Source organism: Amycolatopsis sp. VS8301801F10 (assembly GCF_046195355.1).
Lineage (GTDB): Bacteria > Actinomycetota > Actinomycetes > Mycobacteriales > Pseudonocardiaceae > Amycolatopsis.
The window spans coordinates 3,681,085-3,911,770 of sequence record NZ_CP176065.1 but is presented as its reverse complement, the minus strand read 5'-3'; the positions used below and the strand labels follow the sequence as shown (position 1 = coordinate 3,911,770).

Genomic DNA, 230,686 nt, shown 5'->3' with positions numbered 1-230,686 from the left:
GCCAGGCCCCCAGCCACGCCCGCTCGCCGTCGGGCAACAAACTGCTCCCAAGCGACTCCCGCCCACTCCGCTTCCCGCCATCCGGCGGTTCGGCTCGTGCCACAGCCATCGCGGCTGCTCGCACGCCTCCCTGCCCTCCGCCGCCAGCCCCGACCGCGAAGCCGTCCCACCCGCGTCCGCCCTGCAGCCGGAACCCGCCATCCCCAGATCTCCGCCTGACCGGTCAGGCCTGCTGGAGGCGAGTGCCGCACGATCGACACGCCGGTTCCGCGAAACCTCCGCCCGAACACGCCCCCGGCATCCGCTCTCGCCCGATCGCGTCAGCTCCACGCCCAGCCCTCGGCCTGCGTGGACAAGCCCACCAACCGACTGCGCACGCCCGACTCCCTCACCCCCACCGGCCCGCAGCCTGCGCGGGCAAGCCCACCGCCCCGAGCACGCCCGGTGCCCGACCTCACCGAACTCCCGCGCCCCGCCGCCCTCGGCCTCTGCAGACAAGCCCACCGACCACCCCAAAGCGCCCGGCACCCCAACCTCACCAAACTCCCGCATCCCGCCGCCCTCGGCCTACGCAGATAAGCCGCGCGCCCAGCACCCCAGCCCCACCCACGTCCTCACCCCGCCCAGCCCGCAGCCTGCGGGAACAAACCCACCACCGAAAGCCCCGACCCCCGATCACTTAGAGTCAGGAACCGCCCCAACCCCACCCGGCCCAGGCAGCACCCCCGCCGGAACCCGACCCGAGAGCGCAATGAACCACCCACCCCCACCCCCTTTCCGCAACAGATCTCGGTTCTCGGGGCAATTTTCGATCGATACCGTGGCTCGAAGTCGACAGTGCCGTCACAATCCATCGCTAGGAGCCGCCCGGTGAGCACTACCTCCTCCAGTCCTTCTCGCGGGAGGCTCGCCGCGGCGATGCTGCGTCGCAAACCGGTCGCCGATTTGGTCGCCGAGGCGGATCGCGGGCCGTTGAAGCGGTCGCTCGGGCTCAGTCAGCTGACCATGCTCAGCATCGGGGCCACTCTGGGCAGCGGGATCTTCGTGGTGCTCGGCGAGGCGGTTCCGGTGGCCGGGCCCGCGGTCGTGGTTTCGTTCGTGCTGGCCGGGATCACCGCGTTGTTCTCCGCGCTTTCCTACGCCGAGCTCGCGGGCATGATCCCGCTTTCCGGCTCCTCCTACTCCTACGCGTACGCGACCCTCGGCGAGCTGGTCGCCTGGGTGTGCGGGTGGTGTCTGGTGCTGGAGTACGGCGTCTCGGTCGCGTCGGTCGCGGTCGGGTGGGGGCAGTACGTCAACGAGCTGCTGCACCTGGCGTTCGGCGTCGCCTTGCCGGACGCGCTCAGCGGGCCTCCGGGGGACGGCGGGCTGGTCAACATCCCGGCGATCGTCGTCGTGCTGCTCGCGATGGTGCTGTTGCTGTCCGGCGCGAAGGAAAGCGCGCGGGCCAACGCGATCATGGTCGTGGTGAAGATCGGCACGCTGATCCTGTTCTGCGCCATCGCCTTCACCGCGGTCCGGGCGCAGAACTTCACGCCCTTCCTGCCGCTCGGGCTGGCCGGGATGAGCGCCGGCGGGGCGAAATTGTTCTTCTCCTACATCGGGTTCGACGCCGCGTCCACCGCCGGCGAGGAAGCCCGCGACCCGCAGCGTGACCTGCCGCGCGCGATTCTGCTGTCGCTCGGCATCGTGACCGTTCTCTACTGCCTCGTCGCGGTCGCCGCGATCGGTGCGCTGCCCTGGCAGGAGTTCGGCGACAAGCAGGCCGCGCTGTCGCACGTGCTCACCACGATTTCCGGCAACCCGCTCTGGGCGATCCTGCTCGCGATCGGCGCGCTCGTGGCGATCTCCAGCGTCGTGCTGACTGTCCTTTACGGACAGACCCGGATCCTGTTCGCCATGTCCCGCGACGGGCTGGTGCCGAAGTCGCTCTCCGCGGTGCATCCGAAAACCGGCGTGCCGCGCACCAATACGCTCGTGGTGTCCGGGTTCGTCGCGGTGCTCGCCGCCTTCGTCCCGCTCGGCAAGCTCGCCGACGCCACCAGCATCGGGACGCTGTTCGCGTTCGGGCTGGTCAACGTCGCCGTGCTGATCCTGCGCAAACGCCGTCCCGACGCCGAACGCACCTTCCGGGTGCCGTTCTCGCCGGTCACGCCGGTCCTCGGGGTGCTCTGCTGCGCCTACATGATGTTCAGCCTCGACGGCGCGACCTGGATCGTGTTCGGCGCGTGGATGCTGCTCGGCCTCGTCATCTACTTCGGCTACAGCGTCCGCCGCTCGCGGCTCGCGGAGCCGGTCCAATGATCATCGCCGTCCAGCAAGGGCCGTTCGAGCGGCTGCCGGAAGCGATGGCCGCGGCGGCGGAGCGCGGCGCCGAGCTGATCGTGACTGCCGAAATGGGCACGACGGGCTACCACATCGGCGCGAAGGCTGTCGCGGAGCTGGCTGAACCGGCGGACGGACCGCGCGCGGCCGAGCTGGGCGAGTTGGCGGCCAAGCACAAGATCGCGGTGGTCTACGGCTACCCCGAGCGTGCCGGCGACACGGTGTACAACTCGGCGCAACTGCTGTCCGCGCAAGGGGAACGGCTCGCGAACTACCGCAAGACCCATCTGTTCGGCGACCTCGACCGCGACCAGTTCTCGCCGGGTGACGAACCGGTGGTGCAGGCAGATTTCAACGGTCTCCGCGCCGGTCTGCTGATCTGTTACGACGTCGAGTTCCCCGAACTGGTCCGCGCGCACGCGCTCGCGGGCACGGAACTGCTGCTCGTGCCCACGGCGTTGATGCGGCCGTACGAGCGCGTCGCCGACCTGCTCATTCCGGCTCGCGCGCACGAAAGCCAGCTGTACGTCGTGTACGCGAACCGCTGCGACACCGAAGGCGAACTCAGCTACTGCGGCCGCTCGACAGTCGCGTCGCCGGAGGAAGTCGTCGCGAAGGCCGGGCCGGGCGAAGAGCTGCTGTTCGCCGAGATCGATCCCGCGGTGCTCGCCCAGGCGCGAGCCGAAACCCCGTACCTGGCCGACCGGCGGCCGTCGCTCTACCGCTCTCTCACCGAAGGACCCCGGGCATGACCTCCGCAGTTCCCGCCGCGATCCACACCGAGGAACCCGGCAGGCCGATCACGATGTTCGGCCCCGACTTCCCGTTCGCCTACGACGACTACCTCGCGCATCCGGCCGGGCTCGGCAGCGTGCCCGAGCAGGCGCACGGCGCCGAGGTCGCGGTGATCGGCGGCGGGCTCTCCGGCATCGTGGCCGCCTACGAGCTGATGAAGCTCGGGCTGCGGCCGGTGGTGTACGAGATCGACGGCCTCGGCGGACGGCTGCGCACGCACCGCTTCCCCGGCCTGCCCGACGACGTGGTCGCCGAGATGGGCGCGATGCGGTTTCCGCCGTCTTCGACGTCGCTGTTCCACTACATCGACAAGGCCGGGCTGGAAACCACGCCGTTCCCGAACCCGCTTTCGCCCGCCACGCCGAGCACAGTCGTCGACCTCAAGGGGCAAAGCCATTACGCGCGCACGCCCGAGGAACTGCCCGAAGTGTACGGCGAAGTGGCGCGAGCGTGGCAGCGCACGCTGGACGAGCACGCGTCGTTCGCCGAGATGCAGACCGCGATCCGCAATCGCGACGTCGCGACGATCAAAAAGATCTGGAACGAGCTGGTGCCCCGGCTCGACAACCAGACCTTCTACGGATTCCTGTGCGATTCCCCGGCGTTTTCCTCGTTCCGGCATCGGGAGATCTTCGGCCAGGTCGGATTCGGCACCGGCGGCTGGGACACCGACTTCCCGAACTCGATTCTCGAAATCCTCCGCGTCGTCTACACCGGCGCGGACGACGAGCACCGCAGCATCGTCGGCGGCAGCGGACAGCTCCCGAAGCGGCTGTGGGAGCACGTCCCGGACAAGCTCGCGCACTGGCCGTCCGGCACGAATCTGGCTTCCCTGCACGAAAACGGCCAGCCGCGGCCCGGGGTCACGCGGCTGCACCGCACCGCGCCGAACAACATCACCGTCACCGACGCCTCCGGCCGCATCCGCACGTTCGGCGCGGCGGTGTTCACCGCGCAGAGCTGGATGCTGCTGTCGAAGATCGAATGCGACGAGGCGCTGTTCCCGATCGACCACTGGACGGCGATCGAGCGCACGCACTACATGGCGTCCTCCAAGGTGTTCGTGCCGGTGGACCGCCCGTTCTGGCTCGACCGCGACCCGGTCACCGGCCGCGACACGATGAGCATGACGCTCACCGACCGGATGCCGCGCGGCACCTACCTTCTCGGCGACGACCCGGGCCGGCCCGCGGTGATCTGCCTGTCCTACACGTGGGCCGACGATTCGCTGAAGTGGCTGCCGCTCAGCGTGTCCGACCGCGTCGAGGTGATGCTGCAGTCGCTGCGCGAGATCTACCCCGGCGTCGACGTCCGGCGGCACATCGTGGGCGACCCGGTCACCGTTTCGTGGGAAGCCGAACCGCATTTCATGGGCGCGTTCAAGGCGAACCTTCCCGGGCATTACCGGTACCAGCACCGGCTTTTCACGCATTTCGTGCAGGATTCACTGCCCGAGCGCTATCGCGGTTTATTCCTCGCGGGAGACGACATCTCGTGGACGGCGGGCTGGGCCGAGGGCGCGGTGCAGACCGCGCTCAACGCGGTGTGGGGCGTGCAGCGGCACTTCGGCGGCGCGAGCGATCCGGCGAATCCCGGTCCGGGCGACCGTTTCGCGGATCTCGCACCGCTCGAGCTTCCGGACTGAGCGGTGCCGTCAACCCATACCGCGCGGTAGCAGCCGAACGTGTTTCCGCCGCGACATTCGGCCCGATTAATCCGCCGTACTGAACCGATCATGCCAAACTGATGCCATGAGCACCGATCCGGCGCCGAAGTGGCGGCGACTCGAACCGGACGAACGCAAAGAGCAGATCTACGCCTGTGCGGCGCGGCTGTTCGGCGAACGACCGTATTCAGAAGTGTCCACTTCGGACATCGCCGCCGAGGCGGGCGTGGCCCGCGGACTGATCAATCATTATTTCGGAACGAAAAGGGAGTTGTACCTCGAAATCGTTCGGCGGGCGCTTACTGTGCCGCGGATTGCGGTGCAGATTCTGCCGGACGGCCCGTTGGAAGTGCGCGCGGACGCCGCCATCGACTGGCTGCTCGACATGGTGCGCGAGCAGGAGAAGCTGTGGCTCGCCGCGATCGCGCCGGAGGGCATCGGCCGCGACCCGGAGGTGGACCGGATCGTCGCCGAGGCCGACCGCGCGTCGGCCGACCGCGTCCTGGAGGCGGTCGGGCTGTCCCGCGACAGCGAGCACGGCGAGGAGCTGAACGCCGCGGTGCGCGCGTTCGCCGGCATGGTGAAGGCGGCGGGCCGCGAATGGCTCGTGCACCGCTCGCTGGACCGGCGCCAGGTGCACACGCTGCTGACCATGTCGCTCGTGACCGTGGTCGGCAAGGTGTTCCCGGCGATCCAGCATCCGCCCCAGCACTGACGCACCCGGAAGGAGAGCCCCCGGCACCACGAGGGGGGAGGAAAGTGCCGGGGGCCCCTTCCGGAGGCGAGGCCCCCGGTAACTGTCCACGCTACGCCGGGAAGGCGTCGAAACGGTGTCGGTCGGCGAAGCGGCGGCCCGACTTTCCCCCACGACCACACCGACGGCCCAGTGCGGACGCCCGAACCGGGCAATTTCGCGAATTTCAGCCGCGCGTCCGGGCCAATCGGCAGGCGAGCCCGTCGAGGCAGGTGCGGATCGCGAACTCGAACAGCTGCGGATGGTAGCCGGAGGCCGCCTCGGGGTCGCTGAGCAGCTGCTGCATCGCGCGGCCGTTCGCGGCCATGCCGGGCAGGTCCTCGCGGTCGCGGTAGGAGGCGTACTCCTCGGTGTTGTCCAGGCGCAACGCGAGGCTGCAGTCCCGGTCGTCCTCCAGCGCGACGTACTGGCACGCGGTGGTGGTGAGCATGGCGTAGGCGAGCGGGCTCTCGTCGCCGAAGCCCGCTTCCAGCAGGATCCGCACGCCGCGGTCGACCGTGGGCGTGGCCGCGGCCACCGACGGGCCGAACGAGGCCATCCGGCGGGCCGTGCCCGGATGCTTGCGCAGCAGCTCGCGCAGGCCGGTGAGCAGTTCGACGAACCAGTCCTGCCAGTCCAGCCCGTCGTCGGGCAGCCGCAGCTGGCCGACGACCCGGTCGAGCACCGCGCACACCACCGCGTCGCGGTCCCCGACGTGGTGGTAGACGACGGCCGGGTACGCGCCGATCGCGGCGGCCAGCTGCCGCAGCGTCCAGTTCTCCAGACCGCGTTCGACGGTGAGCTTGACCGCCGCGTCGATCACCTTCTTCGCGGTGACGGCGGGCAGCCCGGAGGCGGAACGGGACCGGGCGCGCTGTCCGGCACGCGGAGTCGGCATGCCGTGCACCGTAACCGGCGACCGGCGGGCTCGGCCACACGCGGTTCCGCGCTGCGGCATCATCGGGGCATGCCCCGCGCACAGGCCAACGGCCTCGAACTCGAGTACGACACGTTCGGCGATCCGGCCGCCCCGCCGATCGTCCTGGTGATGGGCCTCGGCGCCCAGATGATCACCTGGGAGGAGGGTTTCTGCGAGCTGCTCGCGAGCCGCGGCTTCCACGTCGTGCGCTTCGACAACCGCGACGCGGGCTTGTCCACCTGGTTCGGCGAGCTCGGCACGCCGGACCTCGCCGGGATCGTCGCGGGCACGGCTCCGGCGCCGTACCTGCTGTCGGACCTCGCGGACGACACCGTGGGGCTGTTCGACGCGCTCGGTTTCGCGAAGGCGCACCTGGTCGGCGCGTCGATGGGCGGGATGATCGCGCAGCAGGTCGCGATCGACCACCCGGACCGGCTGCTGAGCCTGACGTCGATCATGTCGACGACCGGCGACCCGTCGGTCGGCCAGGTCTCGCCCGCCGCGCTGGAGACGCTCACCAGGCCGGCTCCGGAAACGCGCGAGGAGCAGATCGACCAGAGCGTCGCGAACTACCGCGTGACCGGGTCGCCGGGCTATCCGGCCGCCGAGGAGTACCTGCGGCGCAAGGCGGCCCGCAACTACGACCGGGGCCGGAATCCGGCCGGGATGCAGCGCCAGGCCGCCGCCGTCGTCGCGTCGGGCGACCGCACCGAACGACTGCGCGGCGTCCGGGTGCCGACCGTCGTGCTGCACGGCGACTCCGACGTGATGATCGACGTCAGCGGCGGGAAAGCCACCGCGGCCGCGATCCCGGACGCGGAGCTGGTCGTCCTTCCGGGCATGGGCCACGACCTGCCGGAACCGCTGTGGCCGGAGATCGTGGCCGCGATCGTCCGGGCGGCCGCGCGAGCTTGAGCGGGTCAACAAGCCGTCAATAACGCGCGCGGGAGCGTACGGAACCCGTCCGCGGGTCCCTCCTCGCGCGCCCGCGCGGGGTGCCATGGGGCATGCGTACTGAAGAACGGCTCGCCGGCGGGTTCGGGTTCCCGTTCGGGTGTGTGGCGGTGGTGGCGGCGGCGATCGCGGCGAAACTCGCCACCGCGCATCCCGGTTGCGCCGTGGCGGGCGTCGCGCTCGCGGTCTGCGCAGTGGCGGTGCTCACGACTCCCCTCGCCGCGGCCGGGGTGACGGCGGTGGGCTGGGCGGTGCTTTCCGGGTTCGTCTACGCCCGGTCCGGGACCCTGGTCTTCACCGCGGCGACCGGATGGGCCGCGGCGATCTTGGCTGGTGCGGCCGGGTTCGGGCTGCTCGCCGGGGCCGGAAAGCGCGCGGTTCGGCGGGTCCGGCCGGGGTTCGCGGAAGCGGTCGTGCCCGCGCCGAGACGGGCGGCCGAATCGGGCCACCGCCGGGTGGCGTCGCTCTGAAATGGCTCGCCAACGTGCGCGAAGGGCGCCAGTCTGACGGGGTATCACGTCGTCACCTTCGGAGGTCAGCCATGAGTGAAGCGCAACCGGCACCCAGCGACGGGGAGGGCGACGTCAAGCGGAAGTTCCGCGAGGCATTGGAGCGGAAGCAGGCCAAGGCCCGCGAGGGCGCCGCGCACGAGAACGCCGGGCAGCAGAGCCAGCACGCGCACGGGCCGGCGGCCAACAAGCGGACTTTCCGGCGCAAGAGCGGCTGATCGCCGCTCCTTGATGTGCGGGGGCCGGGAGGGGAACCCGGAGGGAATCTGATTCCCCCAGGGCTCCCCTCCCGGCCTTTCGGAGCTACACCGTGAGAATCGAGCGCAGGCGGCCTACGTCCGCCATCCGGCGTTCGGCCAGGCGGTCGGCAGCGGCGGCGGGAGGTACGCCGTCGGCCTTCGCCAGTTCGTACACCGCTTTCGTGGTGTCGAAGATGGCCGCGGTTTTGCGCTGGGCGCGGGCGAAGTCGAAGCCGTGGCGTTCGTCGTCCACCTGGATCACGCCGCCCGCGTTCACCAGGTAGTCCGGGGCGAACAGGATGCCTCGGTCGTTCAGCAGCTTGTCGACGCCGGGGTGCGCGAGCTGGTTGTTCGCCGCGCCGCAGACGATTCGCGCGCGCAGCGCGGCCACGGTCTCGTCAGTGAGCACGCCGCCCATCGCGCACGGGGCGAAGACGTCCAGTTCGGTCCCGATCATGGTGTCCACATCGGACACCACCTCGACCTCGGGATAAGCCGCCCGGGTGCGGTCCACCGCGCTGGGCGCGACATCGGTGATCACCACGCGAGCGCCCGCCTCCACCAGGTGGCCGACGAGAATGTGGCCGACCTTGCCGACTCCGGCCACGCCGACGCGGCGGCCGGTCAGCTCCGGCACGCCCCACACCTGGTCCGCCGAAGCGCGCATCCCCTGGTACACGCCGAAAGCGGTGAGCACCGAGGAGTCGCCCGCGCCGCCGTCCTCGGGGGACCGTCCGGTGACGTGCCGGGTCTCGCGGGCGACCACGTCCATGTCGCGGACGTACGTGCCCATGTCGCAGGCGGTGATGTAGCGGCCGCCGAGGGATTCCACGAACCGGCCGTACGCGCGCAGGAGCGCTTCGGACTTCAGCGTGTTCGGGTCGCCGATGATGACAGCTTTGCCGCCGCCGAGGTCGAGCCCGGCGAGCGCGTTCTTGTACGCCATTCCCTTGGAGAGCGCGAGAACGTCGTCGAGCGCGGCGTCCTCAGTGGCGTACGGGTAGAACCGGGTGCCGCCGAGGGCCGGGCCCAAAGCGGTGGAGTAGATGCCGATGATGGCTTTCAGCCCGCTGGCCTCGTCGTGGCAGAACACGACTTGTTCATGGCCGCTGTGCCGGCCGAACACGCCTTCGGTCACGGTGGTGACTCCTTTGTCTCCCACGCGGCTCGTGGCCGCGCAAATGTGCGAACGGTGCGCACCGGGGAACAGGGGTTGCCCGTTCCGCGGTGCACACCGTCAACCTACTTCGCCGTTCTCCGGGCCACCACCCGCATCCCGGGTGCTTCACCCCAGATCCGCGACTGCTTCCCGAAGGGTGGAAATCGCGGTCTCCAGTTGTTCATCCGACAGGTAGGGCGCGGGTCCGAACCGGAGGTACTGGCCCCGGCTGTCGGTCCGTACGCCGTGCGCGGCCAGGCGTTCGCACAGGTGCCCGGCGACTGGGCTGCGCAGCGAGAGGAACCCGCCGATGCTCTCGAGCGGGGTCTCGCGGTCGCGGGTCACCACGTCGTCCGGAAGGCCGAGGCTGTCGAAGCAGCTGGCCAGCAGGCCGACCTGGTGTTGCGACACCTCGCGCAGGAACTCGGCGGTGAGTCCGTGCTCGGCGAAGAACCGCTGCACGCGTACGCCGCGGTAGTGGCTCGACGGGTCGTAGGTGGCTCCGGCGAACCGGTCGCCGCCGGGTGCGTACGCGACCTCGTCGGGGCGGCGTTTGTCGGCGAGGGCCCCGAATTCCGCGTACCAGCCGGTGATCACTGGCCGCAGCTCCTGTGCGTGCGCGGGCAGCCGCAGGAAGCAGTTGCCCTCGCCGAGCTGCAGGTACTTGTAGCCGCCGCCGAGCACCCACGCGTTGGTGAGGCCGAGGTCGTGCAGCGGGAACGGGACCGCGCCGACCGCGTGGTAGGCGTCGACGACCAGCTCGACCGAGCGGCTCCGGCACGTTTCCGCCAGATGCGCGAGGCCCGGCACGATCCACGACGTCTCGAACAGCACTGCCGAGGTGAGCACCGCGGCGGTGCGGCCGTCGACCTGTTCGGCGAGCCGTTCGGCCAACGTCGCGACCGGAGCGGCGGGCACGCGGACGACCTCGACGCCTTCCTCGGCCAACCGGGCGAGCTGACGGCGCAGAGTGTGGAATTCCCCGTCCGTGGTCACCAATCGCAGTCGCTTGCGCAGGTCGATCGCGGACAGGAACCGCAGCACGAGTTCGTGCGTGTTCTGGCCGAGCGCGTAGTCGCCGTGCGGATCGGACAGCCACTGCCGGAACCCGTTCCGCAGCTCGTCGGCCTTCGCGAACGCCCGGCCCCACTTCTCGTCCACCTCCTCCGCGGCGTCGGCGAACGCTTCGCGCAGACCCTCTTCGGCGACGTCCGGCCAGGCCTGGTGCGAATGCGCGGACAACAGCAGCCGGTCGGCCACCCGGAACCGCGAGTAGTGCGGGGCGAGCGCGTTTTCCTTGGCGCGCAAGGATTCCACTGTGGTCACAGCCGGCTCCGGACGGCCCACACGTCCGGGAACATCGGGGTGAACAGCGTGGTGCGCAGGTAGGCCGCGCCGGACGAACCGCCGGTGCCGGTCTTGTCGCCGATCGTGCGCTCGACCATCTTCACGTGCCGGTAGCGCCATTCCTGCAGGCCCTCGTCGAGGTCGACCAGCGCCTCGGCGAGCACCGACGGGCCGCCGTCGTCGTGGTAGACCTTGAGCAGCACTTCCTGCAGTTCCGGCGACGGCTCCACCGGACGCGTCACGTCGCGGTCGGCGGCGACCGGGTAGCCCTTTCCGGACAGATAGGTCAGGAACGAGTCGAACACCGACGGACGGCGCATCGCGTCGGCGATCCGGGCGCGCTGCTCGCCGCCGTCCGGATAGTGCGCGAACACGCGTTCGTCGCGGCGGCCGAGCACCGCCTCCAGCTCGCGGAACTGGCCGGACTGGAAGCCGCTCGACGCGTCGAGGCGGGCGCGGAAGCTGGTGAACTGGCTGGGCGTCATCGTCTCCAGCACGTCGATCTGCGCGACCACCACCTTCAGCACGGTCAGGATGCGGCGCAGCGTGCGGATGGCGTGCGCGGTGTTGCCCGCTTCCAGGTTCTCCTGCAGGAACGCGGCCTCGTGCAGGATCTGCTTGAACCACAGCTCGTAGACCTGGTGGATCACGATGAACAGCAGTTCGTCGTGTTCGTCCGAGCGCGGGCGCTGCGCGGCGAGCACCTCGTCGAGCGCCAGATAGGACGTGTAGCTGAGCGCGGCCTGGGTGTCGTCTGGTCCGGTCATCGGGTTCCTCATCTCGTGGACAGGGTGCGGTCGAAGTGGCGCTGGGCGGGTGGCGCGAGCGCCGAATACAGGTCGTGGAACAGCTTGACCGCGGCGGCCCGCGTGCCCGGCGCGGGGATCAGCTCGGACGGCAGCTCCGGGTCCAGCGAAGGGAATTCGCGGTAGGTGTGCACCAGGCGGGTGCGCACGGCGAACGCTTCCGGGTCGCCGAGTTCGCGCGGGACGCCGCCGAATTCGGCGACGAACGCGGCGTAGCGGGCGGACAGCCCGTCGAGGTCCCAGGCGCGTCCGGCGAGCCGGCGCACGTCCAGCGCGGCGGACGGCGTGCCGAGCATCAGCCCGGCGTGTTCGGCGACTTCGAGTTCGTTCAGCAGCGCGAGCACCTCGGCCTCCCGGTCGTGCGGGGCGAGCCAGGTGCCGTCCTGGACCGGGCCGAAGCCGAGGAAGCGCAGCCGCCGCACCAGCCGTTCGCGGGACTGGCGCCGGGTTTCCGGGATGTTCTGCCACAGCACGGTCCAGGTCCCGGCCGGTTCGTCCCGGCGGCCGAGGCCGAAGATCCGCCGGTCGCCGTCGTCGAGCAGGGCGACCGTGCGCGGGGTCAGCGAGTAGTGCACCAGCCTGCCCTCGCGGTGCCGGGACAGCAGGCCGCGGCGCACCAGCCGGGTCAGCGCGATCCGGGCCGCACCGTCGGAGAACCCCAGCTCGTGCAGCAGCGCGACGAGGCCGCCGGACCACACGCGCCTGCTCTCGCGCGGGCGCACGTAGCTGCCCAGCAGCGTCATCACGAGCTCCTGGGGCGTGCGGGCGGGTTCGGTGTCGGGCACGAGGCAACTCTATACACCTCAGCCCGCTGCAGTGTAGCTTTCGGGAGTGAGCAGTTTTTCCGACCGGATCGTCGTGGTCACCGGCGGCACCCGCGGCATCGGCGCGGCCGTCGCCGAGCGGTTCCGCCGCGCCGGCGCGACCGTGCACTCCCCCGGCCGCGCCGAATGCGACGTGACCGACGAGGCCGCCGTCCGCGCCTATTTCGCCCAGCTCGGACCGGTCGACGTGCTGGTCAACAACGCGGGCGTGTCCTCAAGCGCGCCGCTGGCGAAGACAGGTCTCGACGACTGGCGCGGCCAGTTCGAGGTGAACGCGACCGGCGCGTTCCTGTGCACCCGCGAGGTGTTGCCGGGGATGCGCGAACGCGACTACGGACGGATCATCACGATCGCGTCGACCGCCGGCTTGGCTGGCGCGCGCTACACCTCCGGCTACACGGCGTCGAAGCACGCGGCGGTCGGCCTGATGCGCGCGGTGGCGGCTGAAGTGGCGGGCACGGGCGTCACGGCGAACGCGGTGTGCCCGTCGTTCGTGCGCACCGACATGACCGCGACTTCAGTCGCCCGGATCCGCGAGCGCACCGGCCGCGACGAGGCCGACGCGGAAGCCGCGCTCGCCGCCGCCTCCCCGCTCGGGCGGCTGCTCGAACCCGGCGAAATCGCGTACGCCGTGGAGTTTTTCGCCGCCCCGGAGGCGGCCGCGATCAACGGACAGACCCTCGTACTCGACGGTGGAGGAATCCAGAAATGAGCCCGTTCCGCGCCAGCGTCCCGCTCACGAAGTCGTGGGAGCATTTCGAGTTCACGGTGGACGACGGGGTCGCGACGGTGACCTTCGACCGTCCGGAAAAGCTCAACGCGCTCACCTTCGACGTCTACGCCGATCTGCGCGACCTCGTCGCCGAACTGCCGCACCGCGGCGACGTGCGGGTGCTCGTGCTCACCGGAAAGGGCCGCGGGTTCTGCTCGGGCGGCGACGTCGAGGAAATCATCGGCGAACTGCAGAAAATGGACACCGCGGAACTGCTCGAATTCACCCGGATGACCGGTGCGGTGGTGAAAGCCATGCGCGAAACGCCGATCCCGATCATCGCGGCGGTCAACGGCGTCGCGGCGGGCGCCGGTTCGGTCCTCGCGCTGGCGAGCGATTTCCGGCTGCTGGCCGAATCGGCGAAGTTCGCGTTCCTGTTCACGAAGGTCGGCCTGGCGGGCGCGGACATGGGCTCGGCGTACCTGCTGCCGCGCCTGGTCGGTCTCGGCCGCGCGACGGAATTGCTGATGCTGGGCGACAAACTCCCCGCCGCGCGCGCCGAAGCGATCGGCCTGGCGAACCGGGTGGTGCCGGACGCCGAACTGGCCGGCGAAGCCGCCGCACTGGCACGACGGCTCGCGGACGGCCCGGCGCTGGCGTACTCCACCACGAAGGTGCTGCTGACCCGCGAACTCGACAGCGACCTCGGCAGCTCGATCGAACTGGAAGCCATCACGCAGGCGTTGCTGATGACCGCGAAGGACCACAAGGAGTTCTACGCCGCCTGGTCCGCGGGGCGCAGTCCACAGTGGACTGGCCGCTGATCAGGCCCGGATCACCGAGGCCTGGAATTCCGTCACCCAGTCGTCGCGGTTTTCCGGGCACTCCAGGTTGACCTCGCGCGGATAGCCGGTCGGCTGGCAGCCGTTCACGTCGATCCAGCGGGGCGGAAACCTCGACGGCGGCGTGGACGACGACCTTGCCGTCGCCCTCCGGGACGTCCTCGTGATAGGCCGCCCCGGGTCCGGTGCAGGCGATGCCCGCCGCCTCCATTCGCCGGGAAAGCTCGTCGTAGAGCGGTCCGATGACGGGCATGCGGACCGAAACCCGGCCGTGCCGGGCGAAGTCTCCGATACTGAACATGACGCCTTCGAGTTGACCGCCTGACCCGGTGTGAGAGTCAAGCAGCCTTTCAGAGATCCGTGTAGGCGATCGCGTTCTCTTCCAACGACCCGAACCACAGCCGGCCGTGGTACTCGCGGATGCCCACCAGCACATGGAATCCCGGGATCTCGCCGCGCAGTTCCCGCACCACCGCGCCGTCCGGGGTGACCGCGAGCGCGCCGACCCGGCGTTTCGGGGCGGGCTGCAGGGAATCCGGCAACGCGCGCACCGCCGTCCGGACCGGCGCGGGCAGGCGGCGCACGACGTCGAGGGCGCGCAGCCGCGGGCTCGCCTCGGTGATCCAGATGAGCCCGTCCGAACCGGTCGCGATGTTGTCCGGGAAGCCCGGCAGGTCGTCGACCAGGACGTCGCGGTCGCCGGACCGCGGACCGGTCAGCCAGACCCGGCTGACCCGGCACGCGCCGGTTTCGGCGACCGCCACGAAGGACTCGTCCGGCGGCAGCGCGACGCCGTTCGCGAACTGGAGGCCGTCGGCGAGCAGGTCGATGCGGCCGTCCGGCGTACGGCGCAGCAGCCGTCCGCCCGCGGTCTGTTCGATCAGGTCGTCGCGCCAGTTGTCGATGCCGAAGCGGCGCGACGAATCCGTGAAGTAGACCGTGCCGTCGGCGGCGACCGCGGCGTTGTTGCAGAACACGAAGTCCAGGCCCGCGCCGGACGTCGCGAGGGTCGTCGTCTCGCCGCCGGCCAGCGGCATGGTCAGCAAACCGGCGCGGGCGTCGCAGATCAGCAGTTCGCCGTCGCCGTACAGTTCCAGCCCGAGCGGGCGGCCGCCGGTGTCGCCGAGCAGGTCGATCCGCCGTCCGTCCGGCGAAACGCGCAGGATCCGGCCGTCGTCGACCCCGGTGTAGACGCGGCCCTCGGCGTCCACGACCACGTCTTCCGGACCGTGCCCGTTCACCGGCACGATCGTGACCTCACCGAACCGCACGCCGGCCTCCTACCGGTAGCTGAGCAGCCGCGCGTTCTCGCCTTCGAGATGCGGATGCTCGTTGAAGGACAACAAAGTCACGCCGCCGCGACCGGACGTCAGCTTCGTGATCCCGGTGTTCACGGCGACGCGGTTCAGCTTCAGCAGCCCGGGTCCCGGTGTGCCCAGCAACGACCCGGCGACCGCGCCGAGCACGCCGCCGGAGGTGAACACGAGCCCGTTCTCGCCCTTGCCCAGCGAGCCGGCCAGGTCCGCCAGCGCCGCGGTGCAGCGGCCGAGGAACGCGGGCCAGCTTTCCGCGCACGGACCGGTGTCGCCGGAGTCGACCCACGCGGTCAGCGCGGCGTCCAGCAGCCGCTGGTACTCGCGCGGATCCTGTTGCGGCGCACCGCCCGCGTGGTGCCGCACGAGGTCGACGTGGTCGTACTCGTTCCAGCGTTCGTCCTCTATCACCGGCACGTCGCAGCCGAGGGCCTTCAGCGCGGTCGCCGCGGTGTCCCGCTGGCGGGCCAGCGTTCCCGAGCGCACCTGCGCGAACTCGACCCCGCGCCGGTTCAGCTCGGCACCGACCAATGCGGACTGTTCGAAACCCAGCGGCGACAACGCGTCGTAATCCGCCGCGCCGAACGAAGCCTGGCCGTGCCGGATCAGATAGATCGCACCCATTCGCGCCGTCCCGTCAGGAAAACATCCGCAGCAACCGGCCAGGCGCCAAGCGTACCGCGAGACTCAGCGGCACCCAGGGCCACGAAGGCACGTACGTGCGCTTCGGTTCCGCTTCGATCGCCTTGACCAGCGCGTGCGCACCGGCTTCGGCCGACACCATCAGCGGATTGCGTTTGGTCGAACGCGCGGTCATCTCGGAGCTGATGTAGCCGGGCCGCACGTCGGTGACCGTGATGCCGAGGCTGCTCAGCTCCAGCCGCGCGCCGTCGGCGAACGCGGAGATCCCGGCCTTCGACGCGGAGTACGCGGTGAGGTTCCCGGGGAAACCGCGCAGCGCCATGAACGACGAGATCACCGCGAGATGCCCGGCGCGCTGCTCGCGGAAGATGCCCGCCGCCGCCTCGATCTGGGCCACCGCAGCGACGAGGTTGGTTTCGAGGGTCTGCCGGTTGGCGTCGAACCGGCCCGCGCCGACCGGCTGTCCCTTGCCGAGCCCGGCGTTGACGATCACGCGGTCGAGCCTGCCGAGTCCGGTCCGGAATTCCTCGAACACCGCGAAGACACGGTCGTGATCGGTGACGTCGAGCGCGCGCGTGACGACGGTGATCCCCGGGTACGCGGCACGCAGCTCCGCGGCCAGGTCGTCGAGCCGTTCGGTGCGCCGGGCGCACAGCGCGAGATTGCGGCCGCGAGCGGCGAACTGCCGGGCCATTCCCTCGCCGAGACCGGAGCTGGCTCCGGTGATCAGGATGTTCTGCCGCAAGACCATGCCCGGAGCCTACCCGCTGGTAACCCTTCGGGCTCACCTCCGTTCCGCTCGCTCCCGGCTGTCGGGAATCAGCCGGACCAGGAATGTGGGCACGGCCATCTCACGACCCCGGCTGCGGAAGGATCTCCAGCACGTCGAAGGAATTTCGCCCTGCCGATCGCCTGCGATCGCGCCCCGCTGACGGGGATCGCGCTCCTGGTCTGCCCGCGAGGATGACCGGTGGCCCGGCCTCTGGGGGCATGCCGGGCCACCGGTTCCAGGCGCGGCCGCCGGCCGGGCGCGGGGCGCGGTCCGCGCTGCCGGGGCCGAGGCTCCGGACGCGCCGGGGGCGGCGCGATCCGTCCTGGCCATGGAATCGCGACCGTGCAGGTCACGGCAATGGTTCACAGTTGCCAGTACTAGCCCGTTCGTCCGAATGGCACGGCGGTACAACCTGGTCGGGCGGCTGCTACCGTGCCTGTGTCGGACTCGGCACGGTCGGTTACCAGCGGGGGCGGGCGGCGGGACATGACGCAGCGGCATGCGGAGCACGCCGGTCCGGACACCGGCGAAGGTGCCCGGACCGCCTTCGCGAGCGCGCTGCGCGCCGCGATCGGAGCCAGCGGGCTTTCCCTGGACCGGATCCAGGCAAGGCTGCGCGCGCGAGGCGCGTCGGTCAGCGTCACCGCGCTCAGCTACTGGCAGTCGGGCAAACGGCAGCCGGAACGGGCCGGGTCGCTGTCGGCGGTGCGGGTGCTGGAAGAAATCCTCGACGTCCCGGACGGCGCGCTGCTCGGCCTGCTGCCGCCTCCTCGCCCGCGCGGCGCGAGCCGGCGGGACCGGGCGGGCGAGGAACCGGTCACGTTCACCCGCGAGATCCTGCAGCCGCTGCTGGAGCGCGTCGGCGCGCCCGACGCGCTCGACCAGCAGCACCAGCTGAAGCTGGTCGGATTGCACGACCGCTGCGACATCGCGGCCGACGGCGGCCAGATCTCGGTCACCTCGCGCGCGGTGTTCCAGTCCGGTGCGGACGGTCAAGACCGCTGGCTCCTGGTGTACGCACAGGGCGACGCGACGGCGGTGCCCGAGCTGCAACCGGTGCGCAACTGCCGCGTCGGACGCGCCGAAGTGGACGACGACCACGGCATCCTGGTGGCTGAACTGCTCTTCGACCGCGCGCTGGAACGCGGCGAAACGCACCTCATCGAGTACACCCTGCGCAACTCCGGGCCGCCGTACCCGCAATGCCGGGCGACGCATTACCGCGAATTCCGCCGCCCGGTCCGCGAGTACCTGCTGGAGATCCGCTTCGACCCGACCGCGGTGCCCGCCCGCTGCTGGCAATACGCGAACGCCACCGACGAAGCCCCCTCCCGCCGCCGGCTGCGGCTCGACAGCGGCAACGGCGTGCACGCGATCGCGCTGGACTTCGGACCGGGCATCTTCGGCATCGGCTGGGACTGGTGATCCTGGCGGCTGAGCGGATGCGGCAAAATCCATGGTCGCGGCTGCGTTGACCGGCTCGCTTCCTTCAGTCGCGCGCAGCTCTGGGGAGGTGTGCGTGGACGGCACTGCCGGTCTGGTGCCGCAGGCCGGGGTCGCGGCATTCGCGCCGGACCGAACCGTCGGCACGCAACTGGACGAGCGGCAGCGGCTCCATTGCGGACGGAGCGTCGAGGACGCCGGCGCGCGGGCCGCATCGCCGCCGCCGGGTCGCCCGCTGAGGTCCGGGCTGTTCAAGATCCTTACGTCTCAGGCTTTTTCCCTAGCTCAGCTTGGTCCGCAACACCTTCCCGGTAGCGTTGCGCGGCAACTCGTCCAGGAATTCCACGTCCCGCGGCACCTTGTAGCGCGCCAGGTTCGCCTTCACGTACTCGCGCACGCCCTCCTCGTCGAGCGTCGAGCCCTCCGCCCGCACCACGAACGCCTTGAGCCGCTCGCCGAACTCCGGGTCTTCGACACCGATCACCGCCGCCTCCAGGACGTCTTCCCGCTCCACCAAGAGGTTCTCCACCTCGATCGGGAACACGTTCTCGCCGCCGGAGACGATCATCTCGTCGTCGCGGCCGTCGATGAAGAGCAGGCCGTCCTCGTCGAAGTGGCCGACGTCGCCGCTGGAGAGCAGGCCGTCGATGATCTCCTTGTTGCGGCCGTCGGTGTAGCCGCCGAAGCTGAGCCCGCTGCCGACGAACACCCGACCGGTCACGTGCGGCTTGGTGATCTTCGTGCCGTGTTCGTCGTACAGCGCGACGCGGCAGCCGACCGGCGCGCGGCCGACCGTGCCCGGCGCGCGCTTCCAGTCCTCCGGCGTCGCGACCGTCGCCACCGCGACTTCCGTCGAGCCGTACAGGTTGTGCACGACGTCGCCGAACTGCTCGTTCGCCCGGTTGCCCAGATCCGGCGACAGCGCGGACCCGGCGACGAAGATGATCCGCAGGCACGACGTGTCGTACCGGTCGCGGACCTCCTTCGGCAGGTCGACGATCCGCTGCAGCATCGTCGGCACCAGGACGAGCGCGGTGCACCGGTGCTTCGCGACGCCCTTCAGCGTGGCCTCGGGGTCGAACTTCCGGCGCATCACCACCGTGCAGCCGAGCGCGAAGCTGAGGATGAACTGCGACAGCCCGGTGCCGTGGAACAGCGGCGCGCCCATGAAGGTCGCTTCGCCGGCGCGCAGCGGGATGCGGTCCAGGAACTGCGCCGACGCCAGCGCGGACGTATGCGGTCGCGGCGCGCCCTTGGGAGTGCCGGTGGTGCCGCTGGTGAGCAGGACGAAACCGCCGGGTTTGGCCGGCGCGGGCAGCGGCCGGTCGTCGGTGCTGGCGACGATCTCGGCGAGCACCGGGATCTCGTGCCCGCCCGGTTCGTCCACCCAGGCCAGATACCGGTCGACGTCCTCGTCGATCGCGTCGAGCAGGCCGGTGAACTCCTGGTCGTAGACGAGCGCGGTGACGCCCTCGCGCTGGGCGACGTCGGCGAACTGCGGTTTGGCGAACCCGGTGTTCATCAGCAGCAGCCGCGCGCCGAGCTTGCCCGAGGCGGCCATCGTGAGCACCAGGCCGCGGTGGTCGCGGCACAGCGCGGCGATCACCGAATCGGGGCCGAGGCCGCGCTGCGACCAGGCGCGGGCGAGCGCGTTGGACTGGTCGTCGAGCTGCTTGAAGGTGAGCGGGCCGAGGTCGTCGACGATTCCCACGGCGGTCGCGTCGCGCCGGGCGGCGATGTGGTTCGCGCCGGCGAACGGGCCGTACTTGCGGATCGCGACGAGGGACCGCAGGCCCTCGTCCAGGCGAGGGAACGGCACCAGCCCGGCGCGGCGCATCACCTCGACGCTGCGCACGGTCTCGGTCAGCTTGCCGGCCACCTGGCCGGCCAGCTCGGCCACACTCATCCGGGCACCTCCATTGCTGCGGCGGGAGCGCCCACGCCGACGGCCTCCGTACCGCCGGTATGGGAGTTACTCGACAGTAAAGCAAGGCCCGGCCGCGCACCAGTGCCCGGCCGGGGCGGATCTCTCCGGCGCCGGTCGCGGACCGTCCGCTGGCATCGGCGTGCGGAAATTGTCGGTGCTGATCCGCACAATGTGACGGTGCAGGTGATCACCGGCCGGGAGGAGGACTCCGGCTACACGATCGAGGGCCCCGCGGGGACCCTCCGCGGGCTTTCGCGCGCCGACTGGGCCGCCGAGGTGCGCCGGCTGGAGGCGGCCGAGAGCCCGCGCTGGGTGCTGCCCTCGGTCGAGGAGGTCTACCCGGCGCTGATCGAGGCCGGGGTGCGGCTGGGCCGGTGCCACGACCTGTCGCTCGCCGAAGGGCTGCTGCTCGCCTACGAGGGCCGGGAGGGCGAATCGCGCAGTCTGCGGGCGGCGTGGGCCCGGGCGAACGGCGAGGAACCGCCCGACGACGGCCCGGCCTTCGGCGAGGACGCACAGCCCACGCTGTTCTCCCCGCGCGGCCCCGGCCTGCCGCCGGGAGTCACGGTCGCCGCCGCGGCCCGGCGAGTGCTGACCGAACAGGAGAAACGCGTCGCCGCCACCGAGGCCCCCGCCCGGATGCGGCTGCTGCTCGCGGCCGAATCGGCGAGCGCGCTGGCCGCCGCGGAGATCTCCGCCGCCGGGCTGCCCTGGCGCGCGGACCGGCACCTGCAGTTGCTGGAAGAACGCCTCGGACCGCGGGTACCCGCCGGGCAGCGCCCGAAAGCCCTCGTCGACCTGGCGGCGAAGATCTCGGCGGCGCTGGGCGGGCGTCCGGTCAACCCCGATTCGTCGGCCAGCATCGTCCGCGCGCTGGCCAGGGAGGGCATCGAAATCCCGGCGGCGCGGAAGTACCTGCTGCGGGACATCGACCATCCGGCGGTCGCGCCCCTGCTGGAGTACAAGGAACTGTCGCGGCTGCACTCGGCCAACGGCTGGGCGTGGCTGGACGAATGGGTCTCCGACGGCAGGTTCCGGCCGCACTACGTGGTGGGCGGCGTGGTGTCCGGCCGCTGGGCCACCCGGGGCGGCGGGGCGCTGCAGATCCCGCGCGCGTTGCGCTCGTGCGCGTCCGCGGACCCCGGCTGGAAACTCGTCGTGGCCGACGGCGCGCAACTGGAACCGCGAGTCCTCACCGCCCTGTCCGGCGACCGCCGCCTGGCCGAAGTCGCCGCGGCCACTGATTTGTACGCCCGCTTGGCGGAAGCCCTGTTCTCCGGCACCCGCTACGTCCCGCTCCGCCCCGGCGATACCCGAGACGACCGGTCCCGCGCGAAAATCGCCATGCTGTCCGCGATGTACGGCGGCACTTCCGGAGAAGCCGGACCACTGCTTGCGTTGCTGCGACAGCGTTTCCCGGACGCGGTGTCCTATGTGGAGCGAGCGGCCGCGGCGGGCGAACGAGGCGAACGGGTCCGCTCCCGGCTGGGCCGCACTTCTCCGGCCCCGTCCGCCGCCTGGCGCGCCTTGACCGGCGGACTCACCGAAGACGAGGCAACGGAAACCCGAGCGCGCCGAGCTTCGCGCAGCTGGGGACGGTTCACGCGGAACTTCGTGGTGCAAGCCAGCGCAGCCGACCTGACGGCGGTCTTGCTGGCCACTTTGCGCGGCCGGCTGCCCGAACCGGCGCACCTGGTGTTCTTCCTGCACGACGAGGTGATCGTGCACACGCCCGCCGAACTGGCGGACGAGGTCGCGGCGATCGTGGAGACGTCGATCCAGGAAGCCGCCCGGCTGGTGTTCGGGGAGGCGTGTCCGGTGCGGTTTCCGATGCACGCGAAACCGGTGGACACGTATGCGGAGGCTAAGTGAGGCGGGTGAGGCTCTGACTCTTTTCGTGCGGAGTGCGGAGGCTTCGCGCGGCGGACCTGCCAGGCGGTGTCGGGCAGATTTCGGCCCTTCGCGTGGTGCTTGTGGCGGTTTGGCGAGCGCGCCGTGCAGGGGATACGGAATGCGGTCCCTGGCGCGCGGCCGCCCCCAACCGAGCTGCGTCGGCCTCGGCGGCTCGGTCGAGCCAACGCGCCATCCGACATCCGCGCGCGAACTCCGCGCGATGACATTCAGGCGAACCGCCGCCCACAACTGAGTTGCGACGGCCTCGACGGCTCGGTCAGCAGCCGCTGCACGGCCTCTGGCAGCCGATGGTCGGCGACCTCGGGCGCGGTGCGCCGTCTCGAGCCAGCGCGCCGTCCGACGTCCACGCAGGCACGCAGGCGTCGCGCAATGACGTTCAGGCGAACCGCCGCCCACAACCAAGCTGCGTTGTCCTCGGCGGCTCGGTCGAGCCGGTGCGCCGTCCGACATCTGCGCAAGCACGCAGGCGTCGCGGAACGACGTTCAGGCCAATTGCCGCCCACAACTGAGCTGCGTCGGTCTCGACGGCTCGGTCAGCAACCGCTGCACGGCCTCTGGCAGCCGATGGTCGGCGACCTCGTGCACGATCCGCCGTCGACCCAGCGCACCATCCGATGCCAGCACGCGAAGTCCGCGCAATGACGTTCAGGCGACCACCGCATCGCCTGGCACGACAGCACGCGGCTCAGGCCCGCACCGTCACGCTCCAGACGAAGCCAGCGCCTCGTCCAGCGCCTTGGTAATCCTCTTCAACGACACCGGATGCGCCGTCCCCAGCGTCTGCGCGAAGAAGCTCACCCGCAGCTCCTCGATCATCCACCGCACCTCCGCCAGCGCGGGCGACGACGTCCCCGGCGGCAACGCGGCCACCGCGTCCTCGTACTCCTTCGTGATCCACGCGACGTCCGCCATGCGCTGCAGGTCTCGCGTCTGCTCCAGCGGCAGCTTCTCCAGCCGCCGCTCGATGCCGCGCAGGTACCGGACCACGTTCGGCAGCCGGGCGGCTCCCGTTTCCGTCACAAAGCCCGCGTGGACCAAGCCGTCCAGCTGGCGGCGGATGTCGGCCAGCGACTCGGCCGGGCCGCGGGTGTCGGCCAGGCGCGTTTCGACGTCGATGGCCGCGCGCAGGATTCGCTCGACCTCCGTCAGCACCTCCAGCACCTTCGGGTTCAAGCCTGCCCGCACCTTTTCCAGCAGTGCGGCGAAACCCGCCTCGCCCCACACGGGACCGCCCGCGGAGGCCATCAGTGCGTCGACCGCGCAGTCGACACAGTCCTCCAGCAGGCCCGCCACGCTGCCGTGCGGGTTGCGGTTCAGCACGAGTTTCGAGGAATTCGACAGCGACCGCGTAATGAACTTCATCGGCGAGTTCAGGTTCAGCCGCAGCATCCGCCGCGTGCCGGCCCACATCGCGTGTTGCTGTTCGGCGGGCGTGTCCAGCAGCCGCACGGCCACCGACGCACCTTCGTCCACCAGCGCCGGATACGCCTTCACGTCGTGGCCGCGCCGGGTCGAGGCGAACACCTTCGGCAGCTCGCCGAACGACGGCCGCACCAAGCCCGCCTTCTCGATGCTGTTGGCGGCCTTGGAAATCGTCTCCCGCACGCGCGGCGCGAGGCGGCGCTTCAGCTCGTCCAGGTCCTTGCCCTCGGCCACCTTCTTGCCGCGCTCGTCCACGACGCGGAAGGTGATCCGGAGGTGGTCCGGCACGGTCGAAAGGTCCCACGCCGAACGCGGGATGTCGATGCCGCGCATCGCGTGCAGCTCGTCGCCGAGGATGTCGAGCAGCGGACCGTCCGAAGGGGACATTCGCGTCAACGCGTCGGCCGCCGTGTCGGGAGCGGGGACGAAGTTGCGCCGCAACGCTTTCGGCAGCGATTTGATCAGTTGCGTCACCAGTTCGCCGCGCAGGCCGGGCACCTGCCAGTCGAAACCGTCCGGCGTCACCTGATTCAGCACCGGCAGCGGGATGTGCACGGTCACGCCGTCGGCGTCGGCGCCGGGCTCGAACTGGTAGGTGAGCTTGAAAACGTGCGTGCCCTGCGTCCACGAGTCCGGGTAGTCCGATTCGCGGACCGCGCCCGCGACCTCGTTGATGAGCATGGACTTCTCGAACGACAGCAGGTCCGGCTCGGTCCGCCGCGCCTTCTTCCACCAGCTGTCGAAGTGCCGCACGGACACGACGTCCTCGGGCACCCGCGCGTCGTAGAACTCGAACAGCGTCTGGTCGTCCACCAGGATGTCGCGCCGCCGGGCGCGGTTCTCCAGGTCCTCGACCTCGTCCAGCAGCGCGCGGTTCTCGGCGAAGAACCGGTGGTTGGTGTGCCAGTCGCCCTCGACCAGCGCGTGCCGGATGAACAGCTCGCGCGAGACCTCCGGGTCGATCCGGCCGTAGTTCACCCGCCGGTCGGCGACCAGCGGCACGCCGTACAGCGTCACCTTCTCGGTCGCCATCACCGCGCCCTGTTTGCGCTCCCAGTGCGGCTCCGAATACGAACGCTTCACGACGTGCTGCGCGAGCGGTTCGACCCAGTCCGGCTCGATCCGCGCGTTGACCCGGCCCCACAGCCGCGACGTCTCGACCAGCTCGGCCGACATCACCCAGCGCGGCTGCTTCTTGAACAGCGCCGAACCGGGGAACACCGAGAACCGGGCCCCGCGCGCGCCGAGGTAGTCGCCCTTCGCCGGGTCCTTGAGCCCGATGTGCGACAGCAGCCCGGAAATCAGCGCCGTGTGCACGTGCTGCGGATCGGCGGGCGTGGTGCTGAGCGTGATGCCGAGCGGTTTGGCGAGCTGGCGCAGCTGGCCGAAGATGTCCTGCCATTCGCGGATCCGCAGGTAGTTCAGGTACTCGGCGCGGCACATCCGGCGGAACTGGTTGCCGGTCAACGTCTTCTGCTGTTCGCTGACGTAGTCCCACAGCTTGAGGTAGGAGAGGAAGTCCGACGTCGGATCGGCGAACCGGGCGTGCTGCGCGTCGGCGGCCTGCTGCTTCTCCGCCGGCCGCTCGCGCGGGTCCTGAATGGACAGTGCGGCGGCGATGATCATCACCTCGCGCACGCAGCCGTTGCGCGCCGCCTCCAGCACCATCCGGCCCATCCGCGGGTCCACCGGCAGCAGGGCGAGCTTGCGGCCGACCTCGGTGAGCTTCGAGGAATCGCCTGCCTCGAACGCGCCGAGTTCCTGCAGCAGCTGCACGCCGTCGGCGACCTGGCGGCGGTCCGGCGGCTCCACGAACGGGAACGCGGCCATGTCGCCGAGGCCGAGCGACGTCATCTGCAGGATGACCGACGCCAGGTTCGTCCGCAGGATCTCCGGATCGGTGAACTCCGGCCGCGACGCGAAGTCCTCCTCGGAGTACAGCCGGATGCAGATGCCGTCCGAGGTGCGCCCGCAGCGGCCCTTGCGCTGGTTCGCCGACGCCTGCGAAATCGCCTCGATCGGCAGCCGCTGCACCTTCGTGCGGTGGCTGTAGCGCGAGATGCGCGCGGTGCCCGGGTCGATCACGTACTTGATCCCGGGCACGGTCAGCGACGTCTCCGCGACGTTCGTGGCCAGCACGATCCGCCGTCCGGTGTGCCGCTGGAACACGCGGTGCTGGTCGGCCGCGGACAGCCGCGCGTACAGCGGAAGCACCTCGGTGTTGCGCAGCTCCAGCCGGTTCAGCACGTCCGCGGTGTCGCGGATCTCGCGTTCGCCGGAGAGGAACACGAGGATGTCGCCGGGACCCTCGCCGGACAGCTCCTGGACCGCCTCGGCGATCGCCTGCGTCTGGTCGCGGTCCGGGTCGGCCTCGGGGTCGTCCGGGTCCGCGAGCGGGCGGTAGCGCACCTCGACCGGGTAGGTCCGGCCGGAGACCTCGACGATCGGCGCGTCGTCGAAATGGCGCGAGAACCGCTCCGGGTCGATGGTCGCCGAGGTGATGATCACCTTCAGGTCGGGGCGGCGCGGCAGCAGCTGCTTGAGGTAGCCGAGGATGAAGTCGATGTTGAGGCTGCGCTCGTGCGCCTCGTCGATGATCAGCGTGTCGTACTGGCGCAGCATCCGGTCGGTCTGGATCTCGGCCAGCAGGATGCCGTCGGTCATCAGCTTGACCAGGGTGTCCTGGCCGGACTGGTCGGTGAACCGGACCTTGTAGCCGACGGTGTCGCCCAGTTCGGTCTTCAGCTCGCTGGCGATCCGGTCGGCGACCGTGCGCGCGGCCAGCCGGCGCGGCTGGGTGTGCCCGATCTGCCCGCGCACGCCGCGGCCCAGCTCGAGGCAGATCTTCGGCAGCTGCGTGGTCTTGCCCGACCCGGTCTCCCCCGCGACGATCACCACCTGGTGGTCGCGGATAGCGTCGCCGATTTCGTCCTTGAGCCGGCTGACCGGCAGTTCGGCCGGGTACTCGATCTTCGGCACGCTCTCGCGGCGCTGCTGCACGCGCAGCAACGCCGTTTCGACGTCGGCGGCGATGCGCTCGGCCGCCTGCTGCTTGTCGCGAGCCCGGCGCGCGCCGTCGAGACGACGGCGGAGCCGGTGCTCGTCGCGCAGCATCAATTCGGGCAGCTGGGCGCGCAGCTCTGCGAGGGAAGATGGAGTGGACATACTTAGGCCAAGGATAGCCGTGCGTGACCGGCGTGGCTTCCGAATATGCCGCGAGCGACAGCCCGGCGGCCCCGGCTCACCGGGCCGGGGCCGGGCGCGGCCGGGCGAGCCTGGCCGGAAGCAGCCAGGTCAGCCGGTCCGAGCGGAGCACGGCGAGCGGTCCGATCACCGCCAGGAGCAGCACGTACCCGGCGACCAACGGGGCCACCCGCGAGTCCAGCCCGGCCGCGGTCGCCATCGTCGCCAGGACCAGCGAGAACTCGCCCCGGGTGAGCACGGTCAGGCCGATGTTCACGCCTTCGGCCCGGTCGAAGCCGTGCAGCCGGGCGGCGAACGCTCCGGCGGCGAGGTTGAGCACCAGCGTCAGCGCGACCGCGGCGAGCACCGGGAGGACGACCGTGCCGACCGCGCCCGGGTCGATCGACAGCCCGAAGATGAAGAAGAACAACGCGCCGAACGCGTCCCGCAGCGGCAGCACCAGTTTGTGCACCCGCGGCGCGACCTGGGAATTGCCCAGCATCATGCCGACCATGAACGCGCCGATCGCGTCGGACACGCCCACCTCCTCGGCCACCGCGGCGCCGAGCACGGCCACGCCGACGAAGCAGACGGTGAGCAGTTCGTCGTCCGCCGAACCGAACAGCCGGGACACGACCCGGCCACCCCAGCGCGCGAGCGCGGCGAGCACGAGCAGGAAGCCGAACGCCTTGCCGAAGTCGGCGAGCGCCGCGCCGAAGCCGTCCGCACCGCTGAGCACCGGCTGCAGCAGCGCCAGGTACAGCGCGAGGAAGAGGTCTTCCAGCACGACGATGCCCATGATCAGGCGGGATTCCCGGTTGCTCGTCCGCCGGGTTTCCAGGAGCAGTTTGGTGACGATGGCCGAGGACGAGATGCCGATCGCGCCGGCGATCACCAGCGCCTCGCGCGTGCCCCAACCGAGCGCGAAGCCGAACGCGAGCCCGCCGCCGATGTTGAGCACGAGGTACGCGAGCCCCGCGCCGGCGAGTCTGGCGCCGCCGCGGGCGAGGTCGTCGAGCGAGAACTCCAGTCCGAGATAGAAGAGCAGGAACACGAGACCGAGCCCGGCCAGCACGCCGAACTCGGCCGGATCGTCCACAAGGGACAGTCCGGGGGTGTGCGGGCCGAAGACGAAACCGGCCAGCATGAACAGGGGAATCGTGGGCAGCCCGATCCGGGCGCCGACGCGGGCGAGGGCGCCGGCGGCGAGAAACGCGCCGCCGACGGCCAGCAAAGCATGACCGTTGCTCATGAAATCCTCCGGAGAGCCGGGTACAGGCGGGAACCGAGTGCTCAGCGATCCGGAGGAGCCCGCGCCGCGGCGGGCACGGGCGCGCGGTCCAGTTCGACCGGAGGCGCGGCGGAAAACGGGACGGTGCACCAATCCGGCCGGGCGAGGCGGATCTCGCCCGGCGCGTCGGCGAGCGGCAATGGGTGCGCGGCGACGAGGTGCGGGCCCTGTTCCTGGACCAGGACGGGTTCGGCGCCGGGCGGACGCGGGCCCGCCGGTCCCGGCCCGGGGACCGCGACGCCGAGCAGCAGCAGCGCGGCGAGTGCCACGACGAGGATGGACCGGTGCCGCGGCGCGGGAGCGGCGGCAGCAGTCGTCATCTCGGGACGAGTTTACCATGTCTTTAACCTGCGCCGACGGCATCGGATTGAGTCCACAATAGACAGAACGGTGCCAGACCCCCTGCTTCCGCCCGCCTTCAGGCGATTCTCACTGTCCACAGTGGACTACCACGGTTCATCTCCGGGAAAAATCTTCGTATCCCTTGCCTCGCCGCTTCACGCTCGGTTATCGTGGCGCTACGCCGCAGCAGTACCCGGAACCGGTCCATTCGCCGGTCCGGCCGCCTTGCCCACGTACCGCGGAAAGGGATTCCCCTCATGCGCAAGACGATGCGGCCCACGCTGGTCGCCGGTCTCACGGCTGCCTCGGCCCTCGCTCTCGTCCTCGGCACTCCCGCTCTCTCGGCCGCCGCCGCGCCCGCCCCGCTCGCCGCCTCGGCGTCAATGCGGGGATCCGGCGGCGACCTCGCGTCTCCGGAGAAGAAGGAGATCGCGATGCAGCTGGTGTCGAGCGCGGAAAACTCGTCGCTCGACTGGAAGAAGCAGTACTCCTACATCGAGGACATCGGCGACGGCCGCGGCTACACCGCGGGCATCATCGGGTTCTGCTCCGGCACCGGCGACATGCTCGAACTGGTGCGGGCCTACACCCAAGCCGTTCCGGACAACCCGCTGGCGAAGTTCCTCCCCGCGCTGGAAAAGGTCAACGGCTCCGATTCGCACGAGGGTCTCGGCTCGGCCTTCGAAAGCGCCTGGAAGGAAGCCGCGGGCACCGAGGAGTTCCAAGCCGCGCAGAACAGCGAGCGCGACCGCGTGTACTTCGATCCGGCGGTGAACCAAGGCAAATCCGACGGTCTCGGCGCGCTCGGCCAGTTCATCTACTACGACGCCATCGTGATGCACGGCCCCGGCACCAGCACCGACAGCTTCGGCGGCATCCGCGACGCCGCGCTGTCGAAGGCGAAGCCGCCGGCGCAGGGCGGCGACGAAACCGCGTACCTCAAGGCGTTCCTCGACGCGCGCAAGGTGGTCATGAAGAAGGAAGAAGCGCATGCGGACACGTCCCGCGTCGACACCGAGCAGCTGGTGTTCCTCAACGACGGCAACCTCGATCTGCACCCGCCGCTGAAGTGGAAGGTCTACGGCGACCCGTACGAGATCAACTGAGCGCGCAGCAGGTTCTCGCGGTCACTGCGCACAGCGCGTCCGCGTGGGACCACGACGGCGACCGCTGGGTACGGGCACTCGGTCCGTACCCAGCGGAAGTCGGCGCGGAAGGAATCGGCGTCGCGCGCGAAGGACTTTCCCGTACCCCGGCTGGAACCTGGCCGCTCACCGAAGCGTTCGGCATCGCCCCGAACCCCGGCACCCGGCTCCCCTACCGGCAAGTGTCCACTTCGGACTGGTGGGTGTCCGATGTGCACTCCCCGCGGTACAACACGCATTACCGAGGCGCCTCCGGCCCGTTCGACGAAGCCGCCGGAGAGAACCTCGGCGCGGCAGGTCCGGCGTATACGCACGCGGTGGTGATCGACTACAACCGCTCGCCGGTCGTGCCCGGCGCCGGTTCGGCGTTCTTCCTGCACGTGGCCACCGGCGGGCCGACCGCGGGCTGCGTCGCGCTGGCGCTGGACGACCTCATCGCCGTCCTGCGCTGGCTCGATCCGGCGCGAAAGCCCGTCATCGCACTAACTGATTAGCCGTCCGCGTGTTGATCACCCGATCCGGCTCGATGCCCGCCTTTTCCGCGCGCTCGCAGCCGTAACCCTGCCAGTCGAGCTGGCCGGGCGCGTGCGCGTCGCTGTCGATCGCGAACTCGCAGCCCAGCTCGACCGCCTGACGCAGCAACCGCATCGGCGGGTCGAGCCGGTCCGGCCGCGAGTTGATCTCCACCGCCACGCCGTTCTCGCGGCACGCGGTGAACACCTTCTCCGAGTTGAACTGCGACTCCGGCCTGCTGCGTCCGCCGACCAGCCGTCCCGTGCAGTGCCCCAGCACGCGGACGTGCGGGTTCTCGATCGCGGCCAGCATCCGCGGCGTCATCTCCCGCGCGGGCATCCGCAGCTTCGAGTGCACGCTCGCCACCACGAAGTCGAGCCGGTCCAGCAGCTGCTCGGTCTGGTCGAGCGCGCCGTCGTCGAGGATGTCGACCTCGATGCCGTGCAGCAGCCGAAACGGTGCCAGCTGCTCGTTCACCCGCGCGACCTCGTCCATCTGCGCGCGAAGCCGTTCCGCGGACAGGCCGCGCGCGACGGTCAGCCGTGGCGAATGGTCGGTGAGCACGATCCACTCGTGGCCCAGGCCGCGGGCCGTCTCGGCCATCTCGAGGATCGGGCTGCCACCGTCGGACCAGTCGGAGTGCGTATGACAGTCGCCGCGAAGCGCGGTACGCAGCGCACCGCCGTCCGGCAGCGTGCTTTTAGGCAGCTTCGCCGCGTACGCGGGCGTACGGTCGTGCCACGCGTCCTCGATGACCCCGGCAGTGGCTTTGCCGATCCCCTTCAACGCCTGAAGCGACTTCGCACCGACGCGCGCCGCGAGTTCGTCCTCGGACAACCGCTCGACCACCGCGGCAGCCTGCCGGAAGGCGCGCACCCGGTAAGTCGGTTCACCGGCGCGTTCGAGCTGGAAGGCGATGTCGCGCAGGGCACGGGCCGGGTCCATGACTCCTGTTCTACCCGCTCAGCCGCGCCGAGGCAGCTCGTGCAGCTCGACCTGGTCCAGCCGGCCGTCGCGGATCTCGGCGGTCTGGTAGGTGCAGAACGGCTGCCGCCGCCGGTCGGTGGGCGAACCGGGGTTGAGCAGCCGCAGCCCGCCGGGCGTCACCGTGTCCCATGGAATGTGGCTGTGCCCGAAGATCAGCACGTCGACGTCCGGGTACAACGCGTCGCAGCGCGCCTCGCGCCCCTTCGCGTCACCGGTCTCGTGGACGACCGCCAACCGCACGCCCTCCAGCGTCTCCCTGGCGACCTCGGGCAGGCGTTTCCGCAGTTCAGGACCGTCGTTGTTGCCGTACACGCCGATCAGCCGGGCGCTGCGGGCCTCAAGAGCGTCGAGAGTGTCCACGTCGACCCAGTCGCCCGCGTGCACCACGACGTCGGCCTGCGCGACTTCGTCCCATACCTGCGCGGGCAGCTCCTTCGCCCGCTTCGGCAGGTGGGTGTCCGCGACGAGCAGCAACCGCACGTCGTCACTCCTCCCCGAGCGCTTCGAGCACGTGGTCGAGAAACGCCGCGATGTGCGCGCGCAGCAGCTCGGCCGCGCCGTCCTCGTCGCCCTTCTTCGCGGCGGCGAGCACTGCCTTGTGCTCGTTCCATTCCTTGCGCCAGCTGGGATTCGCGTCCCAGCCGACCACGGTGATCAGCGCCGCCCGGTCGCGCAGATCGTCCAGCATCGAGACCATCAGCGGGTTGCCGCAGCCGGCGTACAGCGCGCGGTGGAACCGCCGGTTCAGCAGGCTCAACGTGGTCTGGTCGGCGTCCGCGGCCGACGCTTCCTTGAGGATCTGCGAAGCCTCGTCGAACGACTCGCGGTCCGAAGCCCGCACCGCGCGGCGCAGCGCTTCGGGCTCCAGCACCATCCGCACGTCGTAGACCGAGCGCGCCAGCGCCGCGTCGACCACGCACACCGACGCGCCCTTGTACGGGCTGAACGTGACCAGCCCGGTGTTGGACAGCACCTTGAGCGCCTCGCGCACCGGCGTCTTCGAGACCCCGAGCCGCGCGGCCAGCTCCGCCTCCACGAGCGGCTGGCCGGGCACCAGCTCGCGGGCGAGAATGCCGCGCCGGATCTCCTCCAGCACCACCTCGGTGCGGGAGGCGGGGAGGCTGAACGTGGACGGCATGCCGACCCTCCTGGCTTTCGCGCTCGTCCCCGCATATTCAACCAGGCGGGCGTCTCCGAGCGTCGACACGTACGATCATATATCAGATGCCATCCGTCGACCGAGAGGACGCGCAGCGATGAAGCCACCCGAGGACCTGCGCAGCCACCGCTGGTTCGGCGGCGACGACCTGCGGAATTTCAGCCACCGCACCCGCGCCCGGCAGCTCGGCTACGAGCCGGGAGAGCACCTCGGCAAGCCGGTGATCGGCATCCTCAACACCTGGAGCGACATCAACCCCTGCCACCAGCACCTGCGCGAACGCGCGGAGCAGGTCAAGCGCGGCGTGTGGCAGGCGGGCGGCTTCCCGCTGGAGTTCCCGGTGGCGACGCTGTCGGAGACCTATCAGAAGCCGACGCCGATGCTGTACCGGAATCTGCTGGCGATGGAGACCGAGGAGCTGCTGCGGTCGTATCCGGTCGACGGCGCGGTGCTGATGGGCGGCTGCGACAAGACCACCCCGGCGCTGCTGATGGGCGCGGCGAGTGCCGGGCTGCCGTCGATTTTCGTGCCCGCCGGCCCGATGCTGCGCGGAAACTGGCGCGGCGAGGTGCTCGGCAGCGGCACCGACATGTGGAAATACTGGGACGAACGGCGCGCGGGCACGATCGGCGACCGGGAGATGGCCGAGCTGGAACGCGGTCTCGCCCGCTCCCCCGGCCACTGCATGACGATGGGCACCGCGTCGACCATGACCTCCGCCGCCGAGGTACTCGGGCTGACGTTGCCCGGCGCGGCCTCGATCCCGGCGGTCGATTCCGCGCACCACCGGATGGCCGCGGCGAGCGGCGCGCGAATCGTGGGCATGGTGTGGGAGGACCTGACGATCGCGAAGATCCTCGACGAACGCGCGTACGCCGACGCGATCACGACCGTGCTGGCGCTCGGCGGGTCGACCAACGCGGTGATCCACCTGATCGCGATGGCCGGGCGCAGCGGGATTTCGCTGTCCCTGCGGGATTTCGACGAGATCGCGCGCCGGGTGCCGGTGCTGGCCAACATCCGGCCGGGCGGCGACTGGCTCATGGAGGACTTCTACTACGCGGGCGGCCTGCCCGGCCTGCTGTCCCGCTTGACCGACCTGCTGCACCTGGACCGGATCACCGTCACCGGGCGTCCGCTCGCCGATTCCCTCGCCGACGCCCGCGTGCACAACGACGACGTGATCCGCCCGCGCGACAACCCGGTCGCCAGCGAAGGCGGAGTAGCCGTGCTGCGCGGCAACCTCGCGCCCGGCGGCGCGGTGATCAAGCACATCGCCGCCGACCCCGCCCTGCTCACGCACACCGGTCCGGCAGTGGTGTTCGACAACTACGCCGATCTGAAAAAGCGCATCGACGATCCGGAGCTGGGCATCACCGCCGATTCCGTGCTGGTGCTGCGCGGATCCGGTCCGCTCGGCGGCCCCGGGATGCCCGAGTACGGCATGCTGCCGATCCCGGCGCACCTGCTGGAACAAGGCGTGCGGGACATGGTGCGGATCTCCGACGCCCGGATGAGCGGGACCAGCTACGGCGCGTGCGTGCTGCACGTGGCGCCGGAATCGCACGTCGGCGGGCCGCTCGCGCTCGTCCGCGACGGCGACCTGATCACCCTGGACGTGCCCGCGCGGACGTTGCGGCTGGAGGTGGACGACGCCGAGCTGGAGCGGCGTCTCGCTTCGTGGGCCGCCCCTGCGCCCCGGTTCGAACGGGGCTACGGTGCCCTCTACGCGGAGCACATCACGCAGGCCGACGAGGGCTGCGACTTCGACTTCCTGGCCCGCGCCGGAGCCAATCCGGAGCCGGACGCCGGGTGAGGGTCGTGAGCGCCGAGCACGGCAAGAACCGGGATCGCCGCTCACGACACAGGGTGACCGGTTTGTTCCGCTGGGGGCAGTAGTCCGGCATGTCCGGCTCGGCCCGTACGCTGTGCCCCTGACCGCAGCGAATCGAAGGGGTCGTGAGGTGCAGTACGAACCGCGCTGGCCGGAAACCGACAGCGACCAGACCGAGATCCTGCCGGTCGTGGCGCCGGAGGAGCCTCCGTCCCCGCCGCGCCGGCGCGGCCTGCGCAAGGCGGGCTGGGTCAGCGGAGGCGTGCTCGGCGTGCTGGTCGTGGCCTACCTCATCGACCTGCTGACGAGCCAGGGCCGGGTGCCGCGCGGCGTCGTCGTGGCCGGCGTGGACGTCGGCGGGCTGGAGCGGCCGGTCGCCGAACGCGAGCTGCGCGGGAAGATCGAACCCCGGCTCACCCAGCCGCTCACCGTCACCGCGGGCGACGCGCACACCAAGCTGTCGCCGACCGAGGCCGGGCTGGGGCTCGACTGGAGCGGCACCCTCGACCAGGCGGGCGACCAGCCGGTGAACCCCTTCACCCGGCTCGCGTCGTTCTTCAGCACCCGGGAACTGGGCGTCGTGTCGCACGTCGAGGCCGCGAAGCTCGATCCGGCGCTCGAGGACCTGCGCGGCCGCGTCGACCGGGAGCCCGCCGAGGGCACGATCCGGTTCGACGGCACCACTCCGGTCGCGGTCCCGCCGCAGACCGGGCAGAAGCTGGACGTCCCGGCGGCGCGGGCGAAGGTGCTCAGCGGCTGGGCTTCGGGCAGCGAGCTGACGCTTCCGGTCGCGCCGACGCCGGTGCGCACCACCCCGGAAGGCGTTCAGCGCGCGCTCACCGAGTTCGCCAAGCCCGCGGTGTCCGCGCCGATCATCGTCAAGGGCGAGGGCGCGGACGCGACGCTGACGCCGGAGCAGATCGCCGGAGCGCTCACGTTCGTGCCTGGCGACGGCGGCGGCCTCGCCCCGCAGATCGACCCGAAGAAGGTCACCGACGCGCTCGCGCCGCAGCTGAAGTCCACCGAGCAGGAGGGCAAGGACGCGGCGATCGCGTTCTCCGGCGGGAAACCGGTCGTCGAGCCGTCCGCGGACGGCAACACGGTCGACTGGGAGCAGAGCCTCAAACCGCTGCCGAACACGCTGAAGCAGACCGACAGCCGCGAGCTGAAGGCGATCTACAAGAAGACGCCGGCGAAGGTCACCACCGAGCAGGCGAACAAGCTCGGCGTCAAGGAAGTCATCGGCGAGTTCACCACCGGCGGGTTCGCGCCCGACTCCGGCACGAACATCCGCGTGGTCGCCGAGAAGGTGAACGGCGCGATCGTGAAGCCGGGAGAAACGTTCAGCCTCAACGGATTCACCGGCCCGCGCGGGCGCGCGCAGGGCTACGTCGAGGCGGGCGTGATCGAGAACGGCGCGCCGGCCCGCGAGGTCGGCGGCGGCATTTCGCAGTTCGCCACCACGCTGTACAACGCCGCGTACTTCTCCGGGATGAAGGACGCCGGGCACAAGGAACACAGCTACTACATCAGCCGGTATCCGGCCGCGCGCGAGGCGACGGTGTTCCAGAATCCCAACGGCGCCAGCGTGATCGACCTGAAGTTCACCAACGATTCGGACACCGGCGTGGCGATCCAGACCATCTGGACGCCGTCGTCGATCACGGTGAAACTGTGGGGCACCAAGCGGTACACCGTCGAATCGGTCCCCGGCGAGCGGACGAATCCGACGCCGCCGCCGACGAAACCGGGTCCGGCGGAGAACTGCCACGCGTCCAACGGCGCGCCCGGGTTCACCGCGAGCGACACCCGGATCCTGCGCGACGCCTCGTCGGGCCGGGAAGTTTCGCGGCACACGCGGTCGGTCCGCTACAACCCGCAGCCGAAGATCACCTGCGGGGAGCAGTGAGTCGCTGCATCGTGGCGGCCACTGCTAGCTCGACGGCGAAGGAGAACTCCGCTTCGTGATCGCACCGCGCCAGATGCGGCGCGGATTCGACCACGGCGGGAAGCCCGGTCTGCTCCAATTCGGTGCGGCGACGGGCGATTCCGGCTTCGTCGGTGACGCCGAACGCCGGTCCCGCACCGGCCTCGCGCAGGAGCGAGCCGACGACGACCGACAGAAGCGAGCGCAGCAGGTGCACCGCCTCCTCGGGGGACGCGCCTGCCTTGCGCAGCACCGAAAGCACCGCCTCGACCGGGGCGAGCGCGGCGATCGACGGCAACTGTCTGGTCAGCACCAGCGCCGCGGCCTGCGGATGCGCGCGCGTGGCTTTCCGGAAGGACTGGGCGATCGCGCGCAGGTCTTCCTCGGGCTGCCCGGTCGGCTCCGGGAGGTCGATTCCGCCGAGCACGTGCCCGGCGACGGCGTCGAGCAAGGCTTCCTTGCCGTCGATGTGGTGATAGAGGCTCTTCGCGTCCACGCCAAGGCGTTGCGCGACGGTCCGCATGCTCACCGCTGCCGCTCCGCCGGCGTCGACTGCTTCCAGCGCGGCGGTCAGGATCGCCTCCCGCGACAGCCTGGCGTCTCCCTTGCGCGGGCGTCCCCGGCGGGTCGTGGTGTTCACGGCTCCATCATGGCGCACTTGCGTTAAATCCACAGCGTGGGTTAAATTGCGGCTTCCGGTTTGGAGGAACCCGTGGACCCGTTGGCCATCCCCGCGCCCGAAGTGCTGCGTGCCCGGCACAAGCTCGTCCTCGACCACTTCCGCGACGAGGTGCGCCAGGACTGGGACGACGTGCTCGCGACGTTCCCGCATCCGCACTACGAGATCGTCCCGACGATGACCGTGCACGACGGCGATGCCGCGGTGCGCGGGTACTACGACGAAACGCGCCGCGCGTTTCCCGATCAAGACCACGAAATCATCGCGCTGCGGCACAGCGCCGACGCGGTGATCGTCGAGTTCTGGCTTCTCGGCACCCACCGCGGGCCGCTCGGGAAGATCCCGCCCACCGGGCAGCGGTTCCGGGTCCGGATGACCGCGTACTTCCTCTTCGACGCGGACGAACAGCTGGTGTGCGAACGGATTTACTTCGACACGCTCACCATGCTCCGCCAATTGCTGCGCGCCTGCGACATCCGGAAACCCGCCTCGTGGCCCAAGCTCGTGCGCGCGGTGCGCGGGCTGCTGGCGATGTCCGGCGATCCGGATCCGCGGCTTTCCGAGACCACTCCGCCCGCTTTTTGTCGGTGACCCCGCGTACAGTCGGGCGCACACCACGGGAAGGGGGAACCGGTGTCCGACGACGCGGCCATGGGGCTTTACGGACTCACCAAACGGTTCGGGACAACGCTGGCAGCAGACGACGTGCGGCTGGAAGTGCCGCGCGGGTCGTTCTTCGGCCTCGTCGGCCCCAACGGAGCCGGGAAAACGACGTCGCTGTCGATGGCGGTCGGCCTGCTCCGGCCGGATTCCGGCGAGGCGCGCGTGTTCGGCGTGGACGTCTGGCGGGAACCGGAACGGGCGAAAAGCCTGATCGGCGTTCTTCCGGACGGATTGTCCATTCCGGAACGGCTCACCGGGCGGGAACTGCTGACGTACATGGGCCTGCTGCGCGGGCTCGCGCCGGACACGGTCGCCGAACGCGCCCAGGAACTGCTCGGCGTGCTGGAGCTGACGGACGCCGAGCGCACCCTCGTCATCGACTATTCCGCGGGCATGCGCAAGAAAATCGGCCTCGCGACGGCGCTGCTGCACGGCCCCCGGCTGCTGGTGCTGGACGAGCCGTTCGAGGCGGTGGACCCGGTTTCGGCGTCGACCATCCGCACGATCCTGCAGCGGTTCGTCGCCTCCGGCGGCGCGGTGGTGCTGTCGAGCCACGTGATGGCGTTGGTGGAACAGCTGTGCAGCCACGTCGCGGTGATCACGCGCGGCCGCGTCGTCGCCGCGGGCGCGGTGGCCGACGTGCGGGGCGAAGGCACGCTGGAGGACGCGTTCGTGCACATCGTCGGCGGGCGGACCGGTGGAGCGGAGGGGCTGGCGTGGTTGGCGTCCTCGTCCGACTGAAGCTGCGGGTCCTGCGCAATTCGCTGCGCGGGCGGCAGATCGCCGGAATGATCGTCGGCGGCCTCTTCGGCCTGCTGGCGGCTCTGGTCACCATCGGCATCGCGGTGTTCCCGGCTCCGGAAGCGCGGATCACCGTGGACCTGCTCACCTCGGTCTACGCGGTGTGGATGGCGGGATGGGTGCTCGCCCCGATCGCGACCGGCGGCGGGGACGACACGCTGCGGCCGGAACACTTCGCGCTGCTGCCGATCGGCCGCCGCAAGCTGGCGGTCGGGCTGCTCGCGGCGAGCTTCGTGGGCGTCACCGCGCTGGTGAGCCTGCTGGCGTTCCTCGGGTTGGTGTTCTACGGGCTGCGGTTCGGCCCCGGCGCCGCGCTCGTCGGCCTCGTGTTCACCGTGCTGCAGCTGGCGTTCGTGGTGCTGCTGTACCGCGTGGTGATGGCCGCGCTGGGTGCGCTGCTGACGTCGCGCAAGGGCAAGGAACTGGGCATCATCCTGGTGGCGCTCACCGGGTTGTCCGGCGTCGCGGTGAACTACGTGATCAACAGCGTCGCCCCGGCGATCGTCAACGGCCAGCTGCCCGGTTTCGTCAGCGTGGTGCACGCACTCCCGTCCGGCTGGGGCACGCTCGCGGTGCACGCCGCCGGGACCGGCGAATGGGGCACCGCCGGTGGTCTCTTCGCCGCATTGCTCGGTGTAGTGGCGGTTCTGGTCGTGCTCTGGGGCGCGTTGCTGGCCCGCCAGGTCACCACGCCGTCCTTCCGCGGCGCCTCCCGCACCCGCGCGAAAGCCACCCGCACGCGGCGCAGCCTGCTGCCTTCGACGCCGGTGGGCGCCGTGGCGCGCAAGGAGCTTTTCACCTGGTGGCGGGACGCCCGCCGACGCGTCGCCCTGCTGTCGACGCTCCTCATCGGGTTCGTCATCACCGTCGTGCCAGCCCTGTCCGGCGGCGGTGGCCGGTCGGTGATGCTGCCGTATTTCGGTGTCGCAGTGGTGCTTTTCGCCTCCATGCAGTCCGGCAACCTGTACGGAATGGACGGCAGCGCCCTGTGGCACACGCTGGTCGTCCCCGGTGCCGAACGCGCGGACATCCGCGGCCGCCAACTGGCGTGGGCGCTGATCGTCGCCCCGGTGGCCGTGGTGCTGGCCCTGGTCTTGCCCGGCGTCACCGGCGTCCCGGACGCGTACCCGTGGGTCCTCGGCCTGGTGCCGGCAACGCTGGGCGCCGGCGCCGGGGTCCTGATGCTGCAATCCGTCTTCCTGGCCTTCCCGCTTCCGGACCAACGCCGCAGCGGCAGCCCGTGGTCCTCCGGCGGGCGGCCCGGGTGCGCCCGAGCCGCCCTGATGCTGGCGACCACGCTGCTCATCGTGCTCGGTGCGTTGCCGGTGGTGGCGCTGTGCGTGGCCGGGAAGCTCGCGGACCTTCCGGTGCTGCAGTGGCTGGGCATCCCCGCCGGGATCGCGACCGGCATCGCGCTCGCGTGGTGGTGGGGTCGGCTCGCCCAACAACGGCTGGCGGCGCGGGGCCCGGAGCTGCTGGCGACCGTCTCCAAAGAACGGTGACAGGTTTTTCCCGCGTTTTTTGCCGACGTGTCGAAAGGCGGGGCGCGCGTTCGTAGCCAAGGCAAGAGACCCCTGGTCGAGGAGTTCGCGATGAAGCAGTACCTGCTGGCCGTCCACGCAGACGAAACGACGCTGGAGACCGGTGCCGAACTGGCCGCCCAGATGGCCCGCACCGGCAAGGTCACCGACGACATGAAGGCGGCCGGCGCCTGGGTGTTCGTCGGCGGTCTGCGCCCCTCGCACGCCAGCACGGTGGTCCGTCCCGCGAACGGCGGCGTCACGATGACCGACGGCCCGTTCGCCGAAACGAAGGAGCAGCTCGCCGGATTCTGGGTAGTCCAATGCGCGGACCTGGACGAGGCCCTGTCCTGGGCCGACAAGTGCGCGCAGGCTTGCGGCCGCCCCGTCGAAGTACGCCCGTTCGCCGACGGCCCGGAGGACGTCGCGTGACGCTGGACGCGGTCTATCGAGCCGAGTACGGCCGCTGCGTCGCGACCCTGACCCGCCTCCTCGGCGACATCGGATTGGCCGAGGAGGCGGTGCAGGACGCCTTCGCCACCGCCGTCACCGCCTGGGCCGAGTCCTGGCCGGCCAATCCGGGCGCCTGGACCGTGACCACCGCCCGAAACCGCGCGATCGACCGCCTGCGCCGGGAATCCACCCGGGAGGCCCGGCACGCGCAAGCCCTGCTCCTCCACCAGCCCGACGAACCAGCAGAGGCGGGCCCCGTGCGCGACGACCAGTTGCGGATGATCTTCACCTGCTGCCACCCGGCCCTGTCGCCGCTGGCACAGACCGCCCTCACCCTGCGCCTGCTGGGCGGCCTGGAGACCGCCGAGATCGCCCGCGCGTACCTGGTGCCGGAACCGACGATCGCCCAGCGCATCGTCCGGGCCAAGAAGAAAATCCGCGACGCGGGCATCCCGTACCGGGTCCCCGACGAGGCCGCCCTGCCCGACCGCCTCGCCTCCGTGCTCACGGTGCTCTACCTGGTGTTCAACGAGGGCTACACCTCGACTTCCGGCCCCCTGGTGCGAACGGACCTGTGCCTGGAAGCCGTGCGGCTGACGCGCGCCCTGGCCGACCTGATGCCGGACGAACCGGAAGTCCACGGCCTGCTGGCCCTGCTCTTGCTGATCGAAGCCCGCCGCCCGGCCCGCGTCAGTTCTTCGGGCGTCCTGGTAGTGCTGGCCGAGCAGGACCGCTCGCTGTGGAACCAGTCCCTGATCGCCGAAGGCCACGCCCTGGTAAGGCAATGCCTGCGCCGCGGCCAGCCCGGGCCATACCAGCTGCAAGCCGCGATCAACGCCGTCCACACCGACGGCGCCGCGACGGACTGGCCGCAAGTACTGGCCCTCTACGACCAGCTCCTGGCCCACACCCCGACCGCCGTCGTCGCCCTGAACCGCGCCGTCGCGGTAGCCGAAGTCCACGGCCCGGAACTGGCCCTGGCCCTGGTGGACGAACTGGACTTGCCCGGCTACCACCTGCTGCCCGCCACCCGAGCAGACCTCTTGTCCCGCCTGGGCCGCACGGCCGAAGCGGAGGCCGCTTATACCGAGGCGATCGCGTTGGCAACCAACGAGACTGAGCGAACGTTCCTGGAAACGCGCCGGTCCCGCCTCGCCAGGGATGCCTGAACGCCGTCAGCCGCACCAGCGCAGGGCGCGCGCGTCGATCGGCAGGTACGCGCCGCCCAGGTCAACCGGCTAGCGCACGCTACAGATTCTCCTCCTCCCTCCCCCCGGCAGCTTCCACCTTCCGCCACCCGGCGCCGAACGCCAGCAGTTCCATCGAGCACCCCACGAGCACCCGCCACAGCTAGGTCCGGCAGGGTTCTGCTTCCGCCCAAGCAGCCCCAGCCGACCCTGCCCGCGCACCAGCCAGCCGTGCCCTCCCTGCCAGCCCTCTAGCGCAGCTTCGTCTGTCCGCTAACTCCCGTAGCCTCTCCTCTCCAATCCGCCACCCGCGCCCCTCAAGGAAGCGCCGCCAGTGATTCCTCCAGTGCCGTGTCCGGCAGTTCGTTGTCCACCATGTCCCCCGCCAGATACGCGCCGTACGCGGGGAGGTCGAGGTGTGCGTGTCCGCAGAGTGCCGTCAGGATCACCTTCTCTTCGCCAGTCTCCTTGCAGCGCAACGCTTCCTGAATGCACGCGGCCAGCGCGTGCGTCGGTTCGGGCGCGGGAATGATGCCTTCCGTGCGGGCGAACTGCACCCCCGCTGCGAAACATTCCTGCTGGCCGATCGCGAGCGCCTCGATGAGGCCCAATTCGTAGATGTGCGAGATCAGCGGCGACATCCCGTGGTAGCGCAGGCCGCCGGCGTGGATCGGGTCCGGGATGAAGCCGTGGCCGAGCGTGTGCATTTTCAGCAGCGGCGTGAGACCGGCGGTGTCGCCGAAGTCGTAGGCGTAGCGGCCGCGGGTGAGGGTCGGGCAGGCCGCCGGTTCGACCGCGCGGATCACCGGGTTCATCCGGCCGGCCAGTTTTTCCCGCAGGAACGGGAAAGCGAGCCCGCCGAAGTTGGAGCCGCCGCCGGTGCAGCCGACGAGCACGTCCGGGGTGTCCCCGGCCAGTTCGAACTGCCGGAGCGCTTCCTCGCCGATGACCGTCTGGTGCAGCAGCACGTGGTTGAGCACGCTTCCCAGCGCGTACCGCGCACCCGGATCCGCCGCGGCCTGCTCGACTGCCTCGCTGATCGCGATTCCGAGGCTGCCCGTCGACCGCGGGTTTTCCGCCAGGATCGCCCGTCCAGCGGCGGTCCGGTCCGATGGACTCGGGTACACCTGCGCGCCGAACGTCTCCATCATCAGCTTGCGGTACGGCTTCTGGTCGTACGACGCCCGCACCTGCCAGACCCCGCAGGACAGTCCGAACGTCGCGCACGCGAACGCCAGCGCGCTCCCCCACTGCCCGGCGCCGGTCTCGGTGGTGAGCCGCGTGACGCCCTCGGCAGCGTTGTAGAACGCTTGCGGCACAGCGGTGTTCGGTTTGTGCGAGCCGACCGGGCTGACGCCCTCGTACTTGTAGTAGATCCGGGCCGGTGTCCCGAGCGCCTTCTCCAGCCGGCGGGCGCGGTAGAGCGGGGACGGACGCCAGAGCCGGTAGACGTCCCGGACTTCCTCGGGAATGTCGACGTAGCGCTCGGTGGTGACTTCCTGCTCGATGAGCGCCCGCGGGAACAGCGGGGCCAGGTCCTCGGGCCCGACGGGCTCGCGGGTTCCCGGGTGCAGCGGCGGAGGCGGCGGCTCGGGCAGGTCCGGCACCACGTTGTACCACTGCGCCGGGAGATCGGCCTCGTCCAGGATGTATTTCGTTCGTTCTGCCATGACGCCTCCTCGGTCGGCGGAACCCAACGTAAGCCGGGCGGCGGGAGAAGCCAAGCGCCGGAGCGCGCGAGGGGACCCCTCGCGCGGGTAAAGCGGCAGGTCCACCCGTGTGGGCGACGTGTCCACAATGGAGGGTGTGGCTGCTTTCCGGAAGCGGTTTTCCGCGGGCGCCGGTTTTTGTCGGTGGGTGCCGGTAGGTTCGTGGGCATGGCGACATTGGTGACGTTCCACGCCCACCCGGACGACGAGGCGATCATGACCGGCGGCGTGATGCGCAAGGCGGCCGACGAGGGCCACCGGGTGGTGCTCGTAGTGGCCACGCGCGGAGAAAAGGGCGAGATCCCCGAAGGCCTGCTCGACGACGGCGAGCAGCTCGCGGACCGCCGGGTGCGGGAAACGCACGAGGCGGCCGAGGTGCTGGGCGTCTCGCGCGTGGAGTTCTTGGGATACCAGGACTCCGGAATGATGGGCGACCCGTCGAACGACGCTCCGGGCACGTTCTGGACCGCCCCGGTGGAGGAAGCGGCGGAGCGGCTGGCGGCGATCCTGCGCGAGGAGTCGGCCGACGTGCTGACGGTGTACGACGACTTCGGCGTCTACGGCCACCCGGACCACATCCAGGTCCACCGCGTAGGCATGCGCGCGGCCGAACTCGCGGGCACGCCGCGGGTCTACCAGGGTTCGGCGAACCGGGACCAGATCCGCCGAGCCGCCGAAGCCGCACGCGCAGCGGGCGAAGAGGGCGGCCCGGACGAGGAGATGGCCATCGGCAAACCGGAAGCCGAACTGACCGCCGAGGTGGACGTCAAGGCCTACCTGAAGGCGAAGCGGGCGGCGATGCGCGCGCACCGGAGCCAGATCAGCGAGGAGTCGTTCTTCCTGGCCCTGCCGGACGACAAGTTCGGCGAGGCATTCGGGACGGAATGGTTCATCCGGGAAGGACAGGGACCGGGGGTGACGGAGAGGGATCTGATGAAGGGCCTCTGACCGGGCTGGGGCGAGTCGCCGGGAGCAGGGTGCCGGGGCGGGGTGTGGGTCCGGGATGGGCTGGCTTGTGCTTTGGGCGAATCGACGGACGCGCGTTGCCGCCGCGGACAGCGGGGCCGGGGCCGGCTCGGACGAACCGGCAGTCGTCCGGCGCTGCGGTGGACCATGGGTCCGCGACGCGTCCGGAGGAACCTGCCGTCGCGGGTCGTCGTCGCGGGTCGTCGTCGCGGGTCGTCGTCGCGGGTCGTCGTCGCGGGTCGTCGTCGCGGGTGGCTCGGGCGAGCTGCGCGGCCCAGGGCTACGGCGCAAGATTCCGGCGGGACCGGGCCGGGGCTCGTGGCGGCTCTGGCCGGGGGGCGGTCAGCTGTGGGCGCGGTTCCTGGTGCCGGGTCGGCGGATCGGGCCCGATCGGCGGGAGGACAGCTCGGCGTCGGCAGGCGTGTCTTCCAAGCAGGAGCATCGACGGGACGACAGGTCAGCATCGGCAGGTGCGCACGGTCCGGGCAGAGAGCATCCGGCGAGACGACAAAAGTCAGCATCGGCAGGTTCCTCTGGTCCGGGCAGGGAGAAGCGGCGGGGAGAACAGTCGTCGGCGAACCCTGGAACAGGCGGGATTGCTGACCGGACAGCTACTCCGCAAAACCAGCGTCAAGCCGACCCCCAACCCGAGCCGAAGCCAACCGGACCGCGTCGAGGATTTTTTCGTATCCTGTGCAGCGGCACAGGTTGCCTGCCAATGCCTCGCGGATTTCCGGATCTGACGGGGTCGGCACCCGGTGCACCAGCTCGTGCGCGGCGACCACCAAACCCGGCGTGCAGAAACCGCATTGGACTGCGCCGGCGTCTACGAAGGCCTGTTGTACTGCGTCCAGTTGGTCGCCGTCCGCCAAGCCTTCGACCGTGCGGACGTTTCTGCCCTCGGCTTGGCCGGCGGCGACCAGGCACGAACACACCGGGGTACCGTCCAAATACACCGTGCACGAACCGCATTCGCCTTGTTCGCAGGCGTTTTTCGAGCCTGGCAGGCCGAGCTGGTCGCGCAGCACGAAGAGCAGGCTCTGCCCTTCCCACACCTCGTCCACGGTGCGCGGCTCGTCGTTGACCGTGAGGTTCAGGCGCATTTCGGCTGCCCGCCTTTCCGATAGTCTTCCCAGGCCCAGCTCAACGTCCGGCGGGCCAGTACTGCGATCGCGTGCACGCGGTAGTCGGCGCTGCCCCGGACGTCGTCGATGGGCGACGCGGCGCTCGCGGCCAGTTCGCCGAACCGGTGCACGAGCGGGTCCGGCAGCGGGGAACGCGAGGCCCAGCGCTCGGCCAGGGCGTCGCGGAGGAAGTCTTCGGCGGCGGTGGCCCGGCGCGGGGTCGGGGCGGCCGATCCGATCGCCGCGCCTGCCCAGCCTGTTTCCGGGGCCAGGTCCAGTGCGAACGAGCACACGGCGATCACCATCGCATTGCGGGTGCCGACCTTCGCGAACTGTTGCGGGCCGGTCGCGATCGGGAGGTGGATCGCGGCGATCAGCTCGTCCGGGGCTAAAGCATTGCGTTTCACGCCTTGGTAGAACTCCGTCGCCGGGATCATTCGGGTGCCGCGCACCGACGCGACCTCGACTGTCGCGTCGCAGGCCAGCAGCATCGGGTGGGTGTCTCCGGCCGGGGACGCCGCGCCCAGGTTGCCGCCGACGGTGCCTCGGTTGCGGATTTGCGGGGAGCCGACAGTGCGGCTCGCCATCGCCAGGCCGGGGAGGCGAGTGCCCAATTCGGTGATGATTCGCGTGTAGGGCACGCCCGCGCCCAGGCGGATCCGGCCGTCCTTTTCGGTCCATTCGGCCAGGTCGCGGACGCGGGTGAGGTCGAGCAGCGCGGGCGGGCGGCGGTGGTCGAAGTTGAGTTCGACCAGGACATCAGTGCCGCCTGCCAACGGGACGGCGTCCGGGCGGTCGGATTTGACCGCCAGGGCTTCGGCCCAGGTCGTCGGGGTCAGGAAATCCACGAGGGCACCTCCGGGAGGCAGGGAAGTCACGAAGCGGCACGCAAGCCCAGCGCGATGTCGTCGGGGCGGATGGGAGCGTTCGGCAGGGCCAAACCGGTCGCGTCGCGGAGGGCGTTCAGGATCGCCGGCGTCGACGACAGGGTGGGCGGCTCCCCCACGCCGTTCAAGCCGTACGGCGAATCCGGGTGCGGGAATTCGAACAGGCTGATCGGCATCGGCGGGACGTCCAGCACGGTCGGGATCAGGTAGTCCGTGAACGACGGATTCCGCACCCGGCCCTCGCGGTCGACCAGGATTTCCTCCATCAGCGCCAGCCCCAGGCCCTGGACGCTGCCGCCTTCGATCTGGCCTTCCACGGCCAGCGGGTTCATCGCCTTGCCGACGTCCTGCGCGGTCGCCAGCTCGACCACCTTCACCAAACCCAGCTCGACGTCCACGTCCACCACCGCCCGGTGCGCGGCGAAGGCGAACGCGATGTGTGCGTTGCCCTGGCCGGTTTCCGGGTCGATGCCTTGGGTCGGGCGGTGGTGGTACTCGAAGGTGTGCTCAAGCGTGTCCGAACCCAGCGCGTCGGCGATGGAGCACACCGGGCGTCCGGCGCTGTCCAAGACTTGGTCGTCGGCCAAGGAAGAGCCGGAAACGCGGCGCAGGAGTTCGCGGGCGAGGTAACGGCAGGCGCCTTGCACCGCGCCGGTGGACATCCACGTCATCCGGGAAGCGGACGCGGAACCGGCGTCGCCGACTTGGGTGTCCGCGGGGAGGACGACTACCCGGGAGACGCCCAGTTCCGTGCTCGCCACCTGTGCCTGCACCGTGGTGACGCCCTGTCCGCATTCCGCGGCAGCGGTGTGCACCGAGACCACCGGGGCGCCGTTGACCACCGTCAGTGCGACTCGCGCGGTCGAGATGTCGTCGACGCCTCCCGAGTAGCCGATCGCTTTCACCCCGACCGCGTAGCCGACTCCGCGACGCACCCCCTCGCCGTGCGTCGTGTTGGCGGCTCCGCCGGGCAGGGAGAGCAAGTCCAGAGAACCGGATGGCGGCAGAGGACGATCGCGGAGGGCTTGCAGCAGTTCCGCGACCGGGGCGGGTCCGTCGACGGCTTGGCCGGTCGGCAGGACGGTGCCGGTGGTCATGGCGTTGCGGAGGCGCAGTTCCATCGGGTCCATGCCTAGTGCGCGCGCCAGCTTGTCCATATTGGACTCGCAGCCGTAGGCCGATTGCACCGCACCGAAACCACGCATCGCACCGCAGGGTGGGTTGTTCGTGAAAACCGCCAGGCCGTCGATTTCGGCGTTCGGGACGTCGTACGCACCAGTGACGAAGTAGCAGGCATTGGCGATCACTACTGGCGACGTCGAGGTGTAAGCACCGCCGTCCAGAACCAGGCGGGCTTTGACGTAGACCAGGCGGCCGTCCTTGGTGGCTCCGTGTTCGTAACGCATTTTCGCCGGGTGACGGTGCACGTGGCCGAAGAAGGATTCGTAGCGGTTGTAAGACATTTTGACCGGACGGCCGAGGCGCAGGGCCAGCATGCAGGCGTGCACGTGGACGGACAGGTCTTCTCGCCCGCCGAAGGCACCGCCGACTCCAGCCAGGGTCAGCCGCACTTTTTCCGGCGGCAAACCCAGACAAGGGGCCAGTTGCTCGAGGTCTTTGTGCAGCCATTGCGAGGAAACGTAAAGCTCGACGCCGCCGTCCTCGGAAGGAATAGCCAGACCGGATTCCGGACCGAGGAAAGCCTGGTCCTGCATGCCGACCTCATACTCGCCGGTGACCACGACCTCCGCTTCGGCCCGGGCGCGCGCCATGTCGCCGTGGCGGATCTTCACGTGCCGCACCAGGTTTCCGTCCGGATGGATGGAACGGACGCCCTCGTCCAGAACCGTCATCGGATCGGTGACCGGGGTCAGCGGTTTGTAATCGACGATGATCAGTTTCGCCGCCTGCCGCGCGGTTTCCGGGTCGTCCGCGGCGACCAGCGCCACCGGTTCGCCGTGGTAGCGGACCTCGTCGACGGCGAGGACCGGCTGGTCGGGAGACTTCATTCCGTACGTTTTCGCGCCCGGCACGTCCTCGTGGGTGAGCACGGCGTGCACGCCCGGCTGGGCGAGCGCTTTGCTCGGGTCAATGGACCGGATCCGCGCGGCCGCGTGGGGACTGCGCAGCGTGGTCGCCCAGACCATGCCTTCGATCCACAAATCCGAGGAATAGGCGAACCGGCCGGTCACCTTGGCCGCGCCGTCCGGCCGGAGGGCGCTTTCGCCCACCCCGGCGGCTTTTCCGGTTTCCGCGGCGCGTACCAGCGAGTCCACAGTGACCACCAGCTTTCCTGCTTTGCCGACTGCACGGGATTCAACACGTGTAGATCGGGACTGTCAACGGCTCTTCGGGTATCGTCTGGCGCATGCAGCGGGTCACCCGGGACGACGTCGCACGGCTGGCGGGCACCTCGCCGGCCGTGGTCAGCTACGTGCTCAACAACGGCCCGCGTCCGGTCGCGCCCGCCACCCGGGAGCGGGTCCAGCGGGCGATCGCCGAACTCGGGTACCGGCCGAACCTCGTCGCGCGGGCGTTGCGGTCCACCCGCAGCAACGTGCTCGGGCTGGTCGTTCCGGACAGCAGCGAGGGCTACTTCACCCAGCTCACGCACGCGGTCGAGCGGGCCGCGTTCGCCCGCGGATCCCTTGTCCTGCTCGGGAATTCGGCGTTCTCCCGGGAGCAGGAGCTGCGGTACGCCGAATCGCTGGCGAACATGCGGGTCGACGGGCTGCTGCTGGTCCGCGCCGAGATCGCCGGCGCGGCGGCCACTCACTCCACTTTGGACGTTCCGGTCGTCTACCTGCACCACCGCGCCCCGTCCGGCAGCGCCGCGCCGTCCGTGGTGCTGGACAACAAGGCGGGCGGGCGGATGACCACCGAGCACCTGCTCGGCCACGGTTACCGCGAGATCGGCTGCCTCACCGGGACCGCACGGTCCGGGCCAGTGGCCGATCGGGCCCGCGGCTGGACGGAGGCGATGCGGGCGGCGAAGCGGAGCGCGGCCAACGTCGTCCGCACCGGCCTCGATCGGCATGCCGCACGGGCGGACATCCGGCGGTGGCTGCAGTCGCCCGAGCGGCCGCGCGCGATCATGGCGACGGCGGACGGCCTCGCGCTCGACACGCTTACCGTCGCGGCGGAACTCGGCTTGACAGTGCCGAAAGACCTTGCGGTGCTCGGCTTCGGCGGTACCGACGCCGCCGCGCACAGCTGGCCCCCGCTGTCCACCGCCGGGCATTCCTTCGACGATTTCGCCGACGCGGCAGTGTCCACTCTGGACCATCTCAGGGAGAACACCCAGCCGGAAGACCGGATCCTCGACGTCCGCCTGACCGCGCGCGCCAGCTGCGGATGCGAGTGACCCCGCAGCCGACGCGGCGGGAAATCAGGAGCTGGCGGCCTCTGCCCACGCCGAGGGCGTGTAGCCGAGATAATGCGACGCGTGCGTATTCGCCGCGGAAGCCTGCGGAATGTCGCCGCGCAAATACGCCTCCGCCTCCGCCTTGTCCTTCGGCGGCGGCGTCGGCGCGAGGCCGAGCAGCTTGGCCATGTTGTTGCCGAGGTAGCCCTCGAGGTCGTCCTCGGACAGGTTCAGGCCCTGCGGCGGCTGGTGGCACAGCACTTCGAGTTCGCGCGCCCACATGCCGGGCTCGTTCGGCGGCGAATCGGTGCCGAAGACCAGGTCGCTCTTCTTCATCTCCTTGGCGAATTCGACGATCCGCGACTGCAGCAGCCAGCCCGATTCGCCGATCACGTTCGGCGAGTCCTGGATCATCCAGAACGCCTCGAAACAGTAGACGCCGCCGGTCTGGATGCCGAAATGGCCGAGAATGAACGTGACGTTCGGGAACTCGCGGATGATCGGGTAGAACTGGGTCGGGATCGAGTACGGCCCGTCCCCGGTGTGGATCAGCACGATCACGCCGAGCTCGTCGCACACCCGCATCACCGGCCGCAGCCAGTCCAGCGCCCGGTCCGGGCGGTAGGAATGCATGTTGGCGTGCAGCTTCAGCATTTTGTAGCCGTATTCCTTCACGTGGAAGGCCAGCTCCGCGGCGCCGTTTTCCGGCCCGAACCGCGGGTTGTACATGAAGTTGCCGACGAACCGGTCCGGGTACCGCTGCACCAGCGAGGTCACGTACGCCTGGTATTCGCGGATGCCCTCGCGGCCGGTTTTGTTGCCCTCGCGCCAGGTCGTGTTCCCCGGCGGCGGCATGATGCAGCTGACGTCCACGCGCCGCGGCTTGCCGTTGATCCAGAATGGACCGTCCATCATCTCCAGCGTGCGCTCGCCGGTGAACGGGGTTCCGGTGTGCCGCCAGGCTTCGTCGACGAGATTCGTCGGATGGACATGGGTATCGATAATCACCGGATGTCTCCTTACGCAAGACTTGAGTAAAGGACTCCCCGGCCGCGCTTCACCGCACCTACGGGACCCGGAAGCGCGATCCGCGCTCCGGCGCAACCGAGTCCAGCACCTTCGTCGCCCGCTGTCAACACATGATCGCCGGATGCGTTGCGCGGCAAGACTTTTCCGGAGAGCGCTCTTGACACCGGTCGCCGCAGGGCTTTGCATTGAACGACCCGGCGGCGCTGCCGGGCGCCGGTGACCTCCCGTTTCGGGCCAACCGTTCGGCCAGCTGCCTCCAGCCGCGCGCTGGAGACGACCGCCGGGCCGGGTCCGCCCCCGCCCGGGGAAGGGCGGCCCGATGTCGGCTGCGGAACCGGAACCCTGCGACCTCCTGCTGACCGGCGGCACCGTGGTGACCGTCGACGACCAGCGCACAGTCCACCCCAACGGCCACGTCGCGATCCTCGGCGACCGGATCGCCGGCGTCGGCGCAGGGCCGGGCGCCGAGCGCTGGCGTGCCGCCGAGACCGTCGACTGCCGCGGCAAAGCCGTGCTGCCCGGCCTGGTCGACGGGCACAACCACCTCTACCAGGCTCTTGCTCGCGGCCTCGGCGAAGGCATGTCGATCGTGCCGTGGCTGTGCGAATTCATGTGGCCGTATTCGATCGCGATCACCGGGCCGGAAGCGGTGGCCGGTGCGCGGCTCGGTGCGGTGGAGGCGCTGCGGGCCGGCATCACCACGGTGATCGACAACCATTACGCGCCAAGCGATCTCGACACGACGCTCGCCGTCGCCGACGTCATCGAGGAAGCCGGGCTTCGCGGCGCGGTCGCGCGCGGCATGCTGGGCGAACGCACCGAGATCGCCGACCGCCGCGGCCAGCCGGTCGAACTGTTCCGGTATTCGAGCGAGGACGAATTCGCGATCACCCGCGAGGCGATGCGACACCGGCCGCCCGGCTCGAAGGTCTCCGTGTGGCCCGCAGCGCTCAATCTCTGTTACGTGGAACAGAAACTGGTCCGCCGGACGGTCGAACTCGCCCGGGAATTCGGCACTCGCTGGCACACCCATTGCTGCGAGAGCAAGACCGACCCGGTCAGCTACCTCGAAACCCACGGGGTCCGGCCGGTCGAATGGCTCGCGAAAGAAGGCCTGCTCGACGAACGGGCCACGCTCGCGCACGCGATTTGGCTGGACGAAGCCGAAATCGAGCAGGTCGCGGCAGCGGGCGCCGGGGTCTCGCACAACCCGGCGTCCAACGGCTACCTCGCTTCCGGCACCGCGCGGATCGCGAGCATGCGCAGGCAAGGCGTCCCGGTCGCGCTGGGCACCGACGGTCCCAGCTGCGGCCACCGGCAAGATCTTTTCGAGGCAATGAAACTCAGCGTTTTCGGCCAGCGAACGGCCACTTTGGACCCGACGGCGTTGCGGGCCGAGGACGCGCTGGAAATGGCCACCCGCGAGGGGGCCCGTTACGCCGGAATCGACGCGGGCGTGCTCGGCGAGGGCAAACTCGCCGACGTCATCGTGACCGCGCTCGACCGTCCGCACGTGCGCCCGGTGCACCGGGCTGTCGCCGCCCTCGTCTACTCCGCCCGCGGGTCCGATGTGGAGCTGACGATCGTGGGCGGCGAGATCGTCTACCGCGCCGGACAGTGCGTCCGCGTCGACGAAGCGGCCGCCGCCGACGAGGCGGAACGGCACGCGGCCCGGCTGCTGGAGCGCAGCGGCATGGGCGGACTGCTCACTCCCTGGGCGCGGTGATCCGCGCTCCCCCTTCCCCGCTGTGGAGGAAACCATGCGATTCCGTCCGCGCACCACCCGAGCCGAAGCCACGACCCGCGACGCGGTCGACACCGTTCCCCGGTTCCGGCAGCTGCTCCCGCTCGGCATCCAGCACCTGCTGGTCGCCTACTCCGGAATGGTCACCGTGCCGCTGCTGATCGGGCTCGGCGTCGGCCTCTCCACCGCGCAAATCGCCACGCTCATCACGGCGAACGTGCTGGTCAGCGGCATCGCGACGCTGCTGCAGACGCTCGGGATCGGCAACGTCGGCGTCCGGCTGCCGATCGTGATGGGCTCGACCTTCACCGGCATCACCCCGGCGATCATCGTCGGCAAGGAGGCCGGCCTGCCCGCGGTCTTCGGCGCGACGATCGTCGCCGGCCTGCTGACCTGGCTGGTCGCACCGTGGTTCAGCAAGCTGATCCGGTTCTTCCCGCCGATCGTCACCGGCACGATCATCGCGATCATCGGGTTCTCGCTGCTGCCCTCGACCGCGACGCTGATCGCCGGGTCCAATCCGGGCGCCGCCGACCACGGTTCGGCCGGACGGCTGATTCTCGGGCTGGGCACCATCGTGCTCACGGTGTGCCTGGAACGGTTCGCGCCGCCCGCGGTGCGCCGTTTCGCCATCCTGATCGCTCTCGCGGTCGGCACGCTCGTGGCGATTCCGCTCGGCATGGCGGACTTCAGCCCGGTCGGGCAGGCGGACTGGGTCGGCGTGGTGCGGCCGTTCGAATTCGGCCTGCCGACGTTCGCCTTGTCCGCCTTGCTGCCGATGATCATCGTGCAGCTGGTGAACATGGTGGAATCGACCGGCGACACGCTCGCCATCGGGCAGATCGTCGGCCGCGACGTCGGGCCGCGCGAGATTTCCCGGGCTCTGCGCGCGGACGGGATCGGCACGGCGTTCGCCGGCGTGTTCGGCTCGTTCACCGTCGTCACCTTCGGCGAGAACGTCGGCCTGGTCAGCATCACCCGGGTGCTGAGCCGGTTCGTGGTCGCCACCGCGGGCGCGGTGCTGGTGCTGATGAGCCTGGTGCCGAAGCTCGGCGCGGCCGTCGCGTCGCTGCCCGGACCGGTGCTCGGCGGCGTCGGCGTGGTCATGTTCGGCACCGTCGGCGCGGTCGGCCTGCGCATCATGAGCCAGGCGGATCTGAGCAACGGCCGCAACATCCTGATCGTCGCCATCTCGTTCGGCTTCGGCCTGCTGCCGGTCGGCGCGCCGGAGTTCTACCGGCATCTGCCCGTCGTGGTGCAGACCGTGCTGACGAGCGGCATCGCGGCCGGCGGCATCGCGGCCTTCCTGCTGAACCTCGTGCTCAACCGCCGCGAACGGGCTCCGCGCACCGGAGGCGAAGCCGCGCCCGGGTATTGACCCTCGGCGGTTCCCGATGCACCATAGTCGAAACTCCTTGCAGGGAAGGAAAAATCTTCGGAACCACCCCAACCCCGTAGGTGCGGCGGCAGGATTCGCGCGCGGCCGGGGGTCCTCGCCGCCGGCAGCCCGTCCGGCTCCGGCGACGCCCCGCGATCCGCCCCGGCCCGGTCCTCCCGGCCCCGCCGGCCCAACGAGGTGAGGGAATCATGGCCAGTCGCCCGTCTCCCCTGTCCCCCGTGGACGAACGTCCCCGATTCGGCCCGCTGGTGCTGCTCGGCCTGCAGCACGTGCTCGTGATGTACGCCGGTGTCGTCGTGGTGCCGATCGTGGTCGGCGCCGGGCTGGGCCTGCCGCAGGCGCAGATCGCCGACCTGGTCAGCGTCGACCTGGTGCTCGCCGGGATCGGCACCATTCTGCAGGCTTTCGGCGTCTGGAAATTCGGCATCCGGATGCCGCTCGTGGTCGGCGCCGCGTCCAACGGCATCGTCCCGATGGTGCTGATCGGCAGCACGCAGGGACTGTCCACAGTGTATGGCTCGCTGCTCGTGGTCGGTGTGCTCTGGGTGCTGATCGCGCCGTTGTTCAGCAAACTGCTCAAGCTGTTCCCGGAAGTCGTCACCGGCACGGTCATCACGCTGATCGGGCTCACGCTGATTCCGGTCGGGCTGAAACTCATCGCCGGGTCCAACCCGGCCGCGCACAATTACGGTGCGCCGGCGAATCTCGCGCTCGCCGGGTTCACGCTCGCGCTGATCGCGGTGTTCTACCGGGTGTTCCGCGGCCTGCTCGGACAGCTCGCGATGCTGATCGCACTGACCGTCGGCGCGATCGTGGGATGGCTGACCGGACTGGGCAGCCTCGCCGGAGTCGCCGAAGGCCCGGTTTTCGGCCTGCTGAAACCCCTCCATTACGGAGCGTTGCATTTCGACATCCCGTCGATTCTGCTGTTCCTGGTGATCATTTTCGTACTGATGGTCGAGGCGTCCGGACAGGGGCTCGCCGTCGGGCAGGTCGTCGGCAAGAAGGTCGGGCCGCGCGACATCGCCAACCTGCTCCGGGTGGACGGACTGCTCACCGCGCTCAGCGGCGTCTTCAACGGGTTCGCCTACACCACGTTCGGCCAGAACATCGGGCTCGTCGCGCTGACCAAGGTGCGCAGCCGGTACCCGGTCGCGGCAGGCGGCATGATCCTCATCGTTTTCGGGGTGGTGCAACCGGTCGGCCGGGTGATCGCGGCGATCCCGCAACCGGTGATCGGCGCGGCCGCGGTGGCGACGTTCGCGGCGCTGACCGTGTCCGGCATCCAGCTGCTGTCCCGAGTGGACTTCAACCGGACCGGCAACCTCGTGATCGTCATGCTGTCGCTCGGCGTCGGGCTCGTTCCGGCGGGCGCGCCGGACTTCTACAAGCAGTTTCCGTTCGCGGCACAGGTTTTCCTCAAAAGCGGCGTCGCCACCGGAACTGTCTTGGCGATTCTGCTGAACCTGCTGTTCTTCGCCCGGCGGAAACGGCGGCCGGAAGAGCCGATCGCGCACCCCGAACCCGTCGCGAAGCTCTCCCAGTCCTGAAAGGACGTCATGGGCACCGAACCGCAGCGGCCCCGGCTGATCGTCGGCATCACCGGGGCCAGCGGCCCGCACCTGGCCATTCACCTGCTGACCGCGCTGCGCAAGCTCGGCACGGTGGAAACGCATCTGGTCCTGTCGCGCGCCGCGCACCGCACCATCGAACTGGAAACCGGGAGGCCGCCCGCCGAGGTGGCCGAACTGGCCGATGTCCGCCATGCGCGCGGGGACATCGCCGCGTCGATCGCGTCCGGTTCCTTTCGCACCCTGGGCATGGTCGTCGTGCCGTGCTCGATGAAAACCGTCGCCGGGATCGCGCACGGCTACAGCGACGACCTGCTCGTCCGTGCCGCCGACGTCACGCTGAAAGAACGCCGTCCGCTCGTGCTCGTCGCCAGGGAAACCCCGTTGAGCCTCGTGCACCTGCGCAATCTGGTGGCGGTGACCGAGGCGGGCGCGACCGTGCTGCCGCCGATGCCCGCCTTCTACCACAATCCCGAGTCCATTGAGGACATCCTCGCCCACCTGACCGGCAAAGTGCTCGACCAGTTCGGCATCGACCACGAACTGTTCGCCCGCTGGGAAGGGCCGCCCGCCTCGCAAGGAGTTTCGCGGTGAACCACCGGCAAGATCCCCACGCGTTCGTCGACCAGTACCGGCACGAGTTCCCCGGCGATGTGCTCGTCCTCGACGATCCCGTCCCGGCCGACGAGGGCGTCACCGGGGTGATTTACGAACTCGCCGCGGCCGGACGGCACGAGATGGTGCTGTTCCGGAAGGTGTCCGGACTCGACGTGCCGGTGGTCAGCAACATGTTCGCTTCGCGGGAGCGCATCGCCCGGATGCTCGATACCGGACCGTCCGGTTTGCACAGTGCTTATCAGCAGCGCGCCCTCCGCGCGGTACCGCCAAGGGTGGTCGACAACGGTCCGGTGCTGGACAACGTGACGACCGAAGTCGACTTGGCGGCCATTCCGATGCTGCGGCATTTCGCCAGCGACCGCTCTCCTTACGTCACCAGCGGAATCATCGTCGCCGAGGATCCGGACACCGGGGTCGGCAACCTCAGCTACCACCGGGCGATGCCGCATTCCCGCACCGAATTGGCGACCAGCCTGCATTCCCGCGGCGATCTGTGGCGGATGCTGCAGAAGTACGCCGAACGCGGCGAACCGATGCCGGTCGCGATGGTGCTCGGCGGGCATCCGCTGTTCATGCTGGCCGCGTCCGCCCGGGTCGGCTACGACGTGGACGAGCGCGCGGTGGCCGGCGGATTGCTGGGCGAGCCGCTGGAAGTGGTGCGCACTCCAAAGCACGGCATCGGCGTCCCGGCGTGGTCGGATTTCGTGCTGGAAGGCACGATCGACGCTTCCGAGCACGCGGACGAAGGCCCGTTCGGCGAATTCTCCGGCTATTCCTCGAATCGCTCGACCAACAACGTGCTCCGGGTGCGAACGATCCTGCGCCGCAACGACGCCATGCTCATCGACGTCGTCGGCGGCAACACCGACGAGCATCTCAATCTCGCCCGAGTGCCTCGAGAATCGGAAATGGCGGAAAAACTCAAGGCACGCTTCCCGGACGTCACCGCCGTGCACTACCCGACGTCCGGCACGCATTTCCACTGCTACGTCGCGCTTCGCCAGCGACGGCCCGCGCAGGCGCGGCAGGTCATGCTCGGCCTGCTCGGCTGGGACCCGTACGTGAAGACCGTGATCGCGGTGGACGAGGACGTCGACGTCACCAGCGACAGCGACGTCTTGTGGGCGCTCGCCACGCATTTCCAGCCGCACCAGGACCTGTTCACGGTGGACGGCCTGCCCGGCTCCCCGCTCGACCCGTCGTCGGGTTCGGACGGCACGACGTCGCGGATGGGCCTGGACGCCACCCGCGGCCCGCGGTTCGACGGCGATCGCATCGTCGTCTCGGACGAAGCACGCCAGCACGCCCGCCGGATCCTCGGCGGGAACGTTTAAGGAGGGAATCGTCATGGCCAAAATCCCGGTGACCGTTCTGACCGGCTTTCTCGGCTCCGGAAAGACCACGCTCGTCAACCACATCCTCACCGCGAACCACGGGCACCGGATCGCGGTGATCGAGAACGAATTCGGCGAGATCCCGATCGACAACGCGCTCGTGCTCGGCGGCGACGAGAAGATCATCGAAATGAGCAACGGCTGCTGCCTGTGCTGCACCGCGCGCACCGATCTGATCGAAATCCTGCAGTCGCTGCTGCGCCGTCGCGAGCGGTTCGACCGGATCCTCATCGAGACCAGCGGCATGGCCGACCCGAACCCGGTCGCGCAGACGTTTTTCGTGGACGACGAGGTGTCCTCGGCCTTCGCGCTGGACGCGATCGTGACGCTGGTCGACGCGCGGCACGTCGGCAGCCATCTCGAAGAGGGCGAGCACGACGGCGTCGGCGGCCAGGTGAGCAACCAGATCGCGTTCGCCGACCGGATCGTGCTGAACAAGATCGACCTGGTCGCCGAGCCGGAAATCGAGGAACTGCGCACGCAGCTGCGCTCGGTCAACGCGACCGCGGACATCCTCACGTCCAGCTACGGCAGCGTCGACCTGGACGACATCCTCGGCATCAACGCCTTCGACCTGAACCGCACGATTGCCGCCGACCCGGACTGGCTCGAGGACGACGCGCACCACCACGACCCGACGCTGGAATCGGTCTCGATCGAACTCGACTACCCCCTGGACCGCGCCGCGTTCGAGCAGTGGCTCACCGCCCTGCTGGCCGAACGCGGCGACGACCTGTACCGGTTCAAGGGCATCCTCGCCTTCGACCGCAAGACAGTGCTGCAGGGCGTGCACCGGATCTACGAACTGACCGACGCCGGCGAATGGGGCGCGCAACCGCCGGTCAGCAAGCTCGTCCTCATCGGCCGGAATCTCGACCGCGCGGAGCTGACCGACACAGTGTCCCGCTGCAGTCTGGCCGCCGCCGGGCGGTGACTCAGGCGAGCGCGGCGGTCACGTCCAACTCGACGAGCTGGCCCGAAAAGCCCAGGCAGGTCACGCCGACCAGCGTGCTCGCGGTGGTGAAGGCCGCGGCGAGCGAGGAGTTCGTGAACCGCTGCCACACCGCGGAAAGGGTCGGCTGGTCGGAGGTGGCCACGTAGATCACCGTGCGCACGACGTCCTCCGGGGCCGCGCCGGCGTGCGCGAGCGCGGCCTCGGTGTTGGCGACGACCTGGTCCACCTGCGCGAGCACGCCGCCGGGAACGACCTCGCTGCCGGCCGTCAGCGGGCACTGGCCGGCGAGGTGCACGGTGCGGCGCGCGTCGGTGGTGGTCACGTGGTGGTAGCCGGGAGTCGGATGCAGAGCGGGCGGGTTCTGCCGTTCAATGGTCACGAGGCGGATCGTCGCTCACCGGAGCGGCGTTCCGCCACGGGATTTCCGGACGGGAGGGCGTATGCGCAGGACAGTCGACTGGGCCGGCGGGGCGATCGTGATCGTGGACCAGGTCGCGCTTCCGGGCGAGTACCGCACGCTCACGCTGCGCACGGTGACCGAACTGGTCGACGCGATCCAACGGCTCGCCGTCCGCGGCGCGCCGGCGCTGGGCGCGGCAGGCGCGCTCGGGGTCGCGCTGGCGGCCTGCCAGGGCGGGGACGTGCGGGCGGAAGCGGACCGGATCGCGCGCGCCCGGCCGACGGCGGTCAACCTGGCCTGGGGCGTCCAGCGCGCTTTGGCCCGGCTCCCGCACGGAGCCGACGCGGTGCTGGCCGAGGCCAAGGCGATGCTCGACGAGGACGAGCAACGCAACCGCACCGCGTCGGCGCACGCGGCGGAAGTCGTGCTGGACGCGTGCCCGCGCCGGCCGTTGCGGCTGCTCAGCCACTGCAACACCGGGCACTTGGCGACCGTCGCGTGGGGCACCGCGCTCGGCGTCGTCTGGCACCTGCACGCCCGCGGCCTGGTGGAGTCGGTGCTGGTGGACGAGACGCGGCCGTTGCTGCAGGGTTCCCGGCTCACCGCTTGGGAGCTCGAGCAAGCCGGGGTGCCCTACCGCGTGCAACCGGACGGCGCGGCGGCCGCGGCGATGGCGCGCGGACTGGTGGACTGCGTGCTGGTCGGCGCGGACCGGATCGCGGCGAACGGCGATGTCGCCAACAAGATCGGGACCTACGGGCTGGCGATTTCCGCCGCGCACCACGGAGTGCCGTTCGTGGTGGTCGCGCCGACGTCCACTGTGGACAAATCCGTCGCCACCGGCGCGGACATCGCCATCGAGGAACGCGCCGGTGCCGAGTTGACGGAGTTCGGCGGAGCCCAGATCGCGCCGAAGGGAGCAGCGGTCTTCAACCCGGCTTTCGACGTCACGCCGCACGCGCTGATCACCGCGGTGGTCACCGAGGACGGCGTCTTCGGCCGAGCAGTCTAGGGCCGCGGGCCGACGACCTCGGCTCCGTCTCGCACGGTGATCGCCATCGCCGGGCACGAATCCGCCGCGTCCAGCACCGTTTCGTCCGGCTCGACCGTCTCCGTGACCGCCCGCGCGGTGGCCCCGTCCAGCTTGAACGTCTCCGGCAGCAGCGCCGCGCACATCCCGCTGCCCAGGCACGTCCCCTCGTCGACCTCGACCTTCCAGGCCATCGTCACCACCCCACCGGCATCGACCGCGGTCCGCGGACCAGCATCTGCGTCTTCCACTCGATGTCCCCGGCCAGCCGCAGCCCCGGCAACTCGCGCGTCAACGCCCGCAACGCCTCCTGCAGCTCCAGCCGCGCGAGCGGAGCGCCCAGGCAGTGGTGCACGCCGTGCCCGAACCCGAGGTGGTGATTGTCGCCGCGGTCCAGCACGAGCTGGTCCGCCGTACCGAACTGCAGCCGGTCCCGGTTGGCCGCGCCGATCGCCACCAGCACCGGTTCCCCTTGGCGCACCAGGACATCGCCGACCTGGACGTCCTCCTTCGCATAACGCGCGAACCCGGCCCCCGCGCCCAGCGGCACGAACCGAAGCAGTTCCTCCACCGCGGTCGGGATCAGCGACGGATCCGCGCACAGCCGTTCCCAATGCTCGTGCTGATCCAGCAACGCGTAGACGAAATTGGGAATCTGGCTGGCGGTAGTTTCGTGGCCAGCCACCAAAATCCCGACGCACAGATCGACCAGCTCCTCCTCGGTGAGCCGATCCCGGACGTCGCGCGCCTCGATCAGCGCGGTCATCAAATCGTCCTGCGGCTGCGCGCGATGCTCGGCGATCAACCCAGCCATGTACGCCCGCAGCTCCTCGCGGCTGCGCTCCAGCTCCTCCGGCGTGAGCCGCGTGGTCGACAACGCCGCGTCGCTCCACTCGCGGAACTGCGGCCGGTCGCCCACCGGCACCCCGAGCAGCTCGCAGATCACCGCCACTGGGATCGGCAGCGCGTACAGATCGACCAGGTCAGCCGGTTGCCCGTGTTCGCGCATCTGGTCGATCAGCTCGGCAGCCAGCCGCGCGACCCGCGGGCGCAGTTCCTCGACCCGGCGCGCGGTGAACGCCTTCGCGACGAGCGTGCGCAGCCGGGTGTGGTCGGGCGGGTCCATCGAGAGGATGCCGCCCGGACGCCGGTACTCCGACATCCGCGGTTCGTCGCTTTCCTGCGCCAGCGCGCGGGAAAACCGCAGATCCCCGAGCACGAGCCGGGCGTCGGCGTAGCGGGTGGCGAGCCAGGCGGCCTCGCCGTGCGGCATCTGGACGCGGATCATCCCGGCGTTCTCGCGAGCGGCGGCGTAGGCCTCGTTGAGCGCGAGGCCCGCCTCCTCGTTGAACGGGTAGGCGAGCGGTGCGGTGTGCGTGGTGGTCATGCCAACGACTCCCCGGATCCCTTTGTAAGCAGGTGCTTACATGCTTACTCCGGAGACTGGCCGTTCGTCAATCCGCCAGGAGCTTCCGCCATTTCCCGGCGACCGAAAGCACCCGGGGCCGATAGCGTGGACCGCATGCTGGACTACGGCCTGGATTTGTCCGGAATAGCCCGCGAAGTCGCCTTGCCGGACCTGCTCGCGGAGGGCGACGACCTCGACGCGGTGGTGTCCGCGGAATCCGATTGGTCGAGACCGACCCCGGCCGAGGGGTGGACGATCGGCCACCAGATCGCGCATCTGGCGGCAACCGACGCGAACGTCGTCCTCGCCGTCCGCGCGCCGGAGAAGTTCGCCGCCGCGCTGGAGGAAGACGCCGACGCGGTCGCGGCCGAGGGAGCCGCCCGCCCGCGTGCGGAGTTGCTGGCCGACTGGCGCGCCGGACGTGCCGAAGCGGCGGCGGTGCTCGGCGAAATCCCGTTGGACCAGGCGTTCCCGTGGTATGGCTCGCAGTCCTCGGCGACGCTCGCGGTGGCGCTTCGGCTGATGGAAACGTGGGCGCACGGCCAAGACATCTTCGACACCGTGGGCGTCGAGCACCGTCCGACGGACCGGCTCAAGCACATCGCCGCACTGGGCGTGGCCGCACGCGGGCTTTCGTTCTACGCCGCCCAGCTGCCGCTGCCGACCGAACCGATCCGGGTCGAACTGACCGGTCCCGACGGTGCGGTCTGGGGGTGGGGCCCGGACGACGCGGCGCAGCGAATCCGGGGCAGCGCCAGGGATTTCTGCCTCCGCATCACGCAGCGCCGCACCTTGGACGAAACCGGCCTGGCCGCGATCGGCGACGACGCGAAAACCTGGTTGCAGAACGCCCGGATCTTCCTCTAACGCCGCCGAGGCCGCAGCAACGCCACCCCCACCGACAACGCACCCGTCGACGCCACATGAATCGCCAGCGCCTTCCGGTTCGGCGCCCACACCCCCGTCGCCGGACCGCCGGACCACATCGCCGCCACGAAACCCCCTGCGGCGCAAGCCATTGCCCGCCACAACGCCGGCGAACGGTCCCGGCCCGCCGCCAACCCGGTGCCCACGGCGCCGAATGCGCCCGCGGTGATCAGGGCCTCGCGCGCCATGTGGTACTGCACGTGACCTTCGCCGTGCCGGACCTCGGGGGCGCGGTAGCTCGGATCGGTGATGTGCGTGACCGTCTGCCACACCGACGGCGCGGCGGCGGCCAGGCCCGCGACGACGGCCGCCGCGCCGAGGGTTTCCCGTTTCATTGCCCGTCCTTTCCCTTGAGGTGGCGCGAGACCCGGCGCAGCGCGTCGTTCACCACGTCGATGGTTTCCGGGTCGAGCGCCTTCGCGAGTTCGCGTTCGATCTCCGTTTTGATTTCGAACGACGCGAGCGCCTGCCGTTTGCCCTCCTCGGTGAGGGTCACCAGCACCGAACGCCGGTCGCCCGGGTCCTTGTCGCGGCGGACCCAGCCGCGCGCCTCCAGCCGGGTGATCCGGTGCGTGACCGAACCCGACGTCAGCTCGACCGCGGCCATCACCTGGCCGGGCGTCAGCCGGTGCCCGGGCGCGCGCTTGAGCGCGGCGAGCATTTCCAGTTCCCACAGCTCGATGCCGTGCGCGGACAACTCGCGGCGCATGGCCAGTTCCAGCTGGTGCGCGACCCGCCGCAGCCGGTAGGACAGCGACTTCGCGCCCAGCGCGCTCTCGTCGCCGCCCCCGCGCCGGACGGCGTCCACCAGGTCGTCGACCGCGTCCCGGGGCGGAGTGGTCACCGGCACAGCCCTTTCTCTCGACATCAAGACAGTGAGAGAATACCTTGACGTCAAGACAGTTCGCCAGCCGAACAGCGCAGCTAGGGGGAAACATGGACATCGAGGTCGCAGTGATCGGAGCCGGGCCGGTGGGCATGGCCGCGGCCGCGTTCCTGCACCAGGCCGGCGTCGCGGTCCGGGTCTTCGAAGCGAATCCGGACCGCGCGGGGCAATCGAGGGCGACGACGATCCACCCGCGCACCCTCGAGCTTTTCGACTCGATCCCGGACGAGCAGGGCTCGCTGGCCGCGCGCCTGGTCGCCGCCGGGAACCCGGTGCCCGCCGCGCATTTCGCGGCTCTGCCCAACCGGTTGGACTACCGCGGGCTCGACACCTCGTTCCCGTTCGTGCTTTTGCTGCCGCAGCCGGAAACCGAACGGCTGCTGGCCGAGCATCTCGCCGAGCGGGGCGTCGCGATCGAGCCCGGGTGGAAACTCGCCGACCTGACGCAGGACGGGCAAGGCGTCACCATCGTCTCGGACACCGGCGACACCCGCCGGGCCGGTTACGTGATCGGCGCGGACGGCGCGCACAGCGCGACCCGGCACGCGCTCGGCCTCGCCTTCCCCGGAAATCCCGCGTCCACCATGGGATTCCTCGCCGACGTCCGGCTGGAACGCCCTCCGGCGCAGCCGCACAACTGGGATTACGAACGCGGTTCGTACAGCGCGCTTCCGCTGCCCGGCGGCATTTACCGCGTCTTCGGCCACGAACCCGGCGACACCGGCCTCACCCCGGAAGAAGCCGCCCGCCGCCAGGCGCACGCCCCGGACGAAGCCGAGCTGCGCGCGAGGCTCACGCGGCTCGCCGGCGACGATCTCGGCATCACCGAGGTGATCTGGTCCTCGCGGACCGGCGACACCACGCGGCACGTTGAGCAGTACCGCGCCGGCCGGGTGTTCCTCGCCGGCGACGCCGCGCACGTCCATCTCCCGGCGGGCGGACAAGGGCTCAACGTCGGCGTGCAGGACGCGGCGAACCTCGCGTGGAAGCTCGCCGCGGAAGTGCGGGGCCGCGCGCCGCGGCGGATCATCGACGGCCCGCAGTCCTACGACGCCGAACGCCGCCCCATCGCGGTCCGGCTCGCGGCGAACACCCTCGCCCAGGCCGCGCTCATGGTGACCTTCACCCCGGGCGGAAAAGCGTTGCGGGACTTGATGTCCGACCTCATCGGCCGGGGCGGCGACACGGCGGACGAACTGCGCGGCTGGCTGTCCGGTTTGGACGTTTCCTACGCCGAGGACGGCGGTCTCGTGGGCCGTCGCGTGCCCAACCTCCCGCTCGCCGACGGCCGCACCCTCCATCGTGCGCTGCGGCAAGACCGGTTCACTCTCGTCACCTTCGGCACCGCCACTGTTCCGGGCCAAGAGAACGTCGTGCGCTCGACCCGAGACTGGCACGGCTTGGCCGCCGTCCGCGTCCGCCCAGACGGTTACGCCGACGAAGTGTGGACCGCGGGCGAGGAAGTCCAGGCGAGCTGAATGGGAGCCGACACCGCGCGCGGCCGTTTCGGGATTCTCGCGATCCTTTGCTCCAGCATCCTCGTCGTCGCGATGGACGTCGCCATCGTCAACGTCGCGCTCCCGGTCATCCGCACCGACCTCGACGCGTCGATCAACGGTCTGCAATGGACAGTCGACTCCTACCCGCTCGTGCTCGCCTGCTTCCTGATGCTCGCCGGGGCCACCGGGGACCGCTTGGGGCGCAAGCGGACCTTCCTGGCCGGGTTGGTCCTTTTCGGACTCGGCTCGCTGCTGTGCGGTCTCGCCCCGTCGATCGGCTGGCTGGTCGCCGCGCGGATCGTGCAGGCGCTCGGCGGCGCGATGCTGAACCCGGTGGCGATGTCGATCATCACGAACGTCTTCGCCGACCCGGGCGAGCGCGCGCGGGCGATCGGCGGGTGGGGCTCGATCGTCGGGATTTCGCTGGGCGCCGGCCCGGTGCTGGGCGGCGTGCTCGCCGAAAGCATCGGCTGGCGGGCGATTTTCTGGGTCAACGTCCCGGTGGTCGTCGCGGCGCTCGCCTTGACCGCGCGCTACGTGCCGGAATCGCGGGCGCCGCACCCGCGCCGGCCGGATCCAGCCGGACAGGCACTGGTCGTGGTGCTGCTCGGTTCGGTGGTGACCGCGGCGATCGAAGGCCAGCGACTCGGCTGGGGCTCGCCGGTGATCGTCAGCCTCGCGGGGCTCGGGGCCGTCGCGCTGCTCGCGCTGATCCGCTGGGAACTCCGCCGCCGGGAACCGCTGGTCGAACTGCGTTTCTTCCGCAGCATGCCGTTCTCCTCGGCCACGATCAGCGCGGTGTGCGGACTCGCCGCGTTCGGCACGTTCCTGTTCCTGACGCCGCTGTACCTGCAGGAGGTGCGCGGGCTGTCGGCACTGCAATCCGGCCTGATGCTGCTGCCGACCGCGGCAGCCGTGACCCTCGCCGCGCCGCTGGCTGGCCGCCTCGTCGCCACTCGCGGCGCGCGGATTCCACTGCTGGCCGCTGGGATCTCAATGACCGCAGTTGCCATCTTGCTGACCACCGCGTCGGCGACCACGCCGCTGTGGCTGCTCGCGACCGCGTACGGCGGGTTCGGGCTGGGCTTCGGCCTGCTGAACCCGCCGATCACCAACGCCGCGGTCAGCGGCATGCCCCGGTCCCAGGCCGGAGTCGCCGCCGCGGCCGCGTCCACGTCGCGGCAGGTCGGACAGACCCTCGGCGTCGCCGTCGCGGGCACGATTCTCGCCGCGGCAGCCACTCCGCTCACCGGCTACGCCACCGCCTGGTGGACCGTTGCCGGAGGCACCATGGTGATCATCGCGCTCGCCGTCCTCGCCACTACCGGCTGGGCCCGGGCGGGAGCAGAACGGGTCGCCCGCCGATTCGCCGACCAGCCGAGCACCGAACCGGCCTAACCACAGCGAGGCGGATCGGGCAAAGCTGTGGCCCTTCCGTCGCCTATCGCGGTCGATCGCCCCGCGGCCGGGCGGGCGGCTCCAGAGTGGAAGATGCCCGCACCGTCGGAGGAAAGGCGCCATCCGCATGCCCGTCCCGTCCGAGAACCCGGCCCTCCCGACCACCCGTCCCGCCGGCTGCCCGTTCGATCCGCCCGCCGAGTACGCCTCGTTGCGGGAGACCGCGCCGGTGTCGCGGGTCCGCTGCCCGGCCGGGTTCGACACCTGGCTGGTCACCCGCTACGACGACGTCCGCGCCGTGCTCGCCGACCCGGCGCTCAGCTCGCGCGGAGCGTCGTCGGTGCACGTCAAGGCCGATCTGGACCCCTACGGCGAGGTCGACCCGGGTTCGATCATCCAGCTCGACGGCGCGGAGCATGCCCGGCTGCGCAAGATGGTCGTCGCCGAGTTCACCGTCCGGCGGGTGGAGCGGCTGCGCGACTACGTCCGCGAGCAGGTCGAGAAGCACCTCGACGCCATGCTCGCCCAACCCGGCCGCGCCGACCTGGTCCAGGACTTCGCGCTCCCGATCCCCTCGCTGGCGATCTGCGAACTGCTGGGCGTCCCGTACGCCGACCGCGAGCTGTTCCAGCGCCAGAGCAGCGTCCTGGTCAGCACCGACCAGGACGAGGACACCACGGACCGGGCCTACCACGAACTCACCGGTTACCTGGGCACACTGTTCGCCGACAAGCAACAGGACCCGCAGGACGACCTGTTCAGCAAGCTCATCGTCCGGGCCGAGGCCTCCGGGAGAGCGCTCGACCTGGAAGAGCTGATCATGCTCGGCCTCAGCCTGCTGGTAGCCGGGCACGAAACCACCGCCAACATGATCGCGCTCAGCACGCTCCTGCTGCTGGAACACCCGGAGCAGCGCGCGCAAGCCCTCGCCGACCCGCCGCGCGCGGTCGAGGAACTGCTGCGGTATCTGTCGGTCGTGCAGTTCGGCGTGCTGCGCTACGCCACCGAAGAGGTGAAGATCGGCGGCCAGACGATCGCCCCGGGCGACTGGCTGATCGCCGCGCTGAACTCGGCCAACCGCGACGAGGACCGCTATCCGCACGCCGACCGGCTGGACTTCGCCCGCGAATCGCCGCGCACGCACGTCGCCTTCGGGTTCGGCGCGCACCAGTGCGTCGGCCAGCAGCTCGCGCGGGTCGAAATGCAGGAAGCGCTGACCGGGTTGTTCCGCCGCGTGCCGGACCTGCGGCTGGCGGTGCCGAAGGAAGCTTTGTCCTTCAAGCACAACACGCTCGTCTACGGCCCCGAGGAGCTGCCGGTCGCCTGGTCCGCGTAGTTCGCCCGGCCGGTCCGCGGCCGGTCGGGTTAACCTCGTCGCGCACACCAGCGCACCGCAGGGGGAACCGATGGACGCGGACCAGCCTTCGCGCAAACGCGACGCGACGGCGACCAAGGCCGCGCTGCTGGACGCCGCGGCCGAGCTGTTCGCCGACCGCGGCTTCGACCGCACCACGGTGCGCGACATCGCGAACCGCGCGGGCGTCAACCAGGCGCTGCTGTTCCGGTACTTCGGCAGCAAGGACGCGTTGTTCGAGCACGTGATGGCGCGCGGCGGCCTGACCCAGGTCGAGACGACCCCGCCCGAGCGGCTGTTCTCCGCGGCGCTGCGGAGCCTCCTCGAAGGCGACGATTCGGCGTCCCGCTCGATCGAGACCTACCTGCGGTCCTCCGGCACCGATCGCGCCGACGAGGCCCTGCGCGCACAGCTCGACGCCGAATACACCCGCGCGCTGTCCGGGCTCACCGACCAGCCGGACGCCGAACTGCGCGCCGACCTCGCGATGGCCTGGCTGCTCGGCATCGGCCTGGTCCGCTCCGTCACCCGCAAGGAACCGCTCGCCACCGCGCCCGCCGACGAGATCGAGCGGCTCATCGGCCCGGCCGTGCGCACGCTGCTGGAACGCAGCAAGTAATTCGCTGCGTCCGCGCGGGTGCCGGCACCGCACAGTCCGGCCCCAGGCGTCGTGCCCGACGGCTGGCCGGAACTGTCCACAGCGGACACCTCGCGCTGGCCCCGAAACTCGGCGAGGCGCTGTCCACTTTGCACTCCGCGCGCGACCCGGCTGCCGACTTCGTGCACGGGGTCGGCCTGTTCGTCTCCCAGCGCCGAAGGAACCTACTTTCGTATCCCTGGGCCGACGCATGGCGGCGCGGATGAGGGGTACCCCCGGACTACCCCGCGACATGCCCCCGTAAAAAGGAGTGAAATACGCGACAACCCGGCGATCGCGACGGACACTGGAACCGTTCCCGGGGTACCCAGGGGCCGGGACAGAAGGAGGACCGCCGTGACTGCCGAGTTGAACTATCGGGAGCGGGCAACCCTGCGTGCCGTGGCCGAGGGGCACGCGGAGATCAGCTGCAGCTGTGAACCGGACTTGTTCGTCGACGGGCTGAGCTGCTGCGACCAGGGGACCGTGCGCGACCTCGTGCGCAAGGGGCTGATCGAGCCCGCCGAGGACGGAGCGTGCGGCGAGCGGGTGCCGGCGGTGCTCACCGAGGCCGGAGTGCGCGCACTGGACGGAAAGCCCGTCGCGGCTTGACCTTCCGGGGCCGAGCCGGGCGCGCGGCTACCCGCGCACCCACTCCTCCCCCAGTTCGGTCGCGACCGCCTCGCCCCCGGTGAGGTCGGCCAGCCAGCTGCTGAATCGGTCTTCCTCTCCGGGCGAGAGTCCGACCTCGAAGTGCGCCGCGGCCTCAAAGCGCGTCTCGTGCAGCACGTACGGCGAGGCGCGGAGGTCGTTCTCGAAGCGGCCCGCGCGGGCGTAGTCCATGGTTACGTCGAACAGCCGCAACCGCCGGTACTCCACCAGGCCTACCGCGTCGAGCGCTTCCGACACCGCTTGCCCGTACGCCCGGATCAACCCGCCCGCGCCCAGCAGCACCCCGCCGAAATGCCGCGACACCACCGCGACCGTGTCCGTGACTTCGCGGCGGCGCAAGACCTCCAGCATCGGCACCCCGGCCGTCCCGGCGGGCTCGCCGTCGTCGCTCGACCGCTGGGTGCGGCCGTCCGGGCCGAGGACGAACGCGTGACAGTGGTGCCGCGCCGCGGGTTCCGCGCGCCGGCGGGCCGCGATGAGCTCCCGCGCGGCCGCTTCGCCGTCGACCGGCGCGAGCGCGCACCGGAATCGTGAACGCCGTATTTCAATCTCGTGCAGCCCGGCCTCTGCCACGGACAGATAACGATCAGTCATCGGCGCTCCCCCTCACGACCCCCAGTCAACCAGTCTCCAGCGCGGGGTTGACACCGGGAGGGCAGGTAGGTTTGCGCAGGTCAGCGCCCTCGCTGACCGCGTGGCGGGAGAGACGGCCCGGCATATGGGAGTACCCCGGAGGCCGTCAACGTATGCGTGGTCTTTCCCACGAGAGCGCGATGACGTATGTCGATCACAGCGAATTCACACTATCGTCATAAGACCCGGCGAACCCGGGAGTCACCACCACGCGCCCGGCCGGCCCCCACCACACAGGCTGACCGACCCCGGCGCGTGCGCCTGTACAGCGACGTGCAGAACATTTCCGCCGCCCATCGCCGTGCGGTGACAAACCATCCGGCACCCGGCCCGGTCGTCGACCGGCCGCGGTCAGCCACGCATCGCGACGCAGTGCCGCGCCTCGCGACAGCGGAGGCACCGGATGGTTTCCCTTCTCGACTGACCATCGCGGTTTCGGACCACTTCGTTAACCGGTTCAGTGCTGAACCCCCCTTCGGAGTGAAAGAAACCGCGCCAACGCCTTGGGAGGCGGCCAGCCGTGACCCACCGTTCGAGCACCCCGGCCACAGAAGGCCTCTACGACCCCGCTTACGAGCACGATGCCTGCGGGGTGGCGTTCGTCGCGGACCTGACCGGTCGCCGAGACCATCAGATCGTGGCGAAAGCCCTTGTCGCGCTGAAGAACCTGGAACATCGCGGGGCACGCGGGGCGGAACCGGACACCGGGGACGGCGCGGGCCTGCTGATCCAGGTGCCGGACGCGTTCTACCGCGAGGTCGCCGGGTTCGAACTGCCCCCGGAGGGCAGCTACGCCGTCGGCACCGCGTTCCTGCCGAAGGACGAAAAGCGCCGCGGCCGCGCCATGACCACCATCGAGCGGATCGCCGCCGAGGAGGACATGCGCGTGGTGGGCTGGCGCGAGCTGCCGGTCGACACCGCGCACTGCGGTCCGACCGCGGCGCAGACCATGCCGCACTTCACCCAGCTGTTCCTGGCCGGGCGCAAGAACAATCTCGACGGTCTCGCGCTCGAACGCGCCGCCTTCTGCGTGCGCAAGCGCGTCGAACACGAACTGGTCGAGGACGACGTGTACTTCCCGTCGCTCTCCTCGCGCACCATCGTCTACAAGGGAATGCTGACCGAGCCGCAGGTCGAGAAGTTCTTCCTCGACCTCGCCGACGAGCGCGTGACGAGCGCCATCGGCCTGGTGCACTCCCGCTTCTCCACCAACACTTTCCCGTCGTGGCCGCTCGCGCACCCGTACCGCTACGTGGCGCACAACGGCGAGATCAACACGCTCAAGGGCAACCGCAACTGGATGGACGCCCGCGAGGCGCTGCTGGAAACCGACCTGATCCCGGGCGACCTCAAGCGGATCTACCCGGTCATCACGCGCGGCGCGAGCGACTCGGCGTCGTTCGACGAGGTGCTGGAGCTGCTCCACCTCGGCGGCCGGTCGCTGCCGCACGCGGTGCTGATGATGATCCCGGAGGCGTGGGAGAACCATCAGGAAATGGACCCCGCGCGCCGCGCGTTCTACGAATTCCACTCCACGCTGATGGAGCCGTGGGACGGCCCGGCGCTGGTGGCGTTCACCGACGGCGCGCAGATCGGCGCGGTGCTCGACCGCAACGGCCTGCGCCCGGGCCGCTACTGGGTCACCGACGACGGGCTCGTGGTGCTCGCCAGCGAGGTCGGCGTGCTGGAGCTGGACCAGTCCAAGATCGTCCGCAAGGGACGGCTGGAGCCGGGCCGGATGTTCCTCGTGGACACCGTCGCCGGCCGGATCGTCGAGGACGAGGAGATCAAGGGCCAGCTCGCGTCCGAGCACCCGTACGACGAATGGGTCGACGCCGGGCTGCTCCGCCTGGAGGACCTGCCCGAGCGCGACCGCGAGGTCCCGCTGCACGCCGCGCTCGTGCGCAGGCAGCAGGCGTTCGGCTACACCGAGGAAGAGCTGGAGACCATCCTCGAGCCGATGGCCCGCACCGGCGCGGAGCCGATCGGGTCGATGGGCAACGATTCGCCGATCGCGTCCCTATCGTCTGGTTCGCGGCCGTTGTTCGACTACTTCATCCAGCTGTTCGCCCAGGTCACCAACCCGCCGCTGGACGCGATCCGCGAGGAGCTGGTGACCGCGCTCGGCACGCAGATCGGCGCGGAGCCGAACCTGCTGACCGCGGACGCGTCGTCCTGCCGCCGGATCGTGCTGCCGTTCCCGGTGCTGGACAACGACCAGCTCGCGAAACTGGTGCACGTCAACGACGACGGCGACCTGCCGGAGTTCCAGGCGGTCACCGTGATGGGCCGGTACAAGGTCAACGGCGGCGGCGACGCGCTGGTGCAGCGGCTCGACGAGATCCGCGCCGAGGTGTCCGAGGCGATCGAGGACGGCGCGCGGCTGATCGTGCTGTCCGACCGCGGGGTCGACGCCGACCACGCGCCGATCCCGTCGCTGCTGCTCACCGGCGCGGTGCACCACCACCTGGTGCGGGAGAAGACGCGCACGCAGGTCGGCCTCATCGTCGAGGCCGGCGACGCGCGCGAGGTGCACCACATCGCGCTGCTGATCGGCTACGGCGTGGCCGCGGTGAACCCGTACCTGGCGATGGCGACGGTCGAGGAGATGGCGCACCGGGGCCTCATCCCGGGCGTGACTCCCAAGCAGGCCACCGCGAACCTGATCAAGGCGCTCGGCAAGGGCGTCCGCAAGACCATGTCCAAGATGGGCGTGTCCACTGTGGCCTCCTACACCGGCGCGCAGATCTTCGAGGCGGTCGGCCTTGGCGCCGAGGTGATCGACACCTGTTTCACCGGAACCACTTCTCGCCTCGGCGGCGTCGGCTTCGACACGCTCGCCGAGGAGGTCGCGCAGCGGCACGTGCGGGCCTTCCCGGTCGACGGCGTCCGGGCGAGCCACCGCGAGCTGGAGACCGGCGCGGACTACCAGTGGCGGCGCGAAGGCGAGCCGCACCTGTTCAACCCGCAGACGGTGTTCAAGCTGCAGCACTCCACGCGCACCGGAAAGTACGAGATCTTCAAGGAGTACACGAAGGCGGTCAACGACCAGGCCGAGAAGCTGCTGACGCTGCGCGGGCTGTTCGACTTCAAGTACGGCGAGCGCCCGCCGGTGCCGATCGAGGAGGTCGAGCCGGTTTCGGAGATCGTGAAGCGGTTCGCCACCGGGGCCATCTCGTACGGCTCGATCTCGATGGAAATGCACCAGACGCTGGCGATCGCGATGAACCGCCTCGGCGGCAAGTCGAACACCGGCGAGGGCGGCGAGGACCCGGAGCGGCTGTACGACCCGGAGCGCCGCAGCGCGGTCAAGCAGGTCGCCAGCGGCCGGTTCGGCGTCACCAGCGAATACCTGGTGAACTCCGACGACATCCAGATCAAGATGGCGCAGGGCGCGAAGCCCGGCGAGGGCGGGCAGCTGCCCGGCGGCAAGGTGTACCCGTGGATCGCGAAGACGCGGCACTCCACGCCGGGCGTCGGGCTGATCTCCCCGCCGCCGCACCACGACATCTACTCCATCGAGGACCTGGCGCAGCTGATCCACGACCTCAAGAACGCCAACCCGGACGCGCGCATCCACGTGAAGCTCGTGTCCGAGGTGGGCGTCGGCACGGTCGCCGCGGGCGTGTCCAAGGCGCACGCGGACGTCGTGCTCATTTCCGGCCACGACGGCGGCACCGGAGCCTCGCCGCTGTCCTCGATCAAGCACGCGGGCGGACCGTGGGAGCTGGGCCTGGCCGAAACGCAGCAGACGCTGCTGGCCAACCGGCTGCGCGACCGGATCGTGGTGCAGACCGACGGCCAGCTCAAGACCGGCCGCGACGTGATGATCGCGATGCTGCTCGGCGCCGAGGAGTTCGGGTTCGCGACCGCGCCGCTGGTGGTGTCCGGCTGCATCATGATGCGCGTGTGCCACCTCGACACCTGTCCGGTCGGCGTCGCGACGCAGAACCCGAAGCTGCGCGCGAAGTTCAGCGGCAAGGCGGACTACGTGGTGAACTTCTTCGAGTTCATCGCCCAGGAGGTCCGGGAGTACCTGGCGGAGCTGGGTTTCCGGTCCGTCGAGGAGGCCGTCGGCCACGCCGAGCTGCTCGACAAGCGCAAGGCGGTGGACCACTGGAAGGCCGCCGGGCTCGACCTGTCGCCGATCTTCCACGTGCCCGAGCTGCCGCCGCGCGCGTCGCGGCACCAGACCGTCCAGCAGGACCACGGGCTGGACAAGGCGCTCGACAACACGCTGATCCAGCTCGCCGAGGGCGCGCTGGCCGCCGGCGACAAGGTGCGGCTGGAACTGCCGGTGCGCAACGTGAACCGCACCGTCGGCACCATGCTCGGCTCGGAGCTGACGAAGAAGTGGGGCGGCGAAGGGCTTCCCGACGACACCATCGACGTCACCTTCACCGGCACCGCGGGCCAGTCGTTCGGCGCGTTCGTGCCGAAGGGCATCACGCTGCGGCTCTACGGCGACGGCAACGACTACGTCGGCAAGGGCCTGTCCGGCGGGCGGATCATCGTGCGGCCGCCGAAGGAATCGCCGATCGTCGCCGAGGACCACATCATCGCGGGCAACGTGATCGCGTACGGGGCCACGAGCGGCGAGATCTTCATCCGCGGCCAGGTGGGCGAGCGGTTCTGCGTGCGCAACTCGGGCGCGCTGGCGGTCGTCGAGGGCGTGGGCGACCACGGCGGCGAGTACATGACCGGCGGCCGGATGGTCGTGCTGGGCCGGATCGGCCGCAACTTCGCGGCCGGCATGTCCGGCGGGGTGGCGTACGTGCTGGACCTGCCCGCGCACCGGGTCAACCCGGAGATGGTCGACATCGACCCGCTCGACACCGCGGACGTGGACTTCCTCCGCGAAACCATCGAAAAGCACTACAACGAAACGGAATCCGCCGTCGCGCGGGCCTTGCTGGCGGACTGGGACAGTGCGGTCGACCGGTTCGGCAAGGTCATGCCGAAGGACTACAAGCGCGTGCTCGCCGCTCAGGTGGCGGCCGAACGCGACGGCCGGGACGTGAACGAGGCGATCATGGAGGCCGCACATGGCTGACCCCAAGGGCTTTCTGACCACCACGCGCGAGGAACCGAAGCGGCGTCCGGTGGACCTGCGGCTGATGGACTGGCGAGAGGTCTACGAGGACTTCGCGACGACCAAGCTGGAGAAGCAGGCCGGGCGGTGCATGGACTGCGGCATCCCGTTCTGTCACCAGGGCTGTCCGCTCGGGAACCTGATCCCGGAGTGGAACACGCTGGTGTGGCGGGAGGACTGGCAGCTGGCCGCGGAACGGCTGCACGCCACGAACAACTTCCCGGAGTTCACCGGCACGCTGTGCCCGGCGCCGTGCGAAACCGCGTGCGTGCTCGGCATCAACGACGACCCGGTGTCGATCAAGCGGGTCGAGATCTCGATCATCGACCGCGCCTTCGAGGAGGGCTGGGTCACGCCGCAGGTCCCGGTCGCGAAGACAGGCAAGAAGGTCGCGGTCGTCGGGTCCGGCCCGTCCGGGCTGGCCGCGGCGCAGCAGCTGACCCGCGCGGGCCACACCGTCGTGGTCTACGAGCGGGCGGACAAGATCGGCGGCCTGCTGCGGTACGGCATCCCCGAGTTCAAGATGGAGAAATTCCGCCTCGACCGCCGCCTCGACCAGATGCGGGCCGAGGGCACGGAATTCCGGACGTCGGTGAACGTCGGCGTGGACGTCACCGTCGAGGAGCTCAAGAGCAACCACGACGCGGTGGTGCTCGCGGGCGGCGCGACGGCGTGGCGCGACCTGCCGATCGAGGGCCGTTCGGCCGAGGGCATCTACCAGGCGATGGAGTTCCTGCCGCCGGCCAACCGGGTCGCTTCCGGCGAGCTCGAGGAGTCGCCGTACTCGGCCAAGGGCCTCGACGTCGTGGTCATCGGCGGCGGCGACACCGGCGCGGACTGCGTCGGCACGTCGCACCGCCAGGGCGCGAAGTCGGTGACCCAGCTGGAGATCATGCCGAAGCCGCCGGAGTCGCGGTCGGAGGCGCATCCGTGGCCGATGTACCCGATGATCTACCGGGTCACTTCCGCGCACGAGGAGGGCGGCGAGCGGCTGTACTCGGTCAACACCCAGGAGTTCCTGGCCGACGAGAACGGCCGGGTGCGTGCGCTGAAACTGGTGGAGGTGCGCAACGAGGACGGCAAGTTCGTCCCCGTCGAGGGCACCGAAACCGAGCTGCCCGCACAGCTGGTGCTGCTGGCGATGGGCTTCCTCGGCCCGCAGCGCGAGGGCCTGCTGACCGACCTCGGCGTGGAACTGGACCAGCGCGGCAACGTCGTGCGGGACAAAAACTTCCGGACCACTGTGGACAATGTGTTCGTGGCGGGCGACATGGGCCGCGGCCAGTCGCTGATCGTGTGGGCGATCGCGGAAGGCCGCTCGTGCGCGGCAGGCGTGGACGCCTTCCTGACCGGCCGGAACGTGCTCCCGGCCCCGATCGCGCCGACGGACCGGCCGATCTCCTGAAGACTCGGAGCGGGCGCGTCAACGCCGCCGCGCCTGCTCCGTTCGGTTTCGGGGTTAACGCGTCACTGCCGCCGCGCTAGCCCCGGCTGTCGGGCGGGTGCGACAACGGGGTCGCACCCGTCCTTTTTAGTGAAGGTTCGTGAGGGGAACCCTCAGCGGGTGTTGCGGAACCTGGGTGGTTAGTCGTTGCTGTCTTCCGCTAGGCGGCGGGCTGCTTCGGTTTCGATGGGGCAACCGGATCATCCGCGAACTGCGATCATGGCTTCGGCGTGAGCGGTTTTCGTTCGCAGTCGCGGATCAAGCGTCTCCCGCCTCGTCAGCCAGCCGAAGGTTCGTTCCACCGGCGGGGCAGCACCTGGAACCCTGTCACATCCGCGTTCCTGGACACCGCCACGATCTCGATGTTCTCCTCCTCGCGGGCCTAGCCCACGAGCGTGGCGTCTTTCGAGTTGACGTAGCCGCCGTCGAGTGCGCAGGTCCGGCCGGACCACCGCTGGCATGAGGCGGAGTCGATTCCGCTGGCCGAACTCGCGACCGAGCCGTTGCTGGTGATGAACCGCAGCAACGCCGCGCCGCGGCGAGGTCTGCCTGGTGACCGACCTGGTCCGGTTCGGCCTGCGCGCCATCCCGATCGAAACCCCCGACGGACGGCTGACCGTGCCGCTGTACGCGGGCTGGCGGCGGGACCACTACGCCCGGCCGTCGATTCTGGCGTTGATCGAGGGATTGCGGGAGTTTCGCGGCGCGTTGGCCGAATGAGGGGTACTCAGGGAGAAGTTTTCGTTGCGGCGCAACGGGTTTACCCGGATATGCGCTGCCGGTGCGACAACGCAGGCATCACTGATGCTTTACCGCCAGATCGTCGCGCAGCCACCGGCCCGATCCCGATCCGGCAAACCCGGTGCCCCGGTGCCCCGATCCGTGCTAAAACAGTGCGGCGATGGGAAAACTGACCCGCCGGGCCCGGGCCACGGCCGACTATCTCTTCTTCGTCGGTGCCGGGGAATGGCCGGTCGCCGTGTCCGCGCTCGGGGTGGTGCTCGGCGCCGTCACGATCCTGCCGAGCGCGTTCGGCGTCGTCGTGTCGATCGTCGCGCTCCTGCTGGGCCTGGTCACCCTCGGGCGAGACATCCGGTTACTGAGGAAACGCTGGTCCGGTTACGAATTCACCGCGATCGCCGCGCCGTTCCCGATTGCCGAGACTCCCCCGCCGCACGCCTATCCCGACGCGCAGTACCTGGCGATTCCCGCTCGCGGCACGGCATTGGTCAGCGACGCCATCGACGCGACGCTCGCCGAAACCACCTTCAGCATCACCGTCGCCGAGGATCCCTACCGGCTGCCCGCGAAGCTCAAGGCCACCGCGCCGCACGTGCTGCCGTTGCGGGCTCGCGGGAGGTTGCTGTTCAACGGGCCGATCGTCGGCATGCGCGGCGAACCGCTCCCCGCCGCCGGAGCCCGCCCGGCGCCGATCGTGTTCCATCGCGCCCGGTTCTTCGACGCGGTCTGCAGCAACGAACTCGCGTCGTTGCGCATCACGAACGCCTCCGACGGCCGGGAGTACGACCTGCGCCGCGAGGAGCTGACCGACTCGTCCGGAGCGCTGCGCACCCTCGCCGCGAGCACGCTCGCCGATCTCGTCGGCGTGTCCACGATCGCGTTCACCTCGGACGGGCTGCTCGTCGTCGTCCGCCAGTCGGCCCGGAACTCGGCCAGCGGCCTGCTGCTCGCCCCGTCCGGAAGCGGCAGCCTGGAACCCCGGGATCTCCTTACGCCGCAAGGCGGAACCCGCCGGAACCTGCACACCGCGGTGTGCGCCGGAATGGAACGGGAACTGTGCGAGGAGGCAGCCGTCCGGCCCGGCGAGATCGCCGAGACGCGGTTGACCGGCTTCGCGCGCTGGCTCGAACGCGGCGCGAAACCGGAGTTCTTCGGCATCACGCGGCTGTCCGTCGACAGCACTGAACTCACCAGCCGCCGGGCGAAGGGCGCGGAACGGCTCTACAGCGCCGGAGTCACCGTCCTGGAACTCGATCTGGCCGCGCTAGGCCGAGAACTGGCCGACGGAGTGCCGCTGATCGAAGCGAACGCATTGCCGCCCCGGCTGCGCGACGACAGTTCCCTCCCGCTGCTGCTGTGCTTGCGCGCCGCCGCGCTGCGGGTCAGTACTCGTTCTTGATCACGAAGTAGGACCCGCGGATCGTCCCGGCGAGCTTCGACTTTTGGCGGGCGAACTTGAACTTGTCGGCCAGTTCCTCGGGGACGTCCATCCCGTCGGAGAGCTTGAACCCGACGGCCCGCTTGCCGCCGTCCTCGAGGGTGTACATGACGTTGACCGACAGCCCGCTCTCGTAGAAAACGTAAGCCATCCGGATGCCGTCGACCTCGAATTCGGTCGCCTCCAGCGGCCGCGAGGAAATGACGAGATCGCGTTCTTCCCGGAGGATCCGGTGCACCCAGTCGACGACCTCCGGGACCTCGGCCGCGGGTTCGACGGTGAAGACGTGGTCGTACTTGTTCTTGAAGTAGCGCGCCTCGTTCGCCCGGAGCCCGGCGAGCGCGTCCGCGACCGGAGAAGACTCCAGGCCGACGGTCGACACGGTGGTGAAATCGACGGCGTAGGACATAGTCGGCGCTCCTGGGCTGGGCTTTCGCAACGTCCGGCAGAATACCCCGGGCAGGTCCTACGGCAACTGGAGCGCGTTATGCCGAGCACGCTTCTCCTGGTCCACGGCGGACTGGGGGACGACATGGACGCCGACCGGTTCTGGACGCGCCCGGGCGTCACCGGCGGTCTCCGCCGGGACGGCCGCACCGTGCTGGTCCCCGACCGTCTCCGCCGGGCGCCGGACTGGCCCGCCGAAGCCGCGCATCTCGCCGCTTTCCTGCCCGAGCGGCCGGTCGTGGTCGTCGCCGGTTCCAACGGGTGCTCCGCGGCCGTCCGGCTCGCGCTGGACTTCCCGCGGCGGGTCGACCGGCTTCTGCTGGCTTGGCCCGCCACCGCCGGCGCCGGGGTGGCCGGGGTCCCGCGCGCACTGCTTCAGGGCGAGACCCTGCGCGGCGTCGCCGACGCCGAACTGGCCGCGCTCGCCGTGACGGTCGGCGTGCTCCCGTCCGTCCCGGACAATCCGGTCCACCAGCGCCGCACCGTCGACGCCCTGCTGCGGCTCGTGCCCGGCAGCACCGAACTCCCCGGGTGCCCGGAGCCGCCCCAGCCCGGGTTCGAGTCCCATGTGGACGATCTGCTCGCGTCGATCGCCGGGTTCGCCGACCGCTGATTTTCCCTCCCGGACGCCCATCGGGGGAATTTCGGGCAGGGCTTACGGTGGCCGGGTGCGCAACCACCTGATCGACCTGGCCGCCGCACTCGCCGTGCTCGGCCTGACGCTGGCCGGCGAGCCGCCGGACGCGGGCCGCGCGTGGTTCTGGCCGATCGCGGTCGCGGTGATGGTGCTGGCGGTGCTGCTGCGCCGCCGGTTCCCGTTGTCCGCGATGCTGGTCTCGGTCGGCGTCGCGCTGGTCACGCCGCCGCTGTGGGGCACCTCGGTCACCCTCTACACGGTCGCTTCGCTGCGCGGGCTCCGCTGGCCGACCGCGGTCGCCGTGCTGGCGGAAACCGGGCTGGTGGTGTCGTTCATCCGGCCGTCGAGCCCACCGGACTGGAAGACGTTCGGGCTCGCCCTCGTGCTCGAGGTCGTGGTCCCGGTGCTGGCCGGGCTGTGGATGCACCAGCGCGCGGACTTGCTCGCGGCCCTGCGCGACCGTGCTGAGCAGGCCGAACGCGAACGCGACCTGCTCGGCGAGCGAGCCGTGGCGGCCGAGCGGCGGCGGATCGCGCGCGAGATGCACGACGTCGTCGCGCACCGCGTCAGCATCGTCGCGCTGCAGGCGGGCGCGCTTTCCGTGCGGGCCAAGGACGACGAGACCGCGCGGCTCGCCGAGGTGATCCGCGAATCGAGTTCCGCCGCGCTCAACGAATTGCGCGACATCCTGCGGGTGCTCCGCGACGACGGCCCGGACCCCGGCTCGCTGCCGGACCCGACGCTCGGCGGCGTCCGCCGGCTCGCCGACGACCTCGCCGCCGCCGGCGCGCAGGTGCGAGCCAGCCTGCCGGACCCGATGCCGGACGTGCCCGACCCGGTCGGGCGCGCGGCGTACCGGATCGTGCAGGAGGCCCTCACCAACGCCGCGAAACACGCGCCGGGAACGCCCATCGACGTCCGACTGTCCACTTCGGACAACGAGCTCGTCGTCGAAGTGGCCAACCCGCTCGCCGGTTCGGCCGGGCTCCCCGGCGCGGGCTACGGGGTGCTCGGCATGCGCGAACGGGCCACGCTGACCGGCGGAACCCTCAGCGCCGGTCCGGACGGCGCGGGCAGCTACCGGGTGCGGGCCGCCTTCCCCCTGCGAACGGAGGAACCATGCTGAAAATCCTGCTCCTCGACGACGAAGTGCTGGTGCGCAGCGGCATCCGGATGATCCTGGAGTCCGATCCGGGAATCGAGGTGGTCGCGGAGGCCGGGGACGGTCGCGGAGTCCTCGCGCTCGTCCGCGAGCACCGGCCCGACCTCGTGCTCACCGACGTGCAGATGCCCGAGGTCGACGGCCTCGAGGTGACCCGGCTGGTGACCGCCGAACCGGACCCGCCCGCGGTGGTCGTGCTGACGACGTTCGACCTGGACGAGTACGTGCACGAAGCGCTTCGCCACGGTGCCACGGGTTTCCTGCTGAAGGACACGCCGCCGCGCGAGCTGGTCAAGGCGATGCACGTGGTGGGCCGCGGCGAGGCGATGCTGTCGCCGTCGATCACGCGGCGGCTGCTGGCGCATTTCGCCACCGCCGCCACCCCGACGCCCGCCCGCGCCCGGCTCGAACCGCTGACGCCGCGCGAACGCGAGGTCGCGGTGGCCGTCGGACAGGGGTCGAGCAACGCCGAGATCGCCCGCGAACTCGGGCTCAGCGAGGCGACCGTGAAGGTCCACTTGGGACGGATCATGGCCAAGACCGAAGCAGCGAACCGGACCCAGGTCGCGATCCTGGTGCACGACGCCGGGCTCGCCTGAACCTCAGGGCGCCCCCGGCGGAACAACCGGCAACCCGCCCGGCGCTCCCGCCTCCGCCAGCGCCACCAGCATCCCGGTGTCCACTTCGGACTGGATCGCGTCGGCCAGCCGGTCCAGCATGTCCTCGCGCAATTCCGCGAAGCCCGGCGCACCCTCGGCCGCCCGCCATTCGACCCCGGCCTGCGCCGCCGCTTCGGCGAGCCACGCACGGCGGAACCCGTCGTTCTCCAGCGCGCCGTGCCAGGTCGTGCCCCAGACCGAACCGACGCGGTAACCGTCCAAAAACGACTCCGCGTCCGCCGGGGCGGCGCTGCCGTGGTGGATTTCGTACGCCTCCACCCGATGCCCCCGCCATTCGCCGACCGGACGGCCCAGCACCTTCTCCTTGGAGAACGTCACGCGGGTCGGCAAGAGCCCCAAGCCCTCGACGAACCCGGCGCCGGATTCGACCTCGTCCTCAATGGACTCCGCGAGCATCTGGTACCCGCCGCAGATCCCCAGCACCGGACGCCCCGCGGCGGCCCGTGCGGTCACCGCGTCCGCCAACCCCCTGGCACGCAACCACTTCAGATCGTCCACAGTGGCCCGAGAACCCGGCAGCACGACGAGGTCCGCCGCCGCGACGGCATCCGGATCGGCGGTCAGGCTCACCGTCACGCCAGGCTCCGCCGCGAGCGCGTCCACGTCGGTAGCGTTGGAGGCGCGCGGGAACCGGACGACCGCGACCCGCAACCCGCGTTGGGCGGCTTCGTGCCGCCAGCCGGCCGCGGCGAGGGCGTCTTCGGAGTCGATCCACACGCGGTCCAGCCACGGCAGCACGCCGAGCACCGGCCGCCCGGTGACCTTCTCCAGGCTGTTCAGCCCCGGCCGCAGCAACCCGACGTCACCGCGGAATTTGTTCACCAGCCACCCCGCGACCAGCGCCTGGTCCTCGGCCGACAGCAGCGCGAGCGTGCCGAACATCGCCGCCAGCACGCCGCCGCGGTCGATGTCGCCGACGACCAGCACCGGCAGCGAAAACCGCCGGGCCAGGCCCATGTTCACGTAGTCGCCGGAACGCAGGTTGATCTCCGCCGGGCTGCCCGCGCCCTCGCAGACGACGAGGTCGAACCGTTGCCGCAACTCGGCAAACGCGCCGAAAGCGATCTCGGCGAGCCCGGCCCGGCCGGTGGCGTACTCCCCGGCTTCGAGCGTGCCGTACGGCTTGCCGAGCGCGATCACGTGACTGCGCCGGTCGCTGCCCGGCTTGAGCAGCACGGGATTCATCGCCGCTTCCGGTTCGACCCGCGCGGCCCGCGCCTGCAGCCACTGCGCGCGACCGATCTCGGCGCCGTCCGCGCAGACCATGGAGTTGTTCGACATGTTCTGCGCCTTGAACGGGGCGACCCGCACTCCGCGCCGCGCGAACCACCGGCAGATTCCTGCGGTGACCAGGCTTTTCCCCGCGTCCGACGTGGTTCCGGCGATCAACAGCCCGCTCATCGCGCCACCGTAGCCCTTCCCGCGACCGCTCCGGCCGCCGCGATCCCTGCCGCGACCGCCAACGCCGCCGCCCCGACCAGCCGCGACAACCGCACCGCCCGGCGCAGATCGCTCGCCCGCGGCGGCCGTCCGTCGCCCAGCGTGCTCCGGCGCTCGACCTCGCCGTGATAGGTATTCGTGCCGCCGAGCCGAATGTCCAGTGCCCCGGCGAACGCGGCCTCGACCTGGCCTGCGTTCGGACTCGGGTGCGCGCTGCCGTCGCGTCGCCAAGCCCGCCAAGCCGACCGCGCGTGCCCGCCGGCGAGCGGTGCGGTCACCGCGGTCAGCACCGCGCCGATCCGGGCGGGCACCAGATTGGCCCAGTCGTCGGTGCGTGCGGCGAACCAGCCGAAGTTGCGGTGCCGCAGCGAGCGGTAGCCGACCATCGCGTCGAGCGTGTTCACCGCGCGGTACCCGAGCAGCCCCGGCACGCCCGCGACCGCGCCCCACAGCAGCGGTGCGACGACGGCGTCGGAGGTGTTCTCCGCGATCGATTCGGTGGCCGCGCGGGTCAGCTCGACCGCGTCGAGACCGGTCGCGTCGCGCGCGCAGAGGTGGCTGAGCCGCTGCCGGGCGGCGGGCAATTCACCCGATTCGAGCAATCGCGCCATTTCGCGCCCCTCCGCAGCGAGCCCGCGGCCGCCGAGGACGGCCCACGTCGCCGTCGCGATCAGGACAAATCGGGCGACCGGCCGGTTCCTGGCCGCCTTCTCCGCGAGGATCCCGAGCCCGGCGGCAGACCCCGCGCAGACCGCCGCGTAGGCCGCCCCGCGCGGCTTGGAATCGGCCCACCACCAGCGTTCCAGCTGGCCAGCGGCGGTGCCGAAGACCGCGACCGGATGTCCCCGGCGAGGGTCGCCGAACCACGCGTCGGCGGCGTATCCGGCGATCAGCCCGGCCGCGGCGGCGGATTGTCGGAGTGGCACGTGGCGAACCGTAGCGCGCGGGAGAGAATGCCGGGTATGACCAAGCTGACGCACCGGCTCGCCGGGTCTCTCGAAACCCTGGCGCAGGCCCTCCGCCGGTACGGACGCGACGACGGCAAGGTGCTCGTTCTCGGCGGGGTTCGCTCGGGCAAGTCGAGGCACGCGGAGCGGCTCGTCGCGCACCACCCCCACCTCGTCTACGTCGCTCCCGGGCTGCCCCCGTCGGCGGAAGACCCGGAATGGGCCGCCCGCGTCGAGGCGCACCGGGCCCGCCGCCCGCGGCACTGGACGACGGTCGAGACCACCGACCTGGCGACCGTGCTGCGCAACGCGACGAGCCCGCTCCTGATCGACTGTCTCGGCACCTGGCTGTCGCGGGTGCTCGACGAGGTCGGCGCGTGGTCGGGCAGAACGGGCTGGGAGCGCAGGCTGGACGACCGGCTCGAGGATTTCCTCGCCGCGTGGAGCGAGGCCCGGGTGCCGATCGTCGCGGTCAGCAACGAGGTCGGCAGCGGTGTGGTGCCCGCAACGGTGTCCGGGCGGCTGTTCCGTGATGTGCTGGGCGCACTCAACAACCGGGTGTCCGCCGACAGCGACCGGGTGTCGCTCATCGTCGCCGGGCGGGCGCTCGACCTTCCGTGAGGAGCCAGCCGTGCCGAGTTTCGCCATCCCCGCCCCGGACGCCGCCGCCCGCGCCGCCGCCTTGGCGCGCCTGGACGGCCTGGTCAAACCGGTCGGCTCGCTCGGAAGGCTGGAGGAACTGGCGGCCTGGCTGAGCGCGGCGCACGGGACGGTCCCGCCGCGCCCGCTGGACGACGTCCGCGTGGTCGTCTTCGCCGGCGACCACGGGGTGTCGGCGCAGTCGGCCTACCCGCGCGAAGTCACGGCGGCGATGGTGCGCGTGTTCCTGGCCGGACGCAGCGGGGTGACGGTGCTGGCCGCGCAAGTCGGGGCTTCGGTGCGAGTAGCCGACATCGCGGTGGATTGGGACGCCGCGGACGTTCCCGCGGAAGTCACCGCCCACAAAATCCGCCGCGGCTCGGGCGCGATCGATGTCGAGGACGCTTTGGCCCCCGGCGAAGCACGCGCGGCTTTCGAGGCGGGCCGCGCCATCGCCGCTTCGGAGTCCACTGCGGACGTTCTCATCCCCGGCGACATGGGCATCGGCAACACGACCGTGTGCGCCGCAGTGGTGGCTTCGACCCTGGGCCTTCCCGCGGCCGAGGTCGTGGGCACCGGAACCGGGGTGTCCGGAGAGGCACTGGAACGCAAGACGGCCGTCGTCGCCGCTGCCCTGGCGCGCCGCCCCGTGGCCGACCCCTTCGACCGCCTGACGGCCCTGGGCAGCGCCTGCCTCGCCGCGACGGCCGGTTTTCTGGTGGAAGCGGCCTCCCGGGGAATCCCGGTGCTGCTGGACGGAATCTTCTCCGCGACGGCGGCGTTGGCGGCCCGGGACATCGCACCCGGGGCGGAGCAGTGGTGGCTGGCCGGGCACCGTTCGACGGAGCCGGCGCAAGCGTTTGCTTTGAAGGCGCTGGGGTTGACGCCGATCCTGGACCTGGGCTTGCGACTGGGCGAGGGCAGCGGAGCGGTGCAGGCGGTGCCGACCCTGCGGGCGGCGCGCGCGGTGATCGCGGAGATGGGCCTGCTGGCGGACCTCGGGTGATGCGACTTCGTGGAGGGTGGGCTGTGCCGTGGGGTCGGTCCCGACGGTTGGCTGCGGTTCGTTCCGGGGCGCGGCCGGTGGGGCGGCTCGGAGGGCGGTGCGGGGCTTGGTCGCGACGGTCGGGCGCGGCTCGTTCCGGGGCGCGGCCGGTCGGGCGGCTCGGTGGGCGGTCGACCTGGTCACGTGGAAAGCAGAAATCCCACCGGGATTGGACCGGGCCCGGGTCCCGACGCTTGGCCGCCGTGCCGCCCGGGGCACGGCCGGTCGATCGGCCCGGAAGGCGGTGCGGGGTTTGGTCCCGGCGGTTGCCCGCGACCCGGCCAATCGATCAGCTCGGAAGGCGGTTCAGGGCTTTGAGCGAGGCAGAGTCTTCAGTTCAGCACCGGACTCGGTTTACCGCTCAATCGGCGGGGCGGCGCGGTGTCCGCCTCACCGGGGGACGCCCCGCCGTGGCATCGGGGAGCAAGCCGTGATCCCGCTGAGCGACGGCATCCGGCTCGCCGCGGGAACCCTCACCACCGTCCCGGTTCCGGCGCCGCGCGCGATTGATCGGCGGGTCGCGGGCGTGGCGATGACGCTCGGTCCGCTGGCCGCCCTCCCGCTCGCCGCGGTGGCGGGGCTCGTCGTGGCGGGCGGGGGCGCGCTCGGGCTTCCCGCGCTGGCCGTCGCGGCGCTGGCGCTCGGGGCGGTGGCCCTGGGCAGTCGCGGGTTGCACCTCGACGGGCTCGCCGACACCGCCGACGGGCTCGGTGCCTCCTACGACCGCGCGAAAGCCCTCGACGTCATGCGCCGCGGCGACTCCGGGCCCACCGGCGTCGCGACGCTGCTCTTCGTCCTGCTCGTCCAAACCGGCGCGCTGACCGGCGCCATCGCCCACGGGCACGGGATCGCCGCCGCGGTCCTGTCCGTCCTGTGTGGACGGTGTGTGCTCTCGCTGTGCTGCGCGCGAGGGGTCCCCTCGGCCCGGCCGGAGGGGCTGGGCGCGACGGTCGCCGGATCGGTCCCGGCCCTGGTCGCCGCAGCGGTCTTCGTGCTCGCGGCGGGGTGCGCCGCGTTGACGCCGGGATTGCCGTGGTGGCGAGGGGTTCTCGCAGTGGCACTCGGTTACGCGGCGGCGGCGGTGTTGCTGGCCCGATGCGTACAGCGAATCGGCGGAGTGACCGGCGACGTCCTCGGCGGTTGCGTCGAGGTCGCGGTAGCTGCGGCCTTGTTGACGACCGCCTGAGGAAGAGCGGGGTCAGGGGTGCCTCAAGCGAATCGGCGGAGTGACCGGCGACGTCCTCGGCGGTTGCGTCGAGGTCGCGGTAGCTGCGGCTTTGTTGGCGACGGCCTGAAGGACAGCGGAACCAGGACGCCTCAGACGAAGAACTCCCCGATCCACGCACCTTCCGTGCGCACGGCTTCCGCACGCACCTGCCGCGCGAAGTCGTCGATCGCGGCATCGATCTCGGCGGCTGGACGCACGGCGCCGGATACCGCGTCGATCGCCTGCCAGCCGTCGGCAGTGCGGCAGATCCGCAGAGACCACCGGGACTCCAGCGAAAGAGACCGGAACTCGAAGTCCGGCCGGTCCGCCTCCGGGCAGGCCTTCCATTTCCGCAGCGCCACGGCGAGTTCCGCGACCGGGAACGACTGCCAGGCGCACAGCACGATACCGTCGTCCACGACTTCCAGGTCGGCTTCCACGTTGACGAAGACGTCGCCCTGGCTCCGGCAACGCAGATCCGAGGTGTCGAAGCGGGAGTACGCGAACTTCAGCCCCCGGTTGCCCGTCAAATCCCCCATGACGCCATTCTAACCATCCCGCGCCGGGCTTTGGTTCCGAACTCGCGAATTCACCGCGCTCCGAAACCATTCAACACCGCAAGAAAAGCGTCCGTAGTCGCGCGGTCTCGGACTGCGATGCGCAGGTGGTCCGGTCCCAGTCCGGGGAAGGTGTCGCCGCGGCGGACGGCGTAGCCTGCTTCGCGCAGCCGCAGCCGGACGGCTGCTCCGCCTGGCACCCGGATCAGCACGAACGGGCCTCGCGGGGCGCCGAGGACGGGGATTCCCATGGCGGCCAAGCCGGATTCCAAGTAGTCGCGGTCGGCTTCCGCGGCGGCGGCCAGCTTTTCCGCTTCTTCCAGTGCGGCGGGGCGGCAGCAGGCGACCGTCGCCACAGCGGCCAAAGTGGACACTGACCAGGGTGGCTGAACGGCGCGCAAGCGGGCGATCAAGGAAGGCTCGCTGAGGACGTACCCGGCTCGCAAACCCGCCAAACCCCACGTCTTGGTGAGGCTTCGCAGCACCACCACGCCCGGGATTCGTTCTCCGGCAAGGCTTTCGACCTCTCCGGGGACGGCGTCGAGGAAAGCTTCGTCCACCACGAGCGTCCGGCCGGGGCGCGCCAGCGACCGTAAAGCATCTGCTGGGTGCAGGACCGAGGTGGGGTTGGTCGGGTTGCCGACGAAGACCAAGTCAGCCGATTCCGGGACCAGCGCCGGATCCAGCTGGTAACCGTCCGCTTCAGACAGGATGACCCGGTCGACCGAGTGCCCGGCGGCGCGCAGGGCGGCTTCCGGTTCGGTGAATTGCGGGTGGACCACCACCGCGTGCTTCGCCGGGAGCGAAGCCAGCAGCGTGAACGCTTCCGCGGCGCCGGCGGTCACCAGGACGTCTTCGAAATCCCGGCCGTGCCGGGCGGCGACGGCTTCCGCGGCGTGAGTCGGGTCGGGGTAGGCGGCCAGGTCGTCGAGGGCGGCGGCGAGTTCCGCGCGCAGCCATGCTGGCGGAGCGGGGAGCCGGACGTTCACCGCCAGATCTACGAGTCCTTCGCCGACTTCGCGATCGCCGTGGTGGTGGAGGTCGTACTCAGCCATGGACCGCCGCCGGGGAATGGGCGCGCACTCGCGAGGCGAACCGGTCGGCCAGTTCGGGATGCCCGGCCCAGTGCACGTGCAGGTAGGACGCGTGCAAGGAATCCGAGGCGAATCCGTCGAGTCCGCGATCCCAGCCCCACGCAGCGGTTTCCCCGTGCGCGGGGGTGATTTCGGTGCGGTGGAATTCGTGGCCGGTGACCCGTTGCCCGGCCGCGGCGAGCACGTTGTCCGCGACCGAGACCGCCCGGCGGTAACCGAGTTTCCCGCGCGAAGTCATGGTCGCGTCCGCGGCGACGGCGCCCACCATCGGCAGTCCGTCCAGGGAACGGCACAAATACAGCAAGCCCGCGCATTCCGCGCTCACCGGCATGCCCGCGTCGATCGCCGCGCCGACGGCGGTCCGCAGTTCCACATTGGACGACAGCTCGGCGGCGTGCACTTCCGGGAATCCGCCGCCGAAGTACAACCCGGCACAATCCGGAGGCAAGGCCTTGTCCCGCAAGGGATCGATGTCTACGACGTCGATTCCGCGAGCCGTCAGCAGTTCGATGTTCTCGGCGTAGCGGAAGGTGAACGCCGGACCGCCGGCGGCCGCGAGTGTCGCACGTGGACCGTCCCACTCCGGCCCGGCATTCCACAAAGGACCAGTCAGCGCGGGGGCACTCCGAGCGACCCGCACGACGGCCTCGAGATCGACTCCGGCCGCGACCCACTCCGCCAGTTCCGGCAGCAGCCGCTGAGATTCCGCAGCTCGTTCGGCGGCCGGAACCAAGCCGAGATGACGGCTCGGCGCGTGCACGTTTTCGTTGCGCCGCAACGCACCCAGCAACGGAACACCAGTCGCTTCCAGCGCGGTGACGATCTCGTCCTCGTGCCGTTGCGAGCCCAGCTTGTTCAGGATCACCCCGGCGAGCCGGACGCGCGTGTCGTACTGCGCGAACCCCAGCACGGTCGCCGCGACGCTGCGGGAAGCCGCCGAAGCGTCGACTACCAGCACGACCGGCGCGTTGAGCAGCCGCGCGACATGGGCGGTAGACGCGTAGCCTTCGGTGCCCAAAGCGCCGTCGAAAAGGCCCATCACGCCTTCGATCACGGCGAGGTCCGCGCCCGCGGAACCGTGGCGCAGCAACGGAACCAGCGCGTCCTCGCCCTGCAGGAACGGATCCAGGTTCCGCGCCGGACGGCCGGTGGCGAGCGAATGGTAGCTGGGGTCGATGAAGTCCGGGCCGACCTTGTGCCCGGACACGGTGTGCCCGGCGGCGCGCAACGCGGCCATCAGCCCGGCCGCGATGGTGGTTTTGCCGTGCCCGGAACCAGGCGCGGCAATGACGACCCGGGCTACCACTCGATCCCCCGCTGGCCCTTCTGCCCAGCGTCCATCGGGTGTTTCACCTTCGTCATTTCGGCGACCAGATCCGCGGCCTCGATCAATTCCGGCGGCGCGTACCGGCCGGTGATCACGACGTGCTGGTGCCCGGGCCGGGAGGCCAATGCGGACACGACGTCGTCCACTTCGAGCCAGCCCCATTTGAGCAGGTAGCTGAATTCGTCCAGGACATAGAAATCGTGCGTCTCGGCGGCGAGCCGGCGTTTGATTTCCGCCCAGCCCTCCCGCGCGTTCGCGGCATGGTCCTCTTCAGACCCTGGTTTGCGCGACCAGCTCCAGCCCTCGCCCATTTTGTGCCACTCGACCGGACCGCCCTGGCCCGTGTCGTCGTGCAGCTTCCCGAGCGCCTTGAACGCGGCTTCCTCGCCCACGCGCCATTTCGCCGACTTCACGAACTGGAACACGCCGATCGACCAGCCCTGATTCCACGCGCGCAACGCCATTCCGAACGCCGCGGTGGATTTCCCTTTCATCTCGCCGGTGTGCACGGCGAGCAGCGGCCGGTTGCGGCGCTGCCGCGTGGTGAGCCCGTCCTCCGGCACGACAGCCGGTTTTCCCTGCGGCATCAGGCAGCCCTCCCCGTCCGTTCGCGCACCGCCGAGGCCAGCGATTCAGCGGCCACAGTGGACAGTGGCACGTGCTCGGCTCCCAAGTGCCCGGCCAATTCCGCGGCGAGGCCGAGCCGCATCCGGCCGGTCTCGCAGTCCATCACGATCGTCGTCACGTCGGTCAGCAACCCCGCGGCGGCCTTGGCCCGGGCCACCGCGTCCGGACCGCTCGTGGCGCGGCCGTCGGTGACGAGCACCAGCAACGGACGGCGGCGCGGATCCCGGATCGCCTCGACCCGCAGCACTCGCGCGGCCTCCAGCAAGCCCTCGGCGAGCGGCGTGCGTCCGCCGGTCGGCAAGCCTTCCAGCCGGTCCGCGGCGGCTTCGACGCTGATCGTCGGCGGGAGCGCCAGCTCGGCTTCCGCGCCACGGAACGTGACCAGACCGACCTTGTCCCGCCGTTGGTAGGCGTCCAACAGCAGGGAAAGCACGGCGGTCTTCACTTCCCGCATCCGGGCCCGCGCGCCCATCGAGCCCGAAGCGTCCACACAGAACAGCACCAGATTGCCTTCGCGGCCTTCGCGCAGCGCGAAGCGCAGATCCGCCGACCGCACTTCGAGACCCGTCCCGGACCGGCCGCGCGCCCGCTGATGCGGTGCCGCAGCACGGATCGTCGCGACCAGGTGCGGCCGACCGTCCCGCACGCTGGGCGGCTGCACGCCGATCGTCCGGCCGGTGTCGGTGATCGCCCGCGACCGGCGGCCGCGTTCGCCCTCGCCGGTGCCCTTCACGCGGAACACCCGCGCGCGAAAGGTATCCCCGGCGCCGACCGTCTTCTGCGGCGAAGACCCATTGCCCGAGGGGGCCGGAGTTTCGCCGCGGTCAGCGGGCGGAGCGCCCTCAGCCGGGCCGCCGTCCGGAACCGGGCCGCCGTCGTCCGGACCGGGGCCGCCCTCGCCGGGCCCGTCGTCGTCCGGCCCCTCCGGCGGCGGCTGCGAATCCTCCAGCGCCTGTTCCAGCTGTTCCTCGGAAATCCCCGGCGCGTCGAACGGATTCCGCCGCCGCCGGTGCGGCAGCGCGAGCCGCGCGGCGACCCGGATGTCCTCGGTGGTGACCTCGTCGCGGCCGGCCCACGCCGCGTGCGCGACCGCCGTCCGCGCCGTCACGATGTCCGCGCGCATGCCGTCGACCTCGAACGACGCGCACACCTCGGCGATCTGCCGCAGCGCCTCGTCGGGCAGCTTCACCGAAGGCAAAAGCCGTTGCGCCGCTTCGATCTCCGCCGCCAAAGCCGCGTCCGCCGCGGCGTAGCCCTCCGCGAAACCGTCCGGATCCGCCTCGTAGGCCAGCCGCCGCCGGACGACCTCGACGCGCTGCTCCGGATCCCGGCTCGACGCGACCTCGACGGTCAGCCCGAACCGGTCCAGCAGCTGCGGCCGCAGCTCGCCCTCCTCCGGGTTCATCGTGCCGATCAGCACGAACCTCGCCGCGTGCGAGACGGAAACGCCCTCGCGCTCGACCGTCGCCCGGCCCATCGCCGCCGCGTCGAGCAGCGTGTCCACCAGGTGGTCGTGCAGCAGGTTGACCTCGTCGACGTACAGCAGCCCGCGATGCGCGGCGGCCAGCAGGCCGGGCTGGTAGTCGGTGACGCCCTCCGACAGCGCCTTCTCCAGGTTCAGCGAGCCGACGACCCGGTCCTCGGCCGCGCCGACCGGCAGTTCCACCAGCCGCGCCGGCCGCCGGTGCGCGGGAGCGCCCGCCGCGTGCGGACCGTCCGGGCACGCCGGGTCCGGCGAGGCCGGGTCGCAGGAGAACCGGCAGCCGTCCACCACGTCGACGCCCGGCAGCAGCCCGGCGAGCGCGCGCACCATGGTCGACTTCGCGGTGCCCTTCTCGCCCCGCACCAGCACCCCGCCGACCGCGGGCGAGATCGAGGACAGGACGAGCGCCAGACGCAGGTCCGGCATCCCGACGACAGCGGTGAACGGATAGGGCTTCAAGAGCACTCCCTCGTGGGTCGGCGTCCGGCCGATCATCGCACAGCGAAGCTCTCGCTTAGGGTGGGAAATCGTGCGCGAAGAATCACGCCTGACGGTGGTCGGGATCGGGGCCGACGGATGGGCCGGGCTGACCCCCGCGGCCCGTGCCGCCGTGCGGCGGGCGGACGTCGTGCTCGGCTCGGAACGGCAGCTGAAGTCCCTGCCGGAAGACCTCCGCACCCTCCCGTGGCCCAGCCCGCTGCTGCCCGCGCTCGACGCGATCCTGGCCGGGCAGACCGGTCGCGTCTGCGTGCTGGCCAGCGGCGACCCGTACCTGTCCGGCATCGCCACCACCCTGCGCGACCGCGGCTACGCGCTCGACGTCCACCCCGCGGTCTCCTCGGCGACGCTGGCCCGCGCGCGGCTCGGCTGGTCGTTCGAGGAAACCGAGGTCGTGACGGTCGTCGGCCGCGCCGTCCACCGCGTCGCGCGAGCCCTGGCCCCGAACCGGAAACTGCTGGTGCTGGGCGGCTCCGCACCGGAACTGCGCGAGCTGCTCAAAGCCCGCGGATACGGCGATTCCGTCCTTACCGCCTGGGAAAACCTCGGCGCGGACGACGAGCGAAGCACCGACGGCTGGACCCACGACCCCGGCCCGCTCACCGTCTTCGCCGTGCACTGCCAAGGCCCCGGCCTCCCGCTCGTCGGACTCCCCGACGACGCCTACGACCACGACGGCCAGCTCACCAAACGCGACCTCCGCGCGTCCGCCCTCGCCCGGCTCGCCCCCGCTCCGGGCGAACTCCTGTGGGACGTCGGCGCGGGCGCGGGCAGCATCGGCATCGAATGGTCCCGCGCGCACCCGCTGAACCGCGCGATCGCGATCGAACGCGACCCGGCGCGCGCGGAACGCATCCAGCGCAACGCCAACACCCTTGGCGTGCCGGAATTACAGGTGGTCACCGGCCCGGCGCCGGAGGCACTGGCCGGGCTCCCCCGCCCGGACGCGATCTTCGTCGGCGGCGGCCTGACCGGGCCCGGCGTTCTCGACCGGTGTGTCGAAACCGACGCCCGGATCGTCGCGCACGGTGTCACCCTCGAAGCCGAGCAGCTCCTCGCCGCCGCCTACGCCCGGCACGGCGGGGAACTGCAGCGAATCTCCGTGGAGCACGCGAAACCGCTCGGCGGGTTCACCGGATGGACGCCGTCCCGGGCAGTCACGCAGTGGAGCTGGAAATGACCGTTTACTTCATCGGCGCCGGTCCGGGCGCGGCCGACCTGATCACCGTGCGCGGCCGCGACCTGCTCGCGCGCTGCCCGGTGTGCCTGTACCCGGGCAGCATGACGCCGACCGACCTGCTCGCCTACTGCGCGCCGGACGCCGAGCGCGTCGACACCGCGAACCTCAGCCTCGACCAGATCACCGCGAAACTGCTCGAAGCGCATCGAGCCGGGCGTGACGTGGCAAGGCTGTGTTCGGGAGATCCGTCGCTGTACAGCGCGGTCGCCGAGCAGGTGCGGCGGCTCGAACCGGAAGGCGTGCCGTACGAGATGGTGCCCGGGGTTCCGGCGTTCGCCGCGTCCGCCGCCGTGCTCGGCCGCGAACTGACCGTGCCGGGCATCGGGCAAAGCCTGGTGATCACGCGTGCGCAGGCGAGGTCGACCGCGATGCCGGACGGCGAAACGCTGGAGAATTTCGCCCGCACCGGCACGACTCTCGCACTGCACTTGGCGATCAACCACATCGAGCGCGTCACCGAAGAACTCGCCGGGCACTACGGCGCGGACTGTCCCGCCGCCGTCGTCGCGCTGGCCAGCCAACCCGGCGAAACCGTCGTGCGCGGCACGCTCGCCGACATCGCCGGTCAAGCGCGGGCCGCCGGAATGACCCGCGCGGCCACGATTTTCGTCGGCCGGGTCCTCGCCGCGGGCGGATTCCCGGACAGTTTCCTGTATTCGAGCACCCGGGACCGGGCGAGCCAACCGGAGTCGTTGTGACCGATCTGCGCTGGGGCCTGCTGGCCACCGGGACCATCGCCGCCGAATTCGCCGCGGGCGTCGAGCAAAGCCGCCACGGCGTGCTCGCCGCGGTGGCCTCGCGCACGGCCGAGCGGGCGCGCGAGTTCGCGACCAGGTACGAAATCCCGAAGGCGTACGGCAGCTACGAGGAACTCCTCGCCGACCCGGACGTCGACGCGGTCTACGTCGCCACTCCGCACGCGCAGCACGAGGAATGGGCGATCCGGGCCGCCGAAGCCGGCAAGCACGTGCTGTGCGAGAAACCGCTCACGCTCACCGCGGCCGACGCGGAGAAAGTGATCGACGCCGCGCGGCGCAACGACGTTTTCCTCATGGAAGCGTTCATGTACCGGCTGCATCCGCAGACCCGACGGCTGGTCGAGCTGATCGAATCCGGCGCGATCGGCGAGGTCCGCGCGGTGGACGTGACGTTCAGCTTCGATTCCGACGAGAACGACGCGGCCCGCCTCGGCGATCCCGCGCTCGGCGGCGGCGGAATCCTCGACGTCGGCTGCTACTGCACCTCCCTGGCGCGGCTGGTTTCCCAGGCCGCGACCGGAATTCCGGCGGTGGAGCCGACCCGCGTCACGGGCATGGCGCGGCTCACCGAAAGCGGCGTCGACGAGTTCGCGATGGGCCTGCTGCGGCTGCCCGGCGACATCATCGCCCAGCTGTCCTGCGGCTACCTGCTCGCCCAGGACGACCACATCCGGATCTACGGCACCACCGGCCAGCTGTACGTGCCGAAACCGGCGTGGATCCACGAAATGCGCACGCCGGGCGTGTCGGCGATCGTGCTGACTCCGTCGGACGGCGAACCGGAGGTCATCGAAATCGAAGCCACCCAAGGGGTCTACGCGCGGGAAGCCGATTACGTCGCCGCGCACGTCGCGGACCGGCAGGGCCCGGAGCTGACCTGGGCCGAAACGCTCGCCAACATGCGCACCCTCGACCGGTGGCGCGCGGCCGTCGGGTACGGACGATGACCGTCCTGATCCTGGGCGGCACCGCGGAGGCCCGCGACCTGGCCGCCGAACTGCACGAACGCGGCGTCGCGGTGGTCTCGTCGCTGGCCGGGCGCGTCACGCGACCGCGGCTGCCGGTCGGCGAAGTGCGGATCGGCGGATTCGGCGGCGTCGAAGGCCTCACGACCTGGCTGCGCGAACACGGCGTGCGGGCGGTGGTCGACGCCACGCATCCGTTCGCGGAACGCATCGGCGCCAACGCTTTCCACGCCGCCCAAGCCGCGGGCATCCCCCTCCTGCGGCTCGCCCGCCCCGGCTGGCAACCGGGCGACGCCGACCGCTGGCACTGGGCCGACGACCTCGAAGAAGCCGCCGCGCTCCTGCCCGGGCTCGGCACCCGCGTGTTCCTCACCAGCGGCCGCCAGGGCCTGGCCGCGTTCGCCGACCTCGACCCGCTGTGGTTCCTGATCCGCTGCGTCGACCCGCCCGGCCAGCCGCTGCCCCGCGCGCACGAGGTGGTGCTCGACCGCGGCCCGTACCGCCTCGACGGCGAACGCGCGCTGATGACCGAGCACGACATCGACGTGCTGGTCACCAAGGACAGCGGCGGCGCGATGACCGCCGCGAAGCTGACCGCCGCGCGCGAACTCGGCCTGCCGGTCGTCGTCGTGCGCCGCCCGCCCCGTCCGTCCGCCGCGGAAACCGCGGATGTCGCCGCCGCTGTCGAATGGGTGCTCGACCGATGAATCAACTGTTCTACGACGTCCTGCACCGCCGCCGCGACGTCCGCGCCGAGTTCACCGGCGAGCCGATCGACGACGCCGTCCTCACCCGGGTGCTCGAGGCCGCGCACGCCGCGCCGAGCGTCGGGATGAGCCAGCCGTGGGACTTCGTGCTGGTCCGCGACCCCGGCACGCGCGAGAAGTTCGCCCGCCACGTGCACGAGGAGCGCGAAGTGTTCGCCGCGTCCCTGGACGGCGAGCGCGCCGAGACCTTCGCCAAGATCAAAGTCGAGGGCATCCGCGAAGCGACCCTCGGCATCGTCGTCACCTACGACGAGCAGCGCGGCGCCCCGGCCGTGCTCGGGCGGCACGCGATCGCCGACGCCGGGCTGTACTCGGTGTGCCTGGCTATCCAGAACCTGTGGCTCGCCGCGACCGCGGAGGGCCTCGGCGTCGGGTGGGTGAGTTTTTACCGCGAACCCGTGCTCGCGGACCTGCTCGGCATCCCCGCCGGGATCCGGCCGGTGGCCTGGCTTTGTGTAGGACCGGTAACGAATCTGGCCGAGGTCCCCGACCTGGAGAGGCACGGCTGGCGCAGCCGCGCGCCGCTGGCCAGCGCTTTACACCACGAGCGCTTCACACCTCGGGACGAGGGGTCCGCGCAACCACGCCAACCCTGACCCAATAGATTTCCTCTAATGCGTCCGATTGCCGTAGTGCTGGGGTTGCTTTCGGCGCTGTGCGCCCTGGCCTATCCCTTCCTGCCGGTAGTGCAGGACACCGCGGAAGTCGTCTGGCCCGTCGCCTCCGACACGCGTTCCGTCAACGCGCCCTTGACCGGGTACTGGGCCCAGGACCTGAAGGCCGAGCTGCCGTGCGAGACGATCCGCTCGCTCGACGCGCGCACGAACGGTCCCGCGCTGCTGTTCTCCACCGTCCCGGACGGGCGGACCGGCAAGCACGCGGCCAACGGCGTCGGCCTGCAGCTGCGCGTCGACAACGGCGTGCTCCTCGCGTCGAGCCAGGGCCAGCAGATCGCGCAGCAGCCGCTCCCGCAGGAGGGCTGCTCGGTCACGCTGGACTCGGACGCGACCCAGATGACGCTCTCGGTCGGCAAGACCCCGATCTTCCACACCACCGGCGACGTCCGGCCGCGCGTGCTCGGCATCTACTCCTCGATCACCTCCGCGCGCGACCCGATCGCCGGGCTGCACGTGTCGGTCGTCCCGGACACCCGCTACCAGACCTCGCCGACCACGCTGAAGCTCGTCGTCGGCATCCTCGCCGCGCTGTCGTTCCTCGGCTGCCTGATCGCGGTGTGGCGGATGGACTCCGGGTTCGCCCGCCGCGCGCCGCGCTGGGCCCCGGTCGGCTGGTGGCGGCTCACCGGCCGCGACGCGACGGTGTTCGGCGTGCTCGGCGCGTGGGTCTTCATCGGGCCGGTGACCTCGGACGACGGCTACATCCTCACCATGGCCCGGGTCACCGAGGCCACCGGCTACCTCACGAACTACCACCGCTGGTTCGGCGTCGCGGAGGCCCCGTTCGGCTGGTTCTACCACCTGTACGAGCTGATGACGCACGTCAGCACGGCGCCGCCGTGGATCCGGCTGCCCTCGTACCTGCTCGGCGTGATCAGCTGGCTGCTGATCAGCCGCGAGGTGATGCCGCGGCTGGGCACCCAGGTCCGGCGCAGCCGCGCGGCCGGCTGGGCGGCCGCGGCGGTGTTCCTGGTCTGGTGGATGCCCTACAACAACGGCGTCCGGCCGGAACCGGTCGCCGCGCTCGGGTCGCTGCTGGCCATCTGCGCGGTCGAACGCGCGCTGGTCACCCGCCGGCTGCTGCCGCTGTGCCTCGGCCTGACCGCGGCCGCGTTCACCCTCGCCGCGACGCCGACCGGGCTGATCGCCGTCGCCCCGTTCCTGGTCGCCGGGAAACCGCTGTTCAAGCTGGTCCGGCAGCGCTCGGCGAGCGGCTGGCTGCCGATGCTCGCGCCGATCCTCGCGTCCGGCTTCCTGGTGCTCGTGGTGATGTTCGCCGACCAGACGTTCGCGACCGTCCAGGAGGCCACCCGCATCCGCACCGCGGTCGGCCCGAACCTGTCGTGGTTCCAGGAACTCGCGCGCTACCAGCTGCTGTTCGAAAACCTGCCGGACGGCTCCGCGCCGCGCCGGTTCCCGGTCCTGCTCGTGCTGCTCTGCACGGTCACCTGCCTGGTCGTGCTGCTGCGCCGCGGCCGGATCCCCGGGGCCGCGCTCGGGCCGAGCCGGCGGCTGATCGGCACCACCGCGCTGTTCTTCCTGCTGCTCGCGCTGACCCCGACGAAATGGACGCACCACTTCGGCGCGTTCGCCGCGGTCGGCGCGTCGATGGCGGCGCTCACCGCGTTGGCGACCAGTTCGACCGTGCTGCGTTCCAACCGCAATCGCGCGGCGTTCCTCGCCGTGCTGCTGGTGGTCGGCGCGCTCGCCGCGACCGGGCCGAACACCTACTGGTTCGTCTCGCGGATCGGCGTGCCGTGGACGAACGTGGCGCCGTCGATCGGCGGCATCCCGCTGTCGACGATCCTGCTCGGGGCCGCGGCGATCGCCGGGATCTACGCCTTCGTGGAGAACGTCCGGGCGCACCGGCCGGGTCCGGCGCTGACCCAGCAGGAAGGCCGGAGCCGGTCGCTGCGGCTCGGCTCGCTGTCGCTGGTCGTGGTGTGCGGCCTGGTCGCGGCGGGCGAGATCTACACGATGGGCGCGGCGATCTACTTCCAGCGCGACAGCTACAGCCTGGGCGCGGCCAACATCGGGCACCTGTTCGGCAAGAGCTGCAACCTGTCCGACCACGTGATGGTCGAACGCGACGCGGCGAAGAGCATCCTGCACCCGCAGCCCGAGCAGCGGACGGTGCCGGAGAAGCCGGTGACGCAGAACCCGCCGAACCCGCTGCCGAACCCGGATCAGGACAACGGCCGGGTCCAGACCGGCTTCCACACCAGCCCGGTCGACGACAAGGACCCGCTGGCCGAACCGCCGCACGGGTTCAAGCAGGACCAGGTGCCGATGTGGAGCAGCTACCTCGACACCCAGACCCGCGCCGGACGGCTGCGCAGCGACTGGTACGCGCTCACCGACCGGACCGAGAACGGCCAGATCGTGGTCGCCACCGCGAGCCAGCCCCGCCGTCCGACGTCGGTGAGCCTGGAGTACGGCGTCACTACGCCCGAGGGCGTGCGCGTGCTGCGCGGCCAGTTCGCGCTGCCGCCCGGCGCGGGCACCGGCGGCTGGAACGACACCCGGATCAACCTGCGCGACCTGCCGCCGGAAACCACGTCGGTGCGGATCGTGATGGTGGACAACGACCTGACCGAGGACGGCTGGATCGCCGCGTCCGCGCCGCGCGTGCCGACGTTCACCACGCTCACCGACAAGCTCGCGGGCAAATCGGTGTACATCGACTGGCCCGCGTCGTTCGTGTACCCGTGCGCGAACCCGGTGACCTCGCACGACGGCATCTCCGCGATGCCGGACTACCGGATCACCCCCGGCCAGCTCGCCGACGAGGCGAAGTGGGCGTCCAGCACCAACGGCGGCCCGAACGGCTGGCTCGAGGAGATCGCGGAAGAGCCCGAGGTGCCGAGCTACCTGAACGGGCAGCCGTACCAGTCGTGGGGCCAGCTGCTGCAGATCGAGCCCTACACGACCGGAGTCGCGCCGACCGTGCGACACGGCGAGAAGACGGTGTGGGGCTGGTGGTCGCCCGGACCTGGACCTTCGCAGCCGAACGGCAAGGACCCGACGCGCTAGCGGCCTCGTGAGCGGCAATCGCGGTTCTAACCGGGATCGCCGCTCACGACGTCTCGCGCAACGTCAGGAATAACTCCGCGGCGTCCACACAACCGACCGCCCGTCCGGCCCTTCCTCCACCACCGTGCGCGACGAGCCCACGATCAGCAGGCACCGCATGTCCACTGTGGACGGATAAAGCCCGCCCAGCGTGGTGACGCGGATGTCCTCCTCCGGCCCGCCGACGTCCCGCGCCACCACCACCGGCGTCGCCGGATCCCGGTGCCGCAAAAGGACTTCCCGCGCGTTCGCCAGCTGCGTCACCCGCGTCCGCGAAGCCGGGTTGTACAGCGCCAGCACCAAATCCGCCGCGCCGGCCGCGTCCAAGCGGCGCTCGATGATCTCCCACGGCTTCAACCGGTCCGAAAGGGACAGCACGCAATAGTCGTGGCCCAGCGGCGCGCCGACCCGCGACGCGGCCGCCTGCGCCGCCGTCACCCCGGGCACGATCCGCACCCGCGCGCCGGCCCCGTTCCCGGCCGAAACCTGTTCCAGCACCGCCGAAGCCATCGCGAACACGCCCGGATCCCCGGACGACACCACGGCCACCCGCGCCCCCGAAGCGGCCAGCTGCAGCGCCTCGACCGCCCGGTCCGCCTCGACCCGGTTCCCCGACGCGTGCCGCTGCTGACCCGCCCGCTGCGGAACCCGCGCGACATACGGTCCGTAGCCGACGATGTGGTCCGCCGCCGCCAGTTCCGCCGACGCTTCCGGCGTCAGCCACTCCGGCCCGGCCGGACCGAGCCCGACGACGACCACCTCGCCGCCTTCCGTCGGAGCCGGAGCCGGAGCCGGCGAAGCGGCTGCGGGTTCCACCCGGGACCGGTAAGCCGGACTGGGCAGCAAGGCCAGGGAAAAGTACGGCACCGACTCCGGATCGACGTCCGCGAACGGCTCCACCCGCTGCTGTCCCCAGGTCGCGCGCTCGACGTACCAAGCATCGTCCAGCTTGCCCGACTCCGCGAGCGCTTCGCGCACCGAACCGAAGGTACGGCCCAGTTTCAGCACCGCCGCCGCTTCGGTGTCCGCCAGCCGCCGCGCCAATTCGGGCGCCGGCAACGTGCCCGGCAGCACGGTGAGCACTTCGTCGCGCTGCACCAACGGACGGCCGAGCACCGACGCCGCCGCGCTCACCGACGTCACCCCGGGCACGACCTCGGCCTCGAACCGTCCGGCGAGCCGCTCGTGCATGTACATGTAGGAGCCGTAGAAGAACGGATCGCCTTCGCACAACAGCACCACGTCACGCCCGGCGTCGAGGTGCTCGGCGAGCTTTTTCGCGCTCAGCTCGTAGAAATCGGCGATCGCGCCTTCGTACCCGCCGGGATGGTCGGTGGTCTCGGTGGTGACCGGGTAGACCAGCCGCTCTTCCAGCTGTCCCTCGCGCAGATACGGTTCAGCCACCGACCGCGCGATGCTCCGCCCGTGCCGAGCGCTGTGGTAGGCGATGACGTCCGCCTCGCCGATCAGCCGCGCCGCTTTGACCGTCATCAGTTCCGGATCGCCGGGACCCAGCCCGACGCCGTACAGCCGCCCCGTCATTCGGCCGCGCTCGCGATCGCATTCACGGCGCCGACGGCCATCGCGCTGCCGCCGCGCCGCCCGTGCACGACCAGGTACGGCGCGGGCGCCCGCTTCGCCAGCTCCACTTTGGACTCCGCCGCGCCGACAAACCCCACCGGCACCCCGATGATCGCGGCCGGTGCGCCGACGCCCTCGTCCAGCAGCTCCAGCAACCGGAACAACGCGGTCGGCGCGTTGCCGATCGCCACCACCGAACCGGGCAGCCGGTCGCGCCACAGTTCCAGCGCGGCGGCCGACCGCGTGGTGCCGAGCCGTTCGGCCAGCCCGGGCACGCTCGGGTCGTCCAAAGTGCACACGACGTCGTTCGCCGCGGGCAAGCGTTTGCGCGTGATGCCGCTGGCGATCATCTTCGCGTCGCACAGGATCGGCGCGCCCGCCTCCAGCGCGGCCCGGCCCGCTTCGACCACGTCGAGCGAGTAGCGCAGGTCGTCGACCAGGTCGACCATGCCGCAGGAGTGGATCATCCGGACCGCGACGCCCGCGACGTCGTCGGGCAGGATCGCCAGGTCCGCCTCTTCGCGGATCATGGCGAACGAGTGCCGGTAGATCTCGGCCCCGTCCCGCAGGTAGTCGATCACGAAGGTCCCTTTCTCGCCAACGCATCCGCCAAGTCGGACGTCCAGCGTCCGTCGACACGGTAGCCGCCGGGTTCGGCGACGACGTCGCGGTGGGGGCCGGACGGTCGTCCGCACCGCCGTGCACAACCCGAGACGTGCACCCGCTGCCCGTCCGCGACCAGTGTCGCCGCGTCCGCGCGGACGTCGGCGAGAGACTTCGCACACCCCGGCGCGCCGATGCAGGCGCTAAGCTCCGCCGTCGCCGGATCGGTCGAGAGCCCCGCCGCGCGCAGGTGTTCGACGTCCGCGCCGCCGGGCAGCAGGACCGAACGCCACGGCGTGACCACGACGTCGCCGAAGTCGGCCAGCGTGCGCAACTGAGCGGCGGTCAACTGCCCGAATCGCGGCGCGACCCCCACCGCCTCGCCGCCGTCGTCGCGCTGGATCCTCCCGACCGTCGGGTCGATTCGGCTCGGGCGGGTTCGCGGTGCCGCTCGCGGGCCGTCCGGCAGCAGCGTCGAAGGCTCGGCCAGCTCCCCGATCCGCCAAGCCGAACCACGCCTGCACGCAAACGCTTCCGCCACTGCGAGCAGCGCGGACCCCGCTTCGTCCCGGGAGACCACCCAGCCGGAATCAGCGCCGGCCAGCAGCACCACCCCGGTCTCCGGACCGATCGCGCGCCAGCAGACATCCGTGCCCACGACGTCGCCGCGCCCGTCGTCGAAGCCGAACAGGAACCGCCCCGGCAGGTCGGCGAGTTCCGGCCGGGTGCACAACGCGCGATCCAGCGCCGCGGAAAGCCCCCGGACGTCCGCGAGCCCCCCGCGCACCCCGCTCAACGGCGAGGCCAGCACGTTCCGCACGCGTTCGTGACTGGGCGACGGGAGCAGCCCGGCTTCCGCCAGCCGTCCCGCCAAGCCCGGCCGGCGCACGCCGCGCAGCTGGACGTTCGCCCGCGAGGTCAGGTGGACGTTGCCGTCCCCGAGGTCTTCCGCGCAAGAAGCCAAGGCCCGCAACCGATCCGCGGACACCGCGCCGCCGGGAAGCCGGACCCGGGCGAGCGGCCCGTCCGCCGCGTCATGCGTCGCGAAGACTCCGGGACACGCGTCGGCACGCACGCGGGCAGGGGTGGACATGGCGCTCACTGTAACCCGCGAGGCTTTTAACAGGGTTGCGACCAGATGTAGTACATCTGCTACATTCCATCGCACAGGTAGGAGGGGGTTCATCCCATGAGAGATCAAGCGGACACCGTGCTCCGCGTCGAGGGCTTGCGCATGCGCTACGGCGCGAACGACGTGCTGCACGGCACGTCGTTCACCGCGCACCGCGGCGAGGTGCTGTGCCTGCTCGGCCCGAACGGGGCGGGCAAGACCACGACGATCGAAATCCTCGAGGGGTTCCGCATGCGGTCCGCGGGCGAGGTGTCCGTGCTGGGCACCGACCCGGCGCGCGGCGGCGAGGACTGGCGGGCGCGGCTGGGGGTCGTTCTGCAATCCTGGCGCGACCACGGCAAATGGCGCGTGCGCGAGCTGCTCGACCTGCTCGGGTCGTTCTACGCGCCGTACTCCACCGGCCGGATCCGCCGCCCGTGGGACACCGACGAGCTGATCGAGGCGGTCGGGCTTTCCGAGCACGCGGGCAAGAAGATCCGGATGCTGTCCGGCGGGCAGCGGCGCAGGCTGGACGTGGCGATCGGCATCGTCGGCCGTCCCGAACTGCTGTTCCTCGACGAGCCGACCGCCGGGTTCGATCCGCAGGCGCGGCGCGATTTCCACGAGCTCGTGCACCGGCTCGCCGACGACGACACCACGATCCTGCTCACCACGCACGACCTCGACGAGGCCGAGAAGCTCGCCGACCGGATCCTGATCCTGAGCGGCGGCCACATCGTCGCCGACGGGTCGCCGGACCAGCTGAGCAGGCAGATCGCCGGCGAGGCCGAGGTGCGCTGGAGCATCGACGGGCAACGGTTCGTGCACTCGACCACGGAGGCGACGAAGTACGTGTACGACTTGTTCAAGCAGCACGGCGATGCGGTCGCCGACCTGGAGGTCCGGCGCGCGTCGCTGGAGGAGACCTACCTGACGCTCGTGCGGCGCGCGGAGTCCGGGCTGGCTGAGGCAGGTGCGCGATGACGGCGTCGGCGAAGCGGGCCGCGGCGCGGATCGGGCTCCGCCGCGGGCTCGTCGAATTCCGCCAGCAGTGGACGAACCGGGACGACCTGCTCGGCCAGATCGTGTGGCTGGCGATGATCTTCGGCACGCTGTTCTTCATGCGCGGCGCACAGCTGCCGGGCACGTCGCTCTCGCTGGGCGCGGCGACGGTGCCGAGCGTGATCGGCGCGGGCGTCGTGTTCAACGGCCTGTCCGCCGTGGCCGGGGCGCTGATCGTCGACCGCGAGGACGGCACGCTGCTGCGCGCCAAGGCGACGCCGAACGGGATGCTCGGCTATCTCATCGGCAAGGTCACGACCTTCTCGCTGGTGCAGGTCGCGGGCATCGTCGTGATGCTGGTGCCCTCGCTGTTCCTGTTCCCCGGGCTGGCCCCGGACGGGTTCCTCTCGTTCCTGAACCTGGTGTGGGTGCTCGTCGCCGGCCTGGTCGCGACCATGCCGATCGGGGCCGCGATCGGGTCGCTGATCCAGGATTCGCGGATGATGGCCCTGGTCATGCTGCCGATGCTCGGGCTCGGCGCGATCTCCGGGATCTTCTACCCGATCGCCACGCTGCCGGTCTGGCTGCAGGACGTCGCGCAGGCGTTCCCGATGTACTGGCTCGGCCTCGGCATGCGCTCGGCACTGCTGCCCGGCCAGGCGGTCGTCGTCGAAATCGGGCAGTCCTGGCGGCCCTGGGAGACCCTGGGCGTGCTGCTCGCGTGGGCCGTGATCGGATTGGTGCTGGCCCCGATCCTGCTGAAGCGGATGGCCCGGCGCGAATCGGGGTCGTCGGTGGCGGCGCGACGGGAAAGGGCACTTCAGCGTGTGTGAGGCGCGGTGAGCGAGAACGTCTACAACCGCATCGCGGTGCTGCGCGCCGAGCGCGGCATCTCGCGGCGGCAGCTCGCGGACGCGCTCGGCGTGCACTACCAGACCATCGGGTACCTGGAGCGCGGCGAGTACAGCCCGAGCCTGTACCTGGCGTTGCGGATCGCGGAGTTCTTCGAGGTCGCGGTGGAGGTGCTCTTCTCCACCGCGCCCTTCCCGCGGATCGGGGACGACAGCAAGCCGCAGGTGTCGTGAGCGGCGATCCCGGTTCTCACCGGCATCGCCGCTCACGAGTCCCTGCTCACCTTGACGGCGCCCGCGCGCCCGGCGAGAGTAGGAAGGCACACGCGTCGGCACGCGGAGGAACCCGGTGGAAATCCGGGGCGGTCCCGCCACTGTGACCGGCGGCCCCGCGGCCGCCGGCAGCCAGGAACTCCCGCCGGCGTGCCCGACGACCCGGGGCGCGGACACCCCGAGTGAGGAACGCCGTGATCCTGCTGCTGTCCACTTCGGACACCGACCTGCTCAGCGCCCGGGCCAGCGGCGCGGACTACCGCCTCGGCAACCCGTCCCGGCTTCCTCTCGGCGATCTGCCGGGGCTGCTCGACGGCGTGTCGATCGTCGTCGTCCGGATCCTCGGCACGCCGCGGACCTGGCAGGAAGGCCTGGACACGCTGCGCGCGTCGGGTGCGCACGTGGTCGTGCTGGGCGGCGAGCAGACGCCGGACGCGGAGCTGATGAAGCTCTCCACGACGCCCGCCGGGATCGCCGCGCAAGCGCATCTGTACCTCGCGCAGGGCGGTCCGGAAAACCTCACGCAGCTGCACCGCTTCCTGTCCGACACCCTGCTGCTCACCGGCGAAGGCTTCGAACCGCCCGCCGAACTGCCGTCGTGGGGCGTGCTTTCGCGGCCGGCTTCTTCGAACGACGGCCCGGTCATCGGGATCCTCTACTACCGCGCGCACCACCTGTCCGGCAATACCGGTTTCGTGCACGCTTTGGCCGACGCGGTCGAGTCCGCGGGCGGCCGCGCGTTGCCGATCCACACCGCGTCCCTGCGCACGCGTGCGCCGGAGATGATGGCTGAGCTGGCCAAGGTCGACGCTTTGCTGGTCACCGTGCTGGCGGCGGGCGGCACCCGTCCGTCGGAAGCCGGAGCCGGCGGGGACGACGAATCGTGGGACGTCGCGGAAATGGCCGCGCTGGACGTGCCGGTGCTGCAGGCGTTGTGCCTGACCAGCGACCGCGAAACCTGGTCCGCCAGCGACGACGGCCTGTCCCCGCTCGACGCGGGCAACCAGATGGCGGTCCCGGAATTCGACGGCCGGATCATCACGGTCCCGTTCTCCTTCAAGGAATTCGACGACGACGGCCTCCCCCGCTACGTCGCCGACCACGAACGTGCCTCCCGCGTCGCCCGCATCGCCCTCGCGCACGCGCGACTCCGCCACACCCCACCGGCTTCGCGGCGGATCGCGTTGATGCTGTCCGCGTACCCGACGAAGCACTCGCGCGTCGGCAACGCGGTCGGCCTCGACACCCCCGCGTCAGCGATCAAACTCCTGCGCCTCATGCGCGAACGCGGCTACGACCTCGGCCCCGACGCTTTCCCCGGCGTCGACCCGACCGGCACCGACCAGCCCGACGGCGACGCGCTGATCCACGCCCTGATCGCCGCGGGCGGCCAGGATCCCGAATGGCTGACCGAAGAACAGCTCTCCGGTAACCCGATCCGCGTCCCCGCCGCCCGCTACCGCGAGTGGTTCGCCGCGCTGCCGGCCGAGTTGCGGGAAGCGATGGAAGAACACTGGGGCCCCGCACCGGGTTCGCTGTACGTCGACACGTCGGCGAACCCCGAGGGCGACATCGTCCTGGCGTCGCTGCAGTCCGGCAACGTCGTGCTGATGATCCAGCCGCCGCGCGGATTCGGCGAAAACCCGGTCGCGATCTACCACAACCCGGACCTGCCGCCGAGCCACCACTACCTCGCCGCGTACCGCTGGCTGGAAGAGGAATTCGGCGCGCACGCGGTCGTCCACCTCGGCAAACACGGTTCGCTGGAATGGCTGCCCGGCAAGACCGCCGGCCTCTCCGCCGCCTGCGCCCCCGACGCCGTGCTGGGCAATCTGCCGCTGGTGTACCCGTTCCTGATCAACGACCCCGGCGAAGGCGCGCAAGCGAAACGCCGCGCGCACGCGACCATCGTGGACCACCTGGTCCCGCCCATGGCGCGCGCCGAGTCCTACGGCGACCTGGCCCGGCTCGAGCAGCTGCTGGACGAGCACGCCAACATCGCCGCGATGGACCCGGCGAAACTCCCGGCGATCCGCGCCCAGATCTGGACCCTCATCCAGGCCGCGAAACTCGACCACGACCTGGGCGTCGAAGAACGCCCGCACGACGCCGAGTTCGACGACTTCCTGCTGCACATCGACGGCTGGCTGTGCGAGGTCAAGGACGCCCAGATCCGCGACGGCCTGCACATCCTCGGCGAAGCCCCGACCGGCGAGGCCCGCGTCAACCTGGTGCTGGCGATGCTCCGAGCCCAGCAAATGTGGGGCGGCAAGCAAGGCGCTGTGCCGGGTCTGCGCTCCGCCCTCGGCCTGAAGGAAAACTCGGACGCCCCGCTGTCCGAAGTAGACGCCATCGAGGCGACCGCGCACCAGCTGGTTTCCTTGATGGAGACCCACGAGTGGGCCCCGTCTTCAGTTTCTCCAGTGGTCACCGAGGTCCTGGGCGCTTTCGACGCCGAAGTCGCCCGCGTCCTGACCTTCGCCGCCACCGAAATCGTCCCCCGCCTGGCCGGCACGTCGTCCGAAGCAGACGCGGTCCTGCACGCCCTGGACGGCGGCTACATCCCGGCGGGCCCCAGCGGTTCTCCCTTGCGCGGCCTGGTCAACGTCCTGCCGACCGGCCGCAACTTCTACACCGTGGACCCGAAAGCCATCCCCAGCCGCCTGGCGTGGGAAACCGGCCAGGCCCTCGCGGACTCCCTGCTCCGCCGCTACCGCGAAGACACCGGCGACTGGCCGCGGTCGGTCGGCCTCTCGGTGTGGGGCACGTCGGCCATGCGCACCTCCGGCGACGACGCCGCGGAAGTCCTGGCGCTGCTGGGAATCCAGCCGGTCTGGGACGAGGCTTCCCGCCGCGTGACCGGCCTCGAGCCGATCCCGCTGTCCGAACTGGGCCGCCCGAGGATCGACGTGACAGTCCGCATCAGCGGCTTCTTCCGCGATGCCTTCCCGCACGTCATCACCCTGCTGGACGACGCCGTCCGCCTGGCCGCGTCCCTGGACGAACCGGAATCGGCCAACTACGTCCGCGCCCACGTCAACGCGGACCTGGCTCTGCATGGGGACAACCGCCGAGCCACCACCCGCGTCTTCGGCTCGAAACCCGGCGCCTACGGAGCGGGCCTGCTCCCGCTGATGGACTCCGGAAACTGGCGCGACGACAAGGACCTGGCCGAAGTCTACGCAGTCTGGGGCGGCTACGCCTACGGCCGAGACCTGGACGGCCGCCCCGCGCGCGAGGACATGGAATCGTCGTACAAACGCATCGTCGTCGCCGCGAAGAACACCGACACCCGCGAACACGACATCGCCGACTCCGACGACTATTTCCAGTACCACGGCGGAATGATCGCCACAGTCCGCGCCCTGACCGGCTCCGCCCCCGCGTCCTACGTCGGCGACTCCACCACCCCCGACGCAGTCCGAACCCGCACCCTTGGCGAAGAAACGGCCCGCGTCTTCCGAGCCCGGGTAGTCAACCCGAGGTGGCTGTCGGCCATGCGCCGCCACGGCTACAAGGGCGCCTTCGAACTCGCGGCAACCGTGGACTACCTCTTCGGCTTCGACGCCACCGCGGGCGTGGTGGGCGACTGGATGTACGAGAAGCTGTCGCAGTCGTATGTGCTGGACGAGGAAAACCAGCAGTTCCTGCGAGACGCGAACCCGTGGGCCCTGCGGGGGATTATCGAACGCCTGACGGAAGCCGCCGACCGGGGGTTGTGGGAGGAACCGGATCCGGAGTTGATGGCCCAGATGCGCGAGGTGTACCTGACTTTGGAAGGTGATCTGGAGAACGACTGACCTGGTTTCGGGTTGCCGCGGATGGCCTGGACCGACTGAGGCGACCTTGAGCCGCCGCCCGGGTTGACAACGCGACTGAGCCGGTTAGCGACTTCGCTCGGCAGCGCCCTGCCCCGCTGCTGGCGATCGACGAACGTGACTTCACTGTCTTCGGATCACTGCCCTGTCGACGACCTCCCTTTGTCCGCGCTGCTCCGTTGCCCCCGCAGGACTTCTGCCGTCCCCACCCCCTCCGCCTGCTCCCGCCCCCGACCAGCCCTCGACGCAGCCACCGCGCAATACGTCCCGCTAACCCGCTCAGCGTCTTGCCGCGGATCCCGCTCCGCCATCGCCGTCTGCGCCCCTCACTAGACCAACGGCATCACCGCCCCGGCGAACGCCCGCCGGAGCACCCCGCGCCCGCGAACGCCCGCCCGAACACCCGCCCCCGCGAACGCCCGCCCGAACACCCGCCCCCGCAAACGCCCGCCTGAACATCCCGCCCCTGCGAACGCCAACCGGAACCACCCCAGCCACCCCGCTCTACCGCCAAGCCCGCCCGGCCCATCCCCGCCACCACCACTGCTCCCGCCACCACTCCCCGAACCGCCCGAGCCTCCCCCGCCGCCCGACCGCGGTCTTCGCCCGGCGGCTCCGTCCCGCACTGGTCCAGTCCAACCGCACCGTCACCATCTCCCCCTTCTCCCCAGCGAACCGCTCTCCAGCGGACCACTCGCCCCCGCGGTCCGCGTCCTTTCGCGCGGAACCGTTGCGCCGCAAGGGTGAACCCGCCGCACCGAATTCCGGCATACCTCCCGAACCAGCCCCCCGCCGGACAAGAGCAGCCGACCGCACCTTGACTTCATAATGGTCTAGTCCAATGCTTACCGCAGTCATTTTCCGAAATGCCGGAGGACAGATGCAGCGAAGCAGACTGGCCGCCACCCTCGTCGCCGCCGCTGCCGTGGCCGGAGCAGCTGCCGTCGTGGCCGCGACCGCCCATGCGCAGACCGGGACGCCGACCGGCCTCGACAACAACTGGTACGCCGCCGCGCCGTACCTCATGCCGCAGAGCAACAACCCGCCCGACCCGGTGACCGTCATGAACGCGACCGGGCAGAAGGCGTTCCAGCTGGCCTTCATCCTCGCGCCGAAGAGCGGCGGATGCAGCCCCACCTGGGACGGCACCTCGCCGGTTTCCTCGGACACGACCGTCGGCGACGCGATCAACCGCATCCGCGGCAACGGCGGCGACGTGTCGGTTTCGGTCGGCGGCTACGGCGGCACGAAACTGGGCCAGACCTGCGGCACCGTCGACGCGACCGCCGCGGCCTACCAGCAGGTCGTGACGAAGTACAACCTGAAAGCCATCGACTTCGACCTCGAAGAACCCGAATACGAAAACACCGCGGCCATCGCGAACGAACTCGGCGCGGCGAAGAAGCTGCAGGCGGACAACCCCGGGCTGTTCGTCTCGGTGACCATGCCGGGCACCGCGGCGGGCACCGGCTGGTTCGGCACCCAGCTGCTGGACCAGGCGAAGTCGATCGGCTTCTCCCCCAACAACTTCTCGATCATGCCGTTCGACGGCGGCTTCAACGGCGGCGGCGCGTCGCAGGTCTCGGCGCTCGAAGCGTTCCACGGCCTGCTCCAAAGCCACCTCGGCTGGGACAGCGAAACCGCGTATTCGCACGAGGGTTTCTCGGGCATGAACGGGAAATCCGACACGTCGGAATACTTCAACGTTTCCGATTTCCAGACCGTGTACGACTACGCGACCAGCCACCACCTCGGCCGGTTCACTTTCTGGGCGGTGAACCGCGACCGGCAGTGCACGACGACGACCGACAACAGCGTGTGCTCGAACGTCCAGCAAAACGACTGGGACTTCACGAAATTCACCACCCGCTTCGCCGGCGCGACCCCGCCGCAGACCACTCCGCCGACGAGCCCGACCAGTCCGACCAGCAATCCTCCGGGCACCTGTTCGGCACCGGAATGGCAGAAAACGCAGGTCTACACCGGCGGCGCGGTGGTCGCGCACAACGGCCACAAATGGACCGCGAAATGGTGGACCCAGGGCGAGGAACCGGGCACGACCGGGCAGTGGGGCGTCTGGACCGACAACGGAGGCTGCTGACCGATTGATTTTCCGGATCGGGCGCTGCGGTGCGGATTCCGTGCGGCAGCGCCCGATCCGTCAGTCGCGGATCAGGGCCGGACGCCCGGAAGATGCGTGTTGGCCCGGCGGACTTCCGAAGCCAGCGCCGGGACTTCGATCACCCGCCGCCCGGCCGCGACAAGCCGCTCGACCCCTTCGGCCTCGACGAACAGCGACGGTTCCCGCCAAGCCATCACCACTCGCGGAATGGCCGTCTCGAGGATCAGCTGCGTGCAGCTTTTGGGGTGGGACGCGCGGTCGCTGCACGGTTCGAGCGAGCTGTACATGGTCGCGCCGGCGAGCCGCGGATCGTGCGGATCGAGCTTCGCCAGCGCGGCTTCTTCCGCGTGGTTGCGCGGATCGCCCTCGCCCGAATGCCCGGTGGCGAGCACCGTGCCGTCCGGCAAACCGACGACCGCGCCGACCCGGAACGTCGAACTCGGCGGGCATTCGTCGGCGAGTTCGATGGCCTGGCGCAACCGCAGCAGATCGAGCGACGACGGTTCAGCCGCGGCGCGATACCGCAGCACCGCGACGTCTCCGAGCCGCCGCACTTCCGTCAGTTCCAGCGGCCGGGGGAACGCACCCGGCCCGAGAAACCGCGGCGCCCGCGGATCGCCGACCATGACCGGCGCGATCGCGAGCCGGAGCTCGTCGGCGAGCCCGGCGTCGAGGAACTGCGTATGCACGGCGCCGCCGCCCTCGACGAGCAGCGTCCGGATCCCCCGCTCACCGAGGTCGTCCAGGACGTGCTCGAGCCGCGGCGGACTGCCGACCTCCACCACGGTCGCGACCGCGCTCAGGCTGTCCGCGCTTCCTCGCGGCGCGTAGACGAGCTTTTCGGTGTCGCCGACGGTGAAGAACCGCGACGCCGGATCCAGCTTGCCGCTGTTCGTGACCGTCACCTTGACCGGCTGCTCCGGCCGCCCCGCCGCGACCCGCTCGCGACGCAGTGCGGCGGACCGCACGAGAAGCCGCGGGTTGTCGGCCCGCACCGTGCCCGCGCCGACGAGGATCGCGTCGGCCTCGGCGCGCAGCCGGTCGACCTCCGCGAAGTCGTCCTCGTTGGACAGGAGCAGACGGGTGCTGCCGGCGTCGTCGAGGTAGCCGTCCAGCGATTGCGCCGCGGACAGCAGGACGTGCGGCCGCCCGGTCATCGTGCCCATCCGCTCATCGTGCTCCGGCCAGGTCAGGCAGGCATTACGGCGTACTGGCGGACGTACAGGTCGGTGTAGGTCACCGGCCCGCGCGGCCCCGGCACCCGGTCGAGGTTGATGCCGGTTTCGGGCACCGCGAGCAGCTTGAAGCCGTCCAGCAGCCGGGTCGGCGCGTTCCAGAACACGCCCGTGCCGGTGTAGCCGTCGAAGAACTGCTCCGCGGCCGCCGGGTTCTCGGTCGCGATCCCCGCGGCGAGCCCGGACGTGCGCTCGTTCGCGATCTCGACCGCGTCGACGAGCCCGCCGACCTTCTCCACGGTGACCGTCGCCTCCCGCTCGGAGTCCAGCGCCCACTCGTAGCCGATCGGGTGCTCGTGCGGCGCGAGCGAGGGCGTGACGCCGCGCTCGGCCAGCGCCGACTCGATCTGCGGCCACACCGTGTCGTGCACGTCCTCGTGGATCAGCAGCAGGTTCAGCCGGTTGCAGACGCCGAGCCGGTCAAGGCTCGAGTACACCAGGTCGCGGACCTTGTCCGCGTCCGCCGCGACGTCGACGTACAGCACTCCGCCACCGTCGGCATGCGCCAACGTGCGCACCCCGTGCACCGCGGCCTCGGTCGCCAGCGCGCGCGTGCTGTCACCGCTGCCGCGCAGGATGACGAGCGGCACGAGCCCCGGCAACCGAACCAGCGCCGACGCCGCCTCCCGCTCCACGCGCGGCACCAGCTGCACGACGTCCGGGTTGATCCCGGCCGCCTCGAGCGCGGGCGCGATCACGACGTCCCGCAACCGCTGCGCCGACCCCAGCGCCGCCGACCCGGTCCGCAGCACGCCGCCGTTGCGCGACTTGACCAGCTGCGACGCCACGTCGACCGTCACGTTCGGCCGCGCCTCGTAGTTCGCGCCGATGACGCCCACCGGCCGCCGCCGCTCGACCAGCCGCAGCCCACCGTCCAAGGCGGACACGTCGACGGACCGCTCCTGGTGCGGAGCGCCGGCCAGCAGCCGCAGCTGCGAGGCCATCCCGTCGAGCCGCTCGGGAGTGATGGTGAGCCGGTCAAGCAGACCGGCGCTCATCCCGTCGGCCGTAGCCTTGGCCACGTCGGCCCGGTTGGCCTCGAGCACCTCGTCCCGGTGCGCGACGAGCCGCTCCGCCATCCCGACGAGCGCCGCGTCCACCGCGTCGTCCCCGGCGGCGGCCAACGACGGCGCAGCCGCCTTCGCCGCCCGCGCACACTCCTCGACGGCCTTCGCGACCTCGTCCATCGCCTGTCTCCCTCCGCGGCTCAACAGACGTCCAGTCTGCCGTACCGCCCACCTGGAGAGACGACGGGCTCAGCCCTCGGGACACTCGCGACCCCAGCCTCCTGGTCGGTGCCATGGTCGACAACGCCGTCGCTCACGACCGGGGCGCCCGTGCCTGCGGTCTGCCACCACTGCCTCAGCCGCGGGTCAGGTCGGTCCCTCACTCTCCCAGGGCACAGGCCCGCGAACACCGTCACGCCGCCCGTTGTCGCTGGCTCAACCGAGCTTCCGGCCGACAGAGGCTCCGCGACACTCGAGGCAACAGCTCATGCCGCCCGATGGACCCCGCAGGTCAGCACCACGTCAGCCCGCAGGGCCAACCGCCGACCGCAGCGCCCAACCATCTTGGCTGCACCGCCCAGCCATCTCGGCCACTCCACCCGGCCGCCGACCGCATCACCAGCTACCAGCCGCTCCGCCCAGCTCACGAGCGCGCCGCCCGGCCGTCGGTCACACCGCCGTCCTCAGAGGACCCCGCGGACCCCGACCGGCTCAGCTGCGACTCCGCGACCCGCACAACCCGACCACGCGACCGAGCCACCGCCCCGGGTCAGCTCACCGAAAGCCGGACCCGCAGCGCCCGCGTCACAACGCCAGCGGCTGCAGCAACCACAACCCACCCGCGATGACGCAGCTCACCGTGAGCACGCCGAACACCAGCACCCACAACACCGCGGGTACAGCGGTCAACCGGCTCAGCTGATCGGCGTCGGAGTCCCGCGCCTGGCCACGCCGCCGTTTGAGCTGAAGCTCCACCACCGGCCGGACCCCGCCGAACAGCAGGAACCAGGTCAGCAGATACACGAACGGCGCCTGCACCACCTTCGGCGCGACCAGAGCCACCAGCCCGAGCACGACCGCGCTCGCCACCACGGTGAACACGCCATAGGCATTGCGCACCATGATCAGCACACCCAGCAGCAGCAACGCGACGAGCACGAGCACCGCGGTGATCAGGTCAGCCCCGACCAGGCTCGCGAACAGCAGTCCCAAGACCGACGGCGCGACGTACCCGGCCAAGGCCGTGAACGCCATGCCCGGCCCCTCAGGCTTCCCGCGCGACACGGTGACCCCGGAGGTGTCCGAGTGCAGCCGGATCGAACGCAGCCGCCGTCCGACCGTCACCGCGGCCAGCGCGTGGCCTGCCTCGTGCACGATCGTGATGACATTGCGGGCGAACCGCCAGGGTGTCCCGCCGGCCAGCACCACCAGCAACGCGATACCGCCGGTGACCAACGTGATGACGCTCGGCGTGTTCGCCTGTTCCAGCGCCGCGCCGACTGCCCCAGTGCCCGCGGCCATGGCCGCACCAGAGATTTCCCCGGTGCCCGGTCGAGCACTGAGCACAGTCGAGACGGCGAGTGCAGGCGTAGTCACGCGGACACCTCACCACAGGCCTTATTTGGCCGCGGTGAGTGCCCGGGCGTCACCCGTCGACCGCGATTCGGTATGGGGCGCGGCCTCATTCCATGGCGTCTCCCTCCTGTCGATCCGCGACTTCAACCACCGCTCAGTCCGCCACCTCCGCAGACGCCGACGCCCGCAACCGATCGAGCCGGAAAAGGTGGGCGACCCACGACCGGTACGGACGCCAGTCCTCAGCCAGCGGTTCAAGCTCGTCCGGCGGTGTTCCGGGCGGCAACGCGTACTCCGCGCACAGAATCTGGTGGAGCTGGGTGTCGAGCCGGGGGAACAGATCGGGGTGTCCCGCGCCGTGCAGCAGGATCTGCTCGGCGGAGAACGCTCCGATGCCCGGGATCGCGCACAGCCGGGTCATCGCGTCGGGGACCGGCAAGGCCAGCAGCTCCTCGGCGTCCAGCCGGCCGTCGGCAGCAGCCCGCGCGACCGCTCGAAGGCGAGCGAGGCGGAACGGCCCCAGCGACGGTTCGTCACCCAGCTCGGCCAGAATCTGTGGCGAGGGAAAGGAAAATGGCCCGTCCTCGCCGATCTGACGGCCATGCCGCACCGCGAGCTGCTCGCGCAACCGCATCGCCTGCCGGACTCGCATTCCTTGCGTGAGCACGGCCCAGCAGGCCGCTTCGTACGGCGACGAATGCAGCACCGGGCGCGCACCGCTGTGGCGAGCGTGCAGCCGCCGGACCACCGAATCGCGGCTCGCGACCTCGGCGAACCCGGACTCGTCGACATCGAGCGAAAGCATCCGGCTCACCTGCGCGACCACGCGCGCGGCGATCTCCACCGGCGCCGCCACGCCGACTTCGACCGTGCCCGGGGATCTCTGCCGGATCGCGGCACCGGCGTGGGTCCATGTCCCCTCGACCGGGAACGCCACCCGCAGCACACCCGGTTCGGCGGCGAAGGATCCCGCCGGGCCGGCCCCGGCGAGCCACTGCGACGCGGCGCTGAGGTCGAAGGCCCCGTGCACGGCGATTTCGCCGGTGGGCAGGTCGATCGGACGCAGGATCGGTGCGGTCATCAGTCAGTCCTCCTCGCTGGTCTCCGCGGGTCGGAGACCGTGCGGACGACGTTAGGAACAGGGACCGACAATGCCGAGCCTCGAACGCTTGATCGGACAGATCTTCACTCGAACGAGTGAGCCGTCGATGCCGCATACTGCCGGTATCCCCACCGAGAGGACCCCCGTGCCGCACCACAGCACCCAGCAACGGCTCGCCGATCTGCTCAGCGAGCCGGCCACGACAGCCGACGGATTCCTCGACACGCTCGGCGACGCCGCCCAGGCCGGCCCGCCCACCGGGCTCACTCAGCGGCTCATGCGCACCACGCTGCTGCCGCAGGTCTACGAACGCTATTGGAGGCCTGTGCTCGGCCGCGTCCTCAAAGGCCTCGACGGCCCGAGCATGGCCGGCGAGGTCGCTCTGGCCGCCGAACGGCTCGCGCTGCGACCGGGTCAGGTCGTGCTCGACGTCGCGTGCGGAACCGGCCGGTTCACACGCGCGTTCGGGGCGGCCGTGGGACCGGACGGACTCGCGATCGGCCTCGACGGCGCGCGCAGCATGCTTTCGCGCGCGGTCGAAGAAACTGATTCGCCGAACGTCGCTTACCTTCGCGCCGACGCCGTCGAACCGCCACTGCGTTCGTCCACTGTAGACGCTATTTGCTGTTTCGCCGCCCTGCACATGTTCGCCGAGCCGGAACGGGCACTCGATTCGTTCGCCCGCATTCTGCGCCCCGGCGGCCGGATCGTCCTGCTCACGAGCGCCCGCCGAGACTGCCAGCCGGCCCGGACCGCCGACACCGCAGGAGGAATCGTCAGCGGGCAACGCATGTTCGACCGCGGGGAGATCGCGGCCGGCCTGCGCGCACGCGGCTTCGACGAGGTCCGCGAACAGTACTTCGGCGTGGCCCAACTCGTCTCCGGCCGGCTGCCTGACGTGCGATGATCCATTTTTGTCGGGGTTCGGCGATAGCATTCCCCGCATGACCCACGCCGCTCCCGTCCCGCCCGACGACAGCCACCTCCGTTCCCTCATCGAAGCCACCGCCGACGCCGTGGCCGCCGCCGAACCGCTCGGCTCCGAATACGCCGGAGCCGACGCGGAAACCCGTGCTGCGGTTGAAGAAGAAGTGCGCGCTCGAGCGAGCGAACTCGTCGCGCTCAGCCAGGATCTGCACGCGCATCCGGAGGAAGGGTTCGCCGAACACCGGTCAGTCGGCGCGCTCGCCGAATTGCTGCGAGCCCACGGACACGAGGTCACCGTAGGGCTCGGCGGACTGGACACCGCGCTGCGCACCGGAACTCCGGACAACGAAGGCCCGCACATCGCGGTCCTGTCCGAGTACGACGCCTTGCCCGGATTGGGGCATGGCTGCGGACACAACGTCATCTGCACTGCCGGAGCCGGCGGGTTCCTCGGCGCGGCAGCAGTGGCCGAACGGCTCGGCGGCCGGGTGTCGCTGGTGGGCACTCCCGCGGAGGAAGGCGGTGGCGGCAAGGAAACGCTCGCGCGGGCCGGGGTCTTCGACGATGTCGACGCGGTGATCATGCTGCACCCGTTCAGCCACGACATCGCGCTGCACCCGTTCCTCGGCAGGCGGCAACTCGAGATGGTGTTCCACGGCGTCGGCGCGCATGCTTCGGCGCAGCCGTTCATGGGGCGCAACGCGCTCGACGCCGCGGTGGCGGCTTATCAAGGAGTATCCGCGCTGCGGCAACAACTGCCGTCGAGCGACCGAGTGCACGGCATCTTCACCGATGGCGGCGCACGGCCGAACGTGATCCCCGAGCGGGCGGCTCTGCTGTTCTATCTCCGGTCGGCGAATCCGGAGACGCTGCGCGACTTGGCCAGGCGGATGACCGCGATCGCTCACGGCGCCGCGGAAATGACTGGCTGCGGGGTGGAATTGCACTGGGACGAGCAGCCGGCGTACCTGCCGATCCGGTTCAACACCACGCTGGCCGGCCGGTGGTCGGTCAATCAACAGGGCACTGGGCGGAAGCCGCTGCCGCCGGGCATCGTGCCGGAGTTCCTGACCGGGAGCACTGATCTCGGCAATCTGTCCTATCGGATGCCCGCGTTGCACCCGATGATCGCGGTGTCCGAGCCGACGGTCGCGTTGCACACCAAGGAATTCGCCGAAGCCGCCGGGTCGCCGACGGGTGACCAGGCAGTCGTCGACGGTGCGCTGGGCCTGGCCCTGACCGCCGCCGACTACCTCGCCGACGCGGAGTTGCGCAAAGCCGTGCACGACGAGTTCGAAGCATCGGGAGGGGCGCTGGACGTGCCGAGTTTCTTCGACTGACAGTTCGTTGGGAGCGATGGGGAACGCGTGGACGACGGGCTGAGAGGCTCGCAAGGAGGTGCGCGTTGGCCGGTTTGACGGGGCGGGCTGAAGCCTGAGGAGGTTGGGCTGCCGCTGTGACGACAGCGGTTGCGAAGCCTGCGGGTTATGTCCGGCACGGCACGAGGATGCACTGGCTGAGAACGGCTGAGAATTCTCAGCTGATTCTTCTCAGGAAAGCCTGAGGGATTTCCACAGGCTGCTCATAAGCGCGGGCGCGAATCTTGGTTCATGACCGAGAACGAGAGCCGGCCCGGCCCCGCTACACCCGGTGGGCACCAGCCGCACCAGCGCAATGAGCAGTACGGCCAGTACCGGGCCGGGTCGAGTCCGTTCGCCGCCGGGCAAGGACATCTTCGCGATGCCGGAGGCAGTCCTGCCGGCCAAGCCGGAGCGCGTGGCGGCGAGCAGGCGTCCGCGAGCGCTCAGCAGGCCGGACCGGGCGACGCGCGGCCATCCGGCGGTGCCCAGGCATCCGCACCGGGTGTTGCTCAGCCGCCGCGGCCGGATGCGGCCGCGCAGTCTGGGTCGAACCCCGCGCCCCTGCCAAATCCGCACGCCGCACACCGCCAACCCGGCGCGCCGCACAACCAGCCTGAGGCCCCGCAACAACCTGGCCCGGCCAACCGGCCCGGAACCCAGCACAACCAATCCGGACCGCCGCACCAGCAACCCGCCACTCCGCACTACGGACCCATGCCACAGCCCGCCGAACCACCGGCAGTCTTGGCTGGCCCGCGGAAGCGGTCCGGTCGTCTGGCCGCGCTCGTCGGAGCCACTGCACTCGCCGCCGCTCTTCTCGGCGGCGGTGCCGGCGCGGCGATCGTCGGGCTGAGCGGCGGTTCCGGCACGTCCTCGACCACCGCGGCGTCCTCCGCCACCGCGCAGACCGTCGGCAACACCACGGCTTCCGGGGACGTCAGCACCGTCGCCGCGAAGGTGGTGCCCAGTGTCGTTCAGGTGAACGTCACGACCGGGCGGGGCACGGCGATCGGATCTGGCGTCATCCTCACCTCCGACGGTCGGATCCTCACCAACGCGCACGTCGTGCAGGGCGCGCAGACCGTCACGGTCACCACGTCGGACGGCAAGAAGTACCAGGCGAAGGTCGTCGGCTCGGACACCAAGAGCGACATCGCGGTGCTGCAGGCGCAGGGCGCGAACGGGCTCACGGCCGCGACGCTCGGGGACTCGAGCAAGCTCGCCGTCGGGCAGCAGGTGATCGCGATCGGGTCGCCGGGCGGGCTGCAGAACACCGTCACCACCGGCATCGTCAGCGCGCTCAACCGGCCGCTTTCCGACGTCGGAGGCGGCGACGAGCAGAACTCGCCGTTCGGCAGGCAGGCCTCGAACGTCACGTCCGACCCCAGCTACACCGCGATCCAGACCGACGCCTCGATCAACCAGGGCAACTCCGGCGGCGCGCTCGTCGACAGCAAGGGCCAGGTGATCGGCATCAACTCCGCGCTCTACAGCCCGAACTCGTCGGCGGGCAGCGTCGGGATCGGGTTCGCCATCCCGATCAACGACGCCAAGAAGATCGTCGACCAGATCGTCAACGGCTGACCGCAACCCCGGAGGCGGACCGTGGTCGGGGCGGCCCGCCTCCGCTCCTCGCTCTCGGGACAGTGAGGAAACCTGGCCGCTCTCTCCGGGAATTCGGGGCCTGGAGAGAGCGGCTGCTTCACGCGTCCGGCAGCTCGTAGACCAGCGTGAACGTGTGCTTGCCCGCGTCGTCCACGGCGATGTCGGCCGACCCGGAAATCCCCGCCAGCTCGTCCGTGCCCGAGCCGGGAAGCAGGACCAGCGACAGCCCCTCGTCACCGGCCGTGTGCCGGAGCACGAAGCTGCCCTTCCGCCCGTCGACAGAGCCGGTAAAGCGCTCGAAGGCGACGTACGCGCGCGACGTCTCGTTCGACGCCGTCAGCATCTCGACCCGGCTGGTCCCCTCGACCGCCCCGGTGAACGACTTCTCGATCACCACCTGCGCGAACGTCGTGCCACCTGCCTCGTCCTGCGCCTGCGGCTCCCATTTGTCCAGCTCGAACGCGGCGACGGCGGTCCTGGTCATGCTCTTGCTCCTCTGCCGGAAACTCGGTCCCGGACAGTCAACCGCCGATACCTGCCATCTCCTGTCAGGTATCTCAGCGCCGCCGGTTGCCGAACAGCCCGCGCGTGAACTCCCGCCCGAGCGAACTCGCCGCCGAGCGCATGAACGACTTCACCGCCGGGTTGCTCAATGCCTGTGCCAGGAACCCCGGTTCTTCCTTCTCCGGCTTGGGCGCGGCCGGCGCCTCGGGTTCCGCGGCCGGCCCGGCGGGCTCAGCGGCGGGCACGGCCTTCGCCGCCAGCTTCTCGTACGCCGACTCGCGGTCGATCGTCTCCCCGTACTTCGCGTTCAGCTCCGACGACGCGACCGCCGCACGGATCGCGTCCGCCCCGATCGACCCCATCTTCGATCGCGGCGCACGCAGCCGCGTCCACGCGACCGGCGTCGGCGCGCCGCGTTCGGACAGCACGGTGACGATCGCCTCGCCGATCCCCAGCGACGTCAGCGCCGTCTCGAGGTCGTAGTGCGGCGACTTCGGATACGTCTTTACCGTGCGCGCCAATGCTTTCTGGTCGTCCGGCGTGAACGCGCGCAACGCGTGCTGCACCCGCGCGCCGAGCTGGGACAGCACGTTGTTCGGGATGTCGGTCGGCAGCTGCGTGCAGAAGAAGACGCCGACGCCCTTCGACCGGATGAGCTTCACCGTCTGCTCGATCCGCTCCAGGAACGCCTTCGACGCGTCGGAGAACAGCAGGTGCGCCTCGTCGAAGAAGAACACCAGCTTCGGCTGGTCGAGGTCGCCCTCCTCGGGCAGCTCCTCGAACAGCTCGGCCAGCAGCCACATCAAAAACGTCGAGAACAGCGCCGGTTTGGACTGCAGATTGTCCAGTTCGAGCAGCGTGATGACGCCCTTGCCGTCCTGCTGGCGCATCAGGTCGTGGACGTCCAGCTCGGGCTCGCCGAAGAACTCCTCGCCGCCCTGGGCCTCCAGATTGGACAGTGCGCGCAGGATGACGCCCGCCGTCGCCGCGGACACCCCGCCGATGCCTTTGAGGTCTTCTTTGCCCTCGTCGCTCGTCAGATGCGTGATGACCGACCGCAGGTCCTTGGTGTCCAGCAAGGCGAGACCGCGCTGGTCGGCCCAGTGGAAAATGAGGCCGAGCGTCGATTCCTGCGTCTCGTTGAGCCCGAGCACCTTCGACAGCAGCACCGGCCCGAAGCTGGTGATCGTCGCGCGCACCGGAATCCCGGTCCCGCTGGTGCCGAGCGACAAGAACTGCACCGGACCCGCCGCCGGCGCCCAGTCGTCGCCCAGCTCAGCGGACCGTTTCGCGGTGCGCTCGCTCGCCTCGCCGGGCGCGGACAGCCCGGACAGGTCGCCCTTGACATCGGCCAGCACCACCGGGACCCCGGCCGCGGACAGCTGCTCCGAGATCAGCTGCAGCGTCTTGGTCTTGCCGGTGCCGGTCGCGCCCGCGACCAGGCCGTGCCGGTTCAGCGTCGCCAGCGGCAGCCGGACCGCGGCCGACGCTTCGGTCTTCCCGTCGATCACCACCGCGCCCAGCTCGACGGCCGCCCCGTCGCTCACGTATCCCCGCGCGATCTCCGCCGCTGGTCCCGACGCCTGCTCGGCCACTGGCCGCACCCCGTTCCGAGTCCGAAATCACACCTCGCTGCACTGGCTGACCGAGCGTAACGCGCCGGAAGCCCAGGTGACGCCGCTGATATCCCCGTGTCGGGTTAGGGTGGTGCGGGTGAACGACCATCTTGTCTGGATCGACTGCGAGATGACGGGGCTCGACCTCGGCAAGGACGCGTTGATCGAAATAGCCGCGCTGGTGACCGACGCCGATTTGAACATCCTGGGCGAGGGCGTCGACATCGTCATCCACGCCGACGACGCCAAGCTCGACGGCATGCCGCAGGTCGTCCACGACATGCACGCCAAGTCCGGCCTCACCGACGAGGTCCGCGCCTCGACGACCACGCTCGCCGAGGCCGAGCAGCGCGTGCTCGAGTACATCCGCGAATGGGTGCCGGACCCGGCCAGCGCCCCGCTCGCGGGCAACTCGATCGCCACCGACCGCGGCTTCATCGCCCGCGACATGCCGGAACTCGACAACCACCTGCACTACCGGATGGTCGACGTGTCGTCGGTCAAGGAGCTCGTGCGCCGCTGGTACCCGCGGATCTACTACGCCAAGCCGGAGAAAGGCCTGGCCCACCGCGCGCTCGCGGACATCAAGGAGTCCGTCGGCGAACTCGAGTACTACCGCGCGATCGCCTTCGTCCCCCAGCCCGGCCCGACGAGCGAAGAGGCCAAGGCCGCCGCCGCCGAAGTGCTGGAACGCCACCGAGGGTGACCCCCTGAAAAGCGCTCGCGGGCACCCGCTAGGATTGCTTCCAGCAAGGTGATCGCGAGATCTTTTGCCAGATGGTGGCTATAGCTCAGCTGGTAGAGCACCTGGTTGTGGTCCAGGAGGTCGCGGGTTCGAGCCCCGTTAGCCACCCGTACGCCCCGGCTTCTTTTCGGAGAGGCCGGGGTTTTGTCATTTCCGGGGTACGGTGGCCAGTGCCGGTGTCGCGCAGGTCACGACGACCCCTCGCCCTCCCCGCCGCGGCCGCGAGGGTCGACGCTGGCCGGGTTCACCCTGGGTCACCACCGCTGACCTGGGCAGTTGCCCCGGCGGACCGAAAAGGGGACCCCCCTGAAACGGGGCCTGAACGCCCTGCTAATCTTTTCCACGTCGCCGAGGGAAACCACAGCGGCGGGAAGCACCAAGCGCCATTAGCTCAATTGGCAGAGCAGCTGGCTCTTAACCAGCGGGTTCGGGGTTCGAGTCCCTGATGGCGCACCCTCACTCCCCAGGTCTTGAGATTGATAGGCCTGGGGATTTTGGTTTTCTGGAAGCTTTTCTTCCGGTTCTCGACTGTCCATTGTGGTCGCTGGCGAGCCCGAGGCGAGCCCGAGACTTCGCGCCGACTGCCGCGGGATGATCGCCGCCGTCGCCTCCGCTACTTGCGGCAGGACGGTGGTGTAGGTGTCGGAGGTGACGGTGATCGAGGAGTGCCAGAGCATCCGCTGCACCACCTTCGTCTCGACGCCCGCCGCGAGGGCGAGAGTCGCGGCTCCGTGGCGGAGATCGTGCAAGGACGACAGGCTGCAGCCGTACCAAGTAGTACGTCGACAAAGCGCCAGACACTGCCCACGACAGAGCAGCAACCGGCAACGACGGCACTGCTGCCGCTGTCAAGGGCAACCCAGCAGCGACCGCCGGGACGAGCACCGCAGACGGCGGGGCAATCGATCTGTTTCTCCCAGCCCACCAGCCACCGATGGCGCTGCCTACTGGATTCGCCGCCATGAGCAGGCCGACCGCGAACGACGCAGCACCCGCCGCTTTCGCGAACGGCGCGGCAACGCCTTCGGGCACCTCCAACAGGCCGATCATCGAAATGAGGATCACCGGGGCGACAAGCTGAGCGGCGTAGCGCGGGTTTGTAGCTGGCGCGGACGACTGCTCGGCGGAAGACGCCTGCCGCACCGCAGGACGAGGCCGGACGCCGACGTAAACAATCCCGGCGCTGAGCAGGAACGTTCCGCCGTTGATCGCAAGCACCGGTCCAGCTCCGAGAAGCGGCACCAGAAGTCCACCCAGGCCGAAACCGGCGACCTGGGCGATCTGCATCGTGACCTGGCGCAAGCCGAGTCCCGCCTGGAGGAGATCCGCAGGAAGAACATCTGGAAGCAGCGCGAGCTGCGCCCCTTTGAACGGTGCGCCGACAAGCGTCAGCGCGCCGACCAGGCACCACATCGCAGACAGCGGCAGCCCGGGCAGCGCCATCGCGATCGCGAGCCCGCCCCGGACCACATCAGTCGACACAATCACCGCGCGGCGCGGATATCGATCGGCTAGCCCGGACAGGAAGAAGCCGCCGAGCACGGACGGCGCGAACGTCAACGCGTAGGTCAACGCCGTCAGCGAAGCCGAGCTGGTGCGGTCGAAGACCACCAACGCCAGCGCAACCCGGGCAAGCTGGTCACCGACGACCGACAACGCTTCGGCCGCCCACATCGCGCGGAATTCCGCGCAGCCCAACGCCGCGGAAAAGTTCCCACGGCCGCCCTCAGCCATCGGTTCGCCCCCTCCCCGGAGCCCACCCATCCGACCGGCGCCTGCACCACCGGCGATCTGCGGATATTCCAAGGTATGCCCGGGGCGTATGCAAATGGATACACCCAGCTACAGTTTCACCCGTTTGAACCGTCTATGCGACGCTGAGTGACCGGGCATCCGTACGTGCCAGTGTTCGGTGGCTCATGTGCTGCCTGAACTTCTCCACGCAGAGACCCGGCCGGCGGCCCACTTGCGACAACGAAGCACTTCAGGACCTCGAAGCAGTGGCCGACCTCGCAGAATGACCGTGATAGCTTGGCGACCCAAAGCGGATCACGTCTGTCCGTGCCGCTTTGTTGGGGCCGGTAGCTCAGTTGGTTAGAGCAGGAGACTCATAATCTCTTGGCCGTCGGTTCGAGCCCGACCCGGCCCACTCCACCGCCACGGCAGACGGATTCCGAAACCGCCCGGTTTGCCAGGGTTGCCGAGCTTCCAGACCGGGTTAAGTCGCACAAACAACCCGCGTTGCTGCGTAAGGTCGGTCCCGTGGCGACTCAACGTCCCTTCGAGCTGAACGGCAGTCCGCTCCGCCTGCCGTCGCCCGTTGTCGAGCTGCAAGACCACCGTCTGGACCTGAACGGCATCCGCCTCCTGCTCAAGCGTGACGACCTGATCCACCCTGAGGTCCCCGGGAACAAGTGGCGCAAACTGAAGTTCAACGTCGAAGAAGCGCTCGTCCAAGGCCATGAACAGCTCTTGACCTTCGGCGGCGCGTATTCGAACCATTTGCGCGCAACGGCCGCGGCGGGTCGGCACTTCGGGCTCAACACCGTCGGCGTCGTTCGAGGCGAAGAGCACCTGCCGTTGAACGAGTCGTTGTCCTACGCCGCGAGCATGGGCATGCGGCTCGTATACCTTGACCGAACGACTTACCGGCACAAGACCGACCCGGAGATGGTGGAGCAGCTCATAAATCAGCTCGGCCCCAGCTACGTGCTTCCCGAAGGAGGCAGCAACGGCCTTGCCGCACGGGGATGTGCTGAACTCGTCGATGAAATAGCCGAAGACTTCGACGTCATCTGTTGCGCTTCCGGAACCGGCTGCACCCTGGCAGGCATCGCCGCGCGTCTCCAGCCACACCAGCAAGCTATCGGGTTCAGCGTGCTGAAGGGCGGAGACTTCCTCTGCGACGAAGTGCGACGGTTTCAGCGCGATGGTTTCGGCGCCGAGACCAGCAACTGGTCCGTGGATACCGGCTTCCACTTTGGCGGCTACGCCAGACGGACACCGGAACTGGACTCATTCATCGCCGACTTCGCGCAGCGCCATGGCGTGGCCCTCGACTGGGTGTACGAGGCGAAGATGCTGTATGGAATCTTCGCACGGATCGAATCCGGCGAATTCGCGCCGGGGAGCGTCATTGTAGCCGTGCTGTGCTGATCAAACCTTTTCGTGGTAGCTACGTTGAGACTGTTTGGATGTGTCGGAGCTGCACCAGGTCAGCTTCCATTCGCCTGAATTGATCGTAAAGTCGCGTCCGAAACCCAGCCACATTCCGCTCATCCGCTGATTGGACGGGTTGATCACCAATTGCAGGGTCCCGTGGTAGGTAGCTCCCTGGTAGTAGCCGCCAGGTGAGGTCTGCTCGCGCCACGTGCCGGTTGCCACGGCCTTGTCCAGCGCAAGTTCCAGCCGCAGACGAGAGCCAGTCGAGTGCGGCAAACTTTCGCCGATGAGCCGGTTGTCGCGTTGGCGCAAAACGACATAGTGTTCGCCGACGAACTCCTTGCCTCGGCCGCTGCTCGGGTAGACGTAGCGGCTGTGCCAGATCCCGGACACGTCATCGCTCTGCGTGCTCCGATCCGCGGTCTCCGCAGCAGACGTTTCCTCCGTAAGCACCGGACTTATGGAAGCCAACGACAGCGCGGCACTAATTTTGAGCAACAACGACCGCCGATTCACTCCGGAACCGTCGCCATTCGCCCAAGTCGTCGCCATCTTGGCCAGTTCGTGAACGTCGGCTGCATCCAATCGCGCGACGACGTCCTCCAGCGAAGTCGCTGGACGCTCGATCTCCGCAAGTTGCGCTCGGCCTTGATGAGCAGAGTCGGCGGACCGATGGTCAGCAACGTCTGCAAGCAGGTCAGCCACCCTGCATTCGTACAGTTCCGCCAGCCGGCAGAGCACGTCCAACGGCGGAGCGTGCCCAGTCGCGGCGGGCCACAACTCCCAGTACGAAAATGCCTTGTCAGTCTTCGGTTCGGCTGGCCAACGCAGACTCCATCGCTCGGCAGCCTCGCGCTGGCTCCAGCCGTGCGCCAGGCGGAGCGCGGTGCGCATGTTGACGTTGTACCGGTCGGACAAGACTGCCGCGATCTCTGCCCACGTCCTAGACTTTGCCCGAAGCTGAGCTGAAAGCTCCCGCTGCTTGCTCCGCACGCTGACCGTCGCTGACGGCATGACAGTCCCCCTTCAGACGATTCTGAGCGGACCATACGACTCTTTCAGTATGGAGCAAGTTCTCCCCATTGAACAGGGAGATACCCTCCCCCAAGATCACAGTTACGCCGTGTGGTTTACCCGCTTGAGCTGCGGTTTCGTTAGTGATGGCACCCCGGCGGCTGGTCAGACACCCGCAGTCGCGAACCCGCCCCGCAGGCACCGCGCCCCCCATTGCCAGCGAGGACAGGAGTTCCCAGCCGCCGGGGTGCCGCCAACTCCCGGCAACTGACGGAAGAGGCGGTATCGGTGATTGAATCGGCAACGTTCGACCAGTCGCAGACCGGTCGTGCAGCACAACCCGACGAAACGCAGATCGAAGCGACACAGCTCTACGATCTCGCGGTTCTCGCGCTCGTTGTCCATGCCCCGTGCACCGATGCCAACGCGGATTCCTGTCGCTGTCGTAACTGCGGGAAGCTCTGGCCGTGCACCACAATCCGGCTCGCCGCGAGGATCAGGGACGGATTTTGATGACGGCTACGATGAGCTGGCCGCCCGGCCGCGTCTCAAACGGGCAACCCACTGCTCGAACTGCGCGCGCAATCTGGATAACCAGCTACGAAGACGGCTTTGACCACCTTGTCGATGACGACGAAATGGTTCGCGCGATCCGAGTCGGCAGGTTCCGCGCACTGTGCCGGACGCAGGTAATTCCTGCGCCGATGGCGCATCCGTCGCTGTCCCCGTGCCCAGGATGCGTGGCTGAGCAGCGTCGCCGGCTGCAGGTCGAACGGCTGTTGCAAACGTTAGGGCAGTCCTTGTCCGCGCACTCTGTCGCGCGGCATTGCTCACCGGGCTTCGCGCGCAAGCTCGCCGACGTTGCCCACCACATCCTCGCAAGTTCTTCACCGGTCGGTCGCCACGCAATGCAGGACGAGCAGACTCTGCCAGCCGCGGTGGTCGGCCGTGCCGACTCGACTCGACTGCGGAACGAACCGTGACGACGACGAGTGTTCGAGCACGGCCCTGGACACGCAGCGCGCTCCTCGCTATCGAACTGAGAGCCGCGCGACTCCACGAACACCGGGGCCTCATCGAACTGGCGCGGAAGATCGGCGTCAACAAGTCAACTCTCTCGGCATGGGAACACGCCGAGCGCACACCGCACATCGAGGACGTCGCGGGCATTCTCGGAGCCCTCGGCGTTGTCGGCGAACACAAGGCGCGAATCCTGGAGTTAGCACGACACCCGGACTCGGAATCGATCATCTTCGGCCGCCGCGGCCTACCGCGCCACTTCGCCGTGGCAGAGGTATGCGCACTCGCGGCAGAACGCATCGTCGATTGGCATCCGCTGCTCGTGCCAGACCTACCGCGGACGGTCGACTACGCCACCTCAGTCGCCAGATACTCACCGCCACGGACGCGGTCAAAAGTCGAGCATGTACATGCGCACTGCGACGCGAACAGCACAATATTGAACGAGAAAAACGTCTGCGTCTACATCGGCGAACAAGCATTCACTCATCCGCTGGGCGATGCGAACGTAGTCGCCGAGCAGCTTCGCCGTCTCATCCGAATTCAGCAGACCAACCGCCGAGTCTCCGTGCGCGTCGTTCCGATCGATGTCGGCAGCCACGTTGGATTCTCTGGCACATTCACCGCCTACCAAACAGGTGTAGGCCAGATCGTGCACAGGCCGCTTAGCTGCTGTGGCGAGTTCATGCTTGACGGCGACGGGCTCTACACCAACCTTGACACCCAACTCGGCGACACCGCTCTTACCGCGACAGATTCCGCGGCATTCATCGCCCGCCACGTCATGCGGCTTGCCACGGCTGCTTCGTAGATCACGTCCTGACCCTCGCCGCCAGGTCCGCATCTCCCGAATTGCTTCCGGCAGTCGACGACAGCCAGACGTCTGTCGTGCCAACAGGTCGCAGACCAACCGTCTCGACCCGCATCTGGGCCACGAGCGTGTATCGGACGCTTCGTTGGTCAGGGCCTGAGGTCCGCCGACCGATCGCGGTCTCGAAGCCATTGTCTGCAGGTCGCACCCGCACCAACCTCGCCGACGCATTCAGACTCACCCTCAACAATGATCGTGGCCGTCCTGGTAGATGCAGATCGCGTGCGGTCTTTCACGCCGAACTTCGACCCGCTCCTCGGATGCGAATGGCCATGAGTGGGCGACCCGGTCGTAGAAGCAGAGCAGGCTCCGCCCGTCAGTCTGGAATCGGAAAGCCTGCCGCCTGCAGCGCAGCCCGCAGGTTGGGGTACCCATACCGCTTGTCGCCGTCGCCAAGGGCACGCTCGCAGCATATGACGAAGTCAGCGAACAGGGCGCCTCGAGCCTCGCCCAGGTGCGTCGTTGCGTGGAACAACTGCACAGCGAGTTCGGGCATGGGTGTCGACGTCCTGCACTCGTGGTTCTCGTGCCACGCCGTCAGCGCATCCCTTAATGCATCGATCGAAAGGACCGCCGCGTGCTGGACCAGCAGCCGACCGGCTCACTCGCCTGCACGCCAACTATCGGCGCTCCGGAGAAAAGCGATTACCCTTGGAACGAAGAACTCGCTCGGGTGAGTGGCGATAATGTCCTGTTGGTGCTGTTCTGACAGCCTCTCGAAGCGAGAAAGCAGGATCGGCAGGCGTGCACGTGCATAGGAGCGGCTGACCAGCGCGAAAGACGACAAGTCCTGCTCAGCCAACGGACCCCAAGGATCCGCCGGCAGGGGAACATTCAGAAGTGCCTCGAACAAGTTGGCTAGTGGTGCATCAACCGACGTCCAGAAGTAGTCGCAATCCGCCATCCGGATAAGCGTACGCAATTGCGCGGCACTGTCGAGCCTCTGAAGTTTCTCGCGGGTCTCGGCCACAGCGTCCCGAACTGTCCCACGATCGCGTTCAGCGAAGGCGTCAAGCACGATAGCCATCCGATCGGCATGCACGTCCGCGGGCATCCGTCCGCCCGGGTCGATCTCGAGCATCGCGGCCTTCGCGGCAAGCTTGATGAGCGACTTGCGCGTGGCCGCGCGAACCCGATCATGGAACGTGGCCTGGATGTGGAGAACGGACGGAGCGAACAGAGGGTCGCAGATGTAGTTCTGGAAATCGTCGAGAAGCTTGCCGCCCTGGGTGGGCGGATGGACTAGCAGGGTTGTCAGCGCAACAGCGAGATGTCCCCGCGCTACCTCCGGCCGCGGGTTGTAAACCTCGCCAGCCGCGCGAAGCGACGGGTGCGCGCATAGGTGGCGATCTTGCTGGATCCGGCAGAGTTCACGCTCTCCGATGGTGTCGATCAGTTCGAAGTCCACGGCCTTGGCCAGCAGAGAACCCTCGATCCTCTGCATGTCGCGCACACCGTCAGTCTTGAGCCCCTTCTCCTGCGCAGCGGTCACTTCCTCACGAAACTGAATCGCCGCCCTATCACCCTCGTCAGCCAGCCAGATCAGCTTCACGATGATGTCGGTGCTCACTGCGGCCCACGTCGCGACGATGCTCGACCGAATCGCGCCGGCGTTGTAGCAACGCCAAGCTTCCTCTGCCAGAGGGCGCACATCGGGGCTCCACACCTGCGCTACCAAAGTTTCCAGGTCAGTAACCACCAGCATCCTTCCGCAGCGGGACCAACTTCGCAGAGAACGTCGCTTCCTGTCTGGTCCGGTCGGCTTGTTCGGCTCTCCGTCTCCCAGAGCAGTCGATCACGAACATAAGGCCGTTACAGAGCAGCAACACCCGGCCCAACCGGACACGGCAGGCTGCGGTGGAGATTCGCAACATGTGGGCCGCATAGCTCGACACTGTTGTGTGGATCAGCGCACCCGCCGATGAGGGAGAAGATGGACGCGAAGCACTCGCCGTCGAAACGCCAACGCTGGTGCTGGAACGGCTCGGCTCCGGCGAGACCCCAAGGGAGGTCGTCACCGACCTGGTCAAATCGGCTATGACCGCAGCCGAAGGCGAACTCGCCGACCCCGACGCACTGGTCCACCCTCCAGTGACTCAGGCGTCCGCGCTTTCGTCCTCGTCCCTCTCCACAGTGGACCTGCTTGAGCTGGCGATCAACAACGACCGGACCCCGGCGGTTGACACAGCGACCTGCGCGTGCAACATGGCGGGCCCTACTCCGACCAACCCAGTGCCTCCAACACCAACTACCTGGCGTCGCTGCTGACAACGTGCATGGTCAGCGAAGCCTCGGCCGTCGGGGTGAGACGAAGTGGATGTTCCCTCTCGGAACGAACCAGCTGAGTCTGCATGGGCCAGACGGAGTGGCCTTCCTGTGCTCGCATCCGCCCCGGGCCACGACGACCCGTCAAACGAGCCCGGACGAAGATCCTTGAGATGCCCGCAGCACCAAAGCTCATGAACCCCAGCGCGCGACCTCAGCTTCGAATCTTCGCTGCCTGCGGCTCACGGGTTTCTATGGGGTGAACCATTCGAATGGAACCAGCGCCCCTTGCCTGTCTCGCCACCGTTGAATCACTGCCGAACTGAAGATCGGCTGTTCCAGGTCGGCGTGTTCCATGGCGATCACCTGCAGCGATCCGTTCGATTCGCTGATCGCCTCGGCAATGGGATAGACGCGCAGCAGCGCGGTCCTGTCGGATTCTTGGAACGGCTGCAGAGCCGTTCCCTTGTAGTCTGCGGGAAAGTAGACCTGAGACGGTTGGTCGAGGATGAGAAGCTGGGGCACCGGCCGTGCGTGTTCTGCGAACCACTCATGCAGGCTCAGCAGGGTCGCCAGGTGGTAACCCAGCCAGTTCTGGCCGCCTCCCATCTCCTTGAGCGGGACCGGACCGACGCTGGTGTCGGCAACGACGGTGAGGCGGCGCAGGTCGAGTCGCACCGGGGCGTCTGAGTGTTCGAGGGCGAGTTCTCGAGCTTTGTCGGAGATTCGCTGGTTGATCAGCGACAAACTGCTGTTGACCCGATCGGCTTGCACATCGTCGCCGAGGGCTTCTTCCAGGCTCTCGATGGCAGCGCGCATCTCCTCACGACGATCAGACGTCCGAGGAGCAAGGTCGTAGCGTTCCGCGTTCTCGAGGAACATGCTGATACGTCCGCTGACCGACGCTGCGCGCAGGGCGGCGTCGTGGTACCTCGAGGCCGTGCGAATGCTCGCTTCGAGAGCGTCTTGCTCGTCGCGATTTGCGGCCAAAGCCTGGCGGATCTCGCCGAGGGCTGCCTCCTGTTCGGCAATCAGCGCCTGGACCTGGGAAGTGTCGTCGCTGACAAAAAGAACATTAGCGTTGAGGTCCTCCAAGTCGGTGCGCAGCGCATTGACAACTTCATTCGTGTTCGAGACGGTGCTGTGGCACACGGGACACTGGTCTGTTGACGCCTCGGGGCTGGCATCGAGCAGGGTGAGGGAGGTTAGGCGTTCGCGGTGGTCGAGCGCCTGGGTCATGAACTCGTTGCGTTCACCCAGCGCGGCTCTCAGGTCGGTGAGCCGGAGGCGCGCCTGCTGGAAAGCGCCGCGGAGTCGATCTCGTTCCTGGACGACGGCCGCCAGTGGATCGTCGGAGTCGACCGGCATATCGAGCGAGCCGGGCAGCGAAGCGGCGCTGGCCTCGTTGAGCAACTGGACAGCTTCTTCGAGTGTGAGGTCTTCGGTCGCGCGCGGTTCAAGCAGCGAAGTTTCGATCGCTTCCCTGACCAATGCTCGCACTTGCCCGGGAGCAGGCGTGGCAGCTTCTTGCTGTTGGAGGGCCCGCTCGTGGTCGCGCAGGTCGATCTTCATCTGCCGCAACTGTGCACGTTGAACGGCCTGGTCCGGGTCCACCGCTCCGACGAAGTACGGGAACACGTCGCGAATCGTCCTCGGACCGTATTCCTCGCCCTGGGAGTGGAACAACTGTTCGGGGTTTGCGATTTCCGATTGTTTCTGGACGCAGAAAAACAGTGCTTGCCGAATGGACGGGGACATCGTGTTGCCCCTCGTCGTCGGCAGGCGGATCGAGAGGTCGATGCCGGTGAAGGTGGCTAGAACGCTGCGAGCGGCGTCCACAGTGAAGGTGAACTGCATGTCCTCGATCGCGAGCGGCTCGGCTCCCCGCTGCTGGAAAACCAAGCATATCCGAGGGAAAGGCGTGGTACCTCGCTCGGACGCCGGCCGAGCAACGAACAGCTGCTGCTCCCCGGCCACGATCTGGACCGCGAAAATCCGGACGCGCTCGCGCAGAGCGCCCGCGCTGATGGGATAGCCGCTGCTGGCCATACAGTAGTCAGTGACGCCCCAGATAGAACTTTTGCCGGTCAAGGAGTCGCCGGTGACGATGTTGAGTGCGCCGAGATTGAACTCCAGCGTGCGCACTTGATCGGCCTGCTTGCCGTATAAGGTCAGGGATTTGAGCTGCCAGGTCACGGACGCACTCCAAGCAGGGTGAGGACTGTGGTAGTGGGTCCGCCGCTGGGCAGCCACCTGCCAAGCATGTGGGCGGCCTTCTGGATGGCGGCGGCCTCGGGCGACTGCCTCCGGATTGTCGCCGGAATTGCCCCGTCGCGGAGGGCGACTCTGGACGACTTCAGAGTGAGGACGCCGGCTTGCAGGGCGAACAGCAGACCGGGGCGTACGACGCTGAGGAGTCCGGGGGCGTTAGCAGACATGTGGACCTTGACGGCCTGATTGTTCTCCGCCCACTGGGTCATGCTGGCGTTGACACGGGGAAGCAGGGCTCGGATCGCAGGCTGCAGCGCCATGACCGCGGCAGTGAGGACGAGAGGCAGTGGGCATCCTACCCGGTGTGCTTGAAGGTGGCCCTGGACGACACTAGCGCAAACGAGAGCGGTGAACGCCGGGTTGTAGAGAACCCGCTCCTCCCTGCTCCACTCGATGGGTGCGCTCATCCGCCTGACACCGGCTCCAGCAGCGCCATGAGGCGCGCTTCGAAATCGGGATGCCAGCCGACCCGCAAGTCGTCGGCGAGAATCTGGTAGGAACCCTTTGTCACGAACGGCTCATCGCAGCCGGGTCGGATGCGGAACCGGGCCTCCTGCTCGACCCACCGGTAAATGGCCTTCGCTTTGCGAACCTTGTCCTCCTCGGCCGCTTCTTCTCCCAGTTCGTCGCATATAACGTCGAAGCGCGTTGACCACTCCTCGACCAGGCGTCGCTCATACCTGCCCAGTTCCCCTGGGCGGAGCAGATTGTCGTTCACCCAGCGCGACCGCTGCGTAAACGCACGCAGGTAGTCGCTGACAGCGCGTCGAACACGGTTGTCGCCGATTCCCATGAGGTGCAACTGGCGCACAAATGTCCGGTCCCCGCGGTCCACGCCGTCGTCGACCATCTCCTCCACGTCGTCGTCGATCGGCAGGTTATCCGGACGGAAGCTGTCACGACGGTCGCTGAACATCTGATCGAACTCCAAGCCGGTCACAGGCCCGGCCGAGCGGTTGCGCAACTGGGCGACGACCTTCTGGAAGAACCATCCGTCCAAGCGCTCCAGGAAAGGCTTCGCGAACTCTCTGCCCACAGCAAGAGCCGCCAGGCGCAGAAGCTGCTGAGTCGTTTCGTCGATGTCCGGCGCTTCGTCGAGCACGCGAACGCGCCCGATCAGGCCCAGACGCTGGTCGGCCGGCAGTGCGTCCCATGCCTGGTAAGCCGCCCTGTTGGCCTTGCTCGTGGACCGGTCGCGAGCTTGATCGAGCAATTCAAGTGCCTTTGCTACGTCTCGCGGGCTGTTCGGCCCAGGGGGCCGGAGGTGGTAAGCGGCGCTGCCAGCAGGGGCTTCGGCGGTCGTGAGCAGGAAGTAGGTAGGCCGGTCCTGGCCGTCATCGGTCGTTGCCCACTCCGCGGCCCAGATCCGAAGACTCTTCCACAGGTCGACGGCCAGGTCGGTGACCCGCGTTCCCGGGGTGCGATGTTTGAGCTGATAGAGGATCTTGCCGTCCCCTTCATGGACCTCGATGTCGTCCCCGGCTTCGACGGCGACAGACCAGTCGAGTCCAGCGCTCGACTGCTCGACACAGTGGAGGAGAGCTTTGCGGAGCTGGAACAGGTAGCCGACCGCAGACGCCGAGGCCTCGAACAGCTCCATCTGCTCGTCCACCCAAGCCCCCTCGCCTCGCTTGCAGATCGCCTGTTTTGTCCATTCATGGACAGCAACCGTGGTGAAGCGCACGTCTGTTACAGACCACGCATGACGGTTCACCCGAATGGACGCACAGCGGTGTTGCTAGGCCTGCCCACATCGGCGACCACCAAGCCGCTCATCGGAAAGAAGGGAACAGTACTGTTAACAGGCTCTCGGAGCGTTGCCGCAGGACTCGCCGTGACCGCGGTGGGCTAGCCGCGGCTAGTATCGTGCAACTCCTCGCGACTACAGAACGGCCAGCCCAGTACGGATATCGACGAGGAGCGACGTGGCCGCCCCACCGGTTCCTCCGCCAGGATCCTGGCTTTGGCCGAGCAGGCGCAGCAACGGAACACGGGGAAGCCGGGGAGATGTCCGGCGGCGAGGGCTAGTCCTTGGAGCCAACTGATGGCGACAAGTTGCCATCCCATGCCCGAAACCACCTGTACCCATTCGAGTCGGTAAATTGGACAGCGAGCTTGGTGCCCCGCATGAAGTAGAGCAATCCCGCCGCTTCATCAGACTCAAACGCCTTACGTCGTTCTTCATCAGTCTCATTCGGCCGCGTGTGCATAAGGTAATTCCGGAGTTCGCGGATGAGCCTGCTGGTGAGAGTCGACGCCCCGTCTTCGAGTTGTTCGGGTTCTGTCGTCGGTGCGCACACTGGATAGGTCCACGAGAACATATCGCCGGAGCGCAACATCGCTGTGACCTGGACGTCGTAGATCGGCAGCCCTCCCACATTGTTGTACATGACCCTGGCACGTCGTCTGATCGGCTCCGATGCGGGGAACCGATCGACGACCTCGTCAAGGGTGATCGGGGCAGGCTCCACCCAGACCGCGAATCGACTTGCCAGCTCCTCCCGCCGTAGTTTCTGCACCTCCTTCGCTTGTTGTTTGGCCTGTTCGTCGGACTTTCGCCAACCCTCCACCGCGACCCAGACGGCAACGGCCGCAGCGGCGATCGAGCCGATGCCTCCGACCCATTGGCCCCATGCTGCCCACCAGTCCGCTGATCGGCTGGTTGCGATGCCGACGTCGAGAAGCACGATGAAGCCGAGAGCGGCAATGAAGGCGACAAACATGCCGCGTTGTCCGAGTTGCATGCCAGGTCAGTCGTTCCTCGGCTGCTGGCCGTTTCGATGTCACCTGCACAGCGTGGGGCCGCCAAGAGTATCGAGCTGCTAGCGGGCAATCGCGACCATCCGGTGCAGGGCCTGAGCTTCCCCTCGTGCGTCCGAATGCACCGTGTCGGAGACAGTGCACCTCGATCCAGCCGACGGCACGATGTTGCCGATGTCGATCTTCGCGTCGGTCGAGCACTCCTCGGAGTCACTCGGGCGGACTTGCCCAGGTGCTCGTCGATCAGGTCTAAGAGGTGTTGCCATTTACTTCGTCTCGTCGGGATGCGCGTACGGCTCGGCTCGCGGGCAGACGATGCCGATCTCGGTGATCAATTTGGGAGGCCTAACGAACTTTGTCCCAGCTATCAGTCCAGGTAGTCGGGCGGGGAAAGTCGAAATCCAGTTGGACCCGGTACATCGGCGGCGGTCCGCTGTTGGCCACCATGACGCTCGGCTGCAGGATCTGCTCACGGTCAATCCAGGCCTCGACTTTTGAGGCCAGGTCGCACTCGGCGTGCGCGGTACTGGGCGTCCGACTGCGCCACCCGATGACCGCGATCCGCACGGCAGCGCCGGCAGCCGCGACCAAGCCCAACGCGCCCTCCCACTGGCCCCACGACAAGCCGCGGTCGCGCGTGGTTCTGTCACCTAGTCTCGTCGTGCAGGTTCACCGACCGGCAGCAACCGATCTCGTTCATCGCTGCCCTCCGGTTTGCCGGAACAGCCGTTCGCTCCTCCAACTCAGATCGAACCATCTTGACGAGATGGCGGGCCCTGGCTGCACCTACGCCGAGTCGGACACGCAGTGTTTCAGCGGATATCGGCTTCTGATGCGCTGCACGATGAGCCGCGTCTTCCCTCCGCGCCCGAGTCAAGAGCGCCTCGGGCGTACGACTAGCAACTGCATGCTCGGCACTCGGCGGCACTAGTTCCTCGTCGACTTGAACCATCGCATCCGACGCACCGTCGCCCAGGTCCGAACGGGCAGCCAGATCGGGCCGGTCACCCTGGCGTATATCTGGCTCGCGCAGGGACTGATCGCCAATCGCCAACAGCAGGCCAGGCCCGACCTCCGCCCAGCCGATCAACAGCAGCGGCCCCACCGCATCGAATGCTGCCTTCCCGAACTCGCCTGCGACAAGAGGCCCCGCGACATTCAAGCCAAGAGTGACCATGCTGGCGAAAATCAGCAAGCGGCGAGCGGGCCGCAACGCCTCCGGCGGCGCGCCCGTAAGTGCGAGGTGCCGGACAGCAAGAAGAAGCCCCAGGATCGAGAGATCAACCGCAGGAGCCACCAATGGCGCAACCCAACCGGGCACATCGAGCCGGAGAGCCAGGCTGAGAACATTGCCGAAGCCGAACAAAAACGTCAGACCGACAACGGCACCCATGATCGTGGTGACTGCCATGACGACGAGGGCGTGACCAGTCGATTCCTGACGAGCAAAGCCATGTCCATCGGAAGCCATCAGCTACCGCCTCCAGGGTTGCCAACCTGGAAACTGCCCTCAATCACCAGCATTCCGCTGGAAACCCGCAGGTCACGCCCGGGACCGTCTGGATGTAGCCCTGCCCAGGGCTCGAACCTGCGACCGATTCACGGCGACGATGGCAGCCCGCTCGGCAACGCTCGCCTCCAGCAGAAAAGCGGCGTATTAACTCCGAACCGATCGTTGTTCAAGACTGCTCGTCGGCCAGCGGGTTGAGGTCGCGGATCATGGCCCGTGCTTCGTCTCTGCACAGCTCGCTCCATCGGGCGAGGTCACGGGCAGCGTGCCGCCGAACGTGCGACGGAGCCGTTTCGTCGCGGGCCACAGCTCGCGCGACCCCGGCAGCTCTTTCCCGCCAGTCGCGCCGCAACGCGACCAGAGCCTCCGCACACCGGACCCGGACTACCCCGCCGAGTCCCTCGTCTCGGGCCATCGCGCTGAGCGCTGCCTCTGCCGTCGCAGGATCAATGGCGGCGGTGGCGAGGAGAATCTCTCTGCGGCACAAAGGCGTCTCTGCCCTCATGCCGTGCAAGGCGCTCAAGACCTCGCGATGACCGCTGGGAAGGAGATCGGCGAGCGCGTGCGCTGCTTCAGTTCGCACGGCGGTTGCCACAGTTGTGTCGTGCATGAGCCCGCGGAGCACGGTCGCTGCTCGTTCGCGGCCCGGCACTCCGAGTGTGGCGAGCGTGCCTGCGACGAACCGGCGCAACGCGGGCCGCACCGCGGCGTCCGCGGCGATCCCGTGGAGAACCTGCAAGCATACGGCTCGGTCCTCGACGGTCCTGTCGAGGAGCTTCTCGGCTGCTCGCCACCGGACGACAGGCGCCTGAGTGCTGTCGTCGCGCAATGCCCGGAGCTTGTCGAGACCGTCGATGTGCCCCAGCGCGAAGACCGCATCGACGCGGTCCCGGTCCGACGATCGCTCGTCCTGCGCGACCTGCCGCATCAAGTCGACCACAGAATCGGGCAAGTCCGTGGTGATGTCCATAGCGAGGCGAGCCGCGCGCAGCCGGTCCCGCAATGGCAGCGTTTCGTTCCGGAGCTGGTTCTCCGCCCAGTCCTGTACCTCCCGCCGGACCGCCGGGCCGAATGCGGCCAGTTCTTTCCTGGCCTGATAGGCGGCGTGTTCCTGCCGGGCAAAGCGGTTGAGCAGGCTGATGCCTTCAGGCAGATGCCGCCGTGACAGGCGCGCGAGCGCCGCCGCGGCGCTGACTCGTTCGGACGGCAGGTACTCGACTGCGGCAAGCACGTCGCGCACTTCCGCCTCTGCTTCTGCCGACAGAGGCAAATCGCCCCACACGTCGCGTTGGGGCAGCCGATCCTCTATCCCGGCTGAGCGGTCGGCCAGCAAGGCCCGCTCGATCTCGGTGCGCACCTTTCTCGGGAGCCTCTCGGCCAGGCGACGTCGATCACAGGGTTCGGTCCGGGGGTCTTGCACGACAGCGATCAACAGGGGGTTGAGCTCGTAACGCCAGGAGAGGAGGTTGTCCAGCCATGCGGCGCTTGCGCGCCGCGCGTTCGACGGCATTCGGGGGTCCTCGGCGTTCCGGCGGAGGAAGTCGATCGCCAGTCGTTTGCCGCCCCGGTCCAACTGCGCGAGAAGGTACGCGGCAGCGGCTCGGTTGGCAATGTTCTCCTGCGCGTCCTCGATCACCTGCTGGTGGTAGCGGGCCGCTGGTTCGCGGAGGGCGTCGTCGAGTTCGACGAGGACCTGCCAGATGTCGGAGCGCGTGTCGAAGGCGAGGTGGTCGTCGTCGACCCAGCGTCGCAGTTCCGCTCGCACCTTGCCGGCGGAATCAGGAGCCAGAGCCGCGAGCAGTGCCGCTGCGGCGCTGCGAACGGTGATGTCGGCGTCGCGATCCCCGGCGACGGCTTGAAGCTGGGGCACCACCTCGGCACCGAGTTCGGCGAGATCGAGAACAGCGGCGCGCCACCCGGGCCGCCACGATTCGGAACGCATTTGAAAGACGGTTTCTCTGGCTTCCGCCAGGAAGCCGGGGTTCATTCTCGCCAGCGCGAGAGCTGCGCCGGTTCGCACCCGGAAATCCGCTGATTCGTCCCGGGCGATGCACTGCAGGACGGTCGCCGTCTCGTGCCTAGTTCGAACACCGAGCATAGCGAGAGCTTCGGTGGCGTCCCATTTTTCCTCGGACGACGAATACGGGTCGAGCATCAGGTCGCGCAGCGCTTCGCCGACCTCGGCGCGTATTCCAGTCCCCGTCGCGGTGAAGCTCTGCATAGCAGCGGTGAGGTTCACGCCAACGTTCCTCGGCGACCGCAACAATTCGCAGAGGGCACCGGCAGCGCCGCGATGAAACTTGCGTCCGAGTGCGACCAGTTCGCGGGTGGCGGAGATCCGGGCGCGGAGGCTGCGTTCTTCGCTGGCCTGGACGGCGTTCAGCGCTCGCGCTACCTGCTCGACGTGCTTGCGATCCGTCGAGGCCACCGCTGAGGCAACGTGGAGCGAAAGGGCTCCGGCCGGCCCCTCGGACGACGCCAAGTCGAGCAGAGCTTCGCACGCCTGGTCGTGGACCGATGCATCGAGCATGAGGAGTTCCCGCCAGGCCCTCGAGACGAGTTCGGAGTCGAGGCCGCTCGCGGCCAGGGCACGCAGATGCGAACACGCTTCGGCGTGGAACTCGGGGCCGATGTCGGCTAGGAGTTGCGCTGCGCGGAAGCGTGCCCACGGATCCGCGGCGCAATCGGATGCGATGGCGCGCAGCCGGTCCAACGCTTGTTGTCGGTGTGGATCGCTGGTCAGCCGGGCGAGTTCGCCGAGCGTTTGCGCGCGGTCATCGCCGTTAACAGCGGGGTCGTCGAGAAGTTTCCACATCGTGTCGGCCGCTTCGCTCTGCAGTTCCGGGCTGATTTCCGCCAGGTAGCGAGCGGCGAACAGGATGTTGTTGGTGTTCGCCTCGGGGTCCGTGATCACCGAACGCAGCTCGGCAACGGAGCGGAGCTTGAACTCTGCGCCCAGTTGGGCCAGTTGGTACGCGCAAGTATGTCGCTCGAACGGCATGATTCCTCGTTCTCCGAGGATTTCGATCAGCAGTTTGCCCGCGGCGATCCGGTGTTGCGGGCCGAGTTCGCTGAGTATGTTCGCAGCTGTTGCCCGGTCGAAGCGGTGGCGGCGGCGATCGGTGATCAGCGCGGTGATCTCGGTGGCGGCGTCGGCGAGGCACTGGGGTCCCAGGGACGCCAGCCCGAGCGCAGCGTCGCGCCGGCCGGCCATGCTGTCCCGCTCCACCGGGTCGCGCAATACAGCGCGGAAGACCTCGGCGCAGCGTTCGTGGAACTCGGTGCCGATTTCGACCAGGCCGGTGGCCGCCGCGACGAGGTCGTCGGTCGGCGTGTCGGGGTCTGCCAGCAGCCGCGACAAGGTCTTCACTGCGTCCGCTCGAGCGCGGCCGCCGAAGGCGGACAGGACGATCGCGGCTGTGCGGCAGTTCTTTCCCGACGCGAGCGGGTCGCGCAGAACCGAGCGGAGGCCTCGTTCTGCGGTGTCGCGTTCGGCGGTGCCGCTGTGGGCCAAGGCTTCGGCGGCGGCCAGGCGATGGTCGATCGGCACGCCGTCGTCGTCTGCGACGCTGCGCAGCAACGCCGTCGCCTCGGAGCTGTGGGTGCTGCGCACCCTGATCGCCAGCGCCGAGGCCGCCTCGACCCGGGACGGCCATGGAGCGTCGCTCGTTCTCATCAAGTCCAGCAGCCACTCGACAAGTCCCGGATGGTGTACAGCGCGGCAGGTTTGCCGCAGGATCTCCCCGGCGGCGTACTGGGTCGTCATGGCCCAGCCGCGGGCCGTCGCCATGAACGCGTCGGTCGTGTCAGCGCCCGCCGGGATATGGCGTGCGAGGAGCCGTGCGGCGAGCAGATGCTGGTCAGAGCTTCCGGCGTGCAGGCGGCTCATCAGCGGGTCCGCCTGATCGGGGCGCAAGCGCGCGTAGTGGAGCAGCACGGCGCGGGCGTGGCGCCCGGCGTCCTTTGGCAGCGCGCTGTGCAGGAGGTTCGCGAACCCGTCGTCGTCCGGGTCGAACTGCTCCGGCAGGGTGCGCGCGGTCGCCGTGGCGGCGAGATGCTCGGCGAAGCTGTGGTGCAGGAACGCCAGATCGCCGCCGCGGACGACCAAGGGCCCCGTCGACGCCAGGAACACGCGCAGCTGCGCTTCCCAGCCGTCCGCGAGCTCCGGTGCCGGGACGTTCCGCAGCGCCCAGTCGCGTGCCGCCGCGACGAGCGCTGACGGCGCGATTGTGCGATTGACCGGAGCGGACGGGAGTGCGTGCGGACTATGTGCAGCCCGCTTGTCGCGAGCGCAAGAGCCGGCAGTGTCGAATCTGACCGACGACCGCGCTGGGCAGTTCTGGATGGATAGGCGCAGCCAGAGCCTGACGAGGTCGTCTCGGCCCGAGCTCTTACCGAGGGGGCGGTGAAGCTCTCACGAGGTGGCATACGAAGATGTACGTTCCATCAGGCCCTCCGTCTCCATACGACCAGGCTTCCGGCTGACAAGCCCCGTCAGGTTCGGCTGCGCGCTCGAGACCGGTGAGGAAATGCCGCATTTCGAGCAGCCAGTATTGACCGCTCAGGATCACATTTGGTCGCACGGACACCAGGCGGTCTCGGATGCCTTGACTCCGACCTGTGCATTGCCTGGGATTGTCGTGATTGTCGCGCAAACAATGGACGAAAGCGGCCGCTTCGTTGGCACCTAACCCGCCTGCCGACGCGAACACGAACAAATCCGCGCCCGATAATGGGCCAGCCCGGCAAGATGTTCGGCGCGTGAGGGTCCACCCCACAGGCCACGGGACGCACAAGATCAAACCAACCCAGACCAGGTAGCGACAGAAGAAGTGAGCCACCATGCCTGACGTTCCCGTACGCGCCTTGCCAGACATGCAGGCCGGAGCAGGAGCCCCGGTCCCGCGCAACGATGCGGAAGCCGCCCCCCACGTCCAGCAGGACGCCGCCGAGCGTTCCGAAGGAGCGGCCGTCCGTCGGCATGCCTGCTTTGCCCTGGGCACCGTGGTGGTTCTGGCCGCTGGGATTCCTAGTCATCTTCGGAATCGACGCTGCCCTGGTGCTCGCGCTGGTCGGCCAGCACCAGAACCTCGCGGTCGCCGTCGGCGTCCCCTGCGCGCTGACCGTCGTCGCGCTCAGCGTGCTGCGTGCGCTCGCCCGCTACATAGACCGACGGGGCTGATGAGGTCGGGATGAAACGCGAGAACAAACCCGATCGAGGACACTGGCCCGATCGGGCAGTTCGCGCAGCGGCGACGGGACGATCGGGATGCGGCACAGGCCTGGCCGACCTTTCGCAAAATGGCTAGATGCGGTTTCTTCTCGCATTAGGTGTTAGCCGAAGGCTGCGCAGGAAAGTGCTGCTCACCGGCAAGGTGGCATCACTGCATGCACGGTTGGATCGCGTTTACTCGTCAGCCAGGATTCCAAATAGTCTGTCGACGTCACCGATACTCAGCGTGAGGCAGCCATCGGCCGTCGCCCAGATACGTCGACGGTACTCGGAAAATCTTCGGCAGGTCTTCGAGCGACCAGCCGAAGATGTTTTCATCGTCGGCCGAGGTGAGGACTTCCCAGATGACCTGCGTCATGGGGCCGTCGTGTTCACGCCACTCGTCCATGCTTTGGCCATAGCGGGCGACGCGCCACTGGTTCGGGTCCTCGGAGTCAGTTAACCAGAAAAACATCCCGCCCTCGCCGTCGCCTCCCCACGGCAGCAGCCCTCCTTTCTCCGGAAAGAGTCGATAGTCCACGTCACTGAGATAGACATTCCTGTACTCATCCAGCATTTTGATGATTTCGAAGGTTTCTTTTTCTATGAAATTATCATAGTTCGTCCGAGAATCTATCGGATTGATAACCGTTATTACATCACGAAAGGATCCCGACGGGAATCGGGAGAACAACTCCTTGTAGTCATCAGGAAGCTTTGTGCCAATGTCGTCTTCAACAGTTTGCCAGGTTCGCGCCGGTTGCACCCGGCCATGCCATTGAACGGCTTCAACAATCATGTCGAGCAGCCGAGAACTCCCGGTCGCGACCATCTACTTCTCCCTGCCCTGCCAAGAAACGCAGCCCGTCAACACCCTGTCAGTAGCAGCCTACGGGCCTGCCGACGTTGCCGCCACCCTCTTTGTTCTCGATCGTGACACGGCAGTAGTAGCCGTTGTTGCCCATTGCGTCGATAAATATCCACTGCGGCGCGCGCGCTGTTTTGTCAGGATATTGAACTCGGACCCGGTAAACAATCTCCGTATTCGTGGTCGGGGACAGTGCGTTAGCGGCAGCTGTTTCGAAATTCTTCACCTCAGGATTGTTCACCCGCTTGTACTGGTTGACGATATTGATCAGCTTATGGGAACCATGGAATCGAGCAGGGACAAGGTGCCCGGCCTGGAAAATCGCACTGTCGTAACCAGCGGGCTTTTCTCTGTTCCCCGGATTTCGGATGCTTTCGGTGGCACACACTTCTCCGCTGGTCGCACGCAGTTTCGGTTCCCCGAGGTACGTGAAAGGCTCCAGGTCTCCGTTGCGCGGAACGTTTTTCTCCATTGTTCCATTAGCGCATTCGTCGAACTTGAACCTGTCCTTGATCGGGTCGAGCCATGGTCCCGGGTCGGGTTTGACATCGGGCACGGGCTTCTTGAGTTCTTCTTCTTTGTCGACGACGGTGCAGGGCTCTCCCCCGCCGCCGGCTAGTGCGGGTGCGCGGCATTTGATGAGGCCGCGGACGTAGTTGCGGAGGTTGGTGGTGATGCGCCGGGCGGCGACGACGGCGTCTTTGAACGACCGGATGCCCTTGACGATGCGGACGGTGGCGGAGACGGCGTCGGGGATTTTGGACAGGACGGAGATGAACTTGAACAGGGGCAGGGCGTTGAGGACGGTCATGATGCAGGCGATGAAGTCGCCTTCGGTGAAGCATTTCTTCGCGTCGGTGTAGCCGATGAGGTCGAGAAGGACCTGGCCGCCTTGTTCGGTGATGAACCCCATAAGGCCGGCGTTGGCCTTGGCGCGGTTGTTGTTGTAGTCGTCGACGCCTTGCTGGCCCTTCTCCTTGCGGAGGACGGTTTCCTCGTCCGCGGTGAGCGCGGGGACCTCGCTGTCGTCGTTGATCGCCTCTTCCGCGGCCTTGCGCTGCTCTTCCTCGTCGGCCTTGCGCAGCTCCTCTTGGAGTTTGGCGAGTTCGGCTTGGATATCCTTCGCGTCGTTGGCCGCGTTCTTCGCGCGGGTTTCGGCGTCGCGGGCGTAGTTCTCGGCGTTGGTGGCCGCGTCGTTGGCGTCCTTGGCGTGCTGCTCCGCCCGGTCCGCTGCCGCACGCGCGGCCTCGGCGTCTCTGGCGGCTTGCGCTGCCGCCTGTTGCGCGGCGGCGGCATCGTTGGCGGCGCGGGTGGCTGCGGCGGAGGCTTCGTTGGCGGCCCGGGTGGCGTTGTCCGCGGCGGTGCGGGCGGCGCGGGCGTCGGCTTCGGCTTGGTCGGCGGACAGCCCGGCCAGGGCGGCGTCAGCGGCGGCCTGGTTCGCGGCGGCCCGGGCAGCCTGGGCGTCAGCCTGAGCTTGAGTGTCGACGACATTCGCGTCCGCAGCAGCCTGACGGGCTCCGGCGGCTTCCTTCGCGGCCTCGGCCGCGGAAGCCTGAGCATCTGCTGCGGACCGCGCGGCGGCGGACGCCGAGTTGGCGGCGTCAGCAGCTGCCTGGTAGGCGGGGGCGACTTCGCCGGCCGCGTTTTTTGCGGCTTCGGCGGCGATGCGGGCGCGTTCGGCGGCATCGTTGGCGGCGGCCTGGGCGGCGTCGACCTGGCTGGTGCCGGTGTCGCGGGCCCGGTTGGCGACGTTCTGCGCGAAGTCGGCGTCGACATCGGTGCCGGCGAACGGCGCGGCCATCCCGATCGCACTGTCAGCAGGGTTGGCGATGCCGGCCGCGGACTGCACCGCCGCACCCGCGGCACGGGTGGCGATGCCCGCTTGCAGCGCGGCGGTCGAGGCTTCCACGGCGGAGGCGTTGGCCTCGTCTTGGGTGCGCTGCGCGGCCTCTAGCGCCTGCGCGGACTTGACCGCGGTCTGCTGGGCGAGATCGGCGGCGTTGCGGGCGTTCTGCGCCGCGCGCGCTTCGGCCGCGGTCGCGTCGGCGGCGGCGGCGTTGGCGCGCATGGCGGCCTGGTGGACGAGTGCGGCTTCGGATTCGGCGCGGGTGGCGTCCTGGTCCGCGCGTGCCGCGGCGGCCTGGGCTTCGGTGGCGGCGACACGAGCCCGCTCCGCTGCGGCTTCGGCGTCGTCAGCGGCGGCTCGGGCCTGGGAGGCTGCTGCCTGTGCGCGGTCGGCGGCGGCGCGGGAGTTGCTGGCCGCCGAGTTGGCCTGGATCGCCGCAGTGCGAGCGTTGGCCGCAGCGGTGCCGGCGGCGTCGGCGTCCGACCGTGCTTGCCTCGCGGCCGCTGCGGCCTGGTCGGCATCGGCGCGGGCCTGGTGCGCGGCGTTCCAGGCACGGTCTTTGTCGGCCTGAGCCACCTCGACCATGCCCTGCGCCTTTTGTGCAAGGGCCTCGAGGATCTCGGCCTTGCGGTTGAGGGTCTCCGCGGACTTCGCTACTTCGGCGGCGTAGTCGCGGGCCTGGTTCGCGTTGGCTTCCTGGGTGCGGGCGTCGGTGTCGGCGTCGCGAGCAACCACTTCCTGGCGACGGGCGTCCTTGCTCCGGTCGGCGGCGATCTGCTCCTGCTGCTGGGCGGCACCGCGTTTCTGCGCGGCGATGTCGGCTTGTCCTTCGGCTTCGCGGCGTTTCTGGGCGGCGACGTTCGCTTCGCGCACCGCGACGTCGCGTTGCTGGGCGGCTTCGCGCTGCTTGGCCTCGGCCTCGGCGCGCTTGGCGGCGGCCTGCTGCCGGTTGGATTCGGCTTCGGCGCGTTTGGCCGCGGCGGTGTCGCGCTCGCGTTCAGCGGCGGCTCGGGAGTCCTTGACGTTCTGCGCGTGCTGCTGCGCCTGATGCAAAGCGGCGAGAGCGTCGGCATGGGACTGCTTGGCCCGGGCAGCGGCGGTGGCCGCGGCGGCGGCCTGGTCGGCGGCGGCCTGTGCCAGCTGCCGGGCCGCGGCCGCGTTGATCTCGGCGTTGGCACGCCACTGGCGGGCGTTTTCCTCGTGCGCCTTGGCTTTCTCCGAAGCGTCCGTGGCCGCAGCATCGGCGGCGATCGCGTCCACGGCGTGCGACGCGGTGTCCGCAGCCTGTTTCGCCGCGGTCGCGGACGCACCCATCGCCTGCACGACCTTCGCCCATTCCGAGCCGTGCGGCATCCCGTTCTGCACCAGGATGTTCGCCTGCGCCACCGCCGCACCGGCCGCGGCCTGAGCGTTCTGGGCATCGGTGGCCGCGTTGGCGACGTGCCGGGCTACTTCGTCTTTCGCCCGTTGGTAAAGCTCCGCGTGGTAGCTGTGGCCTGCCTGATCGGCGGCGAGGGTCTTCGCGATGTCGCGGGAGGTGTTCGCGGCGGCGGTCATATCGTTCGCGGCCCGCTCCAGAGCGCGGACCCCGTCGGCGTGGGCGGACAGCAGGTACCGGCGCGCGGTCATCGCCCGCGCCGTGCGCTGCGCGAGATCGGACGCGGCCTCGGCCTCCTTGCGCTGACGCTCCAAATCCGCCAAGTGCTTCTCGCGTGCGTCGGCGTCGCGTTTCGCGGCCTCGAGATACCCGGTCGCGAAGAACTGCTCGATCGCGGCGTCCCCTTGCGCAAGCGCGGCTTTCGCCGCAGCCGACACTTCCGGTCCACCGCGGTCGGCGACGATCTGCACAAAAGCGCGTCGCCGGTCCCTGTACGCCTTGTTGAAGGCGTCGTTCTTGCGGTCCTGCTCGGCCGCGATGTCGCGTTCGTAGGCGAGGAAGTTCTCCCGATCGCGGGCGTCGCCTTTCAACGCCCGTTCCACGGCCGCGTTGAACACCGGCCCTCCCTGCCCGGCCAGCGGCTCGATCAGCGCGCGGTTGGCCGCGTCCGCGTCGGCTTTTCGTTTCCGTGCCTTGGCCCTGGCGTCCATGTTGCCATGCGCGAAGAACTCGTCGATGGCGCCCGCGTCGCCGGCATCCGTGCGGCGCAGCGTCTCCCGCGCGGCGTCCCGGACCTCCTGGTCTTCGTCATGATCGGCGATGTCGGTGACCAAGTCCCGCTGCATCTGCTTTATCAACGCGGCGTCCTCGGGATCCAGCTCCCCCGCCGCAGCCGCATGCGCCGCGACAGCAGGCGGCTTCTTCTCCGGCGGCTGCCACTGCCCGTGAATTGCCGTTGCCGCCGACGCGGCGACGGCGTTCGCGCCCTCCCCCGCGGTCACCGCCAGCAGGGCGGCCGTCATCGCGACGACGAGACCCCGATGCCATCCGGATACCACCGCGGCGTGTCTTCTCGGTCTTCTGGACAGTCTGCGCACAGCAACGCACCCCTCGTCAACAGAACAGAGCGCACGGCACCGCCCGGCGTAGCCGCGGAAGATCAGCGGAGAACGGGTTCAGGCGGGTTTCGACATCCGGTCGTAGCCCGCCTGGGCCTGGCCCGAGACGTCGGTCCAGTGCAGGGTCTGGCCGGTCGCGAACGAGTCCTCGCCGGTCCAGGCAGAGTGGTTCTTCTTCGCCGATGCGGCGACCGCTACCCAGATCGGGTCGGTCTCTCCCGAGTATCGGTCCACAATGGACTGCCAGTAGCGGGCCTGCTCGGCGCACTGCCGCTGCTCGGCGTCCCAGACCGAGCGCGCGGCGTCGGCCTTCTCCTTGGTCGTCGCCCACGACCGGGCGGCGACCGCGCGCGCCTGCTCAGCGGCCGCACCGCTGGCGGCGAGCGCTTCCTTCTCGGCTTCCTGGGCGTCGGCCAGCAGCCCCGGGATGAGCGCGTAGTAGCGCGCTCCTGCTTCCTGGCTGCGCTGCCGGAAGAACTCGACATCCAGTTCCGCCGCAGCCGCCCAGTCGGTCGCGTAGAACTCCCGGATATCGGCGTCCGTGCTGCCCTCGCGCAGCGCGTGCTGCGCCGCGAGCCGCACCTGCTCGCCCGGATCGTGCTGCGCCAACGACGCTACGAAATCCCGCTCGGCCTGCGCGATGACCTGCCGATGCGCCTCGTCTGCCTCGCGGTCCTGCGTGTCCCGGGCCCTGGCCGCGGCGAATCCCGTGCGTGCGAACGCTTCCCGGTCCGCGTCCGTGCCGCGCAGCGCCCGGTCAGCGGCCTCGTGCACCCGCGGCGAGTACGCCGCACTGTAGGAGACCAGCACCCGCTGCGCGAAATCCCGGTTGCGGGCCGCGTTCTGCTGAGACCGCTGCCGGGCCTCCGCGAAACCGGTCAGCACGAACGCCTTCAGCGCGGCCTCCCCGTCGGGCGACCGAATCGCATTCCATGCCGCCACTCGGACTAATATCTCCGAATTGTACAGAGCAATCTGCCGGACCATCGGATACCAAGCCGAATCCTCGATTGCGGAAAGCCGTAAAATCGGAATTCCTCTGCCCGCGAGCGGATCCGCCGCGGAATCCGCGACACCAGCGGTTGTCAGCAATGCCGCGACCGCGACACCGGCAGCAAGAGCGCGTGAAAACACCGAGTCCCCCTCTGCTTCCCCTCCACTCGGGATCACCCGAACGTGGAAACAATGGCAGGAAAACCGCACCTCGAACGGGTGTATGTGACGACCATCACATGCTGTAACACCAGCATGGTCTAGACCGATCACACTCTCAGTAAAGGTGTGATTACACGCCTCGATGCTCGTTAATTCACGCGCATCGAATCATTTCTTGTCGCGCGTTCATGCGCGTATTCCTGGTGTGCGATTTCATTTCGGCAGGGGGAGTCTCGTGACACGATCCGACCCGTTATCCGCTCCGCGCCCAAGACCGCGGCACCGGCGCCTTGCCCGCGCGGCTGCCATCGCTATCGCGGTTGGCGTCGTCGCCGCGGCGGCTCCGAGCATCGCGGCCGCCGACACGCACCGTCCCGGCACCTCCGCTGAAAGCCCGGCGGCTGCGGCGAACCCGCCCGGGTCCAAGCCCGGGAACGGCAACCGGGACACTCGGCTCGCCGTCGGTGGCGACCTGACCCCGGCACCGGCCAAAGGCCCGGCACCGGCCGGACAATCCTCAGAGTCGGAGAAAGGCACCGCGGCCGCGTTGCTGGGCATCGTCGCCGGACCCGAACTGCTGATCCTGTCCGACCGAGACTTCGTCGCGGCGATGTACCGGGCCGCAGACGACCTGGACAAGCCGCGCCCGCTCGAACCCTTGCACCAGACCGTGCGCGAACGCGCCATCGACGCGCTCACCTCCGGCGGCGACGCGGCCACCGCCTACATCAAGACCGGCATGGCCGCCGCCAACGCCGCCGACCAGAAACTCGTCGCAGAACGCCTCCAACAGCAAAACAAGGAACGCGAAGCGAAAGCCAGAGCCGCCAAGGTGATCAGCGTCGCCGTCACCGACACCGACCTGGACAAGACCGTCTACGACTTCATCGTCCTGCTCGACCTCAAAGCCGACGACCACAAGGACACGGCCGTCAAAGCCGCCGCCCGAGCCGCGCTGAAAGGCAACGCCCAGGACCAATGGCGATTCCTCACCGACGGCATCATCGCCGAGCACGACAAAGACACCAAGCGCCTGACCGACGAGGACACCACCCGCGACGAAGCGCAGAAGGCCGAAGCCAAAGCCCGCCAAGCACGGGTCACCGCAGCCTACTATGCACTGCAGTTGAGCATCACCGTCGACGATGACCTGGCGAAGCTGCCCGATCAGAACTTCCTGCGCGAAGTCCTCAAACGCGCGCCCAAGGACACCCAGGTCTACGTCGCCGCCTACGAAGCCTTCCTCAGCACCAACCCGGCCGACTGGAAAGCCTACGTCGACACCGGTGCGCAAGCCGCCTGGCAACGCGACACCGACAAAGAAATGAAGAAGACGGACGACGCGAACATCACCGCCATCACCGTGATCCGCACTCGCGCGTACAAGAGCCTGGTCCACCAGGACCTCGTCGCCGCAGCCGACGCCGCACTGCAGGGAAACCCGGTCGATCGGGTCCGGTTCGTCGCCACCGGCCAGCATCAACACGACTACCAGTCTTTCCGGACCTACGAGTCGCCTGACTACGACTCCTACATCACAGACTCGGGCGGCACCGCCGCGCTGAACTCGTGGACGCCGGGCGAGCATCCTGAGATGAAGTGGAAAGTGGTCGGCGGTCTCAGCGACCCGAGCTGCTTCTCGTTCGAATCCGCCGTCCGGCCGAACTCCTACCTCCACTGGCGCCAGCCGCTAGACGGCAACAACGCGAACGTCCAGGTCGACCCGACCGACGACACCGACAAGTTCCGCCAAGAATCCACCTGGTGCGTCAGAAACCCCCCGGTCAGCAGCCGGCGAGTCGTCATCAGCCCGGTCAGCGCTCCCGGCGGCTGGCTCTACCTCCCCGGCGCCACACCCGGCTGGGGCACCGACGACGCTGTAGCCTGGTACCCGGAGCAGCCTCAGGTGCCCAATCCGTTCGACCGGCTCTACAACCAGATCCCTGAACTGCACGTCGGCATCGGCAAACCAGTCGGCGACCCCGTCATCAACGACGACGTCACCGGCTACCGGGACTACGAGACAGGCCGTATCTACCTGACCCACGAAAAGGGACATCTGGTGGCCTCCGCCATCAGCAAGGGGCCCGCGCTCGACAAGCTCGTCAAGCTCTTCGGATCGTCGTTGCTCCAGCAGACCATCTATGCCAATTACAACCCCGACTTGCCCGGTTCCACCTTGGGCCAGCTCATTCCGGTATTGCGGCAAGGAGACGACCTCCTCATGTACGTCGTCTGGAGCCCGCCCAGCGGTGCGCATGAAGTCCACGGCCAAATCGGCAAGACGTGGAATGACAACCACGGCACCTTGGGCTACCCCACCACGGATGAAACGCCATCGCCTACCGGCGGAGCTCGCTACAACCGGTTCACCGGCGGATCCGTCTACTGGAAAGCCACGACCGGCACGCGCATCGTGTCCGGGGAGATCCACAAGAAATACGCCGCGCTGAACTACGAAAGCGGACCACTGGGCAACCCGGTCACCGAAGCCACCCCGTTCGGCTCCAACGGCGGACTCGTCCAGCGCTTCGACGGCGGATCCATCTACTACACCCCCGCAGGCGGAGCCATGGCCGTCTACGGAGCCATCGGCGCCAAATACGCGGAATTCGGCAAGGAAACCGGAATCCTCGGCTACCCCGTCGCCGACACCGCCAAGACCGCCGACGGCAAGGGCGAATTCCTCACCCTCAGCAACGGCGCCTCGATCTACTGGTCACCCGCCACCGGAGCACACGCCGTCTACGGCGCGATTCGGGACAAGTGGCTCTCCCTCGGCGCGGAGAAGTCCTTCCTCGGCTTCCCGACCAGCGACGAACTGCCCCTGCCCAAGGGCCGCCGCAGCACCTTCGCCGGCGGGCGGATCGACTACAGCAGCGAAAGCGGCCTCACGATCGCCTACTCCCTCGTCCCCGTCACCGCCAAAGCCGTCGAATTCAAGGGCGTCCAGTCCGGACGCTGCATCCAGATCGCCGGAGTCGGCAACGACGCCAAAGCCGACTTCGCCGGAGCCGAACTCTGGGACTGCTCCCCCACCGCACCCAAACAGATCTGGGACGTCGTCGACCTCGGCGGCAACAAATACGCCCTGAAAAACCGCAACTCCGGCAAGTGCCTCGACCTCTACGCCGCAGGCGCGGACAACGGCGCGAACATCGCCCAGTACACCTGCCACAACGGCGCACCCCAGCAATGGGAAATCACCACCGCCCCCGGCAGCGCCATCGCACTCCGCAACGTCGCCTCCGGCAAAGTCATCGAAGCCGCCGGGAACCAAACCGGCAACGCCACGCTCATCCAGCAATGGATGGACCTCGTCCACCCCAACCAGCAATGGACCATCATCCCCGTCTGACCGCGCAACACCTTGACGAGCCGGTCGCCGACACTCTGCTCGGCGGCCGGCCCTCGTCGCTTCGTGGCGCGGGAGATGACGCCGCGCTTCATGTCGTTCGAGTGCGTTCGGGTCGCCGCTCGCGATCCCCGGCAGGTCCCGCTCGTCAGCTTCGCGACCGCAGTGTCGCGACCTTTCGTCTCGGCGAACCCGACTATCGCGAACCACGCGTGGTCCGCGACGCTGCCCGACAGCACGCGTGCGCTGCCACGTCATCTCGGCTGAATACGTCGCGTTGTAGGTGCTGAAGGTCCACTGGACTAAGGTCCTATTACGCGCGGCGCTCGCTTGGGCGTTCCCGCGCCCCACAGAGCCCGGTCAGCACAAATTGCCACAGAACGGCTTCCGCACCCGAACGAAGTACATTCCACGCGGCGACACGCACCAGAATTTCCGCGTAATCCGGCGCTACATAGCACGCCATCGAATACCACAGCGATTCCCCAATGCCGCAACGCGTGCCACTGAAACCGCACTCGTCAGTTCTTGCGAAGCAGCTTCGACAGCCGTGGACACAGCGACGTTCAGCGGAGTTGCCACACCGAGGCCAGCGATCATCAATTACGACGGCACGACTCGCTCAGTCACCGGGTGCACACGACTACGCGACATCAGAAATTTGTCAGACTTTACCCACCTTGATCCAAGATGCGATTTATATCACATATAATCCCGATGCTTGTAACACTCGGACCGCTGACAGGTATTTAAAGCCTTGCTTGCTTACGTGATCCTAGCTCCTTGTGAAAACCATCGCGCTCATGCATCTCGTGCGCGTGTGCGCATTTGCTTCTTTCGTTCGAATTTAGCCAGGCTGGAGCATCCGTGACCAGACAAAACCTCCATCCCATGCCGCATCCGCAGCGTTCACGACCATTGCTCACGAATCTCGTGGCCATCAGCCTCGCCGCCGCCGTGATCGGATGTCCCGCGCCGTCCGCTGTCGCGGCCACGCAGCCAGCGCCGAGTTCGGCCGGGACGCCGCACGGAAGACCCGCGCCCCCTGCTGGAACCGACGCCAGCCCGCCGCCGAAACCCGCCTCGGCGCTGCCCACCGGGCAGCTGCCGCCGCTCCCCCGCGCCCCGGTGCCGTCCGCGCGTCCGCTGGCGCCGGCAGCGGAACACGCTTCCGATGTGGAAAAGGCCGACGCGGCGGCGATCCTGGGGATCGTCGCCGGGCCCGAACTGCTGGTCCTGTCCGACCGCGACTTCGTCTCCGCGATGTACCGGGTCGCCGACGACCTCGACAAGCCCCGTCCCCTCGATCCCCTGCACCAGCGAGTGCGCGAAGAGGCAGTCGCCTCGGTCATCAGCGGGGACACGGCCTGCACCGCCTTCATCAAGACCGGGATGGCCGCGGCGAACAACGAGGACCAGAAGATCGACCGCGACCGCCGCGAACAGCGGCGCCTCGAGCGCGAGACCAAAGTCAAAGCTGCCGCGATGCTCGGAATCCCCGTCGGCGAACTCGAACTGGCGAAGCCGGTGTACGACTTCATCGTGTACCTGGACCTCAAGGCCGACGACCACAACGACACCGCCGTCAAAGCCGCCGCGCGCGCCGCCCTGGCCGGCACCGCCGAGCAGCAGTGGGCCTTCCTGGCCTCCACCCTGGCCACCGAGCACCAGAAAGACCTCGACCGCCTCACCGACGAAGACAAGTCGAAGACCGAGGCGCAGAAGACCGAAGCCAAGGCGCGTCAAGCACGGGTCACCGCGGCCTACTACGCCCTCGGCATCAACATCACCACCGACGACCCCATCGCCGCGCTGCCCGACCAGAACTTCCTGCGCGAGGTCCTCAAACGCGCCCCCCCGGGATACCGACGTCTACACCGCCGCCTATCAGGCGCTGCTCAGCACTGACCCCGCGGACTGGAAACGCTACGTCGACACCGGAACCAAGGCCGCCTGGCAAAGCGACCACGACCGCGAGATGAAAAAGCGCGACGACGAGAACATCACCGCGATCACCGAGATACGCACCCGCGCGTTCAAGGCCAGAGTCCACCCCGCACTCGTCACCGCCGCCGACACCGCGCTCGCCGGCACCCCGGTGGACCGGGCGATCTTCCTCAGCACGGGGCAGCACCAGCACCTCGCCCAGACGCTGCGCACCCCGATCCTGCCCGACCCCGACCACTACATCGCCGACTCCGGCGGCTCCGCCGCCTTGACCACCTGGTCGCCCGGCCCCCATCCGGAACTCACCTGGAAGATCGAGCCCGGGCTCGGCGACCCGGGCTGCTATTCCTTCGAGTCAAACACCCGCCCCAACAACTACCTCGTGTGGACCGGCAACGGCGAGGGCGTCACCGCCCTGACCGGCATCGCCACCCGCGACGGCAGCGCCGCGTACAAGTCCAAGGCCACCTGGTGCGTCCAGGAATGGGGTGACTACGAAGGCGCACCAGTCCTGCTCGCCCCCGCGGGGGACCGCACCCGCTACCTCTGGCTTCCCGGCGCCACCAACGGCGTGAACAACTACCCGCCCCTGTGGCGCATCGAAGACCCGCAGGCCCCGCATCCCATCGACCGCTTCTACAATGAAAGCCCCGTGCTGCGCAAAGCCATCGGGAAACCCATGCACGACGCCGTTCTCGACCCGGACAACACCGGCTACCGCGAATACGAGAAGGGCCGGATCTACCTGTCCTACCGGGGCGCGAACACCTGGGTCGGCTTCGTCTACAACGGACCGCTACTGGACAAACTCCTCTCGTTGGGCGGCCCGAAAGCCTTGCAGGGCTCCCTGGAGAACCAGTGGGCGGCACCGGACAACATCGGACAGGGACTGTTCCTGCGTCGCCCGGACAACACCTACCTCTACATCATGTGGAGCCCCGACTCCGGCGCGCACCTGCTCTTCGGCGGCATCGGCGGCTACTGGGCCAACCACGGCAACATCGACACCTTCGGCTATCCCACCACCGACGAAATGATCCACAGTCCCGACAACATCTCCTATTTCCACTTCACGCGAGGCGCGATCTACTGGCTGGCCAACTCCACGCCCGTAGCGGTCACCGGCGAAATCCACAAGAAGTTCGCCGCGCTCGGCTACGAAGCCGGCGCGCTCGGGCACCCGCTGTCCGGCGAGCAGAACCTCGGCGCCGACGGACGCCGCGTCCAGCGGTTCTCCGGCGGCGCCATCTACTACACCCCCGGCACCGGAGCCGTCGCCGTCCACGGCCAGGTATACGACGCGTACGCCCGCCTCGGCTACGAAACCGGGATCCTCGGCTACCCCGCCACCGACACCACCGCCACAACCGACGGGGCCGGCCGCTTCAGCAACTTCACCAGCGCCGGCGGAGCGATCTACTTCCACCCCACCACCGGCGCCCACGCCGTCTACGGCGACATCCGCGCCAAATGGACCGGGCTCGGCGCCGAGAAGTCGTTCCTGGGCTACCCCACCAGCGACGAGTTCGCCCTCCCGAACGGACGGCGCAACACCTTCCGCAACGGACGGATCGACTGGAGCAGCGAAGGCGGCGGCACCGTCGCCTACAGCACCACCACCGTCACCGCGAAAACCATCCAGCTCAAAGGCGTCCAATCAGGACGATGCCTCCAAGTCTCCGGCGTAGGCAGCGACGCCCGCGCCGACTCCCGCGCAACCGAACTCTGGGACTGCTCAACCACCGCACCCAAACAACTCTGGGACCTCAGCAGCCTCGGAGACAACAAATACACGCTCACGAACCGCAACTCCGGCAAATGCCTCAACCTCAGCCGCGGCGACATCGCCAACGGCACACCCATCACCCAGTTCTCCTGCCACAACGGCATCGAGCAGCAATGGGAATTCACCACCGCACCCAACGGATCCCTCGCACTGCGCAACGTCAAGACAGGCAAGGTCATCGACGCCTACAACAGCGGAACCGCCAACGGCACTCTCGTCAACCAATGGATGGACCTCGTCGGCCTCAACCAACGCTGGACCCTCACCGTCGTCCAATAGAGACACCAGACAGAGCGGTGGAGGCCATCGCCCACGAATCGGCGACGGCCTCCATCGCGACGACCTTGCCTCAACCAGGGGACAGTGCGCAAAACACGGTCAGAGCCTCGTCAGACTCCCGATTGCGGACACGGGTTCGGAAGTCCCCGGTTCGGCCCGGACCCGTCCGAGTCTCGCCAACGTCACGCGATAACCCTTGTCACCCGGTCTGCAACAACCGCCCCTCTCAACGAGACGCGAACAACAGGAGCGCCGACGCAAAGCCCTGCACCGCACGACATCAGCTAACGGACCAGACCTCGCCAACGAGCACGGCCAATGCCAGCGACCAACTACTTGACCCCAGCAGTCCACGCTTCTCGACACAAGTGGATGAAAACCAGCGACTCCAGGTAAAATCTCAGGTCAAGAAGTGGTCCCCGCGCGAGCGGGGGTGGTGGTCCCCCGGATCCGCATGCCACCGCCTGTCCGCCATCGTTCTCCCCGCGCGAGCGGGGGTGGTCCGGGTCGCCGTCCGTTCCACTCCCGGTTGCTGTGGTTCTCCCCGTGCCAGCGGGGATGGTCCGGACTTGAACAGGGTCGTTCCGGATACGTCGCCGTTCTCCCCGCGCGAGCGGGGATGGTCCCTGCTCCACCTGGCACGTCAGGACCGCCTGCTGGTTCTCCCCGCGCGAGCGGGGGTGGTCCCCAATCCAGCAGCGGCGGGCACGACGTGCCGCGGTTCTCCCCGCGCGAGCGGGGGTGGTCCCTCGATCAGCCGCTCTCCCCCGGCGAGCTTCTGGTTCTCCCCGCGCGAGCGGGGGTGGTCCCAGGGGACGGTCGGCGGGTTTCGCCGAGACCTGGTCTTCCCCGCACGAGCGGGGGGTGGTTCGGACGTGCCCGACAGCTACATCGCCAGCGTGTTGTTCTCCCCGCCCGAGCGGGGGTGGTCCCGACACTGGCTGGGCTTTCAAGGAACGGGTCATGTTCTCCCCGCGCGAGCGAGGGTGGTCTCCACGCGGCGGGCGGCTCCAGCGGAACAGCCTCGTTCTCCCCGCGCGAGCAGGGGTGGTCCCCACTTCCTTGGCTCGGTGCTGTGGTCGGCCCTGTCTTCCCCGTGCGAGTGGCAGGGGTGGTCCCGGCACATCCGGCACCGTCAGCCACATGAGTTTGCTCTCCCCGCACGAGCGGGGATGGTCCCAGGTAGACCGCGCACTGCAGCGCGTACGAGTCGTCTTCCCCGCGCGCGTGGTTGATCTTTCCGTCGCGAACTGGCCCGTCGATGACGCCGCCACTTGCTTTGCAAGCAGATCTGTTCTTCCTTATATGACACCGATTCCCGAACTCTTCGCCCGGCGAAAGACCTCCGGCAACTCGTTGCTGTCATGGGAACACGGGGCTGACGTGATGGTGGTGCAGGTTCACGTCCAGCACGTCGTGCCGACGGCGTGGGAGGCAGTGGCATACCCTTGCTCGAGAACATTTCTGTCCTCAGCAGCCGATGCCCACATGTCCAGGCTGGAACCGCCGGTTCGCTTGCTGGTGCACCCAGCGGTGCGGCCGTCGATCCCGGGAAGGGGATCGCTGGCATGTCTCCGCGGATCGAAGACGGTTCCCGGGTTAGGCAGCTGGCGCGATGCTGATCAGTCCGCACCCATAGGCTTTCGCGCGTCCCACTCCGTTTGCGAGGGCCTGGGTGAATGCGGTGGTGTCGGTGACGACGAGCCGTCCGTCGTAGCGGACGGCTTCGACGGTGATTTTCGTGGTGGTGTTCTTGCGTCCGGTGATGGTGGGGACGCCGGTCACGGCGACGTCCGGTTGGCCGTTTCCGGCGGTGGGGATGACGAAGCCGTGCTGTTCGCCTTTGCGGATAAGCCATTCCAGTTGTTCGGCGGGTTGCCGGTAGGGGATGCGTTTGCGGGTCTGTCCGTCGCATTTGGTCGGGTTGGCGACCATCCGGAACGTGAAGCGCCGGCCCGAGGTGACGGCGTCGAGAACGGGTTGCAGGGGGCGGACTTCGGCAGGCCAGGCGAGGTGCCCGGCGGGAAGGTTGTCCCAGTCGGGTTCGGTGTGGCTTTGCACGTATTGCACGAAGCCGCCGCGGAGGCTGTCGAGCCGCCAGAGGACGCCGTGTGCCTGCCGGACTCCGTTGTCTTGGGGCAGTTCGGGGTAGGCGGACATGAGGGTGCGGTGCATGTCGTGGACGTTGGCGTAGTCGCGGCGGAAGGTGCGCGACTGGGTGTTGACGGTGAGTTTGCTCAGGAACATCGAGTTTCCTCGGACGGGATCATCGTGTCGGTCAACGGGACCTCGTCGACGGCCACGGTGCGCGGTCCGTAGCGGCGGTCTCCGTCGGCGAAGGAGTACGGCACGTCGTGCCGGGGTTCGGCGCGGGGGTCATCAGGCGGGCAGTCGATCACCGTGCGCAGTCCCGGCCGCTGCCGGTCCCCGGCCGCGGTCTGTGCGCGGTCGGGGTGTTCGAGCCATTTGTGGGCGCGTATCAGGTCGTCGAGGCTCTGCTCGGCGAGCGTTTTGAACAGGGGCCGGGTCGGTACGAACGCGCGGCGCCCGAAGAACAGCGGCCACCGCGGTGCGGTGACGGCGTCGGCCAGGCGGGCGAGGAGATCCGAGGGTCCTTCGAGCAGGACGAGGAACAGGGCGTCGGCGAGGTAGTAGCGTTCGCTGACCACGGTGCGGTGACCGCCGCCGGAGGTGGTGGGGACGTTCTGGGTGGTGTGGTAGTCGCGTTCGAGCAAGCCTTCGCGGTCGACGCGGACGCCGAACCGCAGCGCGGCCAGTTCCGCGATCCGCTCCTCGTCGTCGCGGGCGACGCCGGTAGCGGCGGCCAGCAGTCCCACGATCCCGGACTTGGTGGGCTCGAGCGCGGTGTCGCGCAGCACGCCGCGGGAACGCTGCCCCCAGGACTGCATCGGCGCGTCGATGCACAGCGCCAAGGTCCAGTTCATACGCCGGCCGTCGCGGGCGCGAGCAGGCGTGCGGTGAACGCGGCGAGCGTGCCGGCGGTCTCGACGCCGTCGGTCTCCGGGAGGTCGCCGGTGGCCGAGGCAGCGACGGCGGTGTGGATGCCGTCGCTGCCGTAGAAACCACGGAGCTTGCCGTAGTGCTCGAGGAGGCGGGCGGTGGAGGCCGCCATCAAGTCTGTCTCGGCGACCGGGGCGAGGAACGCGTTCGCGAGGTTCCAGGCGCCACGTTCCCGCACGACGCCGAGGAAGGTGTCCGGCATGGTGCGCGCGGCGGTCGTGTTCTGCATGCCGCCGGGAACGGCGTGGACGAACGCGCCGAGCCACGCGGTCGCGGCGCGCCCGGCGAGATCGGCGTCGCCCCCGAGATTGCCGTGCAGTTGCTCGAGATCGAGGTTGGCGTAGCGGTAGTAGCAGGCGGTGTTGAAGTCGACCGTGCCCAGCATGTCCGCGCCGGACTCGCCGTCGGGTTTCAAATCGTCGACCGCGGTGTAGAAGTCGAATTCCGGTGCCACAGCGTGGGTCGAGAGGGCGTGCGCGACCTGGGAGGCGGCGTCGACGTTGAAGTCTTTGTTGTCGGCGATCATGCGGCCGAACAGCGCGATGTCCGCGGCCCGGGTCGCGTCCAGCAGACGCGCCGCCTCGGCGCGCGCGGCGGCATCCGGCTTAATCTTGGCCGGTTTCTTGGTTCCTTCTTTCGCCGCGGCCACGGCGAGCAGGTCGTCCCAGCGTTTGTCGCAGTAGCCGGCCAGGCAGTCGACGGCGTCGGCGCCGACGAACAGGAGGTATTCGGTGAGGCCGGTGACCTGGTCGACGCCGAACCCGAGCGATTCCAGCCCGGCGATGACGACCTTGCGCGCCTCGCCCGCGTCCCGGCCTTGCTCGGCCAGCTGTGCGACGGCGGCGTCGCACAGGCGTTTCGTGCGGGTCGCGGTCTCGTGTTTCGCCAGGCCGTGCTCGGCGAACAGCAGGCGTGCGGCGCGTTTGAGGCTCTGGCTGGAGATCCGGCCTCGGGTGGCGCCGCCGAACGTCGCGGTCTTGGGCTGGCCGACGTCGTCGCGGTTGAGGTTGCTGACGGGGAAGGACTGCAGCAGATGAAGCTCGATGATCACGTTGTCTCCCAAGAGAAATTATTCAGTCGTCGCGGTCGCGGACGGCCGCTCGGCCGCAGCCGGTGCGGTCCGGGGGCCGGTGTGGAAGTCGCGGGCCCAGCGCAGCCGGACCCGGTGGGCGCTCTCGCCCCGATATCCCTCGCCCAGGAGAGTCACCAAGTCGTCGAGCAGGACGCCGTAGTTGACCGGGATGCCGTCCGAGGCCAGCAACCGGACGACTTGCCGCAGGTGGTGCGGCAGCCCGGGGCGGTCGCGCAGCAGCAGCTGGTCGAATCGCCGCGTCGCGGCATCGCCGCGTTTCTCCTGCAGCGCGTGCATAGCCATCCCGAGCGAGCCGCGACCGCGACCGCCTTTCGGGTGGGTCGCGAACAGGCCGGCGACCAGCAGCCACGCGTCCAGTTCCGGATCGGGCGGGTCGTGGCGGAACACGATCTCGTGCGTCCCGAGCCCCGCCTGCCCGGCCGCCAGGCCGCGGCGCAGCCCGGCCAGCGTCCGCCGGCTGGCGGACCGCAGCGCGGTGTTGCGCGACTCGAGACCGCCCTGCAGCGTGTAGAGGTCTTTGACGAACATCGCACGGCGCTCGGACACGGGTGCGCTCACTCGGCATCATCCTTCGTGAGGTACTTGACGATCTGCGCCTCGAACCGCCCCGACAAGGCGCGCAGCCGCTTGTGCAACGCGGTCTGGTGCTTGCCCAGCACGCGGAGGCTGCGGCCGGACGCGGCGACGCCCTCTGCCCAGTCGTCGGCGACCCGGCGGGCCGTCAATCCCACCGTCTGCTGCCACCGCTCCATCACACGCCGCTCGGACTGCCCGGCTGCGGTCGCGGCGTTGAGCTCGCGCAGGAACCGGCCGAACGGGCGCGGCAGCTCCGGCCAGTACGGAAGATCGACCGACTCGCCCGGAATCGCACGCATCTCCTTGTGATACTCCCGCTGCATGATCCGCAGCGCCGCGCCGGCGTCGTCGGCCAGCTCGATCGCGCAGCCGACCAGACCCGCCACCGGATTCTCTCCGCCGTCGTCTTTGCCTTTGCCTTTGCTGGCGCGGATCAGCGCGACCGGGGCCGGGACCGCTTCCTCGAAATAGGCTTCGACGACACTGGCGTTCTTGTCCAGCTGCTGCCCGAACATCCGCAACGTGTAGACGGTCTCGTCCGGGATCCGGCCCCGCTCGGTATGCGTGGCGAGGTCCTTCAGCGCGACCGGGCGCTGCTTGCTCCGCTCCTCTTTCCACGGGTCGACGAGCAGCAGTTCGACGCTGTGCCGCCACGCGCCCCGGACCAGCCAGAGCCGCACCGGCAGCATCGGCGCACCCGGCTTCGGCCGCCCACCAGGGGTCAGCGGCGTGCGGTACGCCGCCATCCGCTCCACCTGAGGGAGAACGTCGTCGTCGACGAATTCCGTGCCCGGGCTCAGGATCGCCTCCGCCACCACCGTCGTCCCGTCGCGCGTCTCGGGGAACAGCCGGACCCGGCGCGCGGGCCACGTGAGCACGTCGGTCCACCCGTCGCTGCGGCGCTTGTCCGGCTCCGCGCCCGGCACCTGCCGCTCCCACGCCGGCACGTCCACCGGGTCCTTCGGGTCGTGCCGTGCCGCGTTGAGCAACAAGGTCTCTTTCAGCGTGCTGCCTTCCACGAGCACGACCGCGAAACTGTTGCACGGGGCCCGTTTCGACGATTTGACCTTCGTGGCGGGGGTTTTCATGCCGCCCGGGTCGTAGGCGTGCGCGGTGACCAGCCACCGCGCCGCCTCCCCCGGCGTCAGCTCGACACGGTCGCCGGCGACCGTGTGATCGAACAGCGTCACGTTGTTGCCGACCGCCAAATCCGGAACCAGTTTCGCCACCGTCGACTTCCGTGCCTCCGGCAGCCCCGGGCACTGCAGGAACGGCCGCTGCGGATCGAACAGATCGAACGAGGCACCCGACGACGTCGCGTACTTGCCGACCTTCGCCACGTTGAAGGTCTTCGCTTTCCACAGATCGCCCCAGTCCTGGGCGCGTGCCGGGCCGTACGCACGATGCAGGAACGCCAAGACCAGCCGGTGCAGCGCGGCGGTCATCGGCGGCGTCGCCCCCGTGATCCGCCGGATGTCGTGAGCCGAGGCGAACAATTCGGCCAGCCCGACCTCGCCGTCGCGGCCGTCGGTGTACACCACGGGGATCCAGGGCTGGGTGATCAGGTCGAACGACGCCGTCATGACTCCTCGCTCGCATACACCCCGAACTTGTCGTGATAGCGCAACTCGTGGCCCCCGACCCGGCAGCGGCCGTCGACGAACACCAGCGCGCGATGCCGGTTCAGCCACGGGTCCTGCGCGAACTCTCCCGGCACGTCGGTCGCCAGCAATGCCCGCACCACCGCCGCGGGAACCCCGGCCGGAGCGGTCAGCACCGTCGACGAATCCAGCGGGTCCTCGCTGTCCGGGCACACCGGCGTCGGTGCGCCGTCCGACTCGCCGCAGTAGAGCACCACCCGGACCGACAGTCCCCCGGTCTCGTCCTCTCCGTTCACCGGCACCCGCCCGAACCCTTGCGCGTGCGGCGACGTCCCGGCCGTTCGGTCAGCTCGAACAACTCATCCACCCGGTGCGGATACGGAAGACACGCGATCCCGGCCGCCCTCGCATCTCTGTGCCGGGCGGCCTTCATCCGTTGCGCGGCCAAGGACCACTCGCGCTCCCACCCCGCCGGGCACGCGACCCGGTCCCCATACACCTCCTCCACTAGTTCGGTCATCTTCGGCCACGACTCGATCGTCGTCATGTCTTTCAGCACCGCCCAGGTGCGCATCAGTACGGCCGGCGCGTACACGGTGTGCAGATACCGAGGAAACCGCGGCCCGGCAGCTGTGTCGGCCACGCCGGTGATCGTCAACACGAGCTCCCCGCGGTCCACGTCCCGACGGTGCCGGTGCACCCGCCCCAAACGCTGGAACAGCGAGTCGATCGGAGCCAGGTCGGTCAGCAGCCCGTCGAAGTCGAGATCCAGGCTCTGCTCCAGCACCTGCGTGCCCACTACGATCGCCCGCCGCGGCCGGATCCCCTTCTCGCCGAACATTTCGCGCAGCTTCTTCTCGACCTTCGATCGCTTCGCTTGCGGCAACGACCTGTTGATCACCAGCAGCAACGGCCGCTCCGCTTCAGGCAGTTGCGCGATCCGCGCCTTCAGTTTCTCGTAGGTGCCGACCGCTCGTTTGACAATGTTCTGGACGACAGCGACACAGCGGTCCTTGGCGGCTTCGGCCAGCGCCCAGTCCACGACCTGACCGTCTTCGATCTGCTCCAGACGCACGACACGATTGATGTTCAGCTTCGACAGCTTGGCTTCGTGCTCGCGGGGCGAGTCCGTCGCGCTTGCCACTGTCACCCGCGGATACCCCGCGGTCGAGGCAGCCTCCGGGATCTCGTCCGGCCGGCATCCCCGCGCCCCCGCCTGCCACGCCGCGACAAGATCGCGCCGACGCCCTGACGGCAGCGTCGCCGACAGCAGCACCACCGGAACACCCAGCGCACCCAGCCACGCCAACAGCCGCTGCAGCAGCGTCGACATGTGCGTGTCGTAGGCGTGGACCTCGTCGATCACCACCATCTTCCCGGCCAGCCCCGCCAACCGCACGAACACATGACCGCCGCGGAACGCCGCCATCAACGCCTGGTCGACCGTCCCGCTGCCCAGCACCGCCAGCAGACTCCGCTTCCGCGTCAACCAAGCCTGAGCCTCCGCCGCGGAATCGCCCTCGTCGACACCGACCTCCGACGGCATCACCGCCTCCTGCTCGAGGACCTCGCGCGCACCCGCGTGCACCAGGCTCACCCCGGTGTTGTCGCCCAGCTTTCCGAGCATCTTGTGGATGACATCGCGGGTCTGCTTGCTCGACGCCTGCGTCGGCAACGCGACGTAGAACCCGGCCAACTCCAGCCGCCGCACCAGCATCGCCGCCGCCTGCAACGCAGCGTTCGTCTTGCCCTCCCCCGTCGGAGCCTCCACCACCACCAGCGCAGGCTCCCGCAATTCCCCGACCACCTGCTCGACCAACTGCTGCATCGGACGCGGAGGCTCTCCGAACATCGCCGCGAACCCCAGCTCCCGCGGCGGTGACCACGGGTCCAACGCCAGCCGTGCGACAGCCTTCTCCGCCTGCGCGTGCGCGTGCGCGACGTAGTCATCGAGATCGACGTCGTCCGGCGTGTACGCGAAATTGTCCCGGTCGGACGCGATCCAATCGCTCACCGACGTCAACGCCGCCAACGCGATCGCGGCCGGCGACGGCAACCGGACCTCGCCCCACAGCACCGTCCGCGGATCCGGCAACCCGCACAACCCGGCCAACTCCACCGCCATCCCCGTCCGCGCCTCCGCCCACGTCCGCTGTCCGTGGCTGTTTCGCTCTCCCCGCACCTGTCGCACGTCCTGATCCGCGGGGAAATACCCGTGATGCCCGCCGAGCATCGCCGCGATCCCCACTGCGGTTTCCTTCGTCGCACCCCACTCTGTCAGCATATTTCGAAGATGAAACGCGGTGATAATTCCGTGAGGCGCATCAACACGACCCGACGCCTTGGCCGGTTTCGCCACGAACTCGACCGCGTCGATCCCCCACGCGCCGATCCGGCTCTTCGCCAGCGAAAGATTCAACGACTGAAACGCCGGTGAATACTTCCCCAGATCATGCAACGCACAGAGAAAAGCCGCCCATCTCCAGGCGTCCCCCAGTGCACAGAACGATTCCTCCACCGACGCGCGCAACCGGCCACGAACCAGCCGAGGAGCCAGACGCCAAGCCACTGCGAACGTGTCGATCACGTGACACGCCAACGGATGACAGCCGACACGACCGACTGATTTCCCCCACGGTTCGATCACCGGTGTACCGTTCGCGCGCAGTATGCTCACACACCTTCGTCAACTTCGAACCCACGAAGAACCAAGGCCGAAAACCATACAGGACTCGCGGCCGACGGTTCAGACACCACCCCGCAATACAACAGTTAGGACACCCGGAAACCACAGGAAATTGACACCCTTCAGAGGTAAGGCGTCACCGACGTGCACCAAAATGCGGTGCCGGCAAAATCTCCGCGAACCCACCCCCGCTCGCGCGGGGAAGCCGTCACCCCTCAGAGCACTACGCAGGGCCACCTCTGCTTCGCAGAGAAACTGGCATCACCTCTGTTCGCTTACGCAACGGGCGCGTGACTCGAAGCGACCATCACCTTCGGGACGTGACACTACCGCAGTAGGAACTTCGGTCACTGAGTGAGCACTACGCCTTGCCTATAGCGGCAGGTAGTGAGACGGAGCTCTCTCGCACCCGCTAGGCTGCCAGTCATCGCCTCGTTCCACGGACCAGCTGGCCGCGGAGGGAGGTGAGGCACATGAAACGTCGGAAGCGGCATCGAGCCCGGTTCCACGTCACAGTGCGGGTGAGCGGCCCGATCACATGCAAGGTGATCGGGCCGCTGGTCATCACGCTGGCAATCGCGATAGCGGTATCCCAGTTGGCATGACCGAGCGGGGAGTCGCGCACGAGCTGCGTAACCAGCATCGTCGCGGCTTCCCGCACCTTGTCTGTGCCCGCCTAGGCGGGCACAGACAAGGGTAATCTTAGCTCAGGCCACTTTGAGACCGTCGAAATCACAGGAAGCGCGGCCAGCTGGCACATTCCAGCCGGACGAGAGCGCCATCGCGCGCTGCCCCAGCCACCAACGCACGAAACCGCACCGGCGTCGAATGGACCTACCTCGAACACGAGGCTCTACGGCGCCGTCCACGCCGTCATCGTCGCCCTCGGCTGCACCCCCGGACTCGGATTCGTCCACACCGGACACGCCACATCCTTCGTCTACGACATCGCCGACATCTACAAAGCCGACATCACCATCCCCATCGGCACCGAAACCCGCCGCGCCGTCCGCGACCACATCCGCGCCACCACCTTCCTCGACACCTGCGTCCAAGACATCAAAACCCTCCTCGACAACGACGACGCCGTCGAATACGGCCCCGAAGCCTTCGACGACCCCGGCAACGTCGTCATGCTCTGGGACGACCGCGGCACCGCCGTCGCCGCCGGCACCAACTACGACGACCTCGACGAGGACCGATGACCGTCCTCGTCGTCGCCGCCTGCCCCGTCGGCCTCCGCGGCCGCCTCACCCGCTGGCTGCTCGAAATCTCCCCCCGGAGTCTTCGTCGGCACCGTCACCGCCCGAGTCCGCGAACTCATGTGGACCCGCGTCATCGACATGGTCAAAAACGGCCGAGCAATCATGGTCTTCAACGCCGACAACGAACAAGGCCTGGACTTCCACGTCCACAACCTGTGGGTGCCGAAAACTGTGTCACACATGCGACCTGCTGATATTCGTAGATCAGACCACCACGTCGACCGTGCCGACGCACCGATCTGGCCTCACGCATCCGGACCGGAACCCGCCGTTCGGGCGGTCGTTGGCCCAAGGAGCGATGAGGTCGATGGTGGTTGAAGTGATCGACGTACTCGGCCAGGACCTGTTCGAGATGAGGCCGGTTGACGATGAGCATCCGATCCAGACACTCGCGGAGAACGCTGCCCACCCAGCGTTCAGCGATCGCGTTCGCCCGAGGCACCCGAACAGGACTGCGCAGGATGTCGATGCCGACCGAGGCGAATACCGTATCGAACGCAGTGGTGAACTTCGCGTCGCGGTCACGGATCAGAAACCGCAGACAGTCCACGCGACCATCAAGCTCCATCAGCAAATTCCGGACCTGCTGAACCACCCACTCCGCAGTCGGATGAGCGGTCACCCCTGCAACATGGACACGACGACGGTCGTGTTCAACAAAGAACAACACGTACAACCGGCGCAGCAACACCGTGTCGACGTGGAAGAAGTCGACCGCCAGGATGCCCTTAGCCTGGGCAGTGAGGAACTGCTTCCATGTCGGTCCCGTTCGGCGCGGTGCCGGGTCCAAGCCTGCAGCCTTGAGGATCGTCCATACCGTCGATGCCGCGACTGTGTGCCCCAGCCCGACGAGTTCACCGTGGATTCGTCGGTAGCCCCATCGTGGGTTGTCCCGGGCCATCTCCAGCACCAACCGGCGGATCGCTGCCGCGACCGCCGGGCGCCCTGGTTGGCGTCGACAGGTCCACCTACGCCGCACTAACGAGGCGTGCCATCGCAAGATCGTCCGTGGCGACACGATCAACGTCAACCGACGCCAGTTCGGCACCAGCCGCACCAACGCCGATAACACAGCGCGATCAGCCCAGGTCAGATGTGGCCGCGTCACCTGGCGCCGCAGCACAGCCAACTGATGACGCAGCACGAGGATCTCCACATCCTTCGCAGCCGCGGGCCGCGCACACAGCACCAGCCACCCGAACACCCGCGCCACCAGCAGATACAGAAACCTCATGACCACAACTCGTGATCATCGACCACCGGGCAGTCACCCCATCAACCACCCGCCCACACGCCACGAATCCGCTGGTCAGAACCTATGACAGCGTTTCCGGCACCCACAGGTTCAAGCAGCGCTTCAACGTGCCGTCGATCGGTGAATCGACGACGCCAATCGACCGCCGCCACTGCGCCGTCCCACCCCGCGGATCGTCGGTCTTGCCGTACGCCGCGATCAACTCGACGTGCTCCTCGATCGCGTCGTACATCGCGGCCCGACGTCGTCATCGAGGAGGCAGCTCTGACAAACGGGCAACGTGCCCAGCTTGCGGTGTTCACCGCACGCCAATCTCGGTAATCCGCTGTTTGTTGTCCGTAAGGTAGTCGACGCGGCGACGTCGGATCTGGCCGCTCGGCTCGCGGAAACCGACCGTGACAACATCCTGGTGACCGCAGCACTCGCACGAGACTTGGATCAATGCGCGTTTGCGATGGTATAGCGGCGCTTCCTGGATAGCGAATGCGACCACACCCTCGGTCTGATCCTTCTCTGGCACCTCGAACCGCTGCTCGCTGCTGTGCTTCTCCTGTTCAGTGACGGTGAACCGGCCGCGCTCGCGGATCGCCGATTTCAAGCTGGTCGTAAGCTGCGCGATCACCACGTCCCGGAACAATCCGGTGGCCTCCAATTGCCGCGTGCTCTCTTCCTCGATCTCTATATCGTGGCCGAATGTGCGGATCCGCGCTTCGGTGACCGACTGGCCAGCGTTGACGTGCACCAACGTCCGGAAGTCGTGCTCGTCGGCGTCCGGAGTAGTGGAGACGTATTCCTCGCCGAGCTTCTTAAATTCCACTGCCGGGCGGCGGAGGAACACACGGGGTCGGTATTGCCCGATGACCTCAGCCTTCATCTCGGCGCTACGCTCCAAATCAAGCAGATACTGTTGTCGCGCCAGCCGAATTTCCCGTAACAGGATCTCGTCGTCGCCCTTCACCAGGTGTCGCAGCCGCAATTCGTTGGACTTCTGGTAGTCCCGAACATCGGATTCGCCGCTGAGGATGATGACACGGACCCGTGCGTCGATTGCCCGGATTTCGGCAGCGAGCTCAGTTCCGTCCATGCCGAGCTTGCGGCGCATCCGCTGGTCAAGGATCGCCACCCGCACGTACGTGGACTTCACCAGGTCGAGCGCCTCGTCCTTGTCGTCGGTGTGTGCAACCTCGTGCGGCATTCGGTTGCGCAGCCATTCGGCCAGGTTCTGGGCGTACATGCGGTCGTCGTCTACGACGAGGATCTCCGGGTGCATGGCTACCTCCTCGGCAGGACGACGCGCATCCGCACGCCGGTGTCGGTGATGTCCGCAGTCAGCTCACCCCGTTCGAACTCCGCGAGCCGGGAAACGATGGATATGCCCAGGCCCTGGTGCCCGTCCTTCGTCGTGCGCCGTGGCGAGAACAGGACGGCCTCGTCGACCGGATAAGCCACCGGGTTGGACACGGTGAACTCGACCGCGTCGCCATGGTCGATGCAGACGATCTCGATCGTGCCGCCGGGAACGCAGCCCTCGACCGCGTTCTCCACCAGCGGCTGAAGCATGGTGAGCAGGTAGTGGTTGGAGAATCCGTCGACCCGATCCGGCAGGCCCACGACGTCGATCGCGATCGGCTCGTCGGTCGGCCTTGAGAGCGACTCGCCGAAAGCGCGAACTGCCTCGTTGAGGGATGGCTGCCGCGACGGCACCGAGGCGACCGTGTTGACCAGGCCGCGGAAGGTGGCCAACGCGGCGGTGCAGCTGTCGAGCATCGCGGCCATGTCCGCCAGTCGTTTGACCCGCTCCTCGATCAGCACGTCGTCTGAGAGTTTCTCCAGGTTCCGCACGGCGTAACTGAGACCGCGCAGCGGCGTTTGGAGCGCGTGGTTCAACTCGGCGATGATCCGTGCGTCAGTGACCTCCGCAGGGCCGCTCCCCGTCGGCTCCGTCACGCGGAAAGCCAGGTCCGCGAGCATCGGCTGCAAGCTGGCAAGCATGTCGACGCTGCTCTCAAACCGCCTCATGTCGAAGGTCAAGCCAGCGAGCCTGTCAACGCTCCACTCGAACTGCCGCGCCGTACCGCCCCATGCAAGATCAGGCAGTCTCTCTCCCGTCGAGGCACGTGTAGCCCGCAGCACGAGCGCAGTCGCCACCCCAAGGGCAACCAACAGCACCCCGACGCCGAGAACAACAGTCAGCATGACACCACCGTTCACCTCACCGATCCTGCCAGCCAGCCAGCAACTGCGGCAGGGCACAGATCGTCCTCCACTCGCTCACCTAGCCAAGACAGCTCCGATACCCGCTGAACTTCCGCCACACGCCGGATCGGCCGCCAGCTCCGAGGAAGCCATCTGACGATGAGGTCACGAGAGCTCGGTCGAGTGACGTTGCTCCGCCCGCCGTATGGCCATACCTTCCGCGGATCGAGGCCGAGTTATCCACCGACGTAAGACAGAGGCTATGGCCGACCGAAGCCGACTGTCTCGCCAACTGCCCATGAGCCACGCTGACGACTGCGCGACGAGGCCGCGGCGGCACGGATGCCCACGGCTAACACCGCAGGACGCCTCGCTGTGAGAACCTCAGAACATGACCGGCAAAGACCAGCGCAGACGTGCACGCAAAGCTAAACGGCTTCGCGACAGCTACCGTCCCGACGTCTCCGAGATGTCGCTCGCCCGAGTCGCCAAACGCCTGCGCGCTGGCATCTCCATCTGGCTGGAAGATCCGACGCAAGGCCCACCGACCGCTGTCCTAGACGACCACCTTGATCCTGCCGCGGTAACAACCACCTTGATGGCGTGGCTTGCCGGCAGTCGGGAACACATCACGGCAGAACAAGCCCGCGACGCCGTCAACTGGTTATCCGACACGATGGGCATCGACACCGCAGATCTGACCTACGCCGCTGGCTTGATCGGCCACCCTGACGCGCCCGATGTTACCTTCAACGAAGGAGTCGAACGCCACGGAGGCGCGTTGGAATTCACGCTTTATATGATTCTGCTCAGTGGTGCACTCGTGGCCACTGTAGCCGCAGGAGACACGGAATGGCTCCGACAGTTCGACCTTAAATAAGACAGGTCTCGACCCATTAGCACAGGAAAGTAACGGGCACCCGCTGCGAACTGTTCGGCTATCCCGGAGTTACGGCTAACATGTATCGGCAGTGCTCCGGTCCACCCAGTTTCAAAAGCACACCTCCACCCTGACTTATCGGCTGCACGTGTTGGCGAAGGCGCTGCAGCCGCGAACCGACGCCCTTTTACGCTCTCCGACCGAACACAAGGCCAACCAGGCAACCGCGGTCGCACTCCAATGCGCCCTCCGTTAGAGGAGCGGAACTGGGACGCGAATCTTGCAGAGACCGTCAGCGACCGGCCGGTACGAAAATGACCCGGTGCAACCTAGCCCGCGGTGCCCCAACCCACCAGCAATGCGAGGACCGTAGCGCCGTCCGTCCACCAGGGAGTAGTGCCCATACGATGACGTCGACAAGCATGCTCACCGGGCGGGACGGCCGAGGACGCCCGGAGCAGCATCGGAAGCACTCAGAAGACCGCGCATTGCACACCCGGTGAGCGTTACGACCCGATCTCGCCGATGCTACTTGCGGATCCGTTGCGTAACAAACAATGCCGCAGCGCCGATGGTAGCTGGAGCACGCAGACAGACTTGTGTGGCCGCCGAGCGCGGCCAGTTGCGTCGGGCCGCCTTGGAACGGGAATACATGAGAGAACTTGGGGTTGACCTCGCCGAGGTTCGGACGTTTTTCAGCGAGGCTGACAACACGTCATTCGTCCTTGTGAAGGTGGAACCAGGGCGAACTAAGGCCTGGACGGAGATGCTCAGCGTTCCGGCACGCCGCTGCTACATCTCTGACAAGCTGCTACAACGCCGCTCGGCGGAGACAAAACAGCCGCACGAGACGATCCTCGGCGCGGTAATTCCCCCCAAGGGCTCGGTCATGGCGGGCGACTACGGCGAGATCATGACGGCGTTCTACCTGGCCTCGCTAGCTCATCCAGCCGATGTTCTGGACCCGAAGATGTGGAGATTGAAGAGCGGTCGCACGAAAGCTTCGCAGGGCTCTGATGTCGTACAGTTCGAACTGCCTCGGTGGCCCGTCCCCTCCACAGATGACAAGGTCATGTGTGCCGAGGTGAAGACCAAGTCAACCAACGGCCATTCGACACCTGTAGCGTCGGCCATCGAGGACTCGCTCAAAGACCGTCGGGGACGCCTGGCGAAGACTCTAATGTGGCTGAAAGAACGTGCTATCCTCAACGATCTAGGCACAGTGGAGATCGGACACCTTGACCGATTCGTCAAAGCCACTGACCATCCTCCGGCGGTGCACGAGTTCCGCGCAGTCGCCGTCATCAGCTCCGAATTGCTCGATAACGAAATATCGGGAACGGATTTGCCGAATAAAGACCAGTGCACCCTCATCGTGATCTCCGTGCCAGATCTAAAGGCGAACTATGAGGAATTGTATGAGACCCTCCTCGCGAATGCCGCAGTGGAGGTGGATTCCTTATGAGACAAGCGCTGCGCACCTGGGTCGCGGATGCTGACACTCGGCAAAGCGTCAACCTGTACGGCCTGCAGGCTCAACTGCCAGGGCTTGCTTACCAGGACGGCCGAGAATTCGATCTCTACCTGTCGCTCGTCGGCGAACTCTTTGACCTTCTTCGAGACGAACCGGAAGACCCACGCGACTGGGCGACGCTTGGCAACGCGTTGTCACAGGCCGCGAGCCTGCTCGACGGAGCTGCACAGTTCGACGCGACGTTCTTCTCAGCAGCCGCTTTCTACCGTGGTGGCTACTCGTCTTCGGCTTACATCTCGATGCGATCAGTTTCCGTCGATGATCGGGCGTCCGATACCTACCGGGCGTGCTACGACTTCCTCGCTCGTCCTCCACAGGCGACCTCGCAGCGAGTCAGCGACCTCCTCAGCGCCATCGCCACCGGAAGACTCGACGCTATCGTGCAAGCACGGTCTGAGGCAGAGGAAGCCGCCGCCGAAGCGCTCGAGGATGGCCCTGACGAATGGGTCGCCCAGCGAATCTACGCATCGCTACTGGACCGATTCACCCGCACACACCTACGTGCAGTTCTCCCTGATGGCGGATCATCGAAGTGGGGCCCGCTGGTGGGCTCGCTACTGAATCGTGCACGACCGGTCTGGGACTTCTTCCCTTCGCAGATCACTGCCATCGATGCCGGACTGCTGACTAGCGACGAGCCGTTCTCGCTGCAAATGCCAACCGGTGCCGGCAAGACCGCATTGACCGAGACGCTGCTCTTCAGCCACCTCACCGACCGGCCAGAGGACGTCGCAGTCCTCCTTGTTCCTTACCGAGCTTTGGCGCGGGAGCTTCGCTCGTCGGTCGCCGGACGTCTTACCCGTATTGGCCTGCCCACTCGCACCGTGTACGGCGGCACGGTCCCCAACCGTGAAGAGGCACAAGATCTTGACGACCTGCGTGCCATCATCGCCACCCCTGAAGCTCTCGCCGGCCTCCTCGGCAGAGCACCCGAGTTGGTTCGCAGGATCTCGCTGGTCGTGTGCGATGAAGGCCACCTCCTTGACTCGGCTGGACGCGGAGTAAGCCTTGAACTACTTCTTGCCCGCCTCCTCGGCCGAGAGGAACGTCGTCCAAGGACAGTATTCGTATCCGCGATCGTGCCGAACATCGAGGAAATCAACGCCTGGCTGGGAGGCACAGACCGCTCCGTTGTCCGCAGCACATTCCGGCCAGCCGAAGCAGAGTATGCAGTGCTGCGACCGTCCGGCAAAGGACGGGGAACTCGCGTCGGACTGGAGATGCAGGCTCTAGCTAGCACACTGCAAGCTCACACCCTCCACGACTTCCTCCAGGACACGGACTTCCGGTTCACGAACTCGCGAACAGGACGCCAGAACACTTACGCCTTCACGTCAATCAAGACCCAGGCAATCGCCGCAGCTCGCAAATCATTGTCCCTCGGCACCGTCGCGGTCTTCTCGGCGACCAAGACCGGAGACCAAGGTGTCGTAGGCTTGGCCGAGGAACTGCTCAGGCAACTTGCCAACGGGATACCTCTGCCGCGGCCGCTCGACAACATCCAGGACACCAGCCGCATCAACTTGGTAAGCGACTACCTCGCACGCGAGTTCGGCGACGAGTGGGTCGGCACCCAGTCGCTCCGCGTTGGAGCAGTCATCCACCACGGCGACATACCGCAGGAAACACGCGAGGCTGTCGAGGAGCTCCTCGGCAGCGGCCTGGCGCGTATGGTCTTGTGTACCGGGACCCTGGCGGAAGGCATCAACCTTCCCATCCGCACCCTTGTGCTCTACGCGGTCCACCGCCGGACTCGGACCGGAACGGCCATCCCCATGTTGGCACGAGACATCAGGAACTTGGTGGGGCGCGCAGGCCGCGCAGGCAGCTCAACCAAGGGACTGGTGATCTGCGCGAACCCTAACCAGTGGAATGCCGTGGCACCTGTGGCATCCGGCCAACCAGGCGAAGACGTCCACGGCGCTCTGCGTGCCCTCGTCGAGCAGCTACAGGCAGCCCTTATTCGAAACGGCGTCCAGCTCAGCAACGAAGTTCTCGAAGGCACCGCAGCCCTGTACTCGTTGACCGACGGCGTGGATTCCACGCTCCTGGAACTGCTCCATGACGATGTCGGGGACGAGCAGTTCCAGGACATCGCCGCCACTTTGGCAACCCACACCTTTGCTGCCCAACAAATCGGACAACAAGCACAGGATCTCCTCACTAGCGTATTCGCCATGCGCGCTGCACGCCTTTCCGATCTACGCGCGAACGGCCGGATCGCCTGGGTGCGCGAAACCGGGGCCAGAGCAAGACTGGTGGATTCAATCGTGGCCGATCTAGTCCCCCTTCTGTCCAGCTGGGACACCGTCGCGACGCCGCTCGACGACGACCTGCTTGACGCCTTCCTGACCTGGGCGTATCAGCAGCAGGACTTCAGGCAAGATCTCGCCGAAGCGTTTCCAACCGACGACCTGTTCCCGCCGGACGGACTCCCTGACAAAGATGTTGTGCTCGGCATTGTGCGTCGGTGGATCGCAGGCGACAGCTTCGCCGCCATCGCTGCGGGCACCAATCGCACCGTCGACGGTGTTCTGCGAATCCATGGAAGCATCATCTCGTATTCGCTGGCCACTTTGGTCGAGCAGGCCGCCGGCCTGCTCGAGCGATACTTCGCGGATACCGACCTCACGATCTCCGCTGTCGTCACATCTTTGCCCGACTATCTGCGTTTCGGCGTTGCGACACCGGCGGCGCGAGCACTGATGGCTACCGGACTACGCCACCGCCGTGCCGCTTTTCTCCTGGGTAACCATCCAGCCATGGACGACCCGGCCAACCTATTGCGGGAGCCACGAGACATCGCGCGCGAAATCTTAGCAACCGAGGACGGGTGGGAAGCCCAGCTCGGACAGTTCATGCTGGATAGGACTGTCGAGGATCTGGCTGAAAACACGGGGCACGCATCTTAGCCACCACGTGAACATTCGGGCATGGTGTTTCACAGGTAGCTCACCACTTCCACCGGTGGCAACCCGGCTGGCGGAACAGGCCTTAGAAGACGCCAGCACAACAATCCCATGACCCCAAGCATCCCTGGGAGGGGGCGTCCCGCTATGCCCCGGCGGCAGGCAAGATGGGAAGCTGAACATAGGCCTCAGTGACGACCCTCAGGAGCAGCACGTGGAGCCGACGGTGTCCTAGGCCCGCGGACAGCGTGTCTAACCCCTGAACGATCGGCTGGATCGACGTGAAATTCGCTTCGCTGCACTGACAAGCAGCCGTGACCAACACTGTCTCGTGTGACGGCGCAGAAGCGCACAGAGCAGGAACCCCGTTTAAGCTACTGATTCTGCTTCCGTGCTGACCCTGTCGCTCCACTGTGCCCGGACCTCCCGCGTAAAGATACGAGATCGCTCTGCTCCCACGCCCAGCGCCTTCAGTCTTCTAGATCCTGTGCTCTGGAGCGCGTTCGGGTCGGCTGGCCACTGGCGAATCAGGATGCTGTGCGACAGGGCCAACTGGCGGCCAGCGAAACCAGTCATCACGTCGCGGACGCCGCGCCAGCCGTAGATCGCCTGGACGGAGTCGCCGACCACAACCAGTTGCGCACGCGTGCCCTGGCCTAGGAAGACCTGGTCAATGGCGGAGTTCGTGTCCTGGGCCTCTTCCAGGACACGAACTCCCCGTAAATGCGGGGCGGGCCAGCACCCACATCTTGAGGAAGTGATCAGGCTTGAACGGAACCTTGCCGCGATCGGGAGTCTGCAGGCAGCGGCTTGGTCCGGGCCGACGAGCACCGGACTCCGGCCAGGCGCGATAACCCGTCGTTAGCGGTTGCTGCGCCAGTCGTCCAGGACTTCGTCGATGTGTTTGTGCCAGTTGTCCTCGCACGCGGTGATGCTCACGCCGTGCGCGCCGCTGCGATAGTGGTGCCACAGGACGTCCACGACCCGATAGGCGCGGTCCTCGATATCGACCATTTCGCCGACGCGGGGCACCAGCGGAGCCGAGATCTCGGCCGAGTCAGATCCGCCGTCGTCGGTGTGCAGGGTGTACACGATGTCGATCACGGGGCGCCTTCCTCTAGTGGTCCTGGTCGTGCCCCACCCTGGCCTCGGTGCCTGTGCCCGCACAAGATCCTTCCGGGCGAACCGGACATGACCGTCTCGGGCCTCGTCGAAAACATTTGGCCCCTACGCCGACACGGTCAAGTCTTGAGGTGGACGAGGAGGCGGCGGTAGTCAGCAGCGGACAGTAGCAGGCGCGGCCCGTCATGCTGGACGCGCGACAACGGCGGTCAAGGACCCGAGTCATCTGCCCGATGTAGGGACGTGTTCTAGCCCGCCCCAACGAGTCCTACTTGGGCGTGGACAGCGCGAAACTTGATTCCGACGCCAGGCTGTCGGCGTTGGAGTCGCTGGTCAGCATTGTTTCCGTCCTTTTGGTACTCTCGACCGAGTTTCGGCCCTCCGCCAGAGCGATGTCGCGCACGTTGGTGCTCATGTGTTAACGGACCGTTCGCCGCGGCAGCTAGGACGCCTTCGAACGTTTGCCGCCAGCGGACGGCTTTCCCCTCGTGGCAGTGCCCTGAGACACCACGGCTTTCCGCTCGTCTGCTGACGGAAGCACCCCTGGGCGCGACACTATGATCACGTCGGCGATCCCGGGGAGATCGATCAACGCGCGGCGTGTCTCGTCGTGATGCTCCGTGGAACACGAGTCGTCATAGATGAAGACGATGATCTCCCGGTAGCGCTCACTACCCTTGAGGTAGCCGACCGAGTCAATGATCACCTCCTGCTCCACCTCCTTGAAGTCGCTTTTGCTGCGCACGAACTTCACCTCGATGAACAGCCCAAGGCTGGGCAGCGCGAAGTCCGCACGATAGGCGCTGTGACCGAGCTTCGGCAGGTTCTCCTCGTCGACCACGTCGTCGAAGACCGCACGGAGCATCACCCACAAGATGGCCTGCACCTCACGTTCGGCGTCGACCCGCCACCACTTGGGGTCCTTGAGCTCGGCGGAATCCCACACCCATCGCTTCATCGCGGGAGGAAAACGCCTGAGCACTTGGCTCACCTGGGGAACGCTGATCACCAACTGATCCGCGCTGGCCGTCGCCACCGCTTCCGCGAAGTGCAGCCACAAAGCGGCATGCCGAACCTCCAGATCAGCGGGATCAGTGCGCAGGAAAGCGTGCATGGCCCGCTGTTGTGCGGTGCGCAACTCCTCTGGGGTGTCCCTGGCCACCCCAGTGCCAGAGGCGAGTAGGTAGAACGCCGCGACGAGCGCATGGTCGGCCAGCCCCGCCAATGCCGGCAACGAGGCCGGTTCACCGGTGAGCTCAGCGAGGACGTGCTGATGCATCAGATCGAGCCACGGGTCGTTGGGCTCCCGCATCGGGTGGTTGAGCGCCTTCTGAAGCCAGCTCAGGAACCGCGGCACGCGGTCCTGCACTGCCCGCGCGGCGAGGTGCAGCCCGACGACTATCCCTGCTGAATACAGCGGGGTCACTCGGTCGCCTGGGTATGGATCACGCTCGGCCAGACCTTCAAGCCCGTGCACCAGCATGTCGGCGAAGACCGGAAGCCGCGTCGGCTGAGCCTCCACGACATACCCCAGTAGAGCGAGGGCGGGCGCGTCTTCCAATCGGCTCACGTTCGCCTTGAGCCAGGCGTCGAGATCTGGCTCGACGTGCCATCGGATCGACGTGCCGCCACCGAGGATCTGTCGGGCGAACATGCCGTGCAGGCTGCCTGGCATGTTCTCGGTGTCGATCCAGCGCTGGAACGCCCTGAGTTGCGTGCTGAAGAGCAACTGTCCGGTAGCCGCGTCGTCAGATCCGGTCACAGGAACCACCTGCTGTAGCGCAGCTTCCCGAAGACCACGTCGGAGTTCCAGTTCGTCACATGGCGCAGCTTGCCCAGCAAGCCGGCGATGAGGTCGGAGTACAGGATGGTCACCGGCTTCGTCGAGGGGTACGGCCTCCGCCAGGACATTGCCGTGAACCTGAAGAGCTGTCCGGCCAGGTAGTCGATGTCGGTGAACGTGGACTCGCGGTGCAGCTTGAGCTGCAATGGCTTCGGCGCGCCCTGGAACTCGCTCTTCATCTCTCGAGGTCCCTTGACCGTCACCAGCATCTCACTCTTGCTGATCGGCACGGCGAAACCGCGTCGTGCCACGCACTTGCCCTTGCTGCCCCGTCCCGCGCTCACCCCTTTCGCGTTCTCGTCGAGGATCATCCACGGGTGGTCGTCGACGACAGTCACGAAGGCGAACTCGACGCCGGCGAAATCCGACATTAACCCCGCGACAAGCTCCTTGATGGCTTGGGCCTCTTCGTCTTTCAGGAGTTTGAAGACGTGGAACACCAACCGGATGAAGTCGTTGGACTTCCACCCCTGGCGCCCCTTGACCTCGGTGAGGCACGCCCGGAGCGCGTCCTGCAGCGCCTTCGGATACTGCTCGTACGGCGCTTCCCTGGACACGTTCGACACGAGGTAGGTGCCGTCGGAGTTGAAGACGGTGGTGATCCCGACGACACGCTCCCCCTTGCCTAGCCGGCCCTCGAACACCTGTGCGCTGCCGATGCCGAAGATCAGCTCTCGCCTCGTCGGCTGGCCGTTCTCCTTGATCGCGAACGGCGTCCCGCCGAGCTTGGCGTAGACGGCGAGCGCCATCGTGCTCAACGGGTAGGCGATGCTCGGGCTGTCCGTGATGTTCTCGACCTGGAACTCCTGGACCGCGATCGACTGGCTCATGAAGGTCGACTTGGACACCAGGTAGGGACTCTCGTTGCCCGTCAGGTGTACCTGGGCAGTGCTGGTGAAGACGAACGCGAGGTCGATCTTCTCCTTCGTTTCCAGCGCGCTCAGGCAGGCGCGCTTGTAGGCGCTCGCGTCCTGCACGTCGCCGTCAAAGGCGGTGAGGGTGAAGGTGCAGTCGGTCAGGCGGAACTTCCGGACGAACCCTTCGGGGAACGCCTTCGAACCGCGGACACCGTCACGAAACCTCGTGAGGAAGGTCTCCACGCGGCCTTGGAACTGGCGGGGAACCACCACGGCGATCGTCGGCGCTTTCGGGGTGAACGATTCCGTGTCGAAAGGACCGAACCTATTCAGCCCGTCCTCCGGGTACCGATCGGTCTTGTCTCCGGACTGGTCGAATACAAAGATCGGCTCGCTCAAGGTGCGCACGTGCGGATGCTGGTTGTCCCTCAACCGCAGCGGCTTGGCCAGGTGGGCCGTCATCCCGGCCGCGACGTCGAGCGGTCCGCGGTTCAGCAGTGCGTTCGCGATCTTGTCCGTGTCCGCGATGCGCCGCTCGGCGTTGTTGGCCGCGTCGATCTTGCCGGCCAGCGCGACCAGATCACGTTCGAACGACCGCCCGCACGCCTTCCGGAGCACTGTCTGGAAGTTGGCCAGGTTGGACTCGATCCATGTGCGGGCCGCGTCGAGCTCCACCTCCCCCTCCCGCGACTGCACCAGCAGCTTGCCGTCGACAACATCAGTCACCCGGCCGACCAACCTGCGCCGCGCGTGTGCGTCCTGGAACGGCCAAGCACGTGCCGACTCTGACTCCGCCAGCACGTAGACCCCGACCACCGGAACGCCCCGTCGCAACAGGACGTCCACGGGTAGATCGATCTCGTAGCGGACCTTTCTCCCGATCACCACGCCGGGGTACTCGCGCGGCCCAGCACGGCGGACGTCCAGCGAGTACTCCGGATACACGTGCAACCTGTCGATGCCCCGGCCCAAGGCCTGCTCCACTAGGTCCTTGCCAGCCAGCCTCGACACGAAACGCACCGGGTACTCCCGCCTCAGCAGGTACTTCCACTCCACCGTGAGGATGCGCCGGAGGCACTCTTCGAGCAACCGGGTCTGCAGCCGCAAGTCGCCCGCGGTGGAGCCGATCACCCTGCGCTCGCCGATCTGCTCGGCACCCTGTGCCAGCGGAACGCACACGACGTCGTTTCGATCCCGGACGACTACATGAGACTCGCGGAGCCGACTGCGGAGATCCCCGAGGTGGCCCGCCGACTCGTAGGGCAGCACACCGGCAACCACCTGACCTGTGAACCGGACTGGCAGGAAGTTGGTGAACAACAACGGACCCCCATGGCGCGCCGACGCTGAACGATCTCCGGAATACCCCATCACCTGAGGCTACGACGTCAGCCTCGACAATTCCGGGAAACCCTTCGATGGCCACGTCGCAGCAGGAGCTGCTGGTGCGGGACCGAGCAGCAGACTCTCTCGACCGAGACGGTGCCGTCCCAGTTCACCCGCCTCGTGGTGCCGAAGGCGACAGTGAACGGCGTCTCCACCAGCAGATGCAGCCGCTGCCGTTCCTCTGCCAAGGCGTTGGCCGGCGGAACCCGGGTGTCCCGGTTCGGGCAGCGGCGATCTCCTCCTGGCCACGGGAGGCAGCAACATACCGGCGCGAGCGCTGGACAGCACCTCTGCATCACGCGAACCTTCCTGGGGCAGAACTGGAGCAAGACCATGATCCCAACGCTGCCGAGCAGTGTTGGATTGCGCTCAGGTGCAGCCAACTGCGGCGTCCGACCAGCAGGTGCCCGATAACCGCAGATCAGGGATATCTCCGGTCCATTCTGGCAGCGATGGGGTCAGCAGTGGCGTTCGCAGAGGTCAGGAAGACCCGACTTGTACGAGCTCTCACGACCTGCTCGAAGGCCCTTCACGGGGTACACGGATGCCGCCTGTTCCAGCACTCGTACCCCGACGACGAAGACATAGATCTCGACGAAACCGAGATCGCGAAACTCAACGAACGACTCGCCGCCCAGCTGGCGGACGCGGTCCGGACAGAAGCCGCAGCCAACCCAGAATCGGCTGACAAGACAGCGGACGCCGTCTAGGCTCACGCAATCCCCGCCGGAGCCGACGCAGACCCGTCGCACCACTCCTCGCGGACCACTCGCGTCAACATCCGGGAACGTTTCGCCCCTACCCCCAGCGCCTTCCGCAGCACCTCCGCCGAGACCGGACGCTGATGCCGCGCACGATGCTCCGCGTCAACCCGTCGTGCCCGCTCCACCAGGTCGGGATCAAGCCCAACCGCTCCCTCACCAGCACCCTCCGGCAAGGACTCACGGCGGTCGGCCACTGACGCACCAGGAGGCTGACCGACCGCCCCATGCACGTCGACAAGAGCTTGCAGAAGACCCGGGCCGACCTCAGACCAGCCGATCAGCAATAACGGCCCTACCGCATCGAACAACGCTCTGCCGACCTCGCCAGCCACCAGTGGCTCAGCCACATTCAACGCCAACGTCACCACACTCGCGCCTACCAGCAACCGGCGCGCAGACCGCATGCTCGCAGGAGAAGCCCCGCACGCCGACAACCGGCGGACCGCGACGAGCAACGCCACCACCGTCAGATCAACCGCAGGCGCAACCAACGGTGCCACCCAGACCGGCACACCCAGCCGAAGGGCAAGCGCCAGCACATTCCCGAAACCGAACGTGAACGTCAACCCGACAACGACTCCCACCATGACACTCACCGCCGAGACGACCGGATCACGCCGAACCCCCGACTCCGTCACCACAACCACCTCAAAACGCGGTGCCAGCCCCGGACCGGACCACGCGACACGACCCGGCATTTGCGAGCCCGAGGCGAGCCCGAGACCTCCACCACGCGACAGCACCGGCCGACACAGGACGACACCACCGAAGCCCCGCGACCACACGAAAAGGTCTTGTCCGACATCACTCGGCACCGTCCGACAGGTCAGGCCGTGGACTCTTAACCAGCGGGTTCGGGGTTCGAGTCCCTGATGGCGCACCCTCACTCTCCAGGTCTTGAGTTTCGTTGACCCGGGGTTTTGGTTTTCTGGAAGCTTTTCTTCCGGTTCCCGACTGTCCATTGTGGTCGTTGGCGAGCCCGAAGCGAGCCCGAGACTTCGCGCCGACTTCCGGGGGGATGATCGCCGCCGTCGCTTCCGCCGCCGCGAACGCCACTTGCGGCAGGACGGTCGTGTAGGTGTTGGAGGTGATGGTGATCGAGGAATGCCGCAGCATCCGCTGCACCTGTGGGTGCCGAGAACTGTGTCACGTCATGCGACCTGCTGATATTCGTGGATCAGTCCGCCGAGCCGATCACCACGCCGAACCCATCCCGTGCCGGTCATGCGGCCGGGTACCACGACTTGATCGGGCGGCCGTTGGTGCGAGGAGCGATGGGGTCGATGGTGATTGAAGTGATCGACATGCTCGGCCAGCACTTGCTCCAGGTGACGCTGGTTCACGATGAGTACCCGATCCAGACACTCGCGACGCACACTGCCTACCCATCGCTCAGCGATCGCGTTCGCCCGAGGAGATCGGACAGGGCTCCGCAGGACGTCTATGCCGACCGACGCGAACACCGCATCGAACGCGCCCGTGAACTTCGCGTCGCGGTCACGATCCCATGCCAGCGTCGGCTCGACATCGAGCCCGAACTCGTCTTCAATGTCGCCGGACAGCGTGAGCCCGTACACCGAGTCCAGGCCAAGGTCGGCCAGGCGCGCCTCGGTCCCGATCTCCGCGGGGTTCCTCTCGACATAGAAGGCCACCCGGTCGATCAGCCAACTCCGGAGCTCGACGAGGCCACGAACGCGGATGCCGGTTCCGGCGGTCTCACTGCTCATCAGTTCTTTTCCTTCCAGTGGAAGCGATCTGCTCAGCCGTCAGCCTGCTCGCGGCCGATGGTGAGGGTCGTGCCGTCTTCGGTGCGGCGGACGAGATCGGTGAAAAGCGGCTCCGCGACACCTGCGGGCAAGAGCCGCCGGTCTCCCGAAAGCAGCCCGCGCAGGCGAACCAACGCGGCACGGATCGCGGTACCACCGCCGAAGACGCCGAGCGCGCCTGCTGCCGCGCGGGCCTGCCAAACGCCGATGCACGACGCGGCGGCAACCAGCAGGCAGTAACGTTCGGCTAGCCGGAATACCTCGGGTTCGGCATCCGGGCCCGCCTGCCGCGGGGAAAGCCGCGCGCAGCGGTCGCCGAGGTCGCGCAAGTGCCCGGCCAGTTCGCCGATGAGCGCTGGGATCGAGCCCGCATCCGCGTTGGCCGACGCCGACGCCGCCAGCAATGCGGCAGCCAAGGCGTCTTGCCCACAGGTCGCGATGCGCAATCGTCCGAAATCCAGGGGATTCAACGGAGTTTCGTCGAACAACCCGGCCGGTGCCGCCTCCGCCCGCCAGCCCCGGCGGGCAAGCGTGGACAGCTGCGGAAGCAGAGTGAGCAGACAGGTGGTCCCGCTTGCGTGCCCGAGACTCATGACGGGGATGTCCCGGAGATGCTTGCCAAATATGGCATGCTGGCCCTCGCGCAGATAGCCGCGAGCGCCGAGAACGACCGACAGGTCGCGCAGTGCTCGCTCGATCATCAGCGGAACAAAGTATTTGACCGCGGAAGCGTGCGTTACCGCCTGCTCCGGCACGATGTGCAACGCTCTGGCCGCCGTCATGCTGAAGCAGTCCGCGATCAGAAAATCAGTATATGCCGTCGCCAGGACCGCGCGTGCGTGCGGTAACCCGCTGACCGTCGTGCCGTACAGCCGGCGGCCGCCGGCAAAACGCGTCACCTCACGCAAGGCTGTCTCGAGCACTCCCACTGCCATTCCGGGCAGGACGGTCCGGGTGACCTGGAACGAACGCAGTGCCGTTTCCGCTCCGGAGCCGATGTCCCCGACGACGCTGCTGGCAGGCACTGGGCAGACGTCCGCCACAAACCCGCCGAGCAGACAGCCCCGCACCCCGGAGGTCCGAAACCGCGGGAGATACCGGATTCCGCCGGCAGACAGCTGCTGTTTGTCCACCAGCAGAGTGGAATGGCTGCGGCCCCCGGGCCGGTCGTCGGTCCGGGCGAACAGAACCAGCGCGTCGGCGCGTTCGACGTTGTTGATCACCTGCTTCGTCCCGTCGAGCCACAGCCGCCCGGCTCTGGCTTCGGCTCGGAAGTCGTTGTGCAGGAAGTCGTTGCCGCGGGAAAGCTCGTGGTAGGCGATCGCAACCTTTGCGCCGCCGAGCAGAAGTCCCGCGAGCTCGTGCCGCTGTTTGGCGGACCCGGCGGTCCACACGTTGACCGCCGCCATCAGCGATGTGACGCCGTATCCGAGGCCCAGAGAAACATCCCGGCCGAAGACTGGCCGGATCCGCCGGATCAGCTCGTCGGTCCCCTGCCAGCGGCCGCCCAACTCGGCAGGCACCAGTTCGGAGTTGAAGCCCCAGTCGTCGAGCAACGCCTCGCCCGCTTCGAGCAACTCGCGACGTTCGTCCGCGGCGAGCACCTCGGCGAATCCCACCGGATTGGCCGGATCGTGCGGATCGCCGAGTGGCACTGGCTGGACTCGGTTCATGGCTCGAGCCCTTCCGCCAAGCTGATCGGGAGCAGCGACAGCAACCGTCCGTTCCCGGCCTGCGACCGCAGAGAATCCGCCAGGACGCTCTCTAGCGGAGGGTCGGCGGGAACTTCGTCGCCGAGCGCCGTCAGCAGCCGGGCCAGCACCGCACGCAACCAGATCCCGTCACGCCAGAGATCAGCGGTGTCGCCATCTTCAGCATGGGCATGACTTCCCAGCCAGAGTCCTACCGCGCAGGCACCCGCGTAGCAGAGCGCATACCGGGCGGCTAATTCGAAAGCGGTCGCCGGAATGTCGATCCGAGCAGGCCGATGCCGCGCGATCCGCCTGTGCAACTCGTTGGCGTGCGCCGCCAGTCGCGACGCCGACTCGGCGACGCCCGCCAGCGCCGGCTCAGAGATCGCCAGCCTGTGCAGCGCGGCGGCCCCGTCCGCCACCGCGTTCAGCACGCTGTTTCCGTTACGGGAAACCAAGCTCAATCGCGACGGGTCGAATTCCGGCAACGGGACGGTGAGATCGAAGACCTGCCGGACCTCATCCGGGACCCGGCCGACTCGGTAGTTCTTCGCCAAGACCGGGAACGCGTTGATGATCGCATTGAGATTGACCACGGTGCTGCCGTCGAACAGCGAGACGATTCCGTGATCCCGGACGACTTTCTGATAAGCGCCGTCGGCGAAAGTGTCCGCGAGGAACGATCGAGCGCCCAGCAGCCGGCCCAGCGCGGCGATCGTCTCGTCCGTTCGCACGGGCACGAGAAACTTGGCCGCTGCCGACACGACCGACATCTCGCCAGGCAGAGCGTGCACGCTTCGAGCAGCGACGAGCGACATGGCTTCGGCGAGCAGGTGGTCGGCGTAGGCGTCCGTCAGCACCCGGTGCGCCTGAGGCAACCGCGCAAGCACTTGGCCGTACAGCCGTCGATTCTCGGCGAAGTCCACGGCCAACCGAAGTGCGTGGTCACTCGCGCCAAGAGACAAAGCGGTGCACAGGGTTCTAGTGAGCTGCAGTCCTTTGAGGACGGTCTCAGAACCGGTACCGGGCTTTCCGATGAGCGAGTCCTCGGAGACGAACGCGTCGTCGAAGGCGATACCGCTGATGTCAGCACCCCGGATGCCATGGGTGGCGACTTTGGGCAAGGTCCGGAAGGAGTCTTCGGCCAACACGGATTTGTCAACGAGAAGGACGTCGAAGCCGCGCGGTCCGCCCGCCGGGTCAGTCCGGACGAGCAGACTGATCAGATCTCCCCTGGTGGCATTGTTGATCAGCCATTTCTCGCCGGTTACCCGGTAGCCGCCCGGCACCCGGCGGGCCGACACGTCACCAGCCAGCAAATCGCCGCCGTGGTCGCGCTCGGTCAACCCCCAGGAGACGACCGCACCGTCGAGGATCCGGCGGCCGAGGTTCGTCTGCTGTTCCGATCGTCCCGCCACCCAGGCCGACACGGCGCCCAGGAAGGTTTTGCCGTGCGCGACCGCGACGGTGACATCCCGCCGTGCCAATGCTCGCAGGACATGCAGGGGCTGGTCGAAACTTGCCATCGCCTCGCCGTGGCGCACCGGAACATAGCTCCGGGCGAGCTGCCACGCGTCGAGGATTTCGCAGATCTCGGCAGGGAACCGCTCACGCGCGTCGAGGTCGCCACAGCGAGCGAAGGAGAAGACAGTCGCCGGATCCAGCGGGTCACCGAGATACCGTTCGAGATCTTCGATCAGCTGAGCGCCCGGATACCGTGACGCGATCAAACTGGACATTCCGGCTCAACGACTTTCGCCGGGGCGCTGAGAAAATGTCTGTGGAATCGGTCTGAGAAGCTGCTCTCGCACTTGCCTCTTCCTCTCGTTCGCGAACTCGCCGGCAGTTCCGCAGCACGGAAGCGGATGAGCTCACGAACGAGTCTGGCCGCGAGAGCCAGACCTGGAAATCCCCATCAGCGCGCACGTCCAGCCGCGCGGACGGCCATACCCGTTCGGTACGCCGAGGGAGGAAGCAGGTGGCCGATGCCGGGGATCCCGCGAGTCCGAGCAACTCGCGGGATCCCCGGCCGGCTCCGGACGGCCGGGAATGGGGGGAAGCCGCCCAGGTCGGTGGATCAGTCGTCGGCGTGTGTGACGACCTGCCGGCGACGCGGCGGAGCTGCCAGCGGCGTGGACGGCCATGGCCGGTTCGGCCACCAGAGCCGCTTGCCGACATCGAGTGCGAGAGCGGGGACCAGGAGCGACCGCACCACGAAGGTGTCGAGCAGAACGCCGACCGAAACAACCACGCCCGCCTCCGCCAGCGAAACGCTCGGCAAGGTAGCGATAACGGCGAACGTCGCGGCCAAGATGACCCCGGCGTTGGTGATGACCCCGCCGGTGCTGGTCAGCCCGGCCAGCACGCCGCGGCGGTGACCGATCACACCGACCTCCTCCTTGATCCGGTGCATGAGGAAAATGTTGTAGTCGACGCCGAGCGCTACGAGGAACACAAAGCCCATCAAAGTCCAGGACTCGTCGACGCCGGCGAATCCGAAAACATTCTTGAACAGCAGGTGGCTGACTCCCAGTGCGGCGAGATAAGAAAGCACAACAGTCACCAGCAGCAGCAACGGCGCGACGATCGACCTCAGCAACAGCATCAGAATGCCGCCGATGACGATCAGCGCCAGAGGGATGACGAGCCGTTGATCAGCGCTGCCCGCACGCAGCTTGTCGAGCGCGGTCGCGGTCGGCCCGCCGACGTTCGCCCCGGAATTCGGCGTCTGCGTCGCCAAGGCGTCCCGCAGCCTGTCGACGGTCTGCCCAGCACGATCGCTGTCGGCCGGATCCGCGAGAACCACCGAGATCTTGGCGAGCGTGCCGTCCAGCGACATCTCGGTCCTGGGCACGGAGGCGACTCCCGGGGTGCCCGCGAGCACCGCGGCCACCCGATTGGCCGAGGCCGAGGGAGCGACCACTGTGGTCGGCGCGGGTGCACCCGCCGGGTAGTGCGCGCCGATGATGTCCTGCCCGATCGCGGACTCGGGAGTGTGCCGCAACTGCTGCGCCGGGGTCAGCCCGACATGCAGCCCCAGCAGCCCGAACCCCAGCGCCGCGATGACCGCTGCCGACACCGTCCAGACCAGCCGGGCGCGCTTGGCGAGGAACGAGCTGATCCTGGTCCAGACGCCGCGGGCGCTCCTCGGCTCGGTCCCCTCGCGCGGGATGAGCGGCCAGAAGGCCCACCGGCCGACAACCACGAGCAAGGCGGGCAGCAAGGTCATCATGACGACCAGCGCGCTGAGTACCCCGATGGCGCCCAGCGCTCCCAGCCCTCGGCTCGAGTTCAAGTCGGCGAACAGCAAGCACAGCATCGCGACCGCGACCGTGGCCGCCGAGGCGACGACGGCGGGACCGGATCGGCGCAGCGCCTCGGCCATGGCCTTGTGCCGGTCGGCGTGCCGGTGCAGTTCCTCCCGGTACCTGGCGACCAGGAGAAGCGCGTAGTCCGTGCCGACCCCGAACACCAGCACGGTCATGACGCCCTGGCTGGGTCCACTGACCGGCAGGTCGAGGTTCTGCGCGAACCAGTAGGCGACCGCTGTCGCGACCCGGCTCGCGACGCCCACCGCGATCAACGGCAGCAGCCACAGGAACGGGCTGCGATAGGTCAGCAGGAGCAGGACCGCCACGATGATCGCGGAGAGGATCAGCAGGTTGCTGTCCAGGTCGTCGTACACCGCGACATGGTCGGTCACCTGACCGGCCGCACCCGCCACCTTCACGTGCAACCCGGCGTCGTCCTTGCCGGCGAGCTCGGCCCGGATGGCCTTGGTGCGCTCGGGGACGTTCTCTCCTTTGTCCAGCAATTGCACGGTGAGCAGAAGGGCATCGCCGTCCTTGGCCGCTTCCGGGCCCGAGATCTTGCCGCTGGCCGAGAACCGGGCCAGCGCGGCCCGGTCCTGCTCGACCCGGGCCCGGTCGGCGCGGGTGATCCCGCCGTCCCGGCTGTACACGATCAGCGCGGGCACGGTCTGGTTGCTGCCGAATTTCTTTGCCTGCACCGCGACCTGGGTGGACTGGGCGGTACGAGGCATGGTGGAAGTGGCCTCGTTCTTGGTCACCGTGCCGATTTTGGCGGCGAACGGAAGCGCGACCGCGAGCAGGACGGCCCAAGCGCCCAGCAGGAACCACTTGTGCCTTCGGCCCGCCAGAGAACGGGCCAAGCCGGACAGGAAACGGGACACCGGAACTCCTCTGGTGGGACGCGGATCGACGTCCTCAGTCTTGTTCCTCCGGCCAGTTCGCGAATCGCCGACGAGAACGGAATCGCGCCTCCTCCTCGCGAGCGAGACCGTCTCACTCCTGAGGAGGAGGCTGCTCCCGGTTGGCGGTGACCAGACCTGTTTCGTAAGCGCAAACGACGACCTGGACCCGGTCGCGCAGCCCGAGTTTGGACAGGATGCTGCTCACGTGAGTCTTGACGGTGTGCTCGCTGACCGACAGCGTCGCGGCGATCTCGGCGTTGGACTGCCCGTGCGCGAGCCAGCGCATCGTCTCGCGCTCCCTCCCGGTCAGAATGTCCAGCCTCCTGCTCGGCGTGCCCGGCCGGGCGGCGGAGCGCTCGACGATGTCGGCGATCAGCCTGCGGGTGACCGAAGGCGCGAGCAGCGACTCGCCCGCGGCGACGATCCGAACGGCGCGCACCAAATCTTCTCTGCGGACGTCCTTGATCAGGAATCCGCTGGCACCGGCCTGAAGAGCCGCGTAAACGTGCTCGTCAAGGTCATAGGTGGTCAGCATGACGACCCGGCAGCCCCCGCCCTCGCACACCTGCCTCGCGGCCTCGATGCCGTCCAGATTCGGCATCCGCACGTCCATCAGCACCACATCGGCCCTGTGCGCGCGGACCGCTTCGACCGCTTCGACTCCGTCAGCCGCCTCGGCCACCACCTCGATGTCGGATTGCGCGTCGAGGATCATGCTGAACGCGCCCCGCACCAGCGGCTGGTCGTCGGCGACCACTACCCGGATAGTCACACCGCCTCCTGTCCGCCGGCCAGCGCGAACGGCAACTCCGCCGACACGACGAAACCCCGGCCTTGCGAGCCCGCCTCGATCGAGCCGCCGCACGAGGCGACCCGTTCCCTGATCCCCACCAGGCCGTGGCCGGAGACCGCGCCACGGGCCCCCGAGCCGTCATCGGCGATCCGCAGGGTGAGCCGGTCGGCGGACCAGCTGACGGTCACCTCGGCATGCTCGGCGACAGCGTGTTTGAGCACGTTGGTGAGTGCTTCCTGAACGATCCGGTACGCCGCGATCCCGATTCCCGGCGAGACCTCGCGGGGCGAGCCGGTCGTGCGGTACGAAACTTCCAGCCCGGCTCCGCCGACCTGGGCGACCAGTCGCTCCACGTCGTGCAGACCGGGTTGCGGCAGCAACGGAGTCTCGCCGTCGGTGTCCCTGAGGACGCCGAGCAGCCGCTTGAGCTCCACTTGCGCGGTACGGCCCGCGTCCGCGATGGCGTCGAAAGCGGCTCTCGCTTTGCCTGGTTCGGACTCCAGCGCGACGGGCCCGGCCTCTGCCTGCACGGTCATCACCGCGACCGAATGCGCGAGAATGTCGTGCATGTCCCTGGCGATCCGCTGCCGTTCTCGCGCGGCGGCCCGGAAGGTCTCCAGATCCCGCTCGCGCTCGAGAGATCGTGCACGGTCTTCGAGGGATTCGACGTAGGCCCGCCGGATCCGCGCAGTCGAACCGAGCAGATAAGCGCCGATCACGACCAGCAACGGGAACTGGTAGCTGAGCACGGCATCGCGCACAGAACCCGCCGAAGTCACTACGGCGACCGGTCCCAGCAGCAGCACCAGCAGGCGCTGCCAGCGTTTGCCGCGGTCCGCGATCGTGTAAGCGGCGACCAGCACGCCGTAGGGCATCCGCTGTTCCGGAACGTTCGGAACCAAGGCGGCGGCGAGCGCGGCGGCTCCGACGACGAAGCCGACGCCGAAAGGGAAACGCCGTCGCCACACCAGCGGGATCGCGGTCATCGCCGCGATGAGGTACCACCACGGGGGAACGTGAGGATAGGTGCCGCTCCACGGTCTGAAGCCGACGAGCACGACCACCGTCATCAGCACGACCGCGGCGAGCGCGGAGTCGAGAACCATCGGCTTGGACAGCAGCCGTCGTCTGAGCGAGCGGACGAACTCGCTCAGCCGACGGCCTCGGTCCAAGCCATTCATTACAGCGAGTATTCCAGAATCTCCCCTCCGTCGTGGTCTGCCGGGACAATCACCGCCCGGGTATCCAGGCACCGCGGCGCATGACCCGCCGAAGGGCGAGGTCTCGGCCGAGCACGAGCAAATCGGCGCGCAGCCCCTGAGCCAATCGCCCGGTGACGCCGGCGAGCCCCAGGACCGCCGCGGGAGTGGCGGTGGCCATCCGGACCGCCGCGGGCAACGGGATTCCCGCCGAACGCACGGTGAAACGCAGGACATCCGCGAGGAAGCTCGTGCTGCCGCAGAAGGACGCGCCGTCGTGATTGAGCGCGACGCCGTCCCCGACGACGCCGACCGGGCCGCCCATGCTGAATTCAGCGCCGACCGGGAGACCGGTGCCGGCGGAGGCGTCGGAGATCAGGCACAGCCGATCGGGGCCCAAACACCGGAAAGCGATCCGGACGAGCTCACTGGTCAGGTGCGCGCCGTCGGCGATGATCTCGGCGGTGAGGGTGTCCGAGCTCAGCGCCGCCTCCAGCAGACCGGGATAGCGCCGCGGCATCCTTCGCAGCGTCGACTGTGCGCTCCACAGGTGCGCGACATGGCTCAGCCCGGCGGCGGCCGCCCGATCCAGCACCTCGACACCAGCGGTGCTGTGCCCGGCCGAGACGACCACTCCGGCAGCACGAAAAGCGGTGATGAGTTCGCCCGAACCCGGCAGTTCGGGAGCGACGGTGATCATCCGAAGCAGATCCGTGTCGTCGAGGAAATCGCGCCATGAGCCGTCTGAAGGCTTGCGCAGCAACCGCGCGGGATGCGCACCGCGTTGCTCTTCGCTGAGGTACGGGCCCTCGAGGTGCACGCCTTCCGGACGCCGGTCCGGGGGGGGGAGCTGCCGGCCAGCTGCCATCGCTGCCCGCAGTGCCTGGACCGGGTCTGAAGCCAGAGTCGCGAGCAAGGTAGTCGTGCCGGCGCCGAGATGAGCCTCGAACACGGTGGACCAGGCCCGCGCGGACGGGATGTTGAAGCTGTCGCCCAACGCGCCGTGGACGTGCAGGTCAACCAGCCCGGGGAGGACGTAACCGCCCTCGGCGTCAACGGTGATGTCGGCATCCGCGACACGAGAGTCCGGCGTGCCTACGTGGTCGAGCACGCCGTCCCGGATCAGGACACAGCCTCCTTCGAGCACCTCCGCCGGGAGTACCACCGCCGCGTTGACGATCGCCGTCGTCGGCAAGCCCGCCATCAGCCCGGCACCGACGCCGCGAACGGCTCCCGGAGGCGCATCGCGCTCCGACCCGCCGAATCGGCCGTCTCGATCAGGTCTTCCAGCACGCCCTGCACCCACAACGCACCGGCCAGATCGACGACGCTGTCCGCGTCGCCGCAGGCGCAGGCGCTTTCCAGAAACCGGCAGACCTTCGCGATGCCCCGGACCGCAGCCGGGTGCTCATCGGCGCGACGACGTCCGGCGGCGACCTGGACACGCTCGCCGCCGGTGCCGATCCGCCACACCCAATAGGAATCGTCGTCCCATTCCGGCTCGTCCAGCGAAAGCACGATCTGCAGAATCCCGGGCTGGTCGTCGGTGGCGTAGAGGATGATTCGCCGACGCCGTTCGTCCCACAGGAACGAGGAGTTCCCGATGACGAGCACGTCCCCCATCGTCAGCTGGCAGCTGAGGGAATCGGGCAGTGCGCCCGCGGCGGGCGAGAAATCGCTGGACGTGCCGATCGCGTGAAGCACGCGGGTCTCCGCCGTGGCGGGCAGCCGGAGCAGGTACCGGACGAGGTCGAGGGGATGGACCACCTCGGTGGCGTCGCCCATGGTCGGCCGGAGATCCTCGACCCGGCACTTGCCCCAGAAGAACTCGACCCGGCGTACGTCGAGGGAGCGCCCCGCCATCCAGTCCCTGAGTTCGGCGACGATTTCGCTCTGCCGTTCGACGAGGTTCACCCGCACCCGCTTGCCCGCCAGTGCCGGGGCCACGGCCCGAGCCTGTGCCAGATTCTCGGTCAACGGCTTCTCGCAGAGGATGAGCTCCGGTGCCGCAGGATGCCGGGCCAGCTCAGTGAGCACGGCGTGATGTGCGGATTCATTGACACACACGCAAACGGCATCCGGCCGGAGCTGTTCCAGCGCGGTGGACAGGTCCGAGTGGCAGGGCACCGCCAGGCTTCGGTGTTCGGCCAGCGCTCGCTCGTCGTGGTCGCAGATCCCGGCAAGATCGAGCAGCGGGCTGTGCCGGATTGCGCGGACGAACCGGCGTCCAGCCCACCCTGCGCCAACTACGAACAAACGTACCGGACGAGTCACAACCGCTCCACGTTCGCGCCGTGCAAGACACCTCGCGTGTCGAAGACGTACGGCGCGGCATCCAGCGGCGAATAGTCGAAAGCGTCGTGATCGGTCAGCAGAACGACGGCATCGGCCTTGCCGGCTTCGCCCGCGTCGAGACGGACCAGGGGAAACCCGACGGCTCCGGGATCGACATGGGGATCGACTACGCGGATCCGCGCGCCGGCCTCGGCCAGCAGCGCGGCGACCGTCATCGCGGGGCTGTGCCGGAGGTCGCCGGAGTTCGGCTTGTAAGCCGCTCCCAGCACGAGGATCCGGCTTCCCTCGACCTCGGTTCCGCTCCGCGCCAGACCAGCGACGACGCGACGGGCGACGTAGCCGGGCATTTCCTCGTTGACCTCACCGGCCAGTTCCAGGGTTCGGATCGCCTTGCCCGCGGTCGAGCGGCTCAGGTGCGCCAGGTACCTCGGGTCGACGGGCAGGCAGTGCCCTCCCACGCCGGGACCTGGCTGGAACCGCATGAAGCCAAACGGTTTCGTGGCGGCCGCGTCGAGCGCGCTGTGAATGTCGAGGCCCAGTTCGGCGGCGACCATCGCCAACTCGTTGACCAGCGAGATATTGACGCTCCGGAAAGAGTTCTCGATGATTTTCGCGAATTCCGCGTCCCGCACGCTGGACACCGGAACGACCACTTTGACGAATGCGGAATAGAACTCTTCGATCGCGTTCCGGCTTTTCGCGTCGACCCCCGAAACGAGCTTCGGGGTATTGCTCACGTGCCACTCCTTGTTGCCGGGGTCGATCCGCTCAGGACTGAACCCGAACCGGAAATCCGCCCCCGGCACGAGTCCGGTGCTCTCGGCGAGCAACGGGCCCAGCACCTGCTCGGTGGTTCCGGGGTAACTGGTCGATTCCAGCACGACCGTCATCCCCGCTCGGATGTGCGGAGACAGTATCCGGCCCGCCGACTCCACCGCGCGAAGATCGGGTTCGCCGTCTCGCAGCGGGGTAGGCACGGCGATCACGACCACCTCCGCCCCGGCCAGGGACGCCGGGTCGGCCGTCACTGAGAACGACCCGGTCGCCAGCATCGTGACGACCTCGTCATCCACCACGTCCTCGATCGGCGATCGTCCCGCGGCCAGTTCCGCCACCCGCCGCGGGTCCACGTCGAATCCCAGTACGTCGAATCCGGCTTTGGCAGCCACAACGGCCAGCGGCAAACCAACATAGCCCAGGCCCATAACAACAACCCGGCGAGCTATCTTCATGGCAGTCCCACCTGTGCGCGGTTTGTTCCTCCGATGACGAGAGCCTTCGCTACGGCGGCGTCGACACAGCGTCTTCCGAGCGTCCGCATCGCAGCGTCCTCGGCGGCGGACCATGTCAGCCGAACCGCGAGCAGCGGAGCGTGCGCGCCCGGGCGCTGGAGGCCAGCTGCTCGAACCCCTCCTTCTGGATGCGGTTGGTCAGCGCCAAGTCCTGCGTTCGGGCGGCAGGGCAGGGACTGCAACCCTCAGCGTGGAGGTCTTGCGGTACTCCTGGAATGTGTCGAACGCACTGGACTCCCCTGTCTCCCACAGTCCGTTGAGAGCGACGTCGCGGTTCTTCGGACCCTTGACCACTGCCTCTCCAGGTCGTCCAGATATATGCTGGATCAACTCCGTCCTATTTCGGCGCCAACGACGTCAGAGGCAATCGACCGAAGTTATTGCCGGCGGCGTCGTCCGCGAAACCTCGACAGGCTCCACCGCGCACAAAGCGATCTCCGAGTACATCGAAGGCTGGTACAACACCCGCCGCCCGCGCTCCAGCATCAGCTACCTCAGCCCCGCCAGCTACGAAACAACCACATTTCACGTAGCCTGACCTCACCTCAACGACCCTGCCCGTCAAAACGGGGCAACCCCACGCCATCGTCCGCTGTCCTTGTTCAGACGATGCTCTCGAGGACAGACCATCAAGAACGCGCAACCTGACCTGCCGGTCGGGCGATCCTGCGGATGGGCCGGCTGAAGAGTCCCACCACGGCGCACATAAGCAGCGCGGCCGTACATACGAAGGCCCCGGCTCGAGGCCCGAGCGCATGGGCAACCGAGCCGATGATGTTGTTGGTCGCCAACAGGGTCACACTTTGGATCACCGAGAGGATTGCCTGGACACGAGCGAGATGAGTATCAGGAGCGGCGCTGAGGAGCAGCGGGCTGAGGTGGCTGACGAACATGCCGCTCGCCGCACCAACACCTGTCGCGCCCGTGATGGCCATTGGCAGCGCCGGCGCGAGGCCGACCGCCAGTTCGCCCACGGCGACTACTGCCAGCGCGAGCGCGGCAACAACGCCGGGGCGGGCGAAGATCCCGCGGCGACTGATAATCAAGGTTACGACGATCGTGCCCATGCTCTGGGCACCGACCACAAATCCCGCGCCGGTCGAACCCCATCCGTGCTCTCGCGCCAGCAGCGGGATCAGCAGAGTGGCGAAAGGAAGTACGAACCCCGCCGCGCCCGCGACGAGCAACAGGACGGGTCCCAGTCCGGCGGTCCTGACCGCGACCTGAATTCCTTCCCACACCTCGCGCAGGATGTGCTTGCGCTGCGCGGGCGACGGCGGGGTGAACGGCGGACGCACCATAACCAGAACGACCAACACGACAGCGAAGGTAATCGCGTCGGCCCATGCCGCTGCGGAGAGCCCGGCGAATGCCACCAAGGCACCGCCGACAGGAGCACCGACCAGACTAATCACCTGCGTTCCGCTCTGACGAAGCGCGACTGCCCGCGGGAGCAGTTCGGGCTCGACGAGCCGGCGGGGCATCGATCCGGACGAGGGCAGGTAGAAGGCCTCGTTCGTGCCGACTATGAGGGCGGCTATCACGAGAATGGCCAACGGTGCCCCAGCTGTCTCCGATACGACAGCCAGTGTTACGGCGACGACCAGCATCACGACATCACCGATGATCATGACCTGTCGGGCTCCGAGCCGATCGCCGACGGCGCCGCCGAGCAGGAGCAGAATCGTCCGCGGCAGCGCGACCGCCGACAGAATCCATCCGGCTGCCAGGCCGCCGTGAGCCGAGGCCGCCCACCCCAATGCGAAGTACAGAGCGGCGTCGCCGAGCTGCGACACCAGAGCACCGCCCAGCCAGATGTGAAAGATGCGGGGAAGCACGGTTTTCTCCGCTGTACTGGACGATGCTGTCACCACGAATCTCCCCCAGCGGCGCACGTGCGCGACCGGCATTCCGGCCGTCGGAAGCCACCCACAGCGTGCTCGACCTCGGCTGCAAATACCACAAAAGCGACCGATCATATCCACGGCGTGCGGACAGCATTACAGCGAATGGAGGCCCGGATGGGCCGGGAGCCCAAACCGGGACTGTGATGCTTGGCCTGCCTCCGACGTTGGCAGGGATCGTGAACGGCGCGAACTCAGCTTGCGCTGCTACAGCAGCCACCGGGTCGGAACGCCGCAGCTCACCGATCGCCGGTTTCGGACGTGAACAGACGGGACCGAGTTCGACATCCACTCGGTTGCACAGGGCCCGCGCACGTGCCGCGTCCAGCAACGCGAGCTCGCCGGATAGTTCGGCCGGCACCACAGCCGCTCCGAGCCGCCGCAGTAACCTGGCCACCTCCCGCAGATCGTTCTCGCGTCCGACAGGGACCGGCAGTTGCGCGACATGTGCGACCCAGGCCGTGAAATAGGCGGCGGTCGCTTCTTCTCTCAACCGAATGCCGGTTTCGACCAGTTCATGGCCGGCCCTCTCGAGCGCGGCGGCTGCGGGATGCGCTGCAGCGCGGATCCGGGGATCGACCGACGCGAGTATTGCGTCCGAGCACACGCCCACGCGCTGGCGTTTCTGTTGCGGCTCGGGGCGAAGCTATCCGAGCGCCGCCGCGACTGTCCGAGCATTAGCGACATTTCGGGCGAGTACACCCTCTGTTGACATCGCGCGCCACGACATCGGAAGGTCTGGGCCGCTTGGTTTATAGCCGACTATCCCGTTGAGTGCAGCGGGGATTCGTACGCTGCCGCCCGAATCAGTGCCGTGCGCCAGCGGAACGAGTTCGGCCACGACCGCCGCGGCCGAACTGCCGCTCGAGCCCCCGACTGCGGCCTCCTGGCATGGTTCGGACGCCCATAACTTCAGTGTCGCAAAATCCCAGGTCAAGAAGCGTCGTCCCCGCACCTGCGAGGGCGGCCCGCAGTGCCTCGCCGACGCTGGGGCTTGTCCGATGTTGTCCCCGCACAAGCGGATGTGGTCCGTCGATCACGGCCGGGTGGGCTAGCGACTTCGTGTCTTCCCCGCGCGAGCAGGGGTGGTCCCTCGGTCAGGCGCAGATCGAACCGAACCGTCAGGTCTCCCCGCGCGTGTGCAGCCCTGCGCGAGCTGGCGGGGTAGGCCGTAGCCGCTGTACAGGAGGGCCAACACCTTGTCGTCTTACCGGCGCGAGCTGACGTGATCCGTTGAACGTCTCGCGGTCCGCCTGCAGCTCAGCGTTTTCCCGATGCTGGGACACGCCCAGGTTAGGCGTGTCCCAGCATCGGTTACTGATTCCGGTGCTCCTCCGGCCATAGCCGGACAAGCCAGCGCTCGACGTCCTCGAAGAACAATTCGTGCTCTTCGTTGTACAAGCGCGCAGCTTCGTCGCGGCCGGTGCAGACGACCTCGGCTCGGCACGGGCCGCTGAACGGCGTGGAGACCTCGCGCGAGAACCCCGTGCCGATGCCGACGAACACCACTCCCGGCGGTGGGGCGATGGTGACTGTGCCGGTGACGGTCTCGCCGCTGGAGCCGCCAGCCGGCGGTTCGCCGTCCCAGCACTCCAGGCGCACGGTCGCAGTGTGGTCGTTGGCCGCGCTGAAGAAACCGATACCGCCCGGGCCGATGGCCGCGACGTCCCGCTCTTCGGCGAGCGGATCGCCACCGGAACCGGAGAGCATCGCGAACATGCTGTAGTCCACGAGTACTTCTGTCTCCTGCGCAGTCAGCAGTCGTGCCACAGTTGCCTCCATTCCGCCGGAAACGATCCTATCCGTCGATGTCGACGTAGTACCCGTCTTTTTCGAGGATGTGGTCGGTGGCGTACCAGACGTTCAGCGCACGGCCGGCGGCACGGTTCTCTCCCTTGTCCAGCGGCATCGAGGAATACGAGACTGCGGTGTTGCCGCCGTTCCACAGGTTGTATGCCGCTCCCTCATAGGTCGAGGCGAACGGATACTCGTCGCAGTCCAGCTTTCCGCCTTGGGTGTAGTCGAGGCCCCAGAACCGGATGCAGTTGGCCTGTGCGATGAAGCGGTTGGCTGCGTACCGGTCGTCCCTTCCCACGCCGAGTTCGGGAACGAGCCGGGACAGTTTGAAGCCGGAGGCGTGAGAACCCGGGATGGTCTTGCCGACACCGCCAGGTTTGGTGTCCTCCGGGTGAGTTTGAGCCAATGCGATGTGGTCGGCGACCGCCTTGACCGGCGAGCCCGGCGCTTTCGAGTAGTGCAGGACCGCGTCGACGTCGGTGAAAATACACGCGCCCCTGTCCCGACGCTGAGTGTCGAGGTTGTAGTTGTAGGTCGAGGTGTCGCAGCGCAGGGCATCGTTGGGCAACGAGACTTCCGGCGGTTCGTAGCCCGGGGGCAGGGTGTTGGTGATGGTCAGCGAGGTGTTGTAGTAAGTCTTGTTGTCCGCGTCGCCAGGCGTGCCAGTGCCGGAGACGGTGAGGTCGAAGCTGGTTTCGAACCCAGCGCGAATCTCGCCGAGCGTCTTGGTCACCCCGGCGCTCTGGGAGTTCTGGCAGGTGGTGCCGTCGAGCGCGACGCAGTTGATTCGAAGCCGGATGAGCGAACTGTCCGGTGCCGGCTCCGGGCCGGACTTCGGACCCGTGCTGGTGCGGACCGTGAACCGCGCCTTGCGGACCGGTGAGCTGGTGTCGTTGTTCAACACAGTGTTCACGTCGCCGACGCCGATCACGACCAGTCGGAACGAGTTGATCGAGTCGTCGCAGAAGATCGGGCACGAGGCAGGCTTGAACAAGTTGTCGTACCCGGACCAGCATGTCGAGTAATGGTTCTTGTGCCACCACACCGGAGCCCCGCTGGGAAACTTGTGGTGGTCGCACTCGTCGACCGTGACCGGGTCCACGGCGATGTGCGGAACCGGCCCTGAGACGGCGAACTTGGCGGCGTCAGCGTCATAGGTCTCCTGCTTCGCCGTCGGCTCCCAGCGCAGCCGCTCGGCCAGCGTGCTCGGCGGCGGGTTCGTCTGCCGGACCGTGTCCACCGGAACCTGAACGGTCTCCCCCGAAGCCGCCACCCGATCAGTGACGAGACCGGCTTTCCCGTCAGCAGAAACAGGTTCGGCGACCGCACTCCCTACGGAAACCGTAGAGGCGAAAACAGCAGCCAACACCCACGTCGTCAGGAATCGAGCCGGTCTTCTGCCAGATGCCGATAATCGCATTCCTTAATCCTCCCTTTTACGCGAGGAGGTTCTCGCCTAGAGCCAGCGAACGCATTTGCCCGAGCCCCCTCGCATGCGACCGGGAGCCTGTCGCGCGCCCGCTGGCCTCACGCATCAGCTTGGCGCGTTGCTCCCGGAGCAACCCTGGCAGCAACCGGACAGTCACAACAGGGAGCAACGTGCAACATCACTCGAATATCCCAACGGCAAACTTGTTCCGTTTAAATAATCGCATTTTCCGAAGAACTGCCAAAGCTACGGAATTGCGCGACACTCCCGCACCGAAACACCGCAATCGTGTCGTTGAGACGGACAGAAAAGGGTATACGGATGCGACCCGCGTTGCTCGAGCGCGTGCACCGGCGTGTTTCGAACTGGAACATGCCGCTCCGCAGCGAACGGGCGGCGTTCTAACCCGCCCCGAGCTGCCTGAGTCGGCGGGCCGCTCGAACACGCCGACGAGCAGCACACCAGGCACTAGCGAGTGGCGCTCTCGCACGCGTCGCAAAGACCACCGGACGAACACCCTGCCTTGGACGCCCGTCTCCCCAGAGGGTCCCGCCCTTGGACGTCAGACTCATCGAGGCCTGGGCTCTACCGGCTGCGAACAAGCGCATCCAGGAACCGGCCCGCTCTGCAGGACGCGCGTACGCTCCGCGACGCGTGTGCCGTCGAGCCCGAACAGGCATAAGTGAACGAAAATGTGCTCGTCACGCAGTAAACTCGCAGGTCGTGAGGTGTAGTCCCCGCGCGAGCGGGGGTGGTCCCGGGGCTCCAGCGTCGGCCAAGTTCGTCGCGCAGTCTTCCCCGCGCGTGCGGGGGTGGTCCCCCGAGTTCGCTGTTGGTCAGCACCACGCCGGCGTTCTCCCCGCGCGAGCGGGGGATATTCCTAACGGCCTCGGTGCCTTGTATGCGAAACCGCGTCTCGTCCGCTCTAATGCAACACTGGCGACTGCCCGGGCCGCGCTGCCGATGACCGAGGTGAGGATCGTGGTGAAGGAAGGGAAACCGTCCCCGCTGAAGGCGCTGAGGGAGAGCCGCGGCCTTAGCCAGGAGGATGTCGCCCGCTACGTGTGCGTCGCCCCGTCCACAGTGCAGCGGTGGGAGTCGGGCACAACACGCAGAATCCGGGCCCGCAACCGGGTCAAACTAGGCGAGTGCCTGCAGGTGTCGCCCGAAGCGAACCTGCCGTCGGCCGGGCCCCTCCTCGCGCGACCGGCCCGAAACGTCACCGCCGCGCAACCTCCGACGGACTGGGTGACGCCACGTCATGTCGACCGCGTTCGCGCCATGACCGCGGCACTCGCCGATGCCGAGAATCAGTTCGGCGGCGGAACTTCGCCCGGCAACGGCACCGCCCAGCTCCGATGGGCGGCCAGGATCCTCGACGCCCCGGCCTCCGGCACCGTGCGCCGCGCCGTCACCGAGGCCGTCGGCAATCTCGCCTCTGTGGTGGCACACACCGCGTTCGACCGCGGCGACCACGACGTCGCCGACGAATACTTGAACCTGGCCCCTGGACTGTGCGAACAAGGCCCCGTCGTGGGACCTGCGCGCCAGCACCTTGGCGGACATGGCTCGCAAGGCGATCTACCTGAGGCAGGACGACGAGGCGCTTACTCTGGTCGAGCTGGCTCTCGTCCGTTCCGACCGGCTCACCGCGACCGCCCGGGCCATGCTGCACACTGTCCGGGCCGGCCTGTTCGCCCGCGCCGGACGCCATCCCGAAGCATGCGACGAGATCGCCCGGGCCGACGCCTTCTTCGCCGAGCGAGACACCAGCACGGCCCCGCCGTGGCTGTGCTACTACGACGACGCCGAGCACGCGGGCAGCGCCGGGAAAGCCCTCATTCCGGTCGCCCTGGCCACGGGCGACCCCAGCCCCAGCGCGGAACGGCTCGTCACCGCGATCCACTCCCACACCGAGACCTATCCCCGATCGCGCGTCTTCTCCTAGATCCGGCTCTCCCGGCTCCTGCTCGCCACCGGTCACCCCGCCGAGGCACTCGCGCCCGGGATCGCCGCCATTGACGGTGCCGCCACGATCCAATCCGTCCGCATCGCTCACGAACTGGCAGGGCTGGCCCGCGCTGCCAAGCTGCACCGCACCGACGGTGCCAGGCAACTTCGTCACGCCCTCACCACCCAGGCGACCGCGTGAACGCACTCCAGCACACCCGCGCCGCCGCAGAAACCGCAGGCATCGACGCCACCGACATGACGCTGATCCGCGACGGATCGAACGCAGTCGTCCGCCTGCCCCACCACGTCGTCGCCCGCGTCGGCCCGCCAGGAACCACCGCCAGCGCCGCCCGCCAAGTCCACGTCGCCAGATGGCTCGCCGACTCCGGCATCACCGTCGTCATGCCCTTGGCCTCGCCGCCGCAACCGACCCTTGTCGACGACCGGCCCGTGACCTGGTGGACCGAACTGCCCGACCACCGCCAATCCAGCCCCGCCGAACTCGGCACAGCACTCCAGGCCCTGCACCGGCTGCCACCCCCGCCCAGACCCGCACTACCGCCCTACGACGGATTCGCAGGCATCGGCGAACGCATCGCCAGCGCACGCCACCTCGACCCCGACGACCGGCACTGGCTCGCCGACCGGCTCGCCCAACTCCGCCGCGCAGTCGACGCACTCGACCTCCACCGCACCACCCGCGTCCTGCACGGCGACGCCTGGCAAGGAAACCTCGTCGTCCCGCTCACCGGATGCGACCCCGTCCTGCTCGACCTCGACCACGTCTCCCTCGGCCACCCGGCATGGGACCTCGTCCCGCTGGCCGCCGACCACGCAGACTTCGCCCGCATCACCGACGCCGACTACCACTCGTTCGTCACCGCCTACGGCGGCCACGACATCACCGCCACACCGCTGTTCCGCACACTCGCCGACGTCGCGGAACTGCGCTGGACCGCGTTCGTCCTCGGCAAAACCACCAACCCTGAAGCCCGCCAGGAAACCAGGCACCGGATCGCGTGCCTGCGCGGACACGCGCCCCGACCCTGGACCTGGACCGCCTTCTGACGGGCCTGCACGGGTTCCTCCGCACCGGCCACCCAGATGATGGAGCCGAAGCTCGCGATGCGTGCGCGCCGCGGCACGTAGTCGCAGTCTCTTCGGGCCGCTGTGTGGTTTGACCATTCGGTGCTCGGAAATTCGGAAATGCGGTGCAAACGCGGTGCCAGCGCGGTGGTCTTCCGGATGCGCATCCGATTGACTGGGACGCAACGGCGCGGGGAGCCATCCGCCGTGCCTGGCCGTCTCCTGAACCCGTTCTCGTCAGCGGAAGGGCGCGGTCGTCGGCGGGCACGCCAAGCGGCACAACAGCCCGAGTTTCGTGCCGATAGCGGCACCTCGCCGGATGAACCCGCAGCACCGAGCCGACACCAGGCCAGAGGAAGATGCAGACACGTGGCAGACGCGCGAAACCAGCTGCTCGAGATCGCGGTCCTCGTGCACGATCTCGAACAAAAGATCGCGGCATATCTCGGGGACGCCGACGACTCGTGCACAGCGTCGCCGGTGATCGAACTGGGAGACGCTCTCCTCGACCTCGGCGACCGCCTGAAATCCCGTGCACGGCGTGTCGTCGTTCCGTCGAGCGGTTGGATGCCGGAAATGGCGGCGTCGCCCCAGCATGGGGTCCGGGTGGCGCATTGGACGGGCGCTCAGCCAGGTCGGCGTGGGTTGGCGTTCATGTCAGCCTGCGGCGCGGCGTGCTACCCCTTTTACGGACGCGACACCGAAAACAAGATCGCAACCCATCCGGCGTGCGCCGATTGCGAGCAACTGGCTGGCGAGCCACAGGCCGGGACAGCTCCAGCTCCGGACTAGACAACTTCGCTTCGATCCAGGCCCCGGGCTGCCAGGTGCGTTTCAGTGCCTCCCGGGTGCGGTCGGCGGCTGTTGCCGTGGATAAGGCGGTCGCGGCTGGCCGAGCGGTTGCTGCGGAGCGGGCGGCTGACGGCTGTACACGGGGTCACCGGCAGCGCCGGGATCAACGCGGCATCCGTGCCGTTCCTGCTGCCGGCGCAACGCATTCCGCACCGGGATGACGACAGCCAGCCCGACGCACAGCGTGAGCACGGAAAGGACAGCGAGGATGATGATCGCCCACCAGAAGATGCCCATGTCCCCTGCTTCCCCTTCGCTCGGCTAGTTCGCCGGGTTGACGTGCCAGCTGCCCGGGTTCCCGATCTGGTCGGGCAGCGGGGTCAACTGCTTGAATCCGGTCGCGCTTGCCGTGAAGCCGACGCTGGCGCTCTTGTACTGGCCGAACTGCTCGACAGCGCTGGACAGCAGATCGGTGCAGTTTTTGATGAAATTGGTCAAGAGGTCGGTGACCGCCTGGATGGCGTTGGACAGCTCGAATTCCCCGAGTCCCGGGATCAGGGCGATTCCAATGCTCACGCCGGTGTTGACGATATCGGCCGCCGTGTTGCCGATCAGCCTGATCACGGCCGCGTAGGTGTTGTACACGATGGAGACGCAGCCGCCGAGCGCCGTCCCCATGGCCGCCAGGGCGGATTGATCGGTGTCGAGCGCGCTGGTCGCGTCGGCGGAGTACGCCGAGTACTGGCTGAACGCAGGACCGGACCAGTACCCGGAGAGGGTTTGGGTCGCGTATTGGATGCCCAGCCGCGAGTCGACCAGGGCGGTGTTCTTCGCCCAAGCCTGCGCGATGAGGTTTATTTTCTCCGCGTTCCCGAACAGGTCGTTCTTGATCTTGTCGAGCAGCTGGATGACGTCCGGATGGTTGACTTTCTGCGCGGCCTCACGGATTTTCCGGTCGGCGTCGTCGGGGTACGGGATGCTGGGGATGTTCGGCACCGGGTTCGGTTTGGGCGGAGCCGGGGCGGGGTCGTCCGGGAACGGGTTCGGCCAGGACGGCGGCATGTGTCCGGCCGGGGCAGGGAACGACCTCCCGTGCGGGTTCGTCATCAGCGGCCGCCTTTCTGCTCCGGCTGGTAGACGCCGCCGTCGTCGGCTTTGCCGGCCAGCCAGCCGAACTTCTTGTAGTACTCCTCGTCTTGCGCCTCGTAGGCTTTCGCGGCGGTGTCGAGACTGTGGGCCGCCGCGGCGAGGCTGTCGCTGCTGGCGGCAACCTTGCGCATGATCTGGTCGACCGCCGCGTTGTACTCGGGGACGATTCCGGCCAGGTGCCCGAGGATGCCGAGGTCCTGCTCGTTCATCCTGAAGTCCGGGAGATCCTGCCCGGCCAGCTGAAGGTGGCGTTCCGCCGCGTCGACGAACGCGGTCTGCGCTCCGCGGAGCGCTTGCGGGACGACTTCGAATCCCTTGCCGGTCATGCGTTTCCCCTCCTGGCGGCCTGCCCGGCCGCGGATGCGTTCTGCAGGGCCTGGTCGACGTGCGCACGCGCTTGGGCCTCGGCCTCGCGGATGGTCTGCGCGATCTGGGCGCCGAGCGTGCGGCCGTTGGCCGAGGAGAGGCCGTGCGGGTCGATGGTCACCGACACGAGCGTGCCTCGCCCCGTCACGGTGACCGCCCCCGCGCCGCCGGGGATCCGGAGGTTGATCGCCGCCCCGGCGGCGTCCGCGGCGGCCGCCTCGGTCCGGTGCAGATTCGCTTCGATTTCCTGTGTGAGGGCGTAAAGCTCGTTGTAGCCGGGCATGGGCGTCACTCCTCGAGAGCAAGAAAGTCGTAGTCGCCGAAGTCCTCGTCGTCGGCGGCGCGGCCCCTGCGCGCCGGGGCCGCCGGAGGTGCCGGCTCGGGCGCGGCCGCCGGAGCGAACGCAGCGGCGGCGGGTTCCGGCGGGGGCGCTTCGGGGTGGAGCACTGCCGACACCGCCGCGCGCGCGTGCTGCCCGGCCTCCGTGCGAGCCCGGTTGACGGCCTCGACGACGGCAGGGCCGACCAGTTCCGGATGCGGCGACCGCAGCGCGTCGTCGCGGACGACGATGTCGACGATCTCCCCGCGGCCGTTGACGGTGGCAGTCACGCTGCTGTCGCGGGACGCGCCGCGGAACCGTTGCCCGGCGAGTTCGGCGTCGAGGTCCGCGAGACGCCGCTGCCGGGCGGCGACGTCGTGGCCGGTGCCGATGCCGAGCGCCTTCAGTATGTCCACCGTCATCATGAAGTCCTGTCGTCAAGGGAGCCGTCGAGAAGGTCGGCCACGCGCGAGGCGGTCACCGGCGCGAGGTCCCATCGCTCGTCGTCGTAGTGCTTGCTGATCTGCAAGGCCCATCGCCCCGTGTCGGTGTCGTAGACCCGCAGCGGGACCTCGCTGCGGCGACGGCCGCTGCGGTCGCGTTGCTCGGCGTAGAGCTCCGCGCTCACCAGCGGCGGCCTGGCGATGACCCGCTCGGCCCGCCGCACCGCGCTGTCGCGGGCGACGCCGGTGTCGCGGGCTTCGACCAGCTCGCTACGCAGCACCGTGATCGGCTGCGCGTTCGACCGCGCGTGCTCGTGAGGCAGCACGTCCGCCAGCACCGCGCTCAACCGCTCGCGCCGGAACGTCCGCACCCAGATCTCGCCGCCGTCCCGGATCGCGATCAACCCGAACCACGACGACCCAGCGGCCAACGCCGACAAGTGCCGGCTGCCGTCGCTGAACCAGCCGTAACAGGCGTGCGGCGGCCGGCTCAGCAACTCGGCCACGTCGGCTAGTTCCGGGTCGTCCACGCTGGACGCCGCACCGTCGTACCGGGCCTTCAGCGCCGCGACGCGTCGGTCGACGTCCGCCTGAGCCTCCGCGTCGTGCCACTCCGCCTGTGGTGCCAGCGCGACATGCAGATCGGCGCCGGTCACCTCGGTCACCAACGCCGCGAGATCCGCCGCGGCGAACCCGACCGGCTCGGGAAACCACATCGGCGCTACACCCGTTTCTTCGGGGCCTCGCCGATCACGGCCGGACTCGCGGCCATCCCGGTCTGCGGATCCACCAGCCGCTGCCCGTCGTCCGCGGCCAGGAACGCCTCGTCGTCGGACAGCATGTACTTGCGCTCGTGCTCCTCGTCGTCCTCCCGCTTGCGGCCCGCGCCGGCACCCATCCCGCCGACCCCTCCGCCACCCGGCCGGCCCGACGACGAACCCGCCGCACCGCCAGAGCGGACGCGCGCCGCCGCTTCCTCTGAAGCGCCGATCCCGCTGCCGCGGCCGCCTCCCGGTGCGTTCTCTCCGCCGGCGCGTCCGCCGGGACCAGCCCCGGCACCGGACGCGCCGCGCCCGCCGGTGCCCCCGGGCAGGCCGCCGCCGACCGCGGGCCCACCGGAGCTCCAGGAACCCCCGTTGCCCCCGCCCGCAGGAGAATTCGGGTCCAGCACGCCGCTGCGATAGAGCCCGGGGTCGCGTGACGCGCCGCCTTGCTCGAGCCCGGTCTGCGCGCTCGGCGCCACATAGCCGGTCGGCGACGTCGACGCATCCCCGCCCGATCCCGCCGCCCGCGGCGGCACCGCGCTGCCGGGCACCGACGACCGCCCTGACATCGCAGCCCCTGCGGCGAACGGTGCGGCGTTCGCACCGCCGTACGAGCCGGCAGGACCTGCGCTGTGACCGGGCTGCACGGGGCCGGCCGAGCCGCCGCTGTGCCCGGCCGGGCTGTGCACCACCGGAGCCGGCGGCGGCGCGCTGCTCACGTTCATCGCGTTCGCGTCGGCCTGGCCGTAACTGGTGGGCATGGCACGACCGGTCTCGTCCGACGCCGTAGACCAGGACTTCATCGCCGCCACGTTCGACGCCGCGACGTTGTTGCTCTGCCGGGTCTGGTTTTCAATGTCGGCGTCAATCACGCTCTGCACGCCGAGAAATTCCGTCATCGGCGGAGGGGCTTGCGGCACCGGAGGGACCGGCTGCACCTTGGCCTTGACGTCATGCCACGCGGACGACTGCGTCGTCAGACCCGCCTGCGCCATGCTCATCGACTCCGCAGCCTGTGCGTGCTCGGCCGCCAACGGGCCCGCACCCCGTGACGCGGCCCCCGCCGCGTCACCGGTCCAGCCCTCCTCCATCGCCGCGGCCAGCCCCCGGATGTCCGCCGCCCGGCTCTCGTACTGGGCCTGGAAAGAGGTCACGTAGTCGGCCGCCTGCATCAGCCCGCCCGGCCCGACGGCGTTGGCGAAGTTGTCGTAGATCTGCTGCGCGGACATCGACTGCCCCGCCATCTCACTGCCCGCCTTGCATGGTCGACAGGACAGCCTTGGTCACGTTCGTGGCCGCCGTCGTCGCATTGGTGCCAGGCGTCCCCTGGATCAGCACCAGCATCTCGGTCTGGTCCGACACGCCGACCAGCATGGTCGCCTGGCCTTGGCTGCGGCGGTCTGCTGTGTTGGCCAGCACGGCGGGAAAACCGCTCACGACCGTCGGCTCGAAGTAGCCGTCCCTGTAGTAGCCGGACGCTTTCTGCCGGTAGGCGTTCGTCAGGCCGTTCTTCACGGTGGTCAGAAACGTCGCGCTGACGGCCGTGTACCCGTCGCTGAACCGCCACCCGCAACCGACGCCGCTTGCCTTCGAATCAGCTTTGGGCTGGCTCAACTGCAGCGCGGACAGCTGCGCCGGCGTCAGCATGCTGCACGGATCCGCAAGGTATTTGTCCACGTTGACCGGAGCCGGAACCTTCGGCGCCTCCGCAGTCTCGCCCCCGGAAGAGGAGGGCGAACCGCTTTGGCTGGTGCCGGAAGGCGTCGGGCTTGCCGTCCCCTGGGTCGGCTCGGAGCACCCGCCAGCCGCGACAGCCACCGCGCCTGCCATACCGGCCAGGACGAGACGAAATCGAGAGAAAGTCACAGATATCCTATTGGTACATTCCGCCAGGAGCGGGATTGCCGGGATTCACTTTGCCAAGAGCGTCCGCGACCTCGGCATCATGCTGCGTATAGGTTCCGTTGGCCTTTTTCAGCGCGTTGATGTACGCATAAGCCTGGCGCTGCATCGACACGTTGTGGTCGATACAGCGCTGCAACGATACTTGCACGAGTCGCGCCTGCTCAACGGCAGGCGGGTCAGGCGAGGGCGGCTGCGCGGAAGCCAACGCCATTTCCTGGACCTTCTGGTCGCTCTGCAACCCGTGGAGGACGTCTTCCCACCGGGAGATCAGCGCCGCGACAGTCCCTGGCTCGAACCGGTACCCGCCCGGCCCCGCGGAATGCATCACCTCGGACGCCATCTCAGCGACACCCGCGATCCTCGCACCCCGCGAGGCCGACGAGCATTCCGGATACGCCCGACACCCGGCCCCGACGCAACCTGGCAGTCGCGCGCTCGACCTGTCCGCCCGCGTCAGGCGGCGAACCGTCGCCCGATCTCCCCATGTGATGCTCCCCTCACAACCCGTCATCACGTCGTCGCCAGAGTATCGCACGCGATCCCGCCGCGGGTGTTGATCGCGAAACCCGAAAACCTGGCTTGCGCACCACACCGCAAACGCCCCGACCAGCTTTTACCGCCGACGTCTTGCGACGACACCCGCAGGATTTTCTCGGGCCGTGGACGATCGCATCCAGGCGCGGCCTGGCTCACCGCCGAACAGTCCATGCTGTACGCCACGACGCGTACCGTCATCGAGTCCAAGACATGAAAGCGTATGAAAACGTACCTGACGCGCAGCAAATCACAGGCCACGAAGGTCTTCCCCGCGTGTGCGAGGGGTCCCGCGCGCGCCGAGTCCGACAGCTCCTTCGCGGCATCTCTCTCCTCCCCCTGGCAGGCGGGGATCGTCCCACCGACGCGCCAGCCGCCACGTCCGCCTGGCGTCTTTCCTGCGCGAACGGGGGTAGGGTCCTGGCACGTGAGCCGCAAGGCCCGGGCCAGCGCGTCTTCCGCGCCGAGCGAGGTAAGTCCGTCCTGTGTGTCCGCCAGCACCGCGACGGCAGCACACTGCGCGATCGTGTGTCTTCTCCGCGCGTGCGAGCCCAGCACAAGTGAATGGAAATCCACCAACCGCGAGATAAACTCCCAGGTCAAAAAGTGTTCTCCCCGCGAGAGCGGGGGTGGTCCCGCGCCGATCACCGGTTTATGATCGGCAGCCGGTACTCCCCGCGCGAGCGGGGGTGGCCCGACCAGGAACCGTGTCGGCACGGCCATCATCGGGTTCTCCCCGCGCGAGCGGGGGTGGTCCCCAGCGGGTGCAGCAGAAGTTCCGGTGGATGCCGTCTTCCCCGCGTGTGCGGGGGTGGTCCCTTGGGCAGCAGTTCCCCTGTCCGGCGTAGTCGTCTTCCCCGCGGGGGTCCCAGCGGACCGCGCAGCGGGGCGGCGATCTTCGCGTCTTCCCCGTGCGTGCGGGCCCCCTCCGCGACGACATCCTCGTCACGATGATCGGGTCTTCCCCGTGTGTGCGGGGTGGTCCTCGCTGACGCCAGCCGACCTCGCCGCCACCCGCCTAGGCGGAGTGCAGCCGCCCATCCACGCGCCACGACACCAAGACGTGTCACAAATCACATCACGTCGCCGCGTATACCCGCCGAGCGCTCAGGACGACGAACACGCTGGACACACGCACCGAGCGCATTCATGCGAACAGACCTGGAGCAAAGCTGGAGCAGCGCCATGCGCCCAACGGCGGCGACCAGAGTTGAACCGCACGCAAGGGCGGCCAACCGCACCACCCGTCCAGCGGTTTCTCCAAAACCGCAGGTCAGAGGCCCGCGTAGGCCATACTGGCAGTGAGGGGGTCAACGGTGCTATTCCCGCAGGTCAGGAATACCCGGCTAACACGTTCCCCCGATCCCGGACACCCGCTCACGACCTGCTCGAAGATCTCCTCTACGAGATACACGACTGCCACCTGCTCTACGGCTCGTACTCCGACGACGAGGACAAGGACGAGATCGAGGAACTCAACGAACGACTCAGTGTCCGATTCGCGAACGCGCCGCGGACAGAAGCCGCAGCCAACCAGAACCGGCCGGCATAACCGGCCACCGGCAAAGCTCAGGCAACCACCGCCGGAGCCGAAATGTGCCCGTCGCGCCACTCCTCTCGGACCACCTGTGTCAACATGCGGGAGCGTTTCGCCCCGACCCCCAACGCCTTGCGCAGCACCTCCGCCGAGACCGGACGCTGATGCCGCGCACGATGCTCCGCGTCAACCCGTCGCGCCCGCTCCACCAGGTCGGGATCAAGCCCAACCGCTCCCTCACCAGCACCCTCCGGCAAGGACTCATGGTGGACGGCCACCGACACACCGGGACGCTGATCGACCGCCCCATGCACGTCGACAAGTGCTTGCAGGAGCCCTGGGCCGACCTCAGACCAGCCGATCAGCAATAACGGCCCTACCGCATCGAACAACGCTCTGCCGACCTCGCCAGCCACCAGTGGCTCAGCCACATTCAACGCCAACGTCACCACACTCGCGCCTACCAGCAACCGGCGCGCAGACCGCATGCTCGCAGCAGAAGTCCCGCACGCCGACAACCGCCGCACCGCGACCAGCAACGCCACCACCGTCAGATCAACCGCAGGCGCAACCAACGGTGCCACCCAGACCGGCACACCCAGCCGAAGAGCGAGCACCAGCACATTCCCGAAACCGAACAGGAACGTCAGCCCAACCACCACCCCCACCATCACGCTCACCGCAGACACGACCGGATCACGCCGGACCCCCGACCCCGTCACGACAACCACCTCAAAACGCGGCACCAGCCCCGGACCGGACCACGCGACACGACCCGGCATTTGCGAGCCCGAGGCGAGCCCGAAACCTCACCACACAACAACGCCGACCAACACACCACAACACCGCAAACACCCTGCGACCACACGAAAAGACACTGCCCGACATCACTCGGCACCATCCGACAGATCCAGCCGTGGGCTCTTAACCAGCGGGTTCGGGGTTCGAGTCCCTGATGGCGCACCCTCACTCCCCAGGTCTTGAGATTCATTGACCTGGGATTTTGGTTTTCTGGAAGGTTTTCTTCCGGTTCCGGACTGTCCATTGTAGTCGTTGGCGAGCCCGAGACTTCTCGCTGACTGCCGCGGGATGATCGCCGCCGTCGCTTCCGCCGCAGCCGGATCAGCGGCACCCCCTGACGCGACAGCTCGTAGAACACGTCCGTGACATGCGCCGGGTAACCCTTGTCTTACCGGTAATACCGGTCGCCGCGAAGACCCATCCCGCGCGAACCGTCTTCGTCGCGGTCTATCCCGTGACGGAAGCTGCCTCGACCGTGAGCGTCCCACTTCGAGTCCACAGAGGACCATTCCGCCGAAGGTGTGCAGGTCCGAGTCCGAGCGGATGCCCGGGTAGCGGAAAAGATCCCACGTGCCGCCGATGTTGTCGCGGCCCTCCAACACGACGAGCGATTTTCCGGGCAGCTCCCGGCTGAAATACGCCGCCGCGCCGATCCCGGAGATGCCCGCGCCGATGACGACGACGTCGAACTCCTCGACCGCGTCCGACGCCTCAGCTGTTATGTCTGCCTCCTCGCTGAGGAGGCTTCACTGTCGCCAGCCAAGCCTCCAGTCGCAACGACAGCAGATACCCCCTGCGTCCGGGCCTGGTGCACGATGCACCGGATCGGCGACCGAACTGCCTCAGCGGGGCTCTCGAACCCTTGTGCAGTCGACACCGGGGTGATAGATGTTCCCCCGGGGGTTTACTGACACTAAACAGGCCCGGAGACGATCCTGCCGATTCCAGGCGGACAGGGAGTGCAGTTGAACAGTCGGACCGTCCTTGTGGGACTCGGCTCCGCCGGCCGGGCGATCGCCTCGTCCTTGCCGCAACGCGCCGAGGTCGAAGTCGTCGGAGCGGCGGACGCCGATCCCCGCCTCGCCGGTCAGGACCTCGGAATCCTGACCGGCCGCGCGGCGAACGGCATCTCCGTCGTGAGCGATCCCGCCGACCTGCCGAGCGCCGACCTCGCTGTCGTCGCGACCGCCTCGGAGCTGAACAAGGTCGCCGACACGCTGGTGCCGCTGCTGGAGCGTTCGTTCAACGTCCTGAGCATCTGCGAAGAGCTCGCCTGTCCATGGCGCAGTCATCCCGGCCTTGCCCGCATGCTCGACGACGCCGCCAAAGCCCATGGCGTGACCGTCGTGGGCGGCGGAGCGAACCCAGGCGTTCTGACTGCGTTGACCCAGCGGGTGAAGAGCGTGCGGATCCGCAGGCGGGCGAACATGTCGCGCTACGGCGCGATTCTCTCGAAGTTCTGTCTCGGCTTGACCGAGCAGGAGTTCGAGGCGGCTCGCGGTGAGGGCGTCGACCACTACGGCTTCGAGCAGGCCGTCGCGTCGCTCGCGGACGGGCTCGGCTGGGATCTCGATTCCGTGGACGTGGGAGAGGTCAGCCCCGCGGTGGTCGCCGGCTCGCCGCGAGCGGGCGACCGCCGGCGCATCGAGCCGGGGCAGATCTCGGCCGTCGCTCATGCCGCCCGCGGAGTGCTGGGCGGCGAAACGGTGATCGATCTGGAGATCACGTTCAGCTTTTTCGCAGCGGGCGACGAGGTCTCGGCAGGCGACGATTACCGGATCGTCGGCGAGGAGCGGGTGATCGATCTTCGTTCCTCCGCGGACTCCTTCCCTTCCACGGTCGCCGCGGCCGTCAACGCCGCGGTCGTGGGGGCGGAACGCGGCCTCCTGTCGATGGGCGACCTGCGGCCGCGCGCCGTCGCGGCCAAGGGAGAGCGACGAGAAGCCCGGATCGCGTTATGAGGCACGACTTTTCCGAGCTGAGCCCGGTTCGGTTCCTCGACCGGGCCGCCGCCGTGCACGCCAACCGGGTGGCGTGCGTCAACGGCGACGACGCGTACACCTACGCCGAACTGCACGCTCGGGCACGCCAGCTGGCCGGCGCCCTCGCTGAACTCGGCCTCGCCGCCGGAGGACGCGTGGCGGTGCTCGCCCCGAACACGCTGGAGATGCTCGAGGCGCACTACGGCGTCCCGTACAGCGGCGGCGTCCTCGTCCCGCTGAACGCACGCCTGAGCGCCGCGGAACTCGCGTACATCCTCGCGCATTCCGGCGCCCAGATCCTGATCGTCGACGCAGCACTCGAAGGTTTGGGCCGCGAAGCGATCGAGCTGGCCGGCACCCCGGTCGTGGCGCTGGTGTCGGGCGTCGAGTACGAGGCGGCACTCGCCTCGGCAAAGCCCGGCCGCACGGAGCTTCCCGCCGAGAACAGCCCGATCGCGATCAACTACACCAGCGGAACGACCGGCAAGCCCAAGGGCGTCGTCTACACCCATCGCGGAGCCTACGTGCAGGCGCTCGCCATGGCGTTCCACTCGAGGATGTCGCAGGACTCGGTGTACCTGTGGACATTGCCGATGTTCCATTGCAACGGCTGGTGCTTCACCTGGGCAGTGACCGCGGTCGGCGCCGCTCATGTATGCCTGGAAAGAGTCGACGCCGACACCGTCTGGACCGCTGTCGCCCGGCACCGGGTGACGCACCTGTGCGCGGCCCCGACGGTGCTGTCGACGATCACCGCCGAACCTGATGACGCCGCCCGTCTCGACCGCCGCGTTTGGGTGGCCACCGGCGGAGCACCGCCGGCTCCGGCGCTGCTCTCACGCGCGCGCACTTGCGGCCTCGACGTCACGCACCTCTACGGGATGACGGAAACCTACGGTCCGGTCGTCGTCAACGAATGGCGCGCCGAATGGAACGAGCTGCCCGACGCCGAGCGCGATCGGCTCGCCGCCCGGCAAGGCATCGCCAACATCGTTTCCGAGCCGGTCCGCGTCGTGGACGCCGACGGCAACGACGTTCCCGCCGACGCCGCCTCGATGGGAGAAATCGCCGTCCGCGGCAACAATGTGTTCTCGCACTACTACCGCGATCCCGAGGCGTCGGCCGCGGCGTTCGCCGACGGCTGGTTCCGGACCGGCGACCTCGCGGTCCGGCATCCCGACGGCTACCTCGAGATCCGCGATCGCGCGAAAGACGTCATCATCTCCGGCGGAGAGAACATCAGCTCGATCGAAGTCGAGAAGGCGCTGCTGGAGCACGACGCGGTCTTCGAAGCCGCAGTGGTCGCCATGCCGCACGAGCACTGGGGCGAACGTCCGGTGGCGTTCGTGACGCTGCGCCCAGGCCATTCGGCCGGAGAATCCGACCTTCGCGCGCACCTGCGCGAAAGACTCGCCAAATTCAAGATTCCCGATCGATTCGAATTCGCCGACCTGCCGAAAACCGCAACGGGAAAGATCCGGAAAGAAGAGCTGAAGAAACAGCTGCGGGACATCCGGCCGCGATGACCCGCGAGCGCTGAGTTCTGTCCGCACAGGGCAGCCGCCGCACCAGGAGGGCGGCGGCTGCTTCGCACGATTCGGCGGTCTTGCCGTAGCGGGTGGCGATCTCACGCCGCCCGCTACAGATCAGGCACCGCCCGAAAGCTTCAGGAGTTCCCGCGCCCGCGACGACGGAGCACCCGTCGCGCCAGCGTCTTGCTGCCGTTGAAGAAGTCGTTGAACCGGTCGAGCCGCCACACGGCTCGGAGAACGAACGGCTGCAGCAGCAGCGACATCGACGGCGAGTACTTCGCGGTGTCCGACCAGATGCCGGCGAGGTCGTCCGGCATCTCGCCGTCGACGATGTAGTCGGCGAGCTGATGCGCCACGTACGGCACCTGACAGAGGCCGTGGCCGTTGCAGGCCATCGAGTAGAAGACGTTGTCGCCCACCTGCCCGGCGATCGACAGCCAGTCCGGGCTGATGCCGATCCACCCGCCCCAGGCCCGCTCGATGGCCACGTCGGACAGCGACGGGAACCGATTCGCCAGGTCCTTCCCCATGTCCTGCACGACAATCGGGTCCGGGACCCGGTCCGGGAGCGGAAAGGTCCGGCCACGCTGCGCTTGGCGCACCCCGCAGACGATGGTGTTGCGCTCGGTGAGCCGGTAGTGGGTCATCAGCTGGTGCTGGGTGATGATGCCGGACCGGCTGGTCCAGCCCAGCTCGGCGAGCCGCTCCGGCGCGATGGGTTCCGACTCGGCCTCGATGACGTACAGCGGTGTCGCGAGGTTCTTGGGCGTGATGTCCCACTCGCCGCCGTAGACGTTGGTCGCGAGCACCACCTTGTTGGCCCGCACGGTGCCGTGCGGTGTCGTGATCTCGACGATGCGGCCGGTCCGCCGGACATCGCTCACCCGCGACTGCTCGAAGACCCTGGCCGAGGAGGCGAGCAGCGCGCGGCGCACTCCGCGAGCGAGCTTGCCCGGGTTCAGCATCCCGCCGATGGATTCCCGCATCCCGCCCACGAAGCCGGCGGGGAGGCCGAGTTCCTCCCGGCTGCCGACAGTCCCCTGCCCGCCGAAGGAACGCAGGATCGCCGCCTGAGTGCGCACCCTGAGCATCATGAGGGGCGAGACCGCACCCCACACCAGGCCATTCGGCACATAGTCGCAGTCGATGTCGTGCCTTTTGATGAGGTCTTCCACGTAATGACCCGCGTGTTCGGCCAGCTTGACCATGACCGGCATCTTCTTCGGGGACTGGACGCTGAGCATCCGCAGGTCGCCACCCGGCGCCCCGGCGATCTGACCGCCGTTGCGCGAGGCTGAGCCGTAGCCGCAGAACTCGGCCTCCAGCAGGACCACGTCCTGGTCACGCTCCGCGAGGCGCAGCGCAGCCGCCATGCCGCCCATGCCGCCGCCGATGACAGCGACGTCACAGGTGAGTTCACCGTCCAGCGCGGGCCGCACGTCGTCCGGCCGGTCGATCCAGCCGCTGAAGTTGCTGTATTTCGTGCCGTCGGTCCTCATGCTGTCCCGATTTCCTTCTAGGGGGTGTCTGCCCTGCTTCACGCTCGGCGCCAAGGCATGGCGGTTGCCTCGTACCTCATTCTCGTCAGCCACGACCGCGGCGAAAACGACACTGAGCACCTGCTTCCGCGGGGGACGGTGCACGGTGCACCCGGCTCCGGCCGCGAGGAAACGCCATGACGGCTGAGGCGCCAGACACCGACGGCATCAGCAGTTCATGGCGACCTGTCACGCCACCGCGATCCGCCAAGCAAGTTCAGGTGAAGAGATCGCCTAGGACAGTTCGCGGGCGGCCCGAAGAAGCGGAGGCGACAGGACCCAGAGGATCTCGCTCACCGTCGTGCCGGGATTGTCGAATTGGTGAAATGTGTCGCCGGAAAACGACGTGGACACGCCAGCGGACAGCATCCGGGTCTCGCCCCCGACGATCAGGCGGGTGGAGCCGCGCAGCCCCAGCGCGAAAATCGTCGTGCCCTCGAGCCGATAGGGACCGCCGGTCCCCCCGCCGGGTTCGACCACCGAGCGGAAGACTTGAAAGGCGGTGCTGCCGGCGGGCGTGAGGACGTATTCGGCCACGCCTTCGCCGCCCATGTCGATCCGGCTTCCCCCGGTCGGAACCTCCTCCTCCGGGTAGGAGAACAGTTCGCCCACGCCGATCCGCAGCACGTCGCAGATGCGCAGCAAGGTCGGGACCGAGACGCTGGTGAGCCCGCGCTCCAACTGGCTCAGGAATCCCTTCGTGAGCTCTGCCCGCGTCGCGACGTCCGACAAGGACATCCGGCGGCCGAGCCTGATCTCCCGCAACCGTGCTCCGGTGGACGCCTCGAGCCCGGCCGCTCCGGTGCCGCCCTTCGGCATCTTGCTCACCCCCGTCGAGGTCGCACGGTCGTCAGGCGACGTGCCGGATCGGCACGCCCCTCGTGTGCCCCGAGGCTAAGGCACGGATGGCCGAGGGCGGCTCGCGACCTCTCCGAAGAGACTGGCCTCGGGAGACGCCCATGCGCGCAGTTCTTTTCCGCGACCCGGACACGCCCGTCGAGCTCGTGGACGTCGGCCTGGCCGGTCCCCGGACGGGCGAAGTCCGGGTCCGCATCACCGCCAGCGTGTGCCGCTCGGAGCTTCATCTCGTACGCGGCGAGTGGGAGACGGCGAGCCGGTGCACCACTACCTGGGCGTCTCCTCGCGACCACCAGGCACAAACGCCGCACATACCGATTGCCGCAGGCGCGGTCCTTCGCAGCCAGGCAACCCACGGCGAGACCCGGTATCGCGTTGAGAACAAACGGCTGTCCCACCGCGGCAACGGCCTGCCCGACGAAAGCCCACCTGAAATCATCGCCCACCAGCCTCACAAACGCGCCTGCGGCAGTCAGAACCGCACCGAAAACCAAGGCAGGCCGGAGAAACCGGTCAAGCGCGATGCCCGCCGGGATGGCGAGAACTGCGTAATCAGCGGCAAAACCTGTGACAGCCAACCGATCCCGCTGACGGAAACACCGAAGTGCCGCGCGGCGTCCCCGGTCACCGGCGCGTAGTTCACGAACAACGACTGGCTCGCGGCCGCCAGAAGCCCGTAGGCGGGGAAAACCGCCCAGCGACTCATTTCGCGCTGATCAAGATGTGGCACCACCGTGGTGACGGCTTTGCGGAGAGGTCGGCACCTTCGGATTGCTTCCGTGCTGACACAACAGTGCTCCCTGCCGAACCGCTACTGCGACGAAGTTGGCTTCGCATAGATATCCGCCGCCTAACTCTTCGTCGAAAAACGCCCCTGCTCCTGCCTCGGATGCGACGGCTCCACGACCTCCCGCGCGACTACGCCGCCGACGAACACGCCGACCTCATGGCAACCACCCGGCGATGTCATGGACCGACGCGCCGCCGAAGTGCGCCTAGGATCTCCGGCTGTGGACGTGTCGCGCCGATCCAACGGGGTACCGCCGGCGGCCGCTGAGCTGGCTGAGCTCGCGGTCGCGCCGTCGTTGATCGTGCGCCACGGCCCGGACGGCGCCGAGGTTGTTGCCGCCAGCACGGCGTTCAGCGAGCTGCTCGGCCGTCCCGTTCCCACGGGTGCGTGCCTGAGCGAGCTGTTCCCAGAGCTGCCCGTCGACGCGCTCGCGTCCGGCAGCGGACCGCACAAGGTGTCTCTCGCCGGTGCTGGCGGCGATGTCGTCCACGCGGTCCTGCGCGTCGATCGGTTGCGATCCGAAGAGTGCGCCGGGCTGGTGCTCGTGCAGCTCGACGTCGCCGCGTCGCGCTCCCGTGCGGATCGTGCGCTCTGGGAAAGCGAGCAGATGATGCAGGCGATCGCGGACGCGGTCGACGCGCTCATCTACCTCAAGGGGGCCGACGGGCGTTACCTGCTGATCAACAGCTCGTTCGAGAAAGCCACCGGGGTCCGCCGGGAGGACGTCGTCGGGATGACCGACGACGACATCTTCGGCGCCCGGCTCGGCCGCACCTATCACGCCAACGACCAGCGCGTTCTCGACGCGGCCAGAAGCATGATGTTCGAGGAGCCGGTCCCGGGAGACACGATCTACCTGTCGACGAAGTTCCCGCTGATCGGCGAGGACGGCCGGCCGTACGCGGTCGGCGGCATCTCGACCGACATCACCGACCGCAGCCACGCCGAGCAGGCCGTTCGCCTCGCTCGCGACGAGGCGGAGCGCGCCAACGCGGCGAAGACGGAGTTCCTGTCCCGGATGAGCCACGAGCTGCGCACGCCGCTCAACTCGATCCTGGGTTTCGGGCAGCTGCTGGAACTGGACCTGCGGGGCGAGCAGGCCGACCGGGCGCACCGCATCGTGCAGGCGGGCCATCACCTGCTGAACCTCATCAACGAGGTCCTCGACATCACCACCACCGAGCACGTCGGGCTCGACGTCGAGGTCGAGCCGGTCGGCGCGGTCGAGGCCTTCCAGGAGGCGCTGGTCCTCGTGCGGCCGCTGGCGGAGGCCCGCGGGATCACCCTCGCCCGGGACTTCCACGGAGGCCTCGACACCGCCGTCGTGGCCAACCGGCGCCGGCTCGCGCAAGTGCTGCTGAACCTGCTCAGCAACGCGGTGAAATACAACCGCCCGGACGGCATGGTGACCGCGTCCTTCCGCGCCGGCGAAGGACGGATCCGGTTCCTCGTCACCGACACCGGCCGAGGGCTGACCGCCGAAGAGACCGAACGGGTCTTCGCCCCCTTCGAGCGCCTCGACGCCGGCGGGACCGAGGTGGAAGGGACCGGCTTGGGCCTGACCCTTTCCCGCGCCCTGGCCGAGGCAATGGGCGGAAGGCTGGGGGTCGAGCGAGCGAAACCGGGCCGCGGAAGCGTGTTCTTCCTCGAGCTGCCGATCGCCCCCGGCGTGCGGCCGCAGCACGACGCCGCGGACGCCGGGCCTGACGAGCCGCTCGCCGACCTGTCCTCGGTGCGCGTGCTCTACATCGAGGACGCCGACGCCAACGTCGAGCTCGTGAGAGGGGTGCTCGAGCGGCAGCGCGTCGCCGAGCTGGCCTGTGCGAGGACCGCGGCCGACGGCGTCGCGCTCGCACGCGTGGCCCGGCCCGACATCGTCCTGCTGGACCTGCACCTCCCGGATGCCGACGGAGAGACGGTCCTCGCCCGGCTCCGTGCCCAGCCGGAGACGGCGGCGATCCCGGTTGTCGTAGTGTCGGCCGATGCGCTCGGGCCGCGCATCACCCGGCTCGCCGAGGCCGGGGCGGCCGCGTATCTGACCAAGCCCGTCGACCTGCGTGCGCTCGTCCGCACGATCAGCGAACTGACCCAGGAGAGCCGCGGATGAACCTGGTGCGGGTGTTGCTCGCGGACGACCACCCCGTCTATCGCGACGGGCTGGCCGCCCAGCTGGGAAGCCGTCCCGAAATCGAGGTCGTCGGCGTGTCGGGGGACGGCGTGGGCGCGCTCGAACTGCTTCGCCGGACCGAACCTGACGTCGCAGTGCTCGACCTCATGCTCCCCGGGGCCGACGGAATCGAAATCATCGAGCAGTGCGTACGCGAGGGACTGCCGTCGCGATGCGTGATCGTCTCCGCCTACGAGGACAGCGCGACGGTCTACCGAGCCCTGGCCGCCGGCGCTCGCGCCTACCTGATGAAGGTCGTCTCCGGGGAAACTGTCGCCGAGACCGTTCTCGCGGTCGCCGGCGGGGCTACCGTCATCCCGCCCGAGCTGCAGACGGGCCTGGCCGAGGAACTCCGGCGACAGGCGCGGCGGCAAGAGCAGCCGCCGCTGACCGAACGCGAGCGCGACGTACTGCGGCTCGCCGCCGAAGGAACAGCGATCAAGGACATCGCCGCCGAACTCTTCGTCGGCGTGACGACGGTCAAGACTCATCTTCAGCACGCCTACGAGAAGCTCGGCGTGAACGATCGGGCGTCCGCGGTGGCCGCGGCGATCCGGCGCGGCCTGCTCGACTGATCCCCTGGCACCGGCTGCCTGGAGGATGCCTTCCTCCTCCGGACAGCCGGAGCGATCTCCTCCCGAAGACCGTCCGCCGGGATGACCCAGGTCACAACGGTCGCTCGTAGCGTTGTCCGCGGTGATCGACGGCACGCCCACCCCCAGCGGCCCGGTCGCCGGAACCGCATGCGCCGGTTCGCAGCGTCGCCGCCTAGTCGACGGCGGCCCGTCCGGTCGTGTCCGCCGCGGCCCGCCCGCAGCGGACGACCATGGCCATCCGAGGACTGCTCATGTCTGCCGATTCCTTCCCGGAGACCGAACACTCCGTCAGACCTCCGCTCCAGATCACCCGCACCGACGACCCCGCAGTGGTCAAGCAGGCCGCGACCCAGGACTACGCGACCCATGTCGTGCCGCTGACCGGCCGGGCAGGCCGCACGTCGCTGTCGATGGCGTGGCTGGCGACCTTCAGCGCGATGTTTTGGCTCTACGTAGCGGTTTCGGTGGCCCAAGCCGTCGGCCGCGCGAACGCCGTCATCGGCATGGTCCTCGCCTCAGTGGTCTTCGGACTCGTTCAGGCCGTGCTGGTCCGCTACGCCATCCGTTCCGGGCTCACCGTCGCTCTGCTGTCGCGGCGCCTGTTCGGTTACCTCGGCGGCGGCCTCGCCCCGCTCCTGCTCGGCGCCACCGCGATCTACTACGCGGTCTTCGAGGGCTCGGTGATCGCGGTCGCCCTGCAGCGGTGGTTCGCACCGGCCAGCGACATCCGCGTCTGGTACGCGATCGTGGTCCTTTATGCCGTCCCGCTCGTGATCGGCGGAGTCCAGCGCTGGCTCGACCGGCTCAACGGAGTGCTGCTCCCCCTCTATCTCGCCGGGCTGGTCGCGCTGGTGCTCGCCGCCGGCGTCCAGCACGGATTCGCGTCCGGCCTGGCCGCCACGCCGACGCCGGCCGGGCTCGCGCTTCCCGGCTGGGTCACCGCCTTCATGGTCTACATGGGGACCTGGGTCGTGATGATGTTCGCCGTCGACTACGCCCGCCTGGGACGCCCGGCGGACGCGCGGTTCCACTCGCGGGTCACCTTCGGAATCCCTTACTACTTGGGCACCTTCGTGCTCAACGGCGTCATCGGCATCTTCGTGACCACCGCCGTCCTGCCCGGGCGGGCGGCCTCGGAGACCGGTGTCATCGACGCGGTGCTCGGCACCCTCGGCGTCGCCGGGCTGGTGTTGATCCTCGTCAGCCAGACCAGGATCAACACGGCGAACTACTACGTCGCCTCGACGAACCTGGAGGCCTTCGGCGAACGAGCCCTGCGGCTGCGCTGGCCCCGGATCGCCTGGTCGGTGATCGCCGGCGTGATCGTCTTCGCCTTCATGCTCACCGACGTGCTGTCCTCTCTGCTGACCGCACTGGCGTGGCAGGGCGTGTTCGTCGTCGCCTGGGTCGCCATCGCCCTCGCCCACATCGCGCTGGCCCGAGGGGACCGCGACGGCGTCCCCGAGTTCCGCCCCGGACGGCTCCGCAACGTGCTGCCCGGCCTCGCGGCCTGGCTTCTCGCATCGCTGACCGGGATCGTGCTGACCGAATTCGGCCGTCCCGGCGCCTGGTACACGACCCTCGCGCCGGCGATCACCTGCATCCTCGCCGCGCTCCTGTACGCCGTCGGGTTGCGGGTCGGACGGTCGCCGTTGCTGCGTCGCGGCGACGACCCGCGCGACGAGGTCGACGACGCCTGGGGCGCCCGGATCCGGTGCCACGCCTGCCGGCTCTCCTACACCGCCATCGAGATGGACCGCGACCCGTCCGCCGGCCTGGCCGCGATCTGTGCGGGCTGCGCCGCGGAATCCGCCGACTTCGTCCGCGCCGCCCGTCGCGCCGGCGAACGCACTGCCTGACCGGCCGCTCCGAACACCTGCTGAAAGGACTGGACCAGTGCCCTACAAGATCACCGTCGACACCGGCGGCACCTTCACCGACGTGGTCGTGACCGACGACGACGGCCGCCTCACGATCGGCAAGGCGCCGACCCGCGAGCGAGCCTTCGACGGCGTGCGCGGAGGCGTCGAGGTCGCGGCTGCCGAATTGGGCATCACCGCCGAGCAGTTGCTCGCGGACACGGCCGTGTTCGTCTACTCGACGACCCGCTCGACCAACGCCATCCTCGAGGGCCGCACCGCCCGCACGGCGCTGCTGGTCACCGAGGGATTCCCGGACATCCTGGTGCTGCGCGAGGGCGGCAAGCACGACGGATTCGACCTCAGCGTGCGCTATCCCGAGCCCTACGTGCCCCGCGCGCTCACCCGCGAAATCCCGGAACGCATCGATTCCGAGGGCGACGTCGTGCGGCGCCTGGACGAGGACGCGGTCCGGGACATCCTCCGCCGGCTGCGCGCGCAGAACGTGGAAGCCGTCGCGGTCTGCCTGCTCTGGTCGATCGTCAACGGCGCGCACGAACGCCGGGTCGGCGAGCTGGTCTCCGAGGAGCTGCCCGGGGTCCCCTACACGCTCTCGCACGAGGTCAACCCGATCGTCCGGGAGTACCGGCGAGCCTCGACCGCCGCGATCGACGCCTCCCTCAAACCGATGATGAGCGCGCACCTGTCCGCCATCGCCGAGGATCTCGCCGGCGCCGGGTTCCGCGGGGAACTCATGGTCGCGACCTCGTTCGGCGGCGTGCTGCACCTGCCCGACGCCGCGGCCCGGCCCGTCGACACCGTCCGCTCCGGGCCCTCGATGGCCCCGGTGGCAGGGCTGACGTTCGCCCGCGCCGAGAACGACCGCCGCGACGTGATCGTCTGCGACACCGGCGGGACGAGCTTCGACGTCTCGCTCGTCCGGGCCGGGGCGGTCGCCTTCACCAACGAGACCTGGCTGGGCCCGAAGTATCTCGGGCACCTGACCGGAACGGCCTCGGTCGACATCCGCTCGATCGGATCCGGCGGCGGCTCGATCGCGTGGGTCGACGACGGCGGGCTCCTGCGCGTCGGCCCGCGCAGCGCGGGCGCCGATCCCGGCCCGGCCTGCTACGGCCGCGGCGGAACCGAGCCGACCGTCAGCGACGCCGCGTGCGTCCTGGGCTACCTCGACCCGGACACGTTCCTCGGCGGCCGCATGCCGCTCGACCGCGCCGCCGCCGACGCCGCGGTCGACGGACTCGCCGCGACGCTCGGGCTCAGCCGGGAGAAGACCGCGGAGTCCGTCCTGACCGTCGCGAACGAGCACATGGTCGGCGCGATCCAGGACATCACCATCAACGAGGGCGTCGATCCCGCGCGGGCGCTGGTCGTCGCAGGCGGTGGAGCCGCCGGTCTGGGAATCGCGGCGATCGTGCGCGCGCTCGGCTGTTCCTCGGTGCTGATGCCGCGATCGGCCGGCGCGCTCAGCGCGACCGGCGGGCAGTTCTCCGACATCGTCGCGGAGTTCACCGCCAGCCAGTTCGCCGACACCAGGGCCTGGGACTTCGAGGCGGTGAACAGCGTCCTCAAAGGACTCGACGAGCGCGCGGACGAGTTCGCCGCCGGACTGCGCGAGCGCGGCATCGACGGCATCGCCGTCGACCACCTCGTCGAGGCCCGCTACGCCTACCAGGTCTGGGAACTGGAAGTACCGGTCGGCGCCCAGATCGACGACGCCGACGGCCTAGCCGCGCTCCGGCAGGCCTTCGACGAGGCCCACGAGCGCGTCTTCGCGGTGAAGGAGCCCGGTGCGCCGGTGGAGTGCCTGACCTGGAAGGCACGGCTGCGCGCCCCGGTCGGAAGCCGCGCGGTCGCCGCGGTCACCGACCGCCGCGACGGCCTCGAAACCGTCCGCGCGGGCGCGGACCGCGTCAAACCCGCCTACTTCGACGGCGCGTGGCACGACACGACCGTCGTCGCCGGTGGGTCGCGCCCGCCCGGCACGGTCCTCGCGGGCCCGCTCATCGTCGAGGAACCGACCAGCACCCTCGTCGTGCCGCCTGGCGCCCGCCTGCACATCACGTCCGCCGGCAACTACCTCGTGGAGGTCTGACATGACATCCGGGAACCTCGACCCCGCTCAGATGGCGGTCATCGCCAACCGGCTCGACACGATCGTCCGCGAAATGACCAGCACGCTGCTGCGCGCCGGCCGCTCCTCGGTCATCGCCGTCGCACGGGACTTCTCCTGCTCGATCGTCACCGGCGAGGACGAACTGCTCGCCTCCGCCGAAGGTCTGCCGGTGCACATCTTCGGCGCGCATCTGCAGACCGCCGAACTGCGCCGCCGGCACCCCGACCTCCGCGACGGCGACGCCTACCTGGACAACGATCCCTACGTCGGCGGCTCGCACCACGCCGACCACACGATCATGGTGCCGGTGTTCGTCGGCGACACGCACCTCTTCACCGCCGTCGCCAAGTCCCACCAAGCCGACATCGGCAACAGCATGCCCACGACCTATTTCGCGATGGCGAAGGACGTCTACGAGGAAGGCGCCCTCAACTTCCCGTGCGTGCAGGTCCAGCGCGACCGCGAGGACATCTCCGACGTCATCGAGATGTGCCGCAGGCGGATCCGGGTGCCCGACCAGTGGTACGGCGACTACCTCGCGACGCTGGGCGCGGCACGGACCGGCGAACGCCGGCTCAAGGAACTCGTCGACGCCTACGGCCTGGAGCTGATCCGGCAGTTCGTCGCCGAATGGTTCGACTATTCCGAGCGCCGGATGACCGCGGCGATCTCGGCGCTGCCGTCCGGGCGCTACGTCCGGCGCGGGCAGCACGACAGCGTCGGGCCGCTGCCCCCGATCCCGCTCAAGGTGGACCTGACAGTGGACGCGGAGGCCGGACGGGTCACCATCGACCTGCGCGACAACCCCGACTGCGTTCCGGCCGGACTGAACATGACGCGCTCGACGGCGACGAACATGGCGATCGCCGGGCTGTTCAACAACATCGACCCGACCGTGCCGCACAACGCCGGGGCCTTCCGCCGCGTCGAGGTCCTCCTGCGCGAGAACTGCGTCGTCGGGATCCCCCGGCACCCGACCTCCGCCTCCATGGCCACCACGAACGTCGCGGACCGGCTGGTCAACCTCGCCCAGTCGGCCCTCGGCGAAGCCGGCACCGGCCACGGCGTCGCCGAGGGCGGCACCGGGATGGGCCCGGGCATGGGCGTCATCTCCGGGACCGACTGGCGGACCGGCATGCCGTTCGTGAACCAGATGTTCGTCGCCAACAACGGCGGACCCGCCTCGCGGGACTGCGACGGGTGGCTGACCTGGATCCTGCCGGTCTGCGCCGGCCTGCTGTACCGGGACTCGATCGAGATCAACGAGCAGAAGTACCCGGTCCAGTTCGACTACGTCCGCCTGCTTCCCGACTCCGGCGGACCCGGGAAGCACCGGGGGGCCAACGCGATGGAGCTGGCCTACACGGCCCGCGGGAACCCGGTCGATGTCGTGTGGACGCTCGACGCCCACGAATCGCCGCCGAACGGCATCCACGGCGGCGGGCCCGGCGCCACGGCCGCGGCCGCGCTCCGCCACGCGACCGGCGAGGTCACCGAACTTCCGGGCACCGGCGCGATCGCGCTCCAGCCGGGCCAGTACGTGCTCAACACGACCGCGGGCGGCGGCGGATTCGGCGACCCGCGCTCCCGCGACGCCGACGCGGTTCTCCACGACGTCGCCGAGGGCTACGTCAGCCGCGACGCCGCGGCAGAGGTGTACGGCGTGGTCATCGTGGGCGAGCAACCCCGGGTCGACCACGAGGCGACACAGCGACGGCGGGCCGCGCTGGGAGCAGGGTGAGCGCCGCGCCGTGGCCAACGACCCTCGCGGGATCGCTGTTGGCCACGGCGCGACCCACTTCGACTCCGATCTCGGCGCTTGCTTCGGTCTCGACTCCCGAGGAGGGATTTCCTGATGGCACTGGAAAGTTCACGCCTGGCCTTTGCCCGAGCCCAGCGCAGCATCGGCGGCGGGGTGGCGTCGGTTCTGCGCCTCGCGATGCGGCCGCATCCGCTCTACGTCCGCGAAGCACGCGGTGCGCACGTATGGGACCTCGACGGCGACCGCTACGTCGACTACGTGATGGCGTGGGGACCGATGCTCCTCGGCCACGGCGACCCCCGCATCGTCGAGGCAGCGTGCGCGGCCGCGGCCCGGATGCAGGTCGTCGGCACCGGCCACGAACTCGAATACCTCGCCGCGGAGGCGGTCCTGGACGCGGTGCCGCACGGGGAGCGGCTGCTGTGGAGCAACACCGGCACCGAGGCCGTTCAGGTGGCGTTGCGTCTGGCGCGGGCGGCGACGGGGCGGCGGCGGGTGGTGAAGTTCGCGAGGAGCTACCACGGCTGGCACGACAGCGTGTACGCCGGTCTTGCCGAGTCCGACGTCGACCGGGCTCCCGCACCGGCGTCCAAGGGCCAGACGCCCAGCGTGCTCGACGACCTCGTCGTGGCGCGCTTCAACGACGTCGCGATGGCCGAACGCCTGCTCGCCGAAGCCGCGGAACGCGACATCGCGGCGGTGCTCGTCGACCCGATCATGAGCAACGGCGGCGTCGAAGCCCCGTCGGCGGACTTCCTGCCCACGCTCCGGTCCCTGTGCGACCGCCACGGCGTCGTCCTCGTCTTCGACGAGGTGATCGCCGGGTTCCGGATCGCCCGGGGCGGCGCCGCCGAGAAATACCGCGTGCACCCGGACCTGTCCGTGTTCGGCAAAGCCGTCGCCGGAGGATTCACCCAAAGCGCCGTCGTCGGACGCGCGGACTTGATCGACCAGGTCACCACGGGTGTCGTCCACGCCGGGACCTTCAACGCCAATCCCGTCGCGTTGGCCGCGGTCGAGGCGACCATGCGCGCGCTCGCCGACCCCGAGGTCTACGAAACCCTCGAACGCGTTTCCTCGGAGTTCGAGCGCGCCGTCGGCTCCGTGCTCGCTTCCGCGCCGGGCCGGGGCAGCCTCAACCGGGTCGGCTCGCTCCTGCAGTACGTCCCCGACGGCGGCGCCACCGGCCTGCACGGAACCGGTGGCCTCTGGGGCCTGATCCTCGACGGGATGCTGCGCCGAGGCTTCCTGTTCCTGCCCTCGGGAAAAGTCTTCCTTTCCGCCGCCCACACCCCAGCCCACATCGAGGCGACCGCGGAGGCGCTCGACAAGGTGCTCCGCCGGCTGTAGCTCCGCCTATCTTGAGAAAGGGCCGCGGATGCCACCGCCGTCGTTGTCGTTCGAACCCTGCCCCTGACATCGTTCCTCGATCGCGCGGTCGCGCGGCGGTGGGTTCGTCGTGGGCACTCTGAACGGAGCGACAGCGCGGGCGGAAACCTCGCCCTGTCGATCTGCATCCGACCGGGCCGAAACCGGCCGAGCCATGCCGAGCTCGCTGGTCCTCGCGTATCCGGCGACGTCGAATGTCCAATCCGGACCGTCGTGGGACGTATTCGAGTTCGGTCGCCGACCGCTGGGCACGTACGTCCACAGTAGACGGACCTGCCGGCGGCCAGCGCATGGACATCCCGCCGTCGACCCGAGCGTCGTGCCGGTGACGTAGCCGGACGCGGGCGAGGCGAGGAAGAGCATCGCCGCGTCCAGCTCGTGTTGTTCTCCCCTCCGGGCGAGCGGGCTCGTGGAGCGGATGAACTCCGCCAGCCCCTCGCTCGGCACTTCCGCGGTCATCTCGCTCTGGAAGCAGCCCGGCGCGAGCGCGTTGACGCGAATTCCCTTGCGGCCGGACCACTGCTGAGCCAGGCCTTGCTCGCGGCGTACGCGGCTTGCGGGACAGAGGATTTGATCAGCCCCAGCACGCTGGCGACGTTCACGATGCTCGACCCCGGCCCCATCGCGCGGCCGCAACTCAGCGCTGCCCAGCTTAAGCCGGACGCTCTCACCCGGCCCCACGCTGCGAAGATCGAACGGCGTGTCCCGTTCCCACTCGTCCGCAGCATTCTTCGCCGGGCAAGCCAGCACTCCACGCACTGAGGCCTCGGGATCTTTCCCGTTGTCCACCAACGTCGGCGTGAAGACCAGCCGGCTCGGAATCGGCAGCGTCCAAGAAACCGGCGCCAATCCTGCGGCTGCTGCTCACCTCCTGCGTGGTGACGTTGGCGCTGAAGACGGCCGAGCCGATCCTGGCGGGCAGCACGGGAAGGCGCGGCGACACCGCAAGCGATGATCTGCGCGGGCAGGTCGATCAGTTCGGAGTGCTCGCACCACGGGCGCACGGTGATCGCGACGTGCCCGCCGGGGCGCAGCACGGCCGCACACCCGGTGAGGATGCGGGTGGACCCCGCCAGCAGGCGGTGGTGGCCGACATTGGCGAGGTTGCCGCGGTCGAGCGCGTTGCCGTAGCGGTGGTGGTACTTGTGCACCTTGCCGTCGCCGCTGGGTCGCCGGCGGTGACGGCTTGCCCGTGCGTGGACGGCCCGCGCGGGGGGTGAGGTCACCACGAGCGCGACCTGCCCGCGGTGCCGGCCGGCAGGAGGTGCGGCAGCTGGCGCGCGTCGCCGTGCACGACCTCGGCGTCGTGAACGTGGCCACGTTCGCGCGCGAGCTCGAGGTTGGCGCGGGTGACGGCGACCCCATGCGGCTCGTAGTCCAGGCCGACCGCGCAGGTCGGTCGTGCCGGTGTCGCCGAGTGCGTCGATGAGCGCACGTTCTGCCAGGTCACCATCGAGATCAACGACCAGCGGACCGTGGACGTCTCCATCGGCCTCAGCGCAGGCGAAAAGGCGAGACCGCGAAGTCCGCGGGCCAGGACTTGAAGATCGACTACGGGCAACTGCAGGACTTCGGCGACGGCAACGTCGACCTCAGCTCGCGACCGAAGGAGCCGGTCGACCACTGGGCTGGTCCGGACAATCCCCGCGGCCGCCAGGCATCCGTGGCAGCTCCGGGCACCAGCGGGCCGGTGCAATCGTTCGCTCCCCCTCCGCCACCATCGGCTCCGGCGCAGCACCACTCGCCGGCCACCGACGAGGCTGGGCTGCCGCGCTGTCAGCCTGCGGGTGTTCCCGGCGACGGGACAACCACAGCCGGATGGACACCGCCGGCATACGAGCGCCAGACCGGGCCGGGCTGGGTGCCTCCCACGCCGCCGAGCACCGGCGCAAGCGGCAACCCGTCGCCGGGATACGTCGCTGGCTTCGGCCCCACGGGCGGATTCGGGCCCACCGGCGGCCTGCGCGGAAACGGCCCGGGCGGTCTCGGCGGGAGCACGGGCGGCAGGGCCGGCGGGTCCGCCGGACCGGGCGCAGGCTCCGGTGCAGCCGAAGAGCCCGTCGCCCACGGAGGCGCGAACTCCGCCGCGGCCGGTGCCTCCCATGGCCCGGCTCACGCAACTCGCCCGGTGGTTCGCCTCACGTGAGGCTGCGACAGCTGCTGACTGAGCACAGGCAGCGACCCACGCGAGCAGGCACGCTCTGCCTTCCTTTCGCGGGGTTCACCGCTCCGTCCTTCAGCTTCTTCACTGCCGTCTTGTTCACCTGTATGGCACGCCCTCGCTTAGCGACAACCCCCTGTCGACCACAAGAAGTGCCTCAGGACGTGATCGGTGAACTCGATTGTTCGTCGAGCAGGCGTTGATCGCGAAGCATCTGAACCACAGTCCCGCCGATGGTTTTGAGGCGCTCGCAAGCAGTGTCGGCAGTATCGGGGGGCCGGTAGGTCACGCTGATCTCGACGGCGGCCGGCTCCGGGACGAGGACCTGCGCGCCGCACGTGGGCCTGTCAGTGCGCTTGGCCATGATGACTTTCTTTCCGCCGAGGTCCACGTCGGTGCCGACCAGCGAGGGGTAGTTCTCGCTGAAGTCGACGAGCATCTCGCGGTCCCACCGGACGAGGATCCCGACCGCGAAAGCATCCGAGGTCCAAAAGCAGTTGCGGGAGTTCGGTTCGGTGCCCGTCGGTTCGTGCACGAGTCCGTTGGCGGTCACCACGGATTGATCGAGGAACGAGCATGGGTCGGCGTCCCGCAGGGTCGCCGGAGCCGAGCTCGCGCTCACCGCTGATGTCGTGCTCGGCGCCGGTGTGCCGCTGCAACTGCTCACGGTCGCGGCAACCAGGGTCCCCGCCAGGACCACGATGCCAACTCGCCATATGGTGCCACAGCCGCACGTCATGAACACCCGCTCCTTCATCATGCGATCAGCGCTGCCGCGGCCAGGGTCCCCGATGCCGCCGGGACCGGTCCCGGTCGAGCCGCGGGCCTAGTGGTCGGTCGGCGGAAGCGCGTGATCGGCTGGCAGGCGCGCCCGAACGCCGATCGGGGTGCGCTCTGGCACCGAACAGGGCCGTCCTGGTGAGGAGGACGCAGTCGCAGCGAGCATCACGCTCCTCGACCCCGCATGCCCGCGCACGACTTGCTCGAGGACCTCCTCGACGGGATTACACAGCTGCCACTTGCTCTACGGCTCGTACTCTGACGACGAGAATGAAGACGACGAGGTGGAAAGGGATTTCGACGAAGCCGAGATAGAGGAACTCGCCGAACGACTCGATGACCAATTCGCAAAAGCGGTCCGGGCAGAACCGCAGCCAACCAGAACCGGCTGACCTGCTCTGGCGCGACAGCGGACACCGGCCAGGCTCCGGCAATCACCGCCGGAGCCGGTCTAAGCCCGTCGCGCCATTCCTCTCGGACCACCCGCGTCAACATCCGGGAACGTTTCGCTCCGACTCCGAACGCCTTTCGCAAAACCTCCGCCGAAACCGGACACTGATGCCGCGCACGATGCTCCGCGTCAACCTGTCGTGCCCGCTTCACCAAATCGGGATCAAGCTCAGCTGTTCATGACCGCCGGAAGCCCTGGTCGGTGCCGACAGGTCCACCGACGTCGCACCAACGGGCGGCCATCGCAAGATCGTCCGTGGCGAGACGAGCAACGTCAACCGC

At 68.8% G+C, this 230,686-nt stretch carries 185 protein-coding genes, 3 tRNA genes, 6 pseudogenes and 1 riboswitch (1 of these 195 cut by a window edge); of the genes and pseudogenes, 88 read left to right on the top strand and 106 right to left on the bottom strand.

The genetic code is table 11. The annotated features are described in order from the left end of the window. The first annotated feature begins 918 nt into the window (after positions 1 to 918). From F9C11_RS18475 to F9C11_RS18460, 4 genes are all read left to right on the top strand, one after another. The gene (locus tag F9C11_RS18475; RefSeq protein ID WP_409186933.1) at positions 919 to 2,304 is read left to right on the top strand and encodes an amino acid permease; all 1,386 of its coding nucleotides are present in this window, start codon (positions 919 to 921) and stop codon (positions 2,302 to 2,304) included. After that, positions 2,301 to 3,077, top strand: coding sequence for a carbon-nitrogen hydrolase family protein (locus tag F9C11_RS18470; protein ID WP_409186113.1), 777 nt, complete (start codon positions 2,301 to 2,303; stop codon positions 3,075 to 3,077). Before F9C11_RS18475 ends, F9C11_RS18470 begins: the two co-directional genes overlap by 4 nt. Next, complete coding sequence (locus tag F9C11_RS18465; RefSeq protein WP_409186112.1) at positions 3,074 to 4,765, top strand: flavin monoamine oxidase family protein; 1,692 nt, start codon at positions 3,074 to 3,076, stop codon at positions 4,763 to 4,765. Before F9C11_RS18470 ends, F9C11_RS18465 begins: the two co-directional genes overlap by 4 nt. Positions 4,766 to 4,871: 106 nt before the next feature. Then, positions 4,872 to 5,501 carry a TetR/AcrR family transcriptional regulator gene (locus F9C11_RS18460; RefSeq protein WP_409186111.1) on the top strand — a complete coding sequence of 210 codons (630 nt, stop codon included), beginning with the start codon at positions 4,872 to 4,874 and terminating at the stop codon, positions 5,499 to 5,501. Positions 5,502 to 5,706: 205 nt separating this feature from the next. Here the strand turns inward: F9C11_RS18460 and F9C11_RS18455 are convergent, their stop codons facing one another. Next, entirely contained in the window at positions 5,707 to 6,417 is a 711-nt protein-coding gene (locus F9C11_RS18455; protein ID WP_409186110.1) for a TetR/AcrR family transcriptional regulator, read from the bottom strand. A gap of 69 nt (positions 6,418 to 6,486) precedes the next feature. Here F9C11_RS18455 and F9C11_RS18450 point away from each other — a divergent pair, with 69 nt between their 5' ends. The 3 genes from F9C11_RS18450 (at position 6,487) to F9C11_RS18440 (ending at position 8,119) form a co-directional block, all read left to right on the top strand. Further along, positions 6,487 to 7,353 (top strand): alpha/beta fold hydrolase, encoded by an 867-nt coding sequence (locus F9C11_RS18450; protein WP_409186109.1) that lies wholly within the window; start codon positions 6,487 to 6,489, stop codon positions 7,351 to 7,353. Between the two features lie 92 nt (positions 7,354 to 7,445). Beyond that, on the top strand, positions 7,446 to 7,862 hold the full coding sequence (locus F9C11_RS18445; RefSeq protein ID WP_409186108.1) for a hypothetical protein: 417 nt from the start codon (positions 7,446 to 7,448) through the stop codon (positions 7,860 to 7,862). Between the two features lie 71 nt (positions 7,863 to 7,933). Then, positions 7,934 to 8,119: a DUF5302 domain-containing protein gene (locus F9C11_RS18440; RefSeq protein ID WP_101433981.1), complete on the top strand. Its 186-nt coding sequence runs from the start codon at positions 7,934 to 7,936 to the stop codon at positions 8,117 to 8,119. 85 nt (positions 8,120 to 8,204) lie between these two features. Here F9C11_RS18440 and F9C11_RS18435 read toward each other — a convergent pair whose 3' ends face one another. The 4 genes from F9C11_RS18435 to F9C11_RS18420 all read right to left on the bottom strand — a co-directional run bounded on the left by F9C11_RS18435 (position 8,205) and on the right by F9C11_RS18420 (position 12,195). Further along, a complete protein-coding gene (locus F9C11_RS18435; protein ID WP_409186107.1) occupies positions 8,205 to 9,278 on the bottom strand; it encodes a Glu/Leu/Phe/Val dehydrogenase dimerization domain-containing protein in 1,074 nt (357 codons plus the stop codon). A gap of 147 nt (positions 9,279 to 9,425) precedes the next feature. Next, positions 9,426 to 10,625 (bottom strand): kynureninase, encoded by a 1,200-nt coding sequence (locus F9C11_RS18430; RefSeq protein WP_409186106.1) that lies wholly within the window; start codon positions 10,623 to 10,625, stop codon positions 9,426 to 9,428. Continuing rightward, on the bottom strand, positions 10,622 to 11,413 hold the full coding sequence (locus tag F9C11_RS18425) for a tryptophan 2,3-dioxygenase (RefSeq protein WP_409186105.1): 792 nt from the start codon (positions 11,411 to 11,413) through the stop codon (positions 10,622 to 10,624). The genes F9C11_RS18430 and F9C11_RS18425 overlap by 4 nt, the downstream gene beginning before the upstream one ends. Before the next feature lie 8 nt (positions 11,414 to 11,421). Next, positions 11,422 to 12,195, bottom strand: coding sequence for a PaaX family transcriptional regulator C-terminal domain-containing protein (locus F9C11_RS18420; protein ID WP_409186932.1), 774 nt, complete (start codon positions 12,193 to 12,195; stop codon positions 11,422 to 11,424). 88 nt (positions 12,196 to 12,283) lie between these two features. On the opposite strand from F9C11_RS18420, the gene F9C11_RS18415 reads away from it, so the two are divergent. Both F9C11_RS18415 and F9C11_RS18410 read left to right on the top strand, forming a co-directional pair. After that, positions 12,284 to 12,988: an SDR family NAD(P)-dependent oxidoreductase gene (locus tag F9C11_RS18415; protein ID WP_409186104.1), complete on the top strand. Its 705-nt coding sequence runs from the start codon at positions 12,284 to 12,286 to the stop codon at positions 12,986 to 12,988. Continuing rightward, a complete protein-coding gene (locus tag F9C11_RS18410) occupies positions 12,985 to 13,812 on the top strand; it encodes an enoyl-CoA hydratase family protein (RefSeq protein ID WP_409186103.1) in 828 nt (275 codons plus the stop codon). The genes F9C11_RS18415 and F9C11_RS18410 overlap by 4 nt, the downstream gene beginning before the upstream one ends. A gap of 368 nt (positions 13,813 to 14,180) precedes the next feature. Here the strand turns inward: F9C11_RS18410 and F9C11_RS18405 are convergent, their stop codons facing one another. The 3 genes from F9C11_RS18405 to F9C11_RS18395 are packed head-to-tail and all read right to left on the bottom strand — an operon-like array spanning position 14,181 to position 16,536. Further along, a complete protein-coding gene (locus F9C11_RS18405) occupies positions 14,181 to 15,101 on the bottom strand; it encodes an SMP-30/gluconolactonase/LRE family protein (RefSeq protein WP_409186102.1) in 921 nt (306 codons plus the stop codon). Between the two features lie 9 nt (positions 15,102 to 15,110). Beyond that, a complete protein-coding gene (locus F9C11_RS18400; protein ID WP_409186101.1) occupies positions 15,111 to 15,767 on the bottom strand; it encodes a histidine phosphatase family protein in 657 nt (218 codons plus the stop codon). A gap of 13 nt (positions 15,768 to 15,780) precedes the next feature. Beyond that, positions 15,781 to 16,536 (bottom strand): SDR family oxidoreductase, encoded by a 756-nt coding sequence (locus F9C11_RS18395; protein WP_409186100.1) that lies wholly within the window; start codon positions 16,534 to 16,536, stop codon positions 15,781 to 15,783. Between the two features lie 507 nt (positions 16,537 to 17,043). On the opposite strand from F9C11_RS18395, the gene F9C11_RS18390 reads away from it, so the two are divergent. After that, complete coding sequence (locus F9C11_RS18390) at positions 17,044 to 17,982, top strand: hypothetical protein (RefSeq protein ID WP_409186099.1); 939 nt, start codon at positions 17,044 to 17,046, stop codon at positions 17,980 to 17,982. Positions 17,983 to 18,280: 298 nt separating this feature from the next. Here the strand turns inward: F9C11_RS18390 and F9C11_RS18385 are convergent, their stop codons facing one another. Further along, a complete protein-coding gene (locus F9C11_RS18385; protein WP_409186098.1) occupies positions 18,281 to 19,906 on the bottom strand; it encodes an acyl-CoA synthetase in 1,626 nt (541 codons plus the stop codon). 198 nt (positions 19,907 to 20,104) lie between these two features. Between F9C11_RS18385 and F9C11_RS18380 the strand changes: the two genes are divergently transcribed. Next, entirely contained in the window at positions 20,105 to 21,799 is a 1,695-nt protein-coding gene (locus F9C11_RS18380; RefSeq protein ID WP_409186097.1) for a bifunctional 3'-5' exonuclease/DNA polymerase, read from the top strand. A gap of 741 nt (positions 21,800 to 22,540) precedes the next feature. On the opposite strand, the gene hrpA is transcribed toward F9C11_RS18380, so the two are convergent. From hrpA to F9C11_RS18365, 3 genes are all read right to left on the bottom strand, one after another. After that, complete coding sequence (hrpA, locus tag F9C11_RS18375) at positions 22,541 to 26,428, bottom strand: ATP-dependent RNA helicase HrpA (RefSeq protein ID WP_409186096.1); 3,888 nt, start codon at positions 26,426 to 26,428, stop codon at positions 22,541 to 22,543. Between the two features lie 76 nt (positions 26,429 to 26,504). Continuing rightward, complete coding sequence (locus tag F9C11_RS18370) at positions 26,505 to 27,698, bottom strand: cation:proton antiporter (protein WP_409186095.1); 1,194 nt, start codon at positions 27,696 to 27,698, stop codon at positions 26,505 to 26,507. Positions 27,699 to 27,739: 41 nt separating this feature from the next. Next, positions 27,740 to 28,057: a hypothetical protein gene (locus tag F9C11_RS18365; RefSeq protein WP_409186094.1), complete on the bottom strand. Its 318-nt coding sequence runs from the start codon at positions 28,055 to 28,057 to the stop codon at positions 27,740 to 27,742. A 279-nt stretch (positions 28,058 to 28,336) separates the two neighbouring features. Here F9C11_RS18365 and F9C11_RS18360 point away from each other — a divergent pair, with 279 nt between their 5' ends. Both F9C11_RS18360 and F9C11_RS18355 read left to right on the top strand, forming a co-directional pair. Further along, positions 28,337 to 29,185 carry a chitosanase gene (locus F9C11_RS18360; RefSeq protein WP_409186093.1) on the top strand — a complete coding sequence of 283 codons (849 nt, stop codon included), beginning with the start codon at positions 28,337 to 28,339 and terminating at the stop codon, positions 29,183 to 29,185. Further along, entirely contained in the window at positions 29,149 to 29,718 is a 570-nt protein-coding gene (locus tag F9C11_RS18355; RefSeq protein ID WP_409186092.1) for a L,D-transpeptidase, read from the top strand. The genes F9C11_RS18360 and F9C11_RS18355 overlap by 37 nt, the downstream gene beginning before the upstream one ends. Here F9C11_RS18355 and F9C11_RS18350 read toward each other — a convergent pair. Genes F9C11_RS18350 through F9C11_RS18340 form a run of 3 tightly spaced genes read right to left on the bottom strand, consistent with a single transcriptional unit; the run spans position 29,699 to position 31,862 of the window. After that, entirely contained in the window at positions 29,699 to 30,682 is a 984-nt protein-coding gene (locus F9C11_RS18350) for a PHP domain-containing protein (protein ID WP_409186091.1), read from the bottom strand. The two genes, F9C11_RS18355 and F9C11_RS18350, sit on opposite strands and share 20 nt — an antisense overlap. Before the next feature lie 18 nt (positions 30,683 to 30,700). Further along, positions 30,701 to 31,204 carry a metallophosphoesterase family protein gene (locus F9C11_RS18345; protein WP_409186090.1) on the bottom strand — a complete coding sequence of 168 codons (504 nt, stop codon included), beginning with the start codon at positions 31,202 to 31,204 and terminating at the stop codon, positions 30,701 to 30,703. Between the two features lie 4 nt (positions 31,205 to 31,208). Beyond that, positions 31,209 to 31,862 carry a GntR family transcriptional regulator gene (locus F9C11_RS18340; protein WP_409186089.1) on the bottom strand — a complete coding sequence of 218 codons (654 nt, stop codon included), beginning with the start codon at positions 31,860 to 31,862 and terminating at the stop codon, positions 31,209 to 31,211. A 118-nt stretch (positions 31,863 to 31,980) separates the two neighbouring features. On the opposite strand from F9C11_RS18340, the gene araD reads away from it, so the two are divergent. Further along, the gene (gene araD, locus F9C11_RS18335; protein ID WP_409186088.1) at positions 31,981 to 33,699 is read left to right on the top strand and encodes an L-arabinonate dehydratase; all 1,719 of its coding nucleotides are present in this window, start codon (positions 31,981 to 31,983) and stop codon (positions 33,697 to 33,699) included. A gap of 148 nt (positions 33,700 to 33,847) precedes the next feature. Then, a complete protein-coding gene (locus tag F9C11_RS18330; protein ID WP_409186087.1) occupies positions 33,848 to 35,626 on the top strand; it encodes a VanW family protein in 1,779 nt (592 codons plus the stop codon). On the opposite strand, the gene F9C11_RS18325 is transcribed toward F9C11_RS18330, so the two are convergent. Continuing rightward, positions 35,607 to 36,284 (bottom strand): TetR/AcrR family transcriptional regulator C-terminal domain-containing protein, encoded by a 678-nt coding sequence (locus F9C11_RS18325; RefSeq protein ID WP_409186086.1) that lies wholly within the window; start codon positions 36,282 to 36,284, stop codon positions 35,607 to 35,609. The two genes, F9C11_RS18330 and F9C11_RS18325, sit on opposite strands and share 20 nt — an antisense overlap. A 72-nt stretch (positions 36,285 to 36,356) precedes the next feature. Between F9C11_RS18325 and F9C11_RS18320 the strand changes: the two genes are divergently transcribed. The 5 genes from F9C11_RS18320 (at position 36,357) to F9C11_RS18300 (ending at position 40,929) form a co-directional block, all read left to right on the top strand. Further along, complete coding sequence (locus F9C11_RS18320) at positions 36,357 to 36,914, top strand: ester cyclase (RefSeq protein WP_409186085.1); 558 nt, start codon at positions 36,357 to 36,359, stop codon at positions 36,912 to 36,914. 42 nt (positions 36,915 to 36,956) lie between these two features. Further along, complete coding sequence (locus tag F9C11_RS18315; protein ID WP_409186084.1) at positions 36,957 to 37,727, top strand: ABC transporter ATP-binding protein; 771 nt, start codon at positions 36,957 to 36,959, stop codon at positions 37,725 to 37,727. Further along, positions 37,703 to 39,289, top strand: coding sequence for a hypothetical protein (locus F9C11_RS18310; RefSeq protein WP_409186083.1), 1,587 nt, complete (start codon positions 37,703 to 37,705; stop codon positions 39,287 to 39,289). Before F9C11_RS18315 ends, F9C11_RS18310 begins: the two co-directional genes overlap by 25 nt. Positions 39,290 to 39,379: 90 nt before the next feature. Further along, the gene (locus F9C11_RS18305; RefSeq protein WP_409186082.1) at positions 39,380 to 39,739 is read left to right on the top strand and encodes a YciI family protein; all 360 of its coding nucleotides are present in this window, start codon (positions 39,380 to 39,382) and stop codon (positions 39,737 to 39,739) included. Further along, positions 39,736 to 40,929 (top strand): RNA polymerase sigma factor, encoded by a 1,194-nt coding sequence (locus tag F9C11_RS18300; protein ID WP_409186081.1) that lies wholly within the window; start codon positions 39,736 to 39,738, stop codon positions 40,927 to 40,929. The genes F9C11_RS18305 and F9C11_RS18300 overlap by 4 nt, the downstream gene beginning before the upstream one ends. A gap of 335 nt (positions 40,930 to 41,264) precedes the next feature. On the opposite strand, the gene F9C11_RS18295 is transcribed toward F9C11_RS18300, so the two are convergent. After that, positions 41,265 to 42,617 (bottom strand): TrpB-like pyridoxal phosphate-dependent enzyme, encoded by a 1,353-nt coding sequence (locus F9C11_RS18295; protein WP_409186080.1) that lies wholly within the window; start codon positions 42,615 to 42,617, stop codon positions 41,265 to 41,267. A 207-nt stretch (positions 42,618 to 42,824) separates the two neighbouring features. On the opposite strand from F9C11_RS18295, the gene F9C11_RS18290 reads away from it, so the two are divergent. Beyond that, positions 42,825 to 43,604 (top strand): PIG-L family deacetylase, encoded by a 780-nt coding sequence (locus F9C11_RS18290; RefSeq protein WP_409186079.1) that lies wholly within the window; start codon positions 42,825 to 42,827, stop codon positions 43,602 to 43,604. A gap of 629 nt (positions 43,605 to 44,233) precedes the next feature. Here the strand turns inward: F9C11_RS18290 and F9C11_RS18285 are convergent. From F9C11_RS18285 to pucD, 3 genes are read right to left on the bottom strand one after another with little or no spacing between them, the layout of a single operon-like run. Beyond that, entirely contained in the window at positions 44,234 to 44,725 is a 492-nt protein-coding gene (locus F9C11_RS18285) for a (2Fe-2S)-binding protein (RefSeq protein WP_409186078.1), read from the bottom strand. Next, entirely contained in the window at positions 44,716 to 45,594 is an 879-nt protein-coding gene (locus F9C11_RS18280) for an FAD binding domain-containing protein (protein ID WP_409186077.1), read from the bottom strand. Before F9C11_RS18280 ends, F9C11_RS18285 begins: the two co-directional genes overlap by 10 nt. Positions 45,595 to 45,620: 26 nt before the next feature. After that, positions 45,621 to 47,909 (bottom strand): xanthine dehydrogenase subunit D, encoded by a 2,289-nt coding sequence (gene pucD, locus F9C11_RS18275; protein WP_409186931.1) that lies wholly within the window; start codon positions 47,907 to 47,909, stop codon positions 45,621 to 45,623. A gap of 92 nt (positions 47,910 to 48,001) precedes the next feature. On the opposite strand from pucD, the gene F9C11_RS18270 reads away from it, so the two are divergent. Next, complete coding sequence (locus tag F9C11_RS18270; RefSeq protein ID WP_409186076.1) at positions 48,002 to 48,997, top strand: LacI family DNA-binding transcriptional regulator; 996 nt, start codon at positions 48,002 to 48,004, stop codon at positions 48,995 to 48,997. A gap of 24 nt (positions 48,998 to 49,021) precedes the next feature. On the opposite strand, the gene F9C11_RS18265 is transcribed toward F9C11_RS18270, so the two are convergent. Next, positions 49,022 to 50,005, bottom strand: coding sequence for an amidohydrolase family protein (locus tag F9C11_RS18265; protein ID WP_037370252.1), 984 nt, complete (start codon positions 50,003 to 50,005; stop codon positions 49,022 to 49,024). A gap of 340 nt (positions 50,006 to 50,345) precedes the next feature. Between F9C11_RS18265 and F9C11_RS18260 the strand changes: the two genes are divergently transcribed. The 6 genes from F9C11_RS18260 to F9C11_RS18235 all read left to right on the top strand — a co-directional run bounded on the left by F9C11_RS18260 (position 50,346) and on the right by F9C11_RS18235 (position 57,686). After that, a complete protein-coding gene (locus F9C11_RS18260) occupies positions 50,346 to 51,752 on the top strand; it encodes an amidohydrolase family protein (RefSeq protein ID WP_409186075.1) in 1,407 nt (468 codons plus the stop codon). Between the two features lie 34 nt (positions 51,753 to 51,786). Next, positions 51,787 to 53,148, top strand: a complete 1,362-nt coding sequence (locus F9C11_RS18255; protein WP_409186074.1) for a nucleobase:cation symporter-2 family protein — start codon at positions 51,787 to 51,789, stop codon at positions 53,146 to 53,148. A gap of 239 nt (positions 53,149 to 53,387) precedes the next feature. Beyond that, positions 53,388 to 54,719 carry a nucleobase:cation symporter-2 family protein gene (locus F9C11_RS18250; protein ID WP_409186073.1) on the top strand — a complete coding sequence of 444 codons (1,332 nt, stop codon included), beginning with the start codon at positions 53,388 to 53,390 and terminating at the stop codon, positions 54,717 to 54,719. Positions 54,720 to 54,728: 9 nt separating this feature from the next. Beyond that, complete coding sequence (locus F9C11_RS18245) at positions 54,729 to 55,334, top strand: UbiX family flavin prenyltransferase (protein WP_409186072.1); 606 nt, start codon at positions 54,729 to 54,731, stop codon at positions 55,332 to 55,334. Beyond that, complete coding sequence (locus F9C11_RS18240) at positions 55,331 to 56,692, top strand: UbiD family decarboxylase (RefSeq protein WP_409186071.1); 1,362 nt, start codon at positions 55,331 to 55,333, stop codon at positions 56,690 to 56,692. Before F9C11_RS18245 ends, F9C11_RS18240 begins: the two co-directional genes overlap by 4 nt. 13 nt (positions 56,693 to 56,705) lie before the next feature. After that, a complete protein-coding gene (locus F9C11_RS18235; protein WP_409186070.1) occupies positions 56,706 to 57,686 on the top strand; it encodes a CobW family GTP-binding protein in 981 nt (326 codons plus the stop codon). Position 57,687: 1 nt separating this feature from the next. Here the strand turns inward: F9C11_RS18235 and F9C11_RS18230 are convergent, their stop codons facing one another. Continuing rightward, positions 57,688 to 58,086 carry a RidA family protein gene (locus tag F9C11_RS18230; RefSeq protein ID WP_409186069.1) on the bottom strand — a complete coding sequence of 133 codons (399 nt, stop codon included), beginning with the start codon at positions 58,084 to 58,086 and terminating at the stop codon, positions 57,688 to 57,690. Positions 58,087 to 58,147: 61 nt separating this feature from the next. Between F9C11_RS18230 and mtnA the strand changes: the two genes are divergently transcribed. After that, positions 58,148 to 59,119, top strand: coding sequence for an S-methyl-5-thioribose-1-phosphate isomerase (mtnA, locus tag F9C11_RS18225; protein ID WP_409186068.1), 972 nt, complete (start codon positions 58,148 to 58,150; stop codon positions 59,117 to 59,119). Here the strand turns inward: mtnA and F9C11_RS18220 are convergent. Both F9C11_RS18220 and F9C11_RS18215 read right to left on the bottom strand, forming a co-directional pair. After that, positions 59,116 to 59,331, bottom strand: a complete 216-nt coding sequence (locus F9C11_RS18220; protein WP_409186067.1) for a ferredoxin — start codon at positions 59,329 to 59,331, stop codon at positions 59,116 to 59,118. The genes mtnA and F9C11_RS18220 overlap by 4 nt on opposite strands. Before the next feature lie 2 nt (positions 59,332 to 59,333). Then, a complete protein-coding gene (locus F9C11_RS18215) occupies positions 59,334 to 60,524 on the bottom strand; it encodes a cytochrome P450 (protein WP_409186066.1) in 1,191 nt (396 codons plus the stop codon). A gap of 135 nt (positions 60,525 to 60,659) precedes the next feature. Between F9C11_RS18215 and F9C11_RS18210 the strand changes: the two genes are divergently transcribed. Next, positions 60,660 to 61,412: a maleylpyruvate isomerase family mycothiol-dependent enzyme gene (locus F9C11_RS18210; protein WP_409186065.1), complete on the top strand. Its 753-nt coding sequence runs from the start codon at positions 60,660 to 60,662 to the stop codon at positions 61,410 to 61,412. Here F9C11_RS18210 and F9C11_RS18205 read toward each other — a convergent pair. Next, complete coding sequence (locus F9C11_RS18205) at positions 61,409 to 61,807, bottom strand: hypothetical protein (RefSeq protein WP_409186064.1); 399 nt, start codon at positions 61,805 to 61,807, stop codon at positions 61,409 to 61,411. The genes F9C11_RS18210 and F9C11_RS18205 overlap by 4 nt on opposite strands. Beyond that, positions 61,804 to 62,316 (bottom strand): MarR family winged helix-turn-helix transcriptional regulator, encoded by a 513-nt coding sequence (locus tag F9C11_RS18200; protein ID WP_409186063.1) that lies wholly within the window; start codon positions 62,314 to 62,316, stop codon positions 61,804 to 61,806. Before F9C11_RS18200 ends, F9C11_RS18205 begins: the two co-directional genes overlap by 4 nt. A 44-nt stretch (positions 62,317 to 62,360) precedes the next feature. Here F9C11_RS18200 and F9C11_RS18195 point away from each other — a divergent pair, with 44 nt between their 5' ends. The 5 genes from F9C11_RS18195 to F9C11_RS18175 all read left to right on the top strand — a co-directional run bounded on the left by F9C11_RS18195 (position 62,361) and on the right by F9C11_RS18175 (position 67,858). Then, a complete protein-coding gene (locus tag F9C11_RS18195; RefSeq protein ID WP_409186062.1) occupies positions 62,361 to 63,836 on the top strand; it encodes an FAD-dependent monooxygenase in 1,476 nt (491 codons plus the stop codon). Further along, positions 63,837 to 65,255 carry an MFS transporter gene (locus F9C11_RS18190; RefSeq protein WP_409186061.1) on the top strand — a complete coding sequence of 473 codons (1,419 nt, stop codon included), beginning with the start codon at positions 63,837 to 63,839 and terminating at the stop codon, positions 65,253 to 65,255. 127 nt (positions 65,256 to 65,382) lie between these two features. Beyond that, positions 65,383 to 66,591 carry a cytochrome P450 gene (locus F9C11_RS18185; protein ID WP_409186060.1) on the top strand — a complete coding sequence of 403 codons (1,209 nt, stop codon included), beginning with the start codon at positions 65,383 to 65,385 and terminating at the stop codon, positions 66,589 to 66,591. A 70-nt stretch (positions 66,592 to 66,661) separates the two neighbouring features. After that, positions 66,662 to 67,228: a TetR family transcriptional regulator gene (locus F9C11_RS18180; RefSeq protein ID WP_409186059.1), complete on the top strand. Its 567-nt coding sequence runs from the start codon at positions 66,662 to 66,664 to the stop codon at positions 67,226 to 67,228. Positions 67,229 to 67,603: 375 nt separating this feature from the next. Further along, positions 67,604 to 67,858, top strand: coding sequence for a hypothetical protein (locus tag F9C11_RS18175; RefSeq protein ID WP_409186058.1), 255 nt, complete (start codon positions 67,604 to 67,606; stop codon positions 67,856 to 67,858). A gap of 27 nt (positions 67,859 to 67,885) precedes the next feature. On the opposite strand, the gene F9C11_RS18170 is transcribed toward F9C11_RS18175, so the two are convergent. Continuing rightward, complete coding sequence (locus tag F9C11_RS18170) at positions 67,886 to 68,512, bottom strand: YigZ family protein (protein WP_409186057.1); 627 nt, start codon at positions 68,510 to 68,512, stop codon at positions 67,886 to 67,888. Positions 68,513 to 69,071: 559 nt separating this feature from the next. Here F9C11_RS18170 and gltB point away from each other — a divergent pair. Both gltB and F9C11_RS18160 read left to right on the top strand, forming a co-directional pair. Next, on the top strand, positions 69,072 to 73,604 hold the full coding sequence (gltB, locus tag F9C11_RS18165; protein WP_409186056.1) for a glutamate synthase large subunit: 4,533 nt from the start codon (positions 69,072 to 69,074) through the stop codon (positions 73,602 to 73,604). Then, positions 73,597 to 75,048 carry a glutamate synthase subunit beta gene (locus tag F9C11_RS18160; protein WP_409186055.1) on the top strand — a complete coding sequence of 484 codons (1,452 nt, stop codon included), beginning with the start codon at positions 73,597 to 73,599 and terminating at the stop codon, positions 75,046 to 75,048. The genes gltB and F9C11_RS18160 overlap by 8 nt, the downstream gene beginning before the upstream one ends. 254 nt (positions 75,049 to 75,302) lie before the next feature. On the opposite strand, the pseudogene F9C11_RS18155 reads toward F9C11_RS18160, so the two are convergent. Then, positions 75,303 to 75,517, bottom strand: a pseudogene (locus tag F9C11_RS18155) (IS5/IS1182 family transposase); the annotation flags it as partial. 122 nt (positions 75,518 to 75,639) lie between these two features. On the opposite strand from F9C11_RS18155, the gene F9C11_RS18150 reads away from it, so the two are divergent. Both F9C11_RS18150 and F9C11_RS18145 read left to right on the top strand, forming a co-directional pair. Further along, positions 75,640 to 75,807, top strand: coding sequence for a hypothetical protein (locus F9C11_RS18150; RefSeq protein WP_409186054.1), 168 nt, complete (start codon positions 75,640 to 75,642; stop codon positions 75,805 to 75,807). A gap of 181 nt (positions 75,808 to 75,988) precedes the next feature. After that, complete coding sequence (locus F9C11_RS18145) at positions 75,989 to 77,227, top strand: hypothetical protein (protein ID WP_409186053.1); 1,239 nt, start codon at positions 75,989 to 75,991, stop codon at positions 77,225 to 77,227. Here the strand turns inward: F9C11_RS18145 and F9C11_RS18140 are convergent. After that, positions 77,211 to 77,675: a phage tail protein gene (locus F9C11_RS18140; RefSeq protein WP_409186052.1), complete on the bottom strand. Its 465-nt coding sequence runs from the start codon at positions 77,673 to 77,675 to the stop codon at positions 77,211 to 77,213. The genes F9C11_RS18145 and F9C11_RS18140 overlap by 17 nt on opposite strands. Before the next feature lie 78 nt (positions 77,676 to 77,753). On the opposite strand from F9C11_RS18140, the gene F9C11_RS18135 reads away from it, so the two are divergent. Genes F9C11_RS18135 through F9C11_RS18125 form a run of 3 tightly spaced genes read left to right on the top strand, consistent with a single transcriptional unit; the run spans position 77,754 to position 80,111 of the window. Further along, positions 77,754 to 78,326 carry an alpha/beta fold hydrolase gene (locus F9C11_RS18135; RefSeq protein WP_409186051.1) on the top strand — a complete coding sequence of 191 codons (573 nt, stop codon included), beginning with the start codon at positions 77,754 to 77,756 and terminating at the stop codon, positions 78,324 to 78,326. A 55-nt stretch (positions 78,327 to 78,381) separates the two neighbouring features. Continuing rightward, positions 78,382 to 79,476: a sensor histidine kinase gene (locus tag F9C11_RS18130; RefSeq protein ID WP_409186050.1), complete on the top strand. Its 1,095-nt coding sequence runs from the start codon at positions 78,382 to 78,384 to the stop codon at positions 79,474 to 79,476. Beyond that, positions 79,470 to 80,111, top strand: a complete 642-nt coding sequence (locus F9C11_RS18125) for a response regulator (protein ID WP_409186049.1) — start codon at positions 79,470 to 79,472, stop codon at positions 80,109 to 80,111. The genes F9C11_RS18130 and F9C11_RS18125 overlap by 7 nt, the downstream gene beginning before the upstream one ends. A gap of 3 nt (positions 80,112 to 80,114) precedes the next feature. Here F9C11_RS18125 and F9C11_RS18120 read toward each other — a convergent pair whose 3' ends face one another. Both F9C11_RS18120 and F9C11_RS18115 read right to left on the bottom strand, forming a co-directional pair. After that, entirely contained in the window at positions 80,115 to 81,593 is a 1,479-nt protein-coding gene (locus F9C11_RS18120; RefSeq protein WP_409186048.1) for a cobyric acid synthase, read from the bottom strand. After that, a complete protein-coding gene (locus tag F9C11_RS18115; protein ID WP_409186047.1) occupies positions 81,590 to 82,558 on the bottom strand; it encodes a cobalamin biosynthesis protein in 969 nt (322 codons plus the stop codon). The genes F9C11_RS18120 and F9C11_RS18115 overlap by 4 nt, the downstream gene beginning before the upstream one ends. Before the next feature lie 36 nt (positions 82,559 to 82,594). Here F9C11_RS18115 and F9C11_RS18110 point away from each other — a divergent pair, with 36 nt between their 5' ends. The 3 genes from F9C11_RS18110 to F9C11_RS18100 all read left to right on the top strand — a co-directional run bounded on the left by F9C11_RS18110 (position 82,595) and on the right by F9C11_RS18100 (position 85,449). Next, on the top strand, positions 82,595 to 83,200 hold the full coding sequence (locus F9C11_RS18110) for a bifunctional adenosylcobinamide kinase/adenosylcobinamide-phosphate guanylyltransferase (RefSeq protein WP_409186046.1): 606 nt from the start codon (positions 82,595 to 82,597) through the stop codon (positions 83,198 to 83,200). A gap of 10 nt (positions 83,201 to 83,210) precedes the next feature. After that, positions 83,211 to 84,224, top strand: a complete 1,014-nt coding sequence (cobT, locus tag F9C11_RS18105; RefSeq protein ID WP_409186045.1) for a nicotinate-nucleotide--dimethylbenzimidazole phosphoribosyltransferase — start codon at positions 83,211 to 83,213, stop codon at positions 84,222 to 84,224. A 469-nt stretch (positions 84,225 to 84,693) separates the two neighbouring features. Beyond that, positions 84,694 to 85,449, top strand: a complete 756-nt coding sequence (locus tag F9C11_RS18100; RefSeq protein WP_409186044.1) for an adenosylcobinamide-GDP ribazoletransferase — start codon at positions 84,694 to 84,696, stop codon at positions 85,447 to 85,449. 131 nt (positions 85,450 to 85,580) lie between these two features. Here F9C11_RS18100 and F9C11_RS18095 read toward each other — a convergent pair whose 3' ends face one another. From F9C11_RS18095 to F9C11_RS18075, 5 genes are read right to left on the bottom strand one after another with little or no spacing between them, the layout of a single operon-like run. Next, a complete protein-coding gene (locus F9C11_RS18095; RefSeq protein ID WP_409186043.1) occupies positions 85,581 to 86,009 on the bottom strand; it encodes a hypothetical protein in 429 nt (142 codons plus the stop codon). 50 nt (positions 86,010 to 86,059) lie between these two features. Continuing rightward, positions 86,060 to 87,082, bottom strand: a complete 1,023-nt coding sequence (gene cobC, locus F9C11_RS18090; RefSeq protein ID WP_409186042.1) for an Rv2231c family pyridoxal phosphate-dependent protein CobC — start codon at positions 87,080 to 87,082, stop codon at positions 86,060 to 86,062. After that, positions 87,075 to 88,427, bottom strand: a complete 1,353-nt coding sequence (locus F9C11_RS18085) for a cobyrinate a,c-diamide synthase (protein ID WP_409186041.1) — start codon at positions 88,425 to 88,427, stop codon at positions 87,075 to 87,077. The genes cobC and F9C11_RS18085 overlap by 8 nt, the downstream gene beginning before the upstream one ends. Further along, a complete protein-coding gene (gene cobO / locus F9C11_RS18080; protein ID WP_409186040.1) occupies positions 88,421 to 89,035 on the bottom strand; it encodes a cob(I)yrinic acid a,c-diamide adenosyltransferase in 615 nt (204 codons plus the stop codon). Before cobO ends, F9C11_RS18085 begins: the two co-directional genes overlap by 7 nt. After that, positions 89,035 to 91,017 (bottom strand): putative cobaltochelatase, encoded by a 1,983-nt coding sequence (locus tag F9C11_RS18075; RefSeq protein ID WP_409186039.1) that lies wholly within the window; start codon positions 91,015 to 91,017, stop codon positions 89,035 to 89,037. The genes cobO and F9C11_RS18075 overlap by 1 nt, the downstream gene beginning before the upstream one ends. Before the next feature lie 70 nt (positions 91,018 to 91,087). On the opposite strand from F9C11_RS18075, the gene cbiE reads away from it, so the two are divergent. The 6 genes from cbiE to F9C11_RS18045 are packed head-to-tail and all read left to right on the top strand — an operon-like array spanning position 91,088 to position 98,496. Continuing rightward, positions 91,088 to 92,236: a precorrin-6y C5,15-methyltransferase (decarboxylating) subunit CbiE gene (gene cbiE / locus F9C11_RS18070; RefSeq protein ID WP_409186038.1), complete on the top strand. Its 1,149-nt coding sequence runs from the start codon at positions 91,088 to 91,090 to the stop codon at positions 92,234 to 92,236. After that, entirely contained in the window at positions 92,233 to 92,994 is a 762-nt protein-coding gene (gene cobM, locus F9C11_RS18065; RefSeq protein WP_409186037.1) for a precorrin-4 C(11)-methyltransferase, read from the top strand. Before cbiE ends, cobM begins: the two co-directional genes overlap by 4 nt. Then, positions 92,991 to 94,001 (top strand): Gfo/Idh/MocA family protein, encoded by a 1,011-nt coding sequence (locus F9C11_RS18060; protein WP_409186036.1) that lies wholly within the window; start codon positions 92,991 to 92,993, stop codon positions 93,999 to 94,001. The genes cobM and F9C11_RS18060 overlap by 4 nt, the downstream gene beginning before the upstream one ends. After that, a complete protein-coding gene (locus F9C11_RS18055) occupies positions 93,998 to 94,726 on the top strand; it encodes a cobalt-precorrin-6A reductase (protein ID WP_409186035.1) in 729 nt (242 codons plus the stop codon). Before F9C11_RS18060 ends, F9C11_RS18055 begins: the two co-directional genes overlap by 4 nt. After that, positions 94,723 to 95,382 (top strand): 5,6-dimethylbenzimidazole synthase, encoded by a 660-nt coding sequence (bluB, locus tag F9C11_RS18050; protein ID WP_409186034.1) that lies wholly within the window; start codon positions 94,723 to 94,725, stop codon positions 95,380 to 95,382. Before F9C11_RS18055 ends, bluB begins: the two co-directional genes overlap by 4 nt. An 18-nt stretch (positions 95,383 to 95,400) precedes the next feature. Further along, positions 95,401 to 98,496 (top strand): arabinosyltransferase domain-containing protein, encoded by a 3,096-nt coding sequence (locus F9C11_RS18045; protein WP_409186033.1) that lies wholly within the window; start codon positions 95,401 to 95,403, stop codon positions 98,494 to 98,496. A 63-nt stretch (positions 98,497 to 98,559) separates the two neighbouring features. On the opposite strand, the gene F9C11_RS18040 is transcribed toward F9C11_RS18045, so the two are convergent. From F9C11_RS18040 to F9C11_RS18030, 3 genes are read right to left on the bottom strand one after another with little or no spacing between them, the layout of a single operon-like run. Further along, positions 98,560 to 100,077, bottom strand: coding sequence for a precorrin-2 C(20)-methyltransferase (locus F9C11_RS18040; RefSeq protein WP_409186032.1), 1,518 nt, complete (start codon positions 100,075 to 100,077; stop codon positions 98,560 to 98,562). Further along, positions 100,074 to 100,697 carry a precorrin-8X methylmutase gene (locus tag F9C11_RS18035; RefSeq protein WP_409186031.1) on the bottom strand — a complete coding sequence of 208 codons (624 nt, stop codon included), beginning with the start codon at positions 100,695 to 100,697 and terminating at the stop codon, positions 100,074 to 100,076. The genes F9C11_RS18040 and F9C11_RS18035 overlap by 4 nt, the downstream gene beginning before the upstream one ends. Continuing rightward, positions 100,694 to 101,812: a precorrin-3B synthase gene (locus tag F9C11_RS18030; RefSeq protein ID WP_409186030.1), complete on the bottom strand. Its 1,119-nt coding sequence runs from the start codon at positions 101,810 to 101,812 to the stop codon at positions 100,694 to 100,696. The genes F9C11_RS18035 and F9C11_RS18030 overlap by 4 nt, the downstream gene beginning before the upstream one ends. A gap of 96 nt (positions 101,813 to 101,908) precedes the next feature. Between F9C11_RS18030 and F9C11_RS18025 the strand changes: the two genes are divergently transcribed. The 5 genes from F9C11_RS18025 to F9C11_RS18005 all read left to right on the top strand — a co-directional run bounded on the left by F9C11_RS18025 (position 101,909) and on the right by F9C11_RS18005 (position 109,875). Beyond that, complete coding sequence (locus F9C11_RS18025) at positions 101,909 to 102,814, top strand: ABC transporter ATP-binding protein (protein WP_409186029.1); 906 nt, start codon at positions 101,909 to 101,911, stop codon at positions 102,812 to 102,814. After that, positions 102,811 to 103,665 (top strand): ABC transporter permease, encoded by an 855-nt coding sequence (locus F9C11_RS18020; RefSeq protein WP_409186028.1) that lies wholly within the window; start codon positions 102,811 to 102,813, stop codon positions 103,663 to 103,665. The genes F9C11_RS18025 and F9C11_RS18020 overlap by 4 nt, the downstream gene beginning before the upstream one ends. Before the next feature lie 6 nt (positions 103,666 to 103,671). Continuing rightward, positions 103,672 to 103,917, top strand: a complete 246-nt coding sequence (locus F9C11_RS18015; protein ID WP_409186027.1) for a helix-turn-helix transcriptional regulator — start codon at positions 103,672 to 103,674, stop codon at positions 103,915 to 103,917. 105 nt (positions 103,918 to 104,022) lie between these two features. Further along, positions 104,023 to 104,098, top strand: a riboswitch (cobalamin riboswitch). A gap of 52 nt (positions 104,099 to 104,150) precedes the next feature. Then, on the top strand, positions 104,151 to 107,756 hold the full coding sequence (gene cobN / locus F9C11_RS18010) for a cobaltochelatase subunit CobN (protein WP_409186930.1): 3,606 nt from the start codon (positions 104,151 to 104,153) through the stop codon (positions 107,754 to 107,756). 898 nt (positions 107,757 to 108,654) lie between these two features. After that, positions 108,655 to 109,875, top strand: a complete 1,221-nt coding sequence (locus tag F9C11_RS18005) for a chitinase (protein ID WP_409186026.1) — start codon at positions 108,655 to 108,657, stop codon at positions 109,873 to 109,875. 71 nt (positions 109,876 to 109,946) lie between these two features. Here the strand turns inward: F9C11_RS18005 and F9C11_RS18000 are convergent, their stop codons facing one another. From F9C11_RS18000 to F9C11_RS17985, 4 genes are all read right to left on the bottom strand, one after another. After that, the gene (locus tag F9C11_RS18000; RefSeq protein ID WP_409186929.1) at positions 109,947 to 111,053 is read right to left on the bottom strand and encodes a dihydrofolate reductase family protein; all 1,107 of its coding nucleotides are present in this window, start codon (positions 111,051 to 111,053) and stop codon (positions 109,947 to 109,949) included. A 32-nt stretch (positions 111,054 to 111,085) separates the two neighbouring features. Further along, on the bottom strand, positions 111,086 to 112,318 hold the full coding sequence (locus tag F9C11_RS17995; protein WP_409186025.1) for an aldehyde dehydrogenase family protein: 1,233 nt from the start codon (positions 112,316 to 112,318) through the stop codon (positions 111,086 to 111,088). 624 nt (positions 112,319 to 112,942) lie between these two features. Then, positions 112,943 to 113,659 carry a M50 family metallopeptidase gene (locus F9C11_RS17990; protein ID WP_409186928.1) on the bottom strand — a complete coding sequence of 239 codons (717 nt, stop codon included), beginning with the start codon at positions 113,657 to 113,659 and terminating at the stop codon, positions 112,943 to 112,945. A gap of 208 nt (positions 113,660 to 113,867) precedes the next feature. After that, complete coding sequence (locus F9C11_RS17985) at positions 113,868 to 114,794, bottom strand: DNA-3-methyladenine glycosylase family protein (RefSeq protein ID WP_409186024.1); 927 nt, start codon at positions 114,792 to 114,794, stop codon at positions 113,868 to 113,870. A 166-nt stretch (positions 114,795 to 114,960) separates the two neighbouring features. On the opposite strand from F9C11_RS17985, the gene F9C11_RS17980 reads away from it, so the two are divergent. The 3 genes from F9C11_RS17980 (at position 114,961) to F9C11_RS17970 (ending at position 118,687) form a co-directional block, all read left to right on the top strand. Beyond that, positions 114,961 to 115,722, top strand: a complete 762-nt coding sequence (locus F9C11_RS17980) for a class I SAM-dependent methyltransferase (protein WP_409186023.1) — start codon at positions 114,961 to 114,963, stop codon at positions 115,720 to 115,722. A 37-nt stretch (positions 115,723 to 115,759) separates the two neighbouring features. Continuing rightward, on the top strand, positions 115,760 to 117,082 hold the full coding sequence (locus F9C11_RS17975; RefSeq protein ID WP_409186022.1) for a M20 family metallopeptidase: 1,323 nt from the start codon (positions 115,760 to 115,762) through the stop codon (positions 117,080 to 117,082). A gap of 735 nt (positions 117,083 to 117,817) precedes the next feature. Then, positions 117,818 to 118,687 carry a S1C family serine protease gene (locus tag F9C11_RS17970; RefSeq protein ID WP_409186021.1) on the top strand — a complete coding sequence of 290 codons (870 nt, stop codon included), beginning with the start codon at positions 117,818 to 117,820 and terminating at the stop codon, positions 118,685 to 118,687. Positions 118,688 to 118,805: 118 nt separating this feature from the next. On the opposite strand, the gene F9C11_RS17965 is transcribed toward F9C11_RS17970, so the two are convergent. Further along, positions 118,806 to 119,192: a DUF3224 domain-containing protein gene (locus tag F9C11_RS17965; protein ID WP_409186020.1), complete on the bottom strand. Its 387-nt coding sequence runs from the start codon at positions 119,190 to 119,192 to the stop codon at positions 118,806 to 118,808. A 73-nt stretch (positions 119,193 to 119,265) separates the two neighbouring features. Continuing rightward, positions 119,266 to 120,807 (bottom strand): helicase HerA-like domain-containing protein, encoded by a 1,542-nt coding sequence (locus tag F9C11_RS17960; RefSeq protein ID WP_409186019.1) that lies wholly within the window; start codon positions 120,805 to 120,807, stop codon positions 119,266 to 119,268. A gap of 118 nt (positions 120,808 to 120,925) precedes the next feature. On the opposite strand from F9C11_RS17960, the gene orn reads away from it, so the two are divergent. The 3 genes from orn (at position 120,926) to F9C11_RS17945 (ending at position 122,026) form a co-directional block, all read left to right on the top strand. Further along, positions 120,926 to 121,534, top strand: a complete 609-nt coding sequence (gene orn / locus F9C11_RS17955) for an oligoribonuclease (protein ID WP_409186018.1) — start codon at positions 120,926 to 120,928, stop codon at positions 121,532 to 121,534. A 74-nt stretch (positions 121,535 to 121,608) separates the two neighbouring features. Beyond that, positions 121,609 to 121,681 (top strand) — tRNA-His (locus F9C11_RS17950). 272 nt (positions 121,682 to 121,953) lie between these two features. Then, positions 121,954 to 122,026, top strand: a tRNA-Lys gene (locus tag F9C11_RS17945). Between the two features lie 230 nt (positions 122,027 to 122,256). Here the strand turns inward: F9C11_RS17945 and F9C11_RS17940 are convergent. Both F9C11_RS17940 and F9C11_RS17935 read right to left on the bottom strand, forming a co-directional pair. Further along, positions 122,257 to 122,322: pseudogene (locus F9C11_RS17940) on the bottom strand (hypothetical protein); the annotation flags it as partial. Positions 122,323 to 122,329: 7 nt separating this feature from the next. Then, positions 122,330 to 123,247: pseudogene (locus tag F9C11_RS17935) on the bottom strand (MFS transporter); the annotation flags it as partial. A 401-nt stretch (positions 123,248 to 123,648) separates the two neighbouring features. Here F9C11_RS17935 and F9C11_RS17930 point away from each other — a divergent pair. Together F9C11_RS17930 and F9C11_RS17925 are read left to right on the top strand one after the other, a co-directional pair. Further along, positions 123,649 to 123,722, top strand: a tRNA-Ile gene (locus F9C11_RS17930). A gap of 113 nt (positions 123,723 to 123,835) precedes the next feature. Continuing rightward, positions 123,836 to 124,729, top strand: a complete 894-nt coding sequence (locus F9C11_RS17925) for a 1-aminocyclopropane-1-carboxylate deaminase/D-cysteine desulfhydrase (protein WP_409186017.1) — start codon at positions 123,836 to 123,838, stop codon at positions 124,727 to 124,729. Here F9C11_RS17925 and F9C11_RS17920 read toward each other — a convergent pair whose 3' ends face one another. Continuing rightward, on the bottom strand, positions 124,730 to 125,629 hold the full coding sequence (locus F9C11_RS17920) for a helix-turn-helix domain-containing protein (RefSeq protein WP_409186016.1): 900 nt from the start codon (positions 125,627 to 125,629) through the stop codon (positions 124,730 to 124,732). It lies immediately after the preceding gene. A gap of 1,099 nt (positions 125,630 to 126,728) precedes the next feature. On the opposite strand from F9C11_RS17920, the gene F9C11_RS17915 reads away from it, so the two are divergent. Next, a complete protein-coding gene (locus F9C11_RS17915; protein ID WP_409186015.1) occupies positions 126,729 to 127,580 on the top strand; it encodes a Scr1 family TA system antitoxin-like transcriptional regulator in 852 nt (283 codons plus the stop codon). 661 nt (positions 127,581 to 128,241) lie between these two features. Here the strand turns inward: F9C11_RS17915 and F9C11_RS17910 are convergent. The 7 genes from F9C11_RS17910 to F9C11_RS17880 all read right to left on the bottom strand — a co-directional run bounded on the left by F9C11_RS17910 (position 128,242) and on the right by F9C11_RS17880 (position 140,578). Continuing rightward, complete coding sequence (locus tag F9C11_RS17910) at positions 128,242 to 129,339, bottom strand: hypothetical protein (protein ID WP_409186014.1); 1,098 nt, start codon at positions 129,337 to 129,339, stop codon at positions 128,242 to 128,244. Positions 129,340 to 130,157: 818 nt separating this feature from the next. Next, complete coding sequence (locus tag F9C11_RS17905; RefSeq protein WP_409186013.1) at positions 130,158 to 132,101, bottom strand: DUF3732 domain-containing protein; 1,944 nt, start codon at positions 132,099 to 132,101, stop codon at positions 130,158 to 130,160. Next, positions 132,098 to 132,583 (bottom strand): three component ABC system middle component, encoded by a 486-nt coding sequence (locus tag F9C11_RS17900; RefSeq protein WP_409186012.1) that lies wholly within the window; start codon positions 132,581 to 132,583, stop codon positions 132,098 to 132,100. The genes F9C11_RS17905 and F9C11_RS17900 overlap by 4 nt, the downstream gene beginning before the upstream one ends. Beyond that, positions 132,580 to 133,788: an ABC-three component system protein gene (locus tag F9C11_RS17895; RefSeq protein ID WP_409186011.1), complete on the bottom strand. Its 1,209-nt coding sequence runs from the start codon at positions 133,786 to 133,788 to the stop codon at positions 132,580 to 132,582. The genes F9C11_RS17900 and F9C11_RS17895 overlap by 4 nt, the downstream gene beginning before the upstream one ends. Before the next feature lie 412 nt (positions 133,789 to 134,200). Beyond that, entirely contained in the window at positions 134,201 to 134,920 is a 720-nt protein-coding gene (locus tag F9C11_RS17890; RefSeq protein WP_409186010.1) for a hypothetical protein, read from the bottom strand. A gap of 662 nt (positions 134,921 to 135,582) precedes the next feature. Continuing rightward, positions 135,583 to 136,407 carry a hypothetical protein gene (locus F9C11_RS17885; RefSeq protein WP_409186009.1) on the bottom strand — a complete coding sequence of 275 codons (825 nt, stop codon included), beginning with the start codon at positions 136,405 to 136,407 and terminating at the stop codon, positions 135,583 to 135,585. A gap of 208 nt (positions 136,408 to 136,615) precedes the next feature. After that, positions 136,616 to 140,578 carry a hypothetical protein gene (locus tag F9C11_RS17880; protein ID WP_409186008.1) on the bottom strand — a complete coding sequence of 1,321 codons (3,963 nt, stop codon included), beginning with the start codon at positions 140,576 to 140,578 and terminating at the stop codon, positions 136,616 to 136,618. A gap of 849 nt (positions 140,579 to 141,427) precedes the next feature. Here F9C11_RS17880 and F9C11_RS17875 point away from each other — a divergent pair. Next, positions 141,428 to 141,628: a hypothetical protein gene (locus F9C11_RS17875; RefSeq protein ID WP_409186007.1), complete on the top strand. Its 201-nt coding sequence runs from the start codon at positions 141,428 to 141,430 to the stop codon at positions 141,626 to 141,628. Between the two features lie 262 nt (positions 141,629 to 141,890). Here the strand turns inward: F9C11_RS17875 and F9C11_RS17870 are convergent, their stop codons facing one another. The 3 genes from F9C11_RS17870 to F9C11_RS17860 form a co-directional block, all read right to left on the bottom strand. Continuing rightward, the gene (locus F9C11_RS17870; RefSeq protein ID WP_409186006.1) at positions 141,891 to 142,490 is read right to left on the bottom strand and encodes an SMI1/KNR4 family protein; all 600 of its coding nucleotides are present in this window, start codon (positions 142,488 to 142,490) and stop codon (positions 141,891 to 141,893) included. 46 nt (positions 142,491 to 142,536) lie between these two features. Next, positions 142,537 to 146,772 (bottom strand): DNA/RNA non-specific endonuclease, encoded by a 4,236-nt coding sequence (locus F9C11_RS17865; protein WP_409186005.1) that lies wholly within the window; start codon positions 146,770 to 146,772, stop codon positions 142,537 to 142,539. 153 nt (positions 146,773 to 146,925) lie between these two features. Further along, positions 146,926 to 147,810 (bottom strand): hypothetical protein, encoded by an 885-nt coding sequence (locus F9C11_RS17860; protein ID WP_409186004.1) that lies wholly within the window; start codon positions 147,808 to 147,810, stop codon positions 146,926 to 146,928. 448 nt (positions 147,811 to 148,258) lie between these two features. Between F9C11_RS17860 and F9C11_RS17855 the strand changes: the two genes are divergently transcribed. From F9C11_RS17855 to F9C11_RS17845, 3 genes are all read left to right on the top strand, one after another. Further along, positions 148,259 to 151,381, top strand: coding sequence for an RICIN domain-containing protein (locus F9C11_RS17855; RefSeq protein ID WP_409186003.1), 3,123 nt, complete (start codon positions 148,259 to 148,261; stop codon positions 151,379 to 151,381). A 1,173-nt stretch (positions 151,382 to 152,554) separates the two neighbouring features. Beyond that, the gene (locus tag F9C11_RS17850; protein WP_409186002.1) at positions 152,555 to 153,286 is read left to right on the top strand and encodes a hypothetical protein; all 732 of its coding nucleotides are present in this window, start codon (positions 152,555 to 152,557) and stop codon (positions 153,284 to 153,286) included. A 70-nt stretch (positions 153,287 to 153,356) separates the two neighbouring features. Further along, entirely contained in the window at positions 153,357 to 155,390 is a 2,034-nt protein-coding gene (locus F9C11_RS17845) for an RICIN domain-containing protein (protein ID WP_409186001.1), read from the top strand. Between the two features lie 1,599 nt (positions 155,391 to 156,989). Here F9C11_RS17845 and cas6e read toward each other — a convergent pair. The 11 genes from cas6e to F9C11_RS17790 all read right to left on the bottom strand — a co-directional run bounded on the left by cas6e (position 156,990) and on the right by F9C11_RS17790 (position 169,083). Then, positions 156,990 to 157,637 (bottom strand): type I-E CRISPR-associated protein Cas6/Cse3/CasE, encoded by a 648-nt coding sequence (gene cas6e / locus F9C11_RS17840; RefSeq protein ID WP_409186000.1) that lies wholly within the window; start codon positions 157,635 to 157,637, stop codon positions 156,990 to 156,992. After that, positions 157,628 to 158,335, bottom strand: a complete 708-nt coding sequence (cas5e, locus tag F9C11_RS17835; protein WP_409185999.1) for a type I-E CRISPR-associated protein Cas5/CasD — start codon at positions 158,333 to 158,335, stop codon at positions 157,628 to 157,630. The genes cas6e and cas5e overlap by 10 nt, the downstream gene beginning before the upstream one ends. Beyond that, on the bottom strand, positions 158,332 to 159,462 hold the full coding sequence (cas7e, locus tag F9C11_RS17830) for a type I-E CRISPR-associated protein Cas7/Cse4/CasC (protein WP_409185998.1): 1,131 nt from the start codon (positions 159,460 to 159,462) through the stop codon (positions 158,332 to 158,334). The genes cas5e and cas7e overlap by 4 nt, the downstream gene beginning before the upstream one ends. 18 nt (positions 159,463 to 159,480) lie before the next feature. Next, positions 159,481 to 160,062 (bottom strand): type I-E CRISPR-associated protein Cse2/CasB, encoded by a 582-nt coding sequence (casB, locus tag F9C11_RS17825; RefSeq protein WP_409185997.1) that lies wholly within the window; start codon positions 160,060 to 160,062, stop codon positions 159,481 to 159,483. Beyond that, positions 160,059 to 161,663 carry a type I-E CRISPR-associated protein Cse1/CasA gene (casA, locus tag F9C11_RS17820; RefSeq protein ID WP_409185996.1) on the bottom strand — a complete coding sequence of 535 codons (1,605 nt, stop codon included), beginning with the start codon at positions 161,661 to 161,663 and terminating at the stop codon, positions 160,059 to 160,061. The genes casB and casA overlap by 4 nt, the downstream gene beginning before the upstream one ends. Continuing rightward, a complete protein-coding gene (locus F9C11_RS17815) occupies positions 161,660 to 161,983 on the bottom strand; it encodes a hypothetical protein (RefSeq protein ID WP_409185995.1) in 324 nt (107 codons plus the stop codon). The genes casA and F9C11_RS17815 overlap by 4 nt, the downstream gene beginning before the upstream one ends. Continuing rightward, on the bottom strand, positions 161,974 to 164,328 hold the full coding sequence (gene cas3 / locus F9C11_RS17810; RefSeq protein WP_409185994.1) for a CRISPR-associated helicase Cas3': 2,355 nt from the start codon (positions 164,326 to 164,328) through the stop codon (positions 161,974 to 161,976). Before cas3 ends, F9C11_RS17815 begins: the two co-directional genes overlap by 10 nt. 1,413 nt (positions 164,329 to 165,741) lie before the next feature. Further along, entirely contained in the window at positions 165,742 to 166,866 is a 1,125-nt protein-coding gene (locus tag F9C11_RS17805; RefSeq protein WP_409185993.1) for an integrase core domain-containing protein, read from the bottom strand. Positions 166,867 to 166,948: 82 nt separating this feature from the next. Then, positions 166,949 to 167,119, bottom strand: a complete 171-nt coding sequence (locus F9C11_RS17800) for a hypothetical protein (protein ID WP_409185992.1) — start codon at positions 167,117 to 167,119, stop codon at positions 166,949 to 166,951. A gap of 66 nt (positions 167,120 to 167,185) precedes the next feature. Further along, complete coding sequence (locus tag F9C11_RS17795) at positions 167,186 to 168,157, bottom strand: response regulator (RefSeq protein ID WP_409185991.1); 972 nt, start codon at positions 168,155 to 168,157, stop codon at positions 167,186 to 167,188. 2 nt (positions 168,158 to 168,159) lie between these two features. After that, positions 168,160 to 169,083: an ATP-binding protein gene (locus tag F9C11_RS17790; RefSeq protein WP_409185990.1), complete on the bottom strand. Its 924-nt coding sequence runs from the start codon at positions 169,081 to 169,083 to the stop codon at positions 168,160 to 168,162. Positions 169,084 to 169,474: 391 nt separating this feature from the next. Between F9C11_RS17790 and F9C11_RS17785 the strand changes: the two genes are divergently transcribed. The 3 genes from F9C11_RS17785 (at position 169,475) to F9C11_RS17775 (ending at position 174,409) form a co-directional block, all read left to right on the top strand. Continuing rightward, complete coding sequence (locus tag F9C11_RS17785; protein ID WP_409185989.1) at positions 169,475 to 169,963, top strand: hypothetical protein; 489 nt, start codon at positions 169,475 to 169,477, stop codon at positions 169,961 to 169,963. A 601-nt stretch (positions 169,964 to 170,564) separates the two neighbouring features. Further along, positions 170,565 to 171,428 carry a hypothetical protein gene (locus tag F9C11_RS17780; RefSeq protein WP_409185988.1) on the top strand — a complete coding sequence of 288 codons (864 nt, stop codon included), beginning with the start codon at positions 170,565 to 170,567 and terminating at the stop codon, positions 171,426 to 171,428. Next, entirely contained in the window at positions 171,425 to 174,409 is a 2,985-nt protein-coding gene (locus F9C11_RS17775) for a DEAD/DEAH box helicase (RefSeq protein ID WP_409185987.1), read from the top strand. Before F9C11_RS17780 ends, F9C11_RS17775 begins: the two co-directional genes overlap by 4 nt. A 366-nt stretch (positions 174,410 to 174,775) precedes the next feature. On the opposite strand, the gene F9C11_RS17770 is transcribed toward F9C11_RS17775, so the two are convergent. The 5 genes from F9C11_RS17770 to F9C11_RS17750 all read right to left on the bottom strand — a co-directional run bounded on the left by F9C11_RS17770 (position 174,776) and on the right by F9C11_RS17750 (position 179,497). After that, positions 174,776 to 175,237, bottom strand: a complete 462-nt coding sequence (locus F9C11_RS17770) for a UvrD-helicase domain-containing protein (RefSeq protein WP_409185986.1) — start codon at positions 175,235 to 175,237, stop codon at positions 174,776 to 174,778. Between the two features lie 30 nt (positions 175,238 to 175,267). After that, a complete protein-coding gene (locus F9C11_RS17765; protein ID WP_409185985.1) occupies positions 175,268 to 175,510 on the bottom strand; it encodes a hypothetical protein in 243 nt (80 codons plus the stop codon). Between the two features lie 286 nt (positions 175,511 to 175,796). Next, the gene (locus F9C11_RS17760; RefSeq protein WP_409185984.1) at positions 175,797 to 175,943 is read right to left on the bottom strand and encodes a hypothetical protein; all 147 of its coding nucleotides are present in this window, start codon (positions 175,941 to 175,943) and stop codon (positions 175,797 to 175,799) included. Positions 175,944 to 175,970: 27 nt separating this feature from the next. After that, positions 175,971 to 177,290 (bottom strand): hypothetical protein, encoded by a 1,320-nt coding sequence (locus tag F9C11_RS17755; protein ID WP_409185983.1) that lies wholly within the window; start codon positions 177,288 to 177,290, stop codon positions 175,971 to 175,973. Continuing rightward, positions 177,287 to 179,497: an argonaute/piwi family protein gene (locus tag F9C11_RS17750; RefSeq protein WP_409185982.1), complete on the bottom strand. Its 2,211-nt coding sequence runs from the start codon at positions 179,495 to 179,497 to the stop codon at positions 177,287 to 177,289. Before F9C11_RS17750 ends, F9C11_RS17755 begins: the two co-directional genes overlap by 4 nt. A 569-nt stretch (positions 179,498 to 180,066) precedes the next feature. Between F9C11_RS17750 and F9C11_RS17745 the strand changes: the two genes are divergently transcribed. Next, the gene (locus tag F9C11_RS17745) at positions 180,067 to 180,324 is read left to right on the top strand and encodes a hypothetical protein (protein ID WP_409185981.1); all 258 of its coding nucleotides are present in this window, start codon (positions 180,067 to 180,069) and stop codon (positions 180,322 to 180,324) included. A 2-nt stretch (positions 180,325 to 180,326) separates the two neighbouring features. Here the strand turns inward: F9C11_RS17745 and F9C11_RS17740 are convergent, their stop codons facing one another. From F9C11_RS17740 to F9C11_RS17690, 11 genes are all read right to left on the bottom strand, one after another. After that, a complete protein-coding gene (locus F9C11_RS17740) occupies positions 180,327 to 180,965 on the bottom strand; it encodes a hypothetical protein (RefSeq protein ID WP_409186927.1) in 639 nt (212 codons plus the stop codon). A gap of 217 nt (positions 180,966 to 181,182) precedes the next feature. After that, positions 181,183 to 181,494 (bottom strand): hypothetical protein, encoded by a 312-nt coding sequence (locus tag F9C11_RS17735; RefSeq protein WP_409185980.1) that lies wholly within the window; start codon positions 181,492 to 181,494, stop codon positions 181,183 to 181,185. Positions 181,495 to 181,529: 35 nt separating this feature from the next. Beyond that, complete coding sequence (locus tag F9C11_RS17730) at positions 181,530 to 182,105, bottom strand: integrase core domain-containing protein (protein WP_409185979.1); 576 nt, start codon at positions 182,103 to 182,105, stop codon at positions 181,530 to 181,532. Positions 182,106 to 182,137: 32 nt separating this feature from the next. After that, the gene (locus tag F9C11_RS17725; protein ID WP_409185978.1) at positions 182,138 to 183,817 is read right to left on the bottom strand and encodes an acyl-CoA dehydrogenase; all 1,680 of its coding nucleotides are present in this window, start codon (positions 183,815 to 183,817) and stop codon (positions 182,138 to 182,140) included. Then, positions 183,814 to 185,574, bottom strand: a complete 1,761-nt coding sequence (locus F9C11_RS17720; protein WP_409185977.1) for an acyl-CoA dehydrogenase family protein — start codon at positions 185,572 to 185,574, stop codon at positions 183,814 to 183,816. Before F9C11_RS17720 ends, F9C11_RS17725 begins: the two co-directional genes overlap by 4 nt. A gap of 338 nt (positions 185,575 to 185,912) precedes the next feature. Beyond that, the gene (locus tag F9C11_RS17715) at positions 185,913 to 188,027 is read right to left on the bottom strand and encodes an MMPL family transporter (protein ID WP_409185976.1); all 2,115 of its coding nucleotides are present in this window, start codon (positions 188,025 to 188,027) and stop codon (positions 185,913 to 185,915) included. A gap of 112 nt (positions 188,028 to 188,139) precedes the next feature. Beyond that, positions 188,140 to 188,820, bottom strand: a complete 681-nt coding sequence (locus tag F9C11_RS17710; protein WP_409185975.1) for a response regulator — start codon at positions 188,818 to 188,820, stop codon at positions 188,140 to 188,142. Then, positions 188,817 to 190,022, bottom strand: coding sequence for a sensor histidine kinase (locus F9C11_RS17705; RefSeq protein WP_409185974.1), 1,206 nt, complete (start codon positions 190,020 to 190,022; stop codon positions 188,817 to 188,819). The genes F9C11_RS17710 and F9C11_RS17705 overlap by 4 nt, the downstream gene beginning before the upstream one ends. A 49-nt stretch (positions 190,023 to 190,071) precedes the next feature. After that, positions 190,072 to 191,244 carry an N-acetylglucosamine-6-phosphate deacetylase gene (locus tag F9C11_RS17700; RefSeq protein WP_409185973.1) on the bottom strand — a complete coding sequence of 391 codons (1,173 nt, stop codon included), beginning with the start codon at positions 191,242 to 191,244 and terminating at the stop codon, positions 190,072 to 190,074. Next, positions 191,244 to 192,314: a Gfo/Idh/MocA family protein gene (locus F9C11_RS17695; RefSeq protein WP_409185972.1), complete on the bottom strand. Its 1,071-nt coding sequence runs from the start codon at positions 192,312 to 192,314 to the stop codon at positions 191,244 to 191,246. Before F9C11_RS17695 ends, F9C11_RS17700 begins: the two co-directional genes overlap by 1 nt. After that, positions 192,311 to 193,540, bottom strand: a complete 1,230-nt coding sequence (locus tag F9C11_RS17690) for a nucleotide sugar dehydrogenase (protein WP_409186926.1) — start codon at positions 193,538 to 193,540, stop codon at positions 192,311 to 192,313. The genes F9C11_RS17695 and F9C11_RS17690 overlap by 4 nt, the downstream gene beginning before the upstream one ends. A 139-nt stretch (positions 193,541 to 193,679) precedes the next feature. Here F9C11_RS17690 and F9C11_RS17685 point away from each other — a divergent pair, with 139 nt between their 5' ends. After that, the gene (locus F9C11_RS17685) at positions 193,680 to 194,165 is read left to right on the top strand and encodes an IS3 family transposase (protein ID WP_409185971.1); all 486 of its coding nucleotides are present in this window, start codon (positions 193,680 to 193,682) and stop codon (positions 194,163 to 194,165) included. A 91-nt stretch (positions 194,166 to 194,256) separates the two neighbouring features. Here F9C11_RS17685 and F9C11_RS17680 read toward each other — a convergent pair whose 3' ends face one another. The 4 genes and pseudogenes from F9C11_RS17680 to F9C11_RS17665 all read right to left on the bottom strand — a co-directional run bounded on the left by F9C11_RS17680 (position 194,257) and on the right by F9C11_RS17665 (position 198,568). Further along, complete coding sequence (locus F9C11_RS17680) at positions 194,257 to 195,498, bottom strand: MFS transporter (protein ID WP_409185970.1); 1,242 nt, start codon at positions 195,496 to 195,498, stop codon at positions 194,257 to 194,259. A 151-nt stretch (positions 195,499 to 195,649) separates the two neighbouring features. Beyond that, positions 195,650 to 196,372: pseudogene (locus F9C11_RS17675) on the bottom strand (amidase family protein); the annotation flags it as partial. A 473-nt stretch (positions 196,373 to 196,845) separates the two neighbouring features. Next, the gene (locus F9C11_RS17670; RefSeq protein WP_409185969.1) at positions 196,846 to 197,301 is read right to left on the bottom strand and encodes a hypothetical protein; all 456 of its coding nucleotides are present in this window, start codon (positions 197,299 to 197,301) and stop codon (positions 196,846 to 196,848) included. Between the two features lie 28 nt (positions 197,302 to 197,329). Then, entirely contained in the window at positions 197,330 to 198,568 is a 1,239-nt protein-coding gene (locus F9C11_RS17665) for a hypothetical protein (protein ID WP_409185968.1), read from the bottom strand. Between the two features lie 1,152 nt (positions 198,569 to 199,720). Here F9C11_RS17665 and F9C11_RS17660 point away from each other — a divergent pair. The 4 genes and pseudogenes from F9C11_RS17660 to F9C11_RS17645 all read left to right on the top strand — a co-directional run. After that, positions 199,721 to 199,867: pseudogene (locus F9C11_RS17660) on the top strand (helix-turn-helix domain-containing protein); the annotation flags it as partial. A 454-nt stretch (positions 199,868 to 200,321) separates the two neighbouring features. Continuing rightward, positions 200,322 to 200,705, top strand: a complete 384-nt coding sequence (locus F9C11_RS17655; RefSeq protein ID WP_409187106.1) for a hypothetical protein — start codon at positions 200,322 to 200,324, stop codon at positions 200,703 to 200,705. 200 nt (positions 200,706 to 200,905) lie between these two features. Continuing rightward, the gene (locus tag F9C11_RS17650; protein WP_409185967.1) at positions 200,906 to 201,778 is read left to right on the top strand and encodes a phosphotransferase family protein; all 873 of its coding nucleotides are present in this window, start codon (positions 200,906 to 200,908) and stop codon (positions 201,776 to 201,778) included. A gap of 387 nt (positions 201,779 to 202,165) precedes the next feature. Beyond that, entirely contained in the window at positions 202,166 to 202,588 is a 423-nt protein-coding gene (locus tag F9C11_RS17645) for a hypothetical protein (protein ID WP_409185966.1), read from the top strand. A gap of 42 nt (positions 202,589 to 202,630) precedes the next feature. Here F9C11_RS17645 and F9C11_RS17640 read toward each other — a convergent pair whose 3' ends face one another. The 11 genes and pseudogenes from F9C11_RS17640 to F9C11_RS17590 all read right to left on the bottom strand — a co-directional run. Beyond that, positions 202,631 to 202,885, bottom strand: coding sequence for a hypothetical protein (locus F9C11_RS17640; protein ID WP_409185965.1), 255 nt, complete (start codon positions 202,883 to 202,885; stop codon positions 202,631 to 202,633). Positions 202,886 to 202,909: 24 nt separating this feature from the next. Further along, complete coding sequence (locus F9C11_RS17635) at positions 202,910 to 203,695, bottom strand: hypothetical protein (protein WP_409185964.1); 786 nt, start codon at positions 203,693 to 203,695, stop codon at positions 202,910 to 202,912. Continuing rightward, entirely contained in the window at positions 203,695 to 204,063 is a 369-nt protein-coding gene (locus tag F9C11_RS17630) for a hypothetical protein (protein ID WP_409185963.1), read from the bottom strand. Before F9C11_RS17630 ends, F9C11_RS17635 begins: the two co-directional genes overlap by 1 nt. Beyond that, on the bottom strand, positions 204,060 to 204,386 hold the full coding sequence (locus tag F9C11_RS17625; RefSeq protein ID WP_409185962.1) for a YbaB/EbfC family nucleoid-associated protein: 327 nt from the start codon (positions 204,384 to 204,386) through the stop codon (positions 204,060 to 204,062). Before F9C11_RS17625 ends, F9C11_RS17630 begins: the two co-directional genes overlap by 4 nt. Positions 204,387 to 204,391: 5 nt before the next feature. Beyond that, positions 204,392 to 204,844, bottom strand: coding sequence for a YbaB/EbfC family nucleoid-associated protein (locus F9C11_RS17620; protein WP_409185961.1), 453 nt, complete (start codon positions 204,842 to 204,844; stop codon positions 204,392 to 204,394). Then, the gene (locus F9C11_RS17615; protein WP_409185960.1) at positions 204,844 to 205,581 is read right to left on the bottom strand and encodes an ESX secretion-associated protein EspG; all 738 of its coding nucleotides are present in this window, start codon (positions 205,579 to 205,581) and stop codon (positions 204,844 to 204,846) included. The genes F9C11_RS17620 and F9C11_RS17615 overlap by 1 nt, the downstream gene beginning before the upstream one ends. Before the next feature lie 5 nt (positions 205,582 to 205,586). Then, entirely contained in the window at positions 205,587 to 206,873 is a 1,287-nt protein-coding gene (locus tag F9C11_RS17610; protein ID WP_409185959.1) for a hypothetical protein, read from the bottom strand. A 1-nt stretch (position 206,874) separates the two neighbouring features. Further along, positions 206,875 to 207,459, bottom strand: coding sequence for a DUF3558 family protein (locus F9C11_RS17605; RefSeq protein ID WP_409185958.1), 585 nt, complete (start codon positions 207,457 to 207,459; stop codon positions 206,875 to 206,877). Positions 207,460 to 207,502: 43 nt separating this feature from the next. Then, the gene (locus F9C11_RS17600; RefSeq protein ID WP_409185957.1) at positions 207,503 to 207,874 is read right to left on the bottom strand and encodes a hypothetical protein; all 372 of its coding nucleotides are present in this window, start codon (positions 207,872 to 207,874) and stop codon (positions 207,503 to 207,505) included. Positions 207,875 to 209,637: 1,763 nt separating this feature from the next. After that, positions 209,638 to 210,276 (bottom strand): hypothetical protein, encoded by a 639-nt coding sequence (locus F9C11_RS17595; protein ID WP_409186925.1) that lies wholly within the window; start codon positions 210,274 to 210,276, stop codon positions 209,638 to 209,640. Positions 210,277 to 210,918: 642 nt separating this feature from the next. Then, a pseudogene (locus tag F9C11_RS17590) lies at positions 210,919 to 211,128 on the bottom strand (NAD(P)-binding protein); the annotation flags it as partial. A 243-nt stretch (positions 211,129 to 211,371) separates the two neighbouring features. On the opposite strand from F9C11_RS17590, the gene F9C11_RS17585 reads away from it, so the two are divergent. Beyond that, positions 211,372 to 212,367 carry a hypothetical protein gene (locus F9C11_RS17585; RefSeq protein WP_409185956.1) on the top strand — a complete coding sequence of 332 codons (996 nt, stop codon included), beginning with the start codon at positions 211,372 to 211,374 and terminating at the stop codon, positions 212,365 to 212,367. Beyond that, a complete protein-coding gene (locus tag F9C11_RS17580) occupies positions 212,364 to 213,914 on the top strand; it encodes an acyl--CoA ligase family protein (RefSeq protein WP_409185955.1) in 1,551 nt (516 codons plus the stop codon). Before F9C11_RS17585 ends, F9C11_RS17580 begins: the two co-directional genes overlap by 4 nt. A gap of 140 nt (positions 213,915 to 214,054) precedes the next feature. Here the strand turns inward: F9C11_RS17580 and F9C11_RS17575 are convergent, their stop codons facing one another. Both F9C11_RS17575 and F9C11_RS17570 read right to left on the bottom strand, forming a co-directional pair. Continuing rightward, positions 214,055 to 215,419: an NAD(P)/FAD-dependent oxidoreductase gene (locus tag F9C11_RS17575; RefSeq protein WP_409185954.1), complete on the bottom strand. Its 1,365-nt coding sequence runs from the start codon at positions 215,417 to 215,419 to the stop codon at positions 214,055 to 214,057. 273 nt (positions 215,420 to 215,692) lie between these two features. Further along, entirely contained in the window at positions 215,693 to 216,277 is a 585-nt protein-coding gene (locus F9C11_RS17570) for a helix-turn-helix domain-containing protein (protein ID WP_409185953.1), read from the bottom strand. Positions 216,278 to 216,417: 140 nt separating this feature from the next. Here F9C11_RS17570 and F9C11_RS17565 point away from each other — a divergent pair, with 140 nt between their 5' ends. The 7 genes from F9C11_RS17565 to F9C11_RS17535 all read left to right on the top strand — a co-directional run bounded on the left by F9C11_RS17565 (position 216,418) and on the right by F9C11_RS17535 (position 226,974). Next, on the top strand, positions 216,418 to 216,954 hold the full coding sequence (locus tag F9C11_RS17565) for a hypothetical protein (RefSeq protein WP_409185952.1): 537 nt from the start codon (positions 216,418 to 216,420) through the stop codon (positions 216,952 to 216,954). A gap of 372 nt (positions 216,955 to 217,326) precedes the next feature. After that, positions 217,327 to 219,213 (top strand): ATP-binding protein, encoded by a 1,887-nt coding sequence (locus F9C11_RS17560; RefSeq protein WP_409185951.1) that lies wholly within the window; start codon positions 217,327 to 217,329, stop codon positions 219,211 to 219,213. Next, on the top strand, positions 219,210 to 219,848 hold the full coding sequence (locus F9C11_RS17555; RefSeq protein WP_409185950.1) for a response regulator: 639 nt from the start codon (positions 219,210 to 219,212) through the stop codon (positions 219,846 to 219,848). Before F9C11_RS17560 ends, F9C11_RS17555 begins: the two co-directional genes overlap by 4 nt. A 272-nt stretch (positions 219,849 to 220,120) precedes the next feature. Next, positions 220,121 to 221,728, top strand: coding sequence for a purine-cytosine permease family protein (locus tag F9C11_RS17550; RefSeq protein ID WP_409185949.1), 1,608 nt, complete (start codon positions 220,121 to 220,123; stop codon positions 221,726 to 221,728). Positions 221,729 to 221,765: 37 nt separating this feature from the next. After that, on the top strand, positions 221,766 to 223,841 hold the full coding sequence (locus F9C11_RS17545) for a hydantoinase/oxoprolinase family protein (RefSeq protein ID WP_409185948.1): 2,076 nt from the start codon (positions 221,766 to 221,768) through the stop codon (positions 223,839 to 223,841). 1 nt (position 223,842) lies between these two features. Continuing rightward, a complete protein-coding gene (locus F9C11_RS17540; protein WP_409185947.1) occupies positions 223,843 to 225,603 on the top strand; it encodes a hydantoinase B/oxoprolinase family protein in 1,761 nt (586 codons plus the stop codon). Positions 225,604 to 225,717: 114 nt separating this feature from the next. After that, positions 225,718 to 226,974: an aspartate aminotransferase family protein gene (locus tag F9C11_RS17535; RefSeq protein ID WP_409185946.1), complete on the top strand. Its 1,257-nt coding sequence runs from the start codon at positions 225,718 to 225,720 to the stop codon at positions 226,972 to 226,974. Between the two features lie 6 nt (positions 226,975 to 226,980). Here the strand turns inward: F9C11_RS17535 and F9C11_RS17530 are convergent, their stop codons facing one another. Continuing rightward, positions 226,981 to 227,862, bottom strand: a complete 882-nt coding sequence (locus F9C11_RS17530; RefSeq protein ID WP_409185945.1) for an SDR family oxidoreductase — start codon at positions 227,860 to 227,862, stop codon at positions 226,981 to 226,983. Between the two features lie 29 nt (positions 227,863 to 227,891). Between F9C11_RS17530 and F9C11_RS17525 the strand changes: the two genes are divergently transcribed. Continuing rightward, positions 227,892 to 228,233 carry a hypothetical protein gene (locus F9C11_RS17525; RefSeq protein ID WP_409185944.1) on the top strand — a complete coding sequence of 114 codons (342 nt, stop codon included), beginning with the start codon at positions 227,892 to 227,894 and terminating at the stop codon, positions 228,231 to 228,233. Between the two features lie 2 nt (positions 228,234 to 228,235). On the opposite strand, the gene F9C11_RS17520 is transcribed toward F9C11_RS17525, so the two are convergent. The 3 genes from F9C11_RS17520 to F9C11_RS17510 all read right to left on the bottom strand — a co-directional run. After that, positions 228,236 to 228,502, bottom strand: coding sequence for a hypothetical protein (locus F9C11_RS17520; RefSeq protein ID WP_409185943.1), 267 nt, complete (start codon positions 228,500 to 228,502; stop codon positions 228,236 to 228,238). An 829-nt stretch (positions 228,503 to 229,331) separates the two neighbouring features. Then, on the bottom strand, positions 229,332 to 229,934 hold the full coding sequence (locus F9C11_RS17515; protein WP_409185942.1) for a DUF3558 family protein: 603 nt from the start codon (positions 229,932 to 229,934) through the stop codon (positions 229,332 to 229,334). Positions 229,935 to 230,553: 619 nt separating this feature from the next. Beyond that, positions 230,554 to 230,686: the 3' portion of a hypothetical protein gene (locus tag F9C11_RS17510; RefSeq protein WP_409185941.1), read on the bottom strand. 122 nt of this gene lie beyond the right edge of the window; 133 of the gene's 255 nt are visible here — the last part of the coding sequence; the start codon falls outside the window, past its right edge; it ends in the stop codon at positions 230,554 to 230,556.

Coding starts and splice junctions, on each gene's coding strand:
- cobC (WP_409186042.1), bottom strand. CDS start 87,082: ATGGCTGAGTACGACCTCCACCACCACGGCGATCGCGAAGTCGGCGAA.
- F9C11_RS17700 (WP_409185973.1), bottom strand. CDS start 191,244: ATGGCGGGCTTGCCGACGACGGCGATCGTCAACGCGGCGGTGGTACTC.
- F9C11_RS18000 (WP_409186929.1), bottom strand. CDS start 111,053: ATGACCGGGCGGCCGCACGTCCTGCTGTCCGCGGCGCAATCGCTGGAC.
- F9C11_RS17900 (WP_409186012.1), bottom strand. CDS start 132,583: ATGAGCGCACCCATCGAGTGGAGCAGGGAGGAGCGGGTTCTCTACAAC.
- F9C11_RS18370 (WP_409186095.1), bottom strand. CDS start 27,698: ATGAGCAACGGTCATGCTTTGCTGGCCGTCGGCGGCGCGTTTCTCGCC.
- F9C11_RS18465 (WP_409186112.1), top strand. CDS start 3,074: ATGACCTCCGCAGTTCCCGCCGCGATCCACACCGAGGAACCCGGCAGG.
- F9C11_RS17520 (WP_409185943.1), bottom strand. CDS start 228,502: ATGGAGACGTCCACGGTCCGCTGGTCGTTGATCTCGATGGTGACCTGG.
- F9C11_RS18135 (WP_409186051.1), top strand. CDS start 77,754: ATGCCGAGCACGCTTCTCCTGGTCCACGGCGGACTGGGGGACGACATG.
- F9C11_RS17795 (WP_409185991.1), bottom strand. CDS start 168,157: ATGCACCCGGAGATCCTCGTCGTAGACGACGACCGCATGTACGCCCAG.
- F9C11_RS17965 (WP_409186020.1), bottom strand. CDS start 119,192: ATGACCAGGACCGCCGTCGCCGCGTTCGAGCTGGACAAATGGGAGCCG.
- F9C11_RS17620 (WP_409185961.1), bottom strand. CDS start 204,844: ATGACGGTGGACATACTGAAGGCGCTCGGCATCGGCACCGGCCACGAC.
- F9C11_RS17720 (WP_409185977.1), bottom strand. CDS start 185,574: ATGTCCAGTTTGATCGCGTCACGGTATCCGGGCGCTCAGCTGATCGAA.
- F9C11_RS18395 (WP_409186100.1), bottom strand. CDS start 16,536: ATGGTCTTGCGGCAGAACATCCTGATCACCGGAGCCAGCTCCGGTCTC.
- F9C11_RS17555 (WP_409185950.1), top strand. CDS start 219,210: ATGAACCTGGTGCGGGTGTTGCTCGCGGACGACCACCCCGTCTATCGC.
- F9C11_RS17600 (WP_409185957.1), bottom strand. CDS start 207,874: ATGGCGTCCGAGGTGATGCATTCCGCGGGGCCGGGCGGGTACCGGTTC.
- F9C11_RS18340 (WP_409186089.1), bottom strand. CDS start 31,862: ATGCCGTCCACGTTCAGCCTCCCCGCCTCCCGCACCGAGGTGGTGCTG.
- F9C11_RS18450 (WP_409186109.1), top strand. CDS start 6,487: ATGCCCCGCGCACAGGCCAACGGCCTCGAACTCGAGTACGACACGTTC.
- F9C11_RS17690 (WP_409186926.1), bottom strand. CDS start 193,540: ATGGGCCTGGGCTATGTTGGTTTGCCGCTGGCCGTTGTGGCTGCCAAA.
- F9C11_RS18270 (WP_409186076.1), top strand. CDS start 48,002: ATGCAGCGGGTCACCCGGGACGACGTCGCACGGCTGGCGGGCACCTCG.
- F9C11_RS17550 (WP_409185949.1), top strand. CDS start 220,121: ATGTCTGCCGATTCCTTCCCGGAGACCGAACACTCCGTCAGACCTCCG.
- F9C11_RS18180 (WP_409186059.1), top strand. CDS start 66,662: ATGGACGCGGACCAGCCTTCGCGCAAACGCGACGCGACGGCGACCAAG.
- F9C11_RS18210 (WP_409186065.1), top strand. CDS start 60,660: ATGCTGGACTACGGCCTGGATTTGTCCGGAATAGCCCGCGAAGTCGCC.
- F9C11_RS17890 (WP_409186010.1), bottom strand. CDS start 134,920: ATGCAACTCGGACAACGCGGCATGTTTGTCGCCTTCATTGCCGCTCTC.
- F9C11_RS18290 (WP_409186079.1), top strand. CDS start 42,825: ATGGCGACATTGGTGACGTTCCACGCCCACCCGGACGACGAGGCGATC.
- F9C11_RS18030 (WP_409186030.1), bottom strand. CDS start 101,812: ATGTCCACCCCTGCCCGCGTGCGTGCCGACGCGTGTCCCGGAGTCTTC.
- F9C11_RS18125 (WP_409186049.1), top strand. CDS start 79,470: ATGCTGAAAATCCTGCTCCTCGACGACGAAGTGCTGGTGCGCAGCGGC.
- F9C11_RS18025 (WP_409186029.1), top strand. CDS start 101,909: ATGAGAGATCAAGCGGACACCGTGCTCCGCGTCGAGGGCTTGCGCATG.
- F9C11_RS18400 (WP_409186101.1), bottom strand. CDS start 15,767: ATGGGTGCGATCTATCTGATCCGGCACGGCCAGGCTTCGTTCGGCGCG.
- F9C11_RS18245 (WP_409186072.1), top strand. CDS start 54,729: ATGGGCACCGAACCGCAGCGGCCCCGGCTGATCGTCGGCATCACCGGG.
- F9C11_RS18160 (WP_409186055.1), top strand. CDS start 73,597: ATGGCTGACCCCAAGGGCTTTCTGACCACCACGCGCGAGGAACCGAAG.
- F9C11_RS18190 (WP_409186061.1), top strand. CDS start 63,837: ATGGGAGCCGACACCGCGCGCGGCCGTTTCGGGATTCTCGCGATCCTT.
- F9C11_RS17975 (WP_409186022.1), top strand. CDS start 115,760: ATGACCCACGCCGCTCCCGTCCCGCCCGACGACAGCCACCTCCGTTCC.
- casA (WP_409185996.1), bottom strand. CDS start 161,663: ATGACGGCGTCGTTCGACCTGATCACCCAGCCCTGGATCCCCGTGGTG.
- F9C11_RS17630 (WP_409185963.1), bottom strand. CDS start 204,063: ATGACCGGCAAGGGATTCGAAGTCGTCCCGCAAGCGCTCCGCGGAGCG.
- F9C11_RS18215 (WP_409186066.1), bottom strand. CDS start 60,524: ATGACCACCACGCACACCGCACCGCTCGCCTACCCGTTCAACGAGGAG.
- F9C11_RS18110 (WP_409186046.1), top strand. CDS start 82,595: ATGACCAAGCTGACGCACCGGCTCGCCGGGTCTCTCGAAACCCTGGCG.
- F9C11_RS17785 (WP_409185989.1), top strand. CDS start 169,475: ATGACCGGCAAAGACCAGCGCAGACGTGCACGCAAAGCTAAACGGCTT.
- F9C11_RS17800 (WP_409185992.1), bottom strand. CDS start 167,119: ATGTACGACGCGATCGAGGAGCACGTCGAGTTGATCGCGGCGTACGGC.
- F9C11_RS18350 (WP_409186091.1), bottom strand. CDS start 30,682: ATGGACCCGGCCCGTGCCCTGCGCGACATCGCCTTCCAGCTCGAACGC.
- F9C11_RS17970 (WP_409186021.1), top strand. CDS start 117,818: ATGCCACAGCCCGCCGAACCACCGGCAGTCTTGGCTGGCCCGCGGAAG.
- F9C11_RS17640 (WP_409185965.1), bottom strand. CDS start 202,885: ATGGGCATCTTCTGGTGGGCGATCATCATCCTCGCTGTCCTTTCCGTG.
- F9C11_RS17735 (WP_409185980.1), bottom strand. CDS start 181,494: ATGCTGCGGCATTCCTCGATCACCATCACCTCCAACACCTACACGACC.
- F9C11_RS17635 (WP_409185964.1), bottom strand. CDS start 203,695: ATGACGAACCCGCACGGGAGGTCGTTCCCTGCCCCGGCCGGACACATG.
- F9C11_RS18095 (WP_409186043.1), bottom strand. CDS start 86,009: ATGGGGGATTTGACGGGCAACCGGGGGCTGAAGTTCGCGTACTCCCGC.
- F9C11_RS17615 (WP_409185960.1), bottom strand. CDS start 205,581: ATGTGGTTTCCCGAGCCGGTCGGGTTCGCCGCGGCGGATCTCGCGGCG.
- cobO (WP_409186040.1), bottom strand. CDS start 89,035: ATGCCGCAGGGAAAACCGGCTGTCGTGCCGGAGGACGGGCTCACCACG.
- F9C11_RS18145 (WP_409186053.1), top strand. CDS start 75,989: ATGGGAAAACTGACCCGCCGGGCCCGGGCCACGGCCGACTATCTCTTC.
- F9C11_RS18005 (WP_409186026.1), top strand. CDS start 108,655: ATGCAGCGAAGCAGACTGGCCGCCACCCTCGTCGCCGCCGCTGCCGTG.
- F9C11_RS17990 (WP_409186928.1), bottom strand. CDS start 113,659: ATGGCCGCGGGCACTGGGGCAGTCGGCGCGGCGCTGGAACAGGCGAAC.
- F9C11_RS18440 (WP_101433981.1), top strand. CDS start 7,934: ATGAGTGAAGCGCAACCGGCACCCAGCGACGGGGAGGGCGACGTCAAG.
- F9C11_RS17595 (WP_409186925.1), bottom strand. CDS start 210,276: ATGGTGGGGGTGGTGGTTGGGCTGACGTTCCTGTTCGGTTTCGGGAAT.
- F9C11_RS18475 (WP_409186933.1), top strand. CDS start 919: ATGCTGCGTCGCAAACCGGTCGCCGATTTGGTCGCCGAGGCGGATCGC.
- F9C11_RS18020 (WP_409186028.1), top strand. CDS start 102,811: ATGACGGCGTCGGCGAAGCGGGCCGCGGCGCGGATCGGGCTCCGCCGC.
- F9C11_RS18365 (WP_409186094.1), bottom strand. CDS start 28,057: ATGACGACTGCTGCCGCCGCTCCCGCGCCGCGGCACCGGTCCATCCTC.
- F9C11_RS17580 (WP_409185955.1), top strand. CDS start 212,364: ATGAGGCACGACTTTTCCGAGCTGAGCCCGGTTCGGTTCCTCGACCGG.
- F9C11_RS17920 (WP_409186016.1), bottom strand. CDS start 125,629: ATGCGCACCGCGCTCCGCCTGGCGCACGGCTGGAGCCAGCGCGAGGCT.
- F9C11_RS17885 (WP_409186009.1), bottom strand. CDS start 136,407: ATGGCTTCCGATGGACATGGCTTTGCTCGTCAGGAATCGACTGGTCAC.
- F9C11_RS18260 (WP_409186075.1), top strand. CDS start 50,346: ATGTCGGCTGCGGAACCGGAACCCTGCGACCTCCTGCTGACCGGCGGC.
- F9C11_RS17515 (WP_409185942.1), bottom strand. CDS start 229,934: ATGATGAAGGAGCGGGTGTTCATGACGTGCGGCTGTGGCACCATATGG.
- F9C11_RS18385 (WP_409186098.1), bottom strand. CDS start 19,906: ATGAGTGTGGCCGAGCTGGCCGGCCAGGTGGCCGGCAAGCTGACCGAG.
- F9C11_RS18410 (WP_409186103.1), top strand. CDS start 12,985: ATGAGCCCGTTCCGCGCCAGCGTCCCGCTCACGAAGTCGTGGGAGCAT.
- cas6e (WP_409186000.1), bottom strand. CDS start 157,637: ATGTTCCTGAGCAAACTCACCGTCAACACCCAGTCGCGCACCTTCCGC.
- F9C11_RS18285 (WP_409186078.1), bottom strand. CDS start 44,725: ATGCGCCTGAACCTCACGGTCAACGACGAGCCGCGCACCGTGGACGAG.
- F9C11_RS18305 (WP_409186082.1), top strand. CDS start 39,380: ATGAAGCAGTACCTGCTGGCCGTCCACGCAGACGAAACGACGCTGGAG.
- F9C11_RS17655 (WP_409187106.1), top strand. CDS start 200,322: ATGGCTCGCAAGGCGATCTACCTGAGGCAGGACGACGAGGCGCTTACT.
- mtnA (WP_409186068.1), top strand. CDS start 58,148: ATGCGCAGGACAGTCGACTGGGCCGGCGGGGCGATCGTGATCGTGGAC.
- F9C11_RS17865 (WP_409186005.1), bottom strand. CDS start 146,772: ATGACGGCCGCCCTGCTGGCGGTGACCGCGGGGGAGGGCGCGAACGCC.
- F9C11_RS17625 (WP_409185962.1), bottom strand. CDS start 204,386: ATGCCCGGCTACAACGAGCTTTACGCCCTCACACAGGAAATCGAAGCG.
- cobM (WP_409186037.1), top strand. CDS start 92,233: ATGACCGTTTACTTCATCGGCGCCGGTCCGGGCGCGGCCGACCTGATC.
- F9C11_RS18470 (WP_409186113.1), top strand. CDS start 2,301: ATGATCATCGCCGTCCAGCAAGGGCCGTTCGAGCGGCTGCCGGAAGCG.
- F9C11_RS17985 (WP_409186024.1), bottom strand. CDS start 114,794: ATGACCGCACCGATCCTGCGTCCGATCGACCTGCCCACCGGCGAAATC.
- F9C11_RS17775 (WP_409185987.1), top strand. CDS start 171,425: ATGAGACAAGCGCTGCGCACCTGGGTCGCGGATGCTGACACTCGGCAA.
- F9C11_RS17760 (WP_409185984.1), bottom strand. CDS start 175,943: ATGAGCACCAACGTGCGCGACATCGCTCTGGCGGAGGGCCGAAACTCG.
- F9C11_RS18255 (WP_409186074.1), top strand. CDS start 51,787: ATGCGATTCCGTCCGCGCACCACCCGAGCCGAAGCCACGACCCGCGAC.
- F9C11_RS18390 (WP_409186099.1), top strand. CDS start 17,044: ATGACGCAGCGGCATGCGGAGCACGCCGGTCCGGACACCGGCGAAGGT.
- cas5e (WP_409185999.1), bottom strand. CDS start 158,335: ATGAACTGGACCTTGGCGCTGTGCATCGACGCGCCGATGCAGTCCTGG.
- F9C11_RS17535 (WP_409185946.1), top strand. CDS start 225,718: ATGGCACTGGAAAGTTCACGCCTGGCCTTTGCCCGAGCCCAGCGCAGC.
- F9C11_RS17610 (WP_409185959.1), bottom strand. CDS start 206,873: ATGGCGGGGCAGTCGATGTCCGCGCAGCAGATCTACGACAACTTCGCC.
- F9C11_RS18445 (WP_409186108.1), top strand. CDS start 7,446: ATGCGTACTGAAGAACGGCTCGCCGGCGGGTTCGGGTTCCCGTTCGGG.
- F9C11_RS17740 (WP_409186927.1), bottom strand. CDS start 180,965: ATGGTGGGAGTCGTTGTCGGGTTGACGTTCACGTTCGGTTTCGGGAAT.
- F9C11_RS17705 (WP_409185974.1), bottom strand. CDS start 190,022: ATGAATGGCTTGGACCGAGGCCGTCGGCTGAGCGAGTTCGTCCGCTCG.
- F9C11_RS18425 (WP_409186105.1), bottom strand. CDS start 11,413: ATGACCGGACCAGACGACACCCAGGCCGCGCTCAGCTACACGTCCTAT.
- F9C11_RS18220 (WP_409186067.1), bottom strand. CDS start 59,331: ATGGCCTGGAAGGTCGAGGTCGACGAGGGGACGTGCCTGGGCAGCGGG.
- F9C11_RS17565 (WP_409185952.1), top strand. CDS start 216,418: ATGCGCGCAGTTCTTTTCCGCGACCCGGACACGCCCGTCGAGCTCGTG.
- F9C11_RS18185 (WP_409186060.1), top strand. CDS start 65,383: ATGCCCGTCCCGTCCGAGAACCCGGCCCTCCCGACCACCCGTCCCGCC.
- F9C11_RS18420 (WP_409186932.1), bottom strand. CDS start 12,195: ATGACGCTGCTGGGCAGCTACGTGCGCCCGCGCGAGAGCAGGCGCGTG.
- F9C11_RS17790 (WP_409185990.1), bottom strand. CDS start 169,083: ATGCTGACTGTTGTTCTCGGCGTCGGGGTGCTGTTGGTTGCCCTTGGG.
- F9C11_RS18205 (WP_409186064.1), bottom strand. CDS start 61,807: ATGAAACGGGAAACCCTCGGCGCGGCGGCCGTCGTCGCGGGCCTGGCC.
- F9C11_RS17540 (WP_409185947.1), top strand. CDS start 223,843: ATGACATCCGGGAACCTCGACCCCGCTCAGATGGCGGTCATCGCCAAC.
- F9C11_RS17995 (WP_409186025.1), bottom strand. CDS start 112,318: ATGGACGAGGTCGCGAAGGCCGTCGAGGAGTGTGCGCGGGCGGCGAAG.
- F9C11_RS18295 (WP_409186080.1), bottom strand. CDS start 42,617: ATGGCAGAACGAACGAAATACATCCTGGACGAGGCCGATCTCCCGGCG.
- F9C11_RS17685 (WP_409185971.1), top strand. CDS start 193,680: ATGTCAGCCGAACCGCGAGCAGCGGAGCGTGCGCGCCCGGGCGCTGGA.
- F9C11_RS17805 (WP_409185993.1), bottom strand. CDS start 166,866: ATGAGGTTTCTGTATCTGCTGGTGGCGCGGGTGTTCGGGTGGCTGGTG.
- F9C11_RS17875 (WP_409186007.1), top strand. CDS start 141,428: ATGCCTGCTTTGCCCTGGGCACCGTGGTGGTTCTGGCCGCTGGGATTC.
- araD (WP_409186088.1), top strand. CDS start 31,981: ATGAAGCCACCCGAGGACCTGCGCAGCCACCGCTGGTTCGGCGGCGAC.
- F9C11_RS17745 (WP_409185981.1), top strand. CDS start 180,067: ATGGGGTCAGCAGTGGCGTTCGCAGAGGTCAGGAAGACCCGACTTGTA.
- F9C11_RS18360 (WP_409186093.1), top strand. CDS start 28,337: ATGCGCAAGACGATGCGGCCCACGCTGGTCGCCGGTCTCACGGCTGCC.
- bluB (WP_409186034.1), top strand. CDS start 94,723: ATGAATCAACTGTTCTACGACGTCCTGCACCGCCGCCGCGACGTCCGC.
- F9C11_RS17570 (WP_409185953.1), bottom strand. CDS start 216,277: ATGCCGAAGGGCGGCACCGGAGCGGCCGGGCTCGAGGCGTCCACCGGA.
- F9C11_RS18140 (WP_409186052.1), bottom strand. CDS start 77,675: ATGTCCTACGCCGTCGATTTCACCACCGTGTCGACCGTCGGCCTGGAG.
- hrpA (WP_409186096.1), bottom strand. CDS start 26,428: ATGTCCACTCCATCTTCCCTCGCAGAGCTGCGCGCCCAGCTGCCCGAA.
- F9C11_RS17575 (WP_409185954.1), bottom strand. CDS start 215,419: ATGAGGACCGACGGCACGAAATACAGCAACTTCAGCGGCTGGATCGAC.
- F9C11_RS18040 (WP_409186032.1), bottom strand. CDS start 100,077: ATGACGGGGCGGCTGTACGGCGTCGGGCTGGGTCCCGGCGATCCGGAA.
- F9C11_RS18170 (WP_409186057.1), bottom strand. CDS start 68,512: ATGACTGATCGTTATCTGTCCGTGGCAGAGGCCGGGCTGCACGAGATT.
- F9C11_RS18455 (WP_409186110.1), bottom strand. CDS start 6,417: ATGCCGACTCCGCGTGCCGGACAGCGCGCCCGGTCCCGTTCCGCCTCC.
- F9C11_RS17725 (WP_409185978.1), bottom strand. CDS start 183,817: ATGAACCGAGTCCAGCCAGTGCCACTCGGCGATCCGCACGATCCGGCC.
- F9C11_RS18045 (WP_409186033.1), top strand. CDS start 95,401: ATGCGTCCGATTGCCGTAGTGCTGGGGTTGCTTTCGGCGCTGTGCGCC.
- F9C11_RS18120 (WP_409186048.1), bottom strand. CDS start 81,593: ATGAGCGGGCTGTTGATCGCCGGAACCACGTCGGACGCGGGGAAAAGC.
- F9C11_RS17870 (WP_409186006.1), bottom strand. CDS start 142,490: ATGGTCGCGACCGGGAGTTCTCGGCTGCTCGACATGATTGTTGAAGCC.
- F9C11_RS17845 (WP_409186001.1), top strand. CDS start 153,357: ATGAAAAAGCGCGACGACGAGAACATCACCGCGATCACCGAGATACGC.
- F9C11_RS17605 (WP_409185958.1), bottom strand. CDS start 207,459: ATGGCAGGCGCGGTGGCTGTCGCGGCTGGCGGGTGCTCCGAGCCGACC.
- F9C11_RS18460 (WP_409186111.1), top strand. CDS start 4,872: ATGAGCACCGATCCGGCGCCGAAGTGGCGGCGACTCGAACCGGACGAA.
- F9C11_RS17730 (WP_409185979.1), bottom strand. CDS start 182,105: ATGAGCAGTGAGACCGCCGGAACCGGCATCCGCGTTCGTGGCCTCGTC.
- F9C11_RS18055 (WP_409186035.1), top strand. CDS start 93,998: ATGACCGTCCTGATCCTGGGCGGCACCGCGGAGGCCCGCGACCTGGCC.
- F9C11_RS18235 (WP_409186070.1), top strand. CDS start 56,706: ATGGCCAAAATCCCGGTGACCGTTCTGACCGGCTTTCTCGGCTCCGGA.